The 230,686-nt window shown below is 36.5% G+C and carries 215 protein-coding genes and 2 tRNA genes (2 of these 217 only partly in view); 111 read left to right on the top strand and 106 right to left on the bottom strand.

Going from position 1 to position 230,686, the window contains the following annotated elements; genetic code table 11:
• The 7 genes from ACKTTZ_RS09290 to ACKTTZ_RS09260 all read left to right on the top strand — a co-directional run.
• Positions 1–3,789: the 3' portion of a hypothetical protein gene (locus tag ACKTTZ_RS09290; RefSeq protein WP_407848484.1), read on the top strand. It extends 24 nt beyond the left edge of the window; 3,789 of the gene's 3,813 nt are visible here — the last part of the coding sequence; its start codon lies beyond the left edge, outside the window; its stop codon occupies positions 3,787–3,789.
• 65 nt (positions 3,790–3,854) lie between these two features.
• The gene (locus ACKTTZ_RS09285; RefSeq protein ID WP_407848482.1) at positions 3,855–6,431 is read left to right on the top strand and encodes a hypothetical protein; all 2,577 of its coding nucleotides are present in this window, start codon (positions 3,855–3,857) and stop codon (positions 6,429–6,431) included.
• Between the two features lie 31 nt (positions 6,432–6,462).
• Positions 6,463–6,753, top strand: a complete 291-nt coding sequence (locus tag ACKTTZ_RS09280) for a hypothetical protein (RefSeq protein WP_034691694.1) — start codon at positions 6,463–6,465, stop codon at positions 6,751–6,753.
• A gap of 117 nt (positions 6,754–6,870) precedes the next feature.
• Positions 6,871–7,791 carry a helix-turn-helix transcriptional regulator gene (locus ACKTTZ_RS09275; protein WP_407848480.1) on the top strand — a complete coding sequence of 307 codons (921 nt, stop codon included), beginning with the start codon at positions 6,871–6,873 and terminating at the stop codon, positions 7,789–7,791.
• 53 nt (positions 7,792–7,844) lie between these two features.
• Positions 7,845–8,462 (top strand): hypothetical protein, encoded by a 618-nt coding sequence (locus tag ACKTTZ_RS09270; RefSeq protein ID WP_253315946.1) that lies wholly within the window; start codon positions 7,845–7,847, stop codon positions 8,460–8,462.
• A complete protein-coding gene (locus tag ACKTTZ_RS09265) occupies positions 8,462–9,061 on the top strand; it encodes an energy transducer TonB (protein ID WP_034691699.1) in 600 nt (199 codons plus the stop codon). The genes ACKTTZ_RS09270 and ACKTTZ_RS09265 overlap by 1 nt, the downstream gene beginning before the upstream one ends.
• Before the next feature lie 5 nt (positions 9,062–9,066).
• Complete coding sequence (locus tag ACKTTZ_RS09260; RefSeq protein WP_034691702.1) at positions 9,067–9,498, top strand: nucleoside deaminase; 432 nt, start codon at positions 9,067–9,069, stop codon at positions 9,496–9,498.
• A gap of 108 nt (positions 9,499–9,606) precedes the next feature.
• Here ACKTTZ_RS09260 and ACKTTZ_RS09255 read toward each other — a convergent pair whose 3' ends face one another.
• Together ACKTTZ_RS09255 and ACKTTZ_RS09250 are read right to left on the bottom strand one after the other, a co-directional pair.
• Complete coding sequence (locus tag ACKTTZ_RS09255) at positions 9,607–10,137, bottom strand: GNAT family N-acetyltransferase (protein ID WP_034691704.1); 531 nt, start codon at positions 10,135–10,137, stop codon at positions 9,607–9,609.
• Positions 10,138–10,196: 59 nt separating this feature from the next.
• A complete protein-coding gene (locus tag ACKTTZ_RS09250; protein WP_034691706.1) occupies positions 10,197–10,955 on the bottom strand; it encodes a type III pantothenate kinase in 759 nt (252 codons plus the stop codon).
• A 191-nt stretch (positions 10,956–11,146) separates the two neighbouring features.
• Here ACKTTZ_RS09250 and ACKTTZ_RS09245 point away from each other — a divergent pair, with 191 nt between their 5' ends.
• Positions 11,147–11,749 carry a hypothetical protein gene (locus ACKTTZ_RS09245; protein ID WP_407848477.1) on the top strand — a complete coding sequence of 201 codons (603 nt, stop codon included), beginning with the start codon at positions 11,147–11,149 and terminating at the stop codon, positions 11,747–11,749.
• Positions 11,750–11,806: 57 nt separating this feature from the next.
• Here ACKTTZ_RS09245 and ACKTTZ_RS09240 read toward each other — a convergent pair whose 3' ends face one another.
• The 3 genes from ACKTTZ_RS09240 to ACKTTZ_RS09230 form a co-directional block, all read right to left on the bottom strand.
• Positions 11,807–13,645 (bottom strand): M1 family metallopeptidase, encoded by a 1,839-nt coding sequence (locus ACKTTZ_RS09240; RefSeq protein ID WP_407848475.1) that lies wholly within the window; start codon positions 13,643–13,645, stop codon positions 11,807–11,809.
• A gap of 142 nt (positions 13,646–13,787) precedes the next feature.
• Entirely contained in the window at positions 13,788–14,264 is a 477-nt protein-coding gene (locus ACKTTZ_RS09235; RefSeq protein ID WP_034691723.1) for a DinB family protein, read from the bottom strand.
• Between the two features lie 194 nt (positions 14,265–14,458).
• Complete coding sequence (locus ACKTTZ_RS09230) at positions 14,459–16,150, bottom strand: DUF6909 family protein (protein WP_253315941.1); 1,692 nt, start codon at positions 16,148–16,150, stop codon at positions 14,459–14,461.
• A 305-nt stretch (positions 16,151–16,455) separates the two neighbouring features.
• Here ACKTTZ_RS09230 and ACKTTZ_RS09225 point away from each other — a divergent pair, with 305 nt between their 5' ends.
• A complete protein-coding gene (locus ACKTTZ_RS09225) occupies positions 16,456–18,651 on the top strand; it encodes a glutamine synthetase III (RefSeq protein ID WP_034691727.1) in 2,196 nt (731 codons plus the stop codon).
• A gap of 339 nt (positions 18,652–18,990) precedes the next feature.
• Positions 18,991–19,701 carry a C40 family peptidase gene (locus tag ACKTTZ_RS09220; protein WP_034691730.1) on the top strand — a complete coding sequence of 237 codons (711 nt, stop codon included), beginning with the start codon at positions 18,991–18,993 and terminating at the stop codon, positions 19,699–19,701.
• Positions 19,702–19,898: 197 nt separating this feature from the next.
• Here the strand turns inward: ACKTTZ_RS09220 and ACKTTZ_RS09215 are convergent, their stop codons facing one another.
• The 6 genes from ACKTTZ_RS09215 to ACKTTZ_RS09190 all read right to left on the bottom strand — a co-directional run bounded on the left by ACKTTZ_RS09215 (position 19,899) and on the right by ACKTTZ_RS09190 (position 26,247).
• A complete protein-coding gene (locus tag ACKTTZ_RS09215; RefSeq protein WP_034691733.1) occupies positions 19,899–20,480 on the bottom strand; it encodes a pentapeptide repeat-containing protein in 582 nt (193 codons plus the stop codon).
• A gap of 91 nt (positions 20,481–20,571) precedes the next feature.
• Positions 20,572–21,801 carry a rod shape-determining protein RodA gene (rodA, locus tag ACKTTZ_RS09210; protein WP_034691736.1) on the bottom strand — a complete coding sequence of 410 codons (1,230 nt, stop codon included), beginning with the start codon at positions 21,799–21,801 and terminating at the stop codon, positions 20,572–20,574.
• Positions 21,798–23,843, bottom strand: coding sequence for a penicillin-binding transpeptidase domain-containing protein (locus ACKTTZ_RS09205; RefSeq protein WP_034691739.1), 2,046 nt, complete (start codon positions 23,841–23,843; stop codon positions 21,798–21,800). The genes rodA and ACKTTZ_RS09205 overlap by 4 nt, the downstream gene beginning before the upstream one ends.
• The gene (locus tag ACKTTZ_RS09200) at positions 23,840–24,346 is read right to left on the bottom strand and encodes a hypothetical protein (protein ID WP_002982456.1); all 507 of its coding nucleotides are present in this window, start codon (positions 24,344–24,346) and stop codon (positions 23,840–23,842) included. The genes ACKTTZ_RS09205 and ACKTTZ_RS09200 overlap by 4 nt, the downstream gene beginning before the upstream one ends.
• The gene (gene mreC / locus ACKTTZ_RS09195) at positions 24,339–25,193 is read right to left on the bottom strand and encodes a rod shape-determining protein MreC (RefSeq protein WP_034691743.1); all 855 of its coding nucleotides are present in this window, start codon (positions 25,191–25,193) and stop codon (positions 24,339–24,341) included. Before mreC ends, ACKTTZ_RS09200 begins: the two co-directional genes overlap by 8 nt.
• Positions 25,194–25,221: 28 nt before the next feature.
• Complete coding sequence (locus ACKTTZ_RS09190) at positions 25,222–26,247, bottom strand: rod shape-determining protein (protein ID WP_002982450.1); 1,026 nt, start codon at positions 26,245–26,247, stop codon at positions 25,222–25,224.
• Between the two features lie 405 nt (positions 26,248–26,652).
• On the opposite strand from ACKTTZ_RS09190, the gene hemA reads away from it, so the two are divergent.
• The 4 genes from hemA to hemE are packed head-to-tail and all read left to right on the top strand — an operon-like array spanning position 26,653 to position 30,626.
• On the top strand, positions 26,653–27,927 hold the full coding sequence (gene hemA / locus ACKTTZ_RS09185) for a glutamyl-tRNA reductase (RefSeq protein ID WP_034691745.1): 1,275 nt from the start codon (positions 26,653–26,655) through the stop codon (positions 27,925–27,927).
• Positions 27,914–28,822: a hydroxymethylbilane synthase gene (hemC, locus tag ACKTTZ_RS09180; protein WP_407848470.1), complete on the top strand. Its 909-nt coding sequence runs from the start codon at positions 27,914–27,916 to the stop codon at positions 28,820–28,822. The genes hemA and hemC overlap by 14 nt, the downstream gene beginning before the upstream one ends.
• 41 nt (positions 28,823–28,863) lie before the next feature.
• Positions 28,864–29,547 carry a uroporphyrinogen-III synthase gene (locus ACKTTZ_RS09175; RefSeq protein WP_407848468.1) on the top strand — a complete coding sequence of 228 codons (684 nt, stop codon included), beginning with the start codon at positions 28,864–28,866 and terminating at the stop codon, positions 29,545–29,547.
• Between the two features lie 47 nt (positions 29,548–29,594).
• Positions 29,595–30,626, top strand: coding sequence for a uroporphyrinogen decarboxylase (hemE, locus tag ACKTTZ_RS09170; protein ID WP_407848466.1), 1,032 nt, complete (start codon positions 29,595–29,597; stop codon positions 30,624–30,626).
• 78 nt (positions 30,627–30,704) lie between these two features.
• Here the strand turns inward: hemE and ACKTTZ_RS09165 are convergent, their stop codons facing one another.
• Positions 30,705–31,526 (bottom strand): T9SS-dependent choice-of-anchor J family protein, encoded by an 822-nt coding sequence (locus ACKTTZ_RS09165; protein WP_253315937.1) that lies wholly within the window; start codon positions 31,524–31,526, stop codon positions 30,705–30,707.
• 149 nt (positions 31,527–31,675) lie between these two features.
• On the opposite strand from ACKTTZ_RS09165, the gene ACKTTZ_RS09160 reads away from it, so the two are divergent.
• Positions 31,676–31,801 (top strand): hypothetical protein, encoded by a 126-nt coding sequence (locus tag ACKTTZ_RS09160; protein ID WP_034691757.1) that lies wholly within the window; start codon positions 31,676–31,678, stop codon positions 31,799–31,801.
• A gap of 56 nt (positions 31,802–31,857) precedes the next feature.
• Here the strand turns inward: ACKTTZ_RS09160 and ACKTTZ_RS09155 are convergent, their stop codons facing one another.
• The 5 genes from ACKTTZ_RS09155 to ACKTTZ_RS09135 all read right to left on the bottom strand — a co-directional run bounded on the left by ACKTTZ_RS09155 (position 31,858) and on the right by ACKTTZ_RS09135 (position 37,880).
• Positions 31,858–33,078 (bottom strand): aminotransferase class V-fold PLP-dependent enzyme, encoded by a 1,221-nt coding sequence (locus ACKTTZ_RS09155; protein WP_034691759.1) that lies wholly within the window; start codon positions 33,076–33,078, stop codon positions 31,858–31,860.
• 263 nt (positions 33,079–33,341) lie between these two features.
• Entirely contained in the window at positions 33,342–33,989 is a 648-nt protein-coding gene (locus ACKTTZ_RS09150) for a 50S ribosomal protein L25/general stress protein Ctc (protein WP_407848464.1), read from the bottom strand.
• Positions 33,990–34,045: 56 nt separating this feature from the next.
• Entirely contained in the window at positions 34,046–34,984 is a 939-nt protein-coding gene (locus ACKTTZ_RS09145) for a ribose-phosphate pyrophosphokinase (protein ID WP_034691764.1), read from the bottom strand.
• A gap of 85 nt (positions 34,985–35,069) precedes the next feature.
• Positions 35,070–36,629 carry a G-D-S-L family lipolytic protein gene (locus ACKTTZ_RS09140; protein ID WP_407848461.1) on the bottom strand — a complete coding sequence of 520 codons (1,560 nt, stop codon included), beginning with the start codon at positions 36,627–36,629 and terminating at the stop codon, positions 35,070–35,072.
• A gap of 12 nt (positions 36,630–36,641) precedes the next feature.
• Positions 36,642–37,880: an OmpP1/FadL family transporter gene (locus ACKTTZ_RS09135; protein WP_407848459.1), complete on the bottom strand. Its 1,239-nt coding sequence runs from the start codon at positions 37,878–37,880 to the stop codon at positions 36,642–36,644.
• Positions 37,881–38,336: 456 nt separating this feature from the next.
• Here ACKTTZ_RS09135 and ACKTTZ_RS09130 point away from each other — a divergent pair, with 456 nt between their 5' ends.
• The 6 genes from ACKTTZ_RS09130 to ACKTTZ_RS09105 all read left to right on the top strand — a co-directional run bounded on the left by ACKTTZ_RS09130 (position 38,337) and on the right by ACKTTZ_RS09105 (position 46,459).
• Positions 38,337–39,746: a regulatory iron-sulfur-containing complex subunit RicT gene (locus tag ACKTTZ_RS09130; protein WP_253315935.1), complete on the top strand. Its 1,410-nt coding sequence runs from the start codon at positions 38,337–38,339 to the stop codon at positions 39,744–39,746.
• Positions 39,739–40,203, top strand: coding sequence for a gliding motility lipoprotein GldH (locus ACKTTZ_RS09125; protein ID WP_034691774.1), 465 nt, complete (start codon positions 39,739–39,741; stop codon positions 40,201–40,203). Before ACKTTZ_RS09130 ends, ACKTTZ_RS09125 begins: the two co-directional genes overlap by 8 nt.
• 6 nt (positions 40,204–40,209) lie before the next feature.
• A complete protein-coding gene (locus tag ACKTTZ_RS09120; RefSeq protein WP_034691777.1) occupies positions 40,210–42,588 on the top strand; it encodes a transglycosylase domain-containing protein in 2,379 nt (792 codons plus the stop codon).
• Between the two features lie 75 nt (positions 42,589–42,663).
• Complete coding sequence (locus ACKTTZ_RS09115) at positions 42,664–44,205, top strand: protein adenylyltransferase SelO (RefSeq protein WP_407848456.1); 1,542 nt, start codon at positions 42,664–42,666, stop codon at positions 44,203–44,205.
• A gap of 86 nt (positions 44,206–44,291) precedes the next feature.
• Entirely contained in the window at positions 44,292–45,107 is an 816-nt protein-coding gene (locus tag ACKTTZ_RS09110; RefSeq protein ID WP_407848454.1) for a T9SS type A sorting domain-containing protein, read from the top strand.
• Between the two features lie 74 nt (positions 45,108–45,181).
• A complete protein-coding gene (locus tag ACKTTZ_RS09105) occupies positions 45,182–46,459 on the top strand; it encodes a DUF6080 domain-containing protein (RefSeq protein ID WP_407848452.1) in 1,278 nt (425 codons plus the stop codon).
• Between the two features lie 54 nt (positions 46,460–46,513).
• Here ACKTTZ_RS09105 and ACKTTZ_RS09100 read toward each other — a convergent pair whose 3' ends face one another.
• Positions 46,514–47,071: an SPOR domain-containing protein gene (locus ACKTTZ_RS09100; RefSeq protein WP_034691785.1), complete on the bottom strand. Its 558-nt coding sequence runs from the start codon at positions 47,069–47,071 to the stop codon at positions 46,514–46,516.
• 184 nt (positions 47,072–47,255) lie between these two features.
• Here ACKTTZ_RS09100 and ACKTTZ_RS09095 point away from each other — a divergent pair, with 184 nt between their 5' ends.
• The 14 genes from ACKTTZ_RS09095 to ACKTTZ_RS09030 all read left to right on the top strand — a co-directional run bounded on the left by ACKTTZ_RS09095 (position 47,256) and on the right by ACKTTZ_RS09030 (position 64,632).
• Positions 47,256–48,614, top strand: coding sequence for a c-type cytochrome (locus ACKTTZ_RS09095; protein ID WP_047426932.1), 1,359 nt, complete (start codon positions 47,256–47,258; stop codon positions 48,612–48,614).
• A 23-nt stretch (positions 48,615–48,637) separates the two neighbouring features.
• Positions 48,638–51,697 carry a TAT-variant-translocated molybdopterin oxidoreductase gene (locus ACKTTZ_RS09090; RefSeq protein WP_034691789.1) on the top strand — a complete coding sequence of 1,020 codons (3,060 nt, stop codon included), beginning with the start codon at positions 48,638–48,640 and terminating at the stop codon, positions 51,695–51,697.
• Between the two features lie 25 nt (positions 51,698–51,722).
• The gene (gene nrfD, locus ACKTTZ_RS09085; RefSeq protein WP_034691792.1) at positions 51,723–53,120 is read left to right on the top strand and encodes an NrfD/PsrC family molybdoenzyme membrane anchor subunit; all 1,398 of its coding nucleotides are present in this window, start codon (positions 51,723–51,725) and stop codon (positions 53,118–53,120) included.
• Positions 53,107–53,628: a DUF3341 domain-containing protein gene (locus ACKTTZ_RS09080; protein ID WP_034691794.1), complete on the top strand. Its 522-nt coding sequence runs from the start codon at positions 53,107–53,109 to the stop codon at positions 53,626–53,628. The genes nrfD and ACKTTZ_RS09080 overlap by 14 nt, the downstream gene beginning before the upstream one ends.
• Before the next feature lies 1 nt (position 53,629).
• Positions 53,630–54,319, top strand: coding sequence for a cytochrome c (locus ACKTTZ_RS09075; protein ID WP_034691797.1), 690 nt, complete (start codon positions 53,630–53,632; stop codon positions 54,317–54,319).
• Between the two features lie 8 nt (positions 54,320–54,327).
• Entirely contained in the window at positions 54,328–55,659 is a 1,332-nt protein-coding gene (locus ACKTTZ_RS09070) for a hypothetical protein (RefSeq protein ID WP_034691800.1), read from the top strand.
• Between the two features lie 148 nt (positions 55,660–55,807).
• Complete coding sequence (locus ACKTTZ_RS09065) at positions 55,808–56,824, top strand: hypothetical protein (RefSeq protein ID WP_407848447.1); 1,017 nt, start codon at positions 55,808–55,810, stop codon at positions 56,822–56,824.
• A gap of 116 nt (positions 56,825–56,940) precedes the next feature.
• Positions 56,941–58,140 carry an NTF2-like transpeptidase gene (locus ACKTTZ_RS09060; protein ID WP_034691807.1) on the top strand — a complete coding sequence of 400 codons (1,200 nt, stop codon included), beginning with the start codon at positions 56,941–56,943 and terminating at the stop codon, positions 58,138–58,140.
• 3 nt (positions 58,141–58,143) lie between these two features.
• Entirely contained in the window at positions 58,144–58,680 is a 537-nt protein-coding gene (locus ACKTTZ_RS09055; RefSeq protein WP_407848445.1) for an adenine phosphoribosyltransferase, read from the top strand.
• Positions 58,681–58,908: 228 nt separating this feature from the next.
• Positions 58,909–59,616 (top strand): hypothetical protein, encoded by a 708-nt coding sequence (locus ACKTTZ_RS09050; protein ID WP_034691813.1) that lies wholly within the window; start codon positions 58,909–58,911, stop codon positions 59,614–59,616.
• Positions 59,617–59,619: 3 nt separating this feature from the next.
• Entirely contained in the window at positions 59,620–60,138 is a 519-nt protein-coding gene (ribH, locus tag ACKTTZ_RS09045; protein ID WP_034691815.1) for a 6,7-dimethyl-8-ribityllumazine synthase, read from the top strand.
• 168 nt (positions 60,139–60,306) lie between these two features.
• On the top strand, positions 60,307–62,385 hold the full coding sequence (locus tag ACKTTZ_RS09040) for an alkaline phosphatase family protein (protein ID WP_253315961.1): 2,079 nt from the start codon (positions 60,307–60,309) through the stop codon (positions 62,383–62,385).
• 65 nt (positions 62,386–62,450) lie between these two features.
• The gene (locus ACKTTZ_RS09035) at positions 62,451–63,314 is read left to right on the top strand and encodes a neutral zinc metallopeptidase (protein ID WP_407848443.1); all 864 of its coding nucleotides are present in this window, start codon (positions 62,451–62,453) and stop codon (positions 63,312–63,314) included.
• Positions 63,315–63,429: 115 nt separating this feature from the next.
• A complete protein-coding gene (locus tag ACKTTZ_RS09030; protein WP_253318248.1) occupies positions 63,430–64,632 on the top strand; it encodes an IS256 family transposase in 1,203 nt (400 codons plus the stop codon).
• Between the two features lie 121 nt (positions 64,633–64,753).
• Here the strand turns inward: ACKTTZ_RS09030 and ACKTTZ_RS09025 are convergent, their stop codons facing one another.
• Positions 64,754–65,617 (bottom strand): GLPGLI family protein, encoded by an 864-nt coding sequence (locus ACKTTZ_RS09025; RefSeq protein WP_407848441.1) that lies wholly within the window; start codon positions 65,615–65,617, stop codon positions 64,754–64,756.
• Positions 65,618–65,629: 12 nt separating this feature from the next.
• The gene (locus ACKTTZ_RS09020; protein ID WP_407848439.1) at positions 65,630–66,550 is read right to left on the bottom strand and encodes a GLPGLI family protein; all 921 of its coding nucleotides are present in this window, start codon (positions 66,548–66,550) and stop codon (positions 65,630–65,632) included.
• A gap of 212 nt (positions 66,551–66,762) precedes the next feature.
• Here ACKTTZ_RS09020 and ACKTTZ_RS09015 point away from each other — a divergent pair, with 212 nt between their 5' ends.
• From ACKTTZ_RS09015 to sufD, 4 genes are all read left to right on the top strand, one after another.
• Entirely contained in the window at positions 66,763–67,092 is a 330-nt protein-coding gene (locus tag ACKTTZ_RS09015) for an iron-sulfur cluster assembly accessory protein (RefSeq protein WP_027372006.1), read from the top strand.
• Positions 67,093–67,175: 83 nt separating this feature from the next.
• Positions 67,176–68,624, top strand: coding sequence for a Fe-S cluster assembly protein SufB (gene sufB, locus ACKTTZ_RS09010; RefSeq protein ID WP_034691827.1), 1,449 nt, complete (start codon positions 67,176–67,178; stop codon positions 68,622–68,624).
• A gap of 242 nt (positions 68,625–68,866) precedes the next feature.
• Complete coding sequence (gene sufC / locus ACKTTZ_RS09005; protein WP_034691829.1) at positions 68,867–69,610, top strand: Fe-S cluster assembly ATPase SufC; 744 nt, start codon at positions 68,867–68,869, stop codon at positions 69,608–69,610.
• Positions 69,611–69,774: 164 nt separating this feature from the next.
• Positions 69,775–71,082, top strand: coding sequence for a Fe-S cluster assembly protein SufD (gene sufD / locus ACKTTZ_RS09000; RefSeq protein ID WP_034692056.1), 1,308 nt, complete (start codon positions 69,775–69,777; stop codon positions 71,080–71,082).
• A gap of 75 nt (positions 71,083–71,157) precedes the next feature.
• Here sufD and ACKTTZ_RS08995 read toward each other — a convergent pair whose 3' ends face one another.
• Entirely contained in the window at positions 71,158–72,081 is a 924-nt protein-coding gene (locus ACKTTZ_RS08995; RefSeq protein ID WP_407848436.1) for a DUF3078 domain-containing protein, read from the bottom strand.
• Between the two features lie 227 nt (positions 72,082–72,308).
• The gene (locus ACKTTZ_RS08990) at positions 72,309–73,235 is read right to left on the bottom strand and encodes a DUF3078 domain-containing protein (RefSeq protein WP_034691835.1); all 927 of its coding nucleotides are present in this window, start codon (positions 73,233–73,235) and stop codon (positions 72,309–72,311) included.
• Positions 73,236–73,486: 251 nt separating this feature from the next.
• Between ACKTTZ_RS08990 and ACKTTZ_RS08985 the strand changes: the two genes are divergently transcribed.
• The 4 genes from ACKTTZ_RS08985 to ACKTTZ_RS08970 all read left to right on the top strand — a co-directional run bounded on the left by ACKTTZ_RS08985 (position 73,487) and on the right by ACKTTZ_RS08970 (position 77,444).
• Positions 73,487–74,254, top strand: coding sequence for a rhomboid family intramembrane serine protease (locus ACKTTZ_RS08985; RefSeq protein ID WP_079240009.1), 768 nt, complete (start codon positions 73,487–73,489; stop codon positions 74,252–74,254).
• 33 nt (positions 74,255–74,287) lie between these two features.
• Positions 74,288–75,397: a DNA-processing protein DprA gene (gene dprA / locus ACKTTZ_RS08980; protein WP_407848433.1), complete on the top strand. Its 1,110-nt coding sequence runs from the start codon at positions 74,288–74,290 to the stop codon at positions 75,395–75,397.
• Between the two features lie 190 nt (positions 75,398–75,587).
• Positions 75,588–76,946, top strand: a complete 1,359-nt coding sequence (gdhA, locus tag ACKTTZ_RS08975; RefSeq protein WP_034691843.1) for an NADP-specific glutamate dehydrogenase — start codon at positions 75,588–75,590, stop codon at positions 76,944–76,946.
• A 126-nt stretch (positions 76,947–77,072) separates the two neighbouring features.
• Positions 77,073–77,444, top strand: coding sequence for an iron chaperone (locus ACKTTZ_RS08970; RefSeq protein WP_253315929.1), 372 nt, complete (start codon positions 77,073–77,075; stop codon positions 77,442–77,444).
• A 43-nt stretch (positions 77,445–77,487) separates the two neighbouring features.
• Here ACKTTZ_RS08970 and ACKTTZ_RS08965 read toward each other — a convergent pair whose 3' ends face one another.
• From ACKTTZ_RS08965 to ACKTTZ_RS08955, 3 genes are all read right to left on the bottom strand, one after another.
• The gene (locus ACKTTZ_RS08965) at positions 77,488–77,790 is read right to left on the bottom strand and encodes a hypothetical protein (RefSeq protein ID WP_034691849.1); all 303 of its coding nucleotides are present in this window, start codon (positions 77,788–77,790) and stop codon (positions 77,488–77,490) included.
• A gap of 236 nt (positions 77,791–78,026) precedes the next feature.
• Entirely contained in the window at positions 78,027–78,515 is a 489-nt protein-coding gene (locus tag ACKTTZ_RS08960) for a YkgJ family cysteine cluster protein (protein WP_079243811.1), read from the bottom strand.
• Positions 78,516–79,487: an ion channel gene (locus ACKTTZ_RS08955; RefSeq protein WP_407848429.1), complete on the bottom strand. Its 972-nt coding sequence runs from the start codon at positions 79,485–79,487 to the stop codon at positions 78,516–78,518.
• 139 nt (positions 79,488–79,626) lie between these two features.
• On the opposite strand from ACKTTZ_RS08955, the gene ACKTTZ_RS08950 reads away from it, so the two are divergent.
• The gene (locus tag ACKTTZ_RS08950) at positions 79,627–80,007 is read left to right on the top strand and encodes a group III truncated hemoglobin (protein WP_034691857.1); all 381 of its coding nucleotides are present in this window, start codon (positions 79,627–79,629) and stop codon (positions 80,005–80,007) included.
• A gap of 95 nt (positions 80,008–80,102) precedes the next feature.
• On the opposite strand, the gene ACKTTZ_RS08945 is transcribed toward ACKTTZ_RS08950, so the two are convergent.
• The 9 genes from ACKTTZ_RS08945 to hflX form a co-directional block, all read right to left on the bottom strand.
• Positions 80,103–81,173 (bottom strand): calcium:proton antiporter, encoded by a 1,071-nt coding sequence (locus ACKTTZ_RS08945; protein ID WP_034691860.1) that lies wholly within the window; start codon positions 81,171–81,173, stop codon positions 80,103–80,105.
• A 66-nt stretch (positions 81,174–81,239) separates the two neighbouring features.
• A complete protein-coding gene (locus ACKTTZ_RS08940; protein WP_034691863.1) occupies positions 81,240–81,578 on the bottom strand; it encodes a DUF6122 family protein in 339 nt (112 codons plus the stop codon).
• A gap of 28 nt (positions 81,579–81,606) precedes the next feature.
• Positions 81,607–82,845, bottom strand: coding sequence for a hypothetical protein (locus ACKTTZ_RS08935; protein ID WP_407848426.1), 1,239 nt, complete (start codon positions 82,843–82,845; stop codon positions 81,607–81,609).
• Entirely contained in the window at positions 82,846–84,867 is a 2,022-nt protein-coding gene (locus tag ACKTTZ_RS08930; RefSeq protein ID WP_407848424.1) for a hypothetical protein, read from the bottom strand.
• A gap of 17 nt (positions 84,868–84,884) precedes the next feature.
• Entirely contained in the window at positions 84,885–85,553 is a 669-nt protein-coding gene (locus ACKTTZ_RS08925) for a hypothetical protein (RefSeq protein ID WP_034691871.1), read from the bottom strand.
• A gap of 133 nt (positions 85,554–85,686) precedes the next feature.
• Complete coding sequence (locus ACKTTZ_RS08920; protein WP_253315923.1) at positions 85,687–86,403, bottom strand: DNA alkylation repair protein; 717 nt, start codon at positions 86,401–86,403, stop codon at positions 85,687–85,689.
• Between the two features lie 8 nt (positions 86,404–86,411).
• On the bottom strand, positions 86,412–87,698 hold the full coding sequence (locus ACKTTZ_RS08915; protein WP_034691877.1) for a sodium:proton antiporter: 1,287 nt from the start codon (positions 87,696–87,698) through the stop codon (positions 86,412–86,414).
• Between the two features lie 20 nt (positions 87,699–87,718).
• Positions 87,719–88,354: a DUF4919 domain-containing protein gene (locus tag ACKTTZ_RS08910; protein ID WP_034691880.1), complete on the bottom strand. Its 636-nt coding sequence runs from the start codon at positions 88,352–88,354 to the stop codon at positions 87,719–87,721.
• Positions 88,354–89,577 carry a GTPase HflX gene (hflX, locus tag ACKTTZ_RS08905; protein ID WP_253315922.1) on the bottom strand — a complete coding sequence of 408 codons (1,224 nt, stop codon included), beginning with the start codon at positions 89,575–89,577 and terminating at the stop codon, positions 88,354–88,356. The genes ACKTTZ_RS08910 and hflX overlap by 1 nt, the downstream gene beginning before the upstream one ends.
• Before the next feature lie 194 nt (positions 89,578–89,771).
• Between hflX and ACKTTZ_RS08900 the strand changes: the two genes are divergently transcribed.
• The 4 genes from ACKTTZ_RS08900 to ACKTTZ_RS08885 all read left to right on the top strand — a co-directional run bounded on the left by ACKTTZ_RS08900 (position 89,772) and on the right by ACKTTZ_RS08885 (position 94,059).
• Positions 89,772–90,479: a LytR/AlgR family response regulator transcription factor gene (locus tag ACKTTZ_RS08900; protein WP_407848420.1), complete on the top strand. Its 708-nt coding sequence runs from the start codon at positions 89,772–89,774 to the stop codon at positions 90,477–90,479.
• A 151-nt stretch (positions 90,480–90,630) separates the two neighbouring features.
• Entirely contained in the window at positions 90,631–91,104 is a 474-nt protein-coding gene (locus ACKTTZ_RS08895) for a T9SS type A sorting domain-containing protein (RefSeq protein ID WP_034691891.1), read from the top strand.
• A gap of 6 nt (positions 91,105–91,110) precedes the next feature.
• The gene (locus ACKTTZ_RS08890; RefSeq protein ID WP_253315920.1) at positions 91,111–93,633 is read left to right on the top strand and encodes a collagen-like protein; all 2,523 of its coding nucleotides are present in this window, start codon (positions 91,111–91,113) and stop codon (positions 93,631–93,633) included.
• Positions 93,634–93,639: 6 nt separating this feature from the next.
• Complete coding sequence (locus ACKTTZ_RS08885; RefSeq protein ID WP_034691899.1) at positions 93,640–94,059, top strand: hypothetical protein; 420 nt, start codon at positions 93,640–93,642, stop codon at positions 94,057–94,059.
• Between the two features lie 105 nt (positions 94,060–94,164).
• On the opposite strand, the gene ACKTTZ_RS08880 is transcribed toward ACKTTZ_RS08885, so the two are convergent.
• The gene (locus ACKTTZ_RS08880; protein WP_034692057.1) at positions 94,165–94,599 is read right to left on the bottom strand and encodes an META domain-containing protein; all 435 of its coding nucleotides are present in this window, start codon (positions 94,597–94,599) and stop codon (positions 94,165–94,167) included.
• An 86-nt stretch (positions 94,600–94,685) separates the two neighbouring features.
• On the opposite strand from ACKTTZ_RS08880, the gene ACKTTZ_RS08875 reads away from it, so the two are divergent.
• The 3 genes from ACKTTZ_RS08875 to ACKTTZ_RS08865 all read left to right on the top strand — a co-directional run bounded on the left by ACKTTZ_RS08875 (position 94,686) and on the right by ACKTTZ_RS08865 (position 98,807).
• Entirely contained in the window at positions 94,686–96,893 is a 2,208-nt protein-coding gene (locus ACKTTZ_RS08875) for a S46 family peptidase (protein ID WP_051934175.1), read from the top strand.
• A gap of 78 nt (positions 96,894–96,971) precedes the next feature.
• Positions 96,972–97,448, top strand: coding sequence for a YdeI/OmpD-associated family protein (locus tag ACKTTZ_RS08870; RefSeq protein ID WP_034691902.1), 477 nt, complete (start codon positions 96,972–96,974; stop codon positions 97,446–97,448).
• Positions 97,449–97,580: 132 nt separating this feature from the next.
• Entirely contained in the window at positions 97,581–98,807 is a 1,227-nt protein-coding gene (locus ACKTTZ_RS08865; protein ID WP_034691905.1) for a spondin domain-containing protein, read from the top strand.
• A gap of 185 nt (positions 98,808–98,992) precedes the next feature.
• Here the strand turns inward: ACKTTZ_RS08865 and ACKTTZ_RS08860 are convergent, their stop codons facing one another.
• From ACKTTZ_RS08860 to ACKTTZ_RS08850, 3 genes are all read right to left on the bottom strand, one after another.
• A complete protein-coding gene (locus ACKTTZ_RS08860) occupies positions 98,993–99,283 on the bottom strand; it encodes a hypothetical protein (RefSeq protein WP_407848416.1) in 291 nt (96 codons plus the stop codon).
• 161 nt (positions 99,284–99,444) lie between these two features.
• Entirely contained in the window at positions 99,445–102,552 is a 3,108-nt protein-coding gene (locus ACKTTZ_RS08855) for an amino acid adenylation domain-containing protein (protein WP_407848414.1), read from the bottom strand.
• 318 nt (positions 102,553–102,870) lie between these two features.
• On the bottom strand, positions 102,871–104,406 hold the full coding sequence (locus ACKTTZ_RS08850) for a YifB family Mg chelatase-like AAA ATPase (RefSeq protein WP_034691911.1): 1,536 nt from the start codon (positions 104,404–104,406) through the stop codon (positions 102,871–102,873).
• Between the two features lie 282 nt (positions 104,407–104,688).
• Here ACKTTZ_RS08850 and ACKTTZ_RS08845 point away from each other — a divergent pair, with 282 nt between their 5' ends.
• Both ACKTTZ_RS08845 and ACKTTZ_RS08840 read left to right on the top strand, forming a co-directional pair.
• On the top strand, positions 104,689–105,897 hold the full coding sequence (locus ACKTTZ_RS08845; RefSeq protein WP_253315902.1) for a PepSY domain-containing protein: 1,209 nt from the start codon (positions 104,689–104,691) through the stop codon (positions 105,895–105,897).
• Positions 105,898–105,907: 10 nt separating this feature from the next.
• Positions 105,908–108,031, top strand: coding sequence for a TonB-dependent receptor domain-containing protein (locus ACKTTZ_RS08840; protein WP_407848412.1), 2,124 nt, complete (start codon positions 105,908–105,910; stop codon positions 108,029–108,031).
• 133 nt (positions 108,032–108,164) lie between these two features.
• Here the strand turns inward: ACKTTZ_RS08840 and ACKTTZ_RS08835 are convergent, their stop codons facing one another.
• From ACKTTZ_RS08835 to ACKTTZ_RS08760, 16 genes are all read right to left on the bottom strand, one after another.
• Entirely contained in the window at positions 108,165–109,367 is a 1,203-nt protein-coding gene (locus tag ACKTTZ_RS08835; protein WP_407848410.1) for a hypothetical protein, read from the bottom strand.
• Between the two features lie 6 nt (positions 109,368–109,373).
• A complete protein-coding gene (locus tag ACKTTZ_RS08830) occupies positions 109,374–111,734 on the bottom strand; it encodes a TonB-dependent receptor (protein ID WP_407848408.1) in 2,361 nt (786 codons plus the stop codon).
• A gap of 324 nt (positions 111,735–112,058) precedes the next feature.
• Complete coding sequence (locus ACKTTZ_RS08825) at positions 112,059–114,353, bottom strand: multicopper oxidase domain-containing protein (protein WP_034692060.1); 2,295 nt, start codon at positions 114,351–114,353, stop codon at positions 112,059–112,061.
• Between the two features lie 10 nt (positions 114,354–114,363).
• On the bottom strand, positions 114,364–114,825 hold the full coding sequence (locus ACKTTZ_RS08820; protein WP_034691926.1) for a heme-binding domain-containing protein: 462 nt from the start codon (positions 114,823–114,825) through the stop codon (positions 114,364–114,366).
• 2 nt (positions 114,826–114,827) lie between these two features.
• Entirely contained in the window at positions 114,828–115,469 is a 642-nt protein-coding gene (locus ACKTTZ_RS08815; RefSeq protein WP_407848405.1) for a DUF3347 domain-containing protein, read from the bottom strand.
• Between the two features lie 30 nt (positions 115,470–115,499).
• Positions 115,500–116,384 (bottom strand): DUF3347 domain-containing protein, encoded by an 885-nt coding sequence (locus tag ACKTTZ_RS08810; protein ID WP_407848403.1) that lies wholly within the window; start codon positions 116,382–116,384, stop codon positions 115,500–115,502.
• 100 nt (positions 116,385–116,484) lie between these two features.
• Entirely contained in the window at positions 116,485–116,919 is a 435-nt protein-coding gene (locus ACKTTZ_RS08805; RefSeq protein WP_156106358.1) for a hypothetical protein, read from the bottom strand.
• A gap of 418 nt (positions 116,920–117,337) precedes the next feature.
• A complete protein-coding gene (locus ACKTTZ_RS08800) occupies positions 117,338–118,300 on the bottom strand; it encodes a T9SS type A sorting domain-containing protein (protein ID WP_034691932.1) in 963 nt (320 codons plus the stop codon).
• Between the two features lie 42 nt (positions 118,301–118,342).
• Positions 118,343–119,740 (bottom strand): outer membrane beta-barrel protein, encoded by a 1,398-nt coding sequence (locus ACKTTZ_RS08795; protein WP_407848401.1) that lies wholly within the window; start codon positions 119,738–119,740, stop codon positions 118,343–118,345.
• The gene (locus tag ACKTTZ_RS08790) at positions 119,733–120,299 is read right to left on the bottom strand and encodes an RNA polymerase sigma factor (protein WP_034691935.1); all 567 of its coding nucleotides are present in this window, start codon (positions 120,297–120,299) and stop codon (positions 119,733–119,735) included. The genes ACKTTZ_RS08795 and ACKTTZ_RS08790 overlap by 8 nt, the downstream gene beginning before the upstream one ends.
• Before the next feature lie 103 nt (positions 120,300–120,402).
• Positions 120,403–120,981, bottom strand: a complete 579-nt coding sequence (locus ACKTTZ_RS08785; protein ID WP_034691938.1) for a DUF4840 domain-containing protein — start codon at positions 120,979–120,981, stop codon at positions 120,403–120,405.
• 256 nt (positions 120,982–121,237) lie between these two features.
• Positions 121,238–122,653: an efflux transporter outer membrane subunit gene (locus ACKTTZ_RS08780; RefSeq protein ID WP_407848398.1), complete on the bottom strand. Its 1,416-nt coding sequence runs from the start codon at positions 122,651–122,653 to the stop codon at positions 121,238–121,240.
• Positions 122,640–125,798 (bottom strand): efflux RND transporter permease subunit, encoded by a 3,159-nt coding sequence (locus tag ACKTTZ_RS08775; RefSeq protein WP_253315894.1) that lies wholly within the window; start codon positions 125,796–125,798, stop codon positions 122,640–122,642. Before ACKTTZ_RS08775 ends, ACKTTZ_RS08780 begins: the two co-directional genes overlap by 14 nt.
• 29 nt (positions 125,799–125,827) lie before the next feature.
• Entirely contained in the window at positions 125,828–126,949 is a 1,122-nt protein-coding gene (locus tag ACKTTZ_RS08770) for an efflux RND transporter periplasmic adaptor subunit (protein WP_407848396.1), read from the bottom strand.
• Positions 126,950–127,368: 419 nt separating this feature from the next.
• Complete coding sequence (locus ACKTTZ_RS08765; RefSeq protein WP_034691944.1) at positions 127,369–128,133, bottom strand: LytTR family DNA-binding domain-containing protein; 765 nt, start codon at positions 128,131–128,133, stop codon at positions 127,369–127,371.
• A complete protein-coding gene (locus ACKTTZ_RS08760) occupies positions 128,130–129,248 on the bottom strand; it encodes a histidine kinase (RefSeq protein WP_034691946.1) in 1,119 nt (372 codons plus the stop codon). The genes ACKTTZ_RS08765 and ACKTTZ_RS08760 overlap by 4 nt, the downstream gene beginning before the upstream one ends.
• Before the next feature lie 229 nt (positions 129,249–129,477).
• On the opposite strand from ACKTTZ_RS08760, the gene ACKTTZ_RS08755 reads away from it, so the two are divergent.
• Positions 129,478–130,302, top strand: a complete 825-nt coding sequence (locus tag ACKTTZ_RS08755; RefSeq protein ID WP_034691948.1) for a universal stress protein — start codon at positions 129,478–129,480, stop codon at positions 130,300–130,302.
• Between the two features lie 141 nt (positions 130,303–130,443).
• Here ACKTTZ_RS08755 and ACKTTZ_RS08750 read toward each other — a convergent pair whose 3' ends face one another.
• Positions 130,444–131,313, bottom strand: a complete 870-nt coding sequence (locus ACKTTZ_RS08750) for a RimK family alpha-L-glutamate ligase (RefSeq protein ID WP_253315891.1) — start codon at positions 131,311–131,313, stop codon at positions 130,444–130,446.
• A 245-nt stretch (positions 131,314–131,558) separates the two neighbouring features.
• On the opposite strand from ACKTTZ_RS08750, the gene ACKTTZ_RS08745 reads away from it, so the two are divergent.
• The 6 genes from ACKTTZ_RS08745 (at position 131,559) to ACKTTZ_RS08720 (ending at position 136,379) form a co-directional block, all read left to right on the top strand.
• Positions 131,559–132,104, top strand: a complete 546-nt coding sequence (locus ACKTTZ_RS08745) for a hypothetical protein (protein ID WP_079243771.1) — start codon at positions 131,559–131,561, stop codon at positions 132,102–132,104.
• A gap of 13 nt (positions 132,105–132,117) precedes the next feature.
• Positions 132,118–132,762 carry a hypothetical protein gene (locus ACKTTZ_RS08740; RefSeq protein WP_407848392.1) on the top strand — a complete coding sequence of 215 codons (645 nt, stop codon included), beginning with the start codon at positions 132,118–132,120 and terminating at the stop codon, positions 132,760–132,762.
• Between the two features lie 13 nt (positions 132,763–132,775).
• Positions 132,776–133,546: a sensor histidine kinase gene (locus ACKTTZ_RS08735; RefSeq protein WP_034691954.1), complete on the top strand. Its 771-nt coding sequence runs from the start codon at positions 132,776–132,778 to the stop codon at positions 133,544–133,546.
• Positions 133,543–134,187: a response regulator gene (locus ACKTTZ_RS08730; protein WP_407848390.1), complete on the top strand. Its 645-nt coding sequence runs from the start codon at positions 133,543–133,545 to the stop codon at positions 134,185–134,187. The genes ACKTTZ_RS08735 and ACKTTZ_RS08730 overlap by 4 nt, the downstream gene beginning before the upstream one ends.
• Before the next feature lie 262 nt (positions 134,188–134,449).
• A complete protein-coding gene (locus tag ACKTTZ_RS08725; RefSeq protein ID WP_407848388.1) occupies positions 134,450–135,295 on the top strand; it encodes a caspase domain-containing protein in 846 nt (281 codons plus the stop codon).
• Positions 135,296–135,368: 73 nt separating this feature from the next.
• Positions 135,369–136,379, top strand: a complete 1,011-nt coding sequence (locus tag ACKTTZ_RS08720; protein ID WP_051934178.1) for a trypsin-like peptidase domain-containing protein — start codon at positions 135,369–135,371, stop codon at positions 136,377–136,379.
• Between the two features lie 406 nt (positions 136,380–136,785).
• Here the strand turns inward: ACKTTZ_RS08720 and ACKTTZ_RS08715 are convergent, their stop codons facing one another.
• The 6 genes from ACKTTZ_RS08715 to ACKTTZ_RS08690 form a co-directional block, all read right to left on the bottom strand.
• The gene (locus ACKTTZ_RS08715) at positions 136,786–137,052 is read right to left on the bottom strand and encodes a hypothetical protein (RefSeq protein ID WP_034691961.1); all 267 of its coding nucleotides are present in this window, start codon (positions 137,050–137,052) and stop codon (positions 136,786–136,788) included.
• A gap of 72 nt (positions 137,053–137,124) precedes the next feature.
• Entirely contained in the window at positions 137,125–137,535 is a 411-nt protein-coding gene (locus ACKTTZ_RS08710; RefSeq protein WP_407848385.1) for a hypothetical protein, read from the bottom strand.
• Positions 137,536–137,537: 2 nt separating this feature from the next.
• A complete protein-coding gene (locus tag ACKTTZ_RS08705; RefSeq protein WP_407848383.1) occupies positions 137,538–139,817 on the bottom strand; it encodes a hypothetical protein in 2,280 nt (759 codons plus the stop codon).
• 86 nt (positions 139,818–139,903) lie between these two features.
• Complete coding sequence (locus ACKTTZ_RS08700) at positions 139,904–140,410, bottom strand: hypothetical protein (protein ID WP_407848381.1); 507 nt, start codon at positions 140,408–140,410, stop codon at positions 139,904–139,906.
• A gap of 124 nt (positions 140,411–140,534) precedes the next feature.
• Positions 140,535–142,112 (bottom strand): hypothetical protein, encoded by a 1,578-nt coding sequence (locus ACKTTZ_RS08695; RefSeq protein ID WP_407848379.1) that lies wholly within the window; start codon positions 142,110–142,112, stop codon positions 140,535–140,537.
• Between the two features lie 30 nt (positions 142,113–142,142).
• Complete coding sequence (locus ACKTTZ_RS08690; RefSeq protein ID WP_407848377.1) at positions 142,143–145,799, bottom strand: hypothetical protein; 3,657 nt, start codon at positions 145,797–145,799, stop codon at positions 142,143–142,145.
• Positions 145,800–146,089: 290 nt separating this feature from the next.
• Here ACKTTZ_RS08690 and ACKTTZ_RS08685 point away from each other — a divergent pair, with 290 nt between their 5' ends.
• From ACKTTZ_RS08685 to ACKTTZ_RS08670, 4 genes are read left to right on the top strand one after another with little or no spacing between them, the layout of a single operon-like run.
• Complete coding sequence (locus ACKTTZ_RS08685) at positions 146,090–146,599, top strand: hypothetical protein (protein ID WP_407848375.1); 510 nt, start codon at positions 146,090–146,092, stop codon at positions 146,597–146,599.
• Positions 146,596–146,943, top strand: coding sequence for a tRNA-binding protein (locus ACKTTZ_RS08680; protein WP_407848373.1), 348 nt, complete (start codon positions 146,596–146,598; stop codon positions 146,941–146,943). The genes ACKTTZ_RS08685 and ACKTTZ_RS08680 overlap by 4 nt, the downstream gene beginning before the upstream one ends.
• 18 nt (positions 146,944–146,961) lie before the next feature.
• Positions 146,962–147,663, top strand: coding sequence for a 3'-5' exonuclease (locus ACKTTZ_RS08675; RefSeq protein ID WP_034691977.1), 702 nt, complete (start codon positions 146,962–146,964; stop codon positions 147,661–147,663).
• 3 nt (positions 147,664–147,666) lie between these two features.
• Entirely contained in the window at positions 147,667–147,993 is a 327-nt protein-coding gene (locus ACKTTZ_RS08670) for an SUF system Fe-S cluster assembly protein (RefSeq protein WP_034691980.1), read from the top strand.
• Positions 147,994–148,047: 54 nt separating this feature from the next.
• Here ACKTTZ_RS08670 and ACKTTZ_RS08665 read toward each other — a convergent pair whose 3' ends face one another.
• Entirely contained in the window at positions 148,048–148,884 is an 837-nt protein-coding gene (locus ACKTTZ_RS08665; RefSeq protein WP_407848371.1) for a sulfurtransferase, read from the bottom strand.
• Between the two features lie 175 nt (positions 148,885–149,059).
• A complete protein-coding gene (locus tag ACKTTZ_RS08660; RefSeq protein WP_062672973.1) occupies positions 149,060–149,908 on the bottom strand; it encodes a hydroxymethylglutaryl-CoA lyase in 849 nt (282 codons plus the stop codon).
• Positions 149,909–150,095: 187 nt separating this feature from the next.
• Here ACKTTZ_RS08660 and pepT point away from each other — a divergent pair, with 187 nt between their 5' ends.
• The 7 genes from pepT to ACKTTZ_RS08625 all read left to right on the top strand — a co-directional run bounded on the left by pepT (position 150,096) and on the right by ACKTTZ_RS08625 (position 156,386).
• Positions 150,096–151,343, top strand: a complete 1,248-nt coding sequence (gene pepT / locus ACKTTZ_RS08655; RefSeq protein WP_407848369.1) for a peptidase T — start codon at positions 150,096–150,098, stop codon at positions 151,341–151,343.
• Positions 151,344–151,349: 6 nt separating this feature from the next.
• Complete coding sequence (locus ACKTTZ_RS08650; RefSeq protein ID WP_034691986.1) at positions 151,350–151,916, top strand: hypothetical protein; 567 nt, start codon at positions 151,350–151,352, stop codon at positions 151,914–151,916.
• Positions 151,917–152,071: 155 nt separating this feature from the next.
• The gene (locus tag ACKTTZ_RS08645; protein WP_253315877.1) at positions 152,072–153,379 is read left to right on the top strand and encodes a hypothetical protein; all 1,308 of its coding nucleotides are present in this window, start codon (positions 152,072–152,074) and stop codon (positions 153,377–153,379) included.
• Positions 153,380–153,533: 154 nt separating this feature from the next.
• Positions 153,534–153,776 (top strand): hypothetical protein, encoded by a 243-nt coding sequence (locus ACKTTZ_RS08640; RefSeq protein WP_034691988.1) that lies wholly within the window; start codon positions 153,534–153,536, stop codon positions 153,774–153,776.
• Positions 153,777–153,928: 152 nt separating this feature from the next.
• Positions 153,929–154,522 carry a porin family protein gene (locus ACKTTZ_RS08635; protein WP_034691989.1) on the top strand — a complete coding sequence of 198 codons (594 nt, stop codon included), beginning with the start codon at positions 153,929–153,931 and terminating at the stop codon, positions 154,520–154,522.
• Between the two features lie 78 nt (positions 154,523–154,600).
• Complete coding sequence (locus tag ACKTTZ_RS08630; RefSeq protein ID WP_034691991.1) at positions 154,601–155,671, top strand: sensor histidine kinase; 1,071 nt, start codon at positions 154,601–154,603, stop codon at positions 155,669–155,671.
• A complete protein-coding gene (locus ACKTTZ_RS08625; RefSeq protein WP_034691992.1) occupies positions 155,652–156,386 on the top strand; it encodes a LytTR family DNA-binding domain-containing protein in 735 nt (244 codons plus the stop codon). Before ACKTTZ_RS08630 ends, ACKTTZ_RS08625 begins: the two co-directional genes overlap by 20 nt.
• A gap of 97 nt (positions 156,387–156,483) precedes the next feature.
• On the opposite strand, the gene ACKTTZ_RS08620 is transcribed toward ACKTTZ_RS08625, so the two are convergent.
• From ACKTTZ_RS08620 to ACKTTZ_RS08600, 5 genes are all read right to left on the bottom strand, one after another.
• Positions 156,484–157,392, bottom strand: a complete 909-nt coding sequence (locus tag ACKTTZ_RS08620; RefSeq protein WP_034691993.1) for a DUF6268 family outer membrane beta-barrel protein — start codon at positions 157,390–157,392, stop codon at positions 156,484–156,486.
• Positions 157,393–157,477: 85 nt separating this feature from the next.
• Positions 157,478–158,713, bottom strand: coding sequence for a multidrug effflux MFS transporter (locus ACKTTZ_RS08615; protein ID WP_156106360.1), 1,236 nt, complete (start codon positions 158,711–158,713; stop codon positions 157,478–157,480).
• Positions 158,714–158,882: 169 nt separating this feature from the next.
• On the bottom strand, positions 158,883–159,701 hold the full coding sequence (locus ACKTTZ_RS08610) for a helix-turn-helix domain-containing protein (protein WP_407848364.1): 819 nt from the start codon (positions 159,699–159,701) through the stop codon (positions 158,883–158,885).
• 92 nt (positions 159,702–159,793) lie between these two features.
• A complete protein-coding gene (gene thiL / locus ACKTTZ_RS08605; protein ID WP_253315874.1) occupies positions 159,794–160,846 on the bottom strand; it encodes a thiamine-phosphate kinase in 1,053 nt (350 codons plus the stop codon).
• 95 nt (positions 160,847–160,941) lie between these two features.
• Positions 160,942–161,436: a thioesterase family protein gene (locus ACKTTZ_RS08600; RefSeq protein ID WP_034692066.1), complete on the bottom strand. Its 495-nt coding sequence runs from the start codon at positions 161,434–161,436 to the stop codon at positions 160,942–160,944.
• A 114-nt stretch (positions 161,437–161,550) separates the two neighbouring features.
• Here ACKTTZ_RS08600 and ACKTTZ_RS08595 point away from each other — a divergent pair, with 114 nt between their 5' ends.
• The 5 genes from ACKTTZ_RS08595 to ACKTTZ_RS08575 are packed head-to-tail and all read left to right on the top strand — an operon-like array spanning position 161,551 to position 166,067.
• The gene (locus ACKTTZ_RS08595) at positions 161,551–162,753 is read left to right on the top strand and encodes an NAD(P)/FAD-dependent oxidoreductase (protein WP_253315873.1); all 1,203 of its coding nucleotides are present in this window, start codon (positions 161,551–161,553) and stop codon (positions 162,751–162,753) included.
• Between the two features lie 31 nt (positions 162,754–162,784).
• Entirely contained in the window at positions 162,785–164,086 is a 1,302-nt protein-coding gene (locus tag ACKTTZ_RS08590; RefSeq protein WP_407848361.1) for an alpha/beta fold hydrolase, read from the top strand.
• 19 nt (positions 164,087–164,105) lie between these two features.
• Positions 164,106–164,510 (top strand): energy transducer TonB, encoded by a 405-nt coding sequence (locus ACKTTZ_RS08585; RefSeq protein ID WP_253315871.1) that lies wholly within the window; start codon positions 164,106–164,108, stop codon positions 164,508–164,510.
• Position 164,511: 1 nt separating this feature from the next.
• The gene (locus ACKTTZ_RS08580) at positions 164,512–165,150 is read left to right on the top strand and encodes a DUF2306 domain-containing protein (RefSeq protein ID WP_407848359.1); all 639 of its coding nucleotides are present in this window, start codon (positions 164,512–164,514) and stop codon (positions 165,148–165,150) included.
• On the top strand, positions 165,147–166,067 hold the full coding sequence (locus ACKTTZ_RS08575) for a YARHG domain-containing protein (protein ID WP_407848357.1): 921 nt from the start codon (positions 165,147–165,149) through the stop codon (positions 166,065–166,067). Before ACKTTZ_RS08580 ends, ACKTTZ_RS08575 begins: the two co-directional genes overlap by 4 nt.
• A gap of 45 nt (positions 166,068–166,112) precedes the next feature.
• Here the strand turns inward: ACKTTZ_RS08575 and ACKTTZ_RS08570 are convergent, their stop codons facing one another.
• From ACKTTZ_RS08570 to ACKTTZ_RS08555, 4 genes are all read right to left on the bottom strand, one after another.
• Complete coding sequence (locus tag ACKTTZ_RS08570; protein WP_407848355.1) at positions 166,113–166,514, bottom strand: DUF2809 domain-containing protein; 402 nt, start codon at positions 166,512–166,514, stop codon at positions 166,113–166,115.
• A gap of 72 nt (positions 166,515–166,586) precedes the next feature.
• A complete protein-coding gene (locus ACKTTZ_RS08565) occupies positions 166,587–167,243 on the bottom strand; it encodes a thioredoxin family protein (protein ID WP_407848353.1) in 657 nt (218 codons plus the stop codon).
• A gap of 11 nt (positions 167,244–167,254) precedes the next feature.
• The gene (locus ACKTTZ_RS08560) at positions 167,255–167,716 is read right to left on the bottom strand and encodes a TlpA family protein disulfide reductase (protein WP_407848351.1); all 462 of its coding nucleotides are present in this window, start codon (positions 167,714–167,716) and stop codon (positions 167,255–167,257) included.
• 279 nt (positions 167,717–167,995) lie between these two features.
• Entirely contained in the window at positions 167,996–171,523 is a 3,528-nt protein-coding gene (locus ACKTTZ_RS08555; protein WP_407848349.1) for a M60 family metallopeptidase, read from the bottom strand.
• Between the two features lie 666 nt (positions 171,524–172,189).
• On the opposite strand from ACKTTZ_RS08555, the gene ACKTTZ_RS08550 reads away from it, so the two are divergent.
• From ACKTTZ_RS08550 to ACKTTZ_RS08535, 4 genes are all read left to right on the top strand, one after another.
• Positions 172,190–172,327, top strand: coding sequence for a hypothetical protein (locus ACKTTZ_RS08550; RefSeq protein WP_156106407.1), 138 nt, complete (start codon positions 172,190–172,192; stop codon positions 172,325–172,327).
• A gap of 112 nt (positions 172,328–172,439) precedes the next feature.
• Positions 172,440–172,601 (top strand): bacteriocin, encoded by a 162-nt coding sequence (locus tag ACKTTZ_RS08545; RefSeq protein ID WP_156106406.1) that lies wholly within the window; start codon positions 172,440–172,442, stop codon positions 172,599–172,601.
• A 38-nt stretch (positions 172,602–172,639) separates the two neighbouring features.
• Positions 172,640–172,795, top strand: a complete 156-nt coding sequence (locus ACKTTZ_RS08540) for a hypothetical protein (protein WP_156106405.1) — start codon at positions 172,640–172,642, stop codon at positions 172,793–172,795.
• Between the two features lie 156 nt (positions 172,796–172,951).
• Positions 172,952–173,119 carry a hypothetical protein gene (locus ACKTTZ_RS08535; RefSeq protein ID WP_407848346.1) on the top strand — a complete coding sequence of 56 codons (168 nt, stop codon included), beginning with the start codon at positions 172,952–172,954 and terminating at the stop codon, positions 173,117–173,119.
• Positions 173,120–173,150: 31 nt separating this feature from the next.
• Here the strand turns inward: ACKTTZ_RS08535 and mutS are convergent, their stop codons facing one another.
• Entirely contained in the window at positions 173,151–175,745 is a 2,595-nt protein-coding gene (mutS, locus tag ACKTTZ_RS08530; protein WP_407848344.1) for a DNA mismatch repair protein MutS, read from the bottom strand.
• Positions 175,746–175,871: 126 nt separating this feature from the next.
• Here mutS and ACKTTZ_RS08525 point away from each other — a divergent pair, with 126 nt between their 5' ends.
• Positions 175,872–176,402: a GNAT family N-acetyltransferase gene (locus ACKTTZ_RS08525; protein WP_407848342.1), complete on the top strand. Its 531-nt coding sequence runs from the start codon at positions 175,872–175,874 to the stop codon at positions 176,400–176,402.
• A gap of 136 nt (positions 176,403–176,538) precedes the next feature.
• Here ACKTTZ_RS08525 and ACKTTZ_RS08520 read toward each other — a convergent pair whose 3' ends face one another.
• A complete protein-coding gene (locus tag ACKTTZ_RS08520) occupies positions 176,539–177,417 on the bottom strand; it encodes a cupin-like domain-containing protein (protein WP_034694199.1) in 879 nt (292 codons plus the stop codon).
• Positions 177,418–177,568: 151 nt separating this feature from the next.
• Here ACKTTZ_RS08520 and ACKTTZ_RS08515 point away from each other — a divergent pair, with 151 nt between their 5' ends.
• From ACKTTZ_RS08515 to ACKTTZ_RS08505, 3 genes are all read left to right on the top strand, one after another.
• Positions 177,569–177,967 carry a transposase gene (locus ACKTTZ_RS08515; RefSeq protein WP_034697610.1) on the top strand — a complete coding sequence of 133 codons (399 nt, stop codon included), beginning with the start codon at positions 177,569–177,571 and terminating at the stop codon, positions 177,965–177,967.
• An 8-nt stretch (positions 177,968–177,975) separates the two neighbouring features.
• Positions 177,976–178,833, top strand: a complete 858-nt coding sequence (locus tag ACKTTZ_RS08510; RefSeq protein ID WP_081906501.1) for an IS3 family transposase — start codon at positions 177,976–177,978, stop codon at positions 178,831–178,833.
• A gap of 170 nt (positions 178,834–179,003) precedes the next feature.
• Complete coding sequence (locus tag ACKTTZ_RS08505; protein ID WP_034694197.1) at positions 179,004–179,882, top strand: bestrophin family ion channel; 879 nt, start codon at positions 179,004–179,006, stop codon at positions 179,880–179,882.
• 12 nt (positions 179,883–179,894) lie between these two features.
• Here the strand turns inward: ACKTTZ_RS08505 and ACKTTZ_RS08500 are convergent, their stop codons facing one another.
• Complete coding sequence (locus ACKTTZ_RS08500) at positions 179,895–180,494, bottom strand: hypothetical protein (protein WP_253317812.1); 600 nt, start codon at positions 180,492–180,494, stop codon at positions 179,895–179,897.
• A gap of 55 nt (positions 180,495–180,549) precedes the next feature.
• Here ACKTTZ_RS08500 and ACKTTZ_RS08495 point away from each other — a divergent pair, with 55 nt between their 5' ends.
• The 9 genes from ACKTTZ_RS08495 (at position 180,550) to ACKTTZ_RS08455 (ending at position 188,236) form a co-directional block, all read left to right on the top strand.
• The gene (locus ACKTTZ_RS08495; protein ID WP_407848339.1) at positions 180,550–181,170 is read left to right on the top strand and encodes a toxin-antitoxin system YwqK family antitoxin; all 621 of its coding nucleotides are present in this window, start codon (positions 180,550–180,552) and stop codon (positions 181,168–181,170) included.
• A gap of 5 nt (positions 181,171–181,175) precedes the next feature.
• Complete coding sequence (locus ACKTTZ_RS08490; protein ID WP_034694193.1) at positions 181,176–181,706, top strand: RNA methyltransferase; 531 nt, start codon at positions 181,176–181,178, stop codon at positions 181,704–181,706.
• A 187-nt stretch (positions 181,707–181,893) separates the two neighbouring features.
• The gene (locus ACKTTZ_RS08485) at positions 181,894–182,547 is read left to right on the top strand and encodes a CBS domain-containing protein (RefSeq protein ID WP_034694191.1); all 654 of its coding nucleotides are present in this window, start codon (positions 181,894–181,896) and stop codon (positions 182,545–182,547) included.
• Between the two features lies 1 nt (position 182,548).
• Entirely contained in the window at positions 182,549–183,415 is an 867-nt protein-coding gene (locus ACKTTZ_RS08480) for an NAD kinase (protein WP_034694189.1), read from the top strand.
• Between the two features lie 70 nt (positions 183,416–183,485).
• Positions 183,486–184,556, top strand: a complete 1,071-nt coding sequence (fbaA, locus tag ACKTTZ_RS08475; RefSeq protein WP_034694186.1) for a class II fructose-bisphosphate aldolase — start codon at positions 183,486–183,488, stop codon at positions 184,554–184,556.
• Positions 184,557–184,645: 89 nt separating this feature from the next.
• Complete coding sequence (accD, locus tag ACKTTZ_RS08470) at positions 184,646–185,500, top strand: acetyl-CoA carboxylase, carboxyltransferase subunit beta (protein ID WP_047426596.1); 855 nt, start codon at positions 184,646–184,648, stop codon at positions 185,498–185,500.
• Positions 185,501–185,554: 54 nt separating this feature from the next.
• A complete protein-coding gene (locus ACKTTZ_RS08465; RefSeq protein WP_034694182.1) occupies positions 185,555–186,064 on the top strand; it encodes a DUF6973 domain-containing protein in 510 nt (169 codons plus the stop codon).
• Between the two features lie 304 nt (positions 186,065–186,368).
• A complete protein-coding gene (locus tag ACKTTZ_RS08460) occupies positions 186,369–187,772 on the top strand; it encodes a nucleoside recognition domain-containing protein (RefSeq protein ID WP_253317813.1) in 1,404 nt (467 codons plus the stop codon).
• 71 nt (positions 187,773–187,843) lie between these two features.
• The gene (locus ACKTTZ_RS08455; RefSeq protein WP_034694177.1) at positions 187,844–188,236 is read left to right on the top strand and encodes a hypothetical protein; all 393 of its coding nucleotides are present in this window, start codon (positions 187,844–187,846) and stop codon (positions 188,234–188,236) included.
• Positions 188,237–188,251: 15 nt separating this feature from the next.
• Here ACKTTZ_RS08455 and ACKTTZ_RS08450 read toward each other — a convergent pair whose 3' ends face one another.
• The 4 genes from ACKTTZ_RS08450 to ACKTTZ_RS08435 form a co-directional block, all read right to left on the bottom strand.
• Positions 188,252–189,142 carry a hypothetical protein gene (locus tag ACKTTZ_RS08450; protein ID WP_034694174.1) on the bottom strand — a complete coding sequence of 297 codons (891 nt, stop codon included), beginning with the start codon at positions 189,140–189,142 and terminating at the stop codon, positions 188,252–188,254.
• A gap of 35 nt (positions 189,143–189,177) precedes the next feature.
• Positions 189,178–189,576 carry an ExbD/TolR family protein gene (locus tag ACKTTZ_RS08445; RefSeq protein ID WP_407848334.1) on the bottom strand — a complete coding sequence of 133 codons (399 nt, stop codon included), beginning with the start codon at positions 189,574–189,576 and terminating at the stop codon, positions 189,178–189,180.
• A 12-nt stretch (positions 189,577–189,588) separates the two neighbouring features.
• Positions 189,589–190,293 (bottom strand): MotA/TolQ/ExbB proton channel family protein, encoded by a 705-nt coding sequence (locus ACKTTZ_RS08440; RefSeq protein ID WP_047426580.1) that lies wholly within the window; start codon positions 190,291–190,293, stop codon positions 189,589–189,591.
• A gap of 172 nt (positions 190,294–190,465) precedes the next feature.
• Entirely contained in the window at positions 190,466–190,927 is a 462-nt protein-coding gene (locus ACKTTZ_RS08435) for a hypothetical protein (protein WP_253317815.1), read from the bottom strand.
• Between the two features lie 169 nt (positions 190,928–191,096).
• On the opposite strand from ACKTTZ_RS08435, the gene ACKTTZ_RS08430 reads away from it, so the two are divergent.
• The 5 genes from ACKTTZ_RS08430 to ACKTTZ_RS08410 are packed head-to-tail and all read left to right on the top strand — an operon-like array spanning position 191,097 to position 195,242.
• Complete coding sequence (locus ACKTTZ_RS08430) at positions 191,097–192,893, top strand: DUF885 domain-containing protein (RefSeq protein ID WP_407848331.1); 1,797 nt, start codon at positions 191,097–191,099, stop codon at positions 192,891–192,893.
• A 7-nt stretch (positions 192,894–192,900) separates the two neighbouring features.
• Positions 192,901–193,458: a hypothetical protein gene (locus ACKTTZ_RS08425; RefSeq protein ID WP_407848329.1), complete on the top strand. Its 558-nt coding sequence runs from the start codon at positions 192,901–192,903 to the stop codon at positions 193,456–193,458.
• A 7-nt stretch (positions 193,459–193,465) separates the two neighbouring features.
• Complete coding sequence (locus ACKTTZ_RS08420) at positions 193,466–193,912, top strand: DinB family protein (RefSeq protein ID WP_081906407.1); 447 nt, start codon at positions 193,466–193,468, stop codon at positions 193,910–193,912.
• 51 nt (positions 193,913–193,963) lie between these two features.
• Positions 193,964–194,566, top strand: a complete 603-nt coding sequence (locus tag ACKTTZ_RS08415; RefSeq protein ID WP_034694155.1) for a hypothetical protein — start codon at positions 193,964–193,966, stop codon at positions 194,564–194,566.
• Positions 194,556–195,242 carry a hypothetical protein gene (locus ACKTTZ_RS08410; RefSeq protein ID WP_034694152.1) on the top strand — a complete coding sequence of 229 codons (687 nt, stop codon included), beginning with the start codon at positions 194,556–194,558 and terminating at the stop codon, positions 195,240–195,242. Before ACKTTZ_RS08415 ends, ACKTTZ_RS08410 begins: the two co-directional genes overlap by 11 nt.
• A 238-nt stretch (positions 195,243–195,480) precedes the next feature.
• Here the strand turns inward: ACKTTZ_RS08410 and ACKTTZ_RS08405 are convergent, their stop codons facing one another.
• The 5 genes from ACKTTZ_RS08405 to nth form a co-directional block, all read right to left on the bottom strand.
• A complete protein-coding gene (locus ACKTTZ_RS08405; RefSeq protein ID WP_034694149.1) occupies positions 195,481–196,311 on the bottom strand; it encodes a DUF6625 family protein in 831 nt (276 codons plus the stop codon).
• 66 nt (positions 196,312–196,377) lie between these two features.
• A complete protein-coding gene (locus ACKTTZ_RS08400) occupies positions 196,378–196,560 on the bottom strand; it encodes a TIGR04149 family rSAM-modified RiPP (RefSeq protein WP_034694146.1) in 183 nt (60 codons plus the stop codon).
• 81 nt (positions 196,561–196,641) lie between these two features.
• Positions 196,642–198,258, bottom strand: coding sequence for a vitamin K epoxide reductase family protein (locus tag ACKTTZ_RS08395; RefSeq protein WP_407848326.1), 1,617 nt, complete (start codon positions 198,256–198,258; stop codon positions 196,642–196,644).
• Between the two features lie 22 nt (positions 198,259–198,280).
• Positions 198,281–199,054: a GLPGLI family protein gene (locus ACKTTZ_RS08390; RefSeq protein WP_253317819.1), complete on the bottom strand. Its 774-nt coding sequence runs from the start codon at positions 199,052–199,054 to the stop codon at positions 198,281–198,283.
• Between the two features lie 307 nt (positions 199,055–199,361).
• Entirely contained in the window at positions 199,362–199,982 is a 621-nt protein-coding gene (nth, locus tag ACKTTZ_RS08385; protein ID WP_034694138.1) for an endonuclease III, read from the bottom strand.
• A gap of 33 nt (positions 199,983–200,015) precedes the next feature.
• Here nth and bcp point away from each other — a divergent pair, with 33 nt between their 5' ends.
• Positions 200,016–200,465 carry a thioredoxin-dependent thiol peroxidase gene (gene bcp, locus ACKTTZ_RS08380; RefSeq protein ID WP_034694135.1) on the top strand — a complete coding sequence of 150 codons (450 nt, stop codon included), beginning with the start codon at positions 200,016–200,018 and terminating at the stop codon, positions 200,463–200,465.
• 88 nt (positions 200,466–200,553) lie between these two features.
• Here the strand turns inward: bcp and ACKTTZ_RS08375 are convergent, their stop codons facing one another.
• Genes ACKTTZ_RS08375 through ACKTTZ_RS08355 form a run of 5 tightly spaced genes read right to left on the bottom strand, consistent with a single transcriptional unit; the run spans position 200,554 to position 204,750 of the window.
• Positions 200,554–201,087, bottom strand: coding sequence for a GNAT family N-acetyltransferase (locus ACKTTZ_RS08375; RefSeq protein WP_034694132.1), 534 nt, complete (start codon positions 201,085–201,087; stop codon positions 200,554–200,556).
• On the bottom strand, positions 201,056–201,718 hold the full coding sequence (locus tag ACKTTZ_RS08370) for a hypothetical protein (RefSeq protein ID WP_034694129.1): 663 nt from the start codon (positions 201,716–201,718) through the stop codon (positions 201,056–201,058). The genes ACKTTZ_RS08375 and ACKTTZ_RS08370 overlap by 32 nt, the downstream gene beginning before the upstream one ends.
• 32 nt (positions 201,719–201,750) lie before the next feature.
• Positions 201,751–202,833, bottom strand: coding sequence for a mannose-1-phosphate guanylyltransferase (locus ACKTTZ_RS08365; protein WP_407848322.1), 1,083 nt, complete (start codon positions 202,831–202,833; stop codon positions 201,751–201,753).
• A 2-nt stretch (positions 202,834–202,835) separates the two neighbouring features.
• Positions 202,836–203,426, bottom strand: coding sequence for a SprT-like domain-containing protein (locus ACKTTZ_RS08360; protein WP_407848320.1), 591 nt, complete (start codon positions 203,424–203,426; stop codon positions 202,836–202,838).
• Position 203,427: 1 nt separating this feature from the next.
• Positions 203,428–204,750, bottom strand: coding sequence for a TolC family protein (locus ACKTTZ_RS08355; RefSeq protein WP_407848318.1), 1,323 nt, complete (start codon positions 204,748–204,750; stop codon positions 203,428–203,430).
• Between the two features lie 183 nt (positions 204,751–204,933).
• Here ACKTTZ_RS08355 and ACKTTZ_RS08350 point away from each other — a divergent pair, with 183 nt between their 5' ends.
• The 7 genes from ACKTTZ_RS08350 (at position 204,934) to ACKTTZ_RS08320 (ending at position 210,817) form a co-directional block, all read left to right on the top strand.
• Positions 204,934–206,178 carry a bifunctional folylpolyglutamate synthase/dihydrofolate synthase gene (locus ACKTTZ_RS08350; protein WP_407848316.1) on the top strand — a complete coding sequence of 415 codons (1,245 nt, stop codon included), beginning with the start codon at positions 204,934–204,936 and terminating at the stop codon, positions 206,176–206,178.
• A gap of 42 nt (positions 206,179–206,220) precedes the next feature.
• Positions 206,221–206,295, top strand: a tRNA-Val gene (locus ACKTTZ_RS08345).
• Between the two features lie 33 nt (positions 206,296–206,328).
• Positions 206,329–206,403 (top strand) — tRNA-Val (locus ACKTTZ_RS08340).
• A 195-nt stretch (positions 206,404–206,598) separates the two neighbouring features.
• A complete protein-coding gene (locus tag ACKTTZ_RS08335) occupies positions 206,599–208,986 on the top strand; it encodes a cysteine peptidase family C39 domain-containing protein (protein ID WP_407848314.1) in 2,388 nt (795 codons plus the stop codon).
• A 15-nt stretch (positions 208,987–209,001) separates the two neighbouring features.
• Positions 209,002–209,259: a hypothetical protein gene (locus ACKTTZ_RS08330; protein WP_407848312.1), complete on the top strand. Its 258-nt coding sequence runs from the start codon at positions 209,002–209,004 to the stop codon at positions 209,257–209,259.
• Between the two features lie 2 nt (positions 209,260–209,261).
• Entirely contained in the window at positions 209,262–209,516 is a 255-nt protein-coding gene (locus ACKTTZ_RS08325; protein WP_407848310.1) for a hypothetical protein, read from the top strand.
• A 179-nt stretch (positions 209,517–209,695) separates the two neighbouring features.
• Positions 209,696–210,817 carry a hypothetical protein gene (locus ACKTTZ_RS08320; RefSeq protein WP_407848308.1) on the top strand — a complete coding sequence of 374 codons (1,122 nt, stop codon included), beginning with the start codon at positions 209,696–209,698 and terminating at the stop codon, positions 210,815–210,817.
• Here ACKTTZ_RS08320 and ACKTTZ_RS08315 read toward each other — a convergent pair.
• Genes ACKTTZ_RS08315 through ACKTTZ_RS08300 form a run of 4 tightly spaced genes read right to left on the bottom strand, consistent with a single transcriptional unit; the run spans position 210,807 to position 213,566 of the window.
• A complete protein-coding gene (locus tag ACKTTZ_RS08315; protein WP_051934274.1) occupies positions 210,807–211,730 on the bottom strand; it encodes a glycosyltransferase family 9 protein in 924 nt (307 codons plus the stop codon). The genes ACKTTZ_RS08320 and ACKTTZ_RS08315 overlap by 11 nt on opposite strands.
• A 50-nt stretch (positions 211,731–211,780) precedes the next feature.
• On the bottom strand, positions 211,781–212,200 hold the full coding sequence (locus tag ACKTTZ_RS08310) for a SufE family protein (protein WP_034694109.1): 420 nt from the start codon (positions 212,198–212,200) through the stop codon (positions 211,781–211,783).
• A gap of 44 nt (positions 212,201–212,244) precedes the next feature.
• Complete coding sequence (locus tag ACKTTZ_RS08305) at positions 212,245–213,342, bottom strand: glycosyltransferase (protein WP_407848306.1); 1,098 nt, start codon at positions 213,340–213,342, stop codon at positions 212,245–212,247.
• Positions 213,342–213,566 (bottom strand): uroporphyrinogen decarboxylase, encoded by a 225-nt coding sequence (locus tag ACKTTZ_RS08300; RefSeq protein WP_079243719.1) that lies wholly within the window; start codon positions 213,564–213,566, stop codon positions 213,342–213,344. The genes ACKTTZ_RS08305 and ACKTTZ_RS08300 overlap by 1 nt, the downstream gene beginning before the upstream one ends.
• 150 nt (positions 213,567–213,716) lie before the next feature.
• Here ACKTTZ_RS08300 and ACKTTZ_RS08295 point away from each other — a divergent pair, with 150 nt between their 5' ends.
• Positions 213,717–216,251 carry an ATP-dependent Clp protease ATP-binding subunit gene (locus ACKTTZ_RS08295; protein WP_034694227.1) on the top strand — a complete coding sequence of 845 codons (2,535 nt, stop codon included), beginning with the start codon at positions 213,717–213,719 and terminating at the stop codon, positions 216,249–216,251.
• A 143-nt stretch (positions 216,252–216,394) separates the two neighbouring features.
• Here the strand turns inward: ACKTTZ_RS08295 and ACKTTZ_RS08290 are convergent, their stop codons facing one another.
• Entirely contained in the window at positions 216,395–216,922 is a 528-nt protein-coding gene (locus ACKTTZ_RS08290; protein WP_034694102.1) for a hypothetical protein, read from the bottom strand.
• Positions 216,923–217,115: 193 nt separating this feature from the next.
• Here ACKTTZ_RS08290 and mnmA point away from each other — a divergent pair, with 193 nt between their 5' ends.
• Together mnmA and ACKTTZ_RS08280 are read left to right on the top strand one after the other, a co-directional pair.
• On the top strand, positions 217,116–218,303 hold the full coding sequence (gene mnmA / locus ACKTTZ_RS08285) for a tRNA 2-thiouridine(34) synthase MnmA (protein ID WP_034694100.1): 1,188 nt from the start codon (positions 217,116–217,118) through the stop codon (positions 218,301–218,303).
• Between the two features lie 127 nt (positions 218,304–218,430).
• A complete protein-coding gene (locus ACKTTZ_RS08280) occupies positions 218,431–218,640 on the top strand; it encodes a hypothetical protein (RefSeq protein WP_253317071.1) in 210 nt (69 codons plus the stop codon).
• Positions 218,641–218,703: 63 nt separating this feature from the next.
• On the opposite strand, the gene ACKTTZ_RS08275 is transcribed toward ACKTTZ_RS08280, so the two are convergent.
• Together ACKTTZ_RS08275 and ACKTTZ_RS08270 are read right to left on the bottom strand one after the other, a co-directional pair.
• On the bottom strand, positions 218,704–219,054 hold the full coding sequence (locus tag ACKTTZ_RS08275; protein WP_407848303.1) for a hypothetical protein: 351 nt from the start codon (positions 219,052–219,054) through the stop codon (positions 218,704–218,706).
• A gap of 14 nt (positions 219,055–219,068) precedes the next feature.
• Complete coding sequence (locus ACKTTZ_RS08270; RefSeq protein WP_253317073.1) at positions 219,069–219,806, bottom strand: hypothetical protein; 738 nt, start codon at positions 219,804–219,806, stop codon at positions 219,069–219,071.
• A 114-nt stretch (positions 219,807–219,920) separates the two neighbouring features.
• Between ACKTTZ_RS08270 and ACKTTZ_RS08265 the strand changes: the two genes are divergently transcribed.
• Both ACKTTZ_RS08265 and ACKTTZ_RS08260 read left to right on the top strand, forming a co-directional pair.
• Entirely contained in the window at positions 219,921–220,817 is an 897-nt protein-coding gene (locus tag ACKTTZ_RS08265) for a hypothetical protein (protein WP_407848301.1), read from the top strand.
• A 210-nt stretch (positions 220,818–221,027) separates the two neighbouring features.
• The gene (locus ACKTTZ_RS08260) at positions 221,028–222,254 is read left to right on the top strand and encodes a DUF6051 family protein (RefSeq protein WP_407848299.1); all 1,227 of its coding nucleotides are present in this window, start codon (positions 221,028–221,030) and stop codon (positions 222,252–222,254) included.
• 92 nt (positions 222,255–222,346) lie between these two features.
• Here ACKTTZ_RS08260 and ACKTTZ_RS08255 read toward each other — a convergent pair whose 3' ends face one another.
• The 10 genes from ACKTTZ_RS08255 to ACKTTZ_RS08210 all read right to left on the bottom strand — a co-directional run.
• Positions 222,347–223,090: a LytTR family DNA-binding domain-containing protein gene (locus ACKTTZ_RS08255; RefSeq protein ID WP_081906405.1), complete on the bottom strand. Its 744-nt coding sequence runs from the start codon at positions 223,088–223,090 to the stop codon at positions 222,347–222,349.
• A 61-nt stretch (positions 223,091–223,151) separates the two neighbouring features.
• Complete coding sequence (locus ACKTTZ_RS08250; protein ID WP_034694082.1) at positions 223,152–223,427, bottom strand: 2TM domain-containing protein; 276 nt, start codon at positions 223,425–223,427, stop codon at positions 223,152–223,154.
• A gap of 26 nt (positions 223,428–223,453) precedes the next feature.
• Positions 223,454–223,750 carry a 2TM domain-containing protein gene (locus ACKTTZ_RS08245; RefSeq protein ID WP_407848297.1) on the bottom strand — a complete coding sequence of 99 codons (297 nt, stop codon included), beginning with the start codon at positions 223,748–223,750 and terminating at the stop codon, positions 223,454–223,456.
• 124 nt (positions 223,751–223,874) lie between these two features.
• Complete coding sequence (locus tag ACKTTZ_RS08240; RefSeq protein ID WP_407848295.1) at positions 223,875–224,444, bottom strand: methyltransferase family protein; 570 nt, start codon at positions 224,442–224,444, stop codon at positions 223,875–223,877.
• A gap of 36 nt (positions 224,445–224,480) precedes the next feature.
• Positions 224,481–224,786: a 2TM domain-containing protein gene (locus ACKTTZ_RS08235; RefSeq protein ID WP_034694076.1), complete on the bottom strand. Its 306-nt coding sequence runs from the start codon at positions 224,784–224,786 to the stop codon at positions 224,481–224,483.
• A 4-nt stretch (positions 224,787–224,790) separates the two neighbouring features.
• Entirely contained in the window at positions 224,791–226,104 is a 1,314-nt protein-coding gene (locus ACKTTZ_RS08230; protein ID WP_034694073.1) for a 2TM domain-containing protein, read from the bottom strand.
• 139 nt (positions 226,105–226,243) lie between these two features.
• Positions 226,244–226,903, bottom strand: a complete 660-nt coding sequence (locus tag ACKTTZ_RS08225) for a hypothetical protein (protein WP_407848292.1) — start codon at positions 226,901–226,903, stop codon at positions 226,244–226,246.
• 51 nt (positions 226,904–226,954) lie between these two features.
• Positions 226,955–229,201 carry a TonB-dependent receptor gene (locus ACKTTZ_RS08220; protein WP_407848290.1) on the bottom strand — a complete coding sequence of 749 codons (2,247 nt, stop codon included), beginning with the start codon at positions 229,199–229,201 and terminating at the stop codon, positions 226,955–226,957.
• 92 nt (positions 229,202–229,293) lie between these two features.
• Positions 229,294–230,196 carry a GyrI-like domain-containing protein gene (locus ACKTTZ_RS08215; protein WP_407848288.1) on the bottom strand — a complete coding sequence of 301 codons (903 nt, stop codon included), beginning with the start codon at positions 230,194–230,196 and terminating at the stop codon, positions 229,294–229,296.
• Positions 230,197–230,287: 91 nt separating this feature from the next.
• Positions 230,288–230,686, bottom strand: partial view of a 4'-phosphopantetheinyl transferase family protein gene (locus ACKTTZ_RS08210; RefSeq protein WP_407848286.1) — the 3' portion only. It continues 246 nt past the right edge of the window; only the last 399 of its 645 coding nucleotides appear in the window; its start codon lies beyond the right edge, outside the window; its stop codon occupies positions 230,288–230,290.

The raw sequence follows: 230,686 nt of genomic DNA, 5'->3' as shown, positions 1-230,686 counted from the left end.
GCAAAATCCGCATTTGCCGTCGGAAAATCCTTAATAGGAGAAGGAATTATTAATTATAAAGAAACAAACCCTATGAATACAACCAATAACGCATCACAATCACTTTTCAGATTTGTAAGTCTTAGAAACCCACAATTAACAGAAACTAAAGATAAAAACTTAGGATTTATCCACAGGCCTAAGGGAGTAACCGGTATTTTTGATACTGCAGTCGCTGGAAGACCTGCCAAAACGTTAAAATTTGCAGCAATGAAAAGGGTTGCCGGTGAGTTTAATAATTCAGGGTTCGAAAGCGAAAAGAAAATCGAAGAAGGAGCATTTAAAGATCTTTTGGTGATTGGAAGAAAGCTTTCTAAAAAAGAAACATTAGAAAGTGCCGACTGGGCTTTCGTTACAGACTATTACAAAAGTCTTATTAACACCAACAGACAGCTAAACACAGAAGGAATTGCTATATTCTCCCAGCTTTGGAATAATTATATCCATCAGATTGTTACTCAGGGAGATTTCTATATTAAAGAAGCAATCAGCCACGTTCTAATGGCTATTCAACTTGGTTTTGCAAGCAATCAGGATCTTACGGACCAGGAAATCATCAAGATTAATGGAGAAAAACCATTGGAAAAAGCATTGGATGGGAAAATTATCTTACCAACCATCCTGTTTTCAGAAGATACCGAAAATGTTTCTTCAGTGGCTTCAAGAAGTGCTGAAGGTTCTGAACCCGTTTTGGCAGCAAGAACAATCCAAAGATTAGAATCCGAAGCAAGAGCTTCTTTTGTATCCAGTAAAGCGATCCACAGAAAAGAATCTTTGAACAAACTGAATTCCGAACTGGAAAAACTTCAGAAAAAATTTCATAAATCAAGACATCAGGCATACCAGGATGCGTATTCAAGATATATGGAAGAAAACAAAGAACGTTTAGAACTCTATGACAGAAAATTGGCCGAAGTAGACAGCAAAATCACTCCGGACATGTCTGAGGAAGAAAAAGAACGTCTTTACAGCACTTTAAAAGAATATGAAGTTGCTCCATTTGTATTTACGTACAAAAATGAAATCAATCTAGAAGATTTGCAGGCAAAGCTTTCTCCGGAATCTTTCGACCTTTTTGTTGAACTTTTCGGAGAGTCCACAACCGGATTAGCTTCTCTGGCAGAAGAAACAGAAAATCTTCAGATTCTTTCAGATAACACTTTGAGAATAGGTGCACAAACTATTATTCTTGATGATGAGATAGAAAGCTATGCAGATGCTTTACTTGTTGTAAAAAATAATATTTCTTCTTCCATGGAAACGGCTCTTCAAAACAGCCCGCTTCCGGAACAACAGTATGCAAATATCGGTGGAGCCTCAATCCCTCTTATTCAAAATACAGCCAGAACACCAATGGCATACAGCTTATATGCACACAGCTCTTACAGGGTGTCAGGGAGCAGAGGATTTGTTAATTTTTCTTTCGAAGTCGAAGATGTTTCTTGGAGTGTTGCTAATGCTAAAATTACAGCCACAACAGATGCTGCCGGAACCTTTGAGGAAAACTACAGCAATATTCCTGTGGTAGATAATAAGATTACTTTACCTGCAGCTTTGGTAGATAGATTCAGAGGCAGTTTTAATTTCAAAATAGAAATCATTTTTGATAACGGAAGCTTAGCCTATGGAGAGATTGCTACACAATATCCAAAAGAAGACCTGAACCTTACAGGAATGCTTACATTGAAGCGTGCAGCCGTTGAAAACCCAGGTACGCCTGAGCCAGGCACCATCCAAAAACGTAAAAATTTCGGGATCAAAAGACTTGGAGTAGCCGATTATATGAAAGTAGTGCAAAGTGTTCATGCTTACGTTCCTGGAGAGGTTTCCAATATTGAGAACGTTATGGCAAGTGAACTGAGACACAAATCTTCCGTTTCCAGAGAATATTCTGAAGTTACAGATACAACTTCCAAATCTCAGGAAACAGAAAAGATGTCAGACACTTCCAAAACTTCCAGAACGGATATGCAAACTGAAGTTGCCAAAGAAATTGAAAAGCAACAAAGTATTTCTGCCTACACAAGATTCAGCTATGGAAATGACAGTGCAATGAAGTTTGAAATTGGAGCAGACTATGCCAATAATACGGCACAGCACGACAGTACAAGACAGGCTGTAATGAAATCTCAGGAAATCACGGAAAGAGCAATGGAAAGAGTTCTTACTAAAATTTCAGAAGAAAGAGTTCAGAAAATCATCAAAGAATATACGGAAACCAATGTTCATGAATATGATAACAGAGGAAAAGTAACCAACACTGATAACGCTGAAGCAGCACAGCCTAAGCACATTACCGGAGTTTACAGATGGATCGACAAGAAAATGAAAAACCAGATCTACAACTATGGTAAGCGTACTATGTTTGAATTTATGGTTCCTGAACCTTCAAGATTACATCGCTTAGCTCTTACTGTTGCCAAAGCTCAGGTACTTAAAGCTCCTGTAGATCCTAGAAAAGCACCGGAGCCGTGGTTAATGGCAGATCCAAAATCCGCAACTATTGTACAGATCCAGCATTGGGCTCAGGAATATGGAGTAACTTTAGAAGCTTTCCCGGAAGCAACCAAACAAGTTATTCATACTGCGTCTAGCGTTCCTCAGACAAATGACGATTTTGGAATTGATCATACCCAATTTACCATCCCGGATAACTATGCCGGAAAAAATGCAAGTTTCAACTGCGTATCAACAAGAAACAGAGGTGGCGGATGGTCAGGATCACGTTATTCTGAAGTACTCTTCTCTAACTTAAAAGGAGATATGATTGGCCGTTCTGAACGTGGTGGAGACCTTGTTTTTAGCGAAGGATCATCCGGTTTCAATATCACAGGTAATGTAACTTTCCAGGTGAAAGGACACAATGTAAGAAGTTATACCATCAAAGTAGTCGTAAATTGCGAATTAAGTGATGCTTTTATCAATAAGTGGAAAACAGATAGTTTTAACGAAATTATTAAAGCTTATGAAGCTGCTTATGCCAAATTCCAGGAAGATCAGGCAAGATTAGACGCAGAGCAAAAAGAAAAAGAAGCACAGCTTAAAGAAAGACAGGATACTTTCTATCGTTATATGGAGCATGATGTATTAAAGCACAACTGTATTGCTTATTTGCTACAGGACTACCTTTATACATTAGGTCAGGAAACAACAAATGGTGCTGACGAGAAAACAACCATGGATAATTTCCAGGTATATCTGAATGAAAATCTAGACAGATATACAGCTCTTGCCAAGTTTATGGAACAGGCATTCGAATGGGAAATCATGGATTACACCTTCTACCCATATTATTGGGCTAACCGTAAGAGCTGGCAGGAATTCTACATAAGTGAAAGTATGGATCCTTTATTCAGAAGCTTCCTTCAGGCAGGTATGGCAAGAATTATCGTTACCGTAAAACCGGGTTTCGAAGCAGCCGTTCAGTTCTTCCTTGAAACAGGAATAATCTGGAATGGCGGTTCTGTTCCGGTAATCGGAGATCCAATGTATATGAGTATCGTGGATGAAATGAGACAGCCAACCGGAGAACCTCAAGGTAAATACTGGATTACCAGAATCCCTACTACATTAACGATCCTTCAGGATAAATCTACAGGACTTCCAGTAAATCAGCCATTACCGATTTTCCCGGAAAATGATCCTAAGAATTGTGAAAACCCATCAGAGTTGGAATTTGAAACAAGTTTCAGATTAGATGAACAAGCACAATTACAGCATGGAGAAAAAGACACCAGTACTTTAGGTTAATATTTATTCAATAAAATGGCGGTTAATCCGCCATTTTATTTCTCATAACATTAAAAACTAAAAAGATGAGCACAATAAAAGCATTAAAAGTTCCAAAAATACAGGATATTTCCTCTCCATCTCAAGTCATAAAAGCTATTCCTCCGCTAGGGCTACCCAAAAAAAAATCTGGTAAATATTCAGAAGATTTTTATGGATTAGAAAGAAATGAAAAAATTGATTTTTCCAGGATAGTTAAATACTTGAAGACAGGTATAGAAGAACCTTTAGACTGGAATACCTTTATTGCCCCAACAAAAATAATTAATGAAAGTGTTGTAATTGGTACAGATGGTGTGGTTGATGTAAAGAGAAAAGTTAATGAGACAATTCCTTTTTCTTATATCAACTCTTATAAACAGAAAATTACAACATCGATTAGCTGTGGTATCAATAGAAAAATAGATAATATTGATAATACAATATCAATATCTTTTCAAATTGACAGCAACCAGGAACAAATAAAGTGTAAGGCAGCATACTTTTATAAAAATACAGAACAGTATCGGAATTCCGTACAATCAACAACTTCAGAAAATGCATTTAGCATTAATAATAAATATGTTGGCATCATGCTTTTCAGTGAAAACATTACGGATATATATTACTTAATCAAAGAAATCCAAGGAGATACCCCTGAATGGTTCCAACAATTAATTAACAACAAATATATTCCATTAATTGAAAGGTGTACAGATATTAAACAACTTATTTGGTTATATGAAAACGCCCCTGATTTCACATTATCCAGCTTAAAACCTGAAGTTTTATGGAAAAACATTTGTTCTTTTTATAGCTATGATGTAAACGGTTTTTTCAGTTTTGTAAGAGATGCCAGTCCTGCGTTAATGAAAGCATTATTTGCATTTAACACTCCTCAACGAATCTCATTTTTGATGCAACAGTTCAATAAAAACCAAAGTTTTGTAGCTAACCTCTATCATGCTTTGGATGATGAGATAGCTTTTATGGGACAGGAGGTTCCTTGTAAAATGGCCTTTATAAGTATCATTAATTCATTCTCTCATATCGCAAAAGATAGCTTCACTTTTACTAATAATCTTTTTTCAGTTGGGAAAAAATCTTTTGTAAGTCTGGAAAAAATAGAGTCCAATCTAAAAGAGGACAAAAACAAATACTATGTTCAACAAAAATATATTACAGACGAACAGTTAATAGATACCGGAAGTGTTATCATGGATATTGGTAGTAATACCATTACAACAAGAGCAATAAAACTAAATCCACTAGATATTATTATTGTGATAGAAGAAGAAACTCAAAGTCTCTTATTTGTACCTGCATTGTTTCTCTATGATAAACAGCATCAGAAAAATATGGAAGGACTGGCCAGTGCAATCAGAATTGGAATAAACATGTTGGCGATTGCATTAGCTGTAGAAACTCTTGGAACAAGTTTATTAGCTGCTGAAGGAGCCAGCTCCATTACATTTTGGGGAATGTTAGTAGCTGTAGACGGAGCTATCGCTTTAGGAGATTTGGGAATTCAATTAGCCAAAGATAACCTAACGAAAGAATTTCTGGATATATGGGAGAAAATTTATAAAACAGCAGGTTATGCAACAGCTACAACAGCCGTAGTACAACAATTATACAAAATAGGGGGAAAGATATTAGCCGAAGAAACCAGAGCAGAAGTAAAGAATTTTGTAATGAGCTGCATGGTAAAAGTAATGCTTGAAAGAGAAATTTCTAACTTTACCAAAAATACATTTAAGGTACTCCTGACAAACAAGGAATTAATAGATGCAACAAGAGGTCTTGTAAACGAAGCTAAATCAAAAATGCTAAATAAATATGGCATGTTCCTTATAGAAGGACAGTTCAAAACTCAAAGAATTGTAAAAAATAAGGTTGTAGAAGAAGTTAATAACGAGATTGCTATAGTATATAAAGGTGAAATAATTACAAGGGCTCAAAAATCAGAGTTTTATAAAGAGGCCAACAAGCTATTGAAGCATCTTAATAACCCAAAGGAATTTATTAAAGCAGCTGAAGAACTTCTTACATATGGTAAAATATATCCTACAAGTAATTTAAAAGATTTACTTACTGAAGCAGAAGCTTATAATAAATATGGAGATTGGGGTAGAAGCCTCGTAGAAAAGGTGAATATAGATGCTGCCAAAATTCTTTCTACTTTCGATGCTGGTGTTATTTTCGAAAAAACAATGATAAGTGGTTTCATTTATGTAAAAAATGGAATAAGGTATATTTCAACTGAAACCAATTTCTTGAAAGCAGAAATAGGAAAAGGAAAAGGTGAAGTATATAAAAACTTCATTGATAATATCCACCCTACTCTTAAAATAAGGTTGGAAAAGCACATTGCGCGTTTAAAAATGAAAGGGGTTCCTGCTGAAGAAATTGACATATTAAGGGCTGGTGCAATGGGGTCTCATGGAGAGATCAGAGCATTAGATAGGCTGTTAACTACTATTGATCCTGAAGGAAAGCTGGGAGAAGCAGTCTTTCATGATATTATCGGATACAACAGATATTTAAGAATTCCCGATAAATTACAACCTCCATGTGTCCATTGTTATTATTTAACCTCAGGAATTAGATTCATGGGATTTTAATAAATTTGTTTAATACATTAATCGAAGAATCATGGCATTAAAAATAAAAGAAAGCGAGTTAACATGTAACCGTTTAGATGGCGGAGGAGTTCCTATATATTATCACAATGGCAGCCCTTTTACAGGTATTGTTTTACGATACTATGACACTGGCGAGCTTTTTTGCGAAGAGGAATATAAAGACGGATATCAGGAAGGATGGTTTAGATCTTACCATAAAAACGGCAAAAAATATACAGAATACAAAGCCCATAACAACGTAGAATACGATGGGACTTATAAAAAATGGGATGAAAATGGTAATTTGACGGCATCTTTCTAATAAGAATATAATAGATAAAAAATAAAACACGACATGTTTTGTCGCATTAACCGCATATATTTGTCTTATAAAACTTTACCATGAAACGCAGCGTTGCTGCACCCTAAAAATAGAGAAATGAAGAAAGATTTTTATCTGACAAGATATGCCTTAATTATTAAAAGACTAGAAAGTTCTCCGGCTACGTATTCTCAGCTGGAGGACTATCTTTTAAACTCTTTTGAATTCCAGGATGCAGGAATCAAGAGCTACTCTATCCGTACCCTGCAGAGGGATATCCGGGAGATTTCCGATCTTTTTAACCTCTCTATTCACAACAAAAAAAAGGGTGACAACCGATATTATATTGAGAGTCGTCCCATTATGGAAGTGGATGAATACAACCAAAAACTACTCGAATCCTTTCAGGTAAGTAACGCCATGAATACCCACCCGGATTTTTCAGATTTTATCTTTTTTGAAAGTCGAAAACCCACTGGTGTAGAACATTTTTATGATCTGTTCTTCGCTATCAGAAATAAAAGGGTTGTAAGTTTTGAACACTACAATTATAAGAATAAGCTGATGACCTCAAGAAAAGTTCATCCTTTAGCTTTAAAAGAATCTAAAGACCGATGGTATCTTATTGCCATTGATACAAAAGATAAAGTTTTAAAATCATTTGGGTTAGACAGAATCAACTATCTGGATGTAGCCAAAAATCAGTTCAGGGAGAAGTACAAATACAACTTCAGAGAGCATTTCAAAAATGCATTCGGAGTGATGAACCTTGCGGAACAGAAACCACAGAACATTGTATTGAAATGCAGCCGCCATCAGGGAGAATATATCAGAAGTTTCCCTCTTCATCAATCTCAGAAAGAAACCAAAGAAACGCCGGAAGAAATCTATTTTGAGTTCTTCCTCCACCCTACTTATGATTTCATGCAGGAAATTCTTTCATTCGGAAAAGAAGTAACTGTTCTGGAACCGAAAGGTTTAGTTGAAGACATCCGCAATCATTTGCAGGAATCTTTAAACCGTTATCTGGAAAGCTGATCATAAAGAAAGTATTTCATATTTTTTGTTATATTTACATAAATAAACCCTTATTGAAAACTTTATTCATTGGCATCAGCTGCTTTATCTCTTGCTTTTTTCTTGCACAGCAGAAAGAAGAGTTCAGACTTGTGAAGAGCTACTATAACCAGCACAGAAATATGCTGAATAAAGAGTTCAAAAAGAAATTTGATGCAGAATCCAATACAGTTAAAAAAGCTGCTATAAAAGGCGATTTTCTTTTTTTTATGAAAAAAATGGACAGCATTGAAAATAATGCTCTGATTGGAGCTTTATTAAAAGTCAGAAACCTTGAAGATCTGCAGACCATCAAAAATCCCAGATTTACCTCATCTGAAAAATTTTCAGAGGCAGAAAAAATTGCAGATTATCCCGGTGGAATTAATTCTTTGAGACAGGAAGTTGCCAATCTTTTGTATGTTGACGGGGTCTATTCTGAAGAAAAAATGATAAAAACCGATGTTGCTTTTATTGTTGAGAAAGATGGAACTGTCAGCAATGTTCATGCACAAGGAAATAATTTCACCTTCAACAGACAGGCAGAAATTGCATTATATTCTCTGGCAGAAAAGTTTTCTCCTGCAATACTGAAAGGCGACCCTACCATTTATCATTTCAGACTTCCTTTAACTTTAACGATAACCGAATAATGAAAAAGCATTTCAGCTTATTTCTGTTTTTTGCACTTAATTTTTATTTTTCACAGCAGACAGAAAGCCTCAGAATTATTAAGGCAAAATACGATATTCAGATTCAGAATATAGAAAATAGTTATGCAGACGCGCTTACAAAAGCTTCTTTAAGAAAACGTACCAAAATAGGCTTAAAAAAAAACAGCGAGATAAGTGCTCTGAAACTTAAAAGAAATCTGGAATATGAGAAAGAACTGGAAAAAATTCAGTCTGTTTATCACATTTCTGACAGTAATTTAACAGCACCCAAAGATGAAAGGTTTGTTATGCCTGAATATCCCGATGGCATAGATGCTTTCAAAAAAGAAATTGCCAATAATTTCAATGCAGGATCAGAAGTTACTCAAGAAAAAGGGACTCTTCAGAGTATTGTGATATTCATTATAGAAAAAGACGGAAGTATCCTTACTGCAAAAGGTTTTGGTGAAAATCCAACGTTTAACAGACATGCTGAGATCGCTGTTTTACTTACTAAAAAGAAATGGCAGCCTGCTACAAAAGATGGAATTCCTCAAAGAGCCCGTTTGAGAGTTCCTTTCACATTAAACTTTGAATAAACAAAATGTTTACCGACGAATATTACATGAAAATGGCGCTGCAGGAAGCAGAAACCGCTTTAGAAAAAGATGAGGTTCCTATCGGGTGTGTTGTAGTTTCCAACAACAGAATTATTGCAAGAGCCCACAACCTCACCGAAACATTAAATGATGTGACCGCCCATGCAGAAATGCAGGCCATCACCTCAGCAGCTAATTTCCTTGGAGGAAAATACTTAAAAGACTGTACACTTTATGTAACGATGGAACCTTGTGTGATGTGCTCAGGTGCACTTTCCTGGTCTCAAATCTCAAAAGTAGTGATTGGAGCACGGGATGAGCAAAGAGGTTTTATCAATAAACATCTTTCTCTACATCCTAAAACAGAAATTGTCACAGGAATAATGGAAGCCGAATGCTCTTCTATCGTTAAGGACTTTTTTAAAAGTAAAAGATAATCCTGACCCATCCAAAAAATCAAGTGTATTTGGGCTGAAATAATAATATATAAAAAGCCAGAGGATAATTTTCTCTGGCTTTTGTTTTTATAAATGTTACTATTTTTTCTAATCCGTTTTCAAAATACAATACCTCACAATATCAAAATATTCTCCGTCTTTCTTCATTTCCTGCTTTAACACAGCTTCCTGTTCCATTCCTATTTTTTCCATTATTCTTCCTGAAGCTGGGTTGTGAAAGAAATGAGTAGCAAAAATTTTGTTAAACTTCATTTCATTAAGACCAAAATCTACAATTGCTTTTGCAGCTTCAGTAACGTATCCTTTATTCCAATAAGGAATTCCTATCCAATACCCAAGTTCAGCTTTATCATCATCCCTGTCATGCAGCCCGATAGCTCCTATGATTTGACCTTCCTTATTCCGGATTGCAAAAGTATATCCGGTATTGGTATCAAAAGCCTCTTTTGACATTTTCAACCAAGATCTGGCATCATTTTCCACATACGGATAAGGAATATTGGAGGTAAGATCAGAAAAAATTCTATGCTGAAGATATCCAACAATAAAAGGGACATCTCTTTCTTCCAGCTGTGAAAGAATAAGTCTTTCTGTTTCTATTATAGGAAACTTATTCATTATATTAAAATTAAGGTTGAGGTAAGGAGTAAGATATTAGATTCGCTCTACTCTTTAATTTATAAATCTTTCCCCAGGAAATAAAGACCTTTCAAAGTGTGAAGCCTGTCCATCACATGTATCTTATCTGTCAGAGGTTTATAGACATGGGAAACACCTCCTGTTGCTACTACAAAACAATCGTCGTTCACTTCCTCATTGATACGGGTTACAAAACCTTCTACCATACCGAGAAAGCCATATACCATACCACTCTGCATACAGGTTACCGTATCCAGTCCCAAAACAGATTTTGGTTTCTTCAGTTCGATATCCGGAAGCTGCGCCGTCTGGTTGATCAGTGAATTCAGAGAAGTCACAATTCCTGGAGCGATAATTACCCCTAAGGTCTCCCCTGTTTCTGCCACACAGCTTGCAGTAAGTGCTGTTCCGAAATCTATGACAATCTTCTTTCTATTCGGGTACAAATTGTGTGCAGCTACCAGGTTTGCATAGATATCGGTTCCCATCTGCTTGGATTTTGCCTGTACTCCGGAAGGCGTTGACCTATCAACAATTACAGGAGTCGTTCCGTGAATTTTTTTGATTCCTGAGCTCATTACTTTGGTAAGCTGAGGTACTACGGATCCTATAATCACCTTATCAATCTCTTTTGGATCAATTTTATAGGTCTGATATAGCATCAGCATCTGTACATAAAGTTCATCTGCCGTTCTGTAAGGCTTTGTATTGATTACCCATGAAATATCACAATTATCCCCATTGAAAAGACCAAATCTGATATTGCTGTTTCCTACATTTATTACGATTGAATTCATTGACATATTTTTCAGAAGAAATTCATGATATATAATTAAAATTTCCGCTTAATTTTGAGGCAATAAATTTAATAATTTTAAGAAAAAGAACCTGTCATTATCAAACTAAATTACAATGACTCACTTATTTTTTCTTTCTTATGAACAAATCTGTATATTTAATTTCACAACACAATCATTCAAAACATATCATGAAAAAACTGATCCTTGGTACTTTACTATGCCTCAGCATCTCCATTTTTGCACAATCCGGCAATTCAATGACCAGCATTTTACAAAAAATAAAGAGTCAGTCAAAAATTGACACTAAGGATAGGATGGTGTATGATCTGATGGATGAGTTTTATCAAAAAAATCTTCAGGCAGATAGTGATGAAATGACTCCCGAGTTTACGCAAAAATTTCAAAAAGCAGTTTCTGATCCGGGGACCAAAAATATACATCTGCTTTATCTTTTTCTGATGTATCAGCAGCATATCAGCCAGGCAGTAGCAGAAGGGAAAAATCCCAATCCTGTGTTTCAGATAGAAACTATGCATCTTCTGGAAAGTGAAACAAAAGAAGTATATGGAAAACTCCCGGCAATCATTTACATTTTTAAAGCAGAGGCCTTAGATAGCGGCTCAAAAAAAGAAGAAGCACAAATTACGGTTGCAAATGGCTTAAAAGAATATCCGGATTCTATTCCTTTAAAAGTTTACAGTTATTTAAATACCAAAGATGAAGCCTTGAGACAGGATCTTATCAAAAATCATTCAAATCATTGGATGGTACAGCAGTTTGGAATAAAATAAAAAAATCCACAGATAGGTCTGTGGATTTTTTATTTGTTATATTATATATGATAATAATTATTTCACTTCTACAAAATTATTTTCCATATTCACATCTGCAATTCTCTGACTGAAATCAATCCCCAAGACAGATAACTGAGATTTTGTGTAAGGAATGGTAAGCGTATATTCTTTCTGAGTCCATGGCCAGTAAGGCATTGTTTTCAACTCTCCGTAGATATCTTTTTCTTTCCATGTATGAGTCATATTCATTGGAATCTGATAAGTGATTACTTTCTTATCCGTTGTCATCACTCCAAAATCAACAGGCATCGGAACCTGACCATTATTGACTAAGGTAATGGTGGTTGACTTGGCATCGTATTTTACATCCTTAATTCCGTAATCGATCGTCTTGGTTGTGTTGATCCAATAGTTATGGAACCATTTCAGATCCATTCCTGATACTTTCTGCGCAATGTGAAGGAAATCTCTGTCCGAAGGATGCTTCATACTCCACTGGTCATAATATTGCTTTAAGGTTTCTGCAAGATTTTGTTCACCCATAATGTATCCAAGCTGCACCAAATACAACTCTCCTTTTACATAAGATGCATAGGTGTAAGACGTTCCGTTATCATGGTGATCTCCTAACCAAACAGCTGGTTCTTCGATTCCTTTTTTAACAAATTTTCTGTAAGCATCGAGTCTTTCCACAAAAGGATTTGGCAGATCTTCAGGAAATAATTGATACATAGTATAGCCTTCTGCATAGCTTGTAAAACCTTCATCCATCCATGGGCGTACAGATTCATTTGTAGCCAGCATCTGCTGATACCATGAGTGAGATCCTTCGTGAGCCATTAGGCCCATTAAATCTTTAACGTTTTTAGCTTCTCCTAAAATCATGGTACACATTCCGTATTCCATTCCTCCATCTCCACCCTGGATAAATGCGTAGGTTGGATATACATATTTTCCAAAGTGAGCATTCATGATCTGGAAATACTTCGTGATATAAGGCTGTGATTCTCCCCATGCCTTCGTTTTATCATTTTTCTGATAAACCAGATATACTTTTGGCCCTTCAGGAACATTGAAGCTTTCTACAGAATAATCTCTGTCTGCACTCCATGCAAAATCAAGAATGTTTTTTGCGGTCCATTTCCAGATTGCCTTTTTATCTTTTTCTGTTTTTATTTTTGCATTGGCATCATAACCTTTTACCTCTGTTGGATTCTCCAGAATTCCTCCTGCTCCTACAACATAATCTTTGTTGATTTTAATAGTAACATCAAAATCGGAGAATGGCGCATGGAATTCTCTTCCCAAATAATCGAAAGTTGCCCAGCCGTCATAATCGTACTCAGCAATTTTCGGATACCATTGCGTCATGGTCATATCCACTCCTTCTCTGTTGTTTCTTCCGCTTCTTCTGATCTGCTGAGGTATTACAGAATCCCAATCCATTGTAAATGTAGTGGTAGAATTTGGCTTGATAGGTTCTGCCAGATATACTTTCATAATGGTTTCCTGAACTTCAAATTTCAGATCTTTCCCATTTTGCTTAATCCAGTGAATATTCTGAGCGCCTTCCTGATCTTTAGGAATGGAAGCGAGTCTTGAAATACCATCTTTCTGCAGTCTCCCATCACCATTTTTTCCTTGGGAAGCCACTCTCTGATCCATCATAGAATTAGGTTTGAAAGCATTCCAGTATAAGTGGAAATAAACCACATTCAGCTCGTCCGGTGAATTGTTGGTGTATTCTAAAGTTTGTTTTCCCTGATAGGTAAATTTTTCAGCATTGACATCAATATCCATCTTGTACTTCGCAGTCTGCTGATAATAAACTCCTTGCTGAGCCTGAAATTGTGAAATGATAAACGCAAAAATGATTGCAGCCGATTTTCTCATTTAAAATTTTATTTTTTCTAAAGGTAGTTAATTTAAATAAGACCCTCAAATAGGAGTTATTCTGAGGTTTTATTCTGTTTGTTATGGTTTTAGATGGATTTTAATCTGTATTGTTAAATTCTTTTTTGGAAAATATAAATGGTTAGTTTGATCTGCTTTTCAACAGTTTTTTAATTAAAGTAATCTGCCCCAGATGATAGTAACTATGCTCAATCATTCCGTCGATATTTCTTCGGTAAGTTCCATATTTTTCATCTACGAAAACCTCATCAAGTTTGGAATCCGGCATTTGTTCTAATAATGTGGCAAATTTTTCAGAATCCGTCCAGAGCTTATTCAACAAATCTTCCCATTGTTGTTGAGATTCTATGGGAGGAAGATCAAAACTGAATTTATCTTTAATCTCAAGATCTCCTCCTTCAAAGACATTGACAATTCCTGCAATATAATAATCAATGTGAAAAGTGAGCATAGCAATGGTATTTAAAGCATCTACTTTTGTTACCGCCTGTTCCCAGCTCACCTCTGAAAGCTGATCTTTAAAATTCGTATTAGCGATCCAGAAACCATCCAGCAGAACCTCTCTGAATCTTTTGACAAGTTGTGAAACTGAGCTCATGGATATTTTATTTATGTTTCCTAAAGATAGGTTTTTATTTAAACACAAATTTCACCAATGAAAACCACTATTTTAAACACAATAACATAGTGCAATTTGTGCAAAAAAAATTGTGATATTCGTGTTTAACTAATTACAAAAAAACCTCAAATACAAAAAGTATCTGAGGTTGATATTATAATATTGAATTACAATTATTTTTTAGCAGAAGCTTCTTTCTTACCACTTCTTAAAATCTTTTCAAGGATTCTTAAAGTGATCAGGTACGTTGGTTTTACTCCTGTAAGACCTAATCCTCCTGAAGATAATGTACTTCCTGTTTCCAATGGATTATCAGATGCATAATAAGCATACATTACAAACAGATCCGGTGAAATATGGTGTCTGATCTTGGATGCTACCTGAATGGCTTTCTGGTAGTGTGCTCCTTCCATTTCAAGACCAATTGCTTTCCATGAAGTATTCATAAAGTACAATAGAATATCTTTATTCTGAAGAGAAGTTCCCAAAACAGTAATCATTGGCCCTTCAAAAGCTTTTAATTCATCATCTTTAAAATCTTCAAGTTTTAAAGCATTTTCAAAAGGATAGTTATCTGCAGTTCCTTCAAAGATATGAGAAGTAGGAATCATGATATCTCCTTTTTCTCCCGTAAGAATACCTGCTTTCCCCATAATGGAAACAGATTTTACATGCATCATATATACTTCTCCTTTATGTTCAAAAGGTCTAAGTAATTCATCCATTACTTCAAAAGCCTGTTCTCCGAAAGCATAGTCAAAAACCATTACTACATCATCTCCTCCGAACTTGCAGTCTGCAAATGGTGTATTCTTCAGGTCTGTTTTGCTGAGGTCTATGATTTGAACATCAATATTACTTCCACTCTTGTCTGCAATATGGATCATTCCTTCCTCCAAAGCATATTTTGAAACTTTATCACGAAGTTCTTTCTTGTTTGAAATCTCTTCGTATAGTTTATAATCCACCTCGTGGTGTTGCTTCTTTTTAAGGGCATTATTGGCATACAGCATATTTTTCACCGAGTGCATATTGGCTGAAATAATATGTAACGGACGCATGTGGAGATTGTTTTCAAATAAAACCTCTTTCACTTTGTTCGCCCATTTTTCTCCAAAATAGTGGTGACCTACTCTTTCTTTTAATATAGAACTGAAATGGATTTCTCTTTCTCTGCTTCCTTTCGCATCATCAAGACTTACTTTTGCTAAGTTGTAAATGATTTTAAACAGACGATCCGGATTGTGATCATCACCAAAAGTATTATAAGCTCTTAAAGTCTCATCAAAAGATCTTCCTATTAAAGAAGAAAGATGAATAAGTGCTACTTCTTTTTCTTTTCTGCTGTATTTCTTTTCACCCTTTACTACTTCTTCAATAATTTTGAAGGCACGTGTCGGCTTCCAGTTCTCGTCCTGAATGAATGCCAGATTACGGATTTTGTCAGCTTCTATAAAAAGGAAAGTAAGGTGGGTAAGAATGTCATAAATTTCGGAACGGCCCAAAAGAACCTCAATATTCATCTGGTGTTCGTCTATTCTATAACAGTTTCTTCTTCTTTTCTTGGGAACAATAGGTTCGAAACTTCCTTTATCAAACCCTTCATCAGATGTAAGATGAATAAAAGCGCATTCTTCAATTCCTTCCGGAAGCCTGTCTAGTACATACATCAAACCGTCAAGTTCCAATTTACTTGGAATATTCATGGTTCCGTAAATTTCCGGATTGATGGTCTTTAACAAACTTCTGATACTCTCTCCTGAAACTCCGCCCGGCTTGAAAAATCCTCTATAAAATAAGTGTCTCATAGAGATGTATAGTCTTTCAATAGCCTCTGTGGTTTCTCTTGCTCTAGAATTTGTCATAAAATAAATTTCACACAAATATACAAAATCTTTGCCCACTTTATTTTAACTGTCTTTTAATAAGTAGCTTAATCTCGTAGAATTATTGTAAATTGTACTCCATATAACACATTTATATTTCTACCTTAGAAAACGGGCTCAGAATCTCATGTTTTAAGCAATAAATCAAAAAACACCCCGTTAAAAAAACACCAAACATCTGTTTAAATTATATAAATTTTCAAAACACCCCTAATTTTTTTAGGGTCAAAATGTTTTCGATTCATTTTTTTCGTAAATTTGCCCTGTAAAAAATCAACCCAATTATGTCAACCTTAAGATTCAAAGCATTAGAAACCCTTCCATTTAAGGATTTCAGAAAAGACAACTCTGTTGAGATCCCTGCGAAATTATCAGAGCTATTCTGCAAAAATGTTTTCTCAGAAGAAACCATGAGAGAATATTTAACGAAAGAAGCATTCGGTTCTATTATCGACGCTATTAAAAAAGGAACTAAAATCCAGAGACATATTGCAGATCAGGTAGCTGTAGCAATGAAAGACTGGGCAATGAGCAAAGGTGTAACCCACTACACGCACTGGTTCCAGCCTTTAACAGGTACTACTGCAGAAAAGCACGATTCTTTCTTCACTCCAATTGAAGGAGGTAGAGCAATCGAAAGATTCAGTGGAAACATGCTTATCCAGCAGGAGCCAGACGCATCGTCTTTCCCTAACGGAGGTATCAGAAATACTTTTGAAGCAAGAGGTTATACAGCTTGGGATCCTACATCTCCGGCATTCATTATGGGAACTACATTATGTATTCCTTCTATCTTTATCTCTTATACAGGAGAAACATTAGATTACAAAGCACCTCTTTTGAGAGCTTTGAACGCTGTAGATGAGGCTGCGACTAACGTAATGCAGTATTTTGACAAAAACGTAACGAAGGTAACGCCTACTTTGGGTTGGGAGCAGGAATATTTCCTTGTTGATTCAGCATTATACCAATCTCGTCCGGATCTTGTATTAACAGGTAAGACATTATTAGGACATTCTCCTGCAAAAGGACAGCAGCTTGATGACCACTATTTCGGTTCTATTCCTACAAGAGTAATGAACTTCATGAAAGAGCTGGAAATCGAATGTATGAAATTGGGTATCCCTGCAACAACAAGACACAACGAGGTTGCCCCTAACCAGTTCGAGCTTGCACCAATGTTTGAAGAAGTAAACGTTGCTGTAGACCACAACTCTTTGTTGATGGACATCATGGCAAGAGTAGCCCACAAACACCACTTCCACATTCTTTTCCACGAAAAACCATTCGCTGGAGTAAACGGAAGCGGAAAACACAACAACTGGTCTTTAGCTACAGATACTGGTGAAAACCTTTTAAGCCCGGGAAGAAATCCAAAGAAAAACTTACAGTTCTTAACATTCTTTGTTAACACAATTAAAGCGGTTCACGAATATGCAGACCTTTTAAGAGCAAGTATCGCTTCTGCAAGCAATGACCACAGACTTGGTGCCAACGAAGCTCCTCCTGCAATCATCTCCGTATTTATCGGAAGTCAGTTGTTCAGTGTATTGGAAGAACTTGAAAAAGTAACCAACGGAAAACTATCTCCAGAAGAGAAAACAGAATTAAAATTAAATGTAGTTGGAAAAATTCCTGAAATCTTGTTAGATAATACTGACAGAAACAGAACTTCTCCATTTGCATTTACAGGAAATAAATTTGAAATCAGAGCGGTAGGTTCTTCTGCAAACTGTGCAGAGTCTATGACAGTAATGAACACTATTGCTGCAAAACAGCTTAATGACTTCAAGAAAGAAGTGGATGCTTTAATTGAAACAGGTCTTAAGAAAGACGAAGCGATCTTCAATGTATTGAGAGAATACATCAAGCAGTGTAAAAACATTATGTTTGAAGGAGACGGATATTCTGATGACTGGGCGAAAGAAGCTAAGAAAAGAGGATTGAACAACCTTAAAACAACTCCTGAAGCTTTAAAACAGGAAATGGATAAGAAATTCTTAGATCTATATGAAGAAATGGGAATTTTCAACCACAGAGAAGTTGAGGCAAGAAACGAAATCAAATTAGAGAAATATTCTACAGTAATTGATATCGAATCAAGAGTATTAGGTGACATCGCAAGAAACCACATCATTCCTTCCGCATTAAATTATCAGAACAGATTAATTGAAAATGTAAAAGGTCTTAAAGAAATCTTTGGTGATAAAGAATTCAAATCTTTAGCAAAAGAACAAATGAGTTTAATTACAAGCATTTCTGAAAATGTTTCTAAAATTAAACTTGGTGTTGAAGAGCTTCTAAAAGCCAGAGAAACAGCCAAAGGTATTTCAGACAGCCAAAAACAGGCAGAAAGCTATTGTAACAAAGTAAAACCATTATTTGATCCGATCAGAGAAGCTTCTGACGCATTGGAAATGATGGTGGACGATGAGCTTTGGCCGATGACAAAATACAGAGAAATGTTGTTTACAAAATAACGTCCTGTAAAGTTCCATATTAGTTTAAATTCCTCGGTTTTCCGGGGAATTTTTTTGTTTTATTAACAGCTCTGAAAATTAGAGTTTTATATCACGAAACCTGATATCTAGAAGAAAATCGATTGAGTTTGTTAAAGAATCTTAATAAAAAAAACCGCACACTTACCAAAAACAGGCTGTTGCGGTTTATTTTTCTTTAACATATGTAAATTATATGTTAAAATGTGTTAAAATAAGATCCTGACAATTATCATATCAGGGGTCTTTTGCTCGGAATCTCTACTTTTGTAATGCTTTTGAAAATAAATATTCCTTTTTAACACGGATAATCAAATATATATGAAGAAAAGAGTTTTGTTTTATTTAGTTGCTTTAGTTACTACAGTTTCTTTGCAATCGTGTGCTACAAATTATGTGGTTTCAAAACCAGCAACTTACACAAAAGAATACAAAACAGATGCCAAACTAGCTTCTATAGATAACAAAAAAATGGAGCAGGATAAGCAAAAACTTATCGACTCATTCCTTGCTGAAAAGGCTGCATCTATCGCTAGTGCTAAAAAAGCAGTTAAGAATTCTGAGATTGCAAAAGCAATCAAACATAATAAAACCATTGACGGTATCCTTGAAGAAGCTGAAACATACCTTGGAACTCCTTACAGATATGGAGGAACAACCAGAAACGGTATCGATTGTTCAGCTTTCGTTCTTTCTGTATTCGGAGCAGCAGCAGGTCTTAGCTTACCTAGAGTAGCAGCTTCTCAGGCTCAGGAAGGGGAAAGAATTGAAAAAGGAGAGCTACAGAAAGGAGACTTAATCTTCTTTTCTCACGGAAGAAGAATTTCTCACGTAGGTATTGTAGAAAGTGTTACTGAAGAGGGTGAGATTAAATTTATCCACGCAGCAACATCAAAAGGAGTAATGATTTCTTCACTGAATGATTCTTATTGGGGACCTAAATTCAGATTCGCAAAAAGAGTGATCAACGAAGAAGGAGAAGCTTACAATAACTTAGCAGCTACTACTCTTACTACACCCGCAAATTTTTAATTTTATAAATAATTGATTAAAATAATGAAGCCATCAGAAATCTGATGGCTTTTTTATGTACTCATCTTTGGCAGGTTTTGGCTAAAGCCAATGGAAATAGCTGTTAAAGAGAAAAGCGGGTTAAAACCCGCTCCTATTGAATGAATATTATATTTTATATTCCTAAATTAATATGCTCAACGAACAGCTTTCAAAGATCAACTGTTTTTATCAATTTCAATATCTAATTTATACAACAGTCCATAGATTTCAGAAAGGGAAAATTTAGCCTTTTTAAGCTTATTTAAAGCCGGATCTATCGAATAGTTAACCGATGTCCGGAAATCTGCCTTTTCGAGGTTTGTAGCGTCAAAAACAGCGCCTGAAAGATCACAGTTACTAAAGACCGAATTGGACAAATCACATTCACTAAAATCGACCTCAATTAATTTGGAATTTTTGAAAACTGTTTTCTTAATGGATGTCTGAAAAAAAACTGAATTATGTAAAGCGCTTCCCTCAAACCTAAAAGACAATCCGAATGCATTACATTCATTGAACTGAAGCCCGAACATTTTACATTCTTTGAAGATCACGTTATGGAATGCTGTTTTTACCAATTTTGCCATGCTGAGGTTGCACTCGATAAACTCACAATCTGTAAAGCTGAAACCAGATAGGTTTCCATACTCAAAATTACAGTTTCGGAATGTGCAGTTTTCGTACTCACTTTTTTCTAAAGGAAGTTGCGTGAAATCTTTGCTCTCGAAATCTTCGTCTGAGAAATAGGATTGTTTCATAAAAAATGTGTTGATGAAGTTTTGATTTTGAAAACGAATGGTCAGCAGAACAATGATAAACTTCCATCATCCAGCTTCCACCCTCACTCTTTTACACCAAACTATTCTTATCCGAATAATTAAGCTTAAAGAAGATAAAAGTCATCATCGAGAAAGCCAATAAAGAACTTCCTCCGTAACTGAAATACGGAAGCGGAATCCCAACAGTAGGGAAAAGCCCCATAACCATTCCTAAATTGATTGAAAAGTGCATCAGCAGGATTGAGGCAAAGCAATAGCCAAATACACGGTTAAAAGTAGACTTTTGCTGTTCTGCCAGATAGTAGATTCTTCCGATATAAACCATATAACACAGGATAAGAACTGCACTTCCTACAAAGCCCCATTCTTCTCCTACGGTACAGAAAATATAATCTGTTTCCTGTTCCGGAACAAATTTCCCCTGGGTAACTGATCCTTCACGGTATCCTTTCCCCCAGATTCCACCTGATCCGATGGCTGTTTTGGAATATAATAAGTTGTATCCGGAAGTATCTCTGAACGCCTTTTCACCTTTGTAAAGAACCTCAATTCTTTCTCTCTGGTGTTTTGGCAGTTTTTCTAAAATATAAGGAGACCCAAAAGCCAGTCCGCACAATATAAGAATTGAACCTGAAATTCCTGAAATAGAAATGACATCCCATGACATTCTATGGTAATTCATAGCAATTAAAACACCGGCAATCACTAAAACTGCTACGGCAACATAAATGGGAGGAATAGCCAGCGAGATCAGAAAAACTCCGGCGAAAATAAATCCTATACCGAATAAAAGACCACTCAATCCTTCTCTATATAATGCAATGAAAAATGCAATGAACACTAGCATAGAACCTACATCCGGAATAGCCAGAACGACTGCTGCCGGAATCCCTATAATAGCAAGGGCAGTCCAGATAGATTTTTTATTTTTAATATTAAAATCCGGGCTAGAAACAAAATTGGCCAGCATCAAAGCTGTACCTATTTTTGCAAACTCAACGGGCTGCATGGTAAAACTTCCAAACTTATACCAGTTCTTTTGTCCCAGAATCTCTTTACCAAACGGGAAAAGACCTACTAATAACAGAACACCACCTATATAAATAATACCAGCCATATTCTCAAAGAATTTGCTTCTCCCTACGAATATAACAAGCCCTACAAATACAGAAATACAGAAAAAAACCAATTGCTTCTCTCCTAGTTTCTGGTCAACACTGTAAATATTTGCAATGGCAAAAATGCAAAGCAGGAAATACAGCCCAAGGCCCAGTTTATCTATTCCTTCTGTCCATTTCATTGCTTTACAGGTTTTTTAGCAGTGTTATTCTTTTTAGTTTCCTCTTCTATTTTCTTTTGTAGCTTAGCCTTTTGCTGTTTTACCAACTCCAGACTGTCCTTTATTCTCTTTTGTTTGATGGAATCAGGTTTGGGATCAACATATAATCCTTTTCGTTTCAAATCTGCAATCCATTGTCTTTTATATTCAGGCATGAAACTCGAGGTAATCATTTTTTTGTAAAGATTTTCTCTTTTCAAATCACCTGTAATATATTTTTCAGCAATCACTGTACAGGCTGGTCCTGCCCATGTAGCTCCAAATCCGGCATGCTCCATTACGGCTACTACAACAATTTTTGGCTTATCAGCAGGAGCAATCAATACAAAGATAGAGTTATCCTTTCCTTGAGGAACCTGTGCTGTACCTGTTTTTGCTAGTTGTGTAAAATCATTCGATTTCAGTCCTCTTGCCGTTCCTCTCAACACTACAGCCTCCATACCTTTAAGTACCGGTTCGAAATGTTTTGGATCTACTAAAGTCTGATGTTTAACTTTAAATCTCGGATCAGGATTGGGTTTCCCATCAATTCCTTTTACAATATGAGGCGTATAATACCATCCTTTATTAGCAATAGCAGCTACATAATTGGCCAGCTGAATAGGAGTTACCAAAACATCTCCCTGCCCCATTCCATTATAAATAGCACCGGTGGACATTTCATCCCAGTTTTTAAAATCAGTTCTCTGAGAACCGCTTGCCTTCATGATCGCTTTAAATCTTTTTTCGTAAAAATCTCCTGAAGGTATTCTACCCCTTGCACCAACGGCAAAGTCATTATTTAAAAATTCTCCCACTCCGAAGCTGCTCATGATTTTTTTCCATTCATCAACCCCTTTTGAAGGGTTTCCCGGATATTTTTTGATGATGGCAATAAAGGCATAGGTGAAAAAACAGTTACTGGAAACCTGAATAGAAGGAATAAGCGGATCTGCTCCACCATGACCTTTAATTCTTTTTCCTTTATAGAAGAATCCTCCTCCACACGGGAAAATAGTTTTCTCATCCATCACACCCATCTGCATTGCCGCTAGAGCAGTCAATAGTTTGAACGTGGAACCAGGAGGATATCCTGCCTGTAGAGCACGATCAAAAGTAGGTTTATTTTCGTAAAGCGTATCTTTTGAAAGAGCGTATAAGTTTTTTGATTTATAAGGTCCGGTGAAAAGGTTTGGATCAATATCCGGTCCGGTTGCAGCCACTAGTACTTCTCCGTTATTAGGATCTAAAGCTACAATTGCACCGTGTTTGTTGACCAGCATTTCTTCTGCCGTTCTCTGAAGGTCGTAATCAATGGTTAAGGTAATATCTTTACCCGTAATTACATCTTTATCCAGAGATCCGTTTTTATAAGAACCAATATTACGAAGTCTGATATCTTTTTGGATATATTTCACTCCTTTTACTCCGCGGAGTTCTTTTTCGTAGGATTTTTCAACACCTGTTTTTCCAATAAAGTCTCCAGGTAAATAGTAGATAGAATCTTTTTTGATATCTCTTTCGTTCACCTCACTGGTGTACCCCAAAAGGTTTCCGGATGTGGAAACTTCGTACTGGCGCTGAGGTCTTGATACAATATTAAATGCGGGATACTTAAAAATAATTTCCTGAACCCTTGCAATGTCTTCTCTGCTGAGGTCTTTAATGAAAGTCATCGGGGTAAGCTTAGAATAATACTTCTCCTTTTTGATTACATTGATTTTATTGATAAAATCCTGTTTTGTAATTTTCATTAAACTACAAAAAGCCAGTGTGTCAAAGTCAGGTTTCATCAAAGCCTGAGTAAAAGAAATTTCATAAGCAGGCTGGTTACCCACCATGATTTTACCATTTCTGTCAAAAATCACCCCACGCTGAGGGATAACATATTCAGTTTTAATGGATGTATTGGCAGCGTTCAACGCATAACGGTCTGTAAACAACTGCAAATAAGCAAGCCTCGCCACAAAAATAAGGGCGATGATAACGAGGATGGAAAAAATTTTTAAATAACGTGTGTTCAAACTTTTTGTTTGATTTTAAATATTAATGCGTAGATGACTATAAAGATAAATGAAATTACACTTGTCACCAACACATTAAATAATATTTCAAAAAACCTGCTAAACTTAAAGAACTCGATATACTGTACTAAAAGCTGATGCAGGAAAATACTTGAAAATAAAAACAGCAAAAACTGCGCCCATTGAAGGGACTGGAATGAGAAAAAGTCCGTAGACGTATCTGTGGAAGTCCTGAAGATCAACGTTCTGAAATAAGCGATTAACGTTGTTGCAAATGCATTGATCCCCCATGAATAGAGGAAACCGTCAATAGACAGCCCGATTAAAAAGCTCAATGCCAGGAACTGAAATTTATTTCTGAAAAATGGATAGAACATGACAAACACAGGATATAATACCGGAGTATATTTCCCGAAAAGGGTAATCCTGTTCAATACAAATATTTGTAATGCAACCAGAAAGATCATGATCAATATATCGGTAAATAAAGTCCTGCTAATCATTTTCTTTTTTTATTACAGCTTGCATAGTGTCCTGAATCTTCTGCACTTCTGCTTTCTTAAGATTCTTCACCACATACACTTTATTCAACGCTCCCATTTTTTCACTCAGCTCTACGGAAATATCCCAGAAGCCGGTTTTATTGTCTACAGAGTATCCTGCAATAGTACCGATGGTAACTCCCTTAGGGAAAATAGCAGATTTACCGTCTGTAACAACAGTATCACCTACTTTTAAGGCAACATATTTTGGAATATCCGCCAGGTGCATCACCCTTGAGTTATCTCCATTCCATGTTAAAGTACCAAAATACCCTGAGTTTTTAAGTGCTGCATTAATTCTGATCTTGTTAACACTTAACACGGATTGAACTAATGCATAACTATCTGTAGAATTGATTACAATTCCCGCAATACCTCTTGGCGCCATTACTCCCATTTGAGGAAAGACTCCATCTCTACGGCCACGGTTGATTGTAAAATAGTTATTTCTTCTGTTGATACTGTTGAAAACAATTTCTCCATCAACAAAAGTATAGATTTGCCCTCCACCAATGGTATCATGAACTCTTTTGAAAACAGGATTTTTTTCTCCGTCTTTTCCATAGAGTTCAGTCATAAGGGCTTTATTCTGAACCACAAGATCTTCATTGATCTGTTTTAGCTTCAGATAAGAAACTCCTTCATCAATATATCCGGAAACCCAAGAATTGAACGCAGCCGTTTGGCCTGCAATCCAGGATTTCTGCATGGCATTTCTTGAGAATATCAAAACCAGAGCAATAATTTGCAGGAATATAAAGAAGACGAAAAGAGTATTCTTCGAAAATAATCTCAGCAAAAATCCCATTCAGATATAAAGTCGTAAAAAGTTAAAATTATTTAATTAAGAAATTGAACTTATCCATATTCTTAAGGGCAATACCTGTTCCGCGAACTACAGCTCTCAACGGATCTTCAGCTACAAATACAGGAAGACCTGTTTTCTTGTGAATTCTGTCCGCAAGACCTCTTAATAACGCTCCTCCTCCGGCTAGATAAATACCTGTTTTGTAAATATCAGCAGCCAATTCCGGTGGTGTAAGAGATAATGTTTCCATTACGGCATCTTCAATTCTGATGATTGATTTATCTAATGCACGGGCGATCTCTTTGTATCCAACCATAATTTCTTTAGGCTTACCTGTAATAAGGTCTCTACCCTGTACCGGGATGTCTTCGATATCTACATCAAGATCTTCTACTGCAGAACCTACTTCAATTTTGATTCTTTCAGCAGTTCTTTCTCCGATATAAAGGTTATGGTGAGTTCTTAAGTAATAAGCAATATCATTGGTAAATACGTCTCCTGCAATCTTCACAGATTTATCACAAACGATACCTCCTAAAGCTACAACAGCAATTTCCGTAGTACCACCACCTATGTCGATGATCATATTTCCTTCAGGCTTTTGAACATCAATCCCAACCCCAATTGCCGCTGCCATTGGTTCGTAGATCAACCTTACTTCTTTTGCATTTACTTTCTGAGCAGAGTCTCTTACCGCTCTTTTTTCAACTTCAGTAATACCAGAAGGGATACAGATTACAATTCGTAATGCTGGTTGAATGAATTTACCTTTGATTCCAGGAATTTTCTTGATGAATTCCTTGATCATATGTTCAGAAGCGTGGAAATCAGCAATAACCCCGTCTTTCAAAGGACGGATGGTTTTGATATCCTCGTGAGTTTTACCCTGCATATGCTTGGCTTGCTCTCCGACGGCAATCGGCTTACCCGATGAACGTTCAATTGCAACAATTGAAGGTTGATCTATAACAATTTTATTATTATGGATGATTAGGGTATTAGCAGTTCCAAGGTCTATCGCAATTTCTTGCGTAAACATATCAAATAAACTCATATTTTTCTTCTGATTTTAAGTTTACAAAGATATAAATTTAACAGTACTAAAGAAATTTCCCACCAACTTAATTTGGTTAAAATTTTATTAAAATTTATAATTCTTTATTAACTTTCAATTTAGACATTTACAGAGTTTGATTTCAACTAAAATTAATGGGATGTTAAATGGGCAAAAAAGGGAAATTACAAAAGGGTAAAAAGACTACGAAAACACAGCATTGAAGACCAAAATAAAAACTTTAAAACACCAACAATTCTTTTCCAACACGGAATTTTATTATTTTACTGTTTTGTCTTTCCGCCAGAAACGCCTTTTTCTTGCCTTTTATAGTTTTTTACGATAATTATCATATACACTATCTGAGAGAGGTTAATTAAAAAAATCGTAAATTTGCGACTGCTTATGTTACAGTATTCCAACATTCATCGAACGTCAAATTTTGCCGTGCTTTCAATAAGCTACGAGAAAGCCGACGTAGAAACGAGAGGAAAGTTTGCATTCTTTGATGAGAACATCAAAAACTTTGTTTCCAGGGTCCATCAGGAAGACCTGGGTGATGCATTTGTTGTTTCCACTTGTAACAGGACCGAAATTTATACCACATCTCCCAATTATCTTTTAGTTGCTGAAGAGTATTGCAAAACCATTGGAGTACAACTTACAGATTTTCTTCAGTTTGCCAATATTCTTACCAAAGAGGAAGCTTTGATTCATCTTTTCAGAGTGGCAGCTGGCCTTGAAAGTCAGATTATCGGAGACTTTGAAATTATCGGACAAATTAAAAAAGCATACAGCCGTTTCAAAAAAGAAAGACAAAATTCAAATCCTTATCTGGAGAGAGCCATCAATGCGGCTATTCAGATTTCGAAAAGAATAAAAAATGAAACCGGCATTTCCAATGGAGCAGCTTCTGTTTCCTATGCTGCAGTTCATTATATTTTAAACAGCCAGAAAAGAATTACTGAAAAAAACATTCTTCTTTTGGGTGTAGGTGAGATAGGACAGAATACCGTTGAAAATCTGGTAAAGCATGTTTATCAGCCAAAAATTAAAATCGCCAACAGAACTCAGGAGAAAGCTGAAAAGATTTCCCAGAAATATAATATTCCTCACGTTGATTATTCTGATTTTGACCAGGAATTAAAAAATACAGATATTCTTATTGTGGCAACAGGGGCAAAGCATCCTATTGTCAACCAGTCTCATTTCCCTAATGGAAAAGAAACACTGATCATTGATCTTTCTATTCCTCATAACGTTGAAAAGAATGTTACCGAAAATAAAAACGTAACGCTGATTGACGTAGATGAACTTTCAAAACAGATTCAGGAAACGATTCAACAGCGAGAAAGAGAAATCCCGAAAGCTGAAAAAATCATTAAGGAACTGATGAAAGATTTTATTGAATGGGAGAAAAAGAGAAAACTGGCACCTAATATTCATCATTTCAAAGCAGTTCTAAAGAACATGGAACGCAATGAAATGCATAATTTTTACAAAAAAAATAAATACATAAACATCACGGACATGGAACTTTCTGATAAAATGATCCAGAAAATAACCAACCGTTTTGCAAAATATATCATCGATAACCCTTTAAAAGCCGAAGAAATTAGTAAATTAATGCACGAAATATTAGTTGAACAACCAAACAACGAATTCAATGAAAAGCATTAGAATCGGAACGAGAAATTCCGCACTTGCACTTTGGCAGGCTAGAGAGGTTGCGAGGCACCTTCAGAACAACAATTATTTAACGGAAATTGTTCCTATCGTTTCTTCTGGCGATAAGAACCTTAATCAACCACTTTATTCTTTAGGAATTACCGGGGTTTTCACAAGAGACCTTGATATCGCCTTACTGAATGACGAGATTGATATTGCCGTACATTCTTTAAAAGACGTTCCCACTCAATTGCCTCAAAATATTGAGATGATCGCTTACCTGGAAAGAGATTATCCACAGGACATCCTGATCAGAAAAGAATCTTCAAGGAATAAAGAATTCCATGAGCTTAAACTTGCTACCAGCAGTTTGAGAAGAAGAGCTTTCTGGCTGAGAAATTATCCAACGACTGACTTTTCGGATATCCGTGGAAATATTCAAACCAGACTTCAAAAACTTGAAGACGGAGATTTTGATGCTACGATTTTATCTTTGGCAGGTATCAAAAGAATGAAAATGGAAATTGATTACGAAATGCTTCCATTAATGATCTCTGCACCATCACAAGGGGTAATCTCTGTAGCCGGACATACTGACAAACCGGAAATCAATGAGATCGTAAGCCAGATCAACCACAAACAGACTCAGATCTGTGTAGAAATTGAAAGAAACTTCCTGAGCACTTTAGAAGGAGGCTGTACCGCACCTATCGGAGCTTTTGCAGAAATCATCGGCGATCAGATCCGTTTCAAAGCAGCACTTTGCTCTCTGGATGGGAAAAACTGTATTGCTGTAGATGAAAACTTTGTGTATACTCCCAATGAGAATTTTGGAGAAAAGTTTGCAAAAGTTGTTCTTGAAAACGGAGGAAAAGAACTTATGGCAGAAATCAAAAGCCAGATTTAAGAAAACCCTATCATCCAGCTTCCAGCTTTAAACTTCAAAACATGAAAATCTTATTTACCAAAAATATAGACCAGACGATTATATCCAAAGAATTAGGAGAGGATATTTCGGTTGACTGTGTTGAGGTGATTAAGACCAAACCTATCATGATAAGCCCTTTTGAGCTGAAAAACTATTCACTGATTTTCACCAGCGTGAACGGAGTGATGTCTTTTTTTAAAAACAGATTCAAACCCAATGAGAATTTTACAGCCAAAAATTATAACAAGATCTACTGTGTAGGAGAAAAGACCAAAAGAGAGCTGAGGAAAAATGGCTTTGGGACATTTAAGGTCCTGAAAAATGCTGAAACCCTTTCCAGATTCATTATCGGAAAATGCCAGCACGAGCAGTTCCTGCACTTCTGTGGTAATCTTGCCATCAATGTTCTGGACAAAGACCTTCCGTTACAAAACATTAAGTACAAAAAAGTTACAATTTATAATACTGAGGAAATCAATCCGGTAATAACTGAAAAATATCATGCCGCAGTATTTTTTAGTCCGAGCGGAGTTCGTAGTTTTGCAAGGCGAAATTCTCTGGAAGGCATGAAGCTTTTTTCAATTGGCGAAACCACTTCCGGTGAGCTGAGAAATTATACGCAGGAAAAAATTTTTACTTCTGAAGAAAATACATTGACATCTATCTTTGCATTGATCAGAAAAGAAATCGGAAGTAGAATTTAGAATATCTGTTACCGAAATATTGCCGGTAATATTAGTTACAATAGATTATGATAAAAAACGACCTATATTTAAAAGCACTTCGCGGAGAAACCGTTGAAAGACCTCCTGTCTGGATGATGAGGCAGGCTGGAAGATATCTGCCGGAATTCATTGCTTTAAGAGATCAGTATGATTTCTTTACAAGATGCCAGACTCCGGAGCTTGCAGCTGAGATCACTCTGCAGCCTATCCGCAGATTTCCTTTGGATGCCGCGATTCTGTTTTCTGATATCCTGGTAGTTCCACAGGCAATGGGAATTGATTTCAAAATGAAAGAATCTGTAGGCCCATGGTTAGATACTCCTATCAGAACAATGGAACAGGTTCAGAATATTGAAACTCCGGATGTGAATGACACTTTAGGTTATGTTTTTGATGCTATTGAACTTACGCTTCAGAAGCTGGACAATGATATTCCATTGATCGGTTTTGCCGGTTCTCCATGGACTATTCTTTGCTACTGTGTAGAAGGAAAAGGAAGCAAAGCTTTTGATATTGCAAAATCTTTCTGTTTCCAACAACCTGAAGCAGCACATTTATTATTACAAAAAATTACAGATACTACAATCGCTTATCTGAAGAGAAAAGTAGAAAAAGGAGTTTCTGCAGTACAGGTTTTCGATTCTTGGGGAGGAATGCTTTCTCCTACAGATTATCAGGAATTCTCATGGCAGTACATCAACCAGATTGTTGAAGCATTAAGCCCGCTTACTCATGTTGTAGTATTTGGAAAAGGATGCTGGTTTGCGTTAGAAGATATGACTATATCTAAAGCTTCTGCTCTTGGTGTAGACTGGACTATTAAACCTGAATTCGCAAGAACTTTGACAAACCACACAATGACGCTACAGGGGAATTTTGATCCTGCAAGACTTCATTCAACACCTGAAACTATCAAGAAAATGGTGAATGAAATGATCAACCGTTTTGGAAAAGACAGATACATTGCTAATTTAGGACACGGAATTCTACCGAATGTTCCTGTTGAAAATGCTGAAGCATTCATCAGAGCAGTGGTTGACTGGAAACCGAATGTATAAGATTAATTCTTTTGAAAATATACAAACCCCTTATAGGCATTCTATAAGGGTTTTTTGTTAGAATTATTTTTTCAGTGATTATTCCTTCATCACTTTCTTCTTAACAACTTCTCCATCATGATTAATAATCATTATAATATAGATTCCTTTTGGCAGATCTGATAAGTCATAGGAATCAGATGCTTTGTTAAATGTTTTCACAAGCTTCCCTGACTGATCAATCACAGAAATCTTTTCAAATTTATTTTGAGCGCTTTGCTTAATATAAAGATTCCCTTTCACCGGATTCGGATATACATTTATATGATCAGCGTATGAAACCTCTGAAGTTGCCAAAACACCACTTGTAATCATCACATTATCTACTACCACACCGTAAGAATAGTCTCCGGCATCATCATAAACAAATCTTAGTTTAAAAGCAGCATTGGCATAAGGTGTCAAATCTATATTTGCTGCGGCAGCATAACTCGTTACTACATATGAAAAGGTATTAAAATCAAGATCCCATACCCCTGCTTCCCCTGAAAAGGTAAAAACCTGAATCCAGGAAGTTCCATTGAAGACTTCAACTTTTAAAGTAGAATCAAGATCATAAATCATATTGGCATAATTGAATGACAGCTTTGGGTTCACCACTCCGGTAAGATTAATCACAGGAGAAATCAGCCTGGCATTTGTAACAACTCCGGTTGGACCGGCATCATCATCATCAAAAAAAGCCGCCCCATCGGGAAAGCCTGCGAAACCATTCTGTGCACCCACATTCCAGTTATAAGAGTTATCAGGGTTTTCTACCGTCCACCCAGTCGGCAGAGTATTACCATTGAAGTTTTCAGAAAAAACTTGCGCATTACATATTCCGCAAATTGATAAAAAAATAATAAATAGCTTTTTCATAATAAAATATTTGATGTTTATATAAAATTAATGAATTATTTTCCACAAAACACAATTATACATAAAATCAATACATTACATTAATTCTAAAAAGAATGAGAATTTTTATCTATAATTTATACCTTTATATCTAACCAAAATCATTTCATATGAAAAAGCTGAACAAACAAAAAATGAAAAGCATTATGGCAGGAGGAGAAATCTGCCTTGAGTGTGCTATCGGGTATTATCAGGTGATTATTGATGGAAAATGCTACTGCATTCCCATCGACTAATAATAAAAGCAGCTCAACAGCTGCTTTTATTTTATATGATAGAGATTCTATATTGATTAGCTCAACATTCTCTGTGCTTTTTTAACACCTTCTACCAAGGCATCAATTTCTTCGAAAGTATTATAAACAGCAAAACTTGCTCTCACTGTTCCTGCAATATTAAAGAAGTTCATAATAGGCTGTGTACAGTGGTGTCCTGTTCTTACAGCAATTCCCATTTTATCAAGGATCATCCCTACATCGGAGGCAATTCCCACTCCTTCCAGATTAAAGGATACAACCCCCGTTCTATTTGCTTTTTCACCATAGATCTTAATACCATCTATTTCTAAAAGCTGTCTTTGCGCATATTCCAACAGAGCATTTTCATGATTCTGAATATGGGTATGCCCTATTTTATGCATGAAATCAACAGCTGCACCTAAAGCAATATTTCCTCCTACATTGGGCGTTCCTGCTTCATATTTGAATGGAAGACCTGCATAGGTAGTTCCTTCGAAAGAACATGTTGCAATCATCTCTCCTCCTCCATGGAATGGTGGCAAAGCTTCTAGTATTTCACGTTTTCCGTATAAAATACCTGTTCCCATAGGAGCGTACATCTTATGACCGGAAAATACAAAGAAATCACAATCCATTTTCTGAACATCAATATTGAAATGCGGAGCAGACTGAGCACCGTCAATAACAACATAAGCATCCGTATTTTTTCTTGTTTTCGCAATAATCTCTTCAATAGGATTCACAATACCTAGCGCATTAGAAACCTGATTTACAGAAACGACCTTCGTTTTTTCACTTAAAAGCTGATCAAAATGATCCATCTGAAGGATTCCGTTCTCATCAATCGGAATCACACGAAGTTTTGCTCCGGTTCTTTCACAAAGCATCTGCCAGGGAACAATATTAGAATGGTGCTCCAGATATGAAATAATGATTTCATCATCTTTCTGTAGCTTTTGTGTTAATATATAAGCAATGAGGTTCAACCCTTCTGTTGTACCTTTTGTAAAAATGACTTCAAAATCATGTTCAGCATTGATGAATTTCTGAATCTTTCTTCTTGAAAGCTCCATTTCTTCTGTTGCCAGCTGGCTCAATGTATGAATTCCTCTATGAACATTGGCATTAAGTTCTGTATAATATGCGTGACAGACCTCCAAAACTGAATTTGGTTTTTGGGATGTAGCTGCATTATCCAGATAAACCAAAGGCTTACCGTTCACTTCTCTGTCCAATATAGAAAACTGGCTTCTTATTTCCTGAATGTCAAACATTTATTTATTTTTTAAATTAAAACGGTCTTATTTAGAACTCTTCAAATTTACGGCTTTTTTTCCGAAAGGAAGCATGAGGTCGGGTACTGATCATTGTCAGTTGATAGAAATATTCGATAGTTTAAGGTGGAGAAAGACAATAAAGCAAAAAGACAAAATTAAAAGTAATGCATTAAGCTGTTTAGTCGATTTTACTGAGACTCATTATCAAATAAAAAACCCGCCAAAATGACGGGTTCTTATATTGTTTAAATAAGTAATTCTTATTCTGCTGCAGTTTCAGCTGCAGCTTCAGGAGCTGCACCTTCTTCAGTTGCACCTTCTTCTTCATCCTCATCATCTTGCATTGCTGCACCACCTTTCATTGCATTTCTAGACATCTTAACAGCAACTACTACTGCGTTGTCTGGGTGTACGAAAGAGTAACCTTCTGTTTTGATGCTACCGATGTAAAGTTTGTTACCAATTCTTAATGGAGTAACATCTACAACGATTTCGTCAGGTAGGTTAGCAGGGATAGCTTTTACTTTTAGTTTTCTGAAAGACTGACGTAAAACACCACCAGCAACAACACCTTTAGAACGTCCAGTAATTCTTACAGGAACCTCCATGATAACTGGCTTATCGTCAGATAACTGATAGAAGTCGATGTGAAGAATTTTGTCAGTAATTGGGTGAAACTGAATATCTTGAAGAACTGCTGGAATTGTTTTTCCGTCAACTTCAATAGATACCGTGTGTGCTTCAGGAGTGTATACTAATCCTTTGAAAGCGCTCTCTTCAGCAGAGAAGTTCAAAGGTGCTTCACCTCCATAAACAACACAAGGAACTAATTCAGCATCACGTAAAGCTTTTGTAGACTTTTTGCCCACGCTTTCTCTTTTTGTACCTTGAATTGTAATAGATTTCATTTATAAAAAATTTAAAAAATTGTTCTAATTTTAATTTGCAATATGCTTTAAATCAATTAAATAACAAACTTGCTGCTAATTGATTTGTGCTCGTGAACCATTGTCATAACATCTGCAAATAATGGGGCGCAAGATAGCACTTTTATTTTAGATGACAAATTATTTTTAACAGGAATTGAGTCAGTTACAATAACTTCCAAGAGTTTTGAGTTCTCAATATTCTCGTAAGCCTTACCTGAAAGCACTCCGTGAGTTGCCATAGCCCTTACTGTTTTTGCTCCTTTTTCAATTAAGATATCAGCTGCTTTACAAAGTGTACCTGCAGTATCAATCATATCATCAATAAGGATTACGTTTTTACCTGTTACATCCCCGATAAGGAACATTTCTTCTACAACGTTTGCTTTTTTTCTTTCCTTGTAGGCAATTACTACTTCAGCCCCTAAGTGACCGGCATAGTTTTTCGCTCTTTTTGCACCTCCCATATCCGGAGAAGCAATAGTAAGATTATCAAGCTCTAAAGATCTGATATAATCTACAAAAATACTGGAAGCATACAGATGATCTACCGGAATTTCGAAGAATCCTTGAATCTGATCTGCGTGAAGATCCATAGTCATCACTCTTGTTGCTCCCGCTGCTGTAAGAAGGTTAGCAACTAGTTTAGCACCGATCGGCGCTCTTGGTTTGTCTTTTCTGTCCTGTCTGGCAAGTCCGAAGTAAGGAATTACTACGGTAATGCTCTTTGCAGAAGCTCTTTTTGCTGCATCAATCATTAGAAGAAGCTCTAAAAGATTGTCTGCAGGAGGGAATGTAGATCCAATCAGGAAAACTCTTCCTCCTCTTACAGATTCGTCCAAAACAGGCTCAAATTCCCCGTCGCTGAACTCCTGAAAGTTGATTTTTCCTAATTCTTTCCCATAATTCTGGGCAATTTTCTCTGCCAAGTCCCTGCTGGTTCTTGTACAAAATAGATAACTTAACTGATCGGCCATTTTTACTTTTTAAAAGATTTTGCAAATTTAAAAAAAAACCACAAGATTTACTCTTGTGGTTTCTAAGTTTTTATTTTATCAATTATTAAGGGAATTTAACTCCTGAATATTTGTTCGGATCTACCTGTGGAAGTGTAGACTTATATTTAGCATTGATAGACTTGATAAATTCATTAGCAACAATACCGTATCCACGTCCTGTAAGGTGAACTCCATCCAGAGAGAAAGCTCCTCCTGTTACAAATTTCGCAGTATATTTTACTCCGTCATAAGAAATCCCGGATTGTCCATTCAGTTCCAACATTTTAGTACCAGCATCTACAAATGCTAACCCATAAGAATCAGCAAGCGATTTGATAGAGGTATTATATGCAGTTGTTGCTGTTTTCACATAGCCGGCTTCTGTTTTTGTTAATACATGCTGGTTTTGTAATGGATAAGAAATTCCATAAATATTTACCGGAGGCGGAACTCCAGCCGCAGTACTTCCAATTACAGAGCTTGTTGTAAGCAAAATATAATCATCTGCAGTCGCCTGTCTTGCCTGGCCAAAGATCTGACCAAAAGCAGCAGCTGTCGGCGCTCCCAAAGAAGGAGTTAAAGCAGCGGTAAGCTGAGCAGATAAATCTGTCAAAGCAACATCTTTAATTAAAACAGGGTTTGGACCTGTAGCAGAAAGTAAATTAATTCTATCCCCAGCTCCAAAAGCAGTAAGAGCTTGCTTCAAAGGACCATATAAACTCGTATTAAGAGTTGTCAGGTTTGAACCTAAAAGAGCAGGCGTCAAAGGGTTATAAGGTACCGTAGTAAAGAAAGGAACTGAAGTAACAGAAGGAATATTAGCAATAACCCCTTTTGTTGTCCCTACACTTTTAAGACCATCTAAAACTGCCTTAATAGATCCAGCTACTAATGCAGGATCTGAGATATCATTAGATTTATACGTTGTAGGATTCGTATTTCCTGTCTGAACTGTAGCTGCTGTATAAGTGGTAACACCTCCTACAGTCTGAGAGTTTGTTCCTCCATTGGTAGCGTATGACAAAACATCATTATTTCCTATCCAAAGAGAGAAAAACGTTGCTTTCTGAGCCATAGCATCCGCCAATACACTTGTAGTAGCAGAAGAAGCAAACCTTACAAAATAAGGATTAGCTGTACCCATTGCAAGACCTGCCTGGCTGCCGTATCCAGGAGCGACTAAGTGGAATGACTTTGCACCAGGAACCCCCATATTATTATAAGTACCTCCGCCAGATAATACATCCAACGCAGCTGCTGCCCCACTTGGCACAGGAGCTAAAGATCCATTAACAACCTGAAGAGTTAATTTTCCTGGGAAACCCGGAAGATTGTTAAACCCACCTACGTCATTAGGCATTAAAGGTTGTTTAAAGTCTCCTCCACCTGCCAATTTCATCTGTGCAGCGATCATACTTGGATAAGATTCATTCTGGCCACTGCTGTAAAGCGCACCATCACGATATCCTGAAGTAAGAGAGTTTCCTAATGAGATATATTTTGAAAAGTCCGCCTCTCCTTTTGTTACCGGGATATCTTTCACATCCGTATCGAAATCCGTATTACAGCTTACTGTAAAAAGAAGTGCAGAAACTGCAATTGTCGATATTATAATTTTTTTCATAGTCTTCTAAAATTAAAATGGATTATAAGATAAACCTAGACCTAAGTAGAATGCTGTTGCTTTTGACTGTCCGTAGAAACCTAAGTTAGCATTATCTACATTTCTGTATTGAGGCATTGCATATCCTCCGGCAATATCCACTCCGAATTGTTTCAGCTTGATACCTATCCCTCCTGTTACAACATAAGTGTCATATGAAGGTGTTTCCGGAATAAAGTTATTTGTAGTATATGGTGCTTCATCATAATAAGCTCCTAAACGTCCATAGATCATATTGGTGAATGCATATTGAGTTCCCAATCTGAATGTTTTGGAGTTTCTGAAATTTTTAGGGCTTGTAAGAATAGTAGGATCCGATGGATTGTTTCCAATAGGAGCATTATCGAAATCTAAAGTAAGTTTGCTGTATCTCTCCCATCCATGATAGTTAAAGTCTGCAGAAACCTGCCATTTCGGTGTCACTTTATAAGTTAAACCAATGGTGTATTCTTCCACCAACGGAAGTGTTGCAGAGAACCCATCCTGTCCGGCAGCATTTAATTTCAACTGGTTATAGATAGATTGAGAAGGGAACTGGAAAGTAGCTGTACCGTTTTTAGCTTTCATATCTATTGCTGAACGGTAAGCGATACTTACATCCAATTTCGGATCAGGTCTGAAGTAGAAACCGAAACCATATCCGTGTCCGCTTGCTTTTTTATCATTGATATTTACTTGTCCTCCAAATTGCGTAACTGCTTTATCCCAGTCTACAACTCCTTTTGCATAGATATAGCTGGCACCAAAAGATACCCATGGAGCTAGTTTTACAGAAACCATTGGCTGGAAGTAGAAACTTTTAAGTTCTAATTTCTGAACCATTTCTTTGCCTTCCCAGTCATTCGGCCACTTAATTGTACTTCCAAAAGGCGTTGTTACACTTAGACCTACGGTAAGCTTTTCTATCGGTCTATAAGTAATTGCGGCATAGAAAGGAGTTCCTACAGGGTTATCTGTTTCTGTACTTTGTAAAGTATTGAAGTTTTGAAAAGTAACCTTGTTACTTGCTGCAAACCCTCCTGCCACTACACTCAGTTTGGAAGGGATAAATGACATACCCGCCGGGTTAAAGAATGTCACACTCGCGTCTTCGGCATGAGCACTAGTATGCGCCATTGCCAATTGTTTTACCCCTTGCAGGGAAACTCTAAAGCCACCTGCGTAAGATAGAACTCCCGCCAATAAAGCAGTTGATACTAATATTTTTTTCATAGACTATTATTATATAAGCCAAATATAAAATTATTTTGAATACATCTGTTAATATTTGCTAATATTTTAAACAATATCCTAAAAGAAAACTATGTTTAAAATAATAACTCAAAGGAAATAAACCACAAAATAATCATTATGAAATATTTAAAGAGATTAAAAAACCAAAAATCATCTATTGTTTAATTTTAAACAAATGTTTAACATTAAGTCATAACAACCTCAAAGAACACAAACAGGAAAGTAAAATGATAATAAATGTTAAATTAAACAGAGTTGGAATAAAAAGATTAAATTAAAAAAATCTATGCCCTTTACATCCTTAATAGCAGCTCTTAACGATCATTCTGACTCAAAACAGGAAAATGTTTTATCTCCAATTCAGGTTATTTAAGTATTTTAGAATCGCATAAAGATAAAAATACATAAATTTGCAGATTATAAATAATAGAAAATATGAGTTGTGGATGTAAAACATCCGGCGATTCTGCACATTCTTGCGGCCCTAAAAAAACCGCAAATGGCTGTGAAAATGTAAATACCTGCGGGAATAGTTATAAATTAAGTGTTTTTGACTGGCTTTCTAACATCAACAATCCGGCACCAAACAGGTGTGATTTTGTTGAAGTTAGATTTAAAAATGACAGAAAATCGTTTTATAAGAATGTAAATAATATCCCTTTACATATAGGTAGCGTAATTACAGTAGAATCAAGTCCGGGACACGATGTAGGCGTAGTAAGCCTTACGGGAGAATTAGTAAAGATTCAGATGAAAAAGAAAAAGTTTTCTGAAGAATCGGCACTCAAAATATACAGACAAGCCAACCAAAAAGATCTTGAGGTATGGCAGGAAGCAAGAAAAAAAGAAGATGGCGTAAAGCTTGAAGCAAGAAAAATTGCCCAGAGATTAGGCCTTGAAATGAAAGTTACAGACGTGGAATATCAGGGTGACTCCTCAAAAATCACCTTTTATTACACTGCTGAGAACCGAGTGGATTTCAGACAACTAATCAAAGATTACGCTGGAGCTTTCCGTACTAAAATCGACATGAAACAAATCGGTTTCAGACAGGAAGCTGCCAAAGTAGGTGGAATCGGATCTTGCGGACGTGAACTTTGCTGCTCTACATGGCTTACAGACTTCAGATCTGTAAACACCAATGTTGCAAGATATCAACAGCTGAGTATCAATCCTCAGAAACTGGCAGGGCAATGCGGTAAGCTTAAATGTTGTCTTAACTATGAGCTTGACAGTTATCTGGATGCATTAAGCAACTTCCCTTCTTCTTCAACTACTTTGGAAACAGAGAAAGGAAAAGCATTCTGTATTAAAATCGACGTTTTCAAAAAGAAAATGTGGTTTGCTTATGTAGACAGTTCAATTGCATGGTATGATTTTGACATTGACCTTGTTAAAAAATTGATTTCAAAGAATAAAAGAGGAGAAAAAACACTTCCTCTTGAAGACCTGAAACAACCGGAAGCCTCTACTCACACGATCGATTTGATTCAGGAAAACAATGTGGATCGTTTCGAAAAGAAAAACAGAGGAAACAACCGAAACAGAAACAACCAGAGCAACCAGAATAAGCAAAATAACAACCAGCAAAATCAGGGTCAGGGCCAAGGACAAAAAAGAAACAGACCGGAAAGGCAAGAGAGGCCGGAAAGATCTGAAAAAACCGAAAACCCGAATGCTCAATCTGCAAATCAGCCTAAACCTCAAAAGCAGCACCCACAGCAAAAAGCCCCTGTGGAAAAAGCAGTGAATAATTCTGACGCTGATAAAAAGCCACAGAGCAACAATCCGAACAAGAAAAAATTCAAAAAGAAATATCCTCCAAAAAAAGATAACAATGCATAAAATTTTAGGATTACTTTCACTTATCCTTTTCTTTAGCTGCAACTCTTCCTCAGGAGGAGATGTCATCATGAATTCCGTTGATAACAAATGGAATAAGAAAAGTGAACAAAAATTTAATCTTGAAGTTTCAGATCCGCAGAATCCTAAAAATATTATATTTGTCGTAAGAAATAACAACACTTATCCTTACAGCAATATAAGGTTTATAGTGAATTTCACCAATCTCCAGAACAAAAAAAAGGAAACAGACACCTTGAATTATGTTCTGGCTAAACCAAACGGAGAATGGCTTGGTACAGGGTTTGGTGATACGAAGGAAACTTTGTTTCAGTATAAAGTAAATTACCAGTTTCCGGGAAAAGGGAAATATGAAATCAGTCTTACTCAGGCGATGAGAAATGACAACCTTCAGGGAATTGAGGATATTGGGGTAAAAATAGAAACGGCTAAACCGTAACCATAAATGGAAGAAAACAAAAAAAATGCAGGAAATAAGGGGAAAACATTTCCTCTGCCTCCCAAGAAAAAGAAAGATACCTCCTGGAGAAAATGGGTTTCGTTTATTTGGATCGGACTCATTGCGGTAGTTCTGGGAATTTCAGGGCTTTTCTTTTCGGTTTCTCAAGGATTCCTTGGGGAAATGCCTGATGTAAAAGAACTTGAAAACCCGGATATCTTTGTTGCTTCTGAAATCATTTCTTCAGACGGAGTAACTTTGGGTAAATTCGAAAAAGAAAAGACTCAGCCAATCGTTTATAAAGACCTTCCTCCTTATCTTATTTATGCTCTACAGGCTAAAGAAGATGAGCGTTTTAAAGAACACTCAGGAATCGATTTATACTCTGTTGCCAGAGCCGTTGCATATGGTGGTGGACGTGGTGGAGGTTCTACCATTACCCAACAGCTTGCCAAACTTCTTTTCACAGGAAATGCTTCTCAGAATAAAGTTCAGAGAGCATTCCAGAAACTGAAAGAATGGGTAGTAGCAGTAAGTCTTGAGAAAAGATACACCAAAGAAGAGATTATCACTCTTTATTTCAACAAATTTGACTTCCTTTTCAACGCTAATGGTATTGAAATGGCTTCCAGAGTTTACTTTAACAAGAAAACATCTGAACTTACATTACCAGAAGCTGCAACATTTGTAGCAATGCTTGAAAACCCAAGAAAAAACAATCCTTACAGATATCCTGAAAAGGCTAAAGAAAGAAGGAATGTCGTATTAGATCAAATGCAGAAAACCGGATATATTGATGCTGCAACGTACGAAAAAGCAGCCAGTACTCCGATTGAAGTAGACTTCCACCCTATCAAGAGTATTACTGATGGATATTCTGCTTATTACAAGTTCTATCTGAGAAAAGAGATTGACAAATATCTTGAAGCTCATGAAAAAGAAACCGGTAAAAAACTTAACCTTTACAAGGACGGTTTAAAAATATATGTTACTCTTGATTCTAAAATGCAGAAATATGCTGAAGAATCAATCAAAGAGCACTTAACAGATCTTCAGAAGAGATTTGATGCAGAACAGAGAGGAAGAAAGAACAGACCTTTCTACTATCTTAATGATAAACAAATCAAAGATGTAATGGTTCAGGCGATGAAAAGAACCGGCCGTTATAAATTGCTGAAAGCTGACGGAATGCCTGAGGATTCTATTATGATGGAGTTCAAAAAACCTATCAAAACTTCACGATTCACATGGGCCGGAGAAGAAGAGGTGGAAATGTCTCCATGGGATTCTATCAGATACCACAAACAAATTGCACAGGCAGGTTTAATGTCTATGGTTCCAGGAACCGGAGAAATCAAAGCTTGGGTAGGTGGTATAGACTGGCAGCACTTCCAATATGACCATATCAAACAAGGTAAGAGACAGGTAGGATCTACATTCAAGCCTTTCGTATATGCTACTGCTATTATGAAACTGGGAATGACACCTTGTTCGGCTGTTTCTAACGGAACTTACGATCATAACGGATGGCATGTACCGGGAAGAGGCGGAATGCTTACTTTAAAAGATGCATTGGCACACTCTCAAAACCCTGTTGCTGCAAGACTTATTGAAATGACAGGAGTAGATGCTGTAATCCAGACAGCAAGAGATCTGGGAGTAACAGAAGATATTCCAAGAAACAATACTATCGCTTTAGGTTCATCAGACATCACTATTTACGAAATGCTAGGTGCATACAGTACTTTCGCCAACTATGGTAACTATAACAAACCAGAGATGATCTGGAGAATTGAAGATGCCAACGGTAGAGTAATCAAAGAAGTAAACGTAGAGCCGAAAGAAGTAATGAACCCAATGTATGCCTACACCATGATTGAACTTATGAAAGGTGTTGCACAATACGGAACTGCTTCCGGAGAATTAGGAAGAAGAGGAATTTCAAAAGCTGTGGAAATTGCTGCTAAAACAGGAACAACTCAGAATAACTCCGATGGATGGTTTATGGGAATCACACCAAAACTGGCAACCGGAGCATGGGTTGGATGGGAAGACAGAGCAACCCACTTCTTTGGAACAGGTGAAGGTCAGGGTGCGAGAATGGCACTACCGATCTGGGCAATTTTCATGAAGAAAGTATGGGCTGATAAGAGCTTAGGAGTAACTCCTGATGACAAGTTTGTCAAGCCTTCAGACTGGAAAGACGGATGTTCTAACCTTAAAGGATTAAGCGGAGGATATGGAGATGACGGAAGTCTTCAGACGATCGATGAGATCAAAAATCCAAGACCGGCAGATCCAACTCCTAAAAAACCAACAGAAAAGAAAGAGGACAACATCAATGAAAACCTTCATTCTAATGATGAAGTAGATTTCAATAAATAAATTCTCTTTTAGAAATACATAAGACCTTTCAATAATTTGAAAGGTCTTTTCTTTTATAATTAATACCTTTGAAGGATGAATATCGAACGTATCAGACAGCCATTTATTGAAACTTTTCCCGGTGATTTTTCAAACAACCCTATGCAGAGAAACACTCCAAAGGTTTTATTTGCCACCAGTAAACCTGCAGGCTTTGATAAACCTGAACTGATTGCTTTTAACGAAGCCTTATCAGAGGAAATAGGCCTGGGAAAATATGAAGATAAAGACCTGAACTTCCTGGTTGGAAATAACCTTCCGGAAAACGTTCGAACCTATGCCACAGCTTATGCAGGACATCAGTTCGGAAACTGGGCAGGACAGCTTGGAGATGGAAGAGCCATCCTTGCAGGTGAAATTACCAATGAGGCAGGAAAAAAGACCGAAATCCAATGGAAAGGAGCCGGAGCAACTCCATACTCAAGACATGCAGACGGAAGAGCAGTATTAAGATCTTCTGTACGCGAATATCTTATGAGTGAGGCTATGTATCACTTAAATATTCCTACAACAAGAGCGCTTAGCCTGGCTTTTACAGGTGAAGATGTAATGCGTGATATCATGTATAACGGAAATCCAAAATTAGAAAAAGGAGCAGTAGTTATCAGAACTGCTGAAAGTTTCTTACGTTTCGGACATTTCGAACTGATGTCTGCCCAAAGAGAATACGACAATCTTCAGGAGCTTGCCGACTTTACCATTGAAAACTATTATCCGGAAATTACTGCGACCGACAGTAAGAAATACAGAGACTTCTTTGAAAATATATGTACCCGAACTGCTAACTTAATGGTTGAATGGTTCAGAGTAGGCTTTGTACATGGAGTGATGAATACAGATAACATGTCAATTCTCGGATTAACTATCGATTATGGACCCTATTCCATGATGGACGAATATGATTTGAATTTCACACCCAATACAACAGACCTTCCGGGAAGAAGATATGCATTCGGAAAACAGGGACAAATTGCCCAGTGGAATCTTTGGCAGCTTGCTAATGCTCTCCATCCGTTAATCAAGGATGAAAAGTTTTTAGAAGATACTTTAAATAATTTTGGAACTTATTTTTGGGAAGCTCATGACCAGATGCTCTGTAAAAAGTTCGGTTTTGATCAGCTTCAAAAAGATGATGAAGAATTTTTCACCAACTGGCAAAGTCTTATGCAAGAACTTCAGTTGGATTATACCTTGTTTTTCAATCAACTGAAAAAAATAACCCAAGACACAAACATATCAGAACATTTTAAAGATGTGTCTTATATTATTCTGAATGAAGAAAAGCTGGAAAAGCTAAATAGTTTTATCAAAAGCTATGAAGCCAGAAAAGCTTTAAACTCCATTTCGGAACAAGACTCTTTAGCCATGATGGAAAAAGCAAATCCAACATTCATACTCCGAAATTATCTTCTCTACGAATGTATTGAAGAGATCAGCAATGGCAAAAAAGAGATGCTGGAAAAGCTCATTAAAGCGCTCGAAAATCCATATCAGGAAATATACCCCGAGTTCTCCGCCAAAAGACCGTCTGGATACGATGACACTGCCGGATGTTCCACACTTTCATGCAGTTCGTAATTAACAAATATTCATAAAAAATTAAAAAACATGTAATTATTTTCATTTTTTTATTACATTTACTAACAACTTTAAACGTAAACCAAATGAAAACAAAATTACTATTCATTTTCCTAATCTCTTTTGTATTTGGAAATGCACAGATTCTCACAGAGACTTTTCAGGGTACGACATTTCCTCCAACAGGATGGACAACCGGAACAAATGTGGCTTCAAGACCTTGGGGATTTACCACTATCATATTTAATGCATCCGGACAAGCAACATTTAATATCAATGGTGGAAAATCTGCCGCTATAGGATGGATTGCAGAAGCGCAGGATGCTCATTTAACAAGTCCTTCTTTCAGTTTAGTAGGGACAACGAGTCCAGTCCTAAAGTTCAATGCTAAAATTGGATACGAATACATGGTTGATCCAAATCCTAATGGAGATTTAAAAGTAGAGGTATCCACAGATGGAGGAACTACCTGGAATCAGGTATGGGTTGAAGAAAACTATGGAGTATATACTGATTATGAAACACTAGCGATTACCGTGAGCTTAGCCTCATATGCAGGGCTGGCCAATGTTAAATTCAGATTCCATTATGTAGCCAATGATGCAGATAGCCTTTCGATAGATGATGTACAGGTTTTAGCAAGTGCTACATTAGCTACTCAGGAAGCCAATGCTAAAGTAAAAGACTTTACAAACATTTATCCAAACCCTACAAAAGGAGAAATCAATATTAAAACAGATAAAAAAATCAAATCTGCTACAGTAATTGATGCAAGCGGAAAATCTCTGCTCAACAATACTTCAGAAAGATTGGATATTTCTTCACTTCCAAAAGGAGTTTATCTATTAAAAGTAGATTTCTCTGACGGAACTTCCAAAACCGAGAAAGTAATCAAACAATAACAACGTTTATACAAACTTTTATAACCACCAATTTTGGTGGTTTTTTTATTTTACTTTTGCAAAAAATTTGACCCGTGTCTTTTATCAAAACAAAAATTATCAATTTTCTTAAACTGGTTTTCCCTTCCACTTATACAGAGTTGGCAGTATTTCTGTTTTTCATAGTCTGTTATGGAATTTTAGGATCTTATATTGCCCTTCATTACAGGATTATTTTTGACAGCAGGATTCCGTGGGATGCTTACTTCAGTTTCGACAACAAATCAATCCTTATGACAGGAGGTAGTTTTGAAAGACATCCTCTATCCTACTATTTTTTTAACTGGATAAGAGAATTCTCGTTATTTATTTCAGGAGGAAAAATGGATGCCAACTTCAGACTTACGTTGGCATGGCTCAGTAATATTATCATTACATTAAATATTATTCAGGTATTTAAATATTTAAAAAACATCATTCACCTTCCTTTATGGCTAAGCCTTTTAATCATTCTGTTCTTTGGAGCTTTTTCCACTAATATTATCTTGTCTTTTACTCCGGAGAACTTTACCTACACCTTATTTTTACTCTCGTTATACAATTACTATGCGGCAATAAAACTAAGGAAAGAAGAAAAAATACCTGCTACTGCTTTATCACTGGCTGGGATTACTATCGGAGGACTTACCATTACAAATATTGTAAAGGTTTTCATTCCTCTTATTTTTGAGAAGGGCATTTTTACAAACTTGAAAAAATTCGGAAATGCAGTTCTAAGAGTGGCAATAGCTATTATCTGTTTTGTACTGCTTTATCTAAACAGAATTGATTTTAAATATCAGAATATCTTTTCAAAAACAAATCAACAGTATGAAAAATTCTCGAATGTAGAATCAATGCCAACATGGGATATGATTCTCTCCTTCTTTTTCGGAGGCAATATTCTTTTCCCCGGATTTATTATGTCTGACAAGCATAATATGAAAGGATTTAATTTCAAAGGGCTTTACATGGATCTTTACTCATCGCCTCTTCCCTACTTTTTTATTGCAATATTATTAATCCTGATAAGTTGGAGTTATTTTAAAAACTTTAAAAACAAGTGGGTTCAGGTTATCGTCATTTCATTTTTAGTTGACATCATTATCCATTGTGTGATGAGGTTTGGCCTTCACACCTCCTATATCTATGGAGGACATTTTGTCTTTGTATATCCTCTTCTTTTAGGATGGCTCTTTTTTGCCTACAGATCTTCACCAAAAATGATGTCGTTTTTAACATTCACAATGGTTATATTGTTTATCTATCTGATCATCAATAACATCTTCAGAATGACAGAATTTTTCTGGTTTATGGAAAATTATTATCAATAAAAAAAGCTGAGAAAATTTCTCAGCTTTTTGTTTTTATGTTGAAATAAATACTTCTTATTTTGCTTCTGCACAGAAAATTCTATACTGTACTGCTACTGCAGATTTAAAGTATTCTCTGATTTTGGAAAGATCACTGGCAGCACTTTGTTTTGTGAAATAACTTCCAGCTAAAATTTTATAATTAGGTCTTAAAGAAGCATCCGTCTCCACTTTCAGATTCGGGAATCTTTTTCTGAAATAAGATTTCACCTCATTAGCCTCCTCATTACTTTTCACAGTTGTAATCTGGATTTTGAACCCTAAAATTCTAGGATTTTTCTTACAGATTTCTGCATTGGTAAGTTCTCTGCTCGGCACAAAGATCTTAGGGGGTTTTGTATTGATTCCTGTAGAAATTCCACTATCATTATTACTGAAATCTTTAGGAGAATTTGTTGGAGCAACTTTCGCACACTTTCCTTCAATTCCTTCCAAAGCAGCATTTATTTTGGAATCCATTGTCATGACCAGTTCTGTTCCCGACAGGGTATCCTTTTTAACAACTTGCTGTGCTTCAATATTATAAAATCCAAATAATGATAATATCGAAAATATTTTGATTAGATTTCTCATTTAAACTTGTTTCCGCAAATTTATACAAATTAAAAAACTATACCAAACTGGTTATTTAGAATCAATACAAATTAAACGTAAATGATATTTTCCCTTTTCGATATACCGTTAAATTCCTGTTAAAAATATTATTTTTGCGGAATTGATTGAATGTTCAATAATTTACTAACATAAGATAATTTAAATGATTAGTTGGAGAAAGCATTATAAAAAAACGTTGATCGCAATAGGCTTATTGCTATCAACCAGTGCTTCATTTTACGGGCAAGACGGCGATCCTAAAAACGGAGAGAAACTTTTCAAAGCGAATTGTACTGCATGTCACGCGCTGGACAAACAAGTTGTAGGACCACCATTAAAAGGGGTTGTAGAACGTGTAAAGACAGAAGGTGGTGTAGACAAAGATTGGCTTCACAAGTGGATCAAAGACAACAAAGCTCTAAGAGCTTCTGGGGATAAATACGCCAATGAGATTTTTGAAAAGTTTAACAAGACTGAAATGCAGGTCTTTCCAAATCTTACAGATAAGGATATTGACGACATTTTAGCTTTCACAACTAACCCTCCTGCTCCGGAGGAGAAAAAACCGGAAGCAACTCCTGCAACTGACGCTACTGCGGCAGCTCCTGCAGACAAAACTACTACAAACGTTGTAATCATTTCACTTTTAGCGATCGCAGGTTTACTGGTTTGGATCTTGGTAAAACTAAGACAATTGGTAAAACTGGGTCAGTCTGAAGATTTAGCGGGACTTAATGAAACAAGAGTTCGTTCTTTCAGTGAAATGTATGAGAAGTTCCACTTCATTGGTAAAGGTTTATTAGCAATCCTTGCTATTTTAGCCGCTTACGGAGTATGGAACTGGTTAATGTGGATTGGGGTTTACAAAGGGTACAAACCTGAGCAACCTATCTACTTCTCTCACAAAATCCACGCTGGAGAACAAAAAATTGACTGTCAGTTATGTCACTCTAGTGCTAAATACGGAAAAGTATCTGAGATTCCTTCTATGAACGTTTGTATGAACTGTCACAGAACAATTTCTGAATACAACGCAGATCACTACATGGAACCAGGAAAAGACAAGGCATTCTATGACGGAGAAATCCAGAAGATCTATGCTGCAACAGGTTGGGATCCTGCAAAACAACAGTACACAGGAAAAACACAGCCGGTTGAATGGACAAGAATCCACAACATGCCAGACTTCGTTTACTTCAACCACTCTCAGCACGTAATTGCTGGAGAACAAGCGATCATCAATTCTTTCAACAAAAAGAATCCTAACAACAAAATTGATGTAGTATGTAAAGCTTGTCACGGTAAAATTGATACAATGAATGTTGTTCAGATGGCAAACGACTTTACTATGGGATGGTGTATCGAGTGCCACAGAACGACTGAAGTTGATATGAACAACGGTTATAATAAAGAGTACTTCAAAAATCTACATGACAAGTTGAAAAAACAATATCCACAAGATGGAGGTAAGATCACTGTAGATGCAATTGGAGGTCTTGAGTGTGGTAAATGTCATTATTAATAACTAAAAAATTAGAAGTATAAATGGCTTCAAACAAAATACAATTCAGAAGTATTCATGAACTTAAAGATCCAGCTTTGAATAATAAGCTGGCTCAGAAAGAGTTTCAGGAAGAAATTCCGGTAGAAGATTTCCTTGGAGATGCTGAGAAAAACGGATCAAGTACTTCAAGAAGAGATTTCCTTAAATTACTAGGATTCTCTACAGCAGCAGTTACTTTAGCTGCCTGCGAAGCTCCAGTAATCAAAACGATTCCTTATGTGGTAAAGCCGCATGACATTATTCCAGGAATCCCTAATTATTACGCTTCAACCTATTTTGACGGTTTCGACTTTGCTAGTGTTTTAGTAAAAACCCGTGAAGGTAGACCTATCAAAATTGAACCAAACCCGGCTGGTGGTGATTTAGGTAAAACTAACGCAAGAGCTCAGGCAAGTGTACTTTCTCTTTATGATAACGATAAAGTAAAGCAGCCTAAACTAGACGGCAAAGATGAAACTTTCGATAAAGTAGACAGTTTCGTTATCAAAGGTTTGGAAGAAGCTAAAGCATCAGGCAAAAAGATTGTGGTTTTATCACACTCTTTTGCTTCACCAACTTTCAAAAAGTTATTCGCTGAATTCAAAGCTAAATATCCTACAGCTGAATTAGTAACTTATGATGCTTTCCCTTACTCTGCAGGATTAGATGCAGCACAGGAAGTATTCGGACAAAGAGCATTACCTGTTTATGACCTTAACGGTTCTGAATTGGTAGTTTCTTTCCAGGCTGATTTCTTAGGAGATTATAATGCTTCAAGCTTAGAGACTTCTTATGCAGCAGCTAGAAAACCAGGAGCAAGCATGTTGAGACACATTCAGGTGGAGTCTAACATGTCTTTAACTGGAGCTAACGCTGACTCAAGATACAGATTAAAACCAAGTGCTGTAAACAAAACGTTAGTGGAAGTTTACAATGCAATCGTAGGTGGCGGTACTACTGATAAGACTGCAACTGAAATTGCTAACGAATTGAAAGCAAAAGGAAGCAAAGCTGTTGTTTTCGCTGACGGTTCTAAAGGAGCACAGGTTTTAGCACACTTAATCAACCAAAAATTAGGTTCAGTAGCTTTCACAGGTAAGGCAAACTTCCTTAAAGAATTCAACGGTGCTAAATACCAGGAATTCTTAGGATGGGTAAACGGTGGACAAGTTGGTGTATTAATTACAAACAACGTAGACCCTATCTACTCTCATCCAAAAGGAGAAGATTTCAAAAAATCTTTATCAAAAGTTCCTTACGTAGTTGCTGTAGCAGATAAGAAAAATGAAATGTACAAAGCAGCGAAAGCTGTAATTCCGGTAGCTAACTGGTTAGAGTCTTGGGGAGATATCGAACCACAGACTGGAGTATATTCATTAATGCAGCCTACAATCCAGAAAATCTACAAATCAAGACAGATTGAAGAGTCTCTATTGGTTTGGAAGAATGGTAAAAACAATGCAGCAAACAACTACTACGATTATTTAAAAGCAAGCTCTGCTTCTCTTTTAGGTGGTACTTCTTTCAACAAAGCATTGTATAACGGTATCAACGCTTCTACGAATGCAACTTCTCTTGCTTATGCAGGTGGAAATGCTGCTCAGGCTGTTGCTGAACTAGGAAACTTTAAAGCTTCTGAATTAGAATTAGTATTATACACTAAGACTTCAATGGGAGATGGTACTCAGGCAAACAACCCTTGGTTACAAGAGTTACCAGACCCAATCACAAGAATGTCTTGGGATAACTACCTTACAATTTCTCCTAAAGATGCAGAGAAATTTGCAATTGACAACGATCTTAACGCGAGAATGCAGCTAGATGGTTCTATTGTAAACCTTACTGTAAACGGAGTTAAAATAGAAAACGTTCCTGTATTCGTACAACCAGGACAAGCTGAAGGATCTGTAGGTCTTGCACTTGGTTATGGTAAGAAAAACTCAGGAGCAACTGCTGATACTGGTGTAAATGCTTATCCTTTATTTGACGGTTCTAACCTTGTTCTTTCAGGTGTTAAAATTGAAAAAACAGGAGAAGATCACGAGTTCGCAGGTATCCAGCTTCAAAATACATTAATGGGTCGTTATGAAATCGCGAAGGAAGTTCCTTTAGCTGAATTCATTAACGTTGCTTTTGATGATGAGCACAAAGGATGGAACAAGCCTTTGGAATACCACACGATCAGCGGAGCACTTCCAGCGAGAAAAATCGACCTTTGGGATGCTTTTGATGATACTGATGGTCCTCACTTTAACTTATCTATTGACTTGAACTCTTGTACTGGTTGTGGAGCATGTATCATTGCTTGTCAGGCAGAAAACAACGTTCCTGTAGTAGGTAAAGAAGAAGTAAGAATGTCTAGAGATATGTACTGGTTAAGAATTGACCGTTACTACTCTTCAAGACAAAAAGTAGAAGTTTACGAAGGATTGAAAGAAGGAATGGCTGTACCAGAATTGTACGGTACTGCTTTCGGAGACGGAGGTGCATTAAACCACCCTGCAGACAACCCGGATGTAATTTTCCAACCAGTAATGTGTCAGCACTGTAACCACGCTCCATGTGAAACTGTATGTCCGGTAGCGGCTACTTCACACGGTAAGCAAGGTCAAAACCATATGGCTTACAACAGATGTATCGGTACCAGATATTGTGCAAACAACTGTCCGTACAAAGTAAGACGTTTCAACTGGTTTACTTATAACCTAAATGACAAGTTCGATTTCAACATGAACAACGATTTAGGAAGAATGGTACTTAACCCGGATGTAGTTGTAAGAACTAGAGGGGTAATGGAGAAATGTTCAATGTGTATCCAAATGACTCAGAATACTATTCTTGAGGCTAAGAAAGAAGGAAGAAGAGTGAAGGATGGAGAATTCCAGACTGCTTGTTCTAAAGCTTGTTCTACTGGAGCAATGACATTTGGAGACATGAATGATAAAGATTCTTCAATTAGAGAGCAATATGCATCTAACAGAAGATATTATTTACTAGAGGAGATCGGAACAAAACCAAACGTGTTCTATCACACTAAAGTAAGAAACAGAGTAGAAAAATAAAGTTTAAATAATAAATAGGTAAAAAATGTCAGGACATTACGAAGCTCCGATAAGGGAACCTCTAATTATTGGTCACAAAACTTATCACGATATTACAGAAGATATCGCACGACCTATCGAAGAAAGAGCAGGTAAATTATGGTGGATCTCATTATATGCTGCACTAGTTCTATTCCTCTATGGATTCGGCTGTATCGCTTACACTATCGGGACAGGTATTGGAGCATGGGGGCTTAACAGAACTATTAACTGGGGTTGGGATATTACCAACTTCGTATGGTGGGTAGGTATCGGTCACGCCGGGACCCTAATCTCAGCAGTATTATTATTATTTAGACAGAGATGGAGAATGTCTGTAAACAGATCTGCAGAGGCGATGACGATCTTTGCGGTTGTACAGGCAGCAATCTTCCCTGTAATCCACATGGGTAGAGTTTGGGTTGGATACTGGGTATTCCCTTTACCAAACCAATTCGGTTCTCTTTGGGGGAACTTCAACTCTCCTCTACTTTGGGACGTATTTGCGATCTCTACGTATTTCTCAGTATCAACTGTATTCTGGTTCATGGGACTAATCCCTGACTTTGCAATGATCAGAGATAGAGCTAAAACTCCTTGGACTAAGAAAATTTATACATTCCTTGCATTCGGTTGGGGTGGTAAAGCAAAACACTGGCAAAGATTCGAAGAACTTTCTTTGGTTCTTGCAGGTTTGGCAACTCCACTTGTATTCTCAGTACACACTACCGTATCATTTGACTTCGCGACTTCAGTAATTAAAGGATGGCACTCAACAATCTATCCTCCTTACTTCGTTGCTGGTGCAATCTTCTCAGGATTTGCAATGGTACAGACCCTATTGTTGGTTGCAAGAAAAGTGTGTCACTTAGAAGAGTATATTACAATGTATCATATCGAAATTATGAACATCGTAATCATCTTAACTGGTGGTATGGTAACTGTAGCTTACGCAACTGAATATTTCATCGGATGGTACTCAGGATCTAGATTTGAAGATTTCACATATCTTTCTCCAGGTGCTGCTGTAGGACCTTACTGGTGGGCATTCTGGTCATTGATCATCTGTAACCTTGTTATTCCTGCTTCTTTCTGGTTCAAGAGACTAAGAACGAACATTATCTGGACATTCATTGTTGCATTAATCATCAACATCGGTATGTGGTTCGAGCGTTTTGATATCATCGTTATCAACCTTTCAAGAGACTACTTACCAGGATCATGGACAATGTTTAAGCCAACGATCATTGATGTGGGTGTATACTTAGGAACTATCGGATTCTTCTCTGTATTATTCTTATTATATGCAAGAACGTTCCCTGTAATTGCACAGGCTGAATTAAAATCGATTTTGAAAATCTCAGGTGAAACTTATAAAGCAAAAGAAGGAGATGAGCACCACTAAAATTGTATACGGACTTTATGCTGACGACGACGATTTAATGAACGGCGTTAAAGCATTCAACGATAAAGGAATCGCAATTAACGAAGTTTATACTCCGTTTCCGGTTCACGGACTAGACAAAGCTTTAGGTTTAAAGAAAACTAGAATTTCTGATGCCGCATTCTTATATGCTCTTTATGGGGTTACTATCGGTGCTACTTTAACCTGGTATGTAATGAACCACGACTGGCCGCAGAATATCGGTGGTAAACCAGCTTTTGACTGGGGACACAACATGCCGGCATTCGTAGTTCCAATGTTCGAATTAATGGTATTCTGTGCTGCTCACATGATGTCTTTAACTTTCTTAGTTAGAAACAAAATGTATCCAGGAGCTCCAGCTCAGAACCCGGATCCAAGAACTACTGATGATAAATTCATGATGGAATTTGTAACTGAAGATGTAGAATCTGTAAAACAGTTGCTTATTGAAACTGGAGTTGAAGAAATAACTGTTAAAGACGCTTAAAATGAAAAAGAATGTATTAAAAATTACAGCGGTTTTAGGTTTAACAACAGTTTTACTTAACTCTTGCGGACCAAAGGAGAACACTCCGTTGGTATATTTCCCGGACATGTATTTTCCGGTAGCTTATGATCCATTGATGAAAGCTCAGGACGCTTATTCAGATCATGAAAATGAAATTCCTGCTTTTGTTAAAAATAATGGTGCAACAGGTCTTTCTCCAGTAGAAGGATCAGTTCCTCAGAATAAAGACGGAGTTTTTGAAGAAAGCTTATTACCTAAGAATGTTGACGAGTACAACGCAGGGTATGAAGCTTCCAAAAAACTTACAGCATCTCCTTTGAACCCAGCTAATGCAGCTAAGGATCTTGAAAGAGGTAAAATATTGTTTGATCACACTTGTGCTGCATGTCACGGTACAGGAGGTGATGGACAAGGACCTATCGTTCAAAGTGGAGCATTCTCTGGAGTACCAAACTATGCTGACAGAGAAATTACTGTAGGATCTGTTCATTATGTATTAACAAACGGTAGAAATGCCATGGGATCTTATGCGGGACAATTGAACGCAGGAGACAGATGGAGAGTAGCTATGTATGTGATGAGTGCTTTCAAAAAAGGAGCAGCAGCACCGGCAGCAGCTACAGCGGCGGCACCAGCAACAACTGAAACGACTACCGAAACTAAAAAATAAGAAAAGAAATGTATAGTTTTTCACCAAAATTAAAATCAACTTCTATAATACTTCTTGTTGTAGGTTTAGTTCTTTTCGGTATTGGTTTCTTTTTGAACAAAGGAATTTCTACTGAGAAAATAGAACAAATGATGGAAGCTGTTCATGCTTCAGGTCATACTGCTCCTACACACTCAAGTGAAATGGTTGGACCTCAGGATCACGCTGCTCACCTTGAGCACGCTACATTACAGGTACACAACCAGCCTTTAGCAGCAATACATTTTGTAGCTGTATTTTTCTTTGGAGTGAGCTGCTGCGTATTATTCTTCTATTCTATTCAGCACGCTGCACACGCAGGATGGCCAATCATCATTACAAGAGTAATGGAAGCTATTGCTTCTTATATCCCTTACGGTGGTGCAATCTTAGTAATCCTGATGATCTTAAACATCACTCATAATGGTCACTTATTCCACTGGATGGACCCTGAATTGACAAACCCGGATTCTCCGCATTTTGATGTGATCTTATTCGAAAAGAAAAAATTCTTAAATATTCCTTTCTACGCAGTAAGAACTTTAATCTATGTGATTGGTGCTTCTTTCTTCGCTTGGAAATTAAAAGCTCAGTCTAAGAAAGTAGATGAAACTAAGTCTAAAGTAGAGTACCAAATGCTTTACAGATGGGCAGTAGGATATATCGCATTCTTCGGATTTGCTTCTGCAGCTTGGGCTTGGGACTGGTTGATGTCTATTGACCCTCACTGGTATTCTACAATGTATATCTGGTATTCAATGGTTAGCTGCCTTTCAAGTGGTATCGCTGTAATCATTCTATTAAGTGTTTATCTTAAGAAAAATGGTTTCTTACCACAGTTCAATGATAACCACTTACACGATTTAGGAGTATTCCTTTTCGCTACAAGTATGCTTTGGACATATACATGGTTCGCTCAGTTCATGCTTTACTGGTATGCAAACGTTCCGGAAGAGGTTAACTACTTCTTCGGTAGATTCCAACACTACTCTCCTACTTTCTTACCGATGCTGATCATCAACTTCTTATTACCACTATTGGTGTTAGTAAGCAGCAGCATCAAGAGAAACTACAAAGTAGTTACTACCATGGCAGTAGTAGTGATCTTAGGACACATCTTAGATTACTTCAACATGGTAATGCCGGGAACAGTAGGACCATACTGGAACACTCCTGAAGTATTCTTGTTAATCCTTGGAGCAATCCTATTCGTAGCTGGATTATTTATGTTTACTGTACTTTCAGCTTTATCTAAACTGAAGTTGATTCCTACAGGAAACCCATTCTTACACGAATCTGAAATTTATGAGTATCCTTTCTAAGGACTTGTAACAAAATAAAATTATAAAAGACTGATTGTTAAACAATCAGTCTTTTTTTTATGGGTTTACCTATGTTTTTAACACAATCGTCCCAACCCCATGTATCTTATCTATGGGCTTTTAATTTATAACTATAAAACATTTTATTATGAAAAAAAATTCTCTGTTCCCAATCCTTTTTTTATTAGTGTTGCAATTTTTCAATGCACAATCTATTACCTTCATTTCTGAAAATAATAATAAACCTCTTCCCAAGGTTTCAGTTCTCGGGAACGATGGAAATATTTTAGCATACTCTGATATTGATGGAAAAATAGATAAAAAATCTTTAGATCCATCCAAAGAAAAATTTCAAATAGTCTATAATAATTTCACAGTTGCATCATTAAAATACTCAGATTTTGATAATGAAATGATAAGGATTAATGATAAGGTAAATGCTATTGAAACTATTGTTATTAAAAACAATAAGCCTGCAAAATATATTATTATAAAAGGTAATTTTAACTCATACCTAACCGTAAACAACAAATTGAATAGTTATACCGATGGAATTGTAACCTATATCTTCGATAATGAAACTAAAAAGCTTAAGAGTAAAAATGTTGAGCAGTATAGAATGTTCAAATTAGAAAATGTTCAACCTGAAAAAAAACGGACTATCACACTTGATTTTACAAACTCTTTGGAAATTCCGGACATTAAAGATGTTGGAAATATTTCAGATTATAAAAAGAAAAACTCTGTTATTAAAGAATTAAAGGGAGAGCAAAAAGATCAAATCGAAATTACGGGAGAAGCATTACAAAAAAAAGAATTTTCATTTCTTGGATATCGCTTTTTTGATTTGAAAAGTATCTTAAATATCTCTTACGAAAAAGAGACAAAAAAAATATTGCAGGATTTTTTAGAATTTAATGAAATTCATTTTCTTAAAGTAAAACACAAAAGTGAACCAGATTATAATCAATTGATATTATATACCAACTTCTACCCTACTGAATTCTCTTTTAGTAATGAAAAGGACGTAGAAAAAGTAAAGTTCAGCAAAGACAAAAGCAATTACAAAACACCCTACTGGCAGAACCCATCATTCCCGAATATGCAAACTATTTTCAGTAACTTTTTTAAAGGAGACCTGAAAGAACAACCTAATAAAAATTAAAAATATAGGATTATGGCTACTGTGAGAAAGAAATAAAACGAGCTATAAAACATAAAGTGAAAATAAAATCCAGTATTAATAAAGGTTTTATTAAATTTGCAACAAACCAAATAAAAATGAAAAAGTTTTCTTTTCTACTTGTTTTCAGTCTGTTGCTTTTTACAGCATGTAAGAAAGATCATGTAGATGCTACGAATACTAAAACACTGCAGTCAAGTATCAATGATATGACTTCCAGTTTACCTACCATTAAGCAGATTAAGTTTAATGAAGCTCTTTATATCCTTAAGACATTTGGAGTAGAGGCAGACGGTGATATCAATGAGCTAAAAGCCCTTGGAAAACTGATTAACGGGAAGAAAGTTCCTGAAATTATGTCATTGGCTGACGAAATTGCACAGAAAAACGGAATAGAATGGGCAAGTACTGCCCCACCATCACTTGGAGAAATGAATATCTTCGGGGATGATAAAGCTAAAGAAAGTGATCCTAATGATGTAAAAGCAGGATCATTAAGCCTTGTGACAAGACCTACAGGAGATGACGGAACCGGAGCTCCTACAGCAATTCAGATTGTTCCAAGACTTGTAGATGCAGCCGGAAACCCTGTATCTTTCACAGGAGCTGGCCTTGAAGCAACTCTTGAAGTCTTCAGTAACGGTGTAAGATTGGCGACTGCTAAAAACCTGATGCAGGATAATAACTTTAAAGGATTCAATTTAAAGTTCTCATCTATCCCTGCTGCAAAAGTAGTAGATAATAAAATCGACATCACGGTTTCAGTAAAAACAACAGCCAAGACTTTCAAAATGTCTAAAATCGGTCTTGATGTAAATGCAGCAGCTTTAAAAGTTCCTGCCATCCCAAAAACTGATTCAACAGCAGTGACAGAACAACCAAGCGCAGTGGTAGATCCAAACAATCCAACAGCTACTCCTGGAGCAACTACGGATCCTGCGACAGCTACTCCTGCAACACCTGCTGCTCCAAAGCAACCCACTGCAGACCCAAAAAATACAGTCACTAAGTTTTTGAACAGCGTGAGTTCTCAGAATTTAAAAGCAGCATACGAAACAGCCAGCAATCCAAGCTGGGGAAGCTATGAATCTTTCTCAAATCCTACTTCAGGTTTTGGATCTGTGAAAAATGTAAGCGTAAAAAATATTACGACTAATGGGACATCAGCTAACAGTGCCAGCGTAAATGCCACTTATGATGTAACGGATAAAAGCGGGAAGACAACTTCTTTAAAAGTAACTTTTGGGCTTAAAAATGTAAATGGAGACTGGAAAATTTCCAGCTATAAAATCAATTAATAAATGGCTTCAGCAGAACTGATCAAAAGATTAGAAGAAACAATTGAAAATATCCCAGATTTTCCGATTCCGGGAATACAGTTTAAGGATATTTCACCCATCTTTTTAGACCCAAAACTTTACGAAGACGTTATTGCAGATCTTGTAGCCTTCAGTAAAGAAAAGATAGACGCAGTCTGCGGAATTGAAAGCCGTGGTTATCTTTTTGGAATCGCAATTGCTGTGGCATTGGAAGTTCCATTCATCTTAATCAGGAAAGCAGGAAAACTTCCACCGCCAATCATTTCAGAAAAGTATGATCTGGAATATGGAAGTGCCGTTATTGAAACCCGTGAAGGACAGATAAAACCTGGACAAAGAGTTTTAATCCACGATGACCTTTTAGCAACAGGAGGAACTACTGAAGCCGCTGCCAAGTTGGTAGAAAAACAAGGAGCAATTATTTCACAGTTTAGTTTTCTTATCGGCTTACAAGGCTTGAATGGTGACGAAAAGCTGAAAAAATTTGGTGCAGAAGTCTACCATATTTTAGGGTATTAAGATATAATATATATGCTTCGACAGGCTCAGCATGACACTTCTAATACTACTGGTTCTAATCTTACAGTAAATTATTAGCGTTGTCATGCTGAGCCTGTCGAAGCATCTTTTTTTAATAAATTCATCATCCAAGATTAACAATTCACAAGATTTCATCAATAATACTCACAAAGTATTTTGTAAATCTCTCAGAAACAATTAAATTTGCATTTCAATTTTTAAAAACTTATGGCAAAATTGGGAAAGAGTGCTCAGAACGAGCAAGAAGGTAAAGAAACAGTTGAGTTCTTTAAAGACCTTGATAGAGAAGCTTTAAACACTGAAAGATTTGTTGAAAAATATTCAAAGCCACTTGGTTTTGTATTTGGAGCTTTGATTTTAGGAGTTTTAGGATTCTTTGCTTATAAGCAATTTGTAATTGCTCCAAAGAACACTGAAGCTGTAAAAAGTTTCCTTGCTGCTCAGAAAAACCTTGCTGAAGGTAAAGATAAAGATGCTTTGGGTGGAAAATCTGCTGCTAATCCTGGTTTTATAGGGACAGCAAATGAATATGCTTCTACTGAAATCGGTAAGCTTTCTTCTTACAATGCCGGTTTATTAAAGTTCAAAGAAGGAAAGTTCCAGGAAGCTTATGATCTTTTAGATAAATTTTCTTCCAAAAACAAGACTTTAATGGCAATGAAGTATGGTGCTATGGCAGATGCAAAATCAGGTCTTAACAAAAATGATGAGGCTTTAGGTCTGCTAGATCAGGCTGCATCAGCATCTGATGATCCTTACACAACATATTATTTCACAAGAAAAGCAGGTATCGTTGCATTAGGATTAAAGAAAAATGCAGAAGCTAAAAAATACTTCTCTGCAATTGATGAAAAATATCAGGACTACGACAACGGAATGTCTGATTCTTATATTGAAATGACTAAATATTATTAAAAAATGGCAACAGTTAATCTATCCGATTACAAGCCACTTCATATAACTAATGCCGAAGATTTTTCTATCGGCATTGTTTTTTCTGAGTGGAATGATTTTGTAACTTACAATCTTCGTGATGCAGCTTTGGAAATCCTTGAAAAAGAAGGGGTAAAACCTGAAAACATCAAACTTTTCCCTGTACCAGGAGCTTTCGAATTAAGCTATGCAAGCATGCAGCTTTGCAAAGAGAGAAAATATGACGCAGTAATTTCTATCGGATGTGTGATCCGTGGGGAAACTCCTCATTTTGATTATGTATGTTCTGCAGTAGCGCAAGGAATTAAAGACTGTAACATCATGACAGATACTCCAACAATTTTCTGTGTATTAACGGATGATAACAAAGAACAATCTATTGCGAGAAGCGGTGGAGATCTTGGAAATAAAGGAGTAGAAGCAGCCGTTACAGCTCTTAGAATGATTGATTTCAAAAAGAAATTATCTGACAAAAAAGGAAATATCGGTTTCGGACACTCTTAACCAATAATTGACTTCGACAATATAATGGGACTATTTTTTAATAGTCCTTTTTTATTAGTATATAAATAATTCTTAAATCTTATTAATAAAAAGGATGTTTTTCTTTTTTTCTGTCAAAAGTTCCCTACAAAAACTATCTTTGTGAAAATTAATAAAGACAGACAATACATGTTTTTAAAAAAAATAAAACCCTTCCTGTATTTAGGAATTTTCTATCTTATTATTTCATTGATAATAAGGACTGTATTCTTTTTTCATCCTATTACTACCGCTAGTTTTGGATTTTTCGAAGTCGTAAAAGTTTTGCTGATAGGTCTGGTGAATGACGTTTTTGTTTTCATATTGGCCAGCTCTATTCTTGCCCTTTACTTCCTCTTTCTTTCCAATTCAAAATACAAAAAGCCTTACGGTTATCTTATTTTGGGAGCATTAGTTCTATTCTTCCTTTATATCTGGCTTGTTCCGAACAATATTTTCAAGCAGTATGGAGGTTCTATCATGGAAATTGCCCTTGTTTTCGTAGGAATAAAGACTCTTTTCTTCGGATTGATGCTGTTTCTTCCTACACAAAGAATTAAGATCCGTAATACATTATATTTCATCACATTACTATTATATGTTCTTCTGATTATTTTCAACGGAGTAAGCGAATACTTCTTTTACAATGAATTTGGAGTTCGTTATAATTTTATTGCTGTAGATTATCTTATTTATACCAATGAGGTGATTGGGAACATCATGGAAAGTTACCCTGTAATTCCATTGTTTTCTGCCATCATGATTGTTACGCTTACCATCACATGGTTTATTTATAAAAAAACAAAAGATGAGCTGCTTGAACTTCCGGATTTTAAACAAAAAATGGTTCTTCTGGGCAGTTTTATGGTACTTTGTGCGTTGAGTGCCCTGGCAATACCATCTTTGATGCAAATCAAATCTGACAATGTTTTCGCAGACGAAATTGAAGCTAACGGACTTCCTAAGTTCTACTGGGCATTTACCCATAATGAACTGGATTATTTCCAGTTTTACTCACAGATTAACCAACAGCAGGCCGAAAAGAATTTCTTAAGCCAATATCCACAACACACTTTATCAAGAGCTGTTGTTGCAGAACAACCGGAAATGAAGAAAAACGTAGTATTGATCTCTATCGAGAGTCTTTCTGCTGATTTCATGGAACACTATGGTAATACCCAAAAAATTACCCCTTTTCTGGATAGCCTTGCTGATAAATCACTAATGTTTACCAATCTTTATGCAACCGGAAACAGAACGGTACGCGGATTGGAAGCTTTGACATTGTGTATTCCTCCTACTGCAGGAGAAAGTATCATCAAAAGAGATGATAATAAGAATAAATTTACAACCGGAAGTGTTTTCAAGTCTAAAGGATATGATGTTAAATTCTTATACGGCGGATACAGCTATTTCGATAATATGCAGGACTTCTTCGGAGGAAATGGCTACGGAATTGTAGACAGAAACAACTTTAAACCTGAAGAAATTACTTTTGCCAATGTTTGGGGTGTTGCTGATGAAGATATGGCCAGAAAAGCTATTCAGGTAATGAACGCTGAAGCCAAGTCAGGAAAGCCGTTTTTCAATCACTGGATGACAGTTTCCAATCACAGACCGTTTACTTATCCTGACGGAAGAATTGATATTCCGGGAACAGCAAAATCCCGTGAAGGTGGTGTAAAATATACAGACTACTCGCTTAAATTGTTCTTCGATATGGCTAAGAAACAAGACTGGTATAAGAACACAGTTTTTGTTATCATTGCAGACCACTGTGCCTCCAGTGCCGGAAAAACAGAGCTTCCAATGGATAAATACAGAATTCCTGCTATGATCTTCTCTGAAGGATTTATTCAGCCTCAGAAATTCAATGCATTGATGTCTCAGATAGATGTAATGCCTACGCTTATGGGCTTATTAAATTTCAACTATCAGTCTAAATTTTTGGGTCAGGATGTCTTCAGACAGGAATTCCAGCCTAAAGCGTATGTGGCAACCTATCAGGATCTTGGATTTATCAAAGGTGAGCGTTTGACCATTATTTCGCCAGTAAAAAAGGTAAAACAATATTCTTTGGAACTGGAAAAAAGTGATCTGAAACCAGAATTCAAGCTGTATTACGACGAAAAATTATTAAAAAATCCGGATCAGAAACTGGTAGATGATGCTGTATCAGCTTATCAGTCCACTTCTTACTGGCTCAAAACAAAACAACTCAACAGATAAATATCTAGATATTTTCGCTTATAATTTGGCATAAAATATTTAAATTAACCCATAAATTTATTGATATGAAATGGACAGACGACAGAGGCGGAAACGTTGATGACCGCCGTGGTTCAGGAGGCGGAAGTGGCGGTATGATTGTAGGAGGCGGACTCGGAACATTAATTATAGCAGCCATCGTATTCTTTTTGGGAGGCGATCCATCCGGTATTTTGAATTCTGGCAGCATGCAGTCTTCAGGAAATTCCGGAGAGCAAAGAGAACTGACTACAGGTGAAAAGCAGATTGGAGAAATGGTAAAGATGATGGATGCATGGAATAGCCAGACCTGGACTCAAATATTTAAAGAAAACGGTATGACTTATACTGACCCAGGTATTGTTCTTTTTGAAAATACAACTTCTTCAGCATGTGGTACAGCGCAATCTGCCATGGGACCATTCTATTGTCCGGCTGATCAGAAAGTTTATATGGATATGAGCTTTTTTGGTGAGCTTCAGCAAAAATTCGGAGCTAAAGTAACTGAGTTTACAGTAGCTTATGTTCTTGCCCACGAAGTAGGACATCATGTACAGACTCTTTTGGGAACTACTCAGAAAGTGGATGCTCTAAGAAGAAGTGGAAGATACTCCGAAGAACAGATGAACAGAGTATCTGTTGCTACAGAATTACAGGCCGATTTCTATGCAGGAGTCTGGGCAAAAAGAACCAATGACAGCAAACATATTCTGGAACCTGGAGACATAGAATCTGCCATAGATGCTGCAGAAGCCGTTGGAGATGATAATATTCAGAAAAGAGCACAGGGATATGTAAATCAGGAAAGCTTTACCCATGGATCATCTGCACAACGTAAAGAATGGTTTATGAAAGGCTACAACACTGGTGATATCAGACAAGGAGATACTTTCAACCAACTATTAAAATAGGGTAGTATCTCACTAACTGTGTAAGTTAAAAAGTTATTCTGGAAAATTTTGAGCCCTTATAGCTCAAAAAATTTTACGGAAATAACTTTTTATTATTTTTAACCATTACATAGTTATGATCGACAAAGAAGAATTATTAAACAACAAGGATTTTTACAAGTCCTTTAAAAATGGAGAAGACTTAACTTCTTTCTTCAAAGAAATGCACAAGCGAGCTATAGAGCATATGCTTGATGCAGAATTGGACTCTCATTTGGATAATGATAAACATCAGAAATCTGCCACTGGAAATTACCGTAACGGTCACGGGACTAAAAAGATAAAATCCTCATTTGGCGAATCTGAAATTAAAGTTCCCAGAGATAGAGGAGGTAGTTTTGAACCAGCATTGGTTCCAAAGAGACATAATATTATCGATGGTTTGGAGAATATTATCATATCATTTTATGCTAAGGGAATGAGTGTAAGTGATATTGAAGAACAAATTAAAGAAATGTATGATTTTGATGTTTCTACCTCTACCATCTCACGAATCACCAATGCGGTTGCCAGTGAAGTTGTTAGCTGGCAGAACCGCCCGCTTGAAGATTTGTATCTCATTGTCTGGATGGATGGGATTGTTTTCAAGGTAAGGGAAAATTCCAAAGTCATTAATAAAACCGTTTATCTGGCTGTTGGATTAAACCGTGACGGGAGAAAGGAGGTCTTGGGAATGTGGCTTGGAAAAAATGAAAGTTCAGCCTTCTGGATGAGTGTTCTCACGGATTTAAAAGCCCGTGGTGTGGAGGATATTCTCATCACTGCTACCGATAACTTAAACGGATTTACCCAAACAATCCGTTCCGTCTTTCCTGAATCTCAAACCCAAATTTGCGTTGTCCATCAAATAAGAAATGCCTGCAAATATGTGGTCTGGAGGGACAGAAAAGAATTTTCTGCCGATATGAAGCATATTTACACCGCTCCAACAAAACAAGCGGCTCAAGCAGCTCTCAATGATTTTGCAGATAAATGGGAAAGCAAATATTCTTATGCTATACAATCCTGGCGAAACAATTGGGATGAACTCACTGTATTTTTTGAATTTCCTCTCGAGATACGAAAAATCATTTACACCACAAATTTAATTGAAAATCTCAACGGCAAAATCAGAAAATACACCAAAAATAAAATGTCTTTTCCTACTGATGATGCTGTAATGAAATCAGTTTATTTGGCATTAAAAGAAGCTACTAAAAAATGGACAATGCCTATACAGAATTGGGGTATTGTCCTCAACCAATTTATGCTTATTTTTGAGAAAAGGCTCAGATTATAAAATCTAAGCCCTGACTTTTTAACTTACACACTTTACGGGATAGTGTCTAAAATAGTTTTATCACAATTATGGTGATAATATAAAATAAAATGCGGTCTTAGCTTAAGACCGCATTTTTTATTTATTGCAATTCGATTGGATTGGAATTTTTCTTGGCTTCTTCTTTTACCCTCTCTTCCATTCTTTTTCTCATATCGGCAGGATTCTGGTTTCCACCACCACCTCCGGGGCCTCTTCCTCCTCCGCCTACTCTTACTGTAGTCGCAAATCCGCCCTGTCCTCCACTTTGGTTCATGAACGACATTGGATCAGTCCTGAACTTTTGCTGCTGCTTTAAATAATCTGTCCTTTTTACTTTTAAAGTATTTCCAAACTGATTTAAAGTCGGAAACTCAGCAATTTTATAGTTCTTCATTAAATCAAAAGAATAATCCCCTTTATCATCTTCCACTTTTACGATCAGCCCGGGAAGCCCTCCGAATTTATAAGGCCCGTCCTGATAAGGAAGATCTGTGGTAAACCATGCTATCCATTTTCTTCCTCCAAAATCGGTCTCAGCTTTCTGAACTTTGTATTCACCAATTTTTCTGGTTTCTGATCCAATTTTCCAGTTCAAAGGTCTGTCTTCTTCATAGGAATAGATATCACGACCAATTCTGTCTTTGAAATAGGTCTTTTGATTTGTTTTATCTTTTTCAATAGAATAGTTGATATTGGTTCTCAATCCTTCCATCTGATCTCTGTTTATACTTCCTCTTCCGCCCCCACCTTGAAATGCTTTTTGCATAATAGAATCTCTTTTGATTCTGTTTTCAGAATAAAACACGGATTTCTCCGGAGAAATATCCAGATAAGCATTTTCAGTCTTGATATCTGTTTTATTTTCTGCATCAGGCTTCATAGTCACCTGATACACAAACCTGTTAGTCTGTGCAGAAACATTCTGTATGAAGAGTGCCAATGCGATAATACCTAATTTTTTCATTTATATTTTTATTTATTTTAATTCAATTGGATTCTGTGCTGTATTGGTAAAAGAAGGTGTTTCTACAGATGAGCCTTGTGACATCGGCATTCCCTGATTGTCTCCACCCATTCCGCCTCTGTGCATTCCGCCTCTCATTCCTCCCCCATTCATTCCGCCGCCATGCTTTCCTCCTCCGAAGTTCATATTTCCACCACCATTATTCCCGGCCATAGCTTTTTTATTTTTACCGAATTCCAGTTCAAGAGCAGCTTTATCACCATGGAAATTAATTCTTGTACTTTGCTTAGCATCAGAATTTATCTGTTCTTCAAAAGCATTTTTAATCGTAAGCTTTTTCACAAGATCAAATTTATAGTCTCCTTTATCATCTTCCAGTTTTACAATCAGTCCTGGTAATCCTGAAAATTTGTAAGGACCGTCAGACAGAGGAATTTCTTTAGTAAACCAGGCTGTCCAGACTCTTCCTCCAAACTCGGCAACTGCTTTTTGGGCAGAATATCCATTCTGTTTCTCCATCATATTGGTGATTTCCCATTTTACAGGTCTGTCTTCCTGATAATAAATTTGTTTTCCGGAAGCCTTCTCATAATAATATACTTTCTGATCCGGAATTGTCTTGGTAATGAAATATTCAAAAAATGTAGGTTCAAAATGTTTTTTTCCTTCTATTTTTGAAAAATCTTTTTCCTCTTTTTTGTTTTCCTTTATGTCTGATCTTATTTCGGCAAAAAGAGAGTCTCTTTTCAATTTATTTTCACTGATGAATAAGGAACGATCTCCTTTAACATCCAGAAAAGTTCTCTCACTTTTCATACTTACCAGATTGATTGAATCCGGATTTACCAAGGTTTCATAAACAAATCTGGTGGTCTGTCCATAAGATACAGTGGTGAAAAGCAGCACAAAAAAAACTACTGTTTTTTGTTTCATTACCAATTTTCTTTATAGATCGAAAATAAGATTCAAGGTTAAATCCGTAATGAAATCTTCACATTGAAAGGCTAAATTTATTATTTTTTAACATAATTTATCCTCTCAGAAATTGCTATTAATAACAGAATCATTAAAATAGATATCTTCGATTTGAGATTGCGGAAATTAGTTCGTATTTTTGCATCATTAAATCATTCTAAATAAATACAATGATAAAAGTATCAGACTATGCAAAGGAGAAAGCCATCCAGTTAATGACGGAAGATGGTTTTAACCCTGCTGAAGATTATATAAGAGTAGGGGTGAAAAGCGGTGGATGCTCTGGTTTAGAGTATGTTTTAAAGTTTGATAACCAAAAAACAGACACAGATCAGATTTTTGAAGATAATAACATTAAAATTATTATAGATAAAAAATCCATCCTTTATTTAGCAGGAACAACTCTTGAGTATTCAGGAGGATTGAACGGAAAAGGGTTTGTTTTTAACAACCCGAATGCATCCAGAACATGTGGGTGTGGGGAATCATTTAGTCTTTAGAGAAAAGACATTAGATCCTAGATTTCAGACCTCAGAGTTACTCTGGATTCTGAAATCTAAAATCTGAAATCTAAAAAAAAGTAATGAGTAAATATACAGAAGACGATTTAAGAGTCGATCTAGAAAATAAAAAATATGAATTCGGTTGGGAAACGAAGATTGATTATGAAGATTTCCCGATTGGTTTAAATGAGGACATCATCCGTGCCATTTCTGCTAAAAAAGAAGAACCGGAATGGATGACAGAATGGCGATTGGAATCTTTCAAAATCTGGCAGAAAATGGTAGAGCCTGAATGGGCCAATATCAAATATGAAAAACCAGATTTTCAGGCAATCCGTTACTACGCTGCTCCTAAAGTAAAGCCAGAACTGGCAAGTCTTGACGAAGTAGATCCTGAGTTGTTGAAGACATTCGCAAAGCTAGGGATTAATATCGAAGAGCAAAAAAGACTTTCCGGAGTTGCCGTAGATATCGTAATGGACTCAGTTTCTGTGAAAACAACTTTCCAGGATACATTGGCAGAGAAAGGAATTATTTTCTGTTCAATCTCTGAGGCTATTAAAAACCACCCAGATTTAGTAAGAAAATATCTTGGAAAAGTAGTTCCGAGAGGAGATAACTTTTATGCAGCATTGAATTCCGCAGTATTTTCTGACGGAAGTTTCTGTTATATTCCTAAAGGGGTAAAATGCCCTATGGAACTTTCTACTTATTTCCGTATCAACCAGGCAGGAACAGGACAGTTTGAAAGAACGCTTCTTGTAGCTGATGAAGGAAGTTATGTTTCTTATCTTGAAGGATGTACAGCTCCTTCAAGAGATGAAAACCAACTTCACGCTGCCGTTGTAGAATTGATCGCTTTAGACAATGCCGAGATCAAATATTCAACGGTACAGAACTGGTATCCTGGTAACGAAGAAGGAAAAGGAGGTGTATTCAACTTTGTAACGAAAAGAGGACTTTGCGAAAGAAATGCAAAAATCTCTTGGACACAGGTAGAAACAGGTTCTGCAGTAACATGGAAATATCCGTCTTGTATCCTTAAAGGAGACAATTCTATCGGAGAATTCTACTCTATTGCAGTTACTAACAACCACCAGTATGCAGATACAGGTACAAAGATGATCCACATCGGAAAGAATACCAAATCAACGATTATTTCAAAAGGTATTTCTGCCGGGAAATCACAAAACTCATACAGAGGACAGGTGAAAGTAATGCCTTCTGCAAAAGGAGCAAGAAACTTCTCACAATGTGACTCTTTATTGATGGGTAATGAATGTGGAGCTCATACTTTCCCTTATATTGAAATCAAAGATCCTACAGCACAGTTAGAGCACGAGGCAACGACTTCAAAAATCGGGGAAGATCAGATTTTCTACTGTAACCAGAGAGGTATTGATACAGAAAGAGCCATTGCTCTGATTGTGAATGGTTTCAGCAAAGAAGTTTTGAACAAGCTTCCAATGGAATTTGCTATTGAAGCTCAGAAATTACTTGAGATTTCATTAGAAGGTTCAGTAGGATAATATGATCAAAAAAGAACCCTTCAGATAAAAACAAACTGATTTAAAGGCAAGGTTTTCAGAGTTTTTATCCGATGATCAACCGTTATAAACGGAAATATAAGTTATAGTCTTCATTGAAGATTATTATAAACATAAAATATAAAAAGCTTCTGTCCGTCTATTGAGGAAATATCCCATATAAAGACGATGTGTATATAAAGGAAAGAAGCTCATACAATTATAAAAAGCAAAAGTTAGCAAGAATGTTACAAATTAAAGACCTTCACGCCAAAATTGAAGATGGCGCAGAAATATTAAAAGGTATTAATCTTGAAATAAAGCCGGGAGAAGTTCACGCAATCATGGGACCAAACGGAGCTGGTAAATCTACCCTTTCTTCTGTAATCGCAGGAAAAGAAGATTACGAGGTAACTGGTGGAGAGATTCTTTTCGAAGGACAAGACATCAGTGAAGAAGCTCCCGAAGATAGAGCTCACAAAGGGATTTTCCTTTCTTTCCAGTATCCAGTGGAAATTCCGGGAGTTTCTGTAACGAACTTTATCAAAGCTGCTTTGAACGAGACGAGAAAAGCAAACGGACTGGAAGAAATGCCGGCAAAAGAAATGCTTGCATTAATCCGCGAGAAGTCTGAAAAGCTGGGAATCAAAAAAGATTTCCTTTCAAGATCATTGAACGAGGGATTCTCCGGAGGTGAAAAGAAAAGAAATGAAATTTTCCAGATGATGATGCTTAATCCTAAATTAGCGATCCTTGATGAAACTGATTCAGGATTGGATATCGATGCTTTAAGAATCGTGGCAGATGGAGTAAACCACTTTAAAAATGAAGGAAATGCAGTTCTTTTGATTACGCACTATCAGAGATTGCTAAACTATATTCAGCCTGATTTCGTTCACGTTTTAGCAGATGGAAAAATCATCAAAACAGGAGACAAGTCTTTAGCATTAGAACTTGAAGAAAAAGGTTACGACTGGCTTCTTAACTAAGAAGAATATATATTATTTCAGAGATTAACCTTTTTTGTAATCATTCATAAAATGTGGCGAAAAAGAATCTCTAGTATTAAAAATTGGGTTCCCTATTCCTCGGAATAACAATATTTTAGTTAATAAAAAAAGAAAAAATGGTGCAAACCACAGATATACCAGTAATGGCATTAAAAGAACAAATTATAGAGAACCATAATGAATTTTTGGAGAGTCTTCGTCACAGATTTCTGGATGACAGCAGAAAAGCAGCTCTTCAAAGATTTGCAAACCTTGGTTTTCCAACAAAAAAAGACGAAGAATATAAATATACCAATCTAAAGGAAATCACGGAAAAAAGCTACAACTTCTTCCCGAAAGAGAGCCACAATATCACTAAAGAGCAGTTTGATGAACTGCACCTTGGAGAAGAAAATTTTGATTGGATTGTTTTTGTAAACGGTAAGCTTCACAAAGAGCTATCTAAAGTTTCTATTGAGAATGTAGAATTCCTTTCTTTCAATTATGCATTGAATGATGAGAAGCATAAAGAAGTTTTTGAAAAGTATTTCAATACGATTGCTTCCAAAGAACAGGCTTTTACGAACCTGAACCTTGCTTACTGCAAATATGGATTCTTCCTTAAAGTTCCTAAAAATGTAGTGATTGAAAAGCCAATTCACGTTTTTTATATTTCTCAGAACCAGGAGGAAAACACGTTTTACAATACAAGAAACCTTTTGATCGTAGAAGAAGGAGCTAAAGTAGAGGTCATTGAAAGCCATCACAATTTTGACAGCACTTATGTATTGACAAACTCTGTAACGGAGATCTTTACATACCCTAATGCAAAGGCTGACTGGCACAAACTTCAGAACGATAACAACACAACCTATCTTATCGACAATACTTTCGCAAGACAGGAAAAAGACAGTTTAACAACGGTAAACACATTCTCTTTCGGAGGTAAACTGGTAAGAAACAACCTTGATTTTATTCATAATGGATCTAATATCAATTCATTCATGAACGGAATCACCATTATCGGGAAAGATCAGTTGGTAGATCACCATACAGCGGTTCACCATAACTTCCCGAACTGTGAAAGTTACCAAAACTACAAAGGAATCTTTGATGGGAATGCTCACGGAGTTTTCAACGGAAAAGTTTTTGTGGACAAAATTGCTCAGAAAACAAACGCCTACCAGCAAAATAACAATGTATTGCTAAGCGAAGGGGCAAGTATTGATACCAAACCTCAGTTAGAAATCTTTGCTGATGATGTAAAATGTTCTCACGGTTGTACAGTAGGTCAATTGAATGAAGATGCTTTATTCTACCTGAGAGCAAGAGGAATTTCTAAAAAAGAAGCACAGGCATTACTTTTATATGCTTTCGCGAATGATGCGATGCAGAATATTGATATAGAACCTCTAAAAGAGAAAATTTCTAAGTTATTGGCTGAGAAATTAGGCGTTGATATAGAATTCTAAGACTTATATATATTGATAAGGAAAGCACTTCAAAATGAAGTGCTTTTTTGTTGTATGACAGATTGTATTTCTGTCTTATTTTTTCAACCAGCTTTGGTTATCTTTATTTTCTGAACGTTTCTTACCGTTATCAAAATTATAAGCCAATCCTACGCCTAAAGTCTGCTTCAGCTGGGTCTTCCATATCTGGTTATGATCATACAAAAGATCCAGAGTAACATTGGTAGAAATATATTTGTTGATTTTCATACTTAAAACTCCGCTGTATCCAAGAACCAGCCTTTCCGGATGATCAAGATAATTTGAGAATACAGAGGCCGTATTCAGTAGGGTAATATTCTCCATAATCTTCAGCTTATACATTGCTGTACCCAGGAAACCGAACTGAAAAAGAGAAGAATCTCCGTCATTTTTAAGACCATAAGTTCCTGCTTTCTGAAGATCTTCATCTAAGACAAAAGTCCATCTTGCATTGGCCGGACGTAAAGTCACGGTAAGATTATCATTGGGACGATAAGTAACCCCTGCTCCTACACTCAGATATCCGGGAGCCATAAAATTAGAAATCTTTTTAGCATCAGGATTATTTCCATCTTCATAACCCGGAGCAAACTGAGTCTGAAGCCCTGCACCTGCAGACAAATACCAATGCTTGACAAATTCTCTACCATAGTTGGTAGATAAATTAATGACATCCTGAGTCTTTCTTACTCCAGTTCCCTGCGTGTTATTCTGTCCATACCCAAGAATGATAATGTTTTCCCAAAGATCTTTTCCTTTTTCATACGTCAGGTTGTAATTAACACCGGCAAGCCATCCCACGTTGTTGGCTCCCCCGCCTACCCAGTTTGAAAAGGCTGCCTGGTTCAGCATTAATGTATTCTGTCCCTGAATAGACCATGCTTTAACGGTGTCTGATGCCGGAGCTTCAGTCTTAACCTCCTGAGCGAATGCTACAGCCCCAAAAGAGATAGAACTGATCAATAAAAGTTTTTTCATAATGTTGATTTATTACAAATGTATAAATAATAATTTACGCCGTCATAAAATTCACTTTAAATTGAATTTAACATAACTGAAAACAACCTCATAAACAACTGAAATTAAACCACTTGAAAACAAAACAATTACCAATCAAACTTAAGTCAACTTAAAATTACAGAATTTTATAAAGAAAAAACACCTCATTTCTGAAGTGTTTTTAATTATAATATAAGTTTTCTAAACTATTTTTTGATCCACCACTGGCTGTCTTTACGATCAGAGCGTTTCACCCCATTTTCCAGGGTATATGCGAATCCTATTCCAAGAGTTTGCTTCAACTGCGTTTTTTCTATCTGATTATGATCGTAGAGCAGATCTACTGTCACATTAGAAGAAATATATTTATTGACTTTCAGGTTCAGCAAAGCTCCATAAGCAAGAACCAATCTGTCCGGCCGATCAAGGTAATTTGAAAAGACGGAAGCTGTATTGGTTAAATAAATATCTTCCATTATTTTCAGTTTATACATTGCTGTTCCCAGAAAACCGAACTGTAATAAAGAAGTATCACCATCATTTTTAAGACCATAGCTTCCTGCCATCTGAAGGTCTTTGTCTAATACAAAAGTCCATCTGGCGTTGGTAGGACGTAAAGTAACAGTTAAATCATCATTAGGCCTGTACGTGATACCCATCCCGACGTTTACATAGCCAGGTGCCATAAAGTTTGAGATTTTTTTGGCTTCAGGGTTATTTCCATCTTCATATCCTGCCGCAAACTGTGATTGCAAACCGGCTCCTAAAGAAAAATACCAGCTTTTCGAAAATTTTCGCCCATAATTGGTAGAAACATTGATAACATCCTGCGTTTTTCTGATTCCAAGTCCTTTTGTATCATTCTGTCCGTACCCGAGAATGATGATATTTTCCCAAAGGTCTTTGTCTTTTTCATACGTCAGATTATAATTAATTCCGGCTAGCCATCCTACATTGTTGGCTCCACCTCCTACCCAGTTTGAAAAGGCAGCCTGATTGATCATTAATGTATTTTTTCCTAAAACCGACCAGTATTTAACAGTGTCTACAACTACGGAATCTTTTTTTAATTCTTCTTGTGCACTAGCATATATTCCTATAAAACAGGAAAGAATCAATAAAAACTTCTTCATTACTCTAAATAATTTTCAATGCAAAAATATTAATATAATTTTTTTTAAAGGTAAATTCAGCTTTAAAAGAATCGAATTTCAATAAAGTTTAATCACCTCATAACAAGATATTTCTATAAAATCAATGCCAAAATAATAAGTTCAAAAGTTAAATTTAATACCTTTTGTCTTAAAATCAGGTCGGTAGAAACGAATTCATCGACAAATTTTCCGAAATTTATTATTGGCTTTTGATTTGACGTAAAATCCACATGTTCAAAAATGTAATTTCCAAAAGAGCGGTTATATACCCATTGCTGATGCTTTCAGCGATGTGGTTCGGGTATTTTTTACAAATGCAGGGCTTTTTTCAAAGCTGTTTTGGAGCCATTATTCCTCTCTTACCTGAGGGATTGCTTGGCGTGGTTACCTCTCCCCTTTTACATGGAAATATTGATCATATTATAGGAAATTCTATTCCCATAGCAGCCCTTATGTTTTTGCTGTATCAGTTTTATCCATTGGTTGCCAACAAAGTCTTTATCATCGGCTGGCTGGCAACGGGACTTTTGGTATGGCTTCTTCCTCCTATTGATATCCTTACTGGTGAATATATGTACACTTGTACCATCGGAGCCAGTGGTGTAGTTTATGTACTCGCTTTTTTCCTATTCTTCAGCGGGGTATTTAAATGGAATACGAAACTTCTCACAATTTCAATGCTTGTTGTGCTTTATTATGGCAGTTTGATCTGGGGTATGCTTCCTGAAGAATTGTTTTACAATATGCAGGAACCGAGTAAAATTTCATGGCAGGCCCATCTTTCCGGAGCGGTAGTAGGCAGTATTATTGCATTTGCCTTTAAAAATGTTGGCGAAAAGAAGAAAAAGTTCATCTGGGAGTTTCCGAATTATTACAGCGAAAAAGATGATAAATTGTGGCAGGAATACAAAGAAAATCATCCTGAAGACTTTATGGAGCTTCCTTACAAGAAAAAGGATGATATATGGGATCATTTGGATGAATTGAGAAAAAGATAAAACTTATTTCATTACATTTGAAAAAAAACACACATGACCTCCGAAGAATACTTATATGCCATCGCCCTCCGCGAATGCAGCCAGATTGGCGATATTCATTTTCATAAACTTATCCGTACTTTCGGAAGCGCTCAGGAAGCCTGGAAAAGAGCAAAAAAAGAGTATAAACAACTGGAAGGGATAGGACAGAAAACAGTTTCAGATATTGGAAATAAGTCTCATTTGAAATTCGCAGAAGAAGAATTAAATTTTTGCGAAAAAAATAATATTCAAATCAGGTTAAAACATCTCAAAGAAATCCCTTCTCTACTCAATGAATGTAATGATGCACCGGCTATTCTTTATCAAAAAGGGAATATCGGGAATACACAACCAAAAGTAAGTATTGTAGGAACCCGAAATATGACAACTTATGGAAAACAGTTTATTGAAGACTTCTTCAAAGCAACACAATCTTCAAAATATACATCTGTAAGCGGTCTTGCTTTAGGAGTTGATAAAGAAGTTCACGAACAGTCTATTTGTCATCAAAAACCCACTGTAGCAGTTCTTGCACATGGTTTTCAATATTTATATCCGGCAACAAACAGAAAACTTTCTGAAAAAATTTTACAGGAAGGAGGTGCATTAATAACGGAGTTCAGCTCTTCCAGAAAACCTGACCGGGAAAACTTCATCCAAAGAAACAGAATCGTGGCAGGAATATCTCCTGCAACTATTGTAGTGGAAACCGGTTTTGGAGGAGGTTCTGTGAGCACAGCAGCCTTTGCCAATGATTATAACCGTGATGTTTTTGCACTCCCTGGAAAAATCACGGAAAGCAGCAGCCAGGGATGTAATCAGCTGATTTTCCACAATAAAGCAACCGCTATTTCTACCATAAAAGATCTTATCGGACTCCTCGGATTAAATGATCCGAAAGAAAAAATGGAAGAGTTATTTCCCCACAGCGAGAAAAGCATACAATTGTCTGATAGTCAGAATTTAATATATCAATCTATCAAAGACCATCCTCAGATTTCTCTGGATGATCTGTCACAGAAAATTGAAGTTTCTACTCACAAAATTTTGCCAATAATTTTAGAATTGGAACTTTTAGGGAAAGTAAAATCGTTTTCCGGGAGGCAATTTATAGCAATTTGATATTTAACGATTTCTTAATATTGCATTATTTCACACATAACATTTCATTTTTAATAAAATTTGATCATAAATTATCAATTTAATAATATTACGAAACATTATTATTTAATTTTTAACAATGTTGAAATACAGTGTTGTGAATCTTGAAAAAAAAATTAAATTTGTTGACAATAATATTCAACCTTAATATATGGAACAATATAATATTGACCAGAAAATCCAAGAGTTTATTGCAAAAATTGAAGCAAAAAATCCTAACGAACCGGAATTTTTACAGGCTGTAAAAGAAGTTGCCGTAACAGTAATTCCATTCATTGCTACTAAAAAAGAATATACCGGAATGAAGCTGCTTGAAAGAATGGCTGAAGCTGAAAGAATTATTATTTTCAGAGTTCCATGGGTTGATGACAAAGGAGAAATTCAGGTTAACAGAGGTTTCAGAATTCAAATGAACTCTGCTATTGGACCATACAAAGGAGGAATCCGTTTCCACCCTACTGTAAACTTATCAGTTCTTAAGTTCCTGGCGTTCGAACAAGTATTCAAAAACTCTTTGACAACTCTTCCAATGGGAGGTGGTAAAGGAGGTTCAGATTTCGATCCACAAGGAAAATCTGATATGGAAGTAATGCGTTTCTGCCAGGCTTTCATGACAGAATTATGCAAGCACATCGGTCCTGAAACAGACGTACCTGCAGGAGATATCGGTGTTGGAGCAAGAGAAATCGGATATTTATTCGGACAGTACAAGAAAATCAGAAATGAGTTTACCGGAGTTCTTACAGGAAAAGGTCTTGCTTATGGAGGTTCATTAATCCGTCCTGAAGCTACAGGATACGGTGTTGTATACTTCGCAGAGCAGATGCTTAAAACGATCGGACAAAATTTCCAGGATAAAATTGTAACAGTATCAGGTTTCGGAAACGTAGCTTGGGGAGTTATCAAAAAAGCAACTGAACTAGGTGCTAAAGTAGTAACAATCTCTGGACCAGACGGATACATCTATGATAAAGATGGTATCAGCGGAGAAAAGATCGATTATTTATTAGAACTTAGATCTTCAGGAAACAACAGAGCTGAAGACTATGCTAAAAAATATCCATCTGCCGAGTTCCATGCTGGAAAACGTCCTTGGGATGTGAAGTGTGACGTAGCTTTCCCTTCTGCAACTCAAAATGAACTAGATTTAGATGATGCAAGAAAATTAGTTGAAAACGGATGTATCTGTGTAACTGAAGCGGCTAACATGCCTTCTACACTAGATGCAATCAACTATTTCTTAGACAATAAAGTATTATTCTCTCCTGGTAAGGCTTCCAACGCTGGAGGTGTTGCTACATCAGGATTAGAAATGACTCAGAACTCTATCCGTCTTAACTGGACTTCTGAAGAAGTTGATGCAAGATTAAAGGAAATCATGATCGGTATCCACAAAGCTTGTAGAGACTACGGAAAAGACGAAGACGGTTATGTAAACTACGTAAAAGGTGCAAATATTGCCGGCTTCGTAAAAGTAGCAGAAGCAATGTTGGCTCAAGGAGTTGTGTAACAAAAAAACAAAGGTTGGGAAAAACTCCCGACCTTTTTTGATATAGCCTGTTCCCGGGATAATGGGAAAAAAGTAAAAAGTGAAAGGAGAAAGCGCTGCTATATGCAGTGCTTTTTTTATTTTTATATGATGAAAAACACCTTTAAAAATATTGATGAATACATCCTTCTGTTCCCGATAGATGTACAGAAAAAATTGCTTGAACTCAGAAAAGCAATTCATTCTCAGGTTCCGGATCTGGAAGAATATATCGGGTATCAGATGCCCGCATTCCGTTACAAAGGAAAGCCTTTGATTTATTTTGCAGGATATAAAAAGCATATCGGCTTCTATCCCGGAGCTGAAGGCATCCACAATTTTGAAAAAGACTTTGAAGAAAGAAAATATAAGTTTTCAAAAGGAGCCGTTCAATTTCCCATCACTGAAAAGCTGCCGCTGGATCTGATCACCAGGATTTTATTGTTCAGAGTGGAAGAAATTGAACAAAAAAAATCCTGAAATACAAGATTTCAGGATTCCGACTAGTGTTTGCTAAAGTGCTTTACTTTTTCTTCTTTTTGTCTTTCTTCTCTTCTTTAGGAGCATCTGCAGGTTTAGTGGCATCAGTAGGCGTTGTACTTACTGATGGATCCGTTGCAGGTGCAGTTTCCATTGTAGTGGCAGGTGACTTTTCCTGTTGATTCTTCTGATCCGAAGGACTTGTAGTCTGTGTATTCGGTTGTTGAGTTTGAGTTGTCGTAGTGTTATTAGTAGAAGTATCGGCCGGCTTTTGTGGTGTTGATTGTGCTGATACTGCGATTACTCCGACTAATGTAAACGCTGCCGTTAAAAATAACTTTTTCATAATGTAATATTTAAATGATTGTTTAACTTAAACGAGGCATCATTTATAAAATTATGTGTAAAAGACTTATTTAACGTACTTTATAATTATTTAAGAGGAATTTGGAAAAATGAGTTCGGATGATTGGGCTTGAAGAGTGATGCTGGAAGCAGGAAGTTTATTTCAGTGAAAATATTAGCTAAAACGGTTTATTATCAAGACTTCCCATTCCTATCATCCAGCTCCCCGTCTTAGGTTTACTTCGTCACATTCTTCATCATTTTTTCTACGAATTCAAATGCTGCAGGACAGATAACAGTATTTTTCAGCATCAAATTATTGATCTGATAAATCTTTTTACGGTCTGTATGAGGATATTCACGACAGGCTTTTGGCCTTACGTCGTAGATAGAACATGTATTATCGTTGTTCAGAAAAAAACAGGGAAGATTCTGCAATACTTTATCATTATCTTCATCTACTCTTAAAAACTTTGCTTCAAAGTCTGCAGACTTCATTCGGAGATGTTTGGAAATTCTCTCAATATCTTTTTCGGTATAGAGAGGCCCAGTTGTTTTGCAGCAATTGGCACACTGCAGACAATCTATTTCTTCAAAAACTTCATCATGGGTTTCCTGCACTATATAATCGAGATTTTTGGGCGGTTTTTTCTTTAATCCGTCCAAAAATTTCTTGTGTTCTTTCTGCTTTTGTATCGCTTGTTTTTTATAAAAATCTAAATCCATTTATTCTTTGTTTCTCACGGACTCCGGAAGTTCTTCTTTTTTATACTCGTTAATTTTATCCAGATCCAGTACCGTTGAGAGATTTTCTTTGTTTGGATAATACATCGGAACAAATTTGGCTCCGTATACAATTTCTCCTGTAGTATACGAAGATCTTTGAACCACCGTATTTGAAAAGACTTCGTCAAATGCGCGTACCTGTACGATAAGCTCAAGATCTGTATTTTTAAAATCTTCTTCAGAAAAACCGTAAAACGGAGAGTTTTCATCAATTTTATGCACTACAGTCCAGTTGAGGGCCAATGTATTGATCTTGCCCATCTGCGTGGTAAGTCTGTAAAAATTACTTTTGGCAACCCCGTTTTCCACAACTTCAATAGCTACCGATATAATAACGTCTGCATCCGTCAATGCATTATTTTTATAGGGAGCAAGCCTGAACATTAATGCTGAAGATTCCTGAAAAGGAGCGATAACTGCTATATCAGAAAATCTTAAGTATGCCCTCGGTCTTGAAAATCTTCCGTAAAAAAGCCCGGTTGCAATGGCAAAGGTAAGCAATCCCAGAAAAGCTTCAAAAGTTGCTACAAGACTTGCCAAAAATCCTACCGGAGCGATTCTTCCATAGCCAACCGTAGTAAATGTCTGGGAACTGAAGAAAAAGACATCAATAAATTCATTGAGTGGATCACTCTTATCTATTCCTGTAAGATGCTCTACCCCAATCAGGTAATAGATCATGGCAAACAGAAGATTAATGAGAATATAAGCAACCACCAGATAAGAAATAAAACGAAATGAGGATAAATTCAGCATGGTGTGATACCAGCTTAGCCTGTTAAAAACATTCACTCCTCTTCGCTGAACATTCGGGAGACCATCTTTATTGATGAACCTTCCTGAGGCATTGGTTCCGAAACCACTGTTCTCCGCATTTTTCTGACGGATTTTTTTTCTGAATCCTCCTGTCATTCTATATCATTTGTTTTTGAGCTGGTTATACGAATTTCGTTTTTCTGCTAATTCTGATGCAAAGATAAAATATTGTTTTGATGAATTTTATCAATTGATTCATTTGAGTTTTAATTTGATTTTGGAGTACATTTGAGGTATGAAAAAACTGGAGTCAAGAGAAGATATTGAACACCTTGTCAATTCATTTTACAACAAAGTTGTTAAAGATGAAACCATTGGATTCTTTTTTAATGATATTGCTCAAGTAGATTGGGACAAACATCTTCCTAAAATGTATTCTTTCTGGGAGTCTATTCTTTTTGGGCAGATGAGCTATAAAGGAAATCCAATGGGTGTCCACTTCCCGATTAATGAGATACAGGCTATGGAGCAAAAACACTTCGACCGATGGCTGCTGCTTTGGCGTACTACCATTGAGGAAAATTTCGTAGGCGAAAATGCTGATATGGCAATCTATAAATCCGAGAATATAGCCAAACTGATGGCTTTCAAAATGGAGTTGGCGAGAAGATTATAGTGATACGGGATTCGGGGTACGGGATATAGATATCGAGGTTAAATTCCCGGATTTTTTTTACAGATAGACTGATTTGTAATTTTGTACTTTTCTTCTTAAGGAACAATTACCGTAAAGATATAGGCTGCCAGATTCACCAACAGAACAGTCCCGTACAGGATATTTGTTTTTCCACGACTTAAAGAGAGCATCACAATAAATACGGATAAAGAAAGCAGAATAATGTCTTTTTTATCCAATCCTAATACCAGTGGGATATCATACATAATGCATACCGCTGAAACCGCAGGAATAGTGAGACCGATACTTGCCAGAGCTGAACCCAATGCCAGATTCAAACTGGACTGAATTTGATTGGCTCTTGCTGCACGGATCGCTGCAACGCCTTCAGGAAGAAGAACTACAGCAGCAATAATTACCCCAACCAGAGATTTTGGAGCTCCAAGACTTTGCACCATTCCCTCTATTGTATCAGACAATCCTTTGGCCATCAGTACAACAATCACAAGGCAAATCACTAGAAAGACAAAGCTGATAAGTGTTTTGGGTAATGAAGGTATATAATGCTCTTCAGGATGCTCATCAGGAACAATAAAATAACTTCTGTGACGCACAGTCTGCACCATCAGGAAAACCCCATAAATGGCAAGACATGCGATGGATATAAAAATAAGCTGAGCTTCGTTATAGAATGGTCCGTTGACACTCGAAGTAAAATTGGGAAGAACAAGGGTAAGTACCAGAATGGAAACAATACTCACCAGATAAGTAGTTGCTGAAGTTCTTGCAAAGAACTGTTCATGATATTTAACGCCACCTACTAAAATACATATTCCCAGAATTCCGTTGAGAATAAGCATTACAGCAGCAAAAACAGTATCTCTGGCCAGCGTGATCGCCTGATCTCCGCCGGCAACCATCAGCGAGATGATAAGCGCCACTTCAATAATGGTGATACAAAGTGCCAGGATAATGGTTCCGAAAGGCTCTCCTACTTTATGAGCCACAACTTCAGCATGATGCACTGCTGATAAAACGCTTCCGATTAATAAAATACCGGCAAGAATATCGTAAAGAACACCACTTCCCATCAATCCGGAAAAGTAGTATCCTACCGCCAGAATAGGAAAAATATAGGTATAATGTAAAAGTTCTTTTAGTCTCATATCTTGACTACAAAATACAAAAAATCTATAATAATTTCAATATTAAAAGAAAATATTAATGATATTTTAATGAGGCCAGAAGTTAAAGTCCTGATAATCCGTGAACATATGAAACAGAAGCCCAATTCCTATAATCCTTATATTTCCTTTAAAGAACAGCAGCAAAAAATACACCGCAATGGCATAATAAGAATGTAAAAAATGAAAACCTATGCTTCCCCTTGACGGATCAAAAATAGGATTGGCAAAAAGATGATCCAGATCTACCAGCATGGTAGCAAGAAGAATAAAATATGCCTTTTTCCAATTTTTACGATAAAAAACCAATGCAATAAAAACCGGAAAAACGAGATGTAAAAAATAATGAGTAAAAGTTTTGAGCAATGCGATGTCTGATGGAGCCATTAATGAAAATTTTATTCGGGTTCTATGCTTACCACCGTAAAATTAAGGGTAATTCTCCTTTCTTCGCTTTTATTTTTAGCCAATAATTCTGAGCCTTGTTCCCATACAACACGTAATCGATATCAGAAATGATCTTTTTCTCAGTGTTACTCAATGTTTTCAAAGAAGAATACAGCAAAGCATTATTTCTGATCAGCAGGTAATTTTCTTTGAGCTGGGGAGATAATGATACGGATTTTCGGGTTGACTTTATGATGACCCCTTTATTATTCCTTTTGATTTCATTGGGCTGAAAAGGAATTGCCGTGAATTGATTTTCTTCATTGATCCACTTTTTAGACTGAAAGTATTCCCAGGTCTTTTCGGGATCATTACTTGTAATATCAATGGTATAATTCGGTTGGGTAATTTTTTGGAAAGTCTTCTTTTCAACTTCATTGAAATTATCATCATATTCATAACTGATAATGGTATCATTAACCTGCTCGAGATTTGCAGCGGCTTTTAAGGAAACAGCCTGTGAGGAATCTGCTACACTCTTATTAAAAAAACGGGTAAAGTTTTTGATGTTTTCTTTGTCTAACTCCAGTTCCAGAAATTGATTTCCTTTCTGAAGCTTTGAAGCAATTGTATTAAAAGTCTGAAGATCTGAGTTATTTTTAATCTCAATTTCATCATCATTTAAGTCGATAGAAAAGTTATGAATTTTCCCTCCCGAAATGAATGAAATACTTCCCAATGTATTTTGAATAAAACGGTCTGCCTCCCAAACATGGTGTACAGAATTCTGAAGAAGCTTTTTTTGAAGGGTTTCAAAAGCATGATCTGAAGTTCCTGCAATACAATAATTTCCATCTATCATAAAGAAAAACTGTTCCTTCTGAAAACGGTTATTTCCTTTGGCAACAAAGTTTTGCTTCTTTAAATAGGTGATGAATTTTTGCGAATCTTTAAGTTCTAAAACACTGTACCATTCTGAAAATTTAGTGTCTTTGACGTGGAATATCTGCAGAAAATCCGGAATTCTGATTCCTGCATCTTTCAGTGAACCGGAGGTTTTACTCTTTGCTTTGCTTCCGGACCATTTTGAGGGATGGGTTGCCAAACTGAAGAGGTATTGTCCCGTTAATTTCTTCGTGTCAATTAAGACCACTGCATCTGTATTATCAGGAATATATTGAAGGCTTTTATCTTTGTGAAAAGCTACAAAATATACTGCAACAGCCAGCAATAAAAATAACGGGACAATAATCTTCTTTTTCTTCATCTATAAAATTTGAGGCTTCTTTTCTGTTTCTTTAGCTTTAAAAACCTGATCGAATATATCAAAGAAATACATTAAGCTGTTTTCTGAAGAATCTTTGATGTTATAGTTCATCTCAGTCTGGATACTTTCTCCTTTTACTTCAGTTTTATAATACAGCTCTCCTACATTTTTTTTGATCGCCTCTAATGTTTTTCTTTCTTTCGGACTTTTGAATTCTTTATCTAATCCTGTTAAAAGCTTCTGGATATCCAGTCTGCCGGACAATGGATATTTAGCGGAGTCTTTGGCCCATTTTCTGGAAATATCAGATTGGCTTACCGGTAAATTATTATCTGCAGCACTCATCAGGTATACTACTCCATCTTTTACAGTAAAAAACAACTGATCTACATATCCTCCGTTTTTCTCTTCTTTAAAGGTGTAAAGGTTTCCTTTTTTAGAAAATCTCTTGGACAGTTTTTTGTTGGTTGTCAGCAAATCAAAAATACGGTTCCAATACCCTTCATTCTCTGTTGCAAAAGCGAAAGTGAAGTTAGGAACAGCGATTTCTTTGGTTTTCTTTACTTCTTTTTCATTAAAATCTGCATCATATTCATAATCGGTATATTCTACGGTTTTGGATTTCAATTCATTCAAAACAAAGATTCCGTTTCCAGGGGCAATTTTGGTAATCGCTTCTTCATCCAGTACAATTTTCATGGTTTCCATGATCAGCTCCATTTCTTTTTTGTACTCGTTTTCTCCGGAATTCTGAAGAAGACTGTACATCATGTCAAAACATTTTGCACCATTCACATTCATGGCATAGTAGCCAACACTTTTCTCATTGATCAGTTCCAGCAGTTTTTTGTTTTTCTTCCCTTTATAAATGGCAGAAATATTCTTTTGAATGTCAGCATTTTTGTGCTGATAATTATTAACCAGTCTTACTTTATCTTTATCAAAGTACAGATTGTATGCATAGTTGGAATTGTACATGTTTTTGAAAAACTGTCCGTAGCCGTAATACTTCGTCATTTTTCCATAGATTCCTTCGTTTACAATCCTTCCATAATCTGTGTAGACAAAAACATCGGAATTGGCATCTCTGAATGACAGCATTTCTTTAGGCACTTCAATTTCTAAATTTGAACTGAAATATTGGTCAAAACGATCTTCTGCGTTCTTTTTAACAACCCTGAAGTTTTCTCTGCGGATAGAATCCTGTTCTTTCTGAAAAGCTTTTTCTTCTTCTTCTTCATCATAAGCATCTTCAGGCATTTCTTCTCCGTTTTCAGAATTTTCAGCAGTTTCTTTCTCTGCAGGATATTTATGATGTTTCTCCAGATATTTGATATCCTTCTGAATTCTTGCAATCTCGTTGTTGTTATCTTTTATACTTTCTTTCAGATACTTGATATCATCCTTCAGACTTTTGATTTCTTCTTTATAATCAAAAGGTTTTTCCGGTTCTTCTGTATACACTGTATCTCCCGGCTCTGCATAAGCGGAATCAACCACTGCAACAGCAGTACTGTCTGCAACTGCTTCCTCTGCCCAAAGATCCTTATAAGTTTTTGTATAGCTGATCATGCTCAGAACAGCACGGCTTCCGTTCCACGCTACAAAAATATCATCGTTGATATCTACATAAGAATAGTTCTTTCTGCTGGAAACCTCCTGGCCTTTTTTCTTCACAGAGTTAATGAACTCCTGAAACTTTTCCTTATTATCAATGATAAAATGGGTATTATAGGCTTTAATAGAGTCATTAAAACTTGCATAATGGTATTGAACAGCATCGTATTTGATTCCTGTTTTGGAATAATCTGTCCATGAAAGATTTTCTTTGCTCTTTTTGCTGAGCTCATGCAGCAAAGGATTCAGTTTATTCCAGTTGATTTTATTATTAAGCTGTTTTCCGTTAACTTCCATATAAAATACGGCATCGGAAGGAATTTTCATGCTGTTTTGGGCTAAAATCAATGTAAAGCCAAAGAGAACGAAAATAATTGTTTGCGTTTTTAAAAAGATAGATTTCATGACTATAGTTTAGAAATTTATTGAAAAAGAATGGTGTTTTGTATTTGTTTTTTCTGAAGGATTAAATCCAGGATATCTGCTTCCAGTTTAAGAGCCTTTTTGTTGGGAGAAAGCACGTAAGCAGTATTCGATTGTGATTTCACCGGATTTTCAAACTGCATGATGGAAGTATACCGAGCATCGTTAAAAACTTCTTTATCCCCCTTACTCATCTTGTCATAATCAGCCTTGAAAGTATTGACCTTATTCCTTGTCAAGGTCTTTTTCTCAAGATTTTGGCTGTAAACCTGAGTTGGAACCATTTTACCCAATATTTTCTGGGTTTTCAGTTTTTCAAGACCTGCATTAATGTTTTCAATTTTTTTGAAATTACAGCTCAGCTTGATGATGTAATTATCAAAGTCCATAGATGTTTTCACATTACTGATTCCTGGTGTTGCTTTAAAGATTTTGGCAGCTTCATTGATTTTATTTTCAATTTCTGCCTTTTTAGGAACTTTTTTTCCGTTGATGGTTTCCATCTTTGAGATAGAGGCAAGTCTTGTTTTGCTCTTGCTGGCATTAAGAATAATGGTATATTCTCCTGTTCCGTCAGCTTTTATATTCACTTTATCAAGAATATCAAAACAGCTTGTCAGGAACAGCAAAGGAATACATAGAAGAAATAATCTGAGAAAATTTTTCATGATTAGGTTTAAAAGCACAAAATTACTCAATTCTGACCTTAAATCCTTATAATCTTTGATTTTTTGGGCATAAATAGCTGTTTCCCGGTACTTTTTTGGGGGAAAATACGGTACTATTTCCGTATATTATTTTTTAAACTCGTCCTTTAAGATAATCCTGACGAAGATCTTCATCCAGTTTTTCAATAGCATACCGAAGACAGGTTCTCGGCATTTCTTTGTAATATAAATTCAGAAAGCTGATCAGCTCACCTTCATTTTTATTTCCCATTTCCCTTAGCAACCAACCGTTTGCTTTGTGCATCAAATCATGAGGATGTTTCAGATTTCTGATAACAAATTCTTTGGTCAGATCAAATGAACCCTTTTTTATATAGTGCATAGTTCCCACTACAGCAATTCTCTTATGCCACATTTCCTCAGATTTCGAAAGCTCTACAAGAAGACTTTCTTTCTGATTTTCAAAAACATACCTTCCTAAAATCTTATAACAGGTAGAATCTACCAGATCCCAGTTGTTCACATAAGGAAGATGGTTCAGGTAAAAAGCGACCACTTCTTCTTTTACTAATTTATCTTTTGTTTTCTCAAACTTTGAAATCAGCATAAAAAGAGCTGTCAGCCTGTGCTCGTGGTATTTTGAAGAAAGTAATGTACTGAGTTCTTTTAAATCTATTTTCGAATAATATTCTTTGGCCACAGAACGTTGATCCGGAACTTTCACTCCCAGAAACAAGTCGCCTTCGCCATATTCACCTTTTCCTGTTTTAAAGAATCTTGGAAAAAATTCCGCCTTTTCAGGAATGGATAAAACAGCAAGTGCTTCCTGTATTTCTTTAATGATGCTCATATGACAATTTAAGCGTTTTCTTCTACAGCAATATTTTCCTGCTCCTCCTCTTCTTTGGCAATCTTATTAGGATTCGCCACCTTAGCAATGGTAAGCCCCTGAACAATGATGGAGAATACGACAACGCAATAGGTAATACTTAAAATAATTTCACTGTATTCACTTTTAGGAATAGACATCGCCAGGGCAATGGAAACTCCTCCCCGAATTCCTCCCCAAACCAGAACTTTTACCGTCTGCGGACTGAAACTTCTTCTCAGGGAAGTAAATTTTGTAGGCCCCCAGATAGAAATAAATCTTGCAAACAGAACGACCACAATAGCAACTACGCCCGGAATCATGAAATGTCTGAGATCTTTAATCATCAAAAGTTCAAATCCGATGAACAGGAATAATACCGCGTTCAGGATTTCATCAATCAATTCCCAGAATTTAATCAGATAGTCCTGAGTAACTGATTTCATTTTGAAACTTCTGTTGAAATTCCCCATAAACAATCCTGCAGCAACCATCGTCAATGGACCGGAAATATGCATTTGACGGGCAATAAGATACCCTCCCATGACAACAGAAAGTGTTACTAATACGGAAATAATATAATCATCCACTTCACGCATCAATCTTGAAGTAACCCATCCTAACAGCACTCCAAGTAAAAGTCCTCCCCCGGCTTCTTTAAGCAGAAGCAATCCGATTGTTTCAACACTCAGATCCACTTCTTTTCCAATCGCCAGTTGTAAAATAACTGTAAACACCACAACCGCCATACCGTCATTGAAAAGAGACTCTCCAGCTACTTTTGTTTCCAGTGATTTGGATACCTTAGCTTGTTTCAGTACACTCAGAACTGCTACCGGATCGGTAGGTGAAATCAAGGCTCCAAAAACAAGACAATAGATAAAAGGAAGTTTTACCCCTACATAAGGAAGCAGATAAAACATTCCGAATCCTACCACAAAAGTAGAAATTACAACACCTACTGTGGAAAATATCACTACAGGTCTGAACTGTTCTTTCAGGTCATTAATATTAATATGGATTCCCCCTGCAAAGAGTAGAAAATTAAGCATAGCACCCATCAACACCTCCGTGAAATCGATACCATTCATAAGGTTGTGAAGATGTCCGAAAGTTCTCGGAAGAACCGTTTCTCCAAACAGTACCAGAAAAATTGATACTACAATGGCGATCACCATAATTCCGATAGTACTTGGAAGTTTTAAAAACCTATAGTTAAGATAGGCAAATATTGATGCTAATACGATTAATGCTGAAAATGAATAATATAATTCCACTAAGTGTTTTTATTTTAAGATTAATTGGTTAGTTCCAAATAGAGTATTTTGATATAAATTTGATTCCCATCCTTTTCCCAGATGTCAAACATGGCATCTTTAGAAGCTTTTGAACTTCTTGTGTAGTCCTGTCCTATATTCAGAATATTCAGCAGAATGTATTCATCTCCTACAGAATTGACGACATAGGCTGTTTTTTCTGACTTTCCGTCTCCCGAACTTCTTATCCCTTCAGTAAGTGTACGGAATTGATTCAGATGATGGATAAAGTTATTTCCATCCTTTACAGAATCATAAGCCCTGAGAAGAATCAGCAGCACATCCAGATTGGTAGGATCTTTATCATACAAAGCTTTTCCCTGCTTGATGCAATCAGCAAAATTGTTTTGTTTAAAAGCTTCTACCAGACTTTTAAAACTATCATCTGATGTACTTATTTTATCGTTTCTAAAATTTCTTCCGTAGTACAGATATTGAGATTCTATACTGTCCAGAGATTTAGGATATCCTTTAAATTTGAAAATAAGCTTGTCGTAATTGTACGGAGAATCGGAAGTCCTGAGACTTTTCTCAATAGCTTTTAAATCAATTTTGGATTTCTGGCTGAATCCAAAAACCGAAAACAGGATAAATAAAAGAAAAAGGTGGTATTTCATTAATTGTTGCTTTCTTCTTCGTCGTTATCGAAATATTCGAAAAGGAAATCGTTGTATGGGAATCTGGAAATATGAATTTTCATCACCTCATCATAAATCATTTTCTTCATTTCCGGGAAGTTTTCCTTCGTTAATGCAGAGATGAAAACCGTTGGATACTTAGATTTTGCCATCCATGTTTTTTTCCATTCTTCCAGAGAAATATTTTTACGGGTAGTAGGTGTAAGATCATCTTCATCCTTTTTCTCATAGCTGAAATCATCAATTTTGTTGAAAATCATAATCATTGGTTTCTGATGTGCATTGATCTCCATCAGGATATGATTTACAGATTCTATGTGATCTTCAAAGCTTTCGTGAGAAATATCCACCACATGAATCAAAAGATCAGCTTCACGAACCTCATCCAAAGTAGATTTGAATGATTCTACAAGCTGAGTAGGTAGTTTTCTGATGAATCCTACTGTGTCTGTCAACAAAAACGGAAGATTTCCAATCACCACTTTTCTTACTGTGGTATCAAGGGTTGCAAATAGTTTATTTTCCGCAAAAACCTCAGATTTTGAAATAGAATTCATCAAAGTAGATTTCCCTACGTTGGTATATCCTACCAAAGCCGCACGAACCACTTTTCCACGGTTGTTACGCTGAGTAGCCATCTGCTTGTCAATCGTCTTCAGTTTCTCTTTCAACAAGGTAATTCTGTCACGGATAATACGACGGTCAGTTTCAATTTCCGTTTCACCGGGACCTCTCATCCCAATACCTCCTTTCTGACGCTCAAGGTGGGTCCACATTCTTGTTAATCGAGGTAAAAGATACTGATATTGTGCCAGTTCCACCTGAGTTCTTGCATAAGAAGTCTGTGCTCTTTGGGCAAAAATATCAAGAATAAGATTGGTACGGTCCAGGATCTTAACTTCCATATCTCTTTCCAGGTTTTTAAGCTGTGAAGGAGAGAGTTCATCATCGAAAATTACGGTTCCGATCTCATTTTCTTTTACATATTCTTTTATCTCAATAGCTTTTCCGCTTCCGATAAAGGTTTTGGAATCCGGCTGAGTTAGTTTTTGGGTAAAACGTTTTTGTACGGTTGCTCCTGCTGTGAAAGCTAAAAACTCCAGTTCATCTAAATACTCCGTCAGTTTTTCTTCATCCTGATTCTGTGTAATAACACCCACCAAGACTGCTTTCTCATAGTTATGTTCTTTCTTTTCTAACATTAAGTTCTGTCTATGTTTATGATTTTTACAAGTTAATATTTTTCAGAAAAAAAACAAAATCAATTTTTATTTAATAACATATTTTAATATAAATTTAAGTTTACCGATGAATGATATATAAAAAATCAATAACTTTATATAATAAAATTCTGATTTTTAAATATTTAAATTAAAAAACTAATCTCCGGAATATCATGATTACCCATATTAGATGTATGATTATTGATGATGATGAACTGGACAGGCTGGTTCTTCAGCATTATATCAGGCAATATCAAAACATTGAAATTGTTGCCACTTTCGACTCTGCAGAAAAGGCGGTTCCCTATCTTGACCTTCCTGCCGATCTCCTGATTACCGAAACTAATTTAAAGGGCATGAGTGGTCTTGAACTCCGCACATTAGCCCATAAGATTCCTGCGTGCATTTTCGTAAGCTCACATCCTGAGCTGGCTGCCGGAGCTTTTGAGATTAATACTTTAGATTTTATTACCAAACCCCTCACTGCAGAACGCTTTCATCATTCCATGGAAAAGCTTTTTGATTTTTTTGAAGTAAAGGAAAAATGTGAATGTTATGATGCTATGGTGGGAGAAAACTGCATCAAAATAAAAGAAGGAGGCCATATTCATCAGATTAAAATGAAAGATATTCTCTATCTGGAAGCTCTGAAAGATTATACAAGAATTATCACTCTTGAAAAAAATCACTGTATTTTAAATTCTTTGGGAAATCTTCTGCAAAAAAACTTTTTTGATTCTTTTGTCAGAATACACAGAAGCTACGCTGTCCCACGCCATCTTATCCGGGGAAAAAGTTGTCATGAAATAGAGCTTGCACATCACATAAAACTCCCTATTGGCCGCACTTACAAGGATAATCTTTCTTTTTTCAATCTTTAAAAAAACCTAACCATAATTCACAAAATGCCATTGGTCGATTATTTCTGCCGTTGGTCTATTTTCTTTCCAATTGATTGAGAGAGGTGGTAATTTAGTCTTCCCAAATTCCCCAAGAAAAACACATATCTATTAATCACCAAAACTGTTATCCATGGAAAGAATATCTATTTATTGTATTATTCTGTCTGTATTTTCCATCCCCATACTGCACGCTCAGGCTGTAGTTTTGGCAACGGGATTGGATGCATCAGCAGTTAATGGTTTTGTTTCGTACAGTGTAGGTCAGACCACCTATCTGGAAAAAGGAACAGGACAAGTTCTGGAAGGCGTTCAGCAGCCTTACGAAATTATCACCCTTACCACTATTGAAAATCCTTCTGAACAGAATGGCATTTTGCTCTATCCTAATCCTTTCAGAGATTATTTGTATTTAGATTTTACGTCAAATAGTTTTAAAGGGTCAGAATACCAGTTATTCGATGCCCAGGGCAAACTGGTAAAAAAAGATAAGATCTCACAATCAAAATCTGAGCTTAATTTCTCCTCACTTCCTTCTGCTATGTACATTATCAGGATTACTCAAAATGGAGAAAATATCAAAACTTTTAAAATCATTAAAAAATAAAACGCCATGAAAAAAATATTATCAGTGTTTTGGATCCTGACAGGTTTCTTTATGGGACTGTCCCAGGCTCCGGAAAAAATGAGCTACCAAGCTGTCATGAGAAACGGTTCCGGACAACTCTTAGCCAATCAAGGAATTGCCGTGAAAGTAAGCATACTACAGGGATCTCCTGCCGGAGCTGCCGTTTATTCTGAAAGACTTACCGGAAATACCAATGCCAACGGACTTGTTAGTCTCGAAATAGGAACAGGAACAATCCTTACCGGAACATTCGCTACAATCGACTGGTCTTCAGCAAGCTATTATTTAAAAACAGAAACAGATCCAGCGGGCGGAACCAACTATACCATAGTAGGAACCAGCCAGTTACTAAGCGTACCTTATGCTTTGTATGCTAAATCTGCCGGAGTGAGCGGAGGAAGCTTTACGATTCCCTACTCCAATACGGTAAATAATGCTTCCACTTTATTTTCATTAATCAATGATGGTGATGGAACTTCAGTGGAAGGAGTTAACAGCACAACCACATCCAGTATTGCTGCTGTAAGAGGAATTGTAAGCAATACAGCCCCTGGAGGATTTTCTTCAGCAGTACGTGGTATCAATAACGGAACCGGCGGACTGGGAATTGGAGTATGGGGAAGCCAGGCCGGAAGCGGCTGGGGCGTATATGGTGTTACTCCAAATGGCTTGGGAGTCTACGGAAATTCCAGTGGAAACGGATATGGTGTTTATGCAAACAGTAATACAGGAACGGGTTTAAATGCCACCAGTAACAATGGTATTGCTGCCAATATTTCTATCGTCAACAATGCCAATGCCAATAGTGTTCTTACCGCATCTACTGTAGGGAACGGAACCGTTATCAATGTTTCTACCACAGGTACTGGAGCGGGAATACTAAGTTCTACCGCAGGAGGATTCGGGGCTCATGGGATCACCTCTTCCCAGTCATCTGCAGGGATTATAGGAGACAATACCGGAGCAGGTGAAGCGGTTGTGGGAAGAACCACCAGTGATATTGCCGGAGCGGTTGTGGGCCGTAATGATGGAGGTGGATATGGTGTGAGAGGATTTGTGGCTACTAATACATCAGGAACTGGTATCGGTGTATACGGACAGGTAGGTTTAAATAACAGTACCGGCCGTGCGGGACGATTTGAAAATTTCAATCAAACCAATACAACAGGGAATACTTTTGAGGTAGAAACGAATGGAAACGGAAATATTCCGGATAATACTCAAGGGAATGCAGCCTCTTTTATTGTTGACAATACGAATAGTGTGGGGGCAGCAGTAAGAGGAGAAGTAAATACTATTTTCGGGAATTTTGGTGCAGCCGCTGTATTTGGAGTTTCTTCAGGAACCGGAGGACGTGCCGGTTTATTTTATGCATCAAACCCTGCCGGAAACGGAGCTTCATTGATTGCTCTGACTGATGGGAACGGAAATGCCATCACCGCCAATGCAGGAAAAGATGGTAACGGTGTAGAAACCAATATTGATGGTGCCGGAAATGCTCTTTATGCATGGGTTCCTTCTTTTGCCACCGGACGTGCGGGACGATTTAATATTTTTAATGAATCCAACACCAGCGATGTGATCACAGTAACAACTGTAGGAAACGGTATTGGTGGAAATTTTAAAGTAGACAAAGTTACCGGAACATCTCCTGCGGTAAAAGGAGAAGTCAATTCCCAATTCGCCAATTTTGGAACAGCCGGAATCTATGGAGTATCTTCCGGAACTGGAGGATTTGCAGGGTTATTTCATGCAAGCAATCCTGCCGGAAATGGCCCGGCATTAGTTGCTATTGCTGACGGAAATGGAAATGGTATCACAGCCAATGCCTCAAATGGCGGAGATGGAGTTGAAACCACTGTAGATGGGACAGGAAGTGCCATTTTTGCATGGGTTCCTAATTTCAGTAATGGACGAGCCGCAAGATTTGTGAATTTTAATACATCTAATACCAATGCAGCCCTTACCGTAGAAACTCATAGTGCAGGATCTTTGGCTTTGTTTAAATCAGGAAACCCGGGAACCGTAAATGTTGCCCGTATCGATAATACAGGAAAAGGATTTTTCAACGGCGGTACACAAAACAGTGGTGCTGACGTTGCTGAAGCTTTTGATGTCAACGGAAACATTTCGGAATATGAGCCTGGTGATATTCTGGTTATCTCAACAAAAGCAGACAGAACGGTTGAAAAATCATCAACTCCCTACTCTACTCTTGTTGCCGGAGTGTATGCTACTAAACCTGGTGTATTGCTTACAGAAGAACATATCGATATTGATATTTCCAATAAAGCGCCAATGGGTGTCATTGGTGTCATTCCAACCAAAGTATGCCTTGAGAACGGAAACATAAAAAGAGGAGATCTCCTGGTGACTTCATCTAAAGCGGGAGTTGCCATGAAAGCCAATCTTAAAAAGGTAAAAATTGGCCAGGTCATCGGAAAAGCACTTCAGGATTATGACCAAAAAGAGATTGGAAAAATTCAAGTATTAGTCAACATAAAATAAACCGTCATGAAAATAGCATATATTATCCCATTATTATTTCTAAGCACTTTTATTTATGCTCAGGAAAGTAAAAAAACGGCTCCTGTAGAAGAAGATCAGGCACTGGTTGTAAAACAGGCAAAAGAACAACAGGCTGCCCAAATTCAGGCCGCTAAGGAAAGAATTGAAAAAAATGCAGGAAGTACAGGTTTAGCTTCTGATCAGGGGTTGGAAGTCAAAAAACAGGAATCCAAGCCCAAAGCAGCTGCAGACAATTCAGGAAAGCTTCTCCCCAATACAGCAAGTCTTGAAGATATTAAAAAAACCATCCCAAACAGACAGGCATATCACAATAGTATAAATTCTAGGAACACAAAAACGACAGTTACCGGGCTGCCCAACACAGCAACTCTGGAAGAAATAAAAAAAACAATTCCCAAAAACTAATGACTCTCAAAAACTGGTAACCTCAAAAAGCTGATAACCAAACTAGATTTTTCAAACAAAGAAGTCCGCTACAAGGCGGACTTTTTATATTGGAGAATGGTATTATTAATCCCAATCAGCAGCTACAAATTTCATTGAATTTCCATGATCGTCGGATAAGGTAAGAAAATGCCCTTCAATAGAATAATGAGTCATGGTCTCAATCTTTTTCTGAAAAGAGCTTTCAAGATTCATATCCTGACAGGCTTTCATGGTACTTATTCCTTTTGAAAACTTTACTTTTCCTCCTTTTTTAAATTCAGAAACAAAAGACATCCGGTTACATCCCATGTAAGCATTTGCCTGAATTTTACCCTTCATCATATTGCCTGTAAGATTCATTTCGGCTTTATTGGCGATCAGTTGATCCCTTGAAAAACCATCCAGTGAAACCAGCATCCATTGTCTTTGGAGGACAGGATTTTTATCCGGCATTGCAGAGCAATTCAAAACAACACCCAAAAGTAAAACTGTAAAAAGTGGTAATAGTATCTTTTTCATGCGGATTATCATCCCATTTTCATACCATTCCGGGACAGAATCTCGTAAAAATTAGTAAATTAGCGACACAAAAATTATTTTATAAAATGAAAAGACTATTTCTACTATTCACTTTCTTACTGGGCTTTGCTCAGATGAGGGCGGATGAGGGGATGTGGCTGCTAATGCTCATCAAAAGACTTAACGGTGTTGATATGCAAAAAGAGGGTCTACATCTTACGCCTGAAGAAATTTATTCTGTGAACAATTCAAGCTTAAAAGATGCTATCGTAAGTTTCGGTGGTTTCTGTACAGGTGAAATTGTTTCGGATAAAGGACTTATATTTACCAACCACCACTGTGGTTACGGTGCTGTTGCTGCGGCTTCTACACCAGAAAAAGATTATTTGAAGAACGGTTTCTGGGCAATGAAACAGAAAGACGAATTCAATGCAAAGGATCTTTATGTAAGATTTTTAGTGAGAATGGATGATGCTACGCAAAGAATCAATTCTAAACTAAACAACAATATGACCGGAGCAGAGAGAAAAGCTGTGATTGATGCTGAAACTAAAGCAATCCAGACTGAAAACTCTGAAAACGGGAAATATACTGTAGTAGTAAGAGATTTCTTCAATGGAAATGAATTCTATTATTTCGTATATCAGGATTATAAAGATATCAGATTAGTAGGTGCTCCACCTTCATCATTAGGAAAATTCGGAGGAGACACAGACAACTGGGAATGGCCAAGACACACTGCTGACTTTACCGTTTTCAGAGTGTATGCTGATGCTGCAGGAAACCCTGCTGAATATTCTCCAAGCAACACTCCTTTGAAACCTAAGCACTTCCTTCCGGTTTCTCTTAAAGGAATTAAGCCTGGTGACTTCTCAATGATCTTAGGATATCCTGGAAGAACAAACCGTTACCTGACTTCTTACGGAATTCAGCAGATGGTAACTAAAGATTACCCGGCATGGGTTGAAGCTTCTAAATTGGCTATGGATGTAATGAAAAAATACATGGACAAAGATAAAGCGACTCAACTTAACTATGCTTCTCAATATGCTTCTGTAGCTAACTACTGGAAAAACAGACAAGGAACTATCGATGCAGTAGAGAAAAACGGAACGATTTCTGACAAGCAAAAGATCGAAGAAACTTATAATAAGTGGGCTGCAATGCCTGGAAACGACCAATACAATGGCGTTTTAGAAGATATTGGAATATACTATAAGCAAGTTTCTGAAAGAAATGTTGAAAGAAACTATGCTACTCAGTTTACAAGAAATGCCAAATATATTACCCTTGCTGCTCAGGTAGGATCTGTTCTTAAAGCGTATGCTGCTCAGGATATGCAGGGAAGATTAGCGATGAAAGCTAAAACAGAAGCTGCTATCAAAGCTGCTTATGAAAACTTCAATCCATCTTTGGAAGGAGAAATGCTTGCAGCTATGACAAGTCTTTACCAGGCAAGAGTTAAAAACCCAGACGTTGCTTCTGCTACTATTTTAGGTTTGGATGCTAAGACTGTTTCTAACTTAGCGTATTCTTCAATCTTCGCTAATAAGACTTCTGCAACAAACTTCTTATTGAACCCGGATGCATTGAAACTTGATGCTGATCCACTTTGGAAAGCAGCTAACGGAATTGTTGCTGATCAAAAAATAAGCATGGAAAGATTTGTAAAAATAGATGATAATTTTGCGAAAAATAACCGTCTGTTCCTAGCTGGTTTAATGAAAGCTATGCCTGAGAAGAAATTCTACCCGGATGCTAACTCTACAATGAGATTAACTTACGGTACGGTAGATAAATTACCTATCAGAAATGACAGAAATTATTTCGGTATTACGGATAACTATTATACAGATATGACTGGTCTTGTTGGAAAATACAAGAAAGGTGATGAAGAATTTGATCTTCCTCAAAGAGTGATTGATCTTTACAACCTTAAAGATTTCGGTCAGTATGCTGATGCTGCAGGTTATATGCCTGTAAACTTCCTTTCTAACAACGATATTACTGGTGGTAACTCTGGTTCTCCGGTAATTGACGGAGACGGTAACCTTATCGGTATTGCTTTTGATGGAAACAGCGAAGCATTAAGCGGAGATATCGTATTCGAACCTGAATGGCAGAAAACCATCAACGTAGACGTTCGTTTCGTTCTTTGGACAATCGATAAGTATGCTGGTGCAAGAAGATTAGTTGACGAATTGAAGCTTGTAAGAGATGCAAACACTCCGGCTGATACAAAAACTAAAAACTCAGGGACTACGACAACCCCTAAGAAAATAAACAAAAAATAATCTTATTGGATCTATTTTTGAAAACCGTGAAATTTACTTTCACGGTTTTTTTATTTTTGATTATTAAAATATTTCATCATGAAGCTTAACCCTATTGAATTCATAGCCATTATTCAGCAGAACGGAGAAATGAATGCTGCATTCGTAGAATTTCCATTTTCTACAGAGGAATTGTTTCATACAAAAGGACAGGTAAAAATTAAAGCCCTATTTGATGATAAGATTGAATACCGTGGAAGCCTTGTCAAAATGAAATCCGACTGTCATATTTTAGGACTGACTCAGGAAGTAAGAAAACTGTTGGATAAAACTTTCGGGGATGAAGTCTCTGTTGTTCTTACTGAAGACAAGGAGGAAAGAGTGGTTGAAATTGCTGATGATATCGCTTCTGTTTTTAATAAAAATCCGGAAGCAAAAACTTTATTTGACAAGATGAGCTATACTCACAAAAAGGAATACATCCGTTGGATTGAAGAAGCCAAGAAACCGGAAACAAGAGAGAACAGAAAGGCAAAAATGATTCTGATGATTCTGGATGGGAAAAAGGGGATATAGACCGCTTTACTTTTCCCTCTCAAAACGATACATTTAAAAAAAATTGAAATAAGAAAATATTTTTTGTCAGGATCTCAAAAAGTAGCCGACTATAGTTACAGATATCAATTATAACTATAAAAATTTACTTTTATGAACAAGTTTATTTTCAGAACATCAGTTTTAGCTGCAGCTACTCTAGCTGCGTTTTCCTTAACTTCATGCAGTGATTCTAATAACGACATGATGATGGACATGGGTTTTCAAAGATCCATTACTTTTGAAAACGTTGTAACTCCCAAAGATTTTGTAGAAAGCGGAAGTTTTCAGGGAACAGGAACGCCTCCTATTATTTTACCCGGACAATCTGTTTCTGTTAAATTCAGTGCAGGAAAAACACAGGCTTTAATGTTTGCAACGATGTACGGAGCTTCAAAAGACTGGTTTTTCGCGTCCCAGCAGCCGGGCATCAAATTGTTTGACTCCAATGGAAATGCTATTACCGGAGATGTTTCTTCAAGTGTCCGATTGTGGGATAACGGAAGCAAAGATGACATCACAGGACAGGTTGAAAGCAAACCCATTATGCAGGTTCCTAATGTCAATGCTTCACAACTTATGAAGCTTAATCTTACTTATAATGACGTAACTTCAGAATTTACCCTGACCATTACCAATACCTCTGGCGGAACAGCCAATGAAACTCCTTTTTCTCCCGGTGTATGGGCAGTTTCCAACTACAATGGATCTCAGCTGCTGAACAGTGCTCCGTTTTTTACACCTAACGCTTTATCCAATCCTGAAATCACAGATATTGCTCAAATGGGAAATATCAGTAAAATGATGACGAAACTGAATGCCAATACAGGAATTATGACAGGGCTTTCTCCTGCCTTGGTGGTTGTTTATCGTGGTGATAAAAATCCAATTTATGAATTAGGCAAATTAGACAGTGGAATGGGACTGAAAGATATTGCACAGTTTGGAAATGTAGCTAAGCTTCAAAACAGTTTAAAATCTTTACCTAATGTAAAAGGGGTATATGTTGCAGGAAGTGCTCCTGTAACTCCGGGAAGTAAGGTAACCACCAACTTTAATGCGGAGCCAGGTGATAAAATTGCCTATGCAACCATGTTTGGTTTTTCCAATGACTGGTTCTATGCTAATGAACAAAGTATTGATGCCAATACTAAGGGAGACCTCAGCTTAAAAACTTCATTATTTGATTCCGGGACGGGTATTGACCAATATCCGGGTGCGGGAAATCATCAGGCCTTGTTTGGTGGAACTCCACAAAGTGAAAATAAGACTATTTCCAAGGTAGGAAACTTTTATCCTGTTCCTGCGGTACAGAATGTGATTAAGGTAACCGTTAATTAATCTTCACATAAAAAAGAGGTTGTCTCAAAAGTAAAATAATTTGACTTTTGTTATGGACTATCTCGAATGTACAATTTGAGATTCTTCACTCCATTGTTGAACTACGTTCGCAGACCTTCAGTCTGTGTTCAGAATGACACTTTTGAGGCAGCTTTTTTTAATTGCAAAATAATATAATCTTTCTATCAGGGTTTTAGCTTTCCTTCCAAATACTGCTCTCCTCCTCCATTCGTAACGGTTATAAAACCCTCATAGTGGCTTACCTTTACTCCCAGATCATTATTTATTTCTTTAAAATATCCTGCCTTGTCTCTGTTATAGATTGTATCTCCCTGCCAAAGAAACTGTGCAGATTGTCCTGTTTTATTTTGAAACGTAAGAACCCTCAACGGGTTTACAAATCCCCCGGATTTAAGATCTACCACTGCACTTTCGTTAGCTGCAAAATCTTTAGACAATACAATAATTGTATTCATTTATTTTTTCTTTGGTTTCAGTTAATTAAAAACGGGGATAAGTATTTCTCATTACCCTGATACAAATTTCATTCTCTGCAACGACAAAACTTGACGTATTTATTCAACAAAAAAATAAAAGCCCAAGCAGGATCTGTCTGGGCTTTTTCCATTATTAAATTCTATTCAACCGGAATTCCAAGATATTGTAAATAGGAATCCAACAGTTTTTTATCAAATACCGGTTCCTGAATGCCTGATCCTTCCAGATACTGAATAACATTGGAGCAATCCCATACATAAGTATTCTGGTAAAGCTCTACGGTAGATAAACCTTCATGCATATTATCTCTGAAAAGACTCGTCAATGGATACAAACGGTTTTTGCTGTCATCTTCCCACTGTTTTCTCCATTCTTTATAAGGAAGGTCTTTGAGTGGGAAAGGATAATATTTTTTCATGAGTCCAAAGAAATCTTCCAAGGTAAGATTGGTTTCAGGACGGGCAATCAGGTTGAATTTCTTCCCTATTGCTTCTTTATTTTTTGTGATATGAGCCATCGCTTTAGTCATATAATCTACGGTAATAAGACCTTCTCTAAGCTCAGTGAGTGCGGGATATGATTTGAATTCTATACAATTTTTCACCAATCCTGACCACCATTGATAAGAGGCACTTGCGCCTGTTTTACTGTGACACATGGCATATCCAAGACGATAAGTAATTAATGGCAGTCCTTCTTTTGCTGCTAAATCAGCAACGGCTTCCATCACCCATTTACTTCTTACATAACCAATATCTTTACTTACAGACATCAGATTTTGTTCAATATCATCAGATTCCAACATTACTGTTTTTCCTGTAAATAAATGCCCCCAGCTGTACACGGAAATGGTTGATAGTAATGCGAGACATTTTGTTCTTTCCGCTCCTGCTAGTTTGATGATTTCTCTTAATCCTTCTACATTGGGAGCTTTCATATAGGAATAAGGTTCGATAAAGTTGACTGAGCTTCCGGAATGATAAATCAAATCGGTTTGCTTTGCCAGCTTTATAAATATTTCTTCTGACAATCCTAAGGATGGCAGAGCCAGATCTCCAATAACAGGAATGATTCTTGATTTCTGTTCTACATGTTGAGGAATATGATATTGCTTAAAACATCTGTCAATTTTTTCCATGGCATAAAACTCATCCTGAGCTCTTACAAGACAATAAATATCAGCATTTGTCGTATCAAGAAGCTCCTGTAACAGGTGAATTCCTACAAAACCTGTGACACCTGTTAAAAATATTGTTGTTGGGTTTTCCACCTGCTGAGGATCAAATCCACCTGCAAAAACAGTTCCCGGAGCAAGATAAACATCTTTCTGGAGCTCAACATATGGTTCTACATCTTCCATGGGGATTGCTTCCCTTGTCTCTCTGGATCTGTTAATAAGAACTTCTGACAGTTGCTGCAATACGGGATACTGATATATATCCCGCAGATACACTTTTACATCCAGCTTTCTCTGCAAAGCAACCGCTACCGTTGCAACCAACAGAGAGTTTCCTCCAATATCAAAGAAATTATCCGTGATATTGATGACAGGGCGTTCCAATGCAGACGACCAGACATCTGCAATAATTCTTTCGGTTTCGTTAGTTGGAGGCTCAAATGAGATCAATTCTTTTGCTTCTTTATCAGCCAGATCCTTTAATATCTGTGTATCTGTTTTTCCATTTGCCGTTAACGGAATTTTATCTATAAAAATAATTTGTGCGGGAATCATGTAGCCAGGAAGTTCTTCTTTCAATTCATTTCGGACTGATGAAATATCTGCTATTGCTCCAGGAGTCAATACAATAAAGGCAATCAGATATTTGGTGCTTCCTTCCGTTTCTTTACCAATAACCATAGCTTCTTTAATATTTTCCTGCTGGATCAATGAACGTTCTATCTCTCCCAGTTCCACTCTGAAGCCACGAATTTTTACCTGATTATCAATCCTTCCCAAGAATTCAATATCACCATCCGGATTCCATTTGGCCAGGTCTCCTGTACGGTAGATCTTCTCTGCTTCATTGAATGGGTTGGTAATGAATTTAGCATCAGTAAGTTCTTTATTATTAAGATATCCTTTTGCTAAAAGGTTTCCCCCAATACAGAGTTCTCCTACAGCTCCTACAGGCAGCAATTCCTTATTTTCTCCTAAAATAAATGCTTTTGCATTGGCAATCGGTCTGCCTATAGATGAAACATATTTCCCGTTAATATCTTTCACTTTTTTATAAGTAGCATAAACGGTACATTCTGTGGGACCGTAATAATCTATCAGTTCGTAACTTAGTTCTGAGGTAAGCACTGGTTTTAGCTTTTCACCTCCTGTAAAGAGATATTTCAGTTTCAGATCATTATAATTACCGGAATAATTAACTAACGCCGGTGCTAAAACAGAAGGTGTAAAACCGTGCGTAATCTGATTTCTTCTATAATAATCAAGTAAAGCAAGTGCATCCGTTCTGTCTTCATTATTAGCAATAAAAATAGTGGCTCCGGAAGCAAGAGCAGACCACATTTCCCATACAGAGATATCAAATGCCAACCCTGCCACAAGAGTTAATTTTGAGCTATGATCCACATGAAAATGATGATTATGCCATGTTACCAGATGTTGTATAGCCTGGTGGTCTACCATTACACCTTTGGGCTTACCCGTTGAGCCTGAGGTATAAATTGTGTATGCCAGGGCATTCTGATGAATATTAATTCCCGGATATTCTGATGATAAATGATTAAGATTCTCCATATGACTCAGATCAAATACTTTTGTCTTTTCAGTCTCTGATAAAAGTTCTCCAAGAATTTGATTGGTAATGATAAGATCAGTAGAGGTATCGGAAAGAATATATTCTACTCTTTTCACAGGATAAGCAGGGTCTATCGGAACGTAGGCTGCACCTGTTTTGATAACTCCAAGTATCGCAATGGCCCATTCCAAAGAACGGTCCAGCCAGATAGGAACATATTTTCCTTCTTTGATACCACGGCTCAATAACAGGTTGGCGAGCTGATTGCTTCTATGATCCAGCTCTCCGTAAGTAATCTCCTGATCCTGGTAAACCACGGCAGTCTTATCAGGATGGAGGATTGCCTGTTTCCGGAAAAGAGATTCCAAGGTGTCTTCATGATGATAATCCCAACCGGTTTTATTGAACCTGTTGAGTAATTTTTCTCTGTCTTCAGAGGACAATAATACTGTTGAACCTGATGACAGACTTTCTAATGAGGGAATGGTGTTTGACATAATAATTTGATTTGGTTTGGGTATAAACCGACCTCTCTATGAGCGGGACGGCAGGCCGTATTCAAACGTTATGTATCTATTCGAAAAAGAAGGAAGAGTTTATTTCGTCTATCCTTTATAAGTGGGATACACTTCCTACGTAGTATTTATGAATTTGATTTCCATAATATGATATTTTAAATAATTTGGTAATCAAACTTAACATAATATTTTAACTTATGTGTTACATAATTACTATGTTAACTTCACATATAAGAATTAAACTTATGAAAACAAAACTGAGTATTTAGTTTTAAATCAATCAAATAGAATAAAAAATTAAGCGTTCCAGAATTCACGATCCAGACTTCTGTATTGTATGGCTTCAGAAATATGATGGGACAGAATATTTTCGGATTCTTCAAGGTCTGCTATTGTTCGGGCTACTTTAAGGATTCTGTCATAAGCTCTTGCTGAAAGATTAAGTTTTTCCATCGCTAATTTGATGAGACTGAAAGAGGTTTCATCCAGTTCACAATAGGCTTCAATTTCCTTAGGTCCTATTTGGGCATTGCTGCTGATATTGAGCTTTTGATATCTTTTATTCTGAATATCCCTTGCTTTCAAAACCCGCTCTCTGATGTCTTTGCTCTTCTCTCCTTTTCTTTTCTCGGAAAGTTGCTCAAACTCTACTTTCTGAACTTCGATATGGATATCTATTCTATCTAAAAGCGGCCCTGAAAGTTTATTCATATACCGCTGCATTTCATAAACAGATGAGGTATTATTAGGATCATCGGGAAAGAACCCGCTTGGACTGGGGTTCATAGAAGCTACCAACATAAAACTTGCCGGATAGTTGACCGTAAATCTGGCTCTTGAAATCGTTACTTCCCGATCTTCCAAAGGCTGTCTCATGACTTCCAGCACTGTTCTCTTAAATTCGGGCATCTCATCCAGAAACAAAACCCCGTTATGAGCAAGAGAGATTTCTCCTGGTTGCGGATAACTTCCTCCTCCTACCAGGGCAACATCGGATATGGTATGATGTGGAGATCTGAAGGGACGAACAGTCATCAATGATGTTTCTGTTCCTATTTTCCCGGCTACAGAATGAATTTTTGTTGTTTCCAAAGCTTCTTTCAATGTTAATGGAGGTAAAATACTGGGAACTCTTTTGGCCAACATGGTTTTTCCGCTTCCGGGAGGGCCGATCAGAATAATATTATGTCCGCCTGCAGCGGCCACTTCCATTGCTCTTTTGGCTGTTTCCTGACCTTTAACTTCTGAGAAATCGAAAGGAAAATCATTGATTCTTTCATGAAATTCTTTTCTGGTATCCAAAGTCATTCTTTCGAGAGGCTTTCCTTCGTTAAAAAAATCAATAACCTCTCTGATATTTTCAACTCCGTACACTTCAAGTTCATTAACAATGGCTGCTTCCCTGGCATTTTGCTTGGGAAGGATGATTCCTTTAAAGCCTTCTTCTCTGGCCTGGATCGCAATGGGTAAAACACCTTTAATGGGTTGTAAACTTCCGTCCAGCGAAAGCTCTCCCATAATAATATAGTCTTTAACGTTCTCTGCCAGTATTTGATCTGAAGCCGTTAAAATACCAATAGCAATACTGAGATCGTAAGCAGAACCTTCTTTTCTAAGATCTGCAGGAGCCATATTAATGGTAATCTTCTTTCCAGGAATTTTAAATCCTACATTTTTCAGGGCTGCAGAAATTCTATAACTGCTTTCCTTAATAGCGTTATCAGGAAGCCCTACGAGATGATACCCTACTCCTCCGGTATCTACATTCACTTCAATAGTAATGGTCTGTGCAGCCACTCCATGAATGGCACTTCCATAAATTTTGATCAGCATGGTGTGTTTTTGGAGTAAAAGTAAACAATATAGTATTTTGAAAATCTGAAAGTTACATTAATGATTTTCTATATAAATAAGCATAACTAAAAACATATTAATAAAAGAGCATTGAGAGAGGTTCTTCAAAGCTATTAAGATTTCTATGTTGTTCAGATTGCATACATCCTAATAAAAATCAGGTTTTAAAGGAGAAATAAAGTTATCTCGCTGTTTAGAATTAATATAAATAAAGTTATATTTGTGGCTTATTTATTTTTAATAAGACTAAATAGATATAAAATGCAGAAGACCGGTCATAAAAAATCCAAAGGAACCTTCAAAAAATATATTCTGAAAGCTCATTTATGGCTCGGATTATTATCAGGCATCATTGTACTAATAGTTTCGCTGTCAGGTGCATTTTTTGTTTTCAATGAAGATATTACCGCTGCCTTGCGCAAGGAAACAACTTTCCATGGAGAAAAAGATATTCAGCATAAAAAGCCAATTCCTATACGCGAGTTAAAAGATATTGTGAATGCACAGCTGAAAAATGAAATTGTAAAAACAGATGAAGTCACCATTCCTATAGATCCTGCCCGCTCTTATCAGTTCGGATTGATTAAAGTTAATGAAGAGGGCTGGAATCACTTCAATACCTTTATTGTTTATAAAAACGTTTATGTAAACCAATATACCGGGAAGGTACTCGCCATATATGATGTAAAAAATAATCCTTTCTTTATCTGCATGACTCTGCACCGCTCGTTGCTGCTAAGCAATAAAATTGGCGGTACTATCGTGGGAGTATCTACCATTATCTTTGTCATAATGCTGATTACGGGAATTATTCTATGGTGGCCGAAGAATAAAAAAATGCGTCAACAGCGTCTATGGTTCCGTTGGGAGAAAGTAAAAGGCTGGCGACGTAAAAATTACGATGTACACAATATCCTTGGGTTTTATGCCTCTTTTCTTGCGTTTGTTGTAGCCATCACGGGTATTATGTATTCGTTTCGGATTACGCAAGTATGGGTATATGCATTACTGAATGGCTTTTCCACTGCTACCCCAGATTTCAGTCAATATAAAACAACAGCTCCGGAATCTGTGGAGACTGTAACCACCATAGACCGTATTATAGAACAGGTAAAAACTCATTATCCGAAAGCTTATTCTTTTGGAATTGATCTGGAAGACCATGCTGAAGCAGATCACAAACACGATAATTTAAGCATCTGGATCAAGGATAAAGAGTTTACTTATGCCGAGTCTTCGATGATGATTTTCGATGAACATTCGGGGAAGCTTTTATTTAACCATCCCCACGAAGACAAACCTATGGCAGAAAGGGCTACAGATGCTACATATGATCTTCATGTGGGAGCTTTTTTCGGAATGCCCGGAAAAATTCTGGCCTTTATTATGAGTTTATTCTGTGCCTCATTGCCCATAACCGGATTTATGATCTGGTGGGGCAGAAAAAATAAAAAAAAACCAACAACCTAAATCTATTATCATGAAGAAACACTATATATGGCTCCCTTTAATGGCGAGCCTGAATGCCTACGGACAGACAGAAAGTCAGAACGATTCTTTACAGACAGATAAAATCTCAGAGATTAGTGGCATCGTAGTAAGAGGGAGCAAAGCCGTTTTTCAGCAAAAAGCTGATAAAATGATTTTTAATGTAGAGAATAGTGTATTGTCTGATGGTACCACAGTTTTGGAATTGCTAGGCAAAACGCCAGGTGTGGTCGTTTCGCAAGAAGGTGAACTCTCATTATGGGGCAAAAAAGGAGTAAGTGTAATGATTAACGGTAAGCTGAGCTCACTGTCGGCAAAAGAGCTTGCCAACCTGTTACGTTCTACCAATTCCACACTGGTAAAAAATATTGAAATAATTGCCAATCCTTCGTCTAAATACGATGCTGCTGGAAATGCGGGCATCATCAATATTGTACTGAAAAAAAGCTCATCAGAAGGATTGAGTGGCAACTATTATCTTAACGGAGGAAGAGGTCGTAAAAACAGAATAAATACAGGATTGAGCCTGAACTATACTCACAATAAACTCTCTCTACACGGAGATTACAGCTATACTTTTCGTGGGGAAGAAGAAAAACGGGACTTTAGTCAGATTTTCTTCGATGAGAATCAACCTCAGCAAATGACCCGGAGAACAGATCAGAACTCCATGACCAATGAGCCTTTAACTTCTAATAACTTTAAATTTGGCGCTGATTATGCTTTTAGTGATAAAACAACTATTGGAGCTTTATTTGATGCTAAAATAGGGAGATATGAAGATTTTTCGAAAGGGGAAAACAGAATATTTCAGCCGATAGACAACCTGTTTGCTCATGTACTTTCAGATAATAAAAGCAAAGAAAACTGGTACGATTATACTTATAATTTAAAGGGTACCCATATCTTCAATGATAAGGATTATAAGGTAGATGTGGATCTGGAATACGAAACTTCACGTTTTTCTTCCCGTCAGAATCAGATTTCAGATGCATTGGTAAATCTGGGAACAGAGAAATTCAACAACAGAAGAGGCAACATTGCTTCCCGCCTGAAAGTTTTCAATGCTAAGGTAGATTTTACGTTACCTTTCAGCGAAATGCATAATCTGGAAACAGGATTAAAATCTACTATAAAATCCAATAACAACCCTTCGGAGTATTTTATACAACAGGATAATGAATGGATCAATGATGATAAAGCAAGTAATGAATATGCATACAAAGAGCAGATACATGCATTGTATGCCAACTACAAACTTAATCTTACGAAATGGACATTTCAGCTGGGGTTGAGAACAGAAATAACCCATACGGATATCAACCAGAAAACTTCCCAGGAACAAAGAAAAAGAGATTATACAAACCTTTTCCCAAGTGCATCAGTCAAATACCAGATGAATGATCAACATGGGTTTTATGCCTCATACAGTAAAAGAATCAACAGGCCAAGCCACTTCGATTTGAATCCGTTTCGTTTTTATGATGATCCTTTCAACTACTGGCAAGGAAACCCGAATCTGAATCCGGAATTTACCCACGCAACAGAATTGGGATATACCTGGGGCAAATACATTATTGCATCAGCCTATTTTAGTGTTACAAATGATGTAATGACAGAGGTATACAACTATCAGCCAGACACAGGAATCCTGGTAAAAACTCAGGATAACCTGAACAAATCTTATGTATATGGTGCCAATATTACGGCTACTACAAAGCTTTTTAAATGGTGGTCGCTTACTTCTATGCTGAATGTATTCAACAGTGAATATAAGGGTAACTACCAGAATTACTCGGTCAACAGTTCACAACTGGCATTTACGTTGAACGCACAAAACAGCTTCAGCATTGCAAAAGGATTGAAAGCAGAGGCTAATGGACAGTATTTTTCGAAATCTAATATTGGCTTGTTTATCCGTGATGCTTATTTTGACCTGACACTGGGGGTTTCTAAAACATTATTAAAGGATAAAGCAACCGTAAAGCTTGCCGTAACTGATTTATTAAAGACCAATAATTACCGTGTAACAGGAAATAACTTCAGCTCTACCATCCGACAAAAATACAATCTGGACAGCCGTGTGGTAACGCTGTCATTCAATTATAAGCTTTAAAAGAAATAAAACCTCTCAGACAGCTTAGAATAATCGGTAATCATTTACAAAAAACCGGGTCTCAAAAATTTTTGAGACCCGGTTTTCAATCAAATAAACATTTTATATTTTCTACGAAATTTATACGCTATAATTAGTCATAAAATTTATCGAAACGGGCAAATCCGGAAATACTGTTGGGAAGCTTCATTCCTTTGGTTATCTTATCCGTTTGCTGATCGTAAATCCAGACATAGTTTCCTCCTTTACTGGCATTTACAGCAATGTATAATTTGTTATTCTGAACAAACATACCTTGTTCGTAAGGTTCATCTCCCGGCAATTCGTCCAGAACCCTTACCAACTGTTTGGTTTCGATATCTATAATAGCATACCGACCATTGTAGCTGCCTCCTAATGCCTGATCACGGTACAGAACTACCATTTTATTGTTACCGATATAATCGATAACTGTTTCCAGAGGCTTCCCACCAACAAGATTGGTAAGATTGATCTGATAGCCTGCATCCGGCGAAGTTGCGCCTTTAAGAGCCCTGAAAAGGAAAATATCACTTGTTCCAGCTCCTGCACGTGGAAAGCATGTGTAATAAAAAGCTTCTTTATCTTTTGTAAAAGTTGTTTTGAAATAGGGAGAACCATTGGCTACCCCGGAACTTCGGTTATCTGTTATGGAATTTTTTACTTTGAAGGTATTATAATCTATTACAGCAAAATTATAAAATTCAGGAGTGAGCCATTTACCATCACGGAAGCTGTACTGCAAATAGATTTGTCCATCCATATACGTCATAGCGCCTAGTGAATAAAAGTTATAAGCATTTGGGAAAGGCTGAAATCCTTCAATCTCACCCTGACGGATAATACTAAGGTCAGCAGCATTGAAAACAGTATAGCGTATATGCTGACCATCACCTGTATCTCCAACAATAACCAAAGTATTATTATCTATCCAAACATAGCTGGCAATGTCACTGATATAGGTATAAGGCACTTCTTTTACAGTGGTCAGCCTATCCTGTGTATATTTAAATTTTTTGAAAATACCCTGATCGGTTTTATAGTTGTAGATAAAACCATTTTTTACAATGTAGGAGTAAGTTCCTTTGGAATTAATTTCATCTCCTTCTTTGGTAATATCCATTTCGCCTTTTGTCAGGTCATTGGTAGCCGTCATGTAATGTACCGTATTGGGCCAGCTTCCGAGAGCGGAAAGTAAAAAATATTTATAGTCTTTTTCACCACTTTCAGAGTCACTGAAACCAGGTTCGCGTTCGCAGCTAAAAATGGTTAAACATGCAAGTATTAAAAGTATACTGTTTTTGAAATATTGTGTCATGATCTTTTACTTAAGTAGGTATCTGAATTTTAAATAGAAAGCACGTCCCTGCTTCTGAAGTTTGAAATTGTCATAAGCCAGCGCATCCCCAACGTTGCTTACATCAAACGCCAGATTATATCTTCCGTTCTTCATGGAATAACTTATACCTATGTTGTGAAGCGTTTGTCTTGGAATAATCGGAATGTTGCGTGGATTTCCATAGGATTTCCAGTTTTTGTAGAACCATTCTGTCATCTGTAGTCCGTAGTAAAGCTCTATCCTGCTGTCTTTCTGAAACCAGTCGTCTTTACCAAGGCTTACATTTACATTTCCAAATAACCAAGGCTGGTTGGGAACATCTTTTTTGTAAGTAGCCGAAACTACATCTTCACTGTTATTGGCAAATTTTGTATTGTCATACGCTTTGTTGTAGCTCACATTCATTAACACGTTCAGGAGTCTTTTGTATTGGTAACTGATCTCTCCTTCCAGTCCTCGTGTAAAGATATTAGACAGGTTTTCATATTTGAAAGTACTGTTATATAAATTGGGAACGGTATAAATGAAATCCTTTGTATCCCGAATATACCCTGCTCCTTCTATACGGAAAGCATGCTGCCCCCAATGATGACCATAGTATAACCCTACGTTTACATTATTACTGGTTTCAGGTTTCAGATTCATATTACTGGTTACAGCAACTCCGTCTCCGAAAATTTCCTGTGGTTCTACCAAACGATAAGAGCGTTCAAAGGATCCTTTTATTCCTAATTCTTTTGTAATTTTCACAGTGGTAGCAAGACCATAGCCCCAGCTGCTAAAATTGTCCTTTGCCGGATTATCAGTTCTGGTCACCGGATCGAAAACCATTTTCTGAAGTCCTACCTGATAGTATTTAGCAAAGAAAATATTAGTCCAATGCCTATTGAAAAACTCCTGTTGATAAGCCATAGACAAAATCTGTTTGGTCATCTTCGCCGGAGGTACATTCTTTTTTTCCTCTTCAAGTTGATTGAATGTGGTATTCTTAAGATAATCAAGTACATAATTGAAGATAAGCTTGTGATGCTCAACTATTTTGTAAGTAGCCCCAACCTGTGAGTAAAGACGGTCTTCATGCTGCATGATGATCGTTCTTCCTCCTTTTTCACTTGTTGCTGAAGGTTCAAAAGTATTATCCCAGCTGTATTTACGCATAAGGGTATCTGTTGCTTTCTGAACGCTTTTTGAGAAACCGGCATACACATTCACATCCAGATGATCATTGAACAGACCTGTTTTTTTATACTTCATAAAGTAATTATGAGCCTGTCCGTTTTGCTTTACCCCTCCATATACTACTTCCTGATTGGAACCGGTCTGGATCTGTTTGTCAAAAACGGATTGTGACATTCCCACAAAGAAAGAATCTGCCCAGCTTTTGTTTTCCAATCCTACTTCAGCCATCCCAAAAACAGATTGATACCTGTCATTAAAACGTTTCAGGTCTTTTAGCTCATATTCGTTTTTAGCAGCATTCCAGATTTTCATATCCTTCATCAGATAGTCGTTATCCGAATGGTTATAAAAACTGTTGATACGCATGATAATTCCGGTTTTATCATCTTTAAACTGTCCATTCAGATTGATACGCTGGGTATTAAAAGAACCAATACTTATACTTGCATCCAGGTAATTTTTGCTGCTTGACGGCGTAATAATATTGACCGCTCCACCCATAGCATCTGTACTTAAATGGATAGGAACTACGCCTTTATAGATCTCTACACGGTCTGCCATATTTACAGGTAACGTACTCAGATCCACACCTTTTCCAAGCATTTCCAAAGGAACACCATCGATAAAGAATTTCACTGCTTTACCTGACATTCCATTGATAGAAAAGTTATAATCGGAACCTATACCTCCCTGTTGGCGGACTTTAATCCCTGTTGTTCTGTTCAGAACCTGATTAAGATCTGCTGTGGTATTGGCCAATTTAGCAACATCAATAGCATTAACAGTAAAAGCACCGTCTTGCAGTGCTTTTACTTTACCCTTGCCGTGTACTACAACTTCTTGCACAGCCGCATGATCATCAGCTAATTGGATAATTAACGGAGATACTTTGCTACCGAAGTTTATTTTCTTTTTGAGTTTTTTGTAACCATCCAGACTGAAGACTAATGTAGCTTCTCCTTTCTTGTAACTAATCTTGAAATTTCCGTTTTGATCGGTTTTTGTATTTATTTTTGTGTTTTCAACAAAAATATTTACTCCATTTAATCCCTGCATTGCATGATTCTGTACAGCTCCCTGAACTGTAAAATCAGCATCCTGTGCTTTAATGAGGGAAATTGTAAGGGTAAAAATGAGAAAGATAAAAATACGCTGATACAATTTCATTATTTATAATTATTATAAATAGCAAAATTAAAGGTTCACCTGTAAACTCCCAAAGGAAAAAGGATTTTATTTTTAATTGTTCTAATTATAATTAATATTGATTGATTGATTGATAAATTTTCTTTAAAATCATAACAAGCTTACATTCAGCTATAAATATAAATCCATTGTTGTACTTTATTTTGGTCTGTATGAAAAAAGTCATGTGGAAAGCAAAACATTCCGCTAAAGTATATTCGTCTATATATCTAAAAGAAAGAAGCAGCCATTAAATAGCTGCTTCTTGTAATTGAGTAATTATTAATCTTTCTTATCCCCTATCATTTAATAAGCTAAAGAAATTCCTGCTCCCCATCCCATATCACTGTCATAGTGGGCACGAATGCTTACATTTTTATTAAGAATATACTTTAATTCAGTCATGTATTCTTTATCGGTATTGACCATAAAACCTCCTCTCAATCGTTTTGAGATGGGAATATCTTCTCTCATCAACTGTAAACGAACGATACCGTCATGATATACTTCTGCCTGAAAGTTCACAAGCATCGGAAGAGTATACACAAAACCTAAGCTCACCGCTCTTCGGGTATCTTTTTCATTTTTTTGTCCAAAGATATTTTTCTCCTGCTCATCAATTCCCATTTTTCTATAACGAAAGTCGAATCCTACAAATGGCATAAACCACTGCATCTTCCCGATGTATCTTCCCAAATGCGTTTCCACTTCATATCCATGCATATCATTATATCCTAAACGCCATTCTGTAGAGAGATTCCATCTTGCAGTCTGAAGCATTGCATCCCCGTCATTTCCATTGGTTGCAAAATCATTCTGAATCATAAAATGGGGCATATTGCTTTCTCTCTGAAGCATATTATAGGCTTCTTTTTTGTCTGGTAAATATGGATTTTTATAATCATCTACTGCAAAAACCCTATTCATTCCTGCCATCATATGATAAAGGATATGGCAGTGGAAGAACCAGTCTCCTTCTTCATTAGCCTGAAATTCAATCGTATCGGTTTCCATTGGCATCACATCCAGTACATTTTTCAGGGGAGACTTTTCTCCTTTGCCATTAATTACCCTGAAGTCAAAACCGTGTAAATGCATCGGATGTCTCATCATGGAATTATTATAGATGGTAATTCTTAATATTTCTCCTTTTTTTACCGGGATTTTATCGGTTTCAGATAAGATTTTATTATCCATGCTCCACACATAGCGGTTCATGTTTCCGGTGAGGGTAAATTTTAATTCCTTTACGGGAGCATCTTTAGGAAGCTCTGTGTTATGAGGAGATTGCAGCATGGCATAATTCAGGGTTTTAATATTGCCTAAAGCATTGGCATTATACCTGTTGCTATCCATGTTCATTTCCTTATCCATTCCTTTATCTGCATTCATATTGTGCTGGCTGTGATCTTGTTTCTTCTTCCCATCACCTGTGATCTCAGGGTACATCACCACATTCATATCCATTTGATTAAGGCTCATTTTCATTCCCATATCATTCAGATCTCCGTTCATTTTCATCATGTCATTCATCATTTTCATTCCTTCAAAGTATTTAAGTTTGGGAAGAGGAGAAATGAGTTGTTTGATTCCATTACCTACAAAGTAGCTTGCAGATTGGGTTCTGTCTTCTGTAGTAGCTAAAAATTCATAGGAAACGCCATCCTGAGGAATGGTTACTACGACATCATAAGTTTCAGAAACAGCAATAATCAGTCGGTCTACTTCTACTGGTTCTACATCGTTACCATCATTGGCCACAACCGTAATTTTACCTCCTGCATAGCGTAACCAGAAATAGGAAGAAGCTCCTCCGTTTGAGATCCTTAAACGTACTTTATCTCCTGCTTTTAGTTTTTTGCCGTCTACAGTTTTTAAATCTGTACTGTTATTTCCATTGATTAACACTTTATCATAATACACATCACTTACATCCATGGCCAGCATGCGTTTCCACTCATTGGTCAATTTTGTTTTAAAGTGACCTTCTTTAATGGCTTCTACATAAGACTGTGTGGCGTTTTTCTTAATCGCTGCCCAGTCATTCGCGTTATGCAGCATTCTGTTGATATTATCAGGATTCAGGTTCGTCCATTCACTTAAAATAATAGGAACTGTAGGCAGGTCATCAATTCCTTTTCTGAAGGTTTTGTCATCCTCTCTTTTTTTCATGACGAAACTTCCATACATTCCAATCTGTTCCTGAAGCCCGGAATGGGAATGATACCAGTGCGTTCCATGTTGAATAACCGGGAAACGATAGGTATAGGTAGCGCCAGGCTTTATGGGCTTTTGGGTCAACCAAGGTACACCGTCTTCTTTATTGGGCAAAAATACTCCATGCCAATGCAGTGATGTACTTTCTTTCAGCTGATTGTGGACTACAATTTCTGCGGTATCTCCTTCTGTAAAGGTAAGAGTAGGCATTGGTATCTGTCCGTTAACAGCGATGGCCCTTTTTTCTTTCCCGGCGTAGCTGACCAGGGTATCTTTTACATATAGCTCATATCGTACTACTTTCTGTGCTAAAACACCTTGCCAGCAGAAGAAAATCAAAACTGCCTGAAGTAATCTTATGGTGATATTCTGAGGTATATTCATTGTATTATTTTTATTCATAAACTTTGCTCTGCTCTTTTAACCATTCGGTCATTATTTTAATTTCGCCATCACTCAGTTTTGCTTTTCTGTGCATTAGAGTATACGACGACAGTGGCATTTGTCTGTTTACAATCTGTTCCTTTATTGAATTCAGCAATCTTACCTGCTTTCGGTTGGAATAGGTTTCCCATTCACTGAAATTCAGGTCATCTTTTGCGTCTTTAATATGGTTTTCTACAAGTGCTCTTGCAGGCTGTATATAATCGTACCATGCATAATCGGTCGTATTACTATGACAATCATAGCAGGAATTCCGAAACAGAGTTTGTACTTCAGCCGGCATATTATAAACCCTTGTAAAATCTTTTGTAACAGCCTTGCCTTTGTCTATATTAAAGGCGGGCTGATACAATTGTATTGCAATAAAAAGAAACAGAACAAATACCAAAATTCTTTTCAGTATTTGTTTCATTCTCAGAACTGTTTTTTCACAGAACCACAGCTTAACATCTGATTTCCATAATAAGGATTTTTGATGTCTTTGGTTTCACTGATCCACACTGCTCCTTTACCGTCATTATACATTGGGCAATGATCCTGATACAGTTTTTGTGAACTGCCAAATAAGGCAATAAGATCCGAAACATCTTTGCTTAAAGAAGCCAGATGCTCACGCTGATGATCAATTTTCCCGGCATTATCACCGATATGTTCAGCGTTTTCCTTTGCGTTGTCTGCTATTTCTTGATACTCTTTTTGTTTACCGGAAGGAATACTTTTCACATCCACATTTTTGATGGTCGCCAGTAATTTTTTCCCTGCACTGGCTGCTCCTTTGTCATTGTCTGCAACAAGTGCATTTTTAAGAGCCAAATAATCTTTAATAATAGGTTCAATACTAAAATTTTGGACCTGAGTTTCTGTTTTAACTGGTTCAGTTTTCTGAGCCGTAGCACTTACTGGTTCAGCGGCAACTAAAGAATCATGTAATGGAGCCGTCTTTGTTTCAGATATGGATGTACTGTCCTGTGTTTTTAGTTCACTTTCTTTATTTGGAGACTGCTTGCAGGAAATTACGGCTGTTAATATGATGATTGATACTATTATATGTTTCATTGTTTTGATACTTACTTATTAAAAATTTTATTACTTCTTGCTAATCGTTTCCTGAACACTGCCACAGGTAAGCATTTTGGACCCGTAAAACGGATTTTTGATAGCTTCTTCTTTGCTAAGCCAGTTTGCTCCTTTTCCATTATTAAACATTGGGCAATGCTGGTAATACACCGTTTCGCTCTGTTTTGAAACTTTGGTAAGGGCATAGATATTTTCAGACAGAAGTGCAAAAGTGCCTCTCTGTTTTTCAATGTCTTTAGTACTTGCTATTTTTTCTGCCTGTGTTGTCAGATCTTTTAAAACTTTCATCCAAACGGTATGTTCTTCATTGGAAAGCTTGCCCATTTCAACATTCTGAATGGCTTTTACCAACGAGGCGGCCTTTGCCGATGAAGTTCCTGCATCAGTATTTACCAGGGCATCTTTTAAAGAAAAATAATTGTCAAAAACTGCTTTAAGCTGAGATTCATTTTTATTTTCAGAACTGTTAGCCTCAGTCATTTTGCTGTGATCATGATTGGCGTGTTCATTATTCATATTCATCTCCTTATCTTTATTCATGCTGGCAGGTTTTAGCTCTCTTTTGTATTGGCAGCAGCCTGGCAGCTTACTGTAAGCATCGTCCGGAGCTAAGAATTTTTCACTGTCATAACCGGCTAAAGCAATACGTTTCAGTATTTCTTCCTGATTTGTTTTTTGGGCATCATAATTCAGGGTAGCCATTTTTGTATCTTCATTCCATACTACAGATGAAATGTTCTTTAGATTCCCGGCTTTTTCGATATTGGTTTTACACATATCACAGTTGCCATATATTTTTACCGCCTCTGTTTTTGCATTTTTAATCTGTGCAAAACCTATGGTGTATGATAGTAATGCACTGATTACCATCAATATTTTTGATAATGATTTCATTTTTCTGATTTTTAAAAATTGATAATTGGAATACAACAGATTGTCCGAAAACAAAAGTTTGCTTTCGACAAGACCTATTTCTGGCTGTACGGCCAGATAATTATCCTATTTTGGGAGGTTGCCAGATAGAAGAAAAACCTGAAGAATAATAGGTTTGACTGAAACTAAATTTAAGTTTCGTTTCTTCTCTGAAATGATTTTTGATTTTCAGATCGGCCATAACAGGAAGCCCTGTTAATGAGATCACAGTTCCGCATCGGCACGAATTGTGTTTGCATTTGCCATTGCAGTCATTATGGTTTTTATCTTTTTTACAAAAACCAGGTTTACAGCAGAATTTATCTGATAAGCTGCTGGTTTGACACTTATAACCTAAAGTTTGATCCTTTTTTATATCTTTCTTTGTGCACGCAAAGCCTAAGTTCGGTACTAAGAAAAGCACCAGACAAAGGACAAGAATGTGGCCGATATGTTTGTTATAAGTTTTCAACCAAACAAAGTTACAATATTTATCATTTACATCTTTTTTTATCAAATAATTTTTATGAAATTTTCTGCAAGTTTATATTATTTACAAGAAACTCAATGTATTTCTGAAAAGAAAATTCCTCAGGGAAAGCCTGCAACAAAGGGATTTATCTCATCATAGAATAAAAAAAACCGGTACAAAAAAATTTGTACCGACTCAACCATTATTAAAAACTAACGAAAAAGATTATTCGTCTGAATACTTAAAAAAAGTGTGAGTCAGGAAGCCGGATGCCATAAAGAGAACTCCTTTTGGGGGTAATTATGACCGTCATTAGATTAACAAGGATGAAATGTATCTATGAGCGTAAAGTATTAAAATAAATTACTTCAGTTCTTCTTCAATACAAGGAACATCCCTCCTCTGACATCCATTCTTCCTTCCCACAATCAATTTTTAAACATCTTCAGATTTTATAATCCTATTATTTTTTTATAAATCTATTTTTATATTCTGTTCCATCTGTGCTTTTAGAAACAATGATATAATTTCCTGGTACCAGACTGCTTACATCAATCGCCTGATTATATCTGTGATCTACTTTCTTCAGGACAAGTTTTCCGGACATATCAATGATGATAACTTCCTTATAGATTTTATCCGATTCTTTCCCAATATAAAGGTGCTGCGCCGTAGGATTAGGATAAATTTTCAGATTATTATCTTTAATTTTTGTCTCTCCTGTTCCCAGATTGCTGCAGAATTCCCAATCTCCGAAATTGAGTTCTACAAATGCAAACGGATCTAACATCTCACATTGATCCGGACAATATTCCGTACAGGCATAAAATCCGTATTTCCCTGAACTGGTAGCCACATAAGTATCTCCCACTACACCAGAGATGATACACGGATCTCCCAGCGTCGGCGGATTACTGCTTGGTACACATTTGAACCAGGTATGTTTACCATATACAACAGGAAAAATATTATCAAACTGTACAGAAGCTCCGTTGCAGACATTCACTGTTCCTGCATTTTCCTGATATGTTCCGGGCGTATAAGTAGTCATCATAGCCGGCAGACCATATACAAAACCATCTGCAAATGCTGTAGGGCTTTCTGCTGTACAGTCGCCTTCAGAAACCACTACTTTAAAATAATTCAACTGATCGTTCCCACTAATGGTTAACTGCTGAGATGTTGCTCCCGGAATAGCTACCCACGGGTTATTATTAGGTGTCTGCCATGTCCATTCCTGTTTGTACCACTGATACGTTGTGTACGTCTGTGTCGTGGAAAGAACCTCATCTTCAGTACTACAGAATAAAATCGTTCCCGGATACTTTTGTCCAAGTCTTGCACTGGTAATTGTGGGTGTACATTGTGCTTTAATATTCAGAATGCTGAATAGTACAACCACTAAAAAAATTAGTTTTGTTTTCATATATATAGATTATTAAGTTTGGTGTTGTAAAAATGGTGTGCCTTAATCCAGCAGCACTCTTATTCCGAATTTCATATTAAATTGAAGAGGTTTTTCTTTGTAAATGGTATTGGGGGCATTTTCTTCTTTAAAATGGTATCCTATTCCCGGTTCTGCATAAATTCCAACCTTATCAATGAGCTTTAACTGAAATCCTACAGCTGTATTGACAGAAAACTGCAGAGGCTTAGGCTCCACACGTTCTTTTGAGGACTCCTTAATTTGATCATCGACAACATAAGTTGTTGTAATATTACCTGCTATTGGTTTTTCTACCAGCGCTCCAGCTGTAATATATCCTGTGAATTTCCCTTTTTGAATGACATTATAATTAACCTGAACAGGAATTCCTATATAATGAACTGTCTGATCTCCTTTAATATAATTATTGTCACTTCCGGAATGCAACTCAGAAGAAAGCTTGGTATAGTTCAGCCCTGTTCCTATTCCCCATCTTTTTCCCAAGTTATAGTACACAGAAAGCCCGAATGTCACCGGTACTTTATGTCTGATTCTCGCTTCTACCGGCTGACTTTGATTGGCCAGTAATATAGCCGTCAGAGGATCATCATGATATTCAGCTGTAGCCCATACCTGCTCTACATTCATCGCTTTTCCAGTGATTGAAGCATAGCCAGGAAACTGCTGTTCTGCAGAATTGGAACCCATATTTCCTGTAAGCATACCTAACATCCATGATTTTTTATCTCTGGATTTCGTGGCTTTACGCTGTGTATTTTCAGCATAGACTTCCTTTACTTTTTCCTGATTAAAAAGAACCTCATCAGAAGCCTGTTCTTTTACAGTTTCTTTCACCGTATCATCAATAACTGATGTTTTCTGGGCGATCTTACTTTCCTGCTGAAAAGACTCCGATGCTGTAGGAAGCTTGAAGACATCCTGGATCTTCTGATTGCTTCCAGCCTGATTTTCTACTCCATTATCAGCATATCTTTGTGTCAACGTTTTCTCCGGAGCACCGATGTTCAATATATTTTCAGCTAAAAAATCATCTGTTTTTGATTTTACTTCACTGCCTGAAATATTCTCAGTTTCTGTAGTTTCTACATAATTTTTTTCCTTTTCTCCCTTCCCATCTGCCGGTTTCTGAGACAGAGTTTTTCCAGTATCATTCTGGGGTAGTATTCTGGTCAGCAAAAACAATAATGCAATGGCTGCTGCAATCCCTCCAACGCGATAAAATATGGATCTGTTTCCTGCATTTGTTCCTTTTTCTTGCTTTGCTCCCCCTTCATGAACTTCAGGAATAAATCCGGGAATGCTGTCATTTTCTTCTCCGGAAAATAATTCATCTTTAATGTCATCCCACAACCCTTCCGGAATGTCCTCTTCATGGTCATCCATTCTGCTTCGCAGGTTATTTAGCCATTCATTATTCATATTGTGCTTTTTTTGACATTTTAAATTCTTTTACTTTCTGAGCAAGCATTCCTTTTGCCCTGTGAAACTGTGATGCAGAAGAATTTTCTGCAATCCCCAGCAGTACGGCAATTTCTTTATGGCTTTTTTTCTCAAACACATACAGATTAAAAACAGTTCTGTATCCATCAGGAAGTGCTCTGATCATCATCATAATATCTTCACGGGGAATCTCTTCAAAATCCGGTTCTTCTTCATTAGGAATATCTGGAAGGTCATTTACTTCTACAGCAGATTTAAAATCTCCTTTCTGTTTGATATGCTTCAACGATTCATTGACTGTGATACGGGTCATCCAGGCTTTTAAAGAACCATTTCCTCTGTACTCAAAAGATTCTATTGAACGGAACATTTTAATAAAACTGTTTTGGAGCACATCATGAACATCTTCTTTTTCTGCCAGATAACGGGAGCACACATAGGACAGATTTCTGGAATAAGCTCCAAAAAGCTCTTTCCAGGCAGCTTCCTCCTTCATCAGAAGGTGCTTTACCAAAATCTGTTCTTTACTTTCTTCCATATAATGCTGCTGCCTCCGTATCCGCTGGGATGTTAAACTGTCAAGCAAAAATAGATTGCATCTTTTTAATAAGGCGCAATCCATTGATGATAATATCTATTAATTAATTTTTTATACAGAATGGAAAATTATAATCAATCACCTCATAAGGAGTAACCAATGTACCATCTACTGTAATTTTTTCTGCTGTGAGAGCATATCTAAGCGTTTGATCCAACCCTACATAATATCCTTTCTGCTTAGAAACAAATTCTACCACTGTCTTTTTATTCACACCGTCTACAGGAATCTGAAGTTCCATTGTTTTTGGGGTCAAAGTAAGCTCTATCACATTATTCGTTGTATTGATTACTGCAGCATATTTAACGTCATATTTCACCTTTCCCAGTGCTTGTATGGCTTTTTCTGCTTTTACAGGATCTTTCACCACAGTCTTTACAATATCACTTATTGGAAATTCTGCAAATGAGATGGTGTCTTTCTTTACTTTGAACTCTTTTACGCCTTCTCTTTTGATATTTCCCTGTACAATAATCAGTTTTCCTTTATAGTTACCTGGTAAGTTTTCTATTTTTACAGGTGGAATATCCGGTCCTTCATTATCATTACAAGAGTATAGGGTAAATCCTACTAAAACCATTAAAACTGTTATAAAAAATCGGGGTACTGTCAATTTTTTCATTGCATTACATTTTCGTTAAACATTAATTATTTTCGAGTACTCATCTATATAAATCCTGTTTTCTGAAAATCTTGCATCCTTTTCTAAAAAAAGAATAAAAAAATTTATAACCAATTGATTTTGTGAATATAAAATTTCATCATCTCACTGCAAATTCCGTACCTGTTATCAAAATGAAGCTCTATTTGTCTTTTATAAACAGCAAAAAAGGAAACTACATGACATAGCTTCCTTTTCATTATTTACCAGTTGTATTTTATTGTACTCCACCGCCAAGTGCTCTGTAAAGATCTACCTCAGCATTTAATTTTTCAAGGGTCACATTGATGGCTTCCAGATCATTCTGAAGTTTATTATTCTGGGCAGTGATGACTTCCAGATAGGTTGCCATTCCACTTTTATACAGCTTCAGTGCATCATTGATTCCTTTGTCCAGAATAGCTGTTCTCTGTTCTAAAAGCTGTAATCTTTCTGAAGAACCTTTCGACTTAGCCATAGCATCGGAAACTTCTCCCACCGCAGTCATTACTGACTGTTTAAAGTTGATGCCCGCTTTTTCCTGTTCAATTAAAGCAGTATCATAAGCTGTTTTCAACTGTTTTTTCTGAAAAATAGGGGCAGCAAGATTAGCCGCAATTGCTTTGGTAATAGATCCGGGAATATCAAACCACGAGCTGAATTTATTGGAATTTACTCCTATCTGTGGGCTCAGGCTGATACTTGGATACATGGCGGCTTTTGCCAATCCGGTTTTTGAGTTGAGGCTAATTACGTTAAACTCTGCCATTTTCAGATCTGGTCTACGGCTCAGCAGTTGTGCAGGCAATCCTTCTGATAGTTTGTTTTCAGGAATCATTGTTTTCAGATTTCCTTCTCTTTCTACTTTGGCCGGATATTCTCCACAAAGAATACTCAAAGCATTTTCCTGGATAGAAATATTCTGTTTTGCTAAAGGAATCAGCAGCTCAGCAGTTTTTTTCTGTGCTTCCGATTGCTGAACGGCCAATGAATTTATCTGCCCTGCTTTAAACTGAAGATTCATCATTTTAAGTGTATTGTCACTCAACTCGATATTCTGTTCGGCTATTTTCAGCTGTTCATCAAGACTGATCAGATTATAATAAGCCTGAGCTACCTGAACAACGATTCTGCTTTTGATAGCATTTAAATTTTCTTTTTGTCCAAAATACTCTGCCGCCGCAGATTCTTTCTGCATTTTAGCCTTTCCCCAAATGTCTACTTCCCAGGAAAGTCTCAGTGCGGCACTGAAATCATCCATGTATTTTGTACCGACAAACTGTTCATTCAGGGAGCCGTTAAGGGTATTGGTAGACGCCCAGCTTCTGTTGGCTCCTGCTGTAAGATCTAATGTGGGCATCAGACCTAGTTTAGCCTGTTTATAAATCAGATCCAACTGTTCTATATTTTTCAAAGCGACATTCACTTCATTATTTCTTGAAAGGGCTTTATCTATTAAACCTATCAATTTGGGATCTTTGAAGAATGTCTTCCATGGCAGTACCACAGTATCTCCCGTTACCTGCACAGATTCTTTATAGGTTTCTGGAATCTGAAGATCCGTTCTTGTATATTTTTTCCCTACGGCACAAGACATCAGTAGTGATGCCATTGCGCCTGAAATAAGGAAATTCTTTATATTAAATATGCTCATTTGTCAATTGATTTTCTGTTGTATGATACTTCTTTTTGGTAGAGAATTTCTCATCCAGATACTGAAAGAACATGTAGAGTACAGGAATTACAAAAACTCCTAAAATCACTCCGCTCAGCATTCCCATGGCTGCACTTGTACTGATGGATTTATTTCCTGAAGCCATTCCTCCTGAAGAAATCATCAGCGGAATCATTCCGACAATAAAAGCTAATGAAGTCATGATAATGGGACGTAATCTCGCCTTCGCTCCTTCCAGTGCAGAATCCAGAATGGAAAGACCTGCTTTTCGTCTTTGTATGGCAAATTCTACAATAAGGATCGCATTTTTGGCAAGAAGACCGATAAGCATAATCAATCCTACCTGTACATAGATATTATTATCCAGTCCGATTGCTTTTATTCCTAAGAATGCTCCTACAATTCCTGTTGGGATGGAAAGCATTACTGCCAGAGGAAGAATATAACTTTCATATTGAGCTGCCAGTAGCAGATATACAAAAAGTAAACACAGCCCGAAGATGGCAATTGTTTGATTCCCTGCTGATTTTTCTTCCAGACTCAATCCTGTCCATTCATAACTGTAATCAGATGGTAATTTGCTTAAAGTCTGTTCCAGCTTGCCCATTAACTCTCCGTTACTTACTCCAGGTTTTGGAGATACGTTGATATTTAACGAGTTGTAAAGATTGTAACGCTGAACGGATTCCGGACCGTAGACTTTTTTCAAAGTAATCAATGTATTCACCGGAACCATATCTCCTTTTTCATTCTTTACGAAAATATCATTGAACGCCTGCTCGTCCATTCTGAAAACTCCGTCCGCTTTAATATTCACTCTGTAGAATTTCCCGAATCTTGAGAAATTCTGAGACTGGTCTCCTGAGAAATAGGTCTGAACAGTTCCCAACAGATTGGAAATGCTTACTCCCAGTTGTTTTGCTTTATCTTCATTCACTTCAAGCTCCATCTGAGGATAATCTGCCCGGAACATGGTGTAGGCAAATGCCACTTCCGGAACCTGCATCAACTGGCCGATCAGTTCATCTGCTTTGGCTTTAAGAACCTGAGGGTCTCTTCCCATACGATCCTGAAGCACGATTTCGGCATCATTCGTCATTCCATATCCTTCTACAGGAGGCATTCTGAAAGTCATCACACTTCCTTCTTTGATCACTCCCAATTTTGCATTCGCCATGTCTACCACTTCCTGAATATCCTGAACTTCACCTCTTTCTTTCTTAGGCTTCAGTTTAACAAATCCCATTGCATAAGCGGGTCCTGCACTGTTACTAAGAAGGTTGTATCCTGTAATGGAAGTATTTTCCTGCACTGCGTCTACTCCTTTTAAGATTTCATTGATCTTATTGGAAACTTCTGTCGTTTTGGTCAATGCTGTCCCGGGAGGCATGCTTAAAGTGTACATGAAAAATCCGTCGTCTTCCATTGGTACAAAACTCTTAGGCGTGCTTGACATCAGCCAGCCTGCAACACCAATAACGGCTACGATTAATCCTCCTGCAATCCACTTTCTTCCTATTAAAAAGCGCACTCCTTTTGCATAACGGTTAGTCATATTATTGAATCCGGCATTGAATGCTACCGCAAATCTTTGCCCGAATCCTTTTGGTTTTTTACCTTCTCCTGAGTGATTGTTTTTCAAAAACACGGCACATAAAGCCGGAGTTAAAGTCAATGCGTTAACTGCTGAAATAATAATTGCTATGGCTAATGTATAGGCAAACTGCTTATAGAATAATCCTGCAGAACCGGACATAAATCCGATGGGAATAAATACTGCCGACATCACCAATGTAATAGAAATAACCGCTCCTGTAATTTCACTCATCGCTTTGTGAGTAGCTTCTCTTCCTGAAAGGTCTGTTCCTTCCATATTGCTATGAACAGCTTCCACTACTACAATGGCATCATCTACGACAATACCGATGGCCAGTACAAGGGCAAAAAGGGTCAGTACGTTGATGGTAAATCCTAAAACCAGAAGGAAGAAGAAGGTACCTATAATCGCTACCGGAACTGCTACTGCCGGAATAATCGTAGATCTGAAATCCTGTAAGAAAATAAATACCACGATAAATACCAGAATAAATGCTTCTATCAGAGTAGATTTCACCTGTCCTGTAGCCTCATCCAATCTTTCTTTGGTACTCATTACCTTCGTATATTTGATACCTGGAGGGAATGATTTTGATAATTGGTCAAGGGCTTTGTTTACCCCTATTTCAATCTGATTCGCATTGGATCCTGTGGTTTGCATAATGGCTACAGTAACTGCATTTTTCCCGTTGGAAAGGTTATCTCCTGTATTGGAAATCGCTCCGAATTCTACACGGGCTACATCTTTTAACCTAATAACCTGGCTTCCTGTATTTTTAACAATTATATTTTCATATTGTTCAGGCTTATTCTTTTTTCCTTTGTATCTGATTACATATTCTAAGGCGGCATCAGATTCTTCTCCCAGTTTACCGGGAGCAGATTCTAAACTGTGGTCTGCAATGGCTCTGGAAACATCTGCCGGCTCAAGTCCGTACGATGACATTTTCTGAGGGTTCAGCCATATTCTCATGGAATAATCTTTCAACCCGAATACCATAGCCTGCCCAACTCCTTTTACTCTTTTTACCTGCGGAATAAGGTTGATATTCGCATAGTTCTGAAGGAAAGTTTCATCGTACTGTTTATTATCTTCAGTATAAATATTGAAAATCAATACCATACTGTTCTGTTGCTTGGATGTGGTCAATCCCATTCTCACGACCTCCTGCGGAAGTATCGGAGTGGCCTGTTGCACTCTGTTTTGCACGTTTACCGCTGCCTGATCGGCATTCACTCCCTGTTTGAATATAATGGAGATGGAAAAGGTTCCATCATTACTTGCTGTGGATTTCATGTATTCCATATCTTCCACTCCATTGATCTGTTCTTCCAGCGGAGTTACCACGGAACGAATCACGGTTTCACTGTTTCCTCCGGGATACGATCCTGAAACGGTAATCGTAGGTGGAGAAATATCCGGGAATCTGGTCACCGCCAGCTGGTTTAATCCTATAATCCCTAAAATGACGATGATAAGGGATATTACCGTCGCCAGTACCGGACGGTCTATTATCTTTTTTAACATTTTTGAATTTTCTAAGAATGGTTATACAACTATTTCAAAGGAACGGTGTGTGCCACCACCTGCGCTCCGTCTGTAAGGGCATCAATTCTGTTGATGGCAATCTTATCTCCTGCATTCACGCCTTCTTTGATGAAGTAATCCTGAGAGGTACTTCCTGAAACGGTAATCTGAGTCATTTTTACTTTATCCTTACCATTCAGTTTATAGACAAAGAATCTGTCCTGAATATCTTTTACTGATGTTTTCGGAAGTCTGATCACTCCGTTCAGAGCATTATGGATCATGACTCTTGCAGTTCCTCCTGCTCTTAATAATTTATCAGGATTCTGAAAAACAGCTTTCATCTGGATGCTTCCAGTATTTCTGTCGAAGTTTCCGCTGGCATTTTCCAGTTTCCCTTGAAGAGAATAAGTAGAACCGTCTGCCAGGATAAGCTCAACATTTTCTGCGGTATTTCCTGATACCGATGCTCTGCTGTGGGCAATAAAATCAGCTTCATTCATTGAAAAGTATACATTCACGCTGTTGATGCTTGAAAGTGTTGTCAGCGGAGAAGCATCTGACGGACTGATAAGGTTTCCTACTCTATTCGGAATTCGCCCAATATATCCGCTAACCGGAGCTTTGATGTAGGTAAAATTGGCGTTGATCTTTGATGATCCTAATGATGATTGTGCCTGTGCTACCTGTGCTGATGCTGCTTTATAACTTGCCTGTGCTGTTTTCAGCTGCATATCTGAAACTACTTTTCCTTCCACAAGGGGTTTTAGTTTTTCCACTTCAAGTCTTGCTGTTTCCTGAGCTGCAATAGCAGATTTCAAGGCGGCTTCATTGGTATTTACCTGTTCGTTGTATACGGATGGATTGATTCTGAAAAGGGTCTGTCCTTTGCTTACATACTGTCCTTCTTTGATATATACTGCTTCCAGATATCCTGTTACCTGTGCTTTAATATCTACATTATCCTGTCCTTCTATGCTTCCCGGATATCCTGTAGACACATCTGCATCTCCGGACTTCACCTGGATAAAATCTGTAGGCAATGCCTGCTGCATCTGCTGAGCATTTTCCTGGCCGTTCCCGGAACCGCATGAGTACAATATCGCTGCAGCTGTAAGTGAAAGTACCAGATATCCTTTTCTGTAATTCATAACATTGGTTTTTAAATTTTACAGGAGCAAAATAACTTCATCTTATAGTGATATTCATTCAGAAGTTGGGTGAAGTGTCATTAATTGCAGGTGAAACGTATGATAGGAAAAATGAAGGGAAAACAGCTATTTTCGTTTATAATTATGACAAAAAAGAGATTTTTATGTGGAAATAAGAGTGAAATCATTGAGGATAAACTAATGTATTTCATAAGTGAAAAGAAAAGAGGATGTCTCAAAAGTGTTATTCTGAACACAGACTGAAAGTCTGCGAACAAAGTTCATAAATGTAGTGAAGAATCCCATGTATTTGGATATTGATGAGATTCTTCCTTCGTCAGAAATCGAAGATTCGACGTAGTCAATGACATAGGCCAAATTATTTGACTTTTGACAGCCTTCTCTGTATTTTTATGAAATTAATAATCCATCCAGGATTTGAAAATGGAAGCTTTTTCCCGGCTTACAATGACTTCCATATCAGGCTGCTTTCTCAGTTCCAGCTTTAATTTTCCGTTAAAATGATTAAAAATCTGCTTTACGGAATTGATATGGATGATAAATTGTCTGTTGGCGCGGAAAAAGAATTTAGGATCCAGCTGTTTTTCAAGTTCTTCAAGAGTTTGCGGAACATTTTCTACCACTCCGGTATTCAGCATGGCTTTGCTGATTCCCAATTCGGTGTAAAAGTATAAGATATCTTCTGCCAGAACGGTTTTATATCCGTCTCTGTGGGCGATCAGAAAACGTTTTCTGTAATCTTTCGGCTGTATGTAATTCAAGAGTCCTTCAATGGCTGTTCCTACTACCGGAACGGATTCCATAAAGGTTTCATAGCGTTTTAAGGCGGCATCCAGTTCTTCTTCTTCAATAGGTTTCAGAAGGTAATCTACACTGTTATACTTGAATGCCTGTACTGCATATTCATCATAGGCTGTGGTGAAAATAACAGCACTTTTAATTTCATGTTTGTTAAATATTTCAAAGCTGAGACCATCTGCAAGGCGTACATCCATCATAATAACATCCGGGACCACATTATTTTCCAGCCAGTGTACTGTTGAGGTTATCGAGTCTTCCACAGACAGAATTTCGATATGGGGTCTTAACTTCAACAACAGTCTTTTTAATCTGTCGGCATTAGGTCTTTCGTCTTCAACGATTAAAACTTTATTAATCTTCATATCAATGGGAGTTTTACAATAAATTTATCTTCTGTTTTTTCAATCACGGGTTTAGGATATCCTAAGATTTCGTACCGTGCAATAATATTGGTAAGCCCTACTCCTGATGAATCCGGCTTATTGATTAAAGGCAAAATAGTATTAGAAACAACCAATTCTCCTTCCTCGTTTGTGTAAACATGGATTTCCAGTGGATTTACTTTGGATGTCTGATTGTGTTTAATAGCATTTTCAACCAATAACTGTAAAGACAGCGGAAGGGTGAATCTGGATTTGTATTCTTCCTTAATATCTATTTTGAATACGACTCCTTCCCCAATTCTTTTTTCAATCAGAAAGATATAGGATTCTAAAAATTTGAGTTCCTCTTCTACGGCAATGATGTCTTTTTTGGAATTGACTAACAGATATCTGTATACTCTCGCAAACTTCTCAGAATAATCATAACCTAGCTGCTGATCTTCCAGAATGAGTTCTGACAATACACTTAAGTTATTAAAAATAAAATGAGGATCTATCTGAAGCTTAAGAGCCTGAAGCTCTGCAGCCATTGCAGCCTGCTTATGTTTGGAAGCCCTCAGTTTATGTTGAGCCGCTTCTACTGCTGTTTTTTTCCAGTTTTCCAATAAATAATCTACGGTATTAAAAGCACTGATAATCAATGATATTACAATGTTGGTTGCGATCCATTGTCCCAGAAGTGTATATTCTTTGCGGGAATCCATTTCGGGTAATGTCACTGAGGTACAGTCTACAATGGCATTAATAATGATCACGATCATCACACTTCCCACGATCTGGAGCAAACATTGGATGAACAGTCGTTTTACCGTTCTGTTTCTCCAGGGAAGCCATTTATTGAGTGTTCTGTCAATAAATATACTTACCTCAGAAATAATGATAGAAAAAAAGACAATCCATGTGGCATCTTCCAGAATCATCTTCAGCGGAGCGTCCAGATATCCTTTCCAAACAGGATCAAAGGGATCAATAAGATAGGAAAAAACACAGAAAGTGACTACTGCTAAAGCCCAGATTACGAGCCTTCTTTTCATGGTAGAAAGAATCTTCTTATTCCGTACTATATTTTTCCTGATGGTAGAAATTCTATTCATATCCGGGACTTTATGAATGTAAATATAGAAATAGATTTTATATGAGTATCCTCCATTTTAGACGAGACCGCCAAAACAGGACATGAAACGTAAAATAGCAGCGTTCAAATGGATGTGACGGTTCATCACCTGAAAAAGACATTTCATCATCATTTTATGCAACATCACATTATTTTTAGAGTAAGAGAACAAGTGTCTATCATAGTTTTGTGGTATTAAATCCGGTACAATGAAAACAATAATTGTCTGCACAGATTTTTCCCAGGAAGCTGAAAACGCTACTCATTATGCTGCTTCTATGGCTAAAGAAAATAAATACAGGATTATACTTTTTAATCTGCAAACCGTTTCTATCCATGCTTTGAATGCACAGGCTTCAGCTGATTTTTTCTACACTCAAACGATTAAGAATCAAAAACACCTGGAGGATAAGGCAGCTGAGCTTAAAAGATTATATGCTGTCGAAACCCAACATCATCTGGCTTCCGGTAATTTTATTGAAGAGCTTGAAAACTGTATGCAACTCCATGATTGTGATTTTATTGTGATGGGAATGGCCGAGAAAACGCTGGAACAAAAGCTTTTAGGAAACAGTGTAACAAGGGCGATTCACAGGATTAAAAAACCCATACTCATTGTTCCTGCCCACATAGAATATACTGGAATCCAAAAAATACTTTTTGCTTATGATACGCACAAAAGCATGACCTGGTCTGCCATGAATGATATTTACCACTTTATTAATGAATTCAATGCTGAGATTGAGGTTTTCAATGTAAGTGAAAGGTTAGAAGATTTTGCTGAAGTTATTCATGATATTGATCTGAACTCCGGATATGATCTGGATGATATTAAGTATAGCTTTAAAATGATTCAATCCATTGAGGTCATCAAAGCTATTGAAGAGGAAATAAGACTAACGGGACCAGACCTTTTAACTATGGTTCCTTATAAATACAATCTTGTGGAATCCCTGTTTCATCGAAGTAAAACAGCTATAATGGCTTATAAGAATAAAATACCATTACTATCAATTCCCCTAAACATAGATTAAGAATCAATAAAAATCTGTTCACATTTGAATTATCCTTTTTGCCTTTAAAGGCTAAATTTTACACTTAATCTTGTTTGACAGGACCGGGAATAGATTTCCGGTCCTGTTTTTATTTTAATTTTAAAAATTATTCACTCTAAATTATTTTGTCAGAGCCATTAATGCCTCATAATAGTTTTCCAGTAAATCAGGATTCCCATTCAAAAACAAATAAGGTTCTATCAATTCCAGCTCCATTAAATGAAATGAATTATTAATTAAAACACCATCCACTCTTGCATAAAGAGTTTCCTCCGGCAGACTTTTCAAATACAATCCCGCCTGTTCTATGTGCAATGGATCCGGTTCGGGATAACTGATGCTTCCCCCATGATAATGCTGTACCCTGAAATCTCCCTGTTTAGGTGTTTTTAATGAACAATGACTGTATTTTCCATTAAAAAATAGGAATGACCACTCTCCGTTTTTAATCTCCTCTACAAAAGGCTGCACCATATAGTCCTGCTCTTTCAGAAGAGTTTCAATTTCTGCAGAACGCTCGTTGAAATTATCTTTGCTTACAGTAATTGTATTTTGTGCTCCGGCGCTTACACAGGGTTTTACCACCAGTTTTTCAGTATTGAAACGATCAAAAAAATGCCTTTCCAATACAGATCCTTTTTCAAGATATTCTGCAGGAATGCCGGGAAGTCCATTTTCTTCAAGATCTTTCAGATAATGTTTATCACTGTTCCATTGGATGATTTCTACGGGATTCAGGACTTTTACTCCTAATTTTTCAAGACTGTTCAGCCAGCCCAGGAATTCATTTAAATGGTTGTGATAATCCCAGGGAGATTTGATGACAACAACATCATAACTGCTCCAGTCTACATTCGGATCATTCCAGATGGTGGGAACGATGTTTAATCCTTTATTGATTAAAAAATTAATCAGTTCTGTATCCTCATCATTGGTTACTCCCTGTAAAAATCTTTCTTCTTTTTTATAGCCTGTGATTGTGATTTTCATGCTTCTTTTTGAGTTTTATTTCCGATTCAATTTCGGGATACCTTATGGATAAACAGAGACACAGATTTTTCTATTTTGAAGGGTACAATTGGAATATTATTTTAAAAACAAAAACAAACTAACACATTCTATTCATCTGAATATCAAAAAGTCGTAAATTTATTAAAGGATAAAAACAGTGTTTTCCCTCTTTTTTATAGTTGTGCCGTTAGCTAATTTTGTTCCATAAAATTAAAACCATAAAAATGAAAACTTCCTTTTTTACTAAGATTTTAAATCTGATTTGTGCAGCATTTCTATTGACTTTTTGTCTGATCAGCTGCTCCGAACCTCCTAAAGAACCCGTTAGCAACAGTTATAAAAAGAAACTGATCAGCTATCGTGAAGGCAGGGTTCTTTTTGATGAATACACCAGAACCAATCATGAAATTCTCATGAAGTACAGAAACGGTGAACCCGATTCCCGATGGTACTGGTTTTCGCTGGAAGATATGGAAGGATATATTAAATACGTAAAAGAAAACGCAAAAAAACAAAAATTAAAAAATCCGGGTATCAGGATCTATATGGGAAAATATCCCATGAATCATCCTAAAAACAGAATGGCCAAACCTGAATATGCAGGTTACCAGACTATATTTTTAGTCCCTACAGCCCAAAAAAGAGAAAGAGAGAAGGCAATGTCCAGATCAGCCACCACCGAAGAAAACACAGACGTTACTTCAATAGAATCTATGAACATGACCAATCTGGCACCTCCACCAAAAGCATTATCAGAAACAATGCCTTAAAAAACACAAAATTATGAACTGGAATATTGAAACAGGGAAACAGATATCGATGATCATTTCCATTATAGTGATGACTTTAATGATCATAAAATATAGAAAAACCGGAAAGGAAAATTTATTTTTTATCATTGGATATCTGTTGTTTTCCCTGATTGATATTTCCTGTTATTTCTATTTCAAGCTGACAAGTCTGCCTACGGATATATTTTATGTGATTGGTTTTTTAATGATCGTATTCTTTCTATACTTATTCTATTATTACCAATTACTGTATGTTCCGATGCTCAAAAAGATACAGGTAATCATCCTGATTCTTTTTGTCCTCAATATTGTGATTATGTTTTACACAGAAGATGATCTGTTTCATCACTTTTCTTTTAATATGCTGTACGTAGATATTCTTCTGTTGCTATTTTCAATTATTTTGTTCCTGTACCAAACCTTTAATTCTGATAAAATACTGGAAATTAAAAACTATCTACCATTCTGGATTTCAGTTGCTCTACTGATTTTTTTCATTGGAAGTATTCCAATTTTATTTTTTAGAACTACTGTTTCAGAAAGTATTTATTTCTTCATTTTATTTATGCTGAATCTGATCAGTAACGGTATACTCATCTTAGGTTTAATTTGGAACAAACAGGAGAAAATCAGATAAAAACTTCTTAGATATGGAAGAGAATAATTTGGTCATCATCTTTACAATTACCTTATTTATCGTTGTTTTGACAATGATCTTCATCTATGCTGTTTTCATCAAGAAAAAGACAACCCTGCTGATAGAACAAAAAGAAAAAGATCTGCGTTTTGAAAAAGAGCTGGCCACTTCTCAGGTAGAAATGAAGGAACAGACCCTGAATTATATCGGACAGGAATTACATGATGATCTGGGACAAAAACTTTCTGTTGTACGTCTTCGTCAAAATCAGCTGATTACCAAATTAAAAAACAACGAAAAAGAGGACCTGATTGAGCTCAATGAACTGTTGGGAGAATGTATACAGGATATAAGAAATCTGTCTAAAACATTAATTACTGAACAGATCATTCATTTCGGACTGGCAGAATCTGTTGAAAGAGAAGTTCATAGGATCAAAAAACTGAAATTATTAAAAATAGAATTCATTACTCAGAAACAGGATATTGATATTTCCCCAAAACATGGGTTGATTCTCTTCAGAATTATCCAGGAAAGCATCAACAATATTCTAAAACACTCCAAAGCCAAAAATGTTTCCATACAAATGGAAGATGACTGTGAAAAATTACACATCAGCATTTCCGATAACGGAAAAGGCTTTGATACAAGCATTATTCAGGATGGCTCAGGATTAAAAAACATGGAACTGAGAGCAAAACTGATTCATGCCGAACTTTCTATACACTCAGAATTAAATAAAGGAACACAAACTCTGATAACCTATCATAAAAATTTATTATGAAAACTATTCCCATAGCGATCGTTGATGATCATACTTTAATTTCCAAAGCCTTGGAAAATATGATCACAGAAAACACTCAATATCGGGTCATTATGAATCATCCCAACGGAGAAGAATTTATTGCAGGTGTGGAAAAAGCTTCTGAATTACCCGCCGTAGTCCTGATGGATGTTAATATGCCTTATAAAAATGGTATAGAAACTACAGAATGGCTTACCGAACATTACCCCGATATCAAAGTCATTGCCCTTACCATGGATGATGATGAAAAAGTTCTTATCAGAATGCTTAAGGCAGGTGCTAAAGGGTATTTACTGAAAGATATGCAGCCTTCTATCCTTTTCCAGGCCATAGAAACTGTATTTGAAAAAGGGAGTTTCTATACTGATTTTGTTGCCCAGAAATTATTGAAAGTAAAAACAGAAGAAATGAAAAATGCTTCTCTTCTTTCTGAACTGAAAGACAGAGAGAAAGAGTTTATAAAGTGGGCTTGCAGTGAACTTACCTATAAAGAGATTGCCGACAAAATGTGCCTGAGTCCGAAAACTATAGATGGCTACCGAGATTCGGTTTTCGTGAAACTGGATATAAAAAACAGAGCGGGTCTAGTGCTTTTTGCCATGAAACATGATCTGTGCTAACTTAATTTTTAATCTTATTATTACCTGAAAAAATAAACATCTTTACATTCTATTAACGTATCCGGCAGCTTTTCAAGCTGCCGGATTTTCATTTCATAACTCATTCATATACAAACAAAAAGGTGTTTTTCCTTTTTCAAAATACGGTTTTCTCCTCTGTTTTTGTCCTTCAGAATGATGGAATTTTGTCATAGAAAAAAACACAGAAAGGCAGCCCCCGAAAAGCCGAAACAGAGTAGGGAATATTTTTAAAACTAATACAATGAAAAAAGCACTTATCGTAGGTATTAATGATTATGCTCCCATTGGATACGGAGGTCCGGACCTTAATGGCTGTGTAAATGACGCGAGAGATATGGCAAACACATTGGTCATCTGTGGTTTTAGTCCGGCAAAGATTAAAATCCTGACCAATCAGAATGCCACAAGAGCGAATATATTGAACTATCTGAAATCCATGATCAGCACAAGCGTAAAAGGAGATTCTCTGGTTTTTTATTATTCAGGGCACGGAACCAGAGTGGCCAATATAGGATCGGATCTGGAACTGGATGGTCTGGACGAAGCCATTTGTCCGCACGATTATGCCAATAACGGAGTGATTCGTGATGATGATTTTAAAACGATTCTCAGCAAACTAAAAGCCGGAGTGAATATGGAAGTGATCTTCGACTGCTGTTATTCCGGAACAGGAACCAGAAAAATGGATCTGGGACTGGAAGCAGATTTTCTCAACGAAACAGCACGCTACATTCCACCAATGCTTGAAGATGAATTCTATCTGACGTATGCCAGTGAAATGGAAACTTCCAAAAGTTCAAAAAAATCAACCGTTCTTACTAAAGCACTTGTGCCTGTTGCCGGAATGAATCATACGTTGTGGGCGGCGGCAAAAGACAATCAGGTATCGATGGAAGGAAATATCAGCGGACAAATTCGAGGGTATTTTACCTATCACTTCTGCAAAATATTGCGTGCCACCAACGGAAACATCGTCAGAAAAACACTTGACAAACAGGTTGCCGTCGCCTTAGCCGCTATGGGAGCAGCGCAAATTAACCAGACAGAAAGCATGACTGCAGAATTTTCACAAAAAATATTCACTTAACTAATAACCATTACCGGCGGAATCCGAAAAGCCATTAAAAGAGTAGGAATATACCAGATTAAAAATAATAATCATGTCAAAAATCGAAAACAACAATCCAATGACCGCTGAAGAAGTTCTAAGACTTAGAACTGTTAAAGCAAAATCAACTGAAAAACCATCAGCTATTGAAAAATTATTCAACCAGGCTCCGGCTATGGAAACTATTAACGGAAGAACTTTTCCTAAAGGGATGAAAACTATAGGAATGCCTATGGATGAAAAAACAGCAGAAAACAGATCTCTGGAAACTGACCATTTCTATCCTACCCATGCTGATTTTGAATATAATCCAAAACTAGAACCTAAAAAAGACCGTAAACCAAAATTTATTGAAAGAGATTCTTTCCTGACTGCTGAAAATGCAAGAACTATTTTTGGAGCAGATCAGAGAAAAGTATATAATTCTACAGCCTATCCGTGGAGATGTGTCGGCAGAGTTGAAAGTTCTTTAGGTTCAGGAAGCGGCGTAATGATTGGCCCAAGACACCTTCTTACCTGCTCTCATATTGTAGACTGGCAGCCCAATAATACAACAGGATGGCTGAAATTCACCCCAATGTATTACAACGGAAGCGCTCCTTACGGAACGGCTTGGGGTACATTAACGTATTACAAGTATAAAGTAGCTGGCCCTACCATAGACTCTACAGAAATCCAATATGATTATGTAGTAATTGTATTAGACAGACCTATTGGAAACAGCACAGGCTGGTTAGGCTCAAAATCCTATTCCGATTCATGGGACGGTGGGGCTTACTGGACTCACGCAGGATATCCTGGAGATCTTACAGGAACGCAAAGACCTACCTACCAAACAGGTATCGCACTGGATGGGGATTTCTGGAGTGCTGATGACAACGAAAGCATGAGCCATAAAGCAGATATATGGCCTGGACAAAGCGGAGGTCCTTTTTGGGGATATTGGGACGGTTCTCCGTATGCTGTGGCTACTCAAAGCGCGCATAATCCAAGCGATAATTTTGCAAGTGGCGGCTCAGATTTAGTCAATCTGGTCATCAGAGCGAGAAATGAGCATCCTTAATTTATTTTTTTAGTTTAATAACCCCGGCCGCCTTTGAAGGCGGCCGGGGTTATGTAATTTTTGTGCTGTAAATAAATATGTTGTTTATTTAGATTTTATAGTCGTTCTAAAAACCTCATTTTCATTAGGCTCTTCAGTTTTAAAATTGCACGTAGAAATAATCTCACAATCTTTTATGTCATTTTCTTTTAAACTGGAAACTATTTTCTTTTTCATCTTGGGGTCAATACATATAGATTTCAAAGGATTATTATAAAAATTAATCCCATCAATATTTACCGAACTGATTTTCAATGATTTTAATTTATTCCCATCTAAATAAATATTTTTTAATTTAAAATCTTGGTTACTTAAAAGAGAATATACCACTTCATATGAAGTGGTAAATCATATTCAATACTAAACTTTAAAGGTTATCATAAAAAATTAAATCTTTATAATTTTCCAGTTCATTATTTTGATCAATTTCTACTACAACAGGATAGTAATCTTCAACCGCAGGATTGATATGTCCCACTGATTTAATAATAAATGAAATCCCTTTTTCCTTATTTTTAAATCGTTTATTATTCAAAAGACCTTCTTCGTCGCTTAATATTTTAATATCCAAAATATTTTTTTGGTTGGGTTTAAGTTTATTAATAATAAAATAATTTAAAACTTTAATTTTCATATCTGATTTTAACTCGTTTAAAAAAATTTAATCCTTCCAAACTAAAAACCGCTCCCGAAGAAGCGGTAAATATTATGATTTCCTACCATAACTGTGTCGGACAATCTTATAGTTTTCATCTACATAATCTAAAACCTCTTGTTTTTCCTGACCTGTCAAAGAAGAATTGAAATATATTTTATCACTTTTAAGCTCATAAAGTTCTGAAAGTTCAGGACAGTTTTCAAATAAGCCTTTATAATTTTCAATCATTGCAGAGATTGGTTGATAGTAATCTTTATTGTAGACATCTTCATTTGGACTATCTATTGATTTCTTTGACCATAATATTACTTTCTTATGCCACTGCATTAATTTTGTTATAAGAGAAATCATCTTATTTATTCCTAGACTATTCTCCGCTTGTTTTAAAATGATAATTTTTAGAGGATGCTCCCCATAAGAAGTCAGCTCATTTAATAATTTTTCTATAGCTATATTCATAATTAATATTTTTCATAAAGTGTAAAAATATGTCTAAGCATATCGTCTATTCTTATAAAGCTTATCTTTATTCCAAGCGCTTTTTGAAAAGCTCTTTCATGAAAATATGCTCTTTTTTCTTTTGACCTAACATTTCCAAAACGTTTTTCTGCTTCTTCTCTTGACAAACCTTGGATAATCATTCTTCGTTTTTCATAGTTTTCAATTGCATGTGTTCCTTCATGAATTATATCTCCTAAAAATTCATCTATTGATCTAGACTCTCTAAAATACATATCTAATCCATCAGCAAAAGCAATAGTCCTATTAGCCTTGTCTAAGCTATCTCCATATTCCATTTGACAAATCAAATTGAACTCATTATCATCTAATACTATAACCAAAATTTCATTTTCATCAATGCTTTTAGCTATTCTATTAGCTTGTTCCGTATATCCTCTTAAAATATTTGTTATTTCGGATTTTGGAATATTTTTAATTGAAGTTCCTTCCCATTTTTCCTTAAAATCATTAAGTCGCTTTTTATTTTGTTTCTGCACTTGCTGATTCCATTTTTCATCTAAGCTTTTGTTTTGGCTATCAAGCTTCTCCTGAATTCTCTTATTATTATCCTTCACTGTTTTCTCCGCTGGAGACAAGCCATGATCCGCAACCTCTTCTCCAAAACCAAAGACCTCATCTAAAATCTTTTCTAATTTAGAAAAAATTTCTTTTGATCCCTTTTTAAATTCACGAAGAATCATTCGAATAAATTCTATAATTTTGTTGAGAGCGTTCTCAGCTGTTGTAATTGCCTTGGTGATCTTTTCCAGCGGGTTCAGGATAAAGCTTTCTACAGATTTGGCGAGCTTGGCAACTGCCGCCGTTCCACCTGTAAGAAGTGTTTCCACAATAATATCAATGATAATTCCAATGATATAACCGTAATAATAGGCCGCTTTTTCCAGTGTGACATGAGGAAGATTTTTTTCTACCCATTTTACCAACCGGATAATGGTTTTGAGCTGAGAAATAATGCACTGCTTAAAGAACTCCACATAATCAAAAGTCAGAATGCCTTCCAGCAAATCTTCCATCAGTTCCAGGAACATTTCCCCATATTCCACTTTCCGGTCATTTACTTTATCCATGGCAGCGACTGCTTTGAAGATAAAGCCGATGATGGAAAAGATTCCGGCAATAATATCAACCAGACTGTTATAAATACCACAAAGAAAGGCATTGGCAATCTGATAGTTTCTGTAAACAATATGCTGCATTCCGGTAAGCGGATCTGCTATAAACTTCTCCAGCTTGTCGATCTGGTTAAAAAAGAAAGTCAAAGATTTATTGATTCTTTTATAGATAAAAGTGGGAAATAAAGTTTCAGCGTTTTTCAGCAGACTATTAAAATCATCCTTTACCTCATTGATGCTTTCAAAAAAAGATTTTACAATTCTGGAATTTATTTTCTTCTGACCTGCAAGATTTTCATAAGGATTCTGGAATGCTTTATGTTCATAGAAATCTTTTATTTCTTTATAAAAGACTTCCGGAATAAAGGCAGGATCATATTCTCCTTCTTTCGGATTGGGATTCCATCTGTTTTCCGAAATTCTTAACTTGACAATATTTTCAGCGATACCGTTTGTAAAAAACGCTGAAGCTCCTTCTAAGCCTTCTTTCTTAAAAAAACTGAATATTTCCCCGATACTTTTATCCTTCAAACCCAGAAACCAGCTTATAAAATCTACTTTGTTTCTGTATATACCTTTTTCAATAAGATTTTTGAGTGATTTTGGAGTAACGGTTACCTCATGTTTCCTTGTAAAACTGAGAATGTCTGCAAAAGGCATATCCTTTTTATTCGTAAGTCCTGCTCCCGCTACAGCACGCATTACCGTATTATGATTGTAACGGTCATCAATTTCTAAAAATAGAATCAGTTCATTACTATTGGGTAAAGCTTCCAAATAACGCTGCAAAAGGAAAGCTCCGTTTTTACTGGCAAAAAGAACAACATCAATTCCGGCTATGGTCTTGCTGAATCTGCTCTTATAGACAACTACTTCTTCAATATTACCGCCAAATACAGGATCATCAGAATAGATTTGGAACCCATTCCTCTCTGCAATGGGTTTTCCTCCATAGTAAGTATTCGCAATCTGACGTGAGGTTTTCTGCTTTAATTCCGGAGGAGATTCCTGAGCCGGGAAAATGGTCTTAGAATCGGGATTCTCATTCTCAGGAAAGAAATCCGTGATGTTCCTCAATAGAGGATTATTTAAAATTTCTAAACTCATTTTGTGATTTTTAAGGTGAATACGGGCAGAGCTTTAAGGCTCTGCCTGTAAAATGTTTATAAATTCATATAAATAATAATCTGTAATTAAGACAGCTTATTGAGTTCATTGCTTTTCAACTCAACAAATTCCTGTAAATAACTTTTCAGGAGATCCAGAAAGCCTACCTTATTATTCTTAACAAGCCAAAGCATATAATGATGGGTATTCACTTTGATGATAGAGGTTTTGGGGTTTCCGGCCTCATCCAGAGCAGGATTCTGCGTTTCTTCATCTACTACAGGAACAAATATTCTGTCAAAGTTTTCATCTCTCATGCTTGACCATTCTTCTTCCCCAATCAGCCATTCCGGAGTCGGGAGTTTGGAAGGTTCAATTTCATTGGTTTCTTTATTCCTTAAAACCTGCTGATAAAAAAGGTAGGTTCTTGGAAGCTCTGTATCTACCACCATTTTATTAATTCGAATAAATCGGTTAAATGTTGGAAGTAAAGGATGTTCAGAGATCTGGATTTCCCCCAGGTTTAAATCTGTTGTATTAATTTCGTTTAAAAGTTGCTGTACTTGTTCTGGTATTAATAATTTTTCTTTCATAATTTTAAAATTTTGCTGGTTAAATAGCAATGTCTATCAGTTCATAGACATTGCCTGATTGAAAGGCAGAATTTTTCAGACTCTGCCTTTTTATATTGATTTTATCTCAAAGCTTGATAAAAGGTTATAGTTTATACAGTTCAACGATATTGGCGCTTACTCCAGTGTTTCCCATTGTGTTCATATTGTACATTCCAAAGGCAACCGCTCCTGTATAACCGGTTTTGGTGTAGGTAACAGTCTTATTATTAAAGTTTACAATAATGGTCCAGCTTCCTCCTCGTCTTATAAATGTAGCACTAAGGGCATACGTTGGGTCAGCAGTAGTTACTGCTTCGGCTGAATTATCAGGAAATATTTTACCCATAGGATACCAGTAAGACTGTACAAGCCTAACATTGGCAACGGTTTGATTTAACAGGTCTACTCCATTGGCAGCATTGACTAATCCTACAAAATGGGTCATCGTTCCAAATCCGTTGGCACCATTAATCGTTGCAGTCTTACCTGTAATTTCAACACTCATGTAAAAATCTTCATCTGCTCCAATCAATTGGTTTGTCTTTCGGGCTGCGATGAAAGAAGAGTCATCAGCAAGTGCTTTTACATTACTGTCAGAACTGTAGCTTACAGCAGCTCCTGCCTGTGTAATGGCGGGTGATACCGCATTATTGTATATTTTCTGTTCCCAAACAATGTTGTTGAGAGGGATACGCTGTATCTGGGTTACTACACGGATGGTAAAACTTGTCAGATACCACGCTACACCATTCCACAATCTTATTTTATATTCTACTGCCGGAATATTTTTAAAGTTGTAATAGAAAGTGAGGTCAATTCCATTGGTATACAGCTGAACCTGTGAGCCAGGTATTGTAGCGACAACAGTAGCTGTATCAGCCGAAACACTGTCCTGGGTACATAGTTCTACTTTAAAACTGGTAGATGGAAGGTTTAGGTTTGCTCCTTTTAAGTTAATCCAAAACGGTCTGTCTGTTTTATCTACAATTGGTGGTGATATCACTGCCACGCTCATGGTATCCGTACTCCAGCCTCCATTCATTTTTGTTTTCCATGCTGATCTTTCAGCTTCCGTCATTTGGCTTGGCATTTCCAACAGTAGATTTTTACTGTCTACCACAGCATTTAAGCCACTGGTATTTTGAACCACAACTTTTTGAAAATTGGCAGTATCAGAATTCTTATTGGGTAACCCGGATAATACATAAGGATTTCCTAAAGTATTGATTGAAAATGAAGCATTAAGGGTATGACTTCTTGCTGAGCTGTTTGAAAGGTTGGCATTCATCATATTTTTCCCCAAATCACCTGCCGGAAGTTTGGCAACATCTCCATTATCATTCAGTCCTATGATTTTAGGATAGTCCTGTGCATTTCCATCGGTCAAAGGAATTTCTAATTTTCCAGCTAATTTTTCCTTTGTTTTGATATTGTATTGAGCCTGGCTTGCGATTCCTTCGGCTAAAAGATCTACATCTGAAATACTCACATGATTATCCGCTAATTCTAAGGGAATTGTTCCGTCAACAACTGCATGGGTTTTTAAATCACCATTTTCATCAACAGCATAATCTGTGTAAGTGAGAGAACCCGGAGCCGCTACCTGATAAATAGCATTCGCTTCCCTTTCTCCAATGGGAGGTAGTTCATTGACACGTATAATTTTTCCTATAATTGGCATTTTTTTTAATTTTTAAGGTTAATAATTATGTTATTTCCAGTCTCCCAAAATAACTTTCTGTCCTTCCAGCGATTCTACTCCAAGAAGATTATTGTTAGTCCCGAAATTGAATCTATCCTCAGTAATTACTTCTGAAGGCACTTCAAAATCATCTGGATTTTCAATAGTAAATGGTAGTGCATGAGCTACTCTCAGCCCAATACTTTCTGCTTGAAGAATATTTAAGGTTGTAGGAAGTCTCGTGATCCATGCTTTTCCATGTTTTTTGCCTTTTGGCTGCTTCAATTCATCTACAATTGATAAATAAAGATCATCTCCAATCACAGGAACTTCACCTCCATTCCAAATCTTTCCGGTCGCCAAATAAAACTGTACAGCGGCCTCAAAACCTGGACGCACAGTAGCAACCACTCTGGCCATACCACTTTGTAAAAAGGCTTTGAAAACAGGATCTGTATTCTCTGCTTTGTACATGTCTGACCAGTTTTCTTTATTGCCCCAATAGTATGGATACAGGTAGTAGGATAGATTTTCCCATTCAAATGCCTGTTCCATAAATTTTACAAAAGCGGAGTATTGATCAAGATTCTTAGAAAGTTTCGTTTCATAATCCGTAAATGAACTTCCTTGTGTCAGGCCTGATAAGCCGTAGCCATGAATTGAGTTTGAAGTTCTGTCTGCCATGTAAGAAATACAGTTTTTTCTGAGAATAGTATTTTCAATCTGTCTGTAAAAGTTTGGATTGGAATCCTTAATTGCAGAAGCTTTATTATTCTCTTCAGATACAGCATTATTATATTCTACCAAAGCGACTTCATATCCATTGATGATCGCATTAAAAGCTTCCTGCTGCCATTGTCTTTTTGCTTCCTGCGTTAGCTGACATGTTGCAATCAATGAACCTGAAATCCCTTTCATATCCCAAGAAATAAAAGAAACAGTAATTTTATCTTTTATGGAATTTAAAGCCATATCTACTGCAGTTCCGGATTCCTTACCACAAACATATACTGTATGGTTAGGATTCATTCCCTGTCCATCATTCATCGCTCCTGCACCTGCTCTTAAAGAGCCTTTTATATAAACAGCTTCATAATTTTCGGGAATTTTAAAGTCATTATTATGGTACACACCGGTCCATCTTCCTACTCCATATTCATTATCAACTCCAATATTTTTATCAGAAAATGCATTTGAAATATAAATAACAGGATCTAATCTTTTATCTGCAGTAATATTATATTTTCCTACCCAATATTGAAAGATGGTATTATCATCCAATGCTCCAGGATCTTTCATTGTCATCGTTTGGGACGTTCTAGGATCTTCTGGCTTCACCAATGATTGGGTGTTTTTATTGGAAGATATTCCTAACAGATGGAGCTTTGCGGGTTCGGGAATCATGAATTCAAACATCATACGTTTCCCATAATCATAGATCTGGTTTTTCATCAGCTTATCCACCCATCTGTAAACACCTACTACATGCTTATCTCCTTTTTTATTATCAAAGCCATGAGAATTGTTTTCTTCAAATTCTTCAATAATTTTCTCAATTCTTTCTTCGTGAACTTTTGTAACAATTCTGTCCATAGCTCTCGATGTAATATCCTGAGCCTGAGTCACGGCCTGTCTGGTACTCTCATCTCTTGAACTATGACTGGCATTGCCCAGTCCCATACTTGTACTGATATTATAATTACCTCCGTCATAGTTAGCATTTACCCCAAACTGAGTATTGCTGTCTGATGCTTCCTGCATCATTTTTGCAATCTCATTCTGCATTTCAAAACGGGTAGCTGTAGTAGTATCAGTAAGCTGTTCTCTTTCAGTATCAGAAGATGTCGTTGTCGTATTTTCACTTCTTCTTAGTCTTCTGGTAGATTTCTCACGATATTCTCTAGCCATAATATTCTCAATATGAGCAACTTCACCTTCAACGTAGGCATGAGTGGTCTGCTCCACTTTCAAATAATCTGCAATACCGATTTGTTTGAATCCGAATCCTGATGGAATAAAATTATTGTCATCTTCTTCAGTATCTACAGGTTCTTCCTCATCTACTTCAAGTAAAAAACGATCTGATAAACAAGCTCTTGCCTGTAGTTTACTGACATAAATATTCGCTATTTTTCCATTAGTAAACATGATTTTTGCACTCAATGAGGCATCCTGTATGGTATTAAAATCTAATCCCGGCATACAAAGATCATTCAGAAAGATGGTGTTGCCTGATCTGGATTTCACAAAATAATTACCGTTGAAAACTGCAGAGCCATTATTAGGGGCTAAAGTATAAGAGATTGCATTCACATCCCATGATGAGTCCGGAACTGTAAGTGCCATATCAAATGTAAACCCTGTAAAAACATACTTCGGGCAGATCTGATAGCTGAAAGGAGCAGCAATGGTTCTTGCAAAAGGAATCAAAACACCTCCTATACTGGTATATGCTTCATTATCTACATTGGTATTTTTAACAATCACATTACCGGCTTTTTCAACGGCTTGTTTTAATAGAGAATCAATCTCCAAAAAAGTATTTCTGCCTTCCAAAAGTCCTGCAAGATCCGAAGTACTCAGCTCTGCAGACCTCTCCTGATTGGGTTCTGACTGAAAATTATACCCTAAGATGTCAAGCAACGCATCTACATTTTCAGGTTTTAATGCTCTTAATAAAGAATCTGGTTCTATTTCAGCTCTGAACTGAAAATTGAATCGTGGCAATACAGGTTCAGGAATACCCGGAATTTGTTGGCACGGATCTAAAGGATCATATTTTACCTCAGGATTTCTTACCTGACAATAGTTTTGTTTGTGCGCAGACAGCTCTCTTTTATATCCTTCAAGAATTGAAGTAATTTCGTTTTGATGAATTTCTTCTTTTGCTGTATAATCTTTTTGATACTCTGCTTTATATAATCTTTCAATCGTAGTAAGGTTTTTCTTTAAAGCTTCATATTTTTCAAGCTTAATCCTTGCAGCAGAAATAAGCTGCTGACTTTTCATTTCTTCTGTTGGAAAAGTCTCTTTAGGTCCTTCAGAAGCCATTCTTGAAACCGATTGCAATGCAGAAGCAGTCTCGTCTTCCATCATCAGTTCTTTAGGCAAAATAACTCTTGCAGCAAGTGCATTTTTCATTTCTTCCTCATTGGATACAGAAAGAATATGATGCGCCAATAGCTGTTGCATAACAACTTCCTTAACATAAAAATCTTTCTGAGTTACTACCTGATAAATTAGATTATTCCATAACCCAATTAATGGCGGGGCTACAGGAGGCGCCTGTGGATCTGTTAATACTGCCCTTTTAGCCATAACCTCCTCATAGGTACAGGTATTTTTATTTTTGGCCAGCCAGGTTCCGAATGTATAATAAGCCTTATAGGTTCTTTTAAAACCTTCTAAATTATTCTGGCTGCTTGATTCTATTGAAATACGTTCCGGATTATTTACATAATTGGCAGCACAGGTTTGCAGCAGCTTTTGCTTAGCTTCGGTTCCATTAACAACCGGAACATAAAAAGCATTATCGTTTTTAAGACCCTGAGGAATAACAATGAATCTCTTGTCTTGTTTCGTATCATCCGATAATTCAGGACTTCTAAGACTTACAAATCTGAAAAGTGTTTGTGATGGTGTATTTTCTACAGTTGCGCCTGTAGTATTATTTTCCATATCGTTCATTTTGTGTAATTTTGTATAGGTTAAAATAGGTTGAGATCTGAAGCTCTTTTTAGTAGAATGTCTTCAGGTTTTAGCCTTATTTTTTTAGGTGGTTTTCCGGCAAAAGATGTCCACCTTGAATTTTTAAGTCAAGTTTCATTTTCTGTGTTTTTTCTTGAAGCAAAGATCACCCCCAGAAGCGACAGAACTCGTCGTATAAAAAAGATTTTCCATCTTTTATCATAAACCTTTGAGACAAAACTTCTTAGTATTCTCAATATTTTAATACATTTGTTTAAAACATATTTCAGATGAATTTCGAACAGATCAACTTCCATCTTGAGGCTTACAAAGAACACAACCAGATTCTGGATGCAGCAAAATACCTGATCCATTCTTTTGAGCTGGAGCATGAAAACTTTGCAGGTTTCGGATTCAGGGAAGAACTCTCTCCTACTTCGATGCTTCTTACAGCAGAAGGTGAGCTGGGAGGGCCACAAACCGTAATGATCCCACGAAATTTATTTGATTTTGATCTTAATCTAGTTCTGAATATGGTGGCCCACGAAATGCTTCATGTAAGACAAAAAGCGCCCGGACAGGTCATTGAAGATAAAAATGAAAGAGAATTTCAGGCCTATTATGAGATGCTTTTTCACAAAGTATTTCCACAGATTCCTGAGGTTTCGGATTTTCATAAAAAATTCTTCGGTGGAAAGGCCTTGGAATATTATAAAAGAATGGGTGAAGGCTCAGTGTTGCAACAAAAATATGCAGAACAGAAAATAGAAGTAGAACATTTAATCAACGAATTACCATGACAGTAAAACCAGATATCACCTGGGCAGATTTTGAAAAAATAGACATCAGATGCGGGACCATCATCTCTGTGAATGATTTTGAAAAAGCAAGAAACCCATCTTACCAGCTGGAAATAGATTTTGGAGACCTAGGAATCCGAAAATCGTCGGCACAAATTACTTCTCTTTATGAAAAAGATGAACTTATAGGAAAGCAGATTTTAGCGGTTGTTAATTTCCCTAAAAAGCAGATTGCCAATTTCTTCAGTGAATGTCTTGTGTTGGGATTATATGGTGAAGACAAGAAAGATGTTACACTTTTAGCGCCTTCATTACCTACGAAAAATGGAATGCAGGTAGGATAAACACCCAACAAAACACATATGATACAAAACATCCCCTTAGAAAGAGTTTTATTCCTTGATATTGAAACAGTTCCACAAGCTGGATCATGGGACGATTTATCCGAAACCGATCAGTATCTGTGGGATAAAAAAACAAGATTTCAGAGAAAAGACGATGTTACCGCAGAAGAATTTTATGAAAGAGCCGGTATTATGGCCGAATTTGGAAAAATTATCTGCATCACCATCGGAATGGTTGAAAAGAATGAAACCCTAAAAATAAAAAGCTTTTCCGGACATGATGAAAAGAAAATGCTTCAGGAATTTGGAGAAATCTTCAACAGTCCAAGACTTTACAATGTGATTCTCTGTGCTCACAACGGAAAAGAATTTGATTTTCCTTGGATTGCCAGAAGATACCTTATCAATGGAATGCAACCACCCGCTCCATTTCAGATGTTTGGAAAAAAACCATGGGAAGTTCCTCACATCGATACAATGGAACTATGGAAATTTGGGGATTATAAGAGTTTTGTATCGCTGGAACTACTGGCCCATGTCTTTGGTATTCCTACTCCGAAAGATGATATAGACGGCTCAATGGTTTCATCAATTTACTACATAGAAAAAGACTTGCAGAGAATTGTGGACTATTGTGAAAAAGATGTCTTAACTTTGGCAAATATTTTCCGGCGTATGCGTCAGGAAGATTTGTTGAAAAGGAATATCAATCTAGATTAAAAAATGAAATTTACAGACGATCAAATTGCTGACATTGGTGAGGAAATCATCGGTGTACTAAAAACCGTATATGACCCTGAAATTCCGGTAGATATCTACGAATTAGGGCTGATTTACGATGTCCAGATCTCCGATGATGCTGACGTAAAAATTATAATGACACTTACTACTCCCAACTGTCCTGTTGCAGAAACACTTCCTCAGGAAGTAAAAGATAAAGTAGCTGAAGTAGAGAACGTAAAAAGTGTAGATTTAGAGCTTACTTTCGAACCAAGCTGGAATAAGGATATGATGAGCGAAGAGGCAAAGTTTGAGCTTGGAATGCTTTAAAAATTACCCTTAACAATATAAAACCCCGAAAATAATTTTTCGGGGTTTTTGTTTTTAAATATCTTTTGCTATTTCTTTTCCTTCTCTCCTGCTCCACTCACTCCATGAACCTACATACAGATCCGGAATGGGAAATCCTGCATAATCCAGAGCTAAAATAGTATGACAGGCAGTAACTCCCGATCCACAGTGAATAATCAGATGATCAGGTTTATTTTGCAATAACTGAGTGTATTTTTCTTTTAAGATTTCCGGACTCAGAAAGTTTCCGTTTTCATCAAGATTTTCAGAAAAAGGGATATTGATCGCTCCCGGAATATGTCCTGCTACAAGATCAATAGGCTCGGATTCTCCTTTATAGCGATAGGCATCTCTCACATCAATCACTGTAGAAGAATCGTTTGTCAATTCATTTTCAACAGTTTCCAGGCTTGAAACCGGAAGATTCCAGTGATTTTTTTTAATTAAAACGGCTTTATCAAATCTCTCTTCCCCGGAAGAAAATTCAAAACCCTCTTTTTCCGCTGCCTGCATTCCGCCATCAAGAACCTGAACTTTTTCCAATCCAAAAGATCTTAACATCCACCAAGCTCTTGCAGCCGCATTGGAAGCATTTTTATCGTCATACACAACAATATGAGCCTCTTCTGATATCCCAAGATCCGAAAGGGTTTCAGCAAACTTTTCTACAGAAGGAAGCGGATGTCTGCCTCCGAAAGCTGCATCCTCTCCTATTTCAGCCAGATCTTTATCCAGATCAATGAATCTTGCTCCGCTAATATGCTTTTCAAGGTAATTTTGCTTTACATCTTTTCCGGCTCTTGCATCAAGAATAATAAGATTTTCAGCAGGGATATTTTTGATTTCGAATGATGAGATGATTGGAGACATTTTTGTTGATTTTGGGTTAATATAATTATGTTTTGGCTAAAGCCATGTGTTTTTCAATATAGTAAAGCGGGCTAAAGCCCGCTCCTATTGATAGTTTTCTCGCAGATTCTGCTGATTAAGCAGATCTTCTTTTTTATCTGTGGGATCTGCAGAATCTGCGAGAAATTCATTATTCTTAAAAATGAAAAATATCCTTCGCCTTGTTATAAGAACTTTCAAAGTTCAGAAGGTTCAGCTTATGTTCAGCTTTTTCAACACTCATAAAATTGATAACCTGTTCTGTAGGCATATTTCCCACAAGATCATCCTTAGCCATAGGACATCCTCCGATTCCTTTGATGGCACTGTCAAATCTTCGGCAACCTTGATCGTAAGCCGCTTTTAATTTTGAATAAGAATCTTCATAACGATTATGAAAATGTCCTCCGAAGTTAATTTCAGGATATTTTGAAGGTATTTTTTCAAACAAAAGAGCAATCGTTTCAGGAGTTGCTACTCCGGTAGTATCTGATAATAAGATATCTTTTACTCCGATGTCTGAGAACTTTTGGGCCCATTGGTCAACATCTTCCCATTTCCACATCTCGCCGTATGGATTTCCAAAAGCCATAGAGAAATAGATATTAAGTTGTTTCCCTTCACTTTTTACCAGCTCAAGCATTTTAATGATTTCATCAAAAGCTTCTTCCTGGCTTTTATTGGTATTTCTATGTTGAAAAGTTTCAGAAATAGAGAATGGAAATCCAAGAATGTCTACAGACTCATGTTTCAATGCTTTTTCGGCACCTCTGTAATTACCGATAATTGCTGAAACTTTAGTTTTGGAGCGTGATTTGTCGATATTTTTTGCCACCTCATCAGAGTCGGCCATCTGCGGAATCGCTTTTGGAGAAACAAAACTCAGACAATCCAATACATCAAAACCAACATCCATCAAGGAGTTGATATAATCTATTTTTTTATCGGTAGGGATAAATTCTCCCCATCCCTGCATTGCATCTCTAGGACATTCGGTAAGAAACATTTTTACTTTTTGATTTTCTCAAATATAATAAAACTAAACTACTTAGTACACTGTATATACAAAGCTAACACTATTTTGATTTTCAAAGATTTATATATGATTTATAATTTCAATAACTGATATTAAATTGCAAATAATGTATTCTCAGCATCAAATTTGCTAACTTTGTTAAAATTTATGATATCTGATGAGTACAATAGAATTCAACCCTTTGTGGAAAGAAAAATTACTGAACCGTTTTCTTAGCTATGTAAAAATATATTCAACCAGCGATGCAGAAAGTGAAACAACGCCTTCTACTCCTCGCCAGTGGGATATTGCCAACTATATTACTGAAGAACTTAAGACCATTGGCCTTGAGGATGTTTCTATAGATAGCAACGGTTATATCATGGGCTATGTTCCTTCTAACCTGGAAAACGATGACAGACCTACCATTGGGTTTATTTCACATTATGATACTTCACCGGATTTCAACGGAGAAAATGTAAAACCTCAGGTTTGGGAAAATTATGATGGAAACGATCTTCTTTTGAACCAGGCAACAGGATTCACATTATCTCCTTCAAGATTTGAAAGCTTAAAAAAATATATCGGCCAGACGTTAATTACTACTGACGGAACCACTCTTTTGGGTGCTGATGATAAAGCAGGCTGTGCAGAAATTGTAACGGCAGCAGAATATCTTATTGCACATCCTGAGATCAAACATGGAAGAATTGCTATTGGCTTTACTCCGGATGAAGAAATCGGAAGAGGAGCTCACAAATTTGATGTTGCTAAATTTGGTGCAGAATGGGCTTATACTATGGATGGTGGAGAAGTTGGAGAATTGGAATATGAAAACTTTAACGCTGCCGGAGCTGTGGTAAAAATCCACGGGTTAAGTGTTCACCCTGGTTATGCTTACGGAAAAATGATCAATGCTGCTCTTTTAGCTGCTGAATTTGCTCAAATGCTTCCTGCAAACGAAACACCTGCAACGACAAAAGGTTTTGACGGATTCTATCATTTAATGGATATTACTGCTGATATTTCTGAAGCAAAACTTCAATACATCATCCGTGATCATGATGCAGATAAATTCGAAGCCAGAAAAAAAATCATGGAGGAAAAAGTAGCAGAATTCAATCAAAAACATGGTGAAGGAACTGCTGAAGTGGAGATTAAGGAGCAATACAGAAACATGAAGCAACAATTTGAAGGTAAAATGCATATTGTAGATCTTGCTGCTAAAGCAATGACTGAAGCTGGTATTGAACCTAAGATCAAAGCGATCAGAGGAGGTACAGATGGTGCTCAGCTTTCTTATATGGGACTTCCTTGTCCGAATATTTTCGCAGGAGGAATCAACTTCCACGGACCGTATGAATATGTCGCTTTGGAAAGTATGGAAAAAGCAACTGAAGTAATTATTAATATTGTAAAAGCCTAATAAATCATGAAAAAGGTCTTAGCATCAGCATTCATTTTCACTTTTATTTTCAGCAGTGCCCAGGTTTCTGAATTTCAGAGGGCAGATTCTCGCTATGAAAGAAAGAAAACGGCTCTGTATAATAAATATCCTAAGCCTAATGATTTAAGAACCAAGAAGGAATGGCTTTTAACAGAGGATAAAATAACGGCTTACAAAACCGCTTTAGATAAGGCTTCTCTGGAGGATCAGAAAATGATCTCCGCAGATCCTCCTGTAAAAACAAAAGTGAGTAAGGAAGCAGAATATGATAAAGGTAAAGCTGCTTTTCAAAAGCTATTATCTGAAGCTGTAGACCTTGATTTTCTCAACTTTTCTTCAGATTCTTACAAAACAACAATAAGTTTTGTTGTGGACTCTAAAGGGAATGCTCTTAATCCCAATGTAAAAGGAAACAATGAAGATGTAAACGCATTCATTGAAGCTGCTTTTTACAGGATTAAAGAGAAAGGCAAATGGAAACCGGCAGAAGACAAAGGAAAACCCGTCTCCTCCAATGTTACTATTCCTTTAGTAATGTCTTTTAAAAAATAATATACAAAACCCGCTATTCTGATAGCGGGTTTTTATTTTTCATATACCGAAAGCATAATCGAAGATCATTATGTTGTTGATATTAATTTAACACAATTTTTTTGTAAGTTTTAAATAATTCACTTAATTTTGATTAAACCTTAAAATCACTTTATATGAAAATGAAAACCAACCATTTCAAAATCAACAGAAATTTTTACTTTTCCTTTCTTTTTTCTTTTTTCTGTTTGTTTCTTTTAACGTCTTGTTCTCAGGATGATCCGGCGGATGCTCCTGTTGAAAAACCTTCAGAGTCTGCTCAAATGAAGACTTTAGGAAATCTGACTTTACAGAAGAATGTTATTATTCTGAATGATGAATCAGTAAATGCCATTTCTACTCATAATGAAGGAGAAATTACATTTAGCCGTATGACTCCACAAACTGACAGTATTTCTATAGGAACTGTTATTGTAGGGACTAAGATAGAAGGTGATCAGGTGAGCACTATTCTTTCGAAAGTAAGTTCTGTTTCAAAATTGAATAATCAATTTAAAGTACAGACTTCCAGTGCAAAACTTGAAGAGTTCATCTACAGCGGAACACTAAGCGGAGTGTATGATCCATCAGGGAAAGCTCCTGTTAATATTGATGGAAAAATGGTTAATTACATTCCTGTAGAAGGAATGGTTTCTGAGCAGATCAATCAAAGAATACATTCTATAGAAGCTAAAAACCTTCAGAATCAGAAATTAATTACTTTCAACCGTTATAATTTTAATAAAACTTATTCATTTCCTCTAACTTCAGCAGGAACATCCAGTGTGAATGTACAAGGAGGATTTACACCAAAGATTGATTATAATATCACATTCTCATGGGGACATTTATCCAACTTCTATGTCAACCTCATCATGGATGATATCAAACTTCAGAGTACGGCAACTATTGTAGGAAGCCTGGGCTATACAGCAAGTACTACAGATTACCTGAATATTCCTATCGTTCCTATCGTTTTGGGACCTACAGGACTGATCTTAAGTCCTACTCTTTCTGCCGGACCTTTTCTGGGCGTACAGGCTACAGGAAAAGTACAGGCAAAGCTTTTGGATCTTGAAGGAAATGCTAACTTTTTAGTAAGCAAAACTCCGGAGATTAACATTAATCTTCAAAAGAAATCAGAACCTGCCATCACTCTTGCAGAGGGAAATTTATCTGCTGAAGGTGGTTTAGAAGCAAAAGGAGCTGTAGGATTAATGTTTCTTACTATTCCAATTGCTAATTCAGGATTAAAAGGAAGAGCTTCTGCCCTTTCATCTTTAGGATTAACATTGGTTCCTCAAAGAAAAGGTGTGATTACTGTAAAAGGTAAAATCCAGGCGGATATGTTCTATGGTTTTGGAATCGCTCCTTTACGATATGAAGGAACCATTCCTCTTTTCCAAAAAGAACGTACACTGTATCAGAAGGAATTCAGTTTCTAAGACATCTTTTTCTATTGATCATAAAAAGCCACTTTCACAGTGGCTTTTTTATATAAAATCTTCCCATAAAATTCATTTACAATACATTAAGACAATTTTATTATATTTACGAGGACGTACAATTTTAAACGATAACATTTAATACCAAATTATCATGAAAACAATGAAAAAACTTTTGAGAAAAGACTTATCTGAAATTTTAGGAAGCGGAAATGGAGGTTGCCATATGGGAGGAAACTCTTACAATTGTCAGGACGACTGCCAATGTGCCTGGGGATATGCCTGTGAAATGTATGAAGACGGAAATCCGGGGCAATGCATCGCTGTAGGAGGCGGTGGAAATCCGGGCGGTGGCGGATGTGTTCCTCCTTCCATCTGTGAAGAACAACCTTTTTAGTAATAGAAACCCGGAAGTAGTGATACTTCCGGGTTTTATTTTTCATCCTAAAACAGATCCTTGTCAAAGTGTTTCTGCCATTCATCAAATAAAATTTCATTCCACGCTTTATCGTTGTTGTTTTGCATTAGATTTTTAACAATAATTAATTTATGAAGCAGCAATTTTTCGCGCTAAGTGCATTGTTATTATGTATTTTTTGCGGTATAGAAACTAAAGCACAACAGACTCCGGCTTTTCACATTGGGGTAAAGGGAGGGGCAAACTTTACAAAAACCTCCACGGAATCTTCACTGGAAGGAAAATATGGATTCGGGTATCAGGCAGGAGTAATGACAAGAATGGATATCGGAAAACTGTATGTACAGGGAGAAGCACTGTTCAACAAAAAGAAAACATCATTCGAGTCCCAAGACGGAAGCTCTTCAAAACTTTCCTGGAACGCTATTGATATTCCTGTAGTGGTAGGATATAAACTGATTAAAGCCGATGATTTTAATGTAAGGATATTTGCAGGTGGGGTTTACAGTTATGCTTTCAACGATAAAGTGTCTACTTCTCAGGCTCTCCAGGAAGGTTTTAAAAAGTTTGACAAATCCAATATTGGCATTACAGGAGGCGTAGGATTAGATTATAAAAACTTTACAGTAGATTTGAGATATGAGACTGGTCTTACGAGCATTAGTAAAGAATTTAAGTCCAAACCCCACAGTTTTTCCCTTGGAATAGGTTATTTCCTGTTCTAAAAAACTTAAATTATCTTTACCATTAGAAACTGTTTTCCCTGCAGTTTCTAATTTTTTTATCAACCTATTTCCAGTTCCATGACAAAATCTTTTGTTTTAAAAGAATACATATTTACTTTTATTTTCTGGTTTGTTCTCGCTATTGTACTCTGGTGTAATTTTCAGATTACAACAGAGAAGTATCTCGCTATGATTCAAACCATTATCATTACAGCTTCTTCTTTTACCTTCACTCATTTTTTGACCAATAAGCTTCTTCCGAAAGCTTTACGGGAAAAAAAGATGAAACGTTTTCTGATACAGGTTGTCATGGTTATTTTCATATTGAGTCTCATCTTCGCTGTTATTTTTACTTATCTTGAGGTTGCTCCAAAGGATCAGCTTCCCAAAAGCTTTTCCGGCCAGCTCCCTTTTTTGTGGAAAGGTTTTTACATGTCTTTACCCGCCTCTTTTCTTATCAATGGAGCAGCATGCGGCATCAAATTTTATAAAGAACATGGAAGAATAGAGCGGGATCATATTCTCCTTCAGCAGGCTCATCTGGAAAACCAGCTCAAACTTTTACAGGATCAGATTAATCCTCATGTGGTATTTAATATCCTGAATCATATTCATATTCTGATGAAAACGGATACCCAGCTGGCAGATTTTTTACTGATGAAATTTTCGGATATTCTCAGGTATCAGTTGTATCATTGTAATCAGGCTATGGTTCCTTTGGATAAAGATATCGAGTATCTCCAAAACCTTGTTGAGGTAGAAAAACTGAGATGGGGAAATGAACTGGACGTAAAAGCCAGTTGGGAAATTGATAATAAGAAAGCTTCTATTGCTCCTTTGCTTCTCGTTCCTTTTATAGAAAATGCTTTTAAATATGTCTGCAGGCTTCCCGGACATAATGGCTATGTAAAAATCTCCTGTAAAGAAAAAGACAATCATCTCTATTTTTATGTTGAAAATTCTTATTCGGATATGGTTACTTATAAAAAGAAAGACGGAGCAGGTGGAATTGGCCTTCAAAATGTAAAAAAACGGTTAAAATTACAATATCCGGATTCCCACGATTTAAAAATTGAAACAGATCATCATATCTTTAGAATAACTTTAACGCTAACACTTTCTGACCCTCATGAGCAATACTCTTCCTAAAATGAAATGCCTGATTATCGATGATGAGCCTCTGGCAAGATTCCATCTTAAAGAACTGGCAGACCAGATTGACTTTTTATCGGTGGAAGGAACATGCGCTACCGCTCTGGAAGCCAATACCAAAGTAAAGGAGAGTGAAATAGACCTTCTTTTTCTCGATATCAATATGCCTTATCTCACAGGATTGGAATTTTTGGAACAGCTTGAAAATCCTCCTTTATGCATTCTTACCACAGCTTATTCAGAATATGCTTTGGAAGGATTCCGTCTGCAGGTTGTGGATTACCTTTTAAAGCCCATTGCTTTTAACCGTTTTTATCAGGCAGTTAATAAGGCACAGCAGCAGTATATCATTGGGGAAAAATTAAAAAACAATACTACTCTGGATGATCCTTTTCTCTATGTAAGGCAGTCTGATACTTTTATTAAAATTTCATGGGTAGATATTCTGTACATTGAAAGTATGCAAAACTACACCAAGCTTCATTTTAAAGATAAATCACTGATCATCCATCAGACTATGAAAGCGATTGAAGAATCCCTTCCTTCTGATCATTTTTTCAGGATTCATAAATCTTACCTCATCAATATTACCCATATTGACATGATTTCAGGAGGACGTCTTTTCATTAATAAAATTGAGCTTCCCATATCCCGTACCCGAAAGGAAGAACTTCTTAATCAGGTGGTGTATAAGAAACTGATCAGCAAATAGCTGGAAGAGAAAAGCCGGAAGCTGGGTGGTATTAAGTTCAATGAACAATTGAGTGCATTCTATTCAATGTTTTTCTCTGCTTCCGGTTTTTCATTTTTTATGGGAGATTCCAGCGTAGTGATACTGCTGCGTAGAATGTGCTTGAAAATCTTGGATCTGCGATCTTCTTGTCTCTGAAAATACTGCTGATTTTGCGGTCATTTTCGCTGAAGCTCCTCAATATGGCAGTTCCTCCCGTAAGACGCAAAGTAAGCCTGTCATTAATTTTTAATTCCGGTCTGAGCCCTGCAGTGATCTGCTGATACCCTAGCAACATTGATTTTCCGTTTATATTTCTCTCTGCAGTCATTCCGTTCAGTTCTACAACAGCCTTTAAAGTAAATTTATCTGAGAAAAGATATCCGGCTTCCATCCCTTCCGGGAAATTGATCTTAAACTTAATTTTACCATTCGTTTTCCAATCGAAATAAATCCAGGGTAAAATCATGGGAACACCAAAAGCCGTCGTAAGCACCGGACCTCCACCTAAAGAAATATTAGAATTAAAATGTCTGATAAATAAAAGTCCACCCTGGCCCAGCACATCATCGAAATCTATTTTTTCAAGGTCTGTATACACTCCAACGGATGCCATCATCATCATACTCCACTTTTTGCCTAAAGGTCTCATATGCTGTATTCCGACCTGCGCATTCAGCATCTGATCCGGAAACAACGGAGTTTCGTAATTTTTATGGGTCATCTTTGCATAAGAGCCACTCAATAGCATAGACCACGACCTTACCTTCCCGTCAGTATCTTTCTTCACGGATAACGGAATACTGAGATTCAGGTCTACTCTTTTAAAATCACTTTTAGAATTGGTCTTTGTACTGTCTTCAGGTCTGATGTAATTGGAAGCAGGAATATACTCTGTTTTAAGTTCTGCAGAGAGCCCGGACTGTGCGTTCACCCAATATCCTAATGGCAATATACAGCATAAAGCTGTCGAAAGGGTTCTTTTCATATTTTAAATTTTATGCAAAGAGAACCCTTTGACTATTTTTCACAAAAAATACTTGATTAAGTGCCCGGATTGTATGACAACCGGATTAAATAACAGGATCAATTTCCGGATCAGAACTGGTGTTTAAGCTTTCTCTTTTTTGAGTTTTAAAAATCCGGTATCCGAACCACACTGCAATCAATGCCATTGCAGAACGTGTTACAACCATAGGAATAATAGAGTCTGCTTCTAAGAAACCTATCAATCCTGATATTAAGAAGGTTACCATCAACTGCATAAAGCCCAGCAGTGCCGCTGCAGTTCCTCTTCCTTCTTTAAATGGAGACAAAGCATGAGCCGATGTAATAGGAAACAAAATTCCGATAGCCAGTAATGACAGATACAACATGGCAATTTCCAATGCTACAGACAGATTTTCAGCTGCAATCAGAATATGAAGGGTACATACCACCAACAGAACAATTGTAGCGGCAAATAAAAGGGTGGAATTGCTTATTCTTTTGATCAGTTTAGGCGTAATATAAGCGGCTGTTATCAACGCCAATGAGTTAAAAGCAAATATAAAACTAAAGGTACTGCTCGAAAACCCATGGATCTCCATGAATAAAAATGGTGCATTGGAGATATAAATAATCAAAGAAGCAAAGGCAATACTTCCTACCATGGTACTGTTGATAAAATCTTTGTTGGAAATGATCATTTTCAATTGGTCTTTCAATCCCTTTTCATTCAACATTTCATCATCGGAAAGATGGATTCTGGTATTGGTTTCAGGTACATATTTGTAGACCATGAAAAAGGTAATCAGTCCCATGATGCATAAAAATGCAAAAGAACTGTTCCAGCCCCAGAATTTAAGGAATACACTTCCCAGTAGCGGAGCTACAATCGGAGCAATCCCGCTGATCTGTGATTGTTGTGAAAAGATGGTAACGGCTTTATGTTTATCATAGAGATCAATAATGATTGCTCTTCCGATAACAATTCCGGCACTTCCTCCAAACGCTTGTAGAAAACGCATTGCCCATAATACATAAATATCAGATGTAAAATAGATGGCCGTAGCTCCTATAATAAAAAGCAAAAGTCCGCAGTACAACATGGGTTTTCTTCCTTTTTTATCTGATAAAGGTCCCCATAACAGCTGCCCGAAAGCAAATCCTGCAAAAAACACAGAAATGGATACCTGAATGTGTCCGATATCGGTATTAAAAATCTTCGCCATACTTGGGAAAGCGGGAAGATAAAGATCTATACTTAGCGACTCTAATGTGTTGAGTAGTGCGAGAATAAACACTACAATGCTCAAATTCTTCTTCATAAATAACAATAAGCCTTCGCAGGCGATTTTTTCAACTGCAAAATTGCTGTAAAAAGTATCGTTTTTCAATAAAAGAACTGAAGGAAGGATAGCACAAACTGAGGATTACTCAATCTGATTATATCCGAATTATTTATTTAAAATGAAAAACAAAGGAACATTCTGAGGATTAGTCTTTTCCAAGTCTGAATCCATCAGGATTCTGCCGGGTATGCTTTTTAAAAAACCGGGAAAAGTAGGAAGCATCGCTAAAACCCAGTTTAAAAGCAATCTCTTTTACTGTTAAAGCACCAAAACTGAGCTCTCTTTTGGCTTCCAGAATAAGTCTCTGGGCAATCATTTTTTTCACTGTTGTTCCTCTGGAAAGACGGACAATGTCATTGAGGTGATGAGCACTTATTTTGAGCTGTTCAGCATAGAAATCTGTGTTTTTCTCTGTGATATAATGCTCTTCTATCAACGCTGCGAGTTGCTGAATTCTCGGTTTGTCATCTTCTGCAGTATTCTGCATTGTGATCTGATCTGTAATAATGAGACAGAAAGCTCTCAGATAAGCTTTTAAAATTTCAACACGTCCGGATCCAAGATATTCTCTTTTAATCATTGAAATAAGCATATTTCCGGTTTCACTGCTTTCTGCATCCAAAAAGAAAGGTCTTGCTCCGTTAGCCAGAACCACTTCCGTATCACAGGCTTCTTTGAAAATTTCTTTACTGATGGCCAGCACATATCCTTTTTCATTGCGGAGTTTCATATTAAAAACCTGGCCGGGAACGATAATACAGAGCTGGTTGTTTTTTACGGTATAGCTCTCAAAATCCAGCTCAAGACGACTGTCTGTATGCACTTCTTTGAACCAGATAATTTCAAAAAAATTATGCCGGTGAATATCCTCGAAGTTCTCCGGATGTCCATTTTCTAAAGTGTTGACCTGAAATTCTTCAGACACCAGATTATGAACGGGAATATTTTTTTCAGATGAATTCATTGCTAATGTATTTGATCAGAGAAAGCGAAAACCGCAGTAAAAAATACTACGGTTTTCTTACAATATTTAAAATTAAATATAATTTTTCTATTTTATTGACTTAAAAAAGCATCCCATCCCTGAGCAGTAAGTGCTACCAGTTGGTTAGATCCTCTGGCTACCATAAAGTTTCCTTCTTCTTTTTCTACAGCATGCCCGATAATAGTAAAGTCAGGGTGGTTTTTAATTTTATCAAAATCTTCTGATGAAATGGTGAATAAAAGTTCATAATCTTCACCACCGCTTAAAGCCGTCATTACAGGATTTAAGTTCATTTCATCTGCTGTAGAGATCGTAAGATTGTCTAACGGAACTTTTTCCTCATACAATCTGAACCCTACATTGGATTGATCCGAAAGGTGAAGGATTTCAGAAGCCAGACCATCTGAAATATCAATCATAGAAGTTGGTTTAATATCCAGTTCTTCCAGAATCTTTTTAACGTCTGTTCTTGCTTCAGGCTTTAGCTGTCTTTCAAGGATATAATCGTAACCTTCCATTTCCGGTTGCATATTAGGATCAGCAAGATAAACCGCATGTTCTCTTTCCAGAATCTGTAATCCCATATAGGCACCTCCTAAATCTCCTGTTACAACAAGAAGATCATTTGGTTTTGCACCGCTTCTTTTTACGATGTTTTCTTCATTTTCAATTCCTACAGCGGTAATGCTCATCACCAGACCTGAATTGGAACTTGTTGTATCTCCTCCGATAAGGTCAACCTTATATCTTCCACATGCTGCCTGAATTCCGGAATAGATCTCTTCCAATGCTTCCACAGGAAAACGGTTAGACACTGCAAGGGAAACCAATATCTGTGTAGGTGTTGCATTCATCGCAGCAATATCACTTAGGTTTACCACCACCGCTTTATAACCTAAATGTTTTAAAGGAACGTACCCTAAATTAAAGTGCACACCTTCCGCCAATACATCTGTTGTAAGAACTACTTTTTTGTTGTCAGGATTAATTACTGCCGCATCATCTCCTACTCCAAGCTCCGAAGATTCATTGGATAGTGGAAAATGCTCTGTCAAATGTTTAATAAGACCGAATTCTCCTAATTTCGAAATGGGCGTCAGCTCCTGTGATTTATCTTCAAACATGATTTTTTGTATTAATGTCCAATGTAAAAAGTATGAATAATTTTAAAATTGCTTCTCCAACTTTAAACATTAAACCTTGAATTTTAAACTTTGAATTATTGAGTAAGTTCTGCCGGGTCAATATTGTGTGGGTGGAAAGGAAACTTTTTGAAGTCTTCTTTCGATAATACAACAGTGTCCGGGGTTTTATACTTATTCATTGCTTCCACTACATCATCCGGTGGCGTGGTCATTTTTCTAAGCATCATATCAATCCATACACCTGTAGCTTCCGCAGTAGCACAGTGCATTCCGTCCGGAGTATAGAACTTGTGTACGAAACGGTAGATGGAAGAATCTTCTGCACATCCGTCTATTTCTACACTTACGATGACGATCTGATCTGCATAGATTTCTTTGAAGAAAGAATATCTTTCATGCAGGATCACCGGACCTATTCCCCATCTGCTCAGCTGGGTAACTCCCATTTTCTCTTTAGTCATAAAAGCCATTCTGGCTTGTGCACAATATTGTACATACGATGAATTAGCCAAGTGCTTGTTGGCATCAAGATCGCTCCATCTTACTTCAAATTTATGGTAGAAAATCATATGAAAATCGTTTTTGATATAATTAAAATTATAATCTTCAAAAATACTCAAATAAGATGGTTTATAAAAATTGTACTTTTGAAAAAATAATCTTCCGCATAGGATTACATATACATGAAACAGATCATTATTATCGGAGGCGGTGCTGCAGGCTTTTTCTGTGCATCTAATCTTGACGAAAAGAAATATACAATTACGATTTTAGAACAGAACTCAGATGTCCTTCAGAAGGTTAAAATTTCCGGAGGCGGACGCTGTAATGTGACTCACGCATGCTTTGATCCAAGAGAATTGGTTCAGTTTTATCCCCGTGGAAATAAAGAATTATTAAGTGTCTTTACTAAATTTCAGCCTGGTGATACGATGGAATGGTTCGATCAACGAAACGTTCCTTTGAAAATTGAAAATGATAACAGAACTTTCCCTGAAAGTAACTCTTCTCAGACTATCATCAATACTTTTCTGAACGAAACTCAAAAGAAAAATGTCAAAGTGCAGACAAAATGTACAGTAAAAGAGATTGAAAAACAGGACGAAAAATATATTGTAAAAACCAATTCAGGGGATTTTGAAGCAGATTATATCGTTTATACGACCGGAAGTTCTCCAAAATCATTAAAAATTGTAGAAAATCTGGGTCATAAGATTGTGGATCTTGTTCCTTCGCTTTTCACCTTCAATATTAAAGATGAATTGCTGAAAGACCTTCCTGGAACAAGCTTTGAAAATGCAGGAATTTCAATTCCAAAACTGAAAACAGAAGAAAGCGGACCCTTACTAATTACCCACTGGGGACTTTCCGGGCCTGCTGTTTTGAAAATTTCTGCATGGGAAGCCATAAGTCTGGCAAAACTTAAATACAACTTTGAAATTGAAGTGAATTTCGTTTCCATAGAAATGGATGAAGCGGAAGAAATGTTCCATAATTTCAAGCAAAGCAACCCTAAAAAAACCATCGGACAGTCAAAGATCTTCGATATTACCAACAGATTCTGGCAGAAAATTTTAGAGAGCTCAAAAGTTGATCTTAATAAACAGGTGGCCAATATTTCCGGAAAAGAGATGCAGAAAATATTGGAAAATCTTTGCCAGAAAAAGTTCCAGGTAACCGGAAAATCGACATTCAAAGATGAGTTCGTAACGGCCGGAGGCATTGATTTAAAGGAAATTAACTTTAAAAACATGTCTTCAAAATTACTTCCTAATTTCTATATTGCGGGAGAAGTTTTGAATATCGATGCCGTGACCGGAGGATTCAACTTCCAGGCATGCTGGAGTGAAGGATGGCTTATTGCACAGGATCTCAACAACTTGTAAAAAAATATTACTTTTAATAAAAACTAAATACATGAAAAAAAAATTCGGTTTCTTTTTTCTACTCTGCTTCTTTTTAGGATACAGTCAGGAAAAAACGATTGTCTCTGACTGGACATCATTCACTCAAGCTGTGAATATAGAGCATAAACAGAATTGGAACTTCCGTATAACGGTAAAAATCAGAAAAGACAATGAGGACAATGGTTCCAATTGTGGGCTATGGTGCAGAATAAATAATAAAGATGAGTCTACGAGTTTCTTTGAAAATCAATATTATGGAATCCAGGTAACCCATGAATGGAAAACCTACGAAATAAAAGGAACCATCAATCCATCTGCAAAGACCATGAATATCGGAGCTTTTGCACAAAATAACGGGGATTTTTATTTTGACGATTTTAAGTTGGAAGTCAATGATGGAAAGTCAAAAAAATGGACTGAAGTTCCGCTGGAAAATTCAGGTTTTGAAAAAGAGATTGCCTCTTCAAAGGGTTGGTTTGAAGGAATCCATTCTCAAAAAATAAAGCACGTAAAAAATTTTACCATTGAAACTTCGGATTACCAACCATTCAGTGGCAGCAAATCTTTGTTAATCAAAGGTCGTGGTATTATCGGAACAATGCCGGAAGGAAAATTTATGGATGTTAATGGCATCAAATTATATTATGAAACCTATGGAGAGGGAGAACCTGTACTTATGCTTCATGGCAATGGCCAGTCTATCAGTGCCTTTATTAACCAGAAGGACACCTTTGCTAAAAAATATAAAGTGATCATTGTCGATTGCCGCGAAAGAGGGAGATCTACTTATGACAAAACGAAAGAACTTACTTTTGATATTCAGACAGAGGATATTAAGCAGTTTTTAGAGAAGCTGAACATTAAAAAAACAAAAATTATTGGCTGGAGTGACGGAGGAATTCTCGCACTGTCTATGGCGATGAAATACCCCGAAATGGTAGACAAAATTGCCTGTTCAGGTGCCAATATTTTTCCGGAAGGAGTCAAAGATCATGATTTAAAATCCATGAAAGAAATGCTCGTAAGCCTTACTAAAGACAATAAAGACCACAAAAATGATATCTTTATTGATCTTCTGAATCTGGATTTGAAGTATCCTCAATGGAAATATGAAGACCTGAGTAAAATTCAGTGTCCGTCCTTGATCATTGCTGGTGATAATGATCTTATAAAGACAGAACATACGGTAAAAATCGCAGAATCTATCCCAAAAGGACAATTAGCTATTATCCCCAATGCCAATCATTATGTTCCCGAAGAAAAACCGGAATTATTCAATGAGTTAGTGATTGATTTCTTTGAAAATAAATAACCTGAATATAAAATAAACCATGAAAAAAATAATAACCTTCGCTTTGTGTCTTGGTTTTGGACTCGCATTTTCACAAACCAACCAGCCAGAAACCACTTATAATCCAGACAATAACACAGAAAAAACAGTTACTACACCTGTTGAATATCCAGGAGGAATGACTGCTCTGATGCAGGATATCAGTCAAGTTTTCGATCTTTCCTGTCTGGAAAAAGCATCTGGAACATCGAAATCATTAACAACTTTTGATGTTAATCCTGACGGAAGTATAAGTTCTATTTCAACAACAGGAAACAACCGTGCTATGAATAAAGAAATGGATCGTGTGATGAATGCTTTAAAAAAAAGATGGAAACCCGCCACTAAAAATGGGCAAGCCATTAAATCAACATATAACGTTCCTATGACTTTTAAAAATTATTAAAATGCTATCTGCCAAAAGAAATACTGCAGTTTTCTTTAAAATCTTACTAATCATAGGGTTTGGGTATTTCTTTTGGCTGATGCTGAAAATCACCTTAGAATACATTCCTTTTAATCCTGAAGTCAGTTTTCTGATGATTAAACAGACTGAAGTGGTAGAAAGACCGGAATATCTTACGTTTTTCTATACTCATGTTTATACGAGCATTTTTGTGCTTCTTTCGGGTTTTCTTGCTTTGCTCAGAAAGAATTTTGGACTCAAAAATTTCCACAGGAGTATGGGAAAAGTATATATTTTTCTCATTCTGATCTGTGCAGCACCTTCGGGAATTTATATGGGAATTTTTGCTAACGGAGGTCTTTTTTCAAAGATTTCTTTTGTTATTTTGGGCTTTGTATGGTGGTTTTCAACGTTGAAAGCTTATCAGCTGGCAAGACAGAAAAGGTTTAAAGAACATAAGCAGTGGATGTGGCGGAGTTTTGCTTTTACTTTATCTGCTATTACCCTGAGAATGTGGAAGGTAATTATTGTATATTTATTTCATCCCAATCCTATGGAGGTCTATCAGATCATTGCATGGCTGGGCTGGATTCCCAACATCCTTATTATTGAATATTTAATCACAAAAAAACTTATATGAAAATTCTAAATTACACACTCATTTCCCTGCTTACAGTTTCTCTGTTAAGCTGCAAAAAAGAGGGAAAGACTACTGAATCAGGAAAAGATTCTCTGACTGCAAAGAAAGACTCTGTGGTAATCCCCGAGGTTCACAAAGAATATTACGGAATTTACACGGGTGAATTTGCCGGCATGGAAAAGGTAGTGGACCAAACGGACGGCTCAGAATATGATGTCAGTAACTACAAAAGAATTTCTTTAAAGATCAACAGAATTACCAAAGACAGTGTTTACGGACAAAGTATCGTGAATGGTAATCAACGACCATTCAGAGGAGTTTTCAATGAATCAACCGCTTCTTTTGTACTGGATGAACCCGGCAATGACAAAACAGATGGAAGATTTGAAGTAAAATTGAAAGGAGACAGCTTAACCGGAAAGTGGAATGCTTTTGATAAAACAAGCGTTAAAGCTCCTTCAAAAACACTTAAATTGACCAAAAAAGAGTTTGTTTATAACCCTAACTTTATGCTGGATAAGGATTCTGATCTGGTAGACTGGTCAAATCCTAAAGAGTTTACCGAAAAATACACCGATGAAGAAACCGGAAAAACAGAAAGTTATAAAACCTCTAAAAACCGTATCGCTTCAGAAGCCATCTTCAAACTGAATGCATCGAAGCAAAAACTGACAGAAAAAGACCTTAAAAACTTAAGAAAGCTAGATCTTGAGATCATCAAAAACTCTGTATTTGCAAGACATGGTTATTCTTTCAAAAAAGAAACCTACAGAAATTTCTTTGAACAAACAGACTGGTATATTCCTGTTTCCAGCAATGTAGATAATGATCTTTCGCCTATGGAAAAGGAAAATGTAGCTCTTCTGAACCGCTTTACCAAGTATGCTGAGGATAAGTATGATAGTTTTGGGAGATAGGTAATAGGTGGCAGGTGGTAGGTTGCAGGTTGCAGGTGGTAGGGACTAGGGATTAGGGGTTGAGGTTAAGCCATCACTGTTTGTCATTCTTACGATAAGATAGAGAATCAGGCAGCCTACCGCATAGCAGAGGTTATCTATCCAGGAAAAAGAATTTCCGATAACAATATACATCAGGCTTCCAGGGCGGAAGCCTAGTTTTTCTGCGATATTGAAATACTGGGCAAATTCTACCAGAAATGAAAAAATCAGAATTCCCAGAATCAGTTTCTGATCATTTACTTTTACAAAGCTCTTTACAAACGTGTAAAGAAGCATTACCACAATCACATCCCCAAGATAAGCTCTCACGAAGAAAATATCACTTAGTTTGGTGGCAATCAACACTTCTGCAAGAAAAATAAATAGGGTAAGAAGCAGATACTTCAGGCTGAACTGGAATTTCATTTCAAATTGAGTTTAAGGCATAAAAAATCGGTATTCCAAGAACACCGATCTTATTTTATAAAGGCAAATATATTATTTCTTTACTTTAATTGTACATCCTATGGCTACTGTTTTTGTCATTTTCACCGGGTCCCCTTTGATCAGTGCATTTACGGCATCCTGGGCATAGTATTCTGAGACATCATTCGGATTATCATAATTGTTGTCGATAGCACCAATGTATTTTACGATGTTCTTTCCATTCTCTTTTTTCAGTACGAAAACATGGGGAGTTTTTGTTGCTCCGTACTGCGGATAAATTTTCTGCCCTTCATCTGCCAGATAGGGGAAAGTAAATCCTTTCTGCTTTGCTCTTTCAATCATCTGCTGATAGCCATCTTCCGGCTGTACATTGGGATCATTAGGATTAATGGCAATTACCGGATAGCCCTGAGCCTTATATTTTTTATCCAGCTCAATGATTCTGTCCTCATATTTTTTTGCATAAGGACAGTGATTACAGGTAAATACTACAATGAATCCCTTTGCACTTTTAAAATCACTGAGGGAAACCATTTTCCCATCAATATTTTTAAGCTTAAAATCGGCGGCTTCGTCCCCTACTTCATAGCCTTTTACCGATGAAACGTCCATTTTCTGACTAATATTTCTATCATGATCTTTCGCTGTAAAGCTTAGTAATCCCAGCCCAACGATGCATGCGGTCATTAAAATTTTCAGGTTTTTCATAATTTAATTATTTATTGTAGATTTTCTTTAATTGTTTTTTCCAAATCTTCTTTGCTCATTTCACCGTCATTGAAATGGATTTTTGATCCGTTTTTGTAGAACAACGTTACCGGAATATTTCCGTCCCAGTCTTTTTCAAATCTTGGAATCCAGGTGTTCATCCTTTTGATATCGTCCAACAGGAGTACCTCAGCGGTAAGATTTTTAGTTTTAATGAATTTCAAGACTCTTTCTTTATCTGCGAGTCTGTCTAACGAGACCAAAATCATCTTATACTTCTGATTATCTGCATATTTAGCATTCACTTCCATAAAATGTGGCAGCTCTTTTACACACGGTCCACAGGTTGTAGACCAGAAGTTGACCACAAGCAATTTATCTTTTTCCTGCTGAATTCTCTTCTCCAGATCTTCATATTTCACAACAGAAACATTGGTCTGCTGGGCTTTGAAAAGCGAGCAGAATAGGATCATGGCTAATATTTTTATTAAATTTTTCATTATCAAAACGCAAATAACTATAATTCAACAATATACAAAAATAAAATTCACTTCAATCGAAATATCTTTTTTTGGATCGAACAAAAACACATTTTTTCCTGAAATGTATTTCCACTTAAAAAAAATCAGTATGCACGAATACCCGTACATACTGATTATAAATCACTTATATTCCAGTCCTTATAATAATGTATTATAGAACTTTGCAGAACTTATCTCTTACATTCTAATCGTGAGAAGCATTGGCTAAAATTATTTTTTAATAACCTTAACGCTTTTAAAGGCATTCCCTTTTTCATCTTTCAAAGAAAGTGAGTAAGTTCCCGAAGGATATTTAACAAACTCTGTATTTATTTTCGTTTCAATGGCTTCAATACTTCCTGTTGAACTGAAAAGCACTCTTCCATCTGCACTAAAAATATTTACACTGTAATTTCCTGATGCATTTTCTAATTTAATATGAATTGATCCGTTTTGCTCTACAGGATTAGGATACACAATGAATTCTGAATTATTTCTTAATTCTACATTATCTTTTAATTCTGAATTATTTGTTTTCCCTTTGCCTGCTAAAGTAGTTGAAACAGGATAAACCAAAATTTTCTGTCCATTGTAACCCACTGCATAAACAGCTCTAGCACTGGAAGGATAATACACTTTTGTAGTATTGTTACTAACATCACCAGTCCCCATAACAGATACATAAATCAATTTATTATTGGCATCGAATGTTTCATAGGCAACTGCATTTCTCCAAGCACTGTGCTGTACAGTAAGATAATCATTATTTAAAGTAACTCCCTGGCCTGTTTGTCCGCTTACCGGAAGAAGGTCACGGAAAGCTGCAACGCTACGTGCTGAAATATAATTCATTACAGGAGAAACAGGCTGCTGATAGTTCTTAGACTTTATAGATGCAATCGTAGCATCAATCTGAGCCTGCGTAATGGTAAGCTGACCAAAACCGTAATCATCAATATTCCTGTTTATCGGTCTTAAAAATCCGGTTGTTGTAAAGAATTCTGTTAAATCTTCCTGCACTGCATCACAGGTATTTTTCACAAAATTCAGAAGCAAATCACCATTTGAGACCCCGGAAGAATTGGTGTTTCTTGCCTTGTTGGCAACCGTTGCAAACCAGTGCGCATAATCTACTCCTGTATAGCTAGTTGGGTAATTAAAGGAAAGAACCGGCGCATTTCGTGAAGCTCCGGCCAGCTGATAATACAATTCAAGCTGCCAGAAAGGGATTAATACTTTAAAATTATCCGAATTTACACTATCTTGTAAAGGTTGCTTATTGACGGTTGTATTCAGAATACCTCCGTTTATTCTTCCTCCTGCCACGCTGGCCATTCCTGCTGCTGGTGATTCATCAAATCTTTCCACACTGGTCAGTCCATCTTGTTCTGTACTCATATTATAATCCACCCATGCACTGTATATATTATTGGTAACTTCTGTAGTGCCAATCCATTTAAGATCCGGGCTTATCTGATTAATATGCCCAAATTCATGTGCAAATCCCCATACAGACAATTGATTAATATCAGCAACATAGTTATCATTTCCGTTAGCATCCATATTAATACCCAGCCCGCCTGCATGCCAGCCTCCGCCGTCATTACTATAGCCGAACATACGGTTTTTGGGAACTAAATTATATTTATACAATCCCATCACAAGCCACTCATTTTTTACCATAAGATCGAGTTTTGAAACAAGCGCTACCTGATTATGAAGAGCATAATTTTTCAGCGTGCTTTTTTTATAAACCATATGGACATGCTGTCCCACAACGTCAATCATATTATAAGCCGAATTCGTAAGATCTGCCTCCCAATCACTTTGTGTAGATTTTTGATAATGATAAAGACCATTAACCTTACCGGAAACAATATTGATTTTGATATCAGGTAATGCCGCATTGGTATTATAATAATTGATATATCCCAAGCCACTGTTGGTTACAGGAAATACATTTAAACCATTATGAAGCTCATAATAGGAGTCAGTGCCATATAAAGAGGTAGAAAAATCTTTCACCTTCAGAGAAACAATTACTCCTGCTGGGATATTCTGAGCAAACAAAACTACCTTTTCCCCCTGTGCAAACACAATACCTGTAGGATTCTCAAAAGTGCTATAGCCACTTCCCACCTTTAAATTACCTGTAGTAACAGCAACAGGAGGGTAAACACTATAATTCTGAACCCTGTATTTTTTTACATAAGTTCCGTTAAATAGACATTGCGCTAACCCTTTATAGAATGGCGATGTCATATTATTTATATCCGCTTGAGTAACAGAAGACTTCAATGCTGAATAAAGATTGTCTGTAAAAATATTGCTGTAAGGATTATTAACCACTGAAGCGCCTGATTTATAAAAGCCCATTTCAGCACAGCTTGCAAAACTGTTCTTCCCATCGTTTACTGTAATTCTTACATTCAAAGGGGTAATCTGATTTGGAAAGTAAACCTTCACAGGAGAAGAAGAATACTGAAAATCAAATGTCATTAACGGAACATATGTGCTGTTTGTGCTCGTATTATAACTGATACTCACGCTTCCAAACCGCCCGTTGTCGCTACCGGACCTAGGCGTATATTTTAGATAATCGATAGGGGTAGCACCATCTAATCTGTAATTTAACACCACCGGAAAAGTAGTAACGCCATGTGGAGAGTGATACAACGTACTCACATCATTATCATAAGATTTATCTATATCTTCTCCAGGCTGATAAGATGACGCAGTCGTTCCTGAAGCGGAGATGGTAGCCTTCACATCATTGCTCCCGCTTATACTTAATTCGGATGTATTGATGGGGCAGTCTATACCGTCAACAATCGCAGGTTGTTGTTGAGAAAAGAATCTCACCTCTCCACCGCTTGAGAAGTTTCCAGAGCCTGCATTTACGGTTATCTTAATGATATATGGGTCTTGGATAGAGTTAGGGAAAATAAATTCCTTATCCGCATCACTGAGAGCCCAAATTAAATTATTGCTTACCGGGATGAAAGTATTGGGTTCCGCCTGTGTACTGTAGGAAATACTTACATTAGTCCAAATTCCGTTTGTACCTGAAGCTTGTCTTGGGGTGTAAATCAGTTTTCTGATATTGGGAACATTAGGATTAAAATAAAATTTCAACTCATCCGGAATTGCGTTCACCGACCAATTAGTATGATAAATGGTAGCATTATTGCCATCAATCAACTTGGCAACTTCAGTCCCTGGTTGTGCCGGTTGTGAAGAGGTAACCGAATTCACAGAAGCCGGAACGAGCTGTAGTTCAGAAAAGAATTTCATTTCTGCACCACTGGAGAAGTTTCCAGAGCCTGCATTTGCGGTTATCTTAATGATATAAGGGTTTTGAATAGCGGTAGGGAAAATAAATTCCTTATCCGCATCACTGAGAGCCCAAATTAAATTATTGCTTACCGGGATGAAAGTATTGGGAGCCGCCTGTGTACTATAGGAAATACTTACATTAGTCCAAATCCCATTTGTACCTGAAGCTTGTCTTGGGGTGTAAACCAGTTTTTTAATACTGGTAACATTAGCATTAAAATAAAAATTCAACTCATCCGGAATTCCGTTCACCGACCAATTAGTATGATAAATGGTAGCAGTATTGCCATCAATCAACTTGGTAACATCTGTGCCTGGTTCGGGTGGTTGCGAAGAGGTAACCGAACTCACAGGAGCCGGAATAAATTGTGAAAACCCATGGAATCCACATAACAAAAAAAGGAACAATGATAATTTTCTCATATAATACGTTTTTATATTGCAATAAATATATATTTTTTTGGAATTTTAATAAAAACTATCATTAATATTTTTTTTATGAATGAATAAAACATTAAAATCATCATTGATTTTCAATCCTTTATGAGTCCCGAAATTTTTTTATTTCTTTTGATAGACTAAAGAATTTTCGACAAAGGTATTTTGGAGTTTTCTCCGGTCTTTTTTATATATTTCACTTTTAAGTGAAGGCAGATTTTAGTATTTTTATTTTTGATGAAAAAAATACTACAGATATCTTTTTACTATTAAAATTTCTTATACTCCAGGAATTTATGAAAAATTACTCCTAAAACCTTCAATTTCTCCCAAAATGAAGGCTGATATCTAGTATTTTCGTTTTTTATGAAAAAAACAGCTCAGAAAAATGTACATTTTCTCAGTTCTATGATGGTAAACTAATCGTGCGCTTGTTATAAAACCAGCTTTAATCCTTTCAAGAACTCAGAATAATACCACTGAAACCGGAACCTCTACCTTAAAAACGGTAGTATATGATACCAAAAATGCTCCTCTAAAAAATATAACGGGTTATATGAAGATGATTGATAATGAAGATGAAAGCGGATCTGCACACAATACATTAAGCTATAACCACATCATCAGTTACAATAATGGAACCGGAACTGAATGACCATATTTAAATCTAATTTCGAATATAATTCCAGCGGTTATCCTACCAAAGAAATCCGAAGCTATTATGATAAAAATGGGACTACATTTACAGGTTCCACAGACGTTAATACTTACGAATACAATCATTTATAATACAAAAGAGCCACTAAGGCTCTTTTTTTTGCAGATATGTTAATTTTTTCACAAGTAATAGAATTATATAGATGATTTTTATATATTTGAGTTGAATCAAACTAAAAATACCATGAAAAAATTAAGCAATCAGAAAAAACTGACTAAAAAAGCATTGAAAAATATCACAGGAGGAAATGGACCTGGGATATGCTGGGAAGGTCTTTGCAGGGTAAGAGGAACAGATGATGAATATACTGTAGGACCTTTAGACAGCACCGGATTTTGCTGCTAATCCAATACACTAAAAACAATAACCAAAATCAAATCATCATGAAAAAATCAAACATTCAAAAAAGAAAACTGACAAAAAGTGAGTTAAAAGAAATTACAGGAAGTGGCAGAGTATGCTGGGACGGATTCTGCCGCAGAGGAGAATTTGAAGAATGGCAGCTTGGAGCTGGTGACAAAAATGGCTATTGCTGTTAATACATTGAAACTTGTTAGATAAATCAGGATTGAGGCAGCCCCTCAATCTTTTTTTATAAAATAGATTCTCTTCTAAAAAAGTTAACAATTTGACTCACAATATTTTGAACATAATAAAATATCTTGTAAATTAGCTTTTACCAAATTAAAATTATTATGAAAAATTTAAAAAATCAGAAAAGAAAATTGAGTAAAATTGAGCTGAAAGAGATCAGCGGTGGAGCAAACAGACCTGTATGCCCAAGAGTAATAAGCTGTACAGATCCTCATACCGGAGAAGAACAATATGGCGTTCCGGGGATGCAGGATGGATTCTGCTGCTAGCCCAAAATAACAGTAAAAAAAAATGATTGGATTACCCTCCAATCATTTTTTTTATTGAGTTCAGCTTCATTAAAGCTTCAATTGGTGTCAATGTATTAATATCTATTTTCGTCAGTTCTTCGCGGATATTCTCCAGGACAGGATCATCAAGCTGGAAGAAAGAAAGCTGCATATTTTCTTCTGTCACTCTTTTAATACTCTCAGAAGTACTTCCATTTCCCTGCGTTCTGCTTGCCTCAAGAGTTTTAAGGATCTCATTCGCTCTGTTGACCACTTTGGCAGGCATTCCGGCCAGTTTTGCAACGTGGATACCAAAACTGTGCTCGCTTCCGCCCGGAATCAGTTTTCTCAGAAAAATAATATTCCCTTTGTTTTCCTGGATAGAAACATGGAAGTTTTTCACCCTTTCAAAATTGACAGTCATTTCATTCAGTTCATGATAATGCGTTGCAAATAAGGTCTTCGCCTGCGTTGGATGCTGATGAAGATATTCTGCAATGGCCCATGCAATAGAAACCCCGTCATAAGTAGAAGTTCCACGCCCGATTTCATCTAGCAGGATCAGGCTTCGTTCTGAAATATTGTTCAAAATATTCGCTGCCTCATTCATTTCCACCATGAAAGTAGATTCTCCTGCAGAAATATTATCGGTAGCTCCTACCCTTGTAAAGATTTTATCCAGCAATCCGATTTCAGCATGCTTTGCCGGTACAAAACTTCCGATCTGAGCCAAAAGACATACAATGGCTGTCTGCCGCAGAATTGCAGATTTACCTGCCATGTTCGGTCCTGTTACCATGATAATCTGCTGGGAATCTTTATCCAGGAAGATATCATTCGGAATATATTTTTCTCCTAAGGGAAGCGCATTTTCAATAATCGGGTGTCTGGCTTCTTTTAAATCAATCGCATAGCCGTCATTCAAGACAGGCTTTGTATAACTTTCAGATACAGCCAGTTCAGATAATCCCGCAGCCACATCAAGTTGGGCAATGATATTGGAATTCCCCTGAATCTGATCTATATAAACCATTGTTTCAGTACAGACATTTCTGTAGAGAGATGTTTCCAGGACGCCTATTTTTTCTTCGGCACCAAGGATCTGGTTTTCGTATTCCTTCAGTTCTTCGGTAATATACCTTTCTGCATTTACTAAGGTCTGCTTTCTTACCCAGTCATCCGGAACTTTATCTTTATGCGTATTGCGGACTTCAATATAGTATCCGAAAACGTTGTTAAAATCAATCTTAAGGCTGGTAATCCCTGTTCTTTCAATTTCTCTCTGGCACATTTCATCCAGGAAACCGCGTCCTTTGCTCTGAAGATTTCTCAGTCTGTCCAGCTCTTCAGAAACCCCTTCTTTAATGATATTTCCTTTGGCAATATTTACCGGAAGCTCTTCATTAAGATGGTTCTGCAGGAATTTAATCAGTTCTTCAAGGTCAAACAATGGCTCTAGCCACGCCAGTACATCTGCATGAGGATGCAATAAAGCTTTGATTTTATGAATATTAATTAAACTCTGACGTAAATATCCCAGTTCTTTAGGTGAAATTTTCTCTGCAGCCAGTTTTCCCATTAATCGGTCAAGATCAGAAATGGATTTCAGAAGCTGGCAGATTTCATATTTCAGTGCATCATTTTCGTTTAAGAAATCAATCAGAGATAGTCTTCTCATGATCTCATCCACAGACTTTAAAGGAAGAATAATTCTCCTTCTCAAAAGCCTTCCTCCCATCGGAGTAGACGTTTTATCAATGATATCCAACAGTGATTTCCCCTGTGGATTGCTTGGATAAACAATTTCCAGGTTTCTCAGGGTAAAATTATCCATCATCAGATAATCTTCCTGAGGAATGATCTGAAGCTTTGTAATATGAGCAAGCAGATTATGATGCGTATCTTCTACCAGATACGCAAAAATAGCTCCTGCCGCTGTAATCGCCAACGGAAGGCTTTCTACTCCAAAACCTTTTAATGAATTGGTTTTAAAGTGATTCGTTAATTTTTCGTAGGCAAAATTATATTGAAAAGCCCAGTCTTCAAGCTTAAAGGCATTCTTATTTTTGATCTGTTCCGGAATCTGTGTACTTCTCTGGAAAATAATCTCACTGGGATCAAAGGTATTCACAATGTGCAAAATCTTTTCCAGATTTCCTTCACTTACCAGAAACTCTCCGGTAGAAATATCCACTAAGGCAATTCCGTATTTCTCTTTTTCTTTATGCAATGAAAGAAGGAAGTTATTCTTTTTGGAATTCAAAACCTGATCATTGAAGGTAACCCCAGGCGTAACCAACTCAGTAACACCACGTTTTACGATCCCTTTCACCATTTTCGGATCTTCCAGCTGATCACAGATTGCCACCCTCATTCCCGCTCTTACCAATTTTGGAAGATAAGAATCTACAGAATGATGTGGAAACCCAGCAAGTTCTATATGCCCCTCACCATTGGCTCTTTTGGTAAGCACAATACCCAGAATCTGAGAAGTTCTGACAGCATCCTGCCCAAAAGTTTCATAAAAATCCCCAACCCTGAACAATAATAGCGCATCAGGATATTTTGCCTTGATGGTATTGTACTGCGTCATTAACGGGGTTTCTTTCTTCGCTGCTTTTGCCATAGTAAAAAATGAGCCCCAAATTTAAAAAAATAAATTCAGGGTAAGAGAATTGTTTAGGGGTTAATCTTCTATACTTTTCTTTATCAGTAATTAATCGTATTTTTCAGCCATCAAATCACATTATTCATGGAATTTCCTGTTTTAGAGACTGAAAGGCTTATTTTGCGTCAGCTTACTTTTAATGATACCCAAGATCTTTTTGAATATTTTTCTTTAGATGAAGTTATGGAATATTATGATCTGGATACCTTCAAGACGGAAGACGACTCCCGACGTATTATCCAGCACTTCAATAGTGAATTCGAAAAAGGCAAAGGCTTCAGATGGGCTCTGGAACTGAAATCCGATGGAAAAGTCATTGGTACCTGTGGCTATCACAACTGGTACAGGGAACATTTCAGAGCAGAAGTCGGCTATGAGCTCAATCCCAAATTCTGGCAACAATCCTATATGAAAGAAGCCATTCTTCCTATTTTAACCTATGGATTTGAAACAATGAGGCTTCACCGTGTGGATGCTTTCATAGATCCTTCCAATATTTCTTCTGAAAGACTGTTGACTTCTTTAAATTTCAGCAAAGAAGGAACATTGAAAGATTATTTTTTTGAAAAAGGAAAATTCGTAGATGCAACAATCTTCGGACTGATTAATAAATAAGCTGGAAGCACGAAGATGGATGATGGAGGTTTCTATTGGTGGTTTAAATAATGATCACCCTCTAAATAAAATGTAGTCTATTAGTACTGAGCTGTAATGAGACTTCCCTCCTCCAGCTTCCATCTCCCTTTCCTCGTTATTTTCCTGTTCTCGTGTACTTTTCCAAAGCCTCGGAACTTTTCTTGTAGGCCCATTTTTGCTTATAATTCACCCATTTTGCTTTGAAAATTTTTCGCATCAGTTTATCCGTATACCTCATAATGAAGACATGATATAACATACTGGCAAAGACATTGGGTTTATTGGGAAGAGCCCTCAGTGAAAGCGAAAAACCGGGTTCCAGATATCTGTTGAAGTGCCAGAAAGCTCCTGGAATAAAGAGCGCATCGCCATGCTCCATGAAAATTTCGTATCCTTTGGCATATTTCAGCGCCGGAAACTTTTCGTAATCCGGATTTTCGTAGTCGACATCGTAAACGGTGTGAACAGACAAAGGTACTTTATATAAAAACGGAGACTGTTTCTGATCAAATAATAAAATTCTTTTCTTTCCTTCAAAATGGATGTGCATAAAATCCCCCAGATCCACATCATAATGCATTAAAACATGAGCTTCACTTCCACCGAAGAATAAAGTCGGAAGTCTTTTAAAGAACTTTATTCCAAGATCCGGATAGGTAAAGTTTTTCAGCAGCTCGGGAAGTCTGTCTGTGATGATATAGAAAAAGATTCGCAGATCAGAAGGCTTGTTTTTGATGGTATCAATATAGTCCTTCATTTTCATATGGGTAACCGGGGCATCAGAACTTTTCGCAGCATCAGCCGGTTTGTTATCATACAACGGAACTTCCTGATCTCCTGCTTTTTCTTTGATATAGGCAAGATTCCATTTATCAAAAGCGTCCCATCTACTGGCAAAATTCTTAATCAAAAGAGGTTTTTGCTTTTTAAAATAATTTTTCTGAAAATCTTCTTTGCTGATATCATTTACAATATCTACGTTTTCGAGGATCATGTATTTTGTATTTAATGCGAACTAAAAATAGTGTTTTTTTGAAACCTGAGAAAATTAAGATTAAAATGGCTGGAAGCTGGAAGAGGGATGCTGGAAGTTAAGATTTGTGTACGTCCCTGAAATAAGTTGACTAAAAAAAGATCAATTTATTATGAAAGTAAACATCAGACTTATTAAAAAGAATAGGATTTATTCTGAAGAATTTAAACGTGAAATAGTTTCTCTCTTTGAAAAAGGCACCTACAGTACTCTTCAGCTGGAAAAACTTTATGGAATTAGTAATAGCAGCATTTATAATTGGATTTATAAATTTTCTACCTTTAACGAACCAGGACAAAGAGTTATTGAAATGAAAATAAGCAGTACACAAAAAGTTAAAGACTTAGAGGATCGTATCCGTGAGTTAGAACGCAGTGTGGGGCAAAAGCAGATCAAAATAGATTATTTGGAGAAGATGATAGATTTAGCTAAAACCGAATTACATATTGACATCAAAAAAAACTTCGCCACTCCACAATCCAATGGTTTAGATCAAACAAAGAAAAAGTAAACTATTCCATGAATATGTTTTATCGGTCCATTGGCGTGAGTAAACAGGCTGTACATCAACAGGTAAAAAGACAACAGGAATTTGATGTAAAACTGGCAGCATTGATCATGGATGCCGATGAACTAAGAAGGGAACATCCGGGTTGTGGAGTTGAAAAAATGTACTATACATTAAAACCTAACTTTATTGGTAGAGATAATTTTATAGAGATTTTCATGCAGTTGGGTTATCGTTTAAACATCAAGAAAAATTATAAAAGAACTACAATTGCCTCAAAGATTTATTTTCCTAATGTAATAAAAGGAATGAAAATATCATCTCCTTCTGCTCTCTGGCAATCGGATCTCACTTATATTCCAATTGAAGACAAGTTCTACTATGCCGTATTTATTATAGACGTTTATACCAAGAAAATTGTAGGCTTTAGTGTATCAGATCATATGCGTGCTTCAGCCAATTTGAAAGCTTTAAAAATGGCATTGAAAAATAACCAGCCTCCAAAGGTTCATCATTCAGATAGAGGAAGTCAATACACTTCAAGGGATTATATTGATTTATTAAAAGCCCATAACAGTACAATAAGTATGGGGGCTTCTGCTCAGGAGAACGCTTATGCAGAACGCATCAATAGAACCATAAAGAATGATTATATCCAATATTGGAATCCAAAGAACTTTGAGCAGCTTAAAAGGTTTATTAAAAAAGCGGTCAACCATTATAACACTAAACGACCGCATAATGCAATTGGTAAAATGTCTCCAGAAAAATTTGAAGAATATTGGAGACAAAATATGAACATTAATAAACCTATTTTGAATATATTTAACAATGAGATATTAAATAACAATACGGTCAACTCTAGTTAGGGATGTACATTGTCTTGCAAACGTCTATACATCACTCTATAAAAAGATTTTTATGGAAAACTTAGAGCTCTTCTTCAGTTTCAATAACTTCCCGCTCCCAGCTTCAGACTTCCTTACTTTATTAGCAGAGCTCAGATGAAAAAATTATATTTGTAGTAATAAGCGAGTTTATGAGAGTCTACAATACCAAACATTTCATTAAAATCCTTTTCAGTTTACACAAAAGTGATACTTTAAAAATTCTTTTCCCAAGTATGATTCTTGTAGGATTATATTCCTGGGGAATTCAGTATCTCGAAGTTGAATATTTGCACCTTACCACAAAATCAGGAGTGAGCAATGTTGGTATGATCCATTCTCTGCTGGGTTTTGTACTTTCTCTTTTGCTGGTTTTCAGAACCAATACTGCTTATGACAGATGGTGGGAAGGCAGAAAACTTTGGGGAAAACTGGTCAATGATACCAGAAACTTTGCCATAAAAATCAATACTATTCTTGGTGATAACCGCCAGGATGCTGAGCAGATAGCAAGGTATTTAAAATACTTTCCTCACTTTTTAGCCAAACACCTTTCCAAGGAATCTACAAGACTGGCTTTGGATGAAGATTATTCTGAAATTGAAAGCTCTTTAAAAAATCATGGACCAAGCGAAATAGTGATTCTGCTGAGTCATAAATTGAACCAGTTAAAAAAAGAAGGTAAAATTTCAGAAGTTGAAATGCTGTACTTAGACACTCAGCTTTCCGGATTTCTGGATGTATGTGGAGGTTGTGAAAGAATCAAAAACACTCCAATTCCTTATTCCTACTCTTCTTTCATCAAGAAATTTATTATTCTGTATGTTTTTGCGCTTCCTATTGCCTACGTGATTACGATAGGTCTTTTCATGATTCCGCTTACAGTCTTTGTATATTATGTCTTGATGAGTCTTGAACTTATTGCAGAAGAAATTGAAGATCCGTTCAATAACGATGAAAATGATATTCCAATGGAGACTTTAGCTCAGAATATCGAGAAGAATGTACATCAGATTATGAACAGAAAATAAAAAATCAAGCTTCTAAAGCTTGATTTCTTTAAGTTCACCATCCTGTTTTATTTCTACAAATTTGCTTTCCCTGTTGGCAGCAGAATATCCGTAGAAAAACGTACTGTATATGGGTGTGGAATACAAATAGGCTCCATATCCGTTATAAGCATTTGAAGTCCCGGTTTGCTGCTGATAACTTGCTGAAGCTGTGAAATTCACGATCGTTTCAAGATAGTATTTCCCGGGTTTCAGTTTTTCAAATTTAAACCTTCCTCTATTATCTGTTAAAGCCTCTACTCTATATTTAAAGGCTTCCTCAGACATATAGACAGTTGTCTTTTTATTCTCATATTTCCTCCTCATATCATAAAATTCCTCAAAATAAGGCGTCACCGGAAAAAGCATCACTACAGTTCCTTCTTTAGCATAATGTTTTTCTCCCAGAAGAGGCTTTATTCCAAGGGCTGTCTTTTGTTTGGTAGAAGCCACTCCTTCAATGGTAGAATTTCCGAATCCAAGCATCTCTCTGGCTAATTTTTTATCGAAGAAAGCTTGTGGATAATACGTGTTCTGCGCACCCAAATACATAAATCCCCATGTCAGTATAAATAATGTGAGTAATTTTTTCATAGTATATTTTTGAGTCAAATATAAGTATTTTACTATTTTTGAAATAAAAATAGCTATGAAGCACCTATTTCTATTGTTTTTTTCCACTTCTGTTCTGATCACAGCACAGAAACCTTGTGGATATAAGGACGGGCTACAGGAAGGATCCTGCAAAGAATTCTATGACAATGGTCAGGTAAAAAATATGGTAGAATGGAAGAAAGGGAAACTGGATGGTGATGCTGTTTTTTATCACGATAACGGAAAAGTACAGTCAAAAGGAGAATATAAAAAAGGATACAAAGTAAAAGAATGGTCCTATTTCGATAAGACCGGAGTGCTGACTTCCAAAGAAGCTTTCAGAAACGGAGAAAAGAACATTTATGACAACAGTCTTACTGCAACGTTCTATTCTCCTGCCGGTAAAATAGTTGAAATTTCTAATTATAAATTCAATAAATTACAGGGAGAAAGCAAAACCTTCCATGAAGACGGAAAGTCTATAAAAGACATTGGGCAATACGACAATGGGCTTGCCACCGGAAAATGGAAAGTGTTTTATCCATCAGGAAAATTGCAGCGTGAAACGGAGCTTGCCAACGATAAAAGAAACGGCAACAGAGTTCATTACCGTGAAGACGGAAGCATAGAAAAAACAGAGGTCTATCAAGACGGAAAATTAATCTCAACAAAATAATACAATTGGTACAGAAACTAAAACTGGAAGAACTAAACAGAATAGATGTAGAAACATTTAAGAAGGTTGAAAAAATTCCGTTGGTCATCATTTTAGATAATATCAGAAGTATGCACAACGTAGGTGCAGCTTTCAGAACGGCAGATGCCTTCTTAATTGAAAAAATAATCCTTTGTGGAATTACACCGCAACCACCTCACCGTGAGATCCATAAAGCGGCATTGGGGGCAACGGAAAGTGTAGACTGGTCTCATGAAGCAGAAACAAATAGTGCTATTGCTGATTTGAAAAGCAAAGGATACGAAATCATCGGGATTGAGCAGACTACAGGAAGTCAGCTTATTACTGATTTCACCATTGACAGATCGAAAAAATATGCTTTAATTTTAGGAAACGAAGTGGAAGGAATCAGCGATGAAGTACTTCCGAATATTGATGTGTTTTTAGAAATTCCACAGCTTGGAACCAAGCATTCTCTTAATGTAAGTGTGTGCGCCGGAATTGTGATGTGGGAATTTGCAAAAGCATTAAAATAAAAAAACTGCATATGTCCTTAGTAGACAGTGCAGTTTGAAATAAATCTAATAAAAAGTAAAAATGAAAGGCGACAAAGGTACTTTATTTTTTTTTACAAACAAATTTTGACGGCATTTTTTTTGTTTCATCTTAAAAAAAGTCGGCTTTTCAGAAAAAGTTTCGTTTAATTTTTTATAAATTAGCACAATGTTTATCAAGGACTATATCTCAAAAGACTTTCCATGTTTTAGCCTGTCTGACTCCATAGAGTCGGCCAGAAACCTGTTGGAAGACTTCGGATATTCCCATATTTTCATCAAAAAATCTCATCACTTCTTCGGAGCCATTGCCATGGATTTTCTGTATGAAGAAGATGGGGGAACACTGAAGGACCTGGAACACCAGATTGAACGGTTTGCAATTCTGGAGGACAACAATGTGATGGACAGCATCCGTCTGTTTTATACTTTCAGCTCCAATGTGATTCCGGTGATTAATAAAAATGAAAAATATCTGGGCTATATTACCTGTGAAGATGTTTTTCAGGACCTTTCCCGTTATCCTTTATTTTCAGAAACAGGAGCTATTCTTACCGTAGAAACTCCGGCCAGAAAATATTCAATGACGGAAATTACCAATATTGTAGAAAGCAACAATTCGAAGTTTTACGGAGGATTTATAAGCTTTATGTCTGAGGAGGTGGTCCAAGTCACAATAAAGATCAGTAATGAAAACCTGGCCTCGATAGATGCTACATTTGACCGGTACGACTACAGAATTGTGGAAAAATACTATTCTGATGAGAAATCCGATCTGTTTAAAGACCGTTATGGTTTTTTACAAAAATTCATAGAAATATAACATGAAGGCAGCCATATATTCTCAGAAAAAAGATCTTGATACTTTTTTATATTTAAGCAAGTTTATCTCTGAACTTGAAGCAAGAGGTGTAAAATCTGTTCTGTATGATGAAATGGCTGAAGCACTTCAGTTTTCAAAAATATTCGAAACCTTCAACTCCAAACAGGATCTTCTTGATAAACAGGTAGATTTGTTTTTCACTTTTGGTGGAGACGGAACCATTGTAAATTCTTTAACCTTTATTGAGGATCTTGAAATTCCGGTGGTAGGAGTTAATACAGGAAGACTTGGGTTTTTAGCCTTTTTCACAAAAGAAGAAGCCTTTAAAGAACTGGATTCCATTTTAAAGGGAGATGTAAAAACAAGCCGCCGTTCAGTAATTGAGGTCGTTTCTCCCAAACTGGAAGGAGCTTTCCCTTATGCACTAAACGACGTTACCGTTTCCCGAAAAGAAACGACATCGATGATTACTGTGGATTCTTATATCAATGATGAGTTTCTGAATGTATTCTGGGGTGATGGTGTCATTATTTCAACACCTACCGGTTCTACCGCTTACTCTCTGAGCTGTGGCGGACCAATCATTTCTCCCAACAACGAAAATTTTGTCATTACTCCGATCGCTCCTCACAATCTGAATGTGAGACCTTTAGTAGTGAATGACAAAGTAGAAATAAAATTCAGGGTGGAAAGCCGTGTACCTCAATACTCTCTTTCCTTAGATTCCCGACTGATACACATAGAAACGGATAAGGAAATCATTATCAAAAAGGCAAAATTCCAGCTTCTTCTGGTACAGCCCAACGGTTTGAGTTTTTACGAAACCATCCGTCAGAAGCTCCTTTGGGGCCGAGATAAAAGAAACTAGTAATTTCTTAAAAATGATTACCTTTACACGAAATTAAAACACCTAATAAATTTATAATAAAAAGTAAAACATGAGCAGAATTTTTCCGGCAGGAGTTGCCACAGGTCAGTTAGTTACTGATATCTTTCAGTATGCTAAAGAAAACAAATTTGCATTACCTGCAGTAAACGTAATTGGATCAAGCAACGTCAATGCTGTAATGGAAACTGCAGCGAAATTGAACTCTCCTGTAATTATCCAGTTTTCTAATGGTGGAGCTGCATTCAACGCAGGAAAAGGATTAAACAATGACGGACAAAGAGCTGCTATCCTTGGATCTATCGCTGGAGCAAAACATATTCATACTCTTGCTGAAGCTTACGGAGCAACGGTAATTCTACACACAGACCACTGTGCAAAGAAATTACTTCCTTGGATTGACGGACTAATGGATGCTAACGAAGAATTCTTCAAGCAGACAGGAAAATCTCTTTACTCTTCTCACATGCTGGACCTTTCTGAAGAATCTTTAGAAGAAAACCTTGAAATTTCAGCTCAGTATTTCGAAAGAATGGCTAAGCTTCAGATGACTCTGGAAGTAGAAATCGGAGTAACTGGTGGTGAAGAAGATGGTGTAGACAACTCAGATGTTGACAACTCTAAATTATATACTCAACCTGAAGATATCGCTTATACTTATGAAAAATTAAAAGCGATTTCTGATAACTTCACTATCGCTGCTGCTTTCGGTAACGTACACGGAGTTTACAAACCAGGTAACGTAGTTCTTACACCGAAAATCCTTGACAATTCTCAGAAATATGTTCAGGAAAAATTCGGAACAGCTGCAAAACCTATCAACTTTGTATTCCATGGAGGTTCAGGATCTACTTTAGAAGAGATCAGAGAAGCTATCGACTATGGAGTAATCAAAATGAACATCGACACTGACCTTCAGTTTGCTTACACAGAAGGTGTGAGAGACTATATGGTTAACAATATTGAATATTTAAGAGCTCAAATCGGAAACCCTGAAGGAGAAGAAAAACCTAACAAGAAATTCTATGACCCAAGAGTTTGGGTAAGAAAAGGTGAAGAAACATTCTCTACAAGATTGGTGAAAGCATTTGAAGATTTAAATAACGTAAATACTTTAAAATAAGAACTGTACATTTGTATCAATGTAAAAAGTATTCATAGAAATACATTTACATTGGTACATTTTACATTTATACATTAATACAAACAAAAATGGCATTCGACTGGTTTAAAAGAAAAGCAAAAAACATTACCACTTCTACTGATGAGAAAAAGGACGTTCCCAAAGGTCTTTGGCATCAGACTCCATCCGGAAAAGTAGTGGAACATGATGAACTAAAGAGAAATAACTATGTTTCTCCTGAAGATGGATTTCATGTGAGAATAGGAAGTGCAGAATTTTTTGACATCCTTTTTGACGGTGGTAAATTTACCGAACTGGATGCTAATGTTGAAAGTATTGATATCTTAAACTTCAAAGATACAAAGCCTTACAAAGACCGTTTGAAAGAAGTAAAAGCTAAAACTAAGCTTACAGATTCTATCCGAAACGCTGTAGGAACTGTAAAAGGAACTGAAATGGTCGTTTCTTGTATGGACTTTGCTTTCATCGGTGGATCTTTAGGTTCTGTAATGGGAGAAAAGATCAGAAGAGCAATAGATTACTGTATCGCACACAAACTTCCGTATATGATTATCTGTCAGTCCGGAGGAGCAAGAATGCAGGAAGCTACTTACTCTTTGATGCAGCTGGCAAAAGTTCAGGCTAAATTAGCTCAGCTTTCTGAAGCTGGACTTTTATACATCGCTTATCTTTGTGACCCTACATTCGGTGGAATCACAGCTTCTTTTGCAATGACTGCTGATATCATTATGGCAGAACCGGGAGCACTGATCGGTTTCGCAGGACCAAGAGTAATCCGTGAAACAATCGGTAGAGACTTACCGGAAGGATTCCAGACATCAGAATTCTTACAGGAAAAAGGATTTGTAGATTTCATCGTAAAAAGAACTGAAATTCAGGATACTGTTGCCAAAACAGTTAATTTATTAGCTGTAAAAGCATAGTATCTGTAACAAAAACAATACAATCTCTCTCTAATTAGGGAGAGATTTTTATTTATGAGGACTTTTAAGATATTTTTCAATACCATCAGAAGCATGAGTTTTAAAAAGATTATCCGTCTTTTATCACTTGTCCTTCCCCATCCTCTTTTCGCTTTATTAAGTTTTCATGCTACGGTAAAGGCATTTACCATTGCACAGAAAAAATTCCCTGCAACAGCCTCCAATAACGGAATTGGAAATGCTTTCAGACATGCCCTGTGGTGCTGCTTCATTATGATGTACTGCTGCAAAATCTCTTCCCCTAAAAAAGCACTGGATTTCTGCAAGAGAATAACAGACATGCATGAAGAACTCTTCCCCAATGAGCCTTTAGAAACTAAAATGGATCTCCATAACAACAAAATCGGAATGGATTATTTCATGGAAATTTTACCCGGAATTCACCGCCAGTTTTTTGAGAAAAGCTTCTTTGTAGACGCACTGGTCAAAAAAATGGATGATGCTAAAGTTCTGAAAAATCTGGATGATGATTTTGAAGGACATCTTGTTTATCTGGAAGAGTAAATTATTTATTTTAAACGCTAAAGATCGCAAGGAAAATTTAAAAACTTTATGCATGTTCTCGTCCGCAAGGGCATTTCATTCAACAATGTTCCATAATTGAAGTTCTCTTTGCTTAGTGCTAACGCCTTTGCGAACGAGAAAAATCATTTTTCCCATTATTTAGGAACTTTGCGAACACTGCGTTAAAATAATATAAAACTGCCAAACCATCATTAGCTCTCTTTCATACCGGAATAACAAAAGACTTTAGTTATTTTTGTGGTTTAAAGTATTTTTGATAAGTTTAAACAATTAAATCAATCAGATGGTTCTCAGCAGAATTTGGTCGGCTTTCATTATCATTGCCATTGCCATTGCCAGTATAAAATACGTTTCGTCAGGTAACTACAAAACCATTTTCAATGATATGGTAGTGGGAAAAGGAGGTGATACAGTGAAGATTGCTTCTCAGCCTATGAACAGCCTCTCTCCTGTTGTCAGAGACAGCCTGATGAAAAAAAATGATTTTGCAGACAGCAGAATTCATTACAAAACAGATTCTTTAAAACAGAATGTTAGCGTTTACCGTGTTCAGGAAGCCGATGGAGTTATCGGAACTTCAGAAACTGCAGTGAAGATCTGTCTTGGTCTTATCGGAATTATGACCCTGTTTATGGGATTCATGAGTATTGCTGAAAAAGCAGGAGGAATCAATCTTCTAAGCCGTTTGATTCAGCCATTTTTCTCCAGATTATTCCCTGAAATTCCGAAAAATCATCCTGCATTCGGACATATGCTGATGAACTTCAGTGCCAATCTTCTTGGATTGGATAATGCAGCCACTCCTTTTGGTTTAAAAGCAATGGAAAGTCTTCAGACTTTAAATCCTAATAAAGATACCGCAAGCAACTCACAGATCATGTTTCTGTGTCTTCACGCAGGAGGTATGACTTTGATTCCGGTCTCCATTATTGCGATCAGAGCATCTATGGGATCCAAAACCCCTACAGATATTTTCCTGCCGTGTATGATTGCTACTTTTGCAGCTACGCTGGCGGCAATGATTATCGTTTCTTTGTATCAGAAAATCAATCTGCTTCGTCCGGTAGTAATAGCTTATGTAGGAGGAATTTCAGCAATTATTGCTTTATTGGTATTATATCTGGTGCAATTGAGTAAAGATGAACTGGATGACTTCAGTAAAGTACTAAGCAATGGTTTAATTCTGTTTATCTTCCTTGCAATTGTATTAGGAGCCGTTTATAAAAAGATCAACGTTTTTGATGCCTTTATTGAAGGCGCAAAAGAAGGTTTCACTACCTGTGTTAAGATTATTCCTTATCTGGTTGGAATGCTGATTGCGATTTCGTTATTAAGAACTTCCGGTGTATTTGATGTAATTATTGACGGGATGAAATGGGTAGCCAACGTTGCCAATATGGATCCAAGATTTGTAGACGGACTTCCGACTGCGTTAATCAAGCCTTTATCCGGTTCCGGAGCCAGAGGAATGATGGTGGATACAATGACCACATTCGGGGCTGATAGTTTTCAGGGAAAATTAGCCGCTGTACTTCAGGGAAGCTCAGATACGACGTTCTACGTCATTGCAGTATACTTCGGCGCTGTTGCCGTTAAGAATACAAGATATACGGTAATTGCTATGCTTCTGGCCGATTTGGTAGGCGTTATCACAGCCATTGCTTTGGCTTACTTATTCTTTGCTTAATTAAATTAAACGTTACTGGTTGAGCAGATGCTATTAACTTTAAACATTAAACTTAAAACTTTAAATCCATTATGATCACAGATAAAGAATTTACCCTAAGACTCATCCGTCAATTAACCCAGGCATTGGAAAAACTTATTCTGGATAAACCTGAAGAAAGCTTAATGCAGAAAGAGCTGGATTTTGATACGTTGATGAGAGATATCTTTAAGATGAGCTTCACAGAGGTTGCTTCTAAAACTAAGGAAGAAATGATTGCTATTGTGAATGAAAGACAGGAAAGAGATCACAAAGATTATTATGAAATGTTGGGAAATCTTTTCTATTTCAACAGCAGACATGATCAGAACAAAGATTTTCAGGATAAAGCAAAGACATTCTATGAGCTTTATCTTCAGACCAGCGGTATCTTTGCCCTTCCGGTCATCAACAGAATAAATGAATTAAAAAAAGCACTTGAATAAAGTGCTTTTGTATTTTTAGAATGTAATTTTATAAGTTCCGGTAGAAGAAGTATTGGCTTTCTCTGCCTTTACATATTTCTTAACCCAGCTCACAGAGGTAGATGCTACACAAGGATCTGAAACACCTCCGGATCTTCTTGCAGACACCACATTTCCTGCTTTATCTACCGTATAAGCAATGGTAATTGATCCACTTGCCGTACAGCTGTGAGAAGGCTGTGATCCTCCTCTTCCCATTGTTCCGGGAATATAGCCCACCAGTTTTCTGTCGATCCCTACTTTACTGTCTCCGTTTCCATCTCCTCCTAAAGGATCTCCTGCATTTCCAATGCCTTCACCAGTGCCCTGGCTTCCAGCTTTGGTTCCTCTTCCTTTGATCAGGTTTCCGATAGCTGCAGTTCCTTTTCCGTCTCCATTTCCTGTTTTTGAGTTAGCCGTAGCGGCTCCTGATTTTTTAGTATTTTTTGAAGCACTTGTGCTCGTGGCTTCTTTTTTCTCAGCTTTTTTGGATTCCTCTTTTTTAGGAACAGTAGCTTTTGAATTATTTCCTGTAATTACCTTCTCCTTAACCTCAGTTTTCTTTGGTTCCGGAGTAGGAACTGGTTCTGGTTTTATAACTGTTTTTGTTTCCGGAACAGGAGTTTCTGCAGGCTCAGGAGTTACTTCTTCTGTGGCTGCGGCAAGACTTCCCGGCTGTTCAGCAGGTTCTTCAATTCCTTTTCCATTTCTGTTGTCTCCAAAGTTCACCAGCATGGTAGTAACCACTTCAGGATCTTTGTCCAGTTCAGGTTTTAATTTATACAAAAAAACAAAAAGCAGAATAGCAGCCCAGATGAGAATAGAAAGCAGTGCGCTCTTTACTCTATCTTTATTTTCTTCGTTTCTGTTTGCTGTATAGCTTTTCATCTTAAAACGTAATTCTTTCCGGAAATCCGGGTCTGTTATTTATCTTTAACGGTTGCAATGGCAATGTTAAATTTATATTTCTCAGCAATTTCCATTACAAAAACAACATCTTTGTGCAATGTGTTTTCATCAGCTCTGATCGTAAATGATTTATTGGGCTGGCTGGCTAATTTATCTACAATAATTTTCTCCAGTTCTCCTCTATTTACAGGATTATCATCCACAAAGAATGAGCCATCCGGTTTGATGCTTACCGTCACAGGATTCGGAATATTATCGTCAACGGCTCCGGCTTTCGGCAGATTCACATCAATAGCGCTTTGATTGGCAGCTGAAGAGGTGATCATAAAGAAAATCAGCATCAACAGGATAACGTCTGTCATCGCTGCTAAACTGAATTCCGGATTTGCTTTATTTCTTCTTTGAATTTTCATCGTAAGAAAGATTTATAAAGGTTTGTTGATAAGGTCTAAAAATTCTCCTGACATATTCTGAGCTTTCAGGACAAATTTATCAATCCTTGTCAATAGAATATTATAACAGAAGTTAGCAGGAATCGCTACAGCCAAACCTACGGCGGTCTGTCCTAAAGCGGTATAGATCCCTTCTGAAAGTGTTTTCGGTGAGAAAGATCCTGTTGCGTGGGAAAGATTAAAGAAAGCAATAATCATCCCGATTACTGTACCTAAAAGTCCCAACATGGGTGCGATACTCGGTACTACAGCCAAAAGGTTCAGGTTTTTTTCCATATTGGCAACCTCTACCTGTGCCTGGGATTCCATAGCACTTACAATATCAGAAACAGGACGTCCTAATCTTGAAATTCCTTTTTCTAAAATTCTTCCTTCAGGAGAGTTCTGGGTTTTGCAGTAATCTGCTGCTGCCTCTATTTTTCCCGCCTTGATGAAGTCTTCGATATTGTTCATGAAGTTGGAATCTGTTTTTGATGTCAGTCTTTTGATAAAGAAAAACCTTTCAAAAAACAGATATAGAGAAAACACTCCCAATAGTAATACAGTGACCATCACTATTTTAGCGAAAGCTCCTCCATGGAACATAATCTTCCAGAATGAGAACTCTAAGTTGTCTGCAGCAACTGCAGGTGTGGCGATTTGTGCAAATAAAATCTGAGAAAGTTCCGTTAACAGCATTAAATGTAAATTTTATTAAATTTCAACGACAAATGTAGGAGAATATTATGAATTGAACTCTTAAAAATTGCTTAAAAACAACTTAAATTTTGTTACAATTTTACAAACAGCAAATTTCTTTCCAAAAATAATTTTGAAAAGAAATCTGGTATGAAAAAGATAGAAGCCTATATTAGTCTTCTCCTACCTCAATATCATCTTGCTTAAATTCGCATTTTAATCTAAAAGGGATCGGTGTATCTGATCCGGTATAGAAATCATCAATGGTCCCTTTCCAGATGACCTGAAGCTCCCCTTCTTCATTTCTTTCAAAAAGAAGCTCATTATCATAGATATAGGCCTCTTCGTCATCGAAAAGATCTACCTCTGTATAAGTTTCTTCATCAGAATCATTGATTTTGATTGTTTTTCCTTCAATTTCCGTTGACTCGATAGGGAAATCGAACACTTCAAGTGAAAGCTGTGGAAAGTTGTACTGTAATGAATCATCATCTACGTGATCCAAACTGTCATCCGTAATCACTTCAACCTCTAAAAAGTGTTGCTGGTTGCTGTAAACTGCCTTACAATAAGTATTTCTGATATTGTATTTTAGCGTCTCCTCCGGATGGTAAATTTTTAAAATCCCTTTCATTTTTTCTTAAAAAAGAACTGTAATAATATGATTGTTAAACGTTTTAGACAAAGATAAAAAATTGATTCAAAGTTAAAAGGATTTTGAAAATAATTTTTTAAAATCAATGCAAACAATAAGTCTGAATCTCCCAATAATACTTATTTTTGTTTTCATAAAGATTCTGAAAATGAAAAACATTTTATCAAAAAGTATTCTAGGATTAGGGTTGGTGATTGGGCTTGCTTCCTGCAAAAAATCGGATTCTCCCCTTACAAAGGTGACTCCAAGCAACCTGGATTCTATCGCTTCCAACTATTATGAGCAGTATCTTAAACTATATCCTTTAGATGCTACCGCACAAGGAGATACAAGATATAACGACCAGCTTCCTATCAATATTGATAAAGATTTTATCTCAGGAGAAATTGCTTTCTACAATTCTGTGCAAAAACAACTGGAACATGTAGATTATAAAACCCTTTCTGATGAAGATAAAGTGGTGTATGATGTTTTGGATTATACTTTAAAAGATAAAACTGAGGCCTATGCTTACCATCCGGAATATATTCCTTTTACTCAATTTGGAGGACTTCCGCTAACGTTCCCATTGTATGGAAGCGGACAGGGCAATCAACCTTTTAAAACAGAAAAAGACTACAGCGACTGGCTGAAAAGAATGGAAAAATTCCCGGAGTGGATGAATGCAGCAGCAGACAACTTCCGTGAGGGAATCAACAATAAGGTTGTGCTTCCTAAAAAACTGGTTGTCAAGATGATTCCTCAAATGAAGGCTGAAGAAATTACAACGTCTGATATGGAAAAAAATATTTTCTACGGACCTATTAAAAATTTCCCTAAAAACTTCACAGAGGCACAGAAAGAGAAATTTTCTGCACTTTATAAAGATGCTATTACGAAAAAAATCATCCCGGCTTATACTAAAATGGGAACATTTTTAGAAAAAGAGTACCTTCCTAAAGCAAGGGATACAGACGGATACAACAGCCTTCCTAACGGAAATGAGATCTACAATTATTATGTAAAAAGCTGGACAACCACTAAGAAATCTCCTGAAGAAATTAATAAGATCGGACTTCAGCAAGTAGCTATGCTTCGTGCAGAAATGGAAAAAGTGAAACAACAGGTAGGTTTTACAGGAACTCTTGAAGAGTTTATCACTTTTGTAAAAACGGATCCAAAGGCAATGACTTATAAAACATCTAAAGAGGTTTTAAATGCATTCAACGGAATCTTAACGAAAATCACTCCGAAGCTGAAAACAATGTTTAATGTAACGCCAAAAACAAAGTTTGAGATCAGACAGACGGAGAAATTCAGAGAGGCAAGCGCCAGCGCAGAATATATGCCGGGAACTCCGGATGGAAAAAGAGCAGGAATATTTTATGTTCCGCTTCCTGATCCTACAAAATTCAATGTTACTTCAGGAATGGAGTCTCTTTTCCTTCATGAGGCAATCCCAGGGCATCACTATCAGGTTTCTCTTCAGCAGGAAAACACAAAGCTTCCTAAGTTTATGAGATTCGGTTGGTTTGGAGCATACGGTGAAGGATGGGCTCATTATTGTGAAACACTAGGTCCTGAGTTTGGTTTATACACAGATCCTTATCAGAAAATGGGTTACCTGAGCGATCAGATGCTGAGAGCGGTAAGACTTGTTGTAGATACTGGACTTCATACCGGAAAAATGTCAAGAGAAGAGGCGATCAAGTATTTCCTAAGCAATATTTCTTATGACGAGGGATCTGCCACTGCAGAAGTAGAAAGATATATGGCAATGCCGGGACAGGCATTAGGCTACAAAATAGGGTCTTTAAGAATCCGTGAGCTGAGAGAAAAATATCAGAAAGAACTTGGAAGCAAATTCAATCTGGCAAGTTTCCATGATGAAGTATTGAGCCAGGGATGTCTTCCTTTGGACGTTCTGAACAGAAAGATGGAGCTTTGGGCTAAAAAACAAAAATAGTTTCTTTGTGAGACTATTTTTATTTTTTACCAGTATTTTATTGGTGTTATTAAGCTGTCAAAAGGAGCAGAATTTTGAAAAATTCTCTGTTAATAAAGATTTACCCAATTATGACACCATTCAGCTTCTCACGAAATATCCGGAGCTGAAGCTGTATAACAGTGAAATTGTTGAAAGCCGAACAAGAACAGCTTATATTGTCCAGAAAGCATTTTATTATGATGGTCTTCTTAAAGGATCTTTTATTTTTAATGACTATAAATGTAAGGCTCAATATCAAAATGATACTTTAAATATTCTGCTGAACAATCATAATGGCTATTTTGGAAACGGGGTTTTGGTAAAAGTATTCAACAACCAATTTTATATAAAAGATATTGATCCTAAAACTTTAAAAACAGAGAAAAAGTTCATAAAATCAAAAGTTTTGGAACAGAAACTGACTCTAAACACCAATAAATTTAACAAAAATGATAGCATTTATGGTTTTATAGATTACAAATGCAGCATTGACAGCCTGGTTTTTAAACACTTCAGAGGATACTTTAAAACTAAAATACAGTAAAATTGATATGATCACAGAAAGCCTAAGATCTCTTTTCAACAGAGATTTAAATAAATTAAAAACAGAGATAGAAGCCTATCAGAAAGAAGAAAACCTTTGGAAGATTGATAAAAACATTGCCAATTCTGCGGGTAATCTGACCCTTCATCTGGTGGGAAATATCAATCATTTTGTAGGAGCACAGCTTGGAAATACGGGTTACGTAAGGCATCGTGAGCTGGAGTTTTCATTAAAAGATGTTCCAAGAGCTGAACTTATTGAAAAAGTTGAAGCCACCATAGCGATGATAGATTCTGTTCTGCCACAATTATCTGAAGAAGATCTTAAAAAAGAATATCCTTTGGTTGTCTTTGAAAACAAAATGACCACGGATTACTTCCTTATTCATCTGGTTGCCCATCTGGATTATCATTTGGGACAGATAAATTATCACAGAAGGTTGCTGGATATTTAATCTGATAACCTATTTTTACAAAACTAATTTACCTTGAAAAACTAATCATTTATGAAGAAAATTTTTGTTTTCTCTTCGTATTCTGAAAAATCACCTGTTGATTTGCAACAATATGAAGAAAGGCATTTTGCACCAGAATTTATTTTCACTGACGAACCTCTCTGCATCACAGGAGAACTGAAGAATATAATAAAAAAGAACTATGAAGAAGAGCATATCATTATTTCCACTTCTCAACATCAGTTCTGTTCAAATTTTTCACAAGAATACCTTGAAAGTTGTATTGATAAAGTAAAAAAAATTGGAGGAAACCTATTATTGGGAGGTCTATTAAGCTTCGAAAAGACAATAGAAGCAACGGATCATATTTTTTGGGTGGATGGTTTTAAGGGATCGCAATTCCTAATCATTTTCAAAAAAACATTTCCTCTTTTCTTACATGAGAATTCTACAGTTCCATTGCCACTTGATGTTTTCTTATCGTCAAATCTGGAAGATGTTTTTGTCATGCATCCTTTTATTTCTCATTATAATAATGATGGGAATTTTCAATCCTTCGAAAATACTATTGATTTCCAGAATCTGGATGACAATCCTGAAGATCTTCTGGATGAACTTTCCCAAATAAAAAAATATTACACTTATGAGCCTTAATCATTTTTCAGACATCATGATCCCTACATACATTATTAATCTGAAACATAGAGAAGACAGAAGGGAAAGTATTTTAAAAGAGTTTGAGGGAAAACCTGAATTTGATTGCCATATTGTAGAAGCATGTATTCATGAAAAAGGAAATATAGGATTGTGGGAAAGCATAAAAAAAACGGTAAGCATTGCTATTGAAAACGAAGATGATGTAATTATTATCGTAGAAGATGATCATATTTTCACAGAACATTATGATAGAGATGTATTGATGGAGCATATCATAGAATCTAATGAACAGGGAGCAGATATTCTTGCCGGAGGTATCGGAGGAGGCTTTAGGTTTGTTGTTCCTGTTACGGAAAACAGATTTTGGATCAATCATTTCTGGTGTACCCAGTTTATGGTGATTTATAGTCGTTTTTTTGATCAGATACTCAATGCTGATTTTGGCCCGGAAGATACTGCAGATAACTTTTTATCACAGCTTACGGCCCATAAAATGGTATTATACCCTTTTATCTCTGTTCAGAAAGATTTCGGATATTCTGATATTACAGAAGAAAATAATGTCAATGGGAATATTGAAGAATATTTTAAAACAGCAGATCTTACTCTTGGTATCTATCAAAAAAAGTACAAACAATTTATGCTAATGAATAAAAAAGAGAGAACAGTCTAATATTCTCTCTTTTTATAAGTTTTCAAAATAAATTAGCAACATAAATATCCACCAGGGTTGCAATATGCTAATGCGTAACCCTTCACAGTGCAGTGTAGAGATTGACAGCCACAAACACCTGGCCCAGATCCGGCCTTAATAACTCTCATTTCGTTCCTGTTCATGTTATTTTTCATAACATTGAGACTCATTTTTTGTAATTTTTTCATAGTATTTTTTTTAATTAGTAGTACAGTAATTACCAATAAATTCTAGTGGGGCTTACATTATACCTGTTTGGGATTTTTGCAGGTACTTTTTCGGGGTTGTATACTTTTTTAAGCCAAAACATATGAAACATAATTGCCTCATATTTGTTTTTGTAAATTATCTTACCGTTATCAAATTTTACTCTTCCGGTATAACCTTCCATCAGAATAAAATCAAAATGGGTTCTGAGAATTTCATCTCTTTCAGCATGTTTCATGATATGGGTAAAACTTTCAATCTCTGTTTCAATTTCGAAAATAGGAATCCCTTCTGCGAGATCGTCCCAAACAAAATTGCATTCATCAAAACAAAAGTGATCCGGCATAGAAAATACCTTTTTATAGTCTTTACTTCTTTTAAAGAATGTATTCAGTAATTCATTGTTCCTGTACAAGCCAAAGCATCCGGTGGTATAATCGTCTCTTACACTGATATAATCATAACTGTCGAGAAATTCATTGGTAAAAAAAGCTCTTATATCTCCATAAATAAGATCAAGATCGCAGTGCCCCCAGAAATCATATCCTTGTATAAGCTCCGGAAACATAAAACCGTACGCTGGCTTAAAATCACATAGCTTATAAGGATAATCTATGTTGATTGGAAATCCAAGTCTATTAGATGTATCGTAGATGATATCTTCCAGATTTTTATGGACTATTTTCACGTTTGAGGGTACATTTTTTACCTCCTCTGTATTATCAGTTATAATCACAAAATCTACACTTGGATTAAAAGCACAAGAATGCAGGTAATACGGCATATACCAGGGATATTTGCCGTACCAGCAGGTAATTAAAACTAAACTTGGTGTATTCATAGGTTAAAAAAATTCTGTAATTGCAAAATTGCAATTACAGAAAAAATATAAGTTATTTTTGACTGATTAGCAGCATTTTGCTGGCCATCCACCACCACATACAGCTCTCATACCATTCATATAGCAGTACTGTGAATTACAGTTACAAGTTCCTGGCTCACCTGCTGAACCAGCTTTAATAACTCTCATTTCGTTTCTGCTCATTTCGTTTTTCATGGCATTTAAGCTCAGCTTTTGTAATTTTTTCATAGAAATTTGTTTTAATTTGTTTGCCTACTCTTTAGATTTTCGGCTTCCTCTTTGTATAATTATTATAATAATTTTCTTCTTTTATCGGTATTCAACCTCCAATTCTTCTACAGAATCAAGCTGTTCATTCCATTCATCCTCAATAAGATCCGGCATAAATACTTCCATATACTTTTTATTAAGTCTTACAGGAAATGCATAGTCGTTGATAAAGTAATGCGGTGTGAAAAAAAGGTTATTCTGTAAATTTTCATAAGAAACAGAAACCAGTTTATTCAGTAGAAAGGTTCTGTTATCAAGAGTAGTACTATATTTTTTCAACCATTTCTCTGCCTGTCTGTGACTATACCAGTCATGAAGAGCTTCAATAAATTTATCTTCGCCTTTTGTTTGATAAATGTTCAGGAGCTGAATCAGCATCTCTTCTACTTCAGCTGTTACGACTCCTGTCATATTAAATCTGATTTTGATGTTGACCTGATTTTTATATTGATTATAAATTCTTTGTAAAAAATCATGCGCTTCTCTACAGTATCCGCACAAAGGGCTTGTAATAAAAGTAATTGTAACAGGCGCATTTGGATTTCCCAACAAGATTGGCTCAGCCTTTAAATGGAGAGGTTCTGTGCTCGTCAGTATATTTTTAAAATAAGGATAATGTCTGATATATCGGGAATCAAATTCAGTATCTTTCTTTAGTTTACCATAGCCTATAAGTGCTTTTTTAACAAAGAAATAGGCTCCGGCAAAAGCAGCAGCGACTGCAGCCAGGAGAGAAATCGTTGTAAAATCAATGTTTACTTTACTCAAAATCCCTGTCATATTAAACATCAGATAAATGAGTTGTGCATAAATTACCCCAATAATACTCAAGCATATCGGACACCATTTTTTCTCTACTTTCATTTGGAAATAAATAGAATATAAAGTAAATGGAATGCATGCCAGCAGAGAAACTCCAATGAGAAAATAATAGTTATTGAGAAAATCCTGATTGAGCACTACCAATGATAAAAGCTGAGTTCCAAAAAGAAAAATACTGAGATCACTTAATTTGAAACCTGCAATCTTTCCTTTTTCAGAATTGATAATCTGACTGCAGCTTGACTTTTCACTGCCATCACAAAGCTGAGCAGAAAAACCGGATTCAAAACCTAATTCTGTTTTTATAGCTTCGAAAGAAAAAAACAATCCTATCATTGTAATGAATCCAAAGCCACTTAAAAACCATCCTCCAATAAAAAACAATATCAAAAAGACAGCGCAAATGATCAACGTCGGTAACAATTTGGCATAAAAAGAATTAGATGATTTTGTAATTTCCCCATTATTTTCAGCTGCAAGTACTGCTCCGGTCCATACATTCTCCATTTCAGTGAGGGAAATACTTTTCTGAACCCCTTCATGATCAGTATATAAAATATTTTGTCCTTTTTTTTCTATATATGATAAAATCAAATGTCCGTTTCCTACATCCAATATGGTAAGAAAAGTATCCGGTAAATGATCAAAATCCTGGAATTCAATTGTAAAAGCACCATTTGGAATACCAAAAAAGCTGAGAGCATCACTGAAAGCCAAAAGACTTGGAGTCTCTGGATGTGATTCTACCTGATAGATGTAATCATTCTTATCAATCTTTACATCAATTGATTTCAGATATAAAAACACAGCGTTAATTTCTTTTCTTAATTCCATGGTTATAGTTGGTTTGTTTATACTATCTTTCAATAGTATTATCGTTGTCCTGATAATATTTTTTTATTGATTCTGCCTGTTGGTGCATTTTATTCATGATTTCGGAACTTTTACTAACATCTGTCATGCTTTGCATCAAAATTGGCAGAGGGTCATTTATGAAGTTTTCTTTACTTTTTATATAGGCTTCTTTTGACATTACAACATCATCCATTACTGATTCTGTTTGCAATGTAGCCCTGACATTTTTTCTGCTCCCTTTAAATTTCCACTGATACTCGTTAGCATCATCTCTTAGCTCTATGATCAATCCAGGAAGCCCCATAAAAACATAAGGTCCATCAAAAACCGGAATATCCTGAGTAAACCAAGCTATCCAAGACCTTCCTCCATAATGGGTTTCTGCTTTTTGTACTTGAAGCGTTTCGATATTTCTTTTTTCAGGTAAAAGCTTCCAATGAAGATCAGGATATTCTTTATAGGAAATAATACCTATAAATAAATCATCTTTCAGAATAACAGATGAATTACCAAGATCTTTTATTACCTTAAAATTCATTGTTCCTAATGATAAAACCGGGGATTGTGATGTAAAAAGAGAATCAGATTCCCACTTCTCTTTTCGAATGAATACAGATCTTTTATCAAGACTGTCCAAATAGAATATATCGGTCTTTATCGTCTTATTTTTGATAGAGGGTTTATAGGTAAGTTCATAATAAAAACGATGAACCTGCCCTTTACAAGCACAGGAAAATAAAACTACAAATAAAACGAAAAGATTAACTTTTTTCATTTTGGGTCTTCATGGTACTGATCCAAATATATCTCTTTTTATTGAAATACAATACCTCTGTAATTATTTACAGCAAAGAAAATTTTGAAAGATCCATTATTGTCTCCAAATGATACTATAAATCAAACAGATAAAGTTAAATTCATAAAATAGAGATTTTTTGGTGAAAATTTATAAATATCCTTTATTGGTGAAAAAAAAAGCCAAAAAGCAATTTATGAGATAAAAAAAAACACCAAGAAATGGTGTTCATATACTGATATTAAAAGCCGAAAACAGCTTAAATAATCTTAAAAAATGTTAATCCTTATTTCTCAAACATCATTTTCGTAATAAAATCCTTCTCTCCTTTTCCTCTTGCCGGAGAATATTCTCTTCCATAGAAAATGATCTGAAGGTGAAGTTTGTTCCATACTTCTTCAGGGAATAAATTCTTAGCATCACGCTCTGTTTCCACCACATTTTTTCCGGAGGTAAGTTTCCATTGTGTCATCAGACGATGAATGTGTGTATCTACCGGAAAAGCAGGAAATCCAAATCCCTGGCTCATAACAACAGAAGCCGTCTTGTGCCCTACTCCAGGAAGTGCTTCTAATTCCTCATAAGTCTGTGGAACAATACCATTATGTCTTTCCAGCAGAAGTTCTGCCATTCTCTTCAGGTTTTTAGCCTTTGTATTGGAAAGTCCGATTTCTTTGATCAGCTCTTTGATTTCAAATTCTTCCAGTTTGGCCATTCTTTGGGGAGTTCCTGCCACGGCAAAAAGATCAGGCGTAACCTGATTAACTTTTTTGTCTGTAGTCTGCGCAGAAAGCGCTACAGCAACCATCAATGTATAGGGATCGGTATGATCTAACGGAATAGGTGTAGTGGGATATAATTTTTCCAGTTCTATCTGAACGAGCTCAGCTCTTTGTTTTTTTGTCATGTATGCCTTAAATTTGAACAAAATTAAATCATTATGCTGAAAGTTGGAGATAAATTACCTGAATTTGAAGGATTCAATCAAGACGGAGAAACAGTAACCTCATCAAAATTAATTGGAAAAAAGCTGGTCGTTTTCTTCTATCCTCAAGCGAGTACACCAACCTGTACAGTGGAAGCCTGCAACCTGAGCGATAATTATTCTAAGCTTGAAAAAGCAGGATTTCAATTACTGGGAGTAAGTGGAGACACGGTAAAAAAGCAGAAAAATTTCCATAGCAAATTTGCATTCCCTTATGATCTTATCGCAGATGAAAAGCGAGATATTATCGAAAAATTCGGAGTATGGCAGGAGAAAAAAACGTTTGGAAAAACGTATATGGGAATTGTAAGAACCACTTTTATTTTTGATGAAAATGGAGTTTGTACAAGAGTGATTGAAAAAGTAACTTCAAAGACTGCTGCGGAGCAGATTCTGGAAGGATAATTCTTTGTTAAACACAAATATCACAAAAGCATTCACAAATAACATGATGTACAATCTATACGTTATTTGTGAAAGCTTTTTTATGTTTTTATTCTGTTTCGTAGTAATTTAATTCTTCTGTTTCACCAGGAAGTATAACATGTTTTTTAAACCTCAGCCCTAGTTTTTCAATCAGTTTTTGGGAAGAAATATTATCTTTTGAAATGATGGCAGATATTTTTGTTAATCCAAAATCATCCATCCCAATAGATTTCACTTTCTGAGCTGCTTCATAAGCATATCCTTTGCCTTCAAACTCTTCCAATAAAGAATATCCGATATCCACAATATCAAGCCCTTCCCTTTCGAAGATTCCTACTGCACCTACTTTTTCATTTCCTTCTTTGGTTACTAAAAGATAGTTTCCAAATCCCAGTCTTTCAATCTGTGGAGCAAATCTGTTGAGGATATAATTTTCAGCATCTTCAATGGAATTTACATTGCGGTTGCCGATATGTTGAATAAATTTGGGTCTGTTATAAAGTTCAAAGACAAAATCTTTGTCTTCACGGGACATAGGGCGAAGGATTAATCGCTCAGTCTCATAGGTATTATTTGCGCTTGGGTGTTTTTTTGGGCTCATCTTTCTTTGGTTCTTCTTTTTTTTCGATTTTTAAAAGTCTCGGGTTATTAGCACATTTTTTATTGTAAAGCTCAATATAAGTTCCATTGTCTTTGACATTGCTTACAGCACCAGTAGATTTATTGACTGTAACTGTATAATGTGTTTTCTGGTATGGACATTCTTTTGAGGTTAGTTTTCCAAGGTCCAGATAGTAATTCGACTTATCTTCATGATAATTACCAGCAAGGTCCTTAAACTCCTCATCTACCATATATCCGTCAGCAGCTAATACAATAGCTGCTTCCTGAGCATTATCAATTCTATCTACAAACTTCTTCAATCCTTCGACATCCGTAACGTAATTTACTTTACCTCCTTCCGAATAAGCGATATAATAAAAACTGTCTTCACTAGGGAAAAGATTGAATCCTGAGAATTGAGGAGTATAGTCTACCTTACCCGAAATCTTTATTTCCTGTCCTTTCCCATAGCTGTTGTATACCAACACCCATGAATCTACCCTATTACCGGGATTGATCTGCTGCAAAATAGCAGGAATGCTTGAAAACTTTTTCTTCTCCTGGGCAAATCCTAAGACTCCCAAAAGTAAAAATGTAAGAATTGTAAATCGGGTTGCAGTTTTAATCATAATTTAAAAATCAGCAGAAAATATACCAAATTTTACATAAACTTCTCGCCCTTCTTAAAGTTTTTTAAGTCAAGAACATAATCTTTAATGAGCTGATCATTATCCCGAGGGCAGATAAGAAGCGCTTTATCTGTATCTACAACAATGTAGTTTTCAAGGCCGTCAATAATTACTGCCTTGTTATTGTTCTTTAAACGGATGATATTCCCTTTTGAATTATAAGAAAGTAAATGTTTCAGTTTTACAGCGTTTCCGTTTTTATCTTTTTCTGTATTTTCATATACGGAAGTCCATGTACCAAGATCACTCCATCCTAAGTCTGAAGGAATCACGTAAACATTCTTTGCCTTCTCTAAAATCCCGTTATCAATGGAGATTTTCTGAACCTTCGGATAGATGGTTTCAATACAGTTGTTTTCTTTTTCGGAGTTGTACTCACAAGCCATAAAATGCTGCATCATCTCAGGAAGATAAAGATCAAAAGCATGGTGAATGCTTTTCACATTCCATACAAAAATTCCTGCATTCCAAAGGAAATCACCACTTTCCAAAAAGCTTTGGGCAATTTCAAGAATAGGTTTTTCCGTGAATGTTTTCACTTTAAAATATTCTGATCCTTTTTTTTCTACAAACTGAATATAGCCATAGCCTGTGTCAGGTCTTGTTGGAGTTATCCCTAATGTTACCAGATAATCATGCTGTGAAGCTACCTCAAATGCCAGCTCCACTTTTTCCAGAAATACGTCCTCTTTAAGGATCAGATGATCTGCCGGCAATACAATCATGGTTGCATCCGGATTAATCTCAGCAATTTTGTTAGCCATATACAGATTACAAGCTGCTGTATTCTTCATCAACGGCTCACCCACAATATTCTCTTCAGGAATTTCCGGAAGCTGCTGATGGGAAACAGGAACATATTCTTTATTCGTAATCACGAATATCTGCTCTTTAGGAATTATCTTGCTGATTCGGTCATAGGTCTGCTGAATCATGGTACGCCCGGTTCCTAAAATATCCTGAAACTGTTTTGGAAATTTCTGCGTGCTCATAGGCCAGAACCGGCTTCCGATTCCCCCCGCCATTATAACGCAGTATCTATCTGATTTTAACATTCTTAGCTACATTTTTCTACCCTCGCTAAAGGCTTGAAAGAATACTTCCTTCCAGTAGCCAGGTTCTTACAAAGATAGTTTTTTTTAACCAGACCTTCTAATAAATACTTTTCGTTGCGATAGATAAAAAATTCTCCCTTTTTAAGTTCCTCGATAAATTGCAGAGTATCATCCTGTTTCTCAGTATGGAAATATCTTACCAGATCAGGGCTTGCCATGAAATTGGCTTTGGGTGATTTTGAAAATTTTATGATGATAGGTTTGAGTTCTTCATCATAAATCTCAAGACTTTCCAGGAGCATATTTCTGAAAGTTTCTTTCCATTCGTTGCCATGGGGAGAAATTCTTCGTCCATATTTTTCGAAAGCAATCAGATGGGCGAGCTCATGAGTCAGTACAAAGAAAAAAAGTTGTGGAGTAAGGGTAGAATTTACCGTAATTTCATGAGAATTGTCCGGAAGCTTTCTATAATCTCCCAGTTTTGAATTTCTGTTTCTTGTGACTTTTATATGTATATAATAATCTAAAAACCAGATTCTTAAATATTTAAGCGTATTTTGAGGTAAGTATTTTTCTAATGATTTGATTGGCATTTTACAAACTTAATGGAATTCCTGCATAGAAATTCAATAGTTTAAGACTAAAAAGATAATTATATTTTGCCTGCGCTACTGATCCCTGTGCATTTGCATAATTATTTCTCGCCACGTTGACGTCATAAATGGTTGTTCTTCCGGCAGTATAACTTTTATCAGCAAAACCAAGAGCTAGTTTCGAGCTTTTTTCTGCTTCTACTGCTGACAGATAGGTTTCATAATTGGCGTCAGCATCAAACTGAGCTTTCTGTACGTTTTGTCTTACAGTCTGTTTCTGTTGTTCCAAGGAATTCTTGGCTAAACTTTCATTTATTTTAGACTGTTCTACCTGAAGTTTTGTTTTCCCTTTATTGAAGATAGGAATATTAAGTGACAGCCCTACGTTTTGACCAAACTGATCTTTATATTGTTCAAAAAAAGTTCCCTGCACAGTACCTGGCATAGGATCAAATTGTCTGTTATAGAAAGTATTAAGACCAGCGCTCGCTGTTAATGTAGGCCAGTATGCTGTTTTGCTTACCTCAGTTTGTGCTTCGGCAGATCTTATACGGCTTTCCGCTGCTTTGATCTGAGGTTGTATTTCATATGCAGTTGTAAGCACTTCATCTGCGCTAGTAAGTTGTAAATCAAGTTTTTCAGGAATATTCACATCTTCCACATCAAACCCCTTATAATCTGAAAGCTGTAAAAGCTGAACAATGGCAAATAAAGCACGGCCAACGTTTACTTCTGCAGTTTTAAGATTTTGTTTTTCTCTTGCCAGTGCAGCTTCAGCCTCTGCCAGAACCGTCTGGGCTGTTGTTCCAACCTGAGTTGTAATTTTAGCTCTGTCAAACTGTTTCTGCGCATTATCCACGGCACTCTGAGAGATTTTAACAATCTCTTTATTCAACAAAGTGGTCAGATATTGCTGAGCAATCTGAAGAGAAATATCATTTTTAATGGTTTCAATATCATATTGACTGGCTTCCACATCAAACTGAGCTTTTCTTATATTTTTTTCTAACCTCCCATTATTATACACCAAAACATCGGCTCCCAGACCAACACTGTTATTGAACCTATCGTTTCTAAAACTTCCGGCTCCTAATGATCCTTGTCCGAAACTCACCCCACTCGTCACACTTCCAGATAGGGAAGGTAAATATTCTTTTTGGGCCGCTTTAAGGTTGTATTCCTGGTTTTGTTTGTTATACTGATTTTGGATAACCTGAAGATTATGCTCCACTGCATAGCTTACACATTCTTTTAAGGACCATTTCTTCTGAGCGCTTAAACCCAGATAACCTAATCCAAAAACGATGATCCAAACTTTTTTCATATTGTATATGTTTATTTGTTTTTAATGGTCATATGGAATCGTGTTGCCTTCATGAGTAGTATACCATGTAAATCACAGCGATTTCATATTAAGATTTTTCAATATTAGACGAATTAAATATAAAAAAGTTACAGATTGAAAAATTATATTTTATTTTAAAAAAACTTTTGGGAATTTTGCATCATGACAAATGAACAATATCAGGAAGCTATCGACTGGCTTTTCGTACAGATGCCCAACTATCAGATAGATGGACAGAAGGCTTATAAACCTGGGCTTGATAACATTACAAAGCTTTGTGCTTTTTTTGGAAATCCTCAGGATAAAATAAAATGTATTCACATTGGCGGTACTAATGGAAAAGGTTCTTCAAGCAATATGCTGGCATCGGTTCTTCAGGAGGCTGGTTATAAAACCGGGTTATACAATTCTCCACACCTTATAGACTTCACGGAGCGAATAAAGGTGAATGGAAAAAACTGTAATAAAGAATTTGTCTTTGATTTTATTCAAAAATTAAAAACGATTCCGGAAGATATCCGTCCTTCATTTTTTGAATTCACCACAATAATGGCTTTTGAGTATTTTTACCAGCAGCAGGTAGATTTTGCGATCATTGAAGTTGGGCTGGGAGGAAGACTTGACTCAACCAATATTATCAATCCTTTAGTTTCTGCTATTACGAATGTTCAGCTGGATCATCAGAATATTCTTGGAGACACCATCAAAGAAATAGCAACGGAGAAAGCAGGCATTATTAAGCACAATATCCCGATTATTTCAGGTGACGAAAATGAATCAGTTAAAAATATCATCCGGGAAAAAGCCCTTAAAGAAAACGCTCCTTTTATAGATGCTACACTTATTAATACAAATCTGGAATCTGATCTGAAGGGAAATTATCAGAAGAAAAATATCAGAGTTGTATTAGCAGCAATTGAAGAATTAAAAAAACTGAAAGTCAATATTTCTGACGAAGCCCTTGAAAACGGATTGCTTCATGTTCATCAGAATACAGGATTCATCGGACGCTGGTTTGAATTTTCAGATAATCCGCTTACAATTTGTGACACAGGACACAATCAGGCAGGTTTGGAGTATGTTTTTTCACAATTAAATTCAATTAACAGACACAAGCATGTTATTTTGGGATTTGTGAATGACAAAAAAATAGATGATGTGATGAAATTACTTCCTGAAAATTCTGAGTTTTATTTTGCAAAACCATCCATCAACAGGGGAAGACATCCGGAAGATTACGAAAATCTGCTTCAGGAGGCGAAAATTTTTTATAAAATTTTTGATTCCGTACAGGAAGCGTATCTAGCTGCAAAAGAACGATGTACAAATGAAGAAATGATTTTTATCGGCGGAAGCAACTTTGTAGTGGGAGATTTTTTAGAAAAAAATTTGGAGATTAAAGAATAAGTCGTATATTTGCACCACTCTAAACAAGAGAACAAGTCTAGAGGGTTCTTAGCTCAGTTGGTTCAGAGCATCTGGTTTACACCCAGAGGGTCGGGGGTTCGAATCCCTCAGGACCCACAGAAAAGGAAACGAAACCTTTCAAAAAAATTCGGGTTCTTAGCTCAGTTGGTTCAGAGCATCTGGTTTACACCCAGAGGGTCGGGGGTTCGAATCCCTCAGGACCCACAAAAAATCTCTCAGATTTCTGGGAGATTTTTTTATTTTATTCTTACCACTTTCCCCGGTATCTAAAAATTAATTTACGCTTTTTCATCAGTATCAAATAAATAATAGATATTACACGTCAAGTTCTGGCGTTGGCAAGGATTAGCTTTGCTTTAGTAACATTAAAACAAAATATTAATTACTAAAACACAGCTTATGAAAAAACAATTTGATGATGAGTGGAGTGATGACCTCTCTGAATTCAAGGTCATTTCCCAGGAAGATCTCAAAAATGGATTTATGGGCGACAAAAACGCTTTGGGTGATTATATAGTCAACAAAGATAGCTCTCCTGATTACAGAAGCCCATTCCATGATTACAGAAACACTCCATTAGGCTATTCTTATCTGACTGATAATCCGGTATCAATATTTTCTTCAACAGGAGTTAATACCAAAGGAGAAAAAGGATATGAGTATTACGCAGAAGTTCTGCCCTGTGAAACAGGTTCACAGGTATATGGAAGCTATCAGGCTAATGCCAGAAAGAAACAGGCTTTATTTCTGTTCTATGAGAAACCTAATCCTGACAAATCAAACTTTTCTGGTGACTTTTATATTGCCAAAATGGGAGATTACTTTGTACAACTCTTCAAGAGATTTCCAGAACCATTGCCCTCCAATATAAATGGTCAGTTCTTCAGGAATATCACCTCCATGGAAGATGAAGCTGCCTATCTGACACAGTTGGCTTATACTTTTGAGAAAGATAAAATAGATGCTAATCTTGTTCATCAGGCATTAATGAGAGAATATCAGTTTTACACAGGAGATAGGAGGTTTGAAGAGATTATAGGAAATATTTCATCTATTCCTGCTGATGCAATTGGCTGGTGTGCTGAAAAGTTAGAAGCCTTTAAGCCTACAGAGAAAAATTACAATCCTAAGGCTAAAGATTATTCTCCATTAATTCCTATTATAGGAGGTGTTGCAGTTCCTGTTACTATAAATAAAGCAGCACAGTTCTTTGAGAATCTGGGGGACAATCCTTTTGTTCAGGGAGCTGAAGTTGTTTTTTCAAAGATCTGGTCAATGATAAAACAGGCTGCAAACAAAGTTAAAAAAGCGTCTATAGACCACCTTCCTGATGCTTTTAAAAAGCTGATTAATAAGATTACAGGAGTCATTAATGATATTAAATCCTTTCTGACCAATATAACAGATGATCTTAGTGACATGATAAAACAGGGGGTAGAGATTCTTAAAATAGCCAATGCTTTTTATTGTGGTATTAATAATGGACTTATCAGCCTTATACAATGTTTGCTGTATATTTTAGAGTTTCTTTTACAGCCTACAACCGCTTTCTCCTATCAGCAGTATCTTGAAAGAAGAGACTTGATGGAAAAAGCTGAGGATGTATTGGATTGGGTAACAGAGAATGTTCCTAAGTTCTTACAGGGAATTAAAGACCTATTCAAAGCCAGTGGAAGCATTTCTCAATCTGATATGGAAGGAATACTGGATAAGATGAAAGAGTATTTTGGTGATGTTTCAAGATATACAGTAGCTTTTTATGTAGGCATTTTTGCTTTTGAACTACTAATTAATATTCTGCTACTTATTTTTACAGAGGGTGCAGGGAATGTGGTAAAAGGAGTTACTTATGTCCAGAAAGCAGCAAGTCTATTAAAGGTTCTGGCAAGAGAAACTGTTTCTGTGGCAACACTTGGAATTACAGATTTACTGGCATTTCTTTCAAGATTTATTATTAGATTTGGAAAGGCTTGTGCTAAAGGGTTTAAAGGCTTTATCAGGTTCATTGAAGAATTATTACAAGGTGCTAAGAATGGTACTAAAGCTGAGGATTTAGCCATGACAGCAGAGGAGATTGAAGAAATTGTATTACAAGGAAAAAAAGCTCAAAGCATTTTCAATATTCTTGCTAATGCCAGAATAGGTTTTAAGAAGCTTGGTATTGAGATTCTGGCTAAAGCAGATGGTTATCTATTGAAATGGAAGGAAAAACCTATTTTCAAAGGAGATTTTAAAGAGGTTAATGCTTTCTGGAATAAAGTCCTAAAACCCAGAATAGGAGCTGGAACAGGAGGAATTTTAAAGTATCTTGAAATTCTTTCCAGAAATATGGTTGCTCAGGAGCATAGCATGTCTTGTGCTGCTGCATGTATTAGGCAATTAGCTAAGGATCATGGAATAGAACTCACTGAAAAGGTTATTAGAGAATTTGCTAGAACCACTAAAGAAATGGGAACATTTCCTGATGGAATTTTAGATGCGTTGAGAAGTATATTTAAGGATAAAGAGATTCTTGACAGAACTTTTATCAGAAATCCAGATAATTTAATGCCATTAATCTTAGAAGATATTTCAAAAGAAGGGTCATGGATAGGTATAGTCTTACCTGAAAATGGTAACTATCATGTGGTAATTGTTGATAAAATTGTTGATGGAAAAGTTTTTGTTAGAGATCCTTGGCCTCCTGAAGGAATAGGAAAAGGAAAAGGAGTTGAAGCAGTGATTGGATTGGATGAATTTGCTGATTCTTGGTTACGAGGTGGAGCTTCTAGCTATCATGTGAAATAATTAAAATTATATATAATGAACATTAAAGAAATTATAAATACACTTTCTGAAGAGGGCTATAATCCTTATTTACAAGAAAGATTGGGAATCATTTTTAATAGTATTGATGATAATAAAGGAAATCCTAAAGTAAATTCTATATCACAAATTAGAATTGAAAAAGAAAAAATCATCATACAATACCCTTTAGGACAAATCCCCGTAGAGAGAGAATTTAAGACTATAGATGAACTATTAAAATTCATCAGACAGATTTTCCCACTAGAAGATTAACAATGAATTATAAAGAGATTTCAGAAAAACTAGAAGAATTAGGTTATGCTACTCAGTTTCATAATCTTATTAATTCATTAACAGTTGGGATTCCAGAAAATGGAAATTTCAAGCTAGATTCAATATTTAGAATAGAGAAAAATGGTGATAAAATGAATGTAAACTATTTCACTGGACAAATTCCAGTTGAGAAAGAATTTAAAACCATTGAAGAACTATTAAAATTTTTGAGACAAGTTTTTCCAATAGAAGGCTAACTAATTTAATACATTTTAAAACAGAACCATTCTTGAAGCTAGTAGAGAATGGTTTTGTATTTTATAAATATATTTTGCAATCATCAACATCTAAAAATCTGTCCTAAGCAAATCACAAACCTTCTCCTCCACTTTTCCTTATATTTATCTACCTTTGCCTGCACTTGAATTCGCCAGACGTGAAGCAGCTCCATCTCATATCATTCAATTATCCCTACCCACCTTCTTACGGTGGCATTATTGATGTGTATTATAAGATTAAAGCCTTATCTGATCTGGGAATAAAGATTCACCTTCACTGTTTTGTAGATCAGATTCCACATAAGGTTGATCCGGAAGTCGAAGAGATCACGGAAAATGTGTTTTTTTATCAAAAGAAAAAGAATCCACTCCTCTATTTTTCAGGAACACCTTTTGCGGCTGCCATCAGAGATTCTGAAGCTCTACTTAAAAATCTGGAAGAGAACAAGGCTCCGATCTTGTTCGAAGGCTTACAGACAACGCATATTATACAGTTTCTGAGAGACAATGACCACAAACTCTACCTCCGTTACCACAATAACGAATCAGAGTATTATAAAGGCCTGTCTGTGTCTGAGAAAAACATATTCAAAAAGATCATCTACAAAATTGAATCTTTAAAGTATTCCGGATATCAGAAAAAACTTTTAAAGAAATTTGAAGCTGTATTCTGCCTGTCTGAAAAGGAATACAATGAAGTAGAAACTTATTCGGGAAATGCGCATCTGATTCATATCTTCCACGGTAATACATCCGTAAAGGAATTGGATACAAAAGGAAAGTATTTTCTTTTTCATGGAGACCTCACTACCGCAGATAACAAAAGAGCATTGAATGAAACAATTAACTTATTCAAAACTCTTCCACAATATCAACTGGTTGTAGCCTCAGATCGTGCCACTGAAGATATTAAAAGAAAGATTTCAACAATTGAAAACATCAGCCTCACTCCTATTCAAACCACAGAAAATCTTTATAACCTTCTGGAAGGTGCTCATGGCAATATTTTGATTTCTTACCAGAATTCCGGAACAAAGGTGAAGCTGTTTAATACACTCTACAACAGCCGTTTTGTCATTATCAACGGAAACATCACAGATGATCCTGTTTTGAAGAGTGTATGCCTGTTTGGATCTGATATGAACGAAATCCGCCAACAAATTATCACCTCAGCTGAAAAAGAGTATCATGATACTGAAAAGAGAAAGGAAATTTTAGAAAAAACCCATTCTGATAAAGCTAAAGCTAATGAGATGGTCAAGATTATTTTTAAAAATTAATCCTGTCCACCACTTTCTGAATATTAAATTCTTCAAGGCAAGCCCAATCGCCTCTGTAGCATTCTTTATCTCCAAAAACCGAACATGGTCTGCAGCTCAGGTCTTTCACCTGAACAACATCTTCTTCACTCTGCCCGAATCCTAAAAATCCTGCATATGGATGAGTAGCTCCCCAAATAGAAACACATCTCGTTCCTACAAGACTTGCAAGGTGCATATTGGCAGAATCCATGGATATCATCAGTTCAAGCCCGGCAATATAGTTGAGTTCTTCAGTAAGATTTAATTTTCCGGCAAGGTTTTTTGTATTAGGAATCTCTTCTTCCCATTTTTCAAGAGTTTCCGTTTCTTTTTTACCTCCACCAAAGAAATATACTGTATGTTTTTGAGCCAGAATTCTTACCAGTTCATAGGATTTCTCCAAAGGAAGCATTTTTCCTTTATGCTGAGCAAAAGGAGCAAACCCAATTCCTGATTTTTGTTCTGAAACCGGTCTTAATTGATGAGAAAGTTCAACTTTGAATCCCATTTCACGGAAAACGTCAGCGTAACGTTCCACTGTTTTTTTCAGTTGTACCTTTTCCAGATTCCAGACGTCCGTAAGATGTTCTTTTTCTTCTTTGCCTTTATTAATTTTAAAGACCTTAAGACCCTTTCTTCTATATATTCTGTCTAAAACCTTGGTTCGGATTACATCATGGAGGTTGGCAATACAATCCGGATTAAACTCACGGATCAGTTCATTGCTGAGTTTCCTCAATCCAAAAAGACCTTTGTAATCATCCAGATCAATCCCCTTAAAAGTTACATTGGAAATTCCGGCAAACAAAGCCTCAAAATTTTTCCTCGAAACCATAATAATTTCCACACCGGGGTTCTGCTCCAGAAATTCTCTGAAAACAGGTACTGTCATCGCAACATCTCCGAATGCGGAAAAACGATATGCTAAAATTCTGGTCACGGTTATGATTTCAGTTGGTAAGCAACTGCATAAAACTTGATCTGCTTTGTCATCGCCATCAGCCCGTTCGCTCTGGAAGGTGAAAGAAATTCCTGTAGTCCTATTTCTGCAATAAAATCAAAATCAGAATCCAGAATTTCCTGAGTGGAATGTCCACTGTAAATACTTACTAAAAGAGAAACGATCCCTTTTGGTAGAATACCATCAGAATCTGCATTAAAGAAAAGTTTCCCGTCTTTAAATTCAGCATCAATCCAAACTTTGCTCTGGCAGCCTTTAATCAGATTTTCTTCTGTTTTCTTATCTTCAGCCAAGCCTTTCAGTTCTTTTCCAAGATCAATGATGTATTCATACTTTTGCTCCCAATCTTCAAGAAAAGCGAATTCATCTATTATTTCCTGCTGTTTTTCTTTAATGGTCATTTTAAATCAAATTTCTTTTGCAAAGATAACCAATTTTGTAAAAATTATTTACGTGATGCTTTTTCAAAAAGTTGCAGGATTTTTGTTTCTTCATTCTCCCAGCAAAAAACATCTGCTGCCTTATTTAATTCGCTTTGATAATGCTGTCTTCCTCTCTGAAGAACAAGATTAATTGCTTTCTCAATGGTTTCAGGCTGATGATCCGGAATAATTTCTCCTACATCAAATTGATTTTTAATCCTTTGCATCTCCGGAAAATTAATCATAACCAACGGAACTCTGCTCTGAATATAATCACAAACTTTATTAGGAAGAGAATAATAATAACTTACCCCATTATTTTCTTCAAGACTAAACCCTACATCAGCTGTTTTGGTAATTTCTCTGAGATTTTCCGGCTTCAGCTTACCCAGAAAAAAAACTTTATCCTGTAGTTTTTCATGAATAACAAGCTCTTCGTATTCTTTTTTCTTCGGCCCGTCACCTGCAATTTTCAAAACAGCATCTTTAATATGATGCATGGCAACAATCATTTTCTCAATTCCTCTGGACTGATTGATCGCTCCTTGATACAGAATAATTTTAGGCCGATTGTCCGGAATTTCAGGAGCAGAAAGTATCTTTCTCGGAATATTTCTGACAACTATTGGGTTTACATTGTATTTTTCATGGAACCATTCGGCATAGCTTTCACTTTCCGTCATCATAAATTTCACATGAGGAACCAAATTTCTCTCCAGCACTCTCCAGAATTTTTGCGAAAACCTGTTTTGTACAGATGGCATTTCCGTGAAAATTTCATGACTGTCAAAGACTAAAGGAATGTTCAGTTTTCTGGCAATGAGATAATTTGGCAGAAGTGCATCGATGTCATTGGCATGAAGAATAGTATCTTTGTCCGCTTTTTTCTTAAGTTCTTTGTATAATTTCCAATTGAACTCAAAATAAGCGGTTTTTAAACTTTTAGATTGTAATCCTATTCTGGAAAAGGGATAAGGACGCTCCATTTTTTCATTCCCTTCCCAGTCGTTACCGATCAATTCTATAGAATATCCGTTATCAAAAAGGGTTTTGCACACCTTTTCTATCCGTTGGTCAGTATACAGATTACTAAAAGCAGAAGTAATTATTTTTTTCCTCATCAACTCTTCTTACCTAGTATTAAATGATAGATCTGAATGAAGCAGATTAATCCGTTTGGAATAATTACCGGCCAAAGCGGTCCGCTAAAAAAGCCATAAATGACAAAACAGATACAGCCAATCATATTGACAATTCTGATTTTTCTTACATCTTTCAGTATGAAACTCAATACGATAAAAAGAGAAGCAGAATAGCCGATGTATGTGGTAAGTTCAGGATTCATGGGGAAAATTTAAGGTTACAAACTTAATCATTTTCAATAAGATAATAAATTTTTTTCTGCCATAAAGTCATTAATTGATTTTTGGTAAAATATTTGTAATTTAGATAATGAATAAAAGGTAATGTTGCCTTTGTTCTAATGAGATATATTATGGATTATAAGTTTTCACAAGGTTTGAGCCAGGTGTTCAAACAAAGCAAAAGCGAAGCTAAAAGGCTGAAAAGTGAATTTCTTAATACAGAACATCTACTTTTAGGTATTATAAAAACGGAAAACTCTGCAAAAGAAATCCTTCAAAACCTTAATGCGGATTTAACACAAATCAGAAGAAAAATTGAAACTTTAAATACAGCAAGTCTTAATCCTATTTCTGAAGAGGTTACCAATATTTCTTTCACCAAGATGGCAGACCATGCCATTAAACGTGCAGAGTTAGAATGCCGTCAATATAAAAGCAATGAAATTAATACCGTTCACCTGCTTTTAGGTATTCTTTATAAATATGAAGATCCTACTTCAAATATTCTGGGAGCTTATGACATCGACTACGAAGGAGTTTCAAGAGAATACCAGACTATGCTTAAAAATTCAGGGCAGTCTCCTCAGATGAGTGCTTACGATGATGATGATGAGAGAGAAGAATTTGAGCAAATGAGAAAGCCTACAGGAAATCTAGGTTCTGCAAAAAGTAAAACGCCTACATTGGATAACTTTGGTAGAGACCTTACTTCTTTGGCAAGAGATGGAAAACTGGACCCAGTAATCGGCCGTGAAAAAGAAATTGAGAGAGTTTCTCAGATCTTATCGCGTAGAAAGAAAAACAACCCTCTTCTTATCGGAGAGCCGGGAGTTGGTAAATCTGCCATTGCTGAAGGTTTAGCACTAAGAATTCAACAGAAAAAAGTGTCGAGAGTTCTTTACGGAAAACGTGTAATCACTTTAGACCTGGCAAGTTTAGTGGCCGGAACTAAGTACCGTGGTCAGTTTGAGGAAAGAATGAAGGCGATTATGACGGAACTGGAGAAAAACAGAGATGTCATTCTATTTATTGATGAGCTTCATACGATTGTAGGAGCAGGAAGTTCTACGGGAAGTTTAGATGCTTCCAATATGTTCAAACCGGCTTTGGCAAGAGGTGAAATTCAATGCATCGGGGCAACTACCCTGGATGAGTACCGTCAGTATATTGAAAAAGACGGAGCTTTAGAAAGAAGATTCCAGAAAGTAATGGTGGAGCCTACTTCTATTGATGAAACTGTTCAGATCTTGAATCAGATCAAAGATAAATATGAGGAACATCATAATGTAATCTATACTCCGGAAGCAATTCTGGCTTGTGTCAATTTGACATCGAGATATATTACAGACCGTTTCTTACCGGACAAAGCAATCGATGCAATGGACGAAGCCGGATCCCGTGTTTATATCAAAAACATGAAAGTTCCTACAGAAATCATTGATTTTGAAAAGAAAATCGAAGATATCAAAGAACTGAAACAGAAGGCTGTAAAAGCTCAGGACTACCTTGAAGCAAGAAAGCTGAAAGATGAAGAAGAACGTCTTCAGATGGAACTGAATGCTGCTCAGGAAAAATGGGACAAAGATGTAAAAGAGAAAAAAGAAACCGTAACAGAAGAAAATGTAGCGGAAGTGGTTTCTATGATGAGTGGTGTTCCGGTAACGAAAGTTGGTAAGAACGAGCTTGACAAACTGGCCCAGATGGATGAGAAACTGAACGGAAAAGTAATCGGTCAGGAAGATGCTGTGAAGAAAGTTGTTAAAGCTATTCAAAGAAACAGAGCAGGTCTTAAAGATCCTAACCGCCCTATCGGTACCTTTATTTTCCTTGGAACAACCGGGGTTGGTAAAACCGAATTGGCGAAGGTAATGGCAAGAGAGCTATTCGAATCCGATGAATCTCTGATCAGAATTGACATGAGTGAATACATGGAGAAATTTGCGGTTTCAAGATTGGTTGGTGCGCCTCCGGGATACGTAGGATACGAAGAAGGTGGTCAGCTGACAGAAGCGGTAAGAAGAAAGCCTTATGCAGTAGTTCTTTTGGATGAGATTGAAAAAGCTCACCCGGATGTATTCAATATTCTGTTGCAGATTTTGGATGAAGGACACGTTACAGACAGCTTAGGAAGAAAAATTGATTTTAGAAATACCATCATTATTCTTACTTCAAACATCGGAACAAGAGATCTTAAAGACTTTGGAGACGGTGTAGGATTCGGAACTTCTGCGAAGAAAACAACTTCAGACTCAAGAGCGAGAAGTACGATTGAAAATGCCCTTAAAAAAGCATTTGCTCCAGAATTCTTAAACAGAATTGATGATATTGTGATCTTCAACTCTCTTGTACAGGATGATATCAAGAAAATTATTGATATTGAACTGAACAAACTTTATGGCAGACTTGAAAAACTAGGATATAAAGTAGATCTTACTGAAGAAGCAAAAGACTTTATTTCTGAAAAAGGATGGGATAAAGATTTCGGAGCAAGACCATTGAAACGTGCGATTCAGAAGTATATTGAAGACTTATTGGCAGAAATGCTGGTAAATAAGCAATTGAACGAAGGAGAAACCGTAGTTCTTGACCTTAATGAAGCAAAAGACGGATTAATCGGGAAAACACAGAAAGCTAAGAAATCAGCTGAAAAGTCTTCTCAATCTTAATTAAATAAATAATTTAATTTCAAATAAAAAATCCCCGGGAAGTTTCCCGGGGATTTTTGTTTTTATACGTTTTGGCTAAAGCCGAATGAATTTTGGTTTCTCATTAAACGGACTAAAGTCCGTTCCTATTGATAAATTAAATATTAAAGTCCCACCACAAAACCAATATTCGGGATCAGACCGCTGGAAAATACACTGGAATTCTGCTTCCAAAGCACGTTGTACATTAACCCCAGCTGCATAAAGGAATTATTCCCAATTCTCTGCATATAACCTCCTCCAAGGTACAATGCATTTTCTTCTGTATTGTATTTATAATCGTAGTATTTATCCTTGTAATCCACAAAATAATGCTGGTAGTTGGCCCCCACATAAAATGATCTTGCAAAATAATAATTGACAAAAGGCCCTACTCCAAACATGGTAGATTTATAATAATCAGAAGTCTGCCACGAAACACTTCCTATTACCCCGCCTTCAAAATCATTAGTAAACCTGTAGCCTACTCTTGGTGAAGCCGACAGATTAAAGGCGCTGTTACTTCCAAATCCTAATCCAATGCCTCCTCCAAAAGTCCACTTACTGTTTTCCTGTACGGGTGCTCCTACTGAAATTTGGGAAAAAACTGATCCTGAAAATACCAGCATCATAGAAATAATAAACTTTTTCATATGTTATATTTTTGGTCTTACAATTATATTCTCATCTGTTTCCATCTGCAGAGAGATTGATAAAAAGACGATATAAAGCTCTATCGTTTTTATCAATGTTTAAAATTATGGTTTTTTTACGAATTTATTTAGTTGTATTTTTGCCGCATCAAACTAAGAACTCCCGTTAAGAGTTTCGTAAAATTGAAATACAATGAAAATAGTAGTAGGCCTCTCCGGAGGTGTAGATTCTAGTGTTACAGCATATTTGCTGCAGCAGCAAGGCCATGAGGTAGTGGCTTTATTCATGAGAAACTGGAATGATGCTTCCGTAACACTTGAAGATGAATGTCCCTGGATTGAGGACAGTAATGATGCCCTTATGGTGGCACAAAAGCTTGGAATTCCTTTCCAGGTGATAGACATGAGTGAACTTTACAAAGAACGTATTGTTGACTATATGTTTGCCGAATATGAAAAAGGCAGAACTCCCAACCCTGATGTATTGTGTAACAGAGAAGTAAAATTCGATGTGTTTATGAAGACTGCCATGTCTTTAGGTGCAGATAAAGTTGCTACAGGACATTATGCAAGGGTAAATTCTACTTTTGATGAAAACGGTAAAGAAATTTTCCATCTTCTGGCAGGAAAAGACAATAATAAAGATCAGTCTTACTTCCTTTGTCAGCTAAGTCAGGATCAGCTTTCAAAAGCTTTATTTCCTATCGGAGAACTTACAAAACCTCAGGTAAGAGAAATTGCAAAAGAAATCGGGCTGGTAACAGCAGATAAAAAAGATTCTCAGGGGTTATGTTTTATCGGAAAAGTAAGCCTTCCACAGTTTTTACAGCAGCAATTGAAACCTAATGAAGGTGAAATTGTAGAAATTTTCAAAGATTCTCCTTTATTTTCGGAAGAAAAACCTGAATTCTCCTCCAAAGAAGAGGAACTTGAGTTTTTATCACGAAAAATCAATTATAAAAAATCTGACGGAAAAGTAATCGGGAAACATCAGGGAGCCCAGTTTTTCACGATCGGACAAAGTAAAGGCCTTGGGATAGGCGGCCATAAAGAAAGCTGTTTTATCATCTCCAGAGATATGGAAAACAACATCCTTTTCGTAGGAGAAGGAAGCCATTTCCCGGGACTTCATAAAAAAGCGCTGAAAATTGATAATTCTGAGCTGCACTGGGTTCGTGAGGATTTGAAACTTCAAAACGGAGGATCTATGGAAGTAATGGCAAGATTCAGATACAGACAGCCTTTGCAGAAAGCAACCCTGTATCAGTTTGAAAATGCTTTTTATATTGAATTTGATGAGCTTCAGTCTGCTATTGCCGAAGGACAGTTTGCTTCATGGTATATTGATGAGGAACTGATCGGTAGCGGTGTGATTTCGTAAGAGTTTTGGGGTACGGGATTCGGGTCATTGAGATTGTTTTTTAAAGAAAAATATTTTTTTTAAATTTTTCTGTAACGTTTTTTAAGTTATCATACTTACTGAGTAAATAACAATAAAAAATACTACTATGAAAACATCTACAAAAAACCAGTATGCTTATGTAAACAATATTCTGATTGCAGTGGTATCATCTGTTTTCGGTTATAATCTTTATCAGGCCATTGTACATCCGGAAAACTCCAATATCGCGATCAGTCTTATTTTGGTAGTCCTGACTTCCGTTATGGTTCGAAAATATGGCTATCAACCCGTAAAAGAAAAAAAGAAAGATATTTAATATCAACCACACATGATAAAGCCCGGAACATTTTTGTTTCGGGTTTGTTTTTAATAATAGATTTTACCTTATCTTTTCATTTACATGACTTGAGATAAAAATCAATGTAACAATACATTCTGCTATTAAGATCATAACAAGAAATCCAACAGGTTTTCCCAACATGAGACCTCTGATAAGCTTGATAATTCCCAACAAGAAAATTAATCCCACAAAATAAAATGTCGTTCCCGAAATGGTTTCTTTCAAAGAATTTAGCATGAAAAGCGAAACATAAAATCCAAGAACCAGGATGAGATAGAACCTCAGAAAGTCCGGACCTTTAAGAATAATCGGATTAAATGTCTGTGGTACTGCCATAAGCCATACAAGGCTAATCACAACCGGCAGTGAATGAATGATAATTTTTTTCATAATGATTAGTTTTATTATCCTCCACAGCCACCGCATCCTCCACAACCACCGCAGCCGCCTCCACAACCGCCTCCGCCGCTGCAGCTTGATCCGCCACAACTTCCTCCGTCATTGTTTTGCTTATCTTTTCTGTTAGGGTCAGAAACCTCCTGATCTCCTATAATTGAAACAATTGTTCCCAGAATGAAAATAATCCCAAATACAACTCCAGTAACCATTAACCCTGAAAAGTTATCTCCTTCTGTACACGAAAATAAAAGCAGTAACACAAATATGGGAGCAAAGAAGGCCATTTTTCTCAGCCAGGATTGTACTTTTGATTTTTTCTTACTCTCTCTCCAGATTTCTTCAGGTGCTTCCTGCTGGAAAATCTGCCGATAACTTGTTAAAGTATCTTCAAACCAGTTCTGATGTTTTTCTTTTTCCGCATAACCACCTTTCGAAGGATGATGATGAAGTGGCTTTTTTAAAATATGTGGACAGAATTCTTCCCAATAATTCTGGGTATAGATAAGATGCATATGCCAAACCTTATCAACTATCTTACTGGGAGAAGCTCCATTGGGAAGTGTACAGCAGAGATAAACAAACTTTTTGTATTCTTCAATTGCTTTTCGTGTGAAATCAAGGCTCCAGCGTTCTTCTTTGGCCAGCTTTTTTGAAAAAGGGAAATCAACTCCCGGAGCATCCAGAGAGAATGTCTGTATACGGCTCCAAAGAGATTCGTCTTTTATTACCATTTTTGTTTCCATTGTTTTGATTTTTGTTTTTCTATTCAAATATCAATGGATTATACAATATAAAAGTCTTTCAAAAATCTTTTTTGGTTTGATAAAAATCTTAAATTAGTCTTATAAATAAACACCATGAAAAAGGAAGATATTCTGCATCTTGAGAAACTGATGAATTTTTTAAGCAGGCAATTTTTAAAGAAAAACCATTGGGAAGACGTTACCAAAACCGAATGGTCTTATATAAGTGCCGAACTGAATGATCTGATTATCAATGAACATAATGAAAAGGAGATCAAAAAAGAACCAGATCTTCTGGGAACGAATTATCTGTATGAACATCTGATTATTAATAAACTAAAGAAATTCAAACAGAATGAAAATGCAGTTTTAAGCAGGCCCAATCTAGCTAAACTGAGCCTAATTGTCAAAGTTTTGGGGTATTCCAATTACATAGATTTTATTAACTCCAATACGGAAGCATTCAATTTTAATGATCTGAGGATTGATATGAATAATGTTAATCTGAACACCGCTCTTTTAGACCGTTTAATAGGCTGCTGGTATTCTTACAACAGAAATCTGCCCGATAATCCTTTGATGGCAAAAGAAGATCGTATATGGCGCTCTGCGATGGAGATTTATAAGTCTGAAACCACCGGAGAATATTTTATTGAAAGAAGCGGTGGCGATCACCACAAATATTTCGGAAAGGTAACCGCTTATTCGGATTATGTGTTTATCATCATGAACAGCAATACATTTATTCGTCAGAGGCATTTCATTTCAAGGATAAAGGATATTAAAGAAAAACTTAAAAACCCGGACTATAAACTCCACGAAATCCACTTCATAAGCACCTGTATCAGTTTCAACCAGGAACCGATTGCTTTGTTTGAAATTTTCAGAAAAGCGGACAGAAGAAACTTTATTTCTGATTCTATAAGTTTTCCGATTGACAGTGATGAGATCCCGGAATCAATTGTTAAACAACTTGAAGACACAGAATCTAACAGAATTGATTACAGATAGTTAAAAAATATAAAAATTGTTGGATAAAAAGACAACTCAACCATAAACATCATCATCAATCTACATATCACGACCCCGGAATAAAACTGTTTCGGGGTTTATTGTAATTCTCCTATGCCTAGAATACATTTAGCTCCTAAAAATCAATTCATTACCGCAATAATTCTCTAACTTAATGGTTCTAAATATGAACCCTTCAATCGTCTTGCTATGGAATATTATGAATTGTATGAAGTTTTGAAAAATCATTTTGATTCCGGAAAAGGCAGGGTTGAAATTAAAGAATTGAATGTAACCATTGAATCAATTTCATTTGAATCTAAGGTTTGCGACCTGCTTTACGGTTCAGAAAATCAACATTGCAACAAACATCAGCAAACCCTTGAAATCAACAAAACTGGCTATCTCTTTTACAACCAGCCCGCTGTAGACATCAAAGATTTTGATATTGAATGCAATAAAAAGTTTGAATATCATATCCTGAAGAGAGCAGATATAGAAACAGCTAAAGGAGTTATCCTTTTCTTTCATGGCCTGAATGAAAAGAAATGGGATAAGTATCTTCCTTGGGCCTATGAACTGGCCCAACGAACACAAAAAGCCATCATATTATTTCCTATTGCTTTTCATATGGATCGTGCAGAACCTATCTGGAGTGACCGCCATCACATGATGGAAGTGGTCAATTTCAGAAAGAAAAAGTATCCGGAAAACATGAATTACTCTTATGTGAATGCTGCCATAAGTTCAAGACTGGAAGCGCATCCTCAAAGAATTTTCTGGTCCGGACTGCAGACTTATTCTGATATCACAGAAGTGGTAAAGGACATTAAAAAGGGTAAAGTCAAGAGTATTTCTCCAGAAACAAATCTGGATTTATTTGGCTATTCTATAGGATCATTTCTTTCTCTGATTATCAAAATGGCAGATCCCCATCATTATTTTACCCGATCAAAAGTGTTTTGTTTTTGTGGAGGAATGACGATCGACAGGATGTTTCCTATATCCAAATATATCATGGATACTCAGGCAACCGTTAAAATGCAGTCTGTTTTTACGGAATTGCTGAGCTCTGATTTTAAATCAGATTCCCGTCTGAAACATTATCAGAATGAAGCATTGCATCCACAGGAAAGTTGGTTCAAAAAAATGCTTCGCTACAATTATTTTCAGAAGGAAAGAGAGGAAAGAATTCATGAAATCCAATCTCAGATCAAAGCCTTTGTTTTGGAAAAAGACAGTGTTGCCCCTCCGATAGAAGCTTTAAATACATTGAAGGGCGGCTACAGGAATATCAATGTAGACATTGAAATCAAGGATTTCCCGTTTGAATACTCTCATATGGTGCCATTTCCGCTTACCCATAAGCATTCAAAAGAGGTCACAGGAGCTTTTCACCAGTTTGTACAATCCGCCAGTAATTTTTATAATTCCTGATGATGCATTTTTCAGGGATAAAAAAGAGTCAGGAATAGTTTAAAAAATAATAATATAAGATCCATGGTGTTTGTTTTTTAAGTTAATCTTTATCAACTGACCAGCCAGTCTTTAAAATCTTTTACACGGTCTCTGCTTACCGTTATTTCTTCTTCCGGCTGAAATTCAAGGTCCACTTTGTAGTACGGTGAAGTATGAATATTTTTGATATAATCCGAACTGATAATAAACTGTCTGTTCACCCGGAAAAACTTTTTCGTATCCAGAACATCTTCCAGCTCATCAAGCGTAAAATCTGATGGATAGGTACGGTCTTCTGTCTGAAGATAAACGATTTTATTCTCACTGAAAAAGCAGCTTATTTCGTGGGTCTGTATAATCTTAAGGTTGTAGCCTATTTTAACCAGAACTCTGGAAAGGGTCGATTTTTCTTTTCGGATCAGCTGTTTAATATCCTGAGAACCATTGGTATCATTGGCAGGAATAAAGGATTTAAATTTCTCCACTGCTCCTTCCAGGTCTTCATCAAGGATGGGTTTTAAAAGATAATCAATGCTGTTCAGCTTAAAGGCTTTCAGGGTGTACTGATCAAATGCTGTCGTATAGATAATGAAACCTTTGGTAGGTGCTTTTTCAAAAATATCAAAAGACAGTCCGTCTCCCAAAACAATATCTGAGAAGATCAGCTGCGGATGCTCATTTTCAGAAAACCAGGCAACGCCTTCTTCTACTGATTCTATTTTGGCAACTATCTCTATTTCAGGAAAGTTATTCAACATTCTTTCTAATTTCCTTGAAGCAGGTTTTTCGTCTTCTATGATGACAGTTTTGATCATTGATCTTTAATTTTAGTTTTCAGATTATCGGGAAATAAAGTTAGATAAAAGCAGACAAATTTTAATAATCTATTCGCTTTTTCTCTTTTTTAAGTTCTTTTTCAATCATATCTCTTTCCCATTCGGAATCAAAAAGAAACAGTTTTGCAGCTTTTACAAGAATGATAAATGCCCAAATTCCAAGGATGGTATATCTGTCAAACCAATGAAAGCTAATCATCTTTTCGCCAAAAATATCATCAGGAATGATTAGAACGGCAAATAGGGCAAATATAAAAAGGCTTTTATAGAATTTTCTGATGCTGTTGGTTCTTGCGTGGGCAGTTTCGTAATTCATGATGTTCTAAGTTTTTAAGTTATCGTTTATAGTGTTTTTATTTTCTGTTTTTCATCCTTCTCCATCAGTTCTTTTATTTTTCTTTCTTCCCAGCTTTTACCAATTCCAAATAAGCTAATGGCATGAAATGCAATTCCTACTCCCCATCCCAGTGCAGGCCATAAAAACCATAAATATCCGGGAGCAGTTATAATGTTAAGTATTGCTAAAAAAGGAATAATGATACAGTAAGAGGTAAGGTTTCCATAAAATTCTTTCAGGTCTTTCACTCTTCTTGAAGCTTTTCTGTAAGCAATTGTTTCTTTATCAGGCAAAATTTCCATAATGTTTTGTTTTAAAGGTTAATTTGTTTTTTTCTTGAGTCAAAGATAGATCAGAACACACCCTTCAATCAATTTTATATTACCGAATGGTAGTTTATGCTATCCGAACCGTAAAAACCTGTCATTAATAGATAAACGGGATTAATTTCTTCGTGCTTTTTCTATATTCAATATACTCATCCCCAAACTGTTCTATCAAGGCCTGTTCTTCAATTTTAATCCTATAGGCAAAGGCTAAAAACGGAGGTACAAAAGCAAAAATCAATGACAACCAGTTATTTAAATACAAACCAAGGCCAAGAGAAGTCAGCAGGGAAAAAGCATAGGAAGGATGTCTCAGGTATTTATAAAACCCTTCTTTTTTGATTTTATGATCCTGTCTGATGGTAATATCTACAGTAAAATATTTCCCCAAAGATCTGATGATCACATACCTGACAATAATCCCGATAAGAATAAAAAATTCACCCAGGTAAAGAATCCAGACACCATCAGCCATCGGAAAATGAAAATTATAAGACATGAATATTGCGCTTACAATGGAAAAAGGAATCGCCAGCCATAAGATGTTCAGTGTGGATTTATCCTTGTTCTTTTGGTCTTCTTTACCGGATTTCAGCATGTTCTTGTAAAGGAATTCCGTGAGAAACCAAGCGGCCATGGAAATGTAGAATAGAATAGATAAAGTATTCATTTTTCAGAAGGTTTTTAAGATTAAACGCGATTCTTTTTAGTGATCTTTCTGTTTATCCATCAGTTCCTTGATCTTTTTATCTTCCCATTTCTTGATAAAATTAACACGGGGCAGAAAAACGGTAACCGCATGTGCTGCAAGCCCTATTCCCCAGAAAGTAGCCGTAAAAAAGTTTTTAAACTGAAAATAGCTTTCACCAGGTTTCAGGTGCATACAATTATAGACAACAATCAGAGCATTCACTGCGATATAAGCGAATAAATGTCCATAAAAACCTCTTAATCTTTCTACCTGCCTTCTTGCACGTTGATATTCAATATTGTTTTCGTCAAATCTTTCCATCACTTTATTTTTTTTGTTTGTTCATAATTTCACGAATCTTCTTTTCCTGCCAGGATTCTCCTACCCCAAACACCTGAAATGCGTGAGAAGCAACGCCTATTCCCCATCCCAGTACAGGAAACCAGAACCAGTGATTTCTGCTGCTCGTGAAAAGATTAATAAAGATTAAAAAGGCACTTACCGTACAGTAAGAAATAAGGTTCATATAAAAACTCTTAATCTCCTTTACTCTTTTTTGTGCCCGTTGGTAAGCCGCAGAATCATCTTCAGGTTTCGATGTGGAAACTTGTGGTTTAGCCATGAGCATTGGAAGTTTTACTTTAAAATGATCTTCAGATTTTTCTATGAAGACATTTCTTTCTGTAAGCAGTGAATAACGCTGTACAATATTAGCAAGACCAATTCCCGAGCTTTCTTTGATCTGTTCTCTTACCTGAAGATTGTTTTCAATGCAGAGGGTATTTCCGTCTGAAAAAATTCTGATGATTAAAGGTTTTGATGACGTGGCAAAATTATGCTTGATACAGTTCTCCAACAATAGCTGCAAGGCCAGTGGAACTACATATTTCTGATAATCCTCTTTAGCAACATCAAAGGTAAAATCTACACTGTCTTCAAACCTTGTTTTTAAAAGTTCACAATAGGTTTTCGCAAATTCTATCTCGTCTTCCACCGTTACCAGTTCTTTATCTTTTTGTTCAAGTACATATCGGTAAATCTTTGACATTGAAGCGGTAAACTTTTGCGCCTGTCTTGGATTTTCATCAATCAGAGAGCTTAAAACATTTAAAGAATTAAAAAGGAAATGCGGATCCAGCTGGTTCTTTAAACTTTCAAACTGGGCATTGGCAGATTTGGCGATAAGTTTCTGTTCTACCACTTCTTTTCTGGAAGTTTTCTTCAGCTCTTCCATAAAACTTCTGGCATGAAGGAAAGCAGATATCAACAACGCGATATTGATGGTAAACCAATTGAGGAAATTATATTTTCCCAGAAAAAATTCTTCTGTAGTAGCCGCTTTTTGAATCAGTACAAAATTGACATAATTACAGAAATAGACCAGCACAAAATTGGCGACAATAATTGAAATAATACTGATAACCGCTCTTTTGGTTGTAGCTTCCGACCATGGGATTTTTTTATTCAGAAAACTGTTGAGCATTCCGTTTCCTCCTCCCAATACAAAAGAATAAATAAAAGAGATAAGCAGGGTATATAAAAAGTTTTCAAGATTCTTCTCTTCTGTAAAAACAAAAAAGAAAAACATGGAAACTGCAAGGGATACCCAGAATAGTACGATAAAGTTTTTCCGTTTCATGATCTGTTTTCTTGACTCAAAATTAGTTTTTATTAAAGGTATCAAAAATTAATTGTTACCGAAGGGCTGATTTTTCTTTCCGAATGGTATAAAAAAACCTCCACGAATGAAGGTTGATAGATATGAAATATAGAGAAAACTATTTTGCTTTTTCTGCCGGTAAGCTTAAGAAATAATCGGCTTCTCCTCTTCCCCAGTTAGGATCTAAAGCCGTTTTGGGCTTGTAGGTTTTAAACTTTGCCTGAGCATCTTTAAACATCTCCAATCCTTTGGTTTTGCTACCTCCATACTGCTCCGGAGTAAAATAAACATCTTCCGCTTTGATTAGTGCAATTCTCGGATTTGAAGAATCTAATTTTTCTGCAATATTCATTTCCTCAGCAGCTCTTGCCCCATCTGTCATATAACGCTGTGCAGGATTCACCATCATTCTCAGAGAATAAGACATTTTTCTCAACAGGTGAATTTCTGCATTATCCGTTCCTGCAAGATTCTGAGCCATTGAAAGATGTTTTTCAGCCTGGTCTGCGATACCATCCAACTCCTGCATTTTTCCGTCTCTCATCAGGGTTCTTCCTTTTTGGATATAAGAAAATGCTGCATAGTAAGCCGGAAGCCATTTTGTACTTTCTTTACTCCCTATTCTCTGGAAATCATTCGCCAGAGTCTGGAAATCTTCTGAGGTTTTACAGGTTTCTATTCTGGCTATTTTTTCAGACATTATTTTGTCATAATCTGCCTGTGCAAAAACAGTTAAGCTCACAAAAGCTAAAGCAAAACTTAAAAGGTATTTTTTCATGATATCAAATTTTAAAAGTGAATTATGTTTGTTTGTTCTAAGATATGTTTTTTATAAATTATTATTGATGGCATCATCTGTTTTATCTACTCCAAAGCTTATAAATGCTCCTATGAAAACAAAAGTATTGACTGGCGGAACAATGGCAGAGCTTCTGGAACCGTTGGCTGAAAAATTATAGCCATAAATATTCTTTGATCCTAAAAAATTGCTGATGCTCAATACAAATACAGGAAAGGCTTTCGCATCTTTTTTACCAATATTCGGAAGATAATTAATACTGAAATTTAATGCATTGTAATCTTTTAATCTTCCTTCATTTCGGGTATAATTGATGGCTTTTCCATTCTCAAAGGTAGAGGCAATGTCATAATAAGGACGTCCTTTTGCATAAGTGTAGGATAAATTGACCCCAAGTTTCCATTCCGGAATAAATCTTTTTGCTACTGCTGAAAGAGTATGTTCTGCTGCAAAACTCGGCTGCAGGCTTACCGGATAATTCAGGAAATCTCTTTTGGAATCCAGGTAGGAGTAGCTGATCCAGTAATCGATATTTTCAAAGGTCTTTTTATTATCTCTCCAGAAAAATTCCAGTCCTTTTGCATATCCGTAGCCATCATTGTTTAAAGCAGTCTGAATCTGCTGATTTTGCTCTTTGTCCTGAGTAATATTGAATGTTTTAATCAGCTGGTCATATTTTTTATAAAATGCCTCAAAACGTAAAGTTCTGCCCTCTGAAGCTCTCTGAACCTGGAAAATATAATGCTGGGATTTCTGGAAACCAAGATTCGCAGGTCCATTGATGTATTTACTTTCCGGATTCTGATAAAAAAGTCCATAAGCTAACGAAGTGGTCCAGTCTTTTGCAAGGCGGTAGGCAATAGCAAAACGAGGTGCAATATTATCCTTCCCTAAAAATGAAGAATGTTCTGCTCTCACTCCTATTTTCGCTGACAACGCATTGCTGAAACCAAGATCAGTTTCCACGAAAGCAGAGGAGATCAAATCTTTATAATGTTTTTGTACTGCTTCAAAATTCAGGTTTTCATCGGTATTATTCAGCTCAATTCCTCCTCGTACTGCACTGATTCTGTTGATTTTTCTTTCAAGAACAGCCTTGAAGTTCAGATAATTTCCATCAGTCAGAAGCTGGCTTCTGTTGGATTCAACATCATTGGTTTCTGTGGAAAAATGAAGATCCGATCTGTTGTAGGAATAAGAACTGCCTACATTCAGGAGATATTTTCCAAATTTCTGTTTAAAAGAAAGGTTATGAAATGTATTTTTTCCGTTAAGTTTTACCAGACTGAAATCATATCCGGGTTCAAGACTTTCTGATCTCACTCCCATTTTATTGGAGTTGAACATTCCGTAATATTTGAAAAAGCCTCCTGATTTTGTTTTAAATCTGAAATTAAGATCTCCGTTAAGCCCTTGGGGAGCTTCTACAAAGTCTGTATTAAAATTAAAGACTTTCTGCATCAGACTTAAAAGAGAGTATCCAGCTGTAGCTCCGTAGGAATAGTTTTTATTATCTCCTAACTTTTGAAATCCTGCACTCAGAAAAATAGGAGAAACCCCAAAGTTATAGGACGTTTCATCCGGAAGATCTACACTTTCCAGCATCAATGCTCCGGAAAGAGCCTGCCCGTACAGTGCAGAATAGCCACCACTTGAGAAGATGTTTCCTTTAAAAAGAGAAGTATTGAACTGATCTCTTCCCGCAATCCCCGGAACAGAATTCGAAAAATAATTGTTGATAAGACTTCCGTCCATAAAGATTTTAGATTCCGTTCCTGTACCACCACGGATGAATAACCCTTCTGTTCCTCCAACTTTCTGGACTCCCGGGAGATATGTCAATGCTGAAGAAATCTGTCCGTCTGCTCCTGCTGTGGTATAAATATCTATGGGCGTAAGCAATGCTGTTGCTCTTTTTTTATCACTGGCTTCAATAGATCCTGCAGAAACTACTACTGCATCAATCTCACTGATCTGTTCTTTAAGATCAACATTCAAAGAAATATCCTGATTTTCAATAGAAACCGTCCTTTCAATATTTTCATATTTTGGATGGGTAAAGATTATGACGTGTGCCCCTTTTTCTGAAGTTTCAAATGTAAAATTCCCCTGAGCATCTGTTGTTGAACCGTCATAGGTATCTTTCAAAGTAACATTTACTTCAGCGACTCCTTTGTTTTTAAAGGATACTTTTCCTGATATTTTCACCTGGGAATATCCCATGATGGAAGTGAGAAGGAGAATCAGAAACAGTATGTTTTGTCCTTTTGTTTTCATTTTTATTGTTTTCTGGGTCAAAAATAGTACGAGAAATGCCTTTCTGTAAAAAATTTATTACTGAAAGGCATTCTTTTGCTACCGAATGGTAATTAATGAATCGGAATGCAAAAATCCACGATCATCTTCCCTTCCGGATGTTCCTTAAAATTGGTGTGATAGATCTCATAGGGAAAGGTTCTTCTTGTAGAATAATGGTTCTCATTCATCCACAGGAACAAAGAAACCCAGCACTGCTCAAAGTCGGTGAGAGTAACTTCACCGCTTCCTACAATGTATTTTCCGCCTTCTAAAGTTTCTGCAAACACTTCCCCTTCCTGCTGAGTCAGTTTCTCATCCAAAAGCATGCAGGCATGAATCCTGACCTTATCAAGAGGTGTGATCTTGCAGCTGTCGTGATAAACAGAGATCATTTTAAGATTTTCCCGAGGAAACAGTTGTTTCTTTTTTGCCCAGTCTATTAATATGTTGAAAGAAGGTTCTACATTAGCCATTCCAAGGCTCATAACAGAGGCCAGATTCATTTCCGGCATTTCTTTTACTTCGATTTTTAAATTCATTTTAGTCCAGTTTAACAGGTTTTCAATGTTGCAAATGTATTGGCTGAAAACCGTATCAACTTGTCCGTTCTTGCTTTGTATTTGTAAAATCTTGTGAAATTTTTCTGGAGCCGATCTGCGAAACTCAGTGGGTGCGAGACCGTAATATTTTTTGAATGTTTTACAGAAAACTGAATGATTGGAGAAACCAAGATCCCAATAGATCTCCTTGATCTCCATATTTTTATGAACCGCCAGATGAAGAGCACTTTTCTCTATTTTCTTTCTGATAATATAGTTCTGAAGGGTTTCTCCTGTAACCAGCTTGAAAATTCTGTGAAAATGAAAAGGGGAATAGGCACTTACCTCTGAAACTTTTTCCAGAGAAAGACCTGCATCAATATGGTTATCAATATATTGAATTGTTTTTACAATCCGTTTTTTATATTCTTCCACTTCAAAATTGTTAATTCACAAAGATATTTTTCCGGAGCGGAATTATGTTGTCTTTTATTGCTATTATCAGAAAATAGTTTTCTATTTTACCTTAAACTTCTATTTCAAAATGCTCAATAATAGGGATTACATCTTTAATTTTCTGATCTGAAGAACTAATAAAGCTATGATAATCTTCATGAATAAAAATCTCTTTGGTAAAAAATTTTTCCTCTTCAATAATACATTCATTATGCAAGATTTCAAAAGAATCCAAAGGTAACATCATTCCTGCTCCATGGGCTTTTATTACCGCTTCTTTTCTCGTCCAAAAGGTAAAAAAGGCTTTCATTTTATCACCAAAGTTCTCAATTTCCTGAAACTCATTAGCAGTCATCTGAAATTCAAAATCCTGATAATTCGTCTTAGGATCATTAAATTCCACATCTATTCCCAAAGGATATTCTGCAAAAGCACAAACAACAAGGTCCTTGGAATGCGAGATATTAAA

The sequence above is a fragment of the Chryseobacterium sp. KCF3-3 genome, from assembly GCF_045865955.1.
Classification (GTDB): Bacteria; Bacteroidota; Bacteroidia; order Flavobacteriales; family Weeksellaceae; genus Chryseobacterium.
The sequence above is the reverse complement of the archived record's forward strand: the minus strand, read 5'-3'. Positions and strand labels throughout refer to the sequence as shown.

What these genes read in the sequence shown, in the direction of transcription:
- ACKTTZ_RS09285 (WP_407848482.1), top strand. Translation starts at nt 3,855, where the DNA reads ATGAGCACAATAAAAGCATTAAAAGTTCCAAAAATACAGGATATTTCC.
- ACKTTZ_RS08880 (WP_034692057.1), bottom strand. Translation starts at nt 94,599, where the DNA reads ATGAAAAAGATACTATTACCACTTTTTACAGTTTTACTTTTGGGTGTT.
- rodA (WP_034691736.1), bottom strand. Translation starts at nt 21,801, where the DNA reads ATGAAATGGACAGAAGGAATAGATAAACTGGGCCTTGGGCTGTATTTC.
- ACKTTZ_RS08920 (WP_253315923.1), bottom strand. Translation starts at nt 86,403, where the DNA reads ATGAGCATCATTAAAGAAATACAGGAAGCACTTGCTGTTTTATCCATT.
- ACKTTZ_RS09235 (WP_034691723.1), bottom strand. Translation starts at nt 14,264, where the DNA reads ATGAGCTCAGTTTCACAACTTGTCAAAAGATTCAGAGAGGTTCTGCTG.
- ACKTTZ_RS08780 (WP_407848398.1), bottom strand. Translation starts at nt 122,653, where the DNA reads ATGAGCATATTTAATATAAAGAATTTCCTTATTTCAGGCGCAATGGCA.
- ACKTTZ_RS09120 (WP_034691777.1), top strand. Translation starts at nt 40,210, where the DNA reads ATGGAAGAAAACAAAAAAAATGCAGGAAATAAGGGGAAAACATTTCCT.
- ACKTTZ_RS09140 (WP_407848461.1), bottom strand. Translation starts at nt 36,629, where the DNA reads ATGAAAAAAATTATAATATCGACAATTGCAGTTTCTGCACTTCTTTTT.
- ACKTTZ_RS08450 (WP_034694174.1), bottom strand. Translation starts at nt 189,142, where the DNA reads ATGAAAAGCTATACAGCAAACAGAAACGAAGAAAATAAAGATAGAGTA.
- ACKTTZ_RS09240 (WP_407848475.1), bottom strand. Translation starts at nt 13,645, where the DNA reads ATGAGAAAATCGGCTGCAATCATTTTTGCGTTTATCATTTCACAATTT.
- ACKTTZ_RS09065 (WP_407848447.1), top strand. Translation starts at nt 55,808, where the DNA reads ATGAAAAAAAATTCTCTGTTCCCAATCCTTTTTTTATTAGTGTTGCAA.
- ACKTTZ_RS09280 (WP_034691694.1), top strand. Translation starts at nt 6,463, where the DNA reads ATGGCATTAAAAATAAAAGAAAGCGAGTTAACATGTAACCGTTTAGAT.
- ACKTTZ_RS08600 (WP_034692066.1), bottom strand. Translation starts at nt 161,436, where the DNA reads ATGATTTTCTACCATAAATTTGAAGTAAGATGGAGCGATCTTGATGCC.
- ACKTTZ_RS08550 (WP_156106407.1), top strand. Translation starts at nt 172,190, where the DNA reads ATGACCATATTTAAATCTAATTTCGAATATAATTCCAGCGGTTATCCT.
- ACKTTZ_RS09265 (WP_034691699.1), top strand. Translation starts at nt 8,462, where the DNA reads ATGAAAAAGCATTTCAGCTTATTTCTGTTTTTTGCACTTAATTTTTAT.
- ACKTTZ_RS09275 (WP_407848480.1), top strand. Translation starts at nt 6,871, where the DNA reads ATGAAGAAAGATTTTTATCTGACAAGATATGCCTTAATTATTAAAAGA.
- ACKTTZ_RS09070 (WP_034691800.1), top strand. Translation starts at nt 54,328, where the DNA reads ATGTATAGTTTTTCACCAAAATTAAAATCAACTTCTATAATACTTCTT.
- ACKTTZ_RS08985 (WP_079240009.1), top strand. Translation starts at nt 73,487, where the DNA reads ATGTTCAAAAATGTAATTTCCAAAAGAGCGGTTATATACCCATTGCTG.
- ACKTTZ_RS09035 (WP_407848443.1), top strand. Translation starts at nt 62,451, where the DNA reads ATGAAATGGACAGACGACAGAGGCGGAAACGTTGATGACCGCCGTGGT.
- dprA (WP_407848433.1), top strand. Translation starts at nt 74,288, where the DNA reads ATGACCTCCGAAGAATACTTATATGCCATCGCCCTCCGCGAATGCAGC.
- ACKTTZ_RS09095 (WP_047426932.1), top strand. Translation starts at nt 47,256, where the DNA reads ATGATTAGTTGGAGAAAGCATTATAAAAAAACGTTGATCGCAATAGGC.
- ACKTTZ_RS09215 (WP_034691733.1), bottom strand. Translation starts at nt 20,480, where the DNA reads ATGAAACAATCCTATTTCTCAGACGAAGATTTCGAGAGCAAAGATTTC.
- ACKTTZ_RS09145 (WP_034691764.1), bottom strand. Translation starts at nt 34,984, where the DNA reads ATGGCCGATCAGTTAAGTTATCTATTTTGTACAAGAACCAGCAGGGAC.
- ACKTTZ_RS08410 (WP_034694152.1), top strand. Translation starts at nt 194,556, where the DNA reads ATGAGCCTTAATCATTTTTCAGACATCATGATCCCTACATACATTATT.
- ACKTTZ_RS08615 (WP_156106360.1), bottom strand. Translation starts at nt 158,713, where the DNA reads ATGAAGAAGAATTTGAGCATTGTAGTGTTTATTCTCGCACTACTCAAC.
- ACKTTZ_RS09225 (WP_034691727.1), top strand. Translation starts at nt 16,456, where the DNA reads ATGTCAACCTTAAGATTCAAAGCATTAGAAACCCTTCCATTTAAGGAT.
- ACKTTZ_RS08420 (WP_081906407.1), top strand. Translation starts at nt 193,466, where the DNA reads ATGATCACAGAAAGCCTAAGATCTCTTTTCAACAGAGATTTAAATAAA.
- ACKTTZ_RS08265 (WP_407848301.1), top strand. Translation starts at nt 219,921, where the DNA reads ATGAAAAAGGAAGATATTCTGCATCTTGAGAAACTGATGAATTTTTTA.
- ACKTTZ_RS09130 (WP_253315935.1), top strand. Translation starts at nt 38,337, where the DNA reads ATGAGTTGTGGATGTAAAACATCCGGCGATTCTGCACATTCTTGCGGC.
- ACKTTZ_RS08280 (WP_253317071.1), top strand. Translation starts at nt 218,431, where the DNA reads ATGAAAACATCTACAAAAAACCAGTATGCTTATGTAAACAATATTCTG.
- ACKTTZ_RS08735 (WP_034691954.1), top strand. Translation starts at nt 132,776, where the DNA reads ATGGAAGAGAATAATTTGGTCATCATCTTTACAATTACCTTATTTATC.
- ACKTTZ_RS08370 (WP_034694129.1), bottom strand. Translation starts at nt 201,718, where the DNA reads ATGATTAAAACTGCAACCCGATTTACAATTCTTACATTTTTACTTTTG.
- ACKTTZ_RS08360 (WP_407848320.1), bottom strand. Translation starts at nt 203,426, where the DNA reads ATGCCAATCAAATCATTAGAAAAATACTTACCTCAAAATACGCTTAAA.
- ACKTTZ_RS08350 (WP_407848316.1), top strand. Translation starts at nt 204,934, where the DNA reads ATGACAAATGAACAATATCAGGAAGCTATCGACTGGCTTTTCGTACAG.
- ACKTTZ_RS08545 (WP_156106406.1), top strand. Translation starts at nt 172,440, where the DNA reads ATGAAAAAATTAAGCAATCAGAAAAAACTGACTAAAAAAGCATTGAAA.
- pepT (WP_407848369.1), top strand. Translation starts at nt 150,096, where the DNA reads ATGAGTACAATAGAATTCAACCCTTTGTGGAAAGAAAAATTACTGAAC.
- ACKTTZ_RS08330 (WP_407848312.1), top strand. Translation starts at nt 209,002, where the DNA reads ATGAACATTAAAGAAATTATAAATACACTTTCTGAAGAGGGCTATAAT.
- ACKTTZ_RS09135 (WP_407848459.1), bottom strand. Translation starts at nt 37,880, where the DNA reads ATGAAAAAAATATTAGTATCAACTGCTTTATTGGCGGGAGTTCTATCT.
- thiL (WP_253315874.1), bottom strand. Translation starts at nt 160,846, where the DNA reads ATGTTTGAAGATAAATCACAGGAGCTGACGCCCATTTCGAAATTAGGA.
- ACKTTZ_RS08310 (WP_034694109.1), bottom strand. Translation starts at nt 212,200, where the DNA reads ATGACCATTAAAGAAAAACAGCAGGAAATAATAGATGAATTCGCTTTT.
- ACKTTZ_RS08745 (WP_079243771.1), top strand. Translation starts at nt 131,559, where the DNA reads ATGAAAACTTCCTTTTTTACTAAGATTTTAAATCTGATTTGTGCAGCA.
- ACKTTZ_RS08480 (WP_034694189.1), top strand. Translation starts at nt 182,549, where the DNA reads ATGAAGGCAGCCATATATTCTCAGAAAAAAGATCTTGATACTTTTTTA.
- ACKTTZ_RS08855 (WP_407848414.1), bottom strand. Translation starts at nt 102,552, where the DNA reads ATGTCAAACACCATTCCCTCATTAGAAAGTCTGTCATCAGGTTCAACA.
- ACKTTZ_RS08625 (WP_034691992.1), top strand. Translation starts at nt 155,652, where the DNA reads ATGAGCAATACTCTTCCTAAAATGAAATGCCTGATTATCGATGATGAG.
- ACKTTZ_RS09080 (WP_034691794.1), top strand. Translation starts at nt 53,107, where the DNA reads ATGAGCACCACTAAAATTGTATACGGACTTTATGCTGACGACGACGAT.
- ACKTTZ_RS08685 (WP_407848375.1), top strand. Translation starts at nt 146,090, where the DNA reads ATGAATTTCGAACAGATCAACTTCCATCTTGAGGCTTACAAAGAACAC.
- ACKTTZ_RS08300 (WP_079243719.1), bottom strand. Translation starts at nt 213,566, where the DNA reads ATGAATCCTGAACTTACCACATACATCGGCTATTCTGCTTCTCTTTTT.
- ACKTTZ_RS08790 (WP_034691935.1), bottom strand. Translation starts at nt 120,299, where the DNA reads ATGGAAGAAAGTAAAGAACAGATTTTGGTAAAGCACCTTCTGATGAAG.
- ACKTTZ_RS08770 (WP_407848396.1), bottom strand. Translation starts at nt 126,949, where the DNA reads ATGAATTACAGAAAAGGATATCTGGTACTTTCACTTACAGCTGCAGCG.
- ACKTTZ_RS08270 (WP_253317073.1), bottom strand. Translation starts at nt 219,806, where the DNA reads ATGGAAACAAAAATGGTAATAAAAGACGAATCTCTTTGGAGCCGTATA.
- ACKTTZ_RS08510 (WP_081906501.1), top strand. Translation starts at nt 177,976, where the DNA reads ATGAATATGTTTTATCGGTCCATTGGCGTGAGTAAACAGGCTGTACAT.
- ACKTTZ_RS08465 (WP_034694182.1), top strand. Translation starts at nt 185,555, where the DNA reads ATGAGGACTTTTAAGATATTTTTCAATACCATCAGAAGCATGAGTTTT.
- ACKTTZ_RS08585 (WP_253315871.1), top strand. Translation starts at nt 164,106, where the DNA reads ATGAAAAAAATAATAACCTTCGCTTTGTGTCTTGGTTTTGGACTCGCA.
- ACKTTZ_RS09090 (WP_034691789.1), top strand. Translation starts at nt 48,638, where the DNA reads ATGGCTTCAAACAAAATACAATTCAGAAGTATTCATGAACTTAAAGAT.
- ACKTTZ_RS09255 (WP_034691704.1), bottom strand. Translation starts at nt 10,137, where the DNA reads ATGAATAAGTTTCCTATAATAGAAACAGAAAGACTTATTCTTTCACAG.
- mreC (WP_034691743.1), bottom strand. Translation starts at nt 25,193, where the DNA reads ATGGGATTTTTGCTGAGATTATTTTCGAAGAATACTCTTTTCGTCTTC.
- hemC (WP_407848470.1), top strand. Translation starts at nt 27,914, where the DNA reads ATGAAAAGCATTAGAATCGGAACGAGAAATTCCGCACTTGCACTTTGG.
- mnmA (WP_034694100.1), top strand. Translation starts at nt 217,116, where the DNA reads ATGAAAATAGTAGTAGGCCTCTCCGGAGGTGTAGATTCTAGTGTTACA.
- ACKTTZ_RS08740 (WP_407848392.1), top strand. Translation starts at nt 132,118, where the DNA reads ATGAACTGGAATATTGAAACAGGGAAACAGATATCGATGATCATTTCC.
- ACKTTZ_RS08895 (WP_034691891.1), top strand. Translation starts at nt 90,631, where the DNA reads ATGGAAAGAATATCTATTTATTGTATTATTCTGTCTGTATTTTCCATC.
- ACKTTZ_RS08945 (WP_034691860.1), bottom strand. Translation starts at nt 81,173, where the DNA reads ATGAGACTAAAAGAACTTTTACATTATACCTATATTTTTCCTATTCTG.
- ACKTTZ_RS08415 (WP_034694155.1), top strand. Translation starts at nt 193,964, where the DNA reads ATGAAGAAAATTTTTGTTTTCTCTTCGTATTCTGAAAAATCACCTGTT.
- ACKTTZ_RS08515 (WP_034697610.1), top strand. Translation starts at nt 177,569, where the DNA reads ATGAAAGTAAACATCAGACTTATTAAAAAGAATAGGATTTATTCTGAA.
- ACKTTZ_RS08335 (WP_407848314.1), top strand. Translation starts at nt 206,599, where the DNA reads ATGAAAAAACAATTTGATGATGAGTGGAGTGATGACCTCTCTGAATTC.
- ACKTTZ_RS09220 (WP_034691730.1), top strand. Translation starts at nt 18,991, where the DNA reads ATGAAGAAAAGAGTTTTGTTTTATTTAGTTGCTTTAGTTACTACAGTT.
- ACKTTZ_RS08695 (WP_407848379.1), bottom strand. Translation starts at nt 142,112, where the DNA reads ATGCCAATTATAGGAAAAATTATACGTGTCAATGAACTACCTCCCATT.
- ACKTTZ_RS08755 (WP_034691948.1), top strand. Translation starts at nt 129,478, where the DNA reads ATGAAAACAATAATTGTCTGCACAGATTTTTCCCAGGAAGCTGAAAAC.
- ACKTTZ_RS08395 (WP_407848326.1), bottom strand. Translation starts at nt 198,258, where the DNA reads ATGGAATTAAGAAAAGAAATTAACGCTGTGTTTTTATATCTGAAATCA.
- ACKTTZ_RS08245 (WP_407848297.1), bottom strand. Translation starts at nt 223,750, where the DNA reads ATGGAAATTTTGCCTGATAAAGAAACAATTGCTTACAGAAAAGCTTCA.
- ACKTTZ_RS08700 (WP_407848381.1), bottom strand. Translation starts at nt 140,410, where the DNA reads ATGAAAGAAAAATTATTAATACCAGAACAAGTACAGCAACTTTTAAAC.
- ACKTTZ_RS08760 (WP_034691946.1), bottom strand. Translation starts at nt 129,248, where the DNA reads ATGAATAGAATTTCTACCATCAGGAAAAATATAGTACGGAATAAGAAG.
- ACKTTZ_RS09020 (WP_407848439.1), bottom strand. Translation starts at nt 66,550, where the DNA reads ATGAAACAAAAAACAGTAGTTTTTTTTGTGCTGCTTTTCACCACTGTA.
- ACKTTZ_RS08390 (WP_253317819.1), bottom strand. Translation starts at nt 199,054, where the DNA reads ATGAAAAAAGTTAATCTTTTCGTTTTATTTGTAGTTTTATTTTCCTGT.
- ACKTTZ_RS08250 (WP_034694082.1), bottom strand. Translation starts at nt 223,427, where the DNA reads ATGAATTACGAAACTGCCCACGCAAGAACCAACAGCATCAGAAAATTC.
- ACKTTZ_RS08715 (WP_034691961.1), bottom strand. Translation starts at nt 137,052, where the DNA reads ATGAAAATTAAAGTTTTAAATTATTTTATTATTAATAAACTTAAACCC.
- ACKTTZ_RS08535 (WP_407848346.1), top strand. Translation starts at nt 172,952, where the DNA reads ATGAAAAATTTAAAAAATCAGAAAAGAAAATTGAGTAAAATTGAGCTG.
- ACKTTZ_RS08500 (WP_253317812.1), bottom strand. Translation starts at nt 180,494, where the DNA reads ATGAAAAAATTACTCACATTATTTATACTGACATGGGGATTTATGTAT.
- ACKTTZ_RS08930 (WP_407848424.1), bottom strand. Translation starts at nt 84,867, where the DNA reads ATGAAATCTATCTTTTTAAAAACGCAAACAATTATTTTCGTTCTCTTT.
- ACKTTZ_RS08525 (WP_407848342.1), top strand. Translation starts at nt 175,872, where the DNA reads ATGGAATTTCCTGTTTTAGAGACTGAAAGGCTTATTTTGCGTCAGCTT.
- ACKTTZ_RS08800 (WP_034691932.1), bottom strand. Translation starts at nt 118,300, where the DNA reads ATGAAAACAAAACTAATTTTTTTAGTGGTTGTACTATTCAGCATTCTG.
- ACKTTZ_RS08240 (WP_407848295.1), bottom strand. Translation starts at nt 224,444, where the DNA reads ATGAATACTTTATCTATTCTATTCTACATTTCCATGGCCGCTTGGTTT.
- hemA (WP_034691745.1), top strand. Translation starts at nt 26,653, where the DNA reads ATGTTACAGTATTCCAACATTCATCGAACGTCAAATTTTGCCGTGCTT.
- ACKTTZ_RS09040 (WP_253315961.1), top strand. Translation starts at nt 60,307, where the DNA reads ATGTTTTTAAAAAAAATAAAACCCTTCCTGTATTTAGGAATTTTCTAT.
- ACKTTZ_RS08840 (WP_407848412.1), top strand. Translation starts at nt 105,908, where the DNA reads ATGAAGAAACACTATATATGGCTCCCTTTAATGGCGAGCCTGAATGCC.
- ACKTTZ_RS08825 (WP_034692060.1), bottom strand. Translation starts at nt 114,353, where the DNA reads ATGAATATACCTCAGAATATCACCATAAGATTACTTCAGGCAGTTTTG.
- ACKTTZ_RS08650 (WP_034691986.1), top strand. Translation starts at nt 151,350, where the DNA reads ATGAAAAAGGTCTTAGCATCAGCATTCATTTTCACTTTTATTTTCAGC.
- ACKTTZ_RS08900 (WP_407848420.1), top strand. Translation starts at nt 89,772, where the DNA reads ATGATTACCCATATTAGATGTATGATTATTGATGATGATGAACTGGAC.
- ACKTTZ_RS08630 (WP_034691991.1), top strand. Translation starts at nt 154,601, where the DNA reads ATGACAAAATCTTTTGTTTTAAAAGAATACATATTTACTTTTATTTTC.
- ACKTTZ_RS08645 (WP_253315877.1), top strand. Translation starts at nt 152,072, where the DNA reads ATGAAAATGAAAACCAACCATTTCAAAATCAACAGAAATTTTTACTTT.
- ACKTTZ_RS08365 (WP_407848322.1), bottom strand. Translation starts at nt 202,833, where the DNA reads ATGTTAAAATCAGATAGATACTGCGTTATAATGGCGGGGGGAATCGGA.
- ACKTTZ_RS09115 (WP_407848456.1), top strand. Translation starts at nt 42,664, where the DNA reads ATGAATATCGAACGTATCAGACAGCCATTTATTGAAACTTTTCCCGGT.
- ACKTTZ_RS08845 (WP_253315902.1), top strand. Translation starts at nt 104,689, where the DNA reads ATGCAGAAGACCGGTCATAAAAAATCCAAAGGAACCTTCAAAAAATAT.
- ACKTTZ_RS08725 (WP_407848388.1), top strand. Translation starts at nt 134,450, where the DNA reads ATGAAAAAAGCACTTATCGTAGGTATTAATGATTATGCTCCCATTGGA.
- ACKTTZ_RS08885 (WP_034691899.1), top strand. Translation starts at nt 93,640, where the DNA reads ATGAAAATAGCATATATTATCCCATTATTATTTCTAAGCACTTTTATT.
- ACKTTZ_RS08560 (WP_407848351.1), bottom strand. Translation starts at nt 167,716, where the DNA reads ATGATCCTATTCTGCTCGCTTTTCAAAGCCCAGCAGACCAATGTTTCT.
- ACKTTZ_RS08775 (WP_253315894.1), bottom strand. Translation starts at nt 125,798, where the DNA reads ATGTTAAAAAAGATAATAGACCGTCCGGTACTGGCGACGGTAATATCC.
- ACKTTZ_RS08835 (WP_407848410.1), bottom strand. Translation starts at nt 109,367, where the DNA reads ATGACACAATATTTCAAAAACAGTATACTTTTAATACTTGCATGTTTA.
- ACKTTZ_RS08870 (WP_034691902.1), top strand. Translation starts at nt 96,972, where the DNA reads ATGAAGCTTAACCCTATTGAATTCATAGCCATTATTCAGCAGAACGGA.
- fbaA (WP_034694186.1), top strand. Translation starts at nt 183,486, where the DNA reads ATGAGCAGAATTTTTCCGGCAGGAGTTGCCACAGGTCAGTTAGTTACT.
- ACKTTZ_RS09125 (WP_034691774.1), top strand. Translation starts at nt 39,739, where the DNA reads ATGCATAAAATTTTAGGATTACTTTCACTTATCCTTTTCTTTAGCTGC.
- nth (WP_034694138.1), bottom strand. Translation starts at nt 199,982, where the DNA reads ATGACAAAAAAACAAAGAGCTGAGCTCGTTCAGATAGAACTGGAAAAA.
- bcp (WP_034694135.1), top strand. Translation starts at nt 200,016, where the DNA reads ATGCTGAAAGTTGGAGATAAATTACCTGAATTTGAAGGATTCAATCAA.
- ACKTTZ_RS08890 (WP_253315920.1), top strand. Translation starts at nt 91,111, where the DNA reads ATGAAAAAAATATTATCAGTGTTTTGGATCCTGACAGGTTTCTTTATG.
- ACKTTZ_RS08960 (WP_079243811.1), bottom strand. Translation starts at nt 78,515, where the DNA reads ATGGATTTAGATTTTTATAAAAAACAAGCGATACAAAAGCAGAAAGAA.
- ACKTTZ_RS08955 (WP_407848429.1), bottom strand. Translation starts at nt 79,487, where the DNA reads ATGACAGGAGGATTCAGAAAAAAAATCCGTCAGAAAAATGCGGAGAAC.
- ACKTTZ_RS08540 (WP_156106405.1), top strand. Translation starts at nt 172,640, where the DNA reads ATGAAAAAATCAAACATTCAAAAAAGAAAACTGACAAAAAGTGAGTTA.
- ACKTTZ_RS08935 (WP_407848426.1), bottom strand. Translation starts at nt 82,845, where the DNA reads ATGAAGAAAAAGAAGATTATTGTCCCGTTATTTTTATTGCTGGCTGTT.
- ACKTTZ_RS08995 (WP_407848436.1), bottom strand. Translation starts at nt 72,081, where the DNA reads ATGAAAAAACTTTTATTGATCAGTTCTATCTCTTTTGGGGCTGTAGCA.
- ACKTTZ_RS08860 (WP_407848416.1), bottom strand. Translation starts at nt 99,283, where the DNA reads ATGAATACAATTATTGTATTGTCTAAAGATTTTGCAGCTAACGAAAGT.
- ACKTTZ_RS08675 (WP_034691977.1), top strand. Translation starts at nt 146,962, where the DNA reads ATGATACAAAACATCCCCTTAGAAAGAGTTTTATTCCTTGATATTGAA.
- ACKTTZ_RS08595 (WP_253315873.1), top strand. Translation starts at nt 161,551, where the DNA reads ATGAAACAGATCATTATTATCGGAGGCGGTGCTGCAGGCTTTTTCTGT.
- ACKTTZ_RS08670 (WP_034691980.1), top strand. Translation starts at nt 147,667, where the DNA reads ATGAAATTTACAGACGATCAAATTGCTGACATTGGTGAGGAAATCATC.
- ACKTTZ_RS08305 (WP_407848306.1), bottom strand. Translation starts at nt 213,342, where the DNA reads ATGAGGAAAAAAATAATTACTTCTGCTTTTAGTAATCTGTATACTGAC.
- ACKTTZ_RS08460 (WP_253317813.1), top strand. Translation starts at nt 186,369, where the DNA reads ATGGTTCTCAGCAGAATTTGGTCGGCTTTCATTATCATTGCCATTGCC.
- ACKTTZ_RS08495 (WP_407848339.1), top strand. Translation starts at nt 180,550, where the DNA reads ATGAAGCACCTATTTCTATTGTTTTTTTCCACTTCTGTTCTGATCACA.
- hflX (WP_253315922.1), bottom strand. Translation starts at nt 89,577, where the DNA reads ATGTTAGAAAAGAAAGAACATAACTATGAGAAAGCAGTCTTGGTGGGT.
- ACKTTZ_RS08455 (WP_034694177.1), top strand. Translation starts at nt 187,844, where the DNA reads ATGATCACAGATAAAGAATTTACCCTAAGACTCATCCGTCAATTAACC.
- ACKTTZ_RS08445 (WP_407848334.1), bottom strand. Translation starts at nt 189,576, where the DNA reads ATGAAAATTCAAAGAAGAAATAAAGCAAATCCGGAATTCAGTTTAGCA.
- hemE (WP_407848466.1), top strand. Translation starts at nt 29,595, where the DNA reads ATGATAAAAAACGACCTATATTTAAAAGCACTTCGCGGAGAAACCGTT.
- ACKTTZ_RS09050 (WP_034691813.1), top strand. Translation starts at nt 58,909, where the DNA reads ATGGCAAAATTGGGAAAGAGTGCTCAGAACGAGCAAGAAGGTAAAGAA.
- ACKTTZ_RS09155 (WP_034691759.1), bottom strand. Translation starts at nt 33,078, where the DNA reads ATGTTTGACATTCAGGAAATAAGAAGCCAGTTTTCTATATTGGACAGA.
- ACKTTZ_RS09250 (WP_034691706.1), bottom strand. Translation starts at nt 10,955, where the DNA reads ATGAATTCAATCGTAATAAATGTAGGAAACAGCAATATCAGATTTGGT.
- ACKTTZ_RS08640 (WP_034691988.1), top strand. Translation starts at nt 153,534, where the DNA reads ATGAAAACAATGAAAAAACTTTTGAGAAAAGACTTATCTGAAATTTTA.
- ACKTTZ_RS08275 (WP_407848303.1), bottom strand. Translation starts at nt 219,054, where the DNA reads ATGAAAAAAATTATCATTCATTCACTGCCGGTTGTGATTAGCCTTGTA.
- ACKTTZ_RS08940 (WP_034691863.1), bottom strand. Translation starts at nt 81,578, where the DNA reads ATGGCTCCATCAGACATCGCATTGCTCAAAACTTTTACTCATTATTTT.
- ACKTTZ_RS08260 (WP_407848299.1), top strand. Translation starts at nt 221,028, where the DNA reads ATGGAATATTATGAATTGTATGAAGTTTTGAAAAATCATTTTGATTCC.
- ACKTTZ_RS08635 (WP_034691989.1), top strand. Translation starts at nt 153,929, where the DNA reads ATGAAGCAGCAATTTTTCGCGCTAAGTGCATTGTTATTATGTATTTTT.
- ACKTTZ_RS09160 (WP_034691757.1), top strand. Translation starts at nt 31,676, where the DNA reads ATGAAAAAGCTGAACAAACAAAAAATGAAAAGCATTATGGCAGGAGGA.
- sufB (WP_034691827.1), top strand. Translation starts at nt 67,176, where the DNA reads ATGAGTAAATATACAGAAGACGATTTAAGAGTCGATCTAGAAAATAAA.
- ACKTTZ_RS08235 (WP_034694076.1), bottom strand. Translation starts at nt 224,786, where the DNA reads ATGGAAAGATTTGACGAAAACAATATTGAATATCAACGTGCAAGAAGG.
- ribH (WP_034691815.1), top strand. Translation starts at nt 59,620, where the DNA reads ATGGCAACAGTTAATCTATCCGATTACAAGCCACTTCATATAACTAAT.
- ACKTTZ_RS08565 (WP_407848353.1), bottom strand. Translation starts at nt 167,243, where the DNA reads ATGAAAAACCTGAAAATTTTAATGACCGCATGCATCGTTGGGCTGGGA.
- ACKTTZ_RS08965 (WP_034691849.1), bottom strand. Translation starts at nt 77,790, where the DNA reads ATGAAAAAGTTATTTTTAACGGCAGCGTTTACATTAGTCGGAGTAATC.
- ACKTTZ_RS08505 (WP_034694197.1), top strand. Translation starts at nt 179,004, where the DNA reads ATGAGAGTCTACAATACCAAACATTTCATTAAAATCCTTTTCAGTTTA.
- ACKTTZ_RS09100 (WP_034691785.1), bottom strand. Translation starts at nt 47,071, where the DNA reads ATGAGAAATCTAATCAAAATATTTTCGATATTATCATTATTTGGATTT.
- ACKTTZ_RS08435 (WP_253317815.1), bottom strand. Translation starts at nt 190,927, where the DNA reads ATGAAAGGGATTTTAAAAATTTACCATCCGGAGGAGACGCTAAAATAC.
- ACKTTZ_RS08815 (WP_407848405.1), bottom strand. Translation starts at nt 115,469, where the DNA reads ATGAAACATATAATAGTATCAATCATCATATTAACAGCCGTAATTTCC.
- ACKTTZ_RS08970 (WP_253315929.1), top strand. Translation starts at nt 77,073, where the DNA reads ATGATGAAAAACACCTTTAAAAATATTGATGAATACATCCTTCTGTTC.
- accD (WP_047426596.1), top strand. Translation starts at nt 184,646, where the DNA reads ATGGCATTCGACTGGTTTAAAAGAAAAGCAAAAAACATTACCACTTCT.
- ACKTTZ_RS08485 (WP_034694191.1), top strand. Translation starts at nt 181,894, where the DNA reads ATGTTTATCAAGGACTATATCTCAAAAGACTTTCCATGTTTTAGCCTG.
- ACKTTZ_RS08830 (WP_407848408.1), bottom strand. Translation starts at nt 111,734, where the DNA reads ATGAAATTGTATCAGCGTATTTTTATCTTTCTCATTTTTACCCTTACA.
- ACKTTZ_RS08430 (WP_407848331.1), top strand. Translation starts at nt 191,097, where the DNA reads ATGAAAAACATTTTATCAAAAAGTATTCTAGGATTAGGGTTGGTGATT.
- ACKTTZ_RS08765 (WP_034691944.1), bottom strand. Translation starts at nt 128,133, where the DNA reads ATGAAGATTAATAAAGTTTTAATCGTTGAAGACGAAAGACCTAATGCC.
- ACKTTZ_RS08580 (WP_407848359.1), top strand. Translation starts at nt 164,512, where the DNA reads ATGCTATCTGCCAAAAGAAATACTGCAGTTTTCTTTAAAATCTTACTA.
- ACKTTZ_RS09175 (WP_407848468.1), top strand. Translation starts at nt 28,864, where the DNA reads ATGAAAATCTTATTTACCAAAAATATAGACCAGACGATTATATCCAAA.
- ACKTTZ_RS08990 (WP_034691835.1), bottom strand. Translation starts at nt 73,235, where the DNA reads ATGAAGAAGTTTTTATTGATTCTTTCCTGTTTTATAGGAATATATGCT.
- ACKTTZ_RS08555 (WP_407848349.1), bottom strand. Translation starts at nt 171,523, where the DNA reads ATGAGAAAATTATCATTGTTCCTTTTTTTGTTATGTGGATTCCATGGG.
- ACKTTZ_RS08570 (WP_407848355.1), bottom strand. Translation starts at nt 166,514, where the DNA reads ATGAAATTCCAGTTCAGCCTGAAGTATCTGCTTCTTACCCTATTTATT.
- ACKTTZ_RS08795 (WP_407848401.1), bottom strand. Translation starts at nt 119,740, where the DNA reads ATGAATAATGAATGGCTAAATAACCTGCGAAGCAGAATGGATGACCAT.
- ACKTTZ_RS08230 (WP_034694073.1), bottom strand. Translation starts at nt 226,104, where the DNA reads ATGAAACGGAAAAACTTTATCGTACTATTCTGGGTATCCCTTGCAGTT.
- ACKTTZ_RS08400 (WP_034694146.1), bottom strand. Translation starts at nt 196,560, where the DNA reads ATGAAAAAATTACAAAAGCTGAGCTTAAATGCCATGAAAAACGAAATG.
- ACKTTZ_RS08720 (WP_051934178.1), top strand. Translation starts at nt 135,369, where the DNA reads ATGTCAAAAATCGAAAACAACAATCCAATGACCGCTGAAGAAGTTCTA.
- ACKTTZ_RS08295 (WP_034694227.1), top strand. Translation starts at nt 213,717, where the DNA reads ATGGATTATAAGTTTTCACAAGGTTTGAGCCAGGTGTTCAAACAAAGC.
- ACKTTZ_RS08680 (WP_407848373.1), top strand. Translation starts at nt 146,596, where the DNA reads ATGACAGTAAAACCAGATATCACCTGGGCAGATTTTGAAAAAATAGAC.
- ACKTTZ_RS08355 (WP_407848318.1), bottom strand. Translation starts at nt 204,750, where the DNA reads ATGAAAAAAGTTTGGATCATCGTTTTTGGATTAGGTTATCTGGGTTTA.
- ACKTTZ_RS08665 (WP_407848371.1), bottom strand. Translation starts at nt 148,884, where the DNA reads ATGTCTCCAATCATCTCATCATTCGAAATCAAAAATATCCCTGCTGAA.
- ACKTTZ_RS08865 (WP_034691905.1), top strand. Translation starts at nt 97,581, where the DNA reads ATGAACAAGTTTATTTTCAGAACATCAGTTTTAGCTGCAGCTACTCTA.
- ACKTTZ_RS08520 (WP_034694199.1), bottom strand. Translation starts at nt 177,417, where the DNA reads ATGATCCTCGAAAACGTAGATATTGTAAATGATATCAGCAAAGAAGAT.
- ACKTTZ_RS09245 (WP_407848477.1), top strand. Translation starts at nt 11,147, where the DNA reads ATGAAAAAACTGATCCTTGGTACTTTACTATGCCTCAGCATCTCCATT.
- ACKTTZ_RS08590 (WP_407848361.1), top strand. Translation starts at nt 162,785, where the DNA reads ATGAAAAAAAAATTCGGTTTCTTTTTTCTACTCTGCTTCTTTTTAGGA.
- ACKTTZ_RS08690 (WP_407848377.1), bottom strand. Translation starts at nt 145,799, where the DNA reads ATGAACGATATGGAAAATAATACTACAGGCGCAACTGTAGAAAATACA.
- ACKTTZ_RS09190 (WP_002982450.1), bottom strand. Translation starts at nt 26,247, where the DNA reads ATGAGTTTATTTGATATGTTTACGCAAGAAATTGCGATAGACCTTGGA.
- sufD (WP_034692056.1), top strand. Translation starts at nt 69,775, where the DNA reads ATGGCATTAAAAGAACAAATTATAGAGAACCATAATGAATTTTTGGAG.
- ACKTTZ_RS08875 (WP_051934175.1), top strand. Translation starts at nt 94,686, where the DNA reads ATGAAAAGACTATTTCTACTATTCACTTTCTTACTGGGCTTTGCTCAG.
- ACKTTZ_RS09150 (WP_407848464.1), bottom strand. Translation starts at nt 33,989, where the DNA reads ATGAAATCTATTACAATTCAAGGTACAAAAAGAGAAAGCGTGGGCAAA.
- ACKTTZ_RS08255 (WP_081906405.1), bottom strand. Translation starts at nt 223,090, where the DNA reads ATGATCAAAACTGTCATCATAGAAGACGAAAAACCTGCTTCAAGGAAA.
- ACKTTZ_RS08925 (WP_034691871.1), bottom strand. Translation starts at nt 85,553, where the DNA reads ATGAAAAATTTTCTCAGATTATTTCTTCTATGTATTCCTTTGCTGTTC.
- ACKTTZ_RS09060 (WP_034691807.1), top strand. Translation starts at nt 56,941, where the DNA reads ATGAAAAAGTTTTCTTTTCTACTTGTTTTCAGTCTGTTGCTTTTTACA.
- ACKTTZ_RS08620 (WP_034691993.1), bottom strand. Translation starts at nt 157,392, where the DNA reads ATGAAAAGAACCCTTTCGACAGCTTTATGCTGTATATTGCCATTAGGA.
- ACKTTZ_RS08440 (WP_047426580.1), bottom strand. Translation starts at nt 190,293, where the DNA reads ATGCTGTTAACGGAACTTTCTCAGATTTTATTTGCACAAATCGCCACA.
- ACKTTZ_RS09030 (WP_253318248.1), top strand. Translation starts at nt 63,430, where the DNA reads ATGATCGACAAAGAAGAATTATTAAACAACAAGGATTTTTACAAGTCC.
- ACKTTZ_RS08375 (WP_034694132.1), bottom strand. Translation starts at nt 201,087, where the DNA reads ATGAGCCCAAAAAAACACCCAAGCGCAAATAATACCTATGAGACTGAG.
- gdhA (WP_034691843.1), top strand. Translation starts at nt 75,588, where the DNA reads ATGGAACAATATAATATTGACCAGAAAATCCAAGAGTTTATTGCAAAA.
- ACKTTZ_RS09165 (WP_253315937.1), bottom strand. Translation starts at nt 31,526, where the DNA reads ATGAAAAAGCTATTTATTATTTTTTTATCAATTTGCGGAATATGTAAT.
- ACKTTZ_RS08705 (WP_407848383.1), bottom strand. Translation starts at nt 139,817, where the DNA reads ATGAGTTTAGAAATTTTAAATAATCCTCTATTGAGGAACATCACGGAT.
- ACKTTZ_RS08730 (WP_407848390.1), top strand. Translation starts at nt 133,543, where the DNA reads ATGAAAACTATTCCCATAGCGATCGTTGATGATCATACTTTAATTTCC.
- ACKTTZ_RS09025 (WP_407848441.1), bottom strand. Translation starts at nt 65,617, where the DNA reads ATGAAAAAATTAGGTATTATCGCATTGGCACTCTTCATACAGAATGTT.
- ACKTTZ_RS08710 (WP_407848385.1), bottom strand. Translation starts at nt 137,535, where the DNA reads ATGAATATAGCTATAGAAAAATTATTAAATGAGCTGACTTCTTATGGG.
- ACKTTZ_RS08810 (WP_407848403.1), bottom strand. Translation starts at nt 116,384, where the DNA reads ATGAAATCATTATCAAAAATATTGATGGTAATCAGTGCATTACTATCA.
- ACKTTZ_RS09110 (WP_407848454.1), top strand. Translation starts at nt 44,292, where the DNA reads ATGAAAACAAAATTACTATTCATTTTCCTAATCTCTTTTGTATTTGGA.
- ACKTTZ_RS08405 (WP_034694149.1), bottom strand. Translation starts at nt 196,311, where the DNA reads ATGAATACACCAAGTTTAGTTTTAATTACCTGCTGGTACGGCAAATAT.
- ACKTTZ_RS08950 (WP_034691857.1), top strand. Translation starts at nt 79,627, where the DNA reads ATGAAAAAACTGGAGTCAAGAGAAGATATTGAACACCTTGTCAATTCA.
- ACKTTZ_RS08220 (WP_407848290.1), bottom strand. Translation starts at nt 229,201, where the DNA reads ATGAAAACAAAAGGACAAAACATACTGTTTCTGATTCTCCTTCTCACT.
- ACKTTZ_RS09260 (WP_034691702.1), top strand. Translation starts at nt 9,067, where the DNA reads ATGTTTACCGACGAATATTACATGAAAATGGCGCTGCAGGAAGCAGAA.
- ACKTTZ_RS08315 (WP_051934274.1), bottom strand. Translation starts at nt 211,730, where the DNA reads ATGACAGTACCTGTTTTCAGAGAATTTCTGGAGCAGAACCCCGGTGTG.
- ACKTTZ_RS08820 (WP_034691926.1), bottom strand. Translation starts at nt 114,825, where the DNA reads ATGAAACAAATACTGAAAAGAATTTTGGTATTTGTTCTGTTTCTTTTT.
- ACKTTZ_RS08910 (WP_034691880.1), bottom strand. Translation starts at nt 88,354, where the DNA reads ATGAAATACCACCTTTTTCTTTTATTTATCCTGTTTTCGGTTTTTGGA.
- ACKTTZ_RS09075 (WP_034691797.1), top strand. Translation starts at nt 53,630, where the DNA reads ATGAAAAAGAATGTATTAAAAATTACAGCGGTTTTAGGTTTAACAACA.
- ACKTTZ_RS09200 (WP_002982456.1), bottom strand. Translation starts at nt 24,346, where the DNA reads ATGATTAGCAGGACTTTATTTACCGATATATTGATCATGATCTTTCTG.
- ACKTTZ_RS08610 (WP_407848364.1), bottom strand. Translation starts at nt 159,701, where the DNA reads ATGAATTCATCTGAAAAAAATATTCCCGTTCATAATCTGGTGTCTGAA.
- ACKTTZ_RS08850 (WP_034691911.1), bottom strand. Translation starts at nt 104,406, where the DNA reads ATGCTGATCAAAATTTATGGAAGTGCCATTCATGGAGTGGCTGCACAG.
- ACKTTZ_RS09230 (WP_253315941.1), bottom strand. Translation starts at nt 16,150, where the DNA reads ATGACAAATTCTAGAGCAAGAGAAACCACAGAGGCTATTGAAAGACTA.
- ACKTTZ_RS08660 (WP_062672973.1), bottom strand. Translation starts at nt 149,908, where the DNA reads ATGTTTCTTACCGAATGTCCTAGAGATGCAATGCAGGGATGGGGAGAA.
- ACKTTZ_RS08325 (WP_407848310.1), top strand. Translation starts at nt 209,262, where the DNA reads ATGAATTATAAAGAGATTTCAGAAAAACTAGAAGAATTAGGTTATGCT.
- ACKTTZ_RS08785 (WP_034691938.1), bottom strand. Translation starts at nt 120,981, where the DNA reads ATGAAAAAATTGACAGTACCCCGATTTTTTATAACAGTTTTAATGGTT.
- mutS (WP_407848344.1), bottom strand. Translation starts at nt 175,745, where the DNA reads ATGGCAAAAGCAGCGAAGAAAGAAACCCCGTTAATGACGCAGTACAAT.
- ACKTTZ_RS08225 (WP_407848292.1), bottom strand. Translation starts at nt 226,903, where the DNA reads ATGAAAAAATACCTTTTAAGTTTTGCTTTAGCTTTTGTGAGCTTAACT.
- ACKTTZ_RS08290 (WP_034694102.1), bottom strand. Translation starts at nt 216,922, where the DNA reads ATGAAAAAGTTTATTATTTCTATGATGCTGGTATTTTCAGGATCAGTT.
- nrfD (WP_034691792.1), top strand. Translation starts at nt 51,723, where the DNA reads ATGTCAGGACATTACGAAGCTCCGATAAGGGAACCTCTAATTATTGGT.
- ACKTTZ_RS08750 (WP_253315891.1), bottom strand. Translation starts at nt 131,313, where the DNA reads ATGAAAATCACAATCACAGGCTATAAAAAAGAAGAAAGATTTTTACAG.
- ACKTTZ_RS09015 (WP_027372006.1), top strand. Translation starts at nt 66,763, where the DNA reads ATGATAAAAGTATCAGACTATGCAAAGGAGAAAGCCATCCAGTTAATG.
- ACKTTZ_RS08575 (WP_407848357.1), top strand. Translation starts at nt 165,147, where the DNA reads ATGAAAATTCTAAATTACACACTCATTTCCCTGCTTACAGTTTCTCTG.
- sufC (WP_034691829.1), top strand. Translation starts at nt 68,867, where the DNA reads ATGTTACAAATTAAAGACCTTCACGCCAAAATTGAAGATGGCGCAGAA.
- ACKTTZ_RS09055 (WP_407848445.1), top strand. Translation starts at nt 58,144, where the DNA reads ATGGCTTCAGCAGAACTGATCAAAAGATTAGAAGAAACAATTGAAAAT.